We start from the raw sequence: 227655 nt of genomic DNA, 5'->3' as shown, positions 1-227655 counted from the left end.
GCGGAAGACATTGCCCGTACGATTACGGATGAACTGGGTGGTTACGGATTGTTTGGCGTAGAGCTATTTTTAACGACTGATGGCGTCATATTCAGTGAAGTATCCCCTCGTCCGCATGATACAGGTATGGTGACCATGATCACGCAGGATTTGTCGGAATTTGCACTTCACGTGCGGGCCATCCTCGGATTCCCAGTGCCATCTGTCACGTTGCTTACACCAGGAGCTTCAGCTACTTTGAAGGCAGAAGTGGCTACGCGGGATTTTGTAATAAGCGGTCTGCATGATGCATTATTGCTACCCCGGACACAGGTGCGAGTGTTCGGGAAGCCAGAAACCAAGCCGGGTCGCCGGATGGCTGTAGCGCTTAGCGCTGCAGAAGATGTGGAAACAGCACGGAAGACGGCCAAAGAAGCTGCTAATATGCTGAAAGTGGAGGTAAATCATGTCTAACAATGTGATGATTCCAGTACTGACAATTCGTTCCGTAGAGCTTGGCGATTGCGAAGCCGTAACAGGACTACTAAGAGAAGTCGGATACCCGATGACTTGTGGTGTAATGAAAGAAGTTATGGGAACAACGCGGGAGGACAGTCAAGCGAATATGATGGTTGCAGAAATGGATGGTCGTGTTGTCGGAGTTATCGGCATGCATACGGCTCAAAGCTTGGCTTATCCTGATCCTGCCGTACAAATCACCATGCTGGTCGTGAGCGGGGAGTATCGCGGCGAGGGCATTGGCAAGCGCCTGGTGGCTTGTGGTGAGGAGTGGGGACGTGCGCAAGGATGCTATAATTTATTCATTACTGGAGCGAATAACCGCATCAAACAAGTAGAGGCCCGGGCTTTCTACAACCGAATCGGCTTTGAAAAGCAAGGCTACCGTTTCAGCAAAAAGCTTAGATAATCAGCCTACAACAAGACAATCTAATACTTAAAGCCTCACTACTTTTAACTTAGTTCCGCATGGTTCATTCCGTGCGGGGCTATTTTTTTTTCCAACTTTTATACCATTGATCCTGCTATAAAACATGATATACTGCTAGAGTAAAGATTACAAAGTTGTAACCGGACGCGTTCACACCAAGGCATTTATACAACAAGGAGATGACGAAATGAAGAATATGTTGAAAAAAACACTTGTGATGGGAAGTCTAAGCGCCATTTTATCCGCAGGATTCATCGTTCCGGCATCAGCTTCACCAGCTGACGATTTGACTGCCCAACTACAACAGTGGTTTCAAAATAACGGATATACCGTCAATATGTCCAACGGGACGACTACGATAACAAAGACCGTAATTAAGGATGCATCTGAAAAGGACAAGGCTAAAAACAAAACAACAAATCCTTCATCCGGCAAGCAAACAACAACCAAACAAGGTAGCCAAAAGGCTTCGCAGTCTAGTAACAAGCAACAGGCCCAAAAACAAAACACAAACTCAGGCGCGGGTCAGTCTGCAGGGTCTGATGCACAACTCAGCAAGTCCCAATTTGCAGCTGAGGTTGTAAAGCTTGTAAACAACGAGCGCAGCCAAAAAGGTCTGAAGCCCCTTACATCTAATGCGAAGCTTACAGAAGTAGCCTTAGCCAAGGCGAAGGACATGAGCACGAACAATTACTTTTCCCATACATCTCCGACCTACGGTTCACCCTTTGATATGATGAAAAAGTTCGGTGTAACTTATACGTATGCGGGTGAGAATATTGCTATGGGACAACAAACACCACAAGAAGTAATGAAAGCTTGGATGAACAGTCAGGGACATCGTGAGAATATTTTGAAGGCAGAATATACGCAAATCGGTGTGGCTTACTACAATGGATATTGGGTACAAGAGTTCACACGTAACTAAGATGATAGTAAATACGTTCGAAACGTCATGCCGCTGTTATGAAAAGATAGTGGCATGACGTTAATCTGGAGACCCGCTGACACGTTCAGCGGGTCTTTTGGTGTCTCTTATTCCTCCACAGGCATAACCCTTGCTTTATACCAGAAAAGACATAAGGGACGTATTTATAGTATGATAGCAGCAAGTTGAATGGATAGCAGACTATTTATGGAAAGCTAGGTGAGCAAATGAGCTACGAAATCGTGCATGAAGGTGCCTTTGCTATGCTCAAGGTGCAGTTGAACCCCGGGGAAATGATCAAAGCGGAAATGGGAGCAATGGTTTCCATGTCTTCCAGTGTAGATATAAAGGGGACGGTAGACGGTGGACTGTTACGTGGTTTAGGCAGAATGCTAAGCGGAGAAAAATTCTTTTTTCAAGAACTGAGGGCAGCCCGTGGGCCGGCTGAAGTGTTGTTAGCCCCTGCCAGTATAGGTGATGTACAAGCGGTGGAATTGGATGGCACGTATAGGTTGATGGTCCAAAAGGACGGTTTTCTAGCTTGTACAGAAGGCATTGAGGTTAGCACCAAAATGCAAAACCTGATGAAAGGTTTATTCTCCGGTGAAGGTTTTTTTATCGTAGAAATCAGTGGTCGAGGTACGGTATTCCTATCCTCTTATGGAGCCATTCATCCCATTTATATTGCGCCAGGAGAGGAGCGTATTATTGATAATGCTCATCTGGTGGCATGGCCGGATTATATGGATTATAAAATTGAAAAAGCATCGAAAGGCTGGTTGTCCAGCGTAACGAGTGGAGAAGCGCTTGTATGCCGTTTTCGCGGTGAAGGAACGGTACTGATACAAAGTCGAAATCCGGGCAGTTTTGGACAATGGATCAAAAGTTTCATCCCTGATAGCAAATAGTTTGATTCGTTTGATTAGAGATAAGGATGGTCATTTGCCATCCTTTTTTTGCATGTTCATGGGAAATTATATGTGACTCTAAGCATTTATTGCGCTTTTATTCCGAACGGTTTATTTGCAAAATGATATAAGAAGCTTTATGTTTATTTCACTAAGCTATCAGGAGGGAACACGAGTGAATTCATCAAAATGGATTTGGCGGTCTGTCGGTTCCGTTTCCATTGCCGCCACATTGCTATTATTGTACGGATTTATTACAGCAGTACAAAGTATCACGGCTCCAGAGCCAATGGTTAGCACTCAACCTGTACATTCCGGTTCATCGCAGACACAAACTGCGCCATCCGCTACTAATCAGACGGGAGAGTTTCGGGTAGCTGCCATTGGAGATTCGCTAGCCAAAGGCACGGGGGATGACTCCGGAAGTGGTTTTGTGCGTCGGTCGGTGAGCTTGTTAAATAATCAGGAAGGCCATAAGGCTCAGCTCATAAATAATCTGGGGATTAATGGACTGACGACTCAAGGACTATTGACCAAGCTGGATGAGCCTGGTGTTTCTTATGTGTTGAAAAAGGCTAACGTTATTATGGTCTCGATTGGCGGAAATGATTTATTTCAGGGGGCTCAGGCTGCCCAAACCGGCAAAGAGCCGCCTACACTCAGTGGTTTGCGTAAAGCTGTGCCTGATGCCGCCAAACGTCTGCAAAAAGTGCTGACAAAGGTAGGGAAAATCAATCCGAATGCTAAAATTATCTATGTCGGATTATATAATCCATTCAGTGATCTGCAGGAAATGAAAATTCCCGGTAATCTTGTGGTAACAGAATGGAATCTGGCTGCCATGGCAATTACCAACCAAAACAGCAATATGACTCTGGTTCCAACTTTCGATTTATTCCAGCAAAATTTGTCCGTCTATTTATCATCCGATCATTTTCATCCAAACGGACAGGGCTATCAGGCAATCGCTGAACGTATCGCGCAAGGGTTTGCAGTTGCAAACACGAAGGATGCCGATAAAGTGGATAATGAACAACAGTCTACAAGCAGCCAACCTGCTGAAGTGAAAAAGGGAGGGAACAACTAATGAGCATCCAATCTGCTGACAAGAACGGGACTGGAATAACCGAAAATTCGACCTCAAGGGATGCAGTGTCCAGTTTCCATTCCGCCAATCAGGTTGGCAGCACAGGCAGAGACAGAAGCAATAACGAAACAGTTCTCTCTGTTCAGCACGTTAAGAAACGTATCAAACGCAAAATGATCATTCATGATGTAACATTCGACGTTCGTGCGGGTGAAATTTTCGGATTTCTCGGCCCTAATGGGGCTGGGAAAACGACGACTATTCGTATGCTGGTCGATTTAATTAAGCCTACGGAAGGGACGATTACTGTCTGTGGACATAATGTAAATCGTGACCCTGAGCAGGCTTTACGGCATATTGGTTCTATTGTGGAAAATCCAGAGGTGTACAGCTATCTGACAGGTTGGGAGAATTTAGAGCATTTTGCCCGTATGCAGCCTGGTGTAGACGAACAGCGTATCCGCGAAGTCGTTGAGCTGGTTCGGCTCGATCGCCGTATCCATGATAAAGTAAGTACGTATTCTCTCGGAATGCGCCAGCGTCTTGGTATAGCCCAAGCCTTGCTCGGTAGACCGAAATTGCTGATTTTGGATGAACCGACCAACGGGTTAGACCCCAAGGGGATCAAGGAAATGAGAGCTTTTATCCGTTTGCTAGCGGCAGAAGGCATGGCTGTATTTGTTTCCAGTCATTTGCTTAGCGAAATCCAGCTGCTATGTGATCGGGTGGCAATTATAAGTCGGGGAAAGGTGCTAGCTGTAGGTGGTGTACGAGAACTGGTTGAGACGCACTCACATATGGCCGTATGGCAACTGGAGCCTCGTGATCAGGGTCTTGCCATATTGCAAAATTCTCCGCATGTGCAAATGATTACGAACGCCGATGAATTAATTGATGACAGTATTGTTGCAGGTAGCGGAGCCGATGCAATTTTTACAGAAATGGATGAAGAGCATATTGCGGAGCTGGTGACACAAATGACGGCTTCCGGTATTTCCGTAAAAGGTGTAACCAAAATCAACCCTACACTGGAGCAGCTATTCCTGAAAATGACGGAAGGTGAGATACTTGAATAACATTTTACCGCTCGTACAAAATGAAACACTCAAAATTATCAAGAAGAAACGATTTTATGTCATTTTACTAGTTTTACTTGTGCTTGTGCCGATTTTTACGTACGCTCAGATGAAAGTGGCAGAAAACAATCGCGAAAAATTCGGCAATGATTGGCGGCTTGAACTGCGTCAGGCGATTACCGATAATCAAAACTCGCTGGGAAGTGACCGGGTTCCCGAGGAATGGAAGACCTACCGTCGGGTCTTTGTGCAGCAGATGCAATATTATTTGGAAAATGATGTGAATCCGAATGAGCCGAGTGGTGTCACTTTTACCAGAGAGTTTATGGATAATTCCATAAATCTGTTCGTTCCATTGTTGATTATGGCTATAGCCTCCGACTTGGTTTCAGGAGAACGGACGACAGGCACGATAAAAATGTTACTGACCCGCCCAGTCAGGCGGTGGAAAATACTGCTGAGTAAGCTGCTGACATTGTACATGTTCGTTTCGCTCATCATTTTGGCTGTATTTGTAATTAGCTATGTGATATCAGGCTTGTTTTTTGGTTTTCGCGGTTTTAATGTTCCGGTATTTACCGGATTTCAAATTGTTGGATCGACGGTGGATTTGTCTGCTGTACATGCGATTCCACAATGGCATTATCTGATGCTGCAAGCCGGATTAATCTGGTTTGTCAGTCTTGTGGTAGCTTCGTTAGCCTTTATGGTATCTGTCCTGGTACGAAGTACGGCGGCAAGTATCGTGGTCATGATGGCTGCACTCATTTCGGGCACTATTTTGACAAACATGGCTTCGTCTTGGCAGAGTGCTAAATATTTATTTATGGTTAACCTCCAATTAACCGATTATTTATCTGGAAGCCCCGCCCCGATTGAGGGAATGACTTTACCCTTTTCTTTAGCTGTACTGGGCATTTGGGGGACTGCGGCATTGATTGTTTCATTCGCCGTCTTTACGAAACGGGATATATTGAATTAAAATGGACAAGGTAAAAGAAAACATCTGTTTGCATTTTTGGTGAAAATCATCAAGAATAAGGCAAAACACGGTTACGATTAGACAAAGGGGGAGCATGAATGGTCGACAAAATCGACTTGTCTGCGGGAGTGTCCGGCACACAAAGCGGAGCTTCAGAATATGGCGCGGACGACATTCAAGTGCTCGAAGGGCTTGTGGCAGTTCGCAAACGGCCGGGCATGTACATCGGGAGCACCAGTTCTTCGGGGCTGCATCATTTGGTATGGGAAATTGTAGACAACGCGGTGGATGAACATCTCGCCAAGTTTTGCTCTCGCATTGATATTACAATGCATAAGGACGGTTCCATTACGGTATCAGACAACGGGCGCGGTATTCCTACGGGAATGCACAAAACGGGAATTCCTACGCCTCAGGTTGTATTCACCATTTTGCACGCCGGAGGTAAGTTTGGCGGTTCGGGATATAAAAAGTCCGGGGGTCTGCACGGTGTAGGTGCATCTGTAACGAACGCTCTTTCGGAATGGCTTGAAGTAGAAATTTACCGGGACGGCAAGATTCACCGTCAGCGGTTTGAATATTGGCAGGACAAGAAGGGCGTGGAGCATGTCGGGGAACCGACCACAGGCCTTGAAGTGCTGGGCAATACTAACAAGACGGGCTCGAAAATTACTTTTAAACCGGATATTCGTGTTTTTCAAGCAGGCATTCATTTTAACTACGATACGTTGGCTGAACGCCTTCAGGAGATTGCTTTTCTAAATTCGGGCCTTCGTATTCAACTTAAAGACGAACGCAGCGGAAAGTCAGATGAGTATTTTTATGAGGGTGGCGCAAGTCAGTTTGTTGCTTTTCTGAATGAGGGCAAGGATGTGCTGCATGACGTTATTCACTTTAATGCCGAGAAAGAAGACATTGAAGTAGAGATTGCCATCCAGTACAATGCGGGTTATACAGAGACGATTGCTTCGTTCGTTAACTCCATTCCGACACGTGGCGGAGGTACGCATGAAACGGGATTCAAAACCGCTTACACTCGTGTCATGAACGACTATGCGCGCAAAACGGTGATGTTGAAAGAAAAGGATAAAAACTTGGAGGGCAACGATCTACGTGAGGGCATGATGGCTGTAATCAGTGTCAAGATGGCTGAGGTTGAATTTGTCGGTCAGACAAAGGATCAGCTGGGTAGCGCTTCGGCACGGAGTACAGTGGATGCCATCGTATCTGAGCAGATGCAGCGTTTTTTGGAAGAAAATCCGCAGATAGCACAAACTTTGATCAAGAAGGCAGTTCAAGCATCCAGAGCGCGTGAAGCTGCACGTAAAGCTCGGGATGAGATGCGTTCCGGTAAAAAGCGCAGTGAAAGTTCCAATTTGAATGGTAAACTGTCGCCTGCGCAGTCCAAGGATTTTACACGTAATGAGTTGTTTATTGTGGAAGGCGATTCGGCTGGAGGATCAGCCAAGCAGGGACGGGATTCCAAAATTCAGGCCATCTTACCGCTAAAGGGTAAGCCGATGAATCCGGAGAAATCCAAACTGGCGGATATTATGAAGAATGATGAGTACCGTGCTATTACAGCAGCTATTGGTGCGGGGGTAGGAACAGAGTTTTCGCTGGAAGACAGCAATTATTCCAAAATCATCATTATGACCGATGCAGATACAGATGGTGCGCACATTCAAGTGCTGTTGTTGACGTTCTTTTATCGGTACATGAAAGAGCTTATTGATGCAGGACGCATATTTATTGCTCAACCGCCATTGTATAAAATAACTCGAAAGTCGGGTAAGCTCGAAACGGTGCGTTATGCTTGGACTGACGAGCAGCTTGATAATTATTTAAAAGAATTTGGACGGAATTTTGAGCTTCAGCGCTATAAAGGACTTGGGGAAATGAACCCTGATCAGTTATGGGAAACAACGATGAATCCCGATTCACGCACCTTGTTACGCGTTCAGATAGAGGATGCAGCCAAGGCTGAACGTAGGGTGTCCACTTTGATGGGTGATAAGGTGGATCCGCGCAAACGCTGGATCGTGGAAAACGTAGATTTCACGGAATACGTAGAGTAGTGCTATCAAAAGAGGTGTATACATGAGCTTATCGGAGCAGTTTTTGCCAGCTTTTCTGGAGGAAGTGGTCGGTGACCGCTTTGGCCGATATTCCAAATATATTATTCAGGATCGGGCGATACCCGATGTACGGGACGGATTAAAACCCGTACAACGTCGGATTCTTTATGCAATGTACGACTCGGGCAATACGCCGGATAAAGCATATCGTAAATCGGCCAAAACCGTTGGGGACGTAATGGGTAATTACCACCCCCACGGTGATTCGTCGATTTACGACGGCATGGTACGGATGGCACAGCCCTGGAAAATGAGTCACGTGCTGGTGGACGGTCACGGTAACTGGGGGTCCCAGGATGATGATCCGGCAGCAGCTATGCGTTACACGGAGGCTCGCTTGTCTCCGATCGCAATGGAAATGCTACGCGATATTGAAAAGCGTACGGTTTTGTTCAAGGACAATTTTGATAACTCGGCCAAAGAGCCTGTTGTGTTGCCGTCTCGTTATCCAAATTTATTGGTGAACGGTTCCAGTGGAATCTCGGCGGGATTTGCGACAGAGATCCCTACGCATAGTTTACGCGAAGTTATTGATGCCAGCATTGCTGTGATGGAAAAGCCGGAGATTGAGTTGGAAGAGATTATGACCTTTATTAAAGGTCCTGATTTCCCGACTGGTGGACTCATTATGGGTGGCGAAGGCATCAAGGACGCTTACCGTACGGGAAAAGGACGCATTTATATTCGTTCCAAAACGGAAATTCAGTCCTTGCGCGGAGGTAAGCAGCAGCTGGTCATTACCGAAATCCCATACCAGATCGTCAAATCAAGGCTCGTAACCGCCATGGAAAATATCCGTTTGGAGAAAAAAGTGGAAGGAATTGCCGAGGTTCGTGACGAGAGTGGACGAAATGGTTTGCGCATCGTTGTGGAGCTGAAGAAGGAAGCCGATGCAGAAGGAATTTTAGCTTATTTGCTAAAAAAAACCGACCTACAGGTGGCATATAACTTCAACATGGTAGCCATTGTGAACAAGGCGCCACATCAGCTTGGACTGAAGTCCATTTTGGAAGCGTATATCGCCCATCAACGCGAAGTTGTCACTCACCGTATCCAGTATGAACTGGAAAAGGCAGAGGATCGTGCCCATGTGCTAGAAGGTTTGGTCAAAGCACTGAACATTCTGGATGAGGTCATCGCAGCCATTAAAGCTTCCAAAAACCGCCAGGACGCGCAAAATAATTTGCAATGGATGTTTGGTTTTAGCGAACGTCAGGCTGATTCTATTTTGACTTTGCAGTTGTACCGTCTCACCAATCTGGAAATCACCACGCTTGAAAAAGAACTGGGTGACATCCAGAAAAAAATCGCGCAATATCGTTCTATTCTGGAAAGTGACCGTAAGCTGATCAGCCTGATTCGCAAGGAACTGTTGGAAATTCGCGAAAAGTACGGCATTGACCGTCGTTCAGATATCCAGGGCGAGGTAGAAGAGATTAAGGTAAACCTGGAAGTCATGGTAGGAGCAGAGGATGTGTTGCTGACACTCTCGAAAGATGGCTATGTGAAACGTACAAGTATGTTGTCATTCACTCGTTCAGGCGGGGAACGTTCAAGTTCCGGTGTTAAAGAAGGGGATTACGTTACCCAATTACTTGATGTGAATACGCTGGATGTATTGCTCGTCTTCACTCAGCGCGGACAATACTTTTTATTGCCTGTACATCAGGTGCCAGAGTATAAGTGGAAAGAGCCGGGCACTCCAATTGTCAACGTCATTCCGTTATCGAAGGAAGATCGTATCGTAAGTGTTATTCCGCTCAAAAACATTGAGGAAATCGGCAAAAGCCTGGTATTTGTAACCAAGAAGGGCCAAGTAAAGCGTACAGAATTGAAAGAATATGCTACAAAACGTTCTAGTGCCGTAGCCGCCTGCAAAGTAGCAGGGGACGATGAGGTATTATCGGTAACGTTAAGCGAGGGTACCCGGGATATTATGCTGATTACCCGCGCGGGAATGAGTATACGCTTCAAGGAGCAAGAGGTTAATGCGATGGGCCGCGTCTCGGCTGGTGTCAAAGGTATACAGCTGGCGGAAGGCGATGAAATTATCGCGGCGTTGTGGGTAGAAGAGGATGAAGGAGAAGTGTTGGTGCTGACCGAGTCTGGTTATGGTAAGCGTACGCTTCTGTTGGACTATCCTACACAGGGAAGAGGCGGCAAAGGTATCACCACCTTTGAGTTCAAGGAAGGCAAACGAGTACGTTCGAATGGAACTCGAATCGTGGCAGCTTTCTATTGCCGTGAAGCTGTTCAATTATTTGCAATCACAGCAGAAGGACAAACGATGTCCTTCCTTTCGGAAAAGGCTCCTTTGACCGACCGAAAGGATACAGGCAAGTTGCTGGCTCCAGCGGAGAAGAAGGACGAAATTGTGAATGTGCTGCTGCGTAGTGAGCCGCAAGCTTCACAGTCCATAGAATAATGGGAAAGTCAAGCGCTTTTTAGCTCGAAAAAGAGAGGTCCTCTCGTGCCATTCCGGCACGAATGAGGACCTTTTTGCCGTCATGGTGTCGAACCCTGACCAGCCTTCAAAACCGAGGTGAGACTTCCTTCCCCTTTTCATTTCTTGCTCCAAAAACGGCAGGAAACCGGGGCAGAATGGCGAAAATTTAATGTGATGAAATACAATCCGGACGGTGGCCCATACGTTAACTTTGATGCTTTTACTGACCCTGTTATTTAAAGGAGTGAGGCAAAATGCAAACGACTGAATTTGCGAAAATCTGGTCCAGAATGGCTAAGGATTATAAAGTTCATATGGAGCAGCAGCTGGCTCCATCACTAACGGAAGCTCAACTTACAGTGCTGGAGGTTTTGAACGAATACGGCCGCATGAAACCGTCTCAACTAATCCCATATCTCGCCACCACACCAGCCGCGGTTACGATGCTGCTGGATCGGATGGAGCGGAATCGACTGGTCACCCGTTTCAGAGATGTAAAGGACCGTAGAATTGTATGGATTGTTATCTCGGATCAAGGGAGAGAAGAAGTAGAGCGTGGATTGCGAATCCGGGATGATTTTCTGGGTTCTGCACTAAACCGTATTTCTCAGCACAATCAAAATTTGCTGGTTTATTTGTTGGGGAAAATTACAACTAAGGCGAAAACTTCAGTAATGACACGTGAGGCTGAGGGAGTAAAGGAACAAATAGAACGAGCAGAATAACTAGAATGGTGGATGCATGAAAGTAGCTGTACGCAGCAGATTATCATTTTAAGGAAATTAGGAGTGCGCGGATGAAATACCTATCGTGGTATTCATACCGCGCCTTTTTTGTGTTGAAGTATAGGTGGTATTTGGGTGAATGTTGACATTTACATAAGAGATGATAAAATAATAGTTATAAATAAATAACATTTCGCATGCAAAAAGTTGCTAGTTTATGTATATGGATTGTGAATTGGGGATTAGAAAGAAGGATGGTTCCAGTGAGTGACAGAGAGGAAGATAGACTTGAGGTGTACCGGATTATTCAATCGATAAGAGAGGTTAACAAAACGATATTTTATGCCTTCTGGAATGAGGAGCAGCATATGGATCTGACGGCCATTCAGCATATGGCTTTGGCAATTCTAAATAAACGTCCCAACATCGGGTTATCCGAGCTGGCAGACATAGCACATGTGGGAAGCAGCTCTATGAGTGGGGTGGTTGACCGCTTGACTAAGGCGGGATATATTGCTCGCGGGCGGCATGAGCATGACCGTAGATCCTTAGTGCTGACGCTTACGCCAGAAGGAAAAGATATCATGGAAAAAGTAGACGCCATGTGGATGGAGCGCGTCTTGCCCATTCTGGACATCCCGAGGGAGCAGCTAGAGATGGTCCTGGATATCCATAAACAAATGATCATGAAATTAACACCGAAGGGAATGAATCAACTTGAGCAGTCCTCAAATGACACTACCAGGTAATGTACGCAGAGCACCCATTGTGGCCGCTCTGTTGATTGGCGCGATTGTAGCGATATTAAATCAGACGTTGATCAGTGTGGCTTTACCGAAAATGATGAGTGATCTGAATATAGATGCAAATATAGCTCAGTGGCTTAGCACGGGCTTTATGCTCGTGAATGGGGTACTGATCCCGGTGACCGCGTTCCTGATTGCCCGTTTCTCCACTCGTAAATTGTTTATTAGTGCGATGACTATTTTTTCAATAGGCACGCTGTTATGTGCTATAGCGCCAGGCTTCAGCATATTGCTGATCGGTCGGCTTATTCAGGCCGCTGGAGCAGGTATCATGATGCCATTAATGATGGTCGTTATCTTGAACATCTACCCAATAGAGCGTCGTGGCCGAGCGATGGGAACCTTGGGGATTGCGATGGGTTTTGCTCCAGCCATTGGGCCTACCTTATCCGGTTATATAGTACAGCATTATGACTGGCGGGTATTGTTCTGGATCATCCTACCGATTTCAGTAATTTCGATTGTGATCGGATTTATTTTTCTGAAAAATGTAACGGAGCAGTCCAAGCCTAAGTTGGACATTCCTGGCATCATTTTGTCTACGCTCGGTTTCGGTGGACTGTTATACGGCTTTAGTGATGCAGGAACATCAGGTTGGGGAAGTATTCCGGTCCTGTCTACGCTTATCGTGGGGACAATTTCGCTTATTTTGTTTATTATCCGCCAGCTGAAGGTAGAGGAGCCTATGCTGGAGTTCCGTATCTTTAAATACGATGTGTACAGCTTGACGACAATCATTAATGTGATTGTGACGATGGCTTTGTACGCCGGTATGATATTGCTTCCGATTTATTTGCAAAATATTCGGGGGTTTACACCGCTGCAGTCCGGTATGCTAATGTTACCGGGAGCGATTCTGATGGGGCTCATGTCTCCTGTAACGGGGGCTATTTTTGACCGAATCGGAGCACGTTGGTTGTCTGTAATTGGCTTGCTGATCATGGCTATAACAACTTGGGAATTTACACGGTTGACCGAAACAACCACCTATATGACACTGTTAATTAATTATACGCTGCGGATGTTCGGGATGTCGTTACTGATGATGCCGATCCAAACGGCAGGGTTGAATCAGCTTCCGCAACGATTGAATGCACATGGTACGGCGATGAGTAACACGCTGCGTATGATTTCCGGCTCGATTGGGACGGCAATTCTGGTGACGGTGATGTCCACACAAAGCAGCAACCGTTTGACGTCGATTGTTACATCTGAGGGACTAACCGTGACGGATAAAGCGGGGATGCTGGCTGCAGGCAATCAAGCTACAATTTATGGGATTAACTCGGCTTTTATCATTGCAACAGTGTTGAGTGTGGCCGCTCTGATTTAGCGTTTTTTATCAAAAATACGAATGCAAAAAACGCCCATTCCCGTCAACAGCTGGTAAACAGCAAGAAGGGGCAGTCCGTGGCTTCCTCGTCATAAAAGGATGAGATGACGCATTAATTTAATTTTCTGAAAAAAAGAACCTGCAATGCATGTTTGTTCACATGCGTTACAGGTTCTTTGTGCAAATGGGGATTGAGGATGTAGATATCCAGATAGAGCAGGGCTTTTCGGTTCAAATTTCAGACGTAATCATGTTCTCATAAAGCGACCTGGGCCATTCATTCCATGGAAATTGGACAGGAGGTAGCGAATGAAATCTCATATCGTCCTTGCTAACCGGATGCGGTGCTCCAGCGAGTAAGGACCAAAGCGCCAGCTGTTGACCGGGCCGACTCAGATTACCCCCATATTTTTGGTCACCGTAGAGGGGACAGCCGATCGCCTGCATTTGCACACGAATTTGGTGTGAGCGTCCGGTGTGCAACTTAATCTGCACGAGACTGAGTCCATCTGCTTGTCCGATTACGCGATACTCCAAAATGGCTTCCTTCGCACCAGCCGTGCCAGGCCGAACCGTTTGAACCGTGTTGGTTCGACTATCCTTTAGCAGGTAATGGGTCAGACGGCCTTGCGGGGCCGTAGGAACGCCATTCAGAACGGCTGTATACAGTTTGTGAAAATGACGACTTCGAACCGACTCTGACAGGCGAGAAGCAGCTTTGGACGTCTTAGCAAAAATCATGGCTCCACCTACAGGCCGATCCAGTCTGTGAACTAAACCCAAAAAAACGTTACCAGGCTTATTGTGTCTAATTTTTAAATCTTCCTTGAGTAAAGACAACAGATCAGGATCACCACTGGCATCCTCTTGCGTTGGAACATTGACAGGCTTTACAACCGCCAAAACATGATTGTCCTCATATAGGACAGGGATGTTCGACTGTGCATGTTCATGCCAAGTAAGTTCATTTTGAGTCATAAGAGGAATTTAAGCCTCCCAGCGTCCGAGAATACCACAAGGCAAATTCAATCCCGAGCGTGTGATCGGCAATCCGATTTCACCAGCGCTAATTTGGCCGCCGTACTTTTGTTGCATTGTCATGCTCAGCATGTTGCGCAATACAGTAGGCGAAATACCTGTAGTATAGGAGTTAATGAGCATGAACAGCGGTTGATCTGAAATGATGCTCATGCAGGATTCGAGAAACGGGTATAAGCTTTCTTCAAGCTTCCAAGTTTCTCCGTTCGGTCCGCGCCCGTAAGAAGGAGGGTCCATAATAATGGCATCATAACGGTTGCCCCGACGTTGTTCTCGTTGCACGAACTTGAATACGTCGTCCGTAATGAAACGTACCGGACGGTCAGCCAGACCGGACAATTGAACGTTTTCCTTTGCCCACTGTACCATGCCTTTGGCGGCATCCACGTGAACCACACTGGCTCCAGCATACGCAGCAGCAGTAGTGGCTCCTCCCGTGTATGCAAACAGGTTCAGTACAGAAATGGGTCTGCCTGCACCTTTGATTTTATCCATCATCCAGCTCCAGTTTGCTGCTTGCTCTGGGAAAAGACCAGTATGCTTAAAGCTGGTCGGTTTAATGTGGAATTTAAGCGGTCCATAGCTAATGGTCCAGCGCTCAGGGATAGGTTTTTTCATGTCCCAATTGCCACCACCGGAGGAACTACGGTGGTAATGTCCATGAACATTACGCCACTCGGCTGTTTCCTGGGCCAAAGGCCATATGATTTGCGGATCGGGACGACGCAGGACAATATCACCCCAACGTTCTAGTTTTTCACCACCGCCTGTATCCATTACTTCATAGTCTTTCCATTCTTGTGCTACATACATGTACAATCCATCCTTCAGCAGTCAATTCAGGATTCAGGCAGCAAGCTGCACAGAAATCCCCATATGGAGTCTATTGTACAACAAACCACAGCAACAATCGAATGATTACATAAATAAGTAAGTAGTCACTTGGTCTAAAATATTTTTTCTCGGATATACTTGTAATTATAGCGCTTCCATATTAAAATGAAGCCAATCCCACTTGTACGTACAACCATCCGTTTTTTATTATAATAATGAAAATGGAATGAATTGTACGTACATAATATTTTTTTATCAACACAGCTGAAATTCTACTTCATTAAACAGGCCTCTAATTAATTTGCTTATCCATAGGTTTTCAGCCAGCAGCCGCATGTCATGCGGCTGTTTTGCGTATATTTCCCCAAGATTAAACCTAGTTTTTGAAATTAACATTTGACAATGAGAATCATTATCAAATATTATTTGAGTAACAGGGAGTGAAAGCATCCCATATTTCAAATAAAGGTGAGGGATGAACTTGGGTAAAATCATGATTACTTATGCCAGTTTGACCGGTAATACAGAGGAAATTGCGGAATTGATCGCCGAGGGCGTCCGTCAGGCAGGACATGAGGCTGAGTTGAAGGCTTCGTATGATTGCAGCGCGCAAGAACTGCTCGCATATGACGGGTTCCTGCTGGGTGTATATACATGGGGAGATGGTGAGCTTCCTGATGAATTTTTGGATTTTTACGAGGAACTAGACGAACTTGATCTGTCTGGTAAAAAGACGGCAGTATTTGGTAGTGGAGATACATCCTATACGCAATTCTGTGGTGCAGTGGACTTGGTAGAGGAAAAAGTCAAAGAACGCGGCGCATCGGTCATTCAAGAGAGTCTGAAGATTGAATTCAATCCATTGGATGATGATAAGGAGAATTGCCGAGCTTACGGAAGACAATTTGCACAGGCTGGTATTGAAGTGTCCTGAGAAGAGAGTGAGGGATAGGTATGCGCAATAGCGATAGCTTAAGCGGCTTTCCTCTTCTGCACGACTATCAGCTGGAGGAGATGTGGAGAACTCCACAGCCAATCCGTCAATCACAGAGGAAAAGAGGGCGTGAGGGCTGGAATTGGCGGCAACGGGTTCAATATGCAGTAGGGCATGCGCTCAACGAATACTTTGGAATGGAAGTAAAGGTACGGCGGGAAGTCCCTGTCCAGTATGTGCTGGAGAAATGGTGGCCCAAGCAGTCAGACAGCTTTGAATCTTTGTTCCATTATTGGGATGTCAAAAATAAAGTGTCAGGTGAGTTGTCAAAAATTTGTGGCTTAAATAATGACTTGATGATGCCTGTGATGCTGTATGAACAATTTTGTACGTCCGTGCCTGAGTTAGAGGTCAATATTTCACTTATTGTTCAGGCTGCTTGGCAACTATCAGCAGAAACAGATTCCCTGCTCATTCAAAAGTACATCGTTGACTATAATCCTAACGTTATTAGTACATTCCAACATATGACAAATGTATTTTGTTATTATGCATTTGGAGCTCTTCCTCAGCTTATTGAGGTATACTGCCTGCTGGAAGGCAAGAAGGTCCGTTTCATTCCGGGACCTGTTTCTTTACAGCAATCTCTGGATTACGTACGGCTATTACGGGATTCCAAAGAGGATGTACATGGCACGACAGAACGCTGCCGTTGCGGAGGGTGCATAGGGAAGCAAGTTTCTCAGGGAAACAGAATGAATAAGAACACGAAGGAAGGGCAGGAGGCGAAAAACTGCAAACAACGGTTAGCTGTACCTACGCCTTTCTCTTAACATTATTGTGTAACCCTTTAATTGTAAACTATCCCTTTTCGTGAAAGAGCCTTGGAAACAAGGTTCTTTTTTATGAAAAAAAATTATGAAAAAACTGAAAATTTATGTTGCCTGAATAGATAAATATATCTATAATATTTCAATGTACAATAGTTATATGAAAATATTTAAATATAAAAGACGGTTTGTGGACCATGGATCAGATTGTCCTATGTACATAAAATAAGTCCTGTCTTTTGCATGGCACGTTGCCATGTGTTTATTTACGTTCTCCATTTGGTTTAATGGCCTAATATTTCAATTTTAAAATATTAGCGTTGAATAATAAAAATTTTTTGGACAACAGGGGTGGAAGAAGTGAGTAAGAAAACTGTATTGCCAATCCTCATTGTACTGCTCGTTCTGAGCGGTGGAGCTATTGGCTACTATTATTGGTATCAAGCAACACACTTTGTTAAAAGTGACGATGCGCGCATTCAAGCCGATCAATATAAGGTAATGCCGCAAATCTCCGGAGAAATAAGCCACATTGATGTGGAAGAAGGAGATGTTGTTCAGCGTAATGAACCGATTGCCGAGCAGGATGTATCGGGGCTGGATGCGAGCATGATCAGCAAGTCCGTACTGCGCGCGCCGATCAATGGAACTGTCATTAAGATTTATTCGAAAGAGCATGAAATCGGATCGCCGGGTAGTGCTGTTGCAACTATGGTGGATATGAACAGCTTGTATGTATCCACGAATATTGAAGAAAATGACATTAACCGCATTAAACCAGGACAGCTTGTTGACATTACGCTTGATGCAGCAGGGGACCAGGTGATTCAGGGTAAAGTTCGTAAAGTAGGCGAAGCCTCCAACGCCGTGTTCTCACTCGTTCCTGCAGTAAACACAAGTGGTAATTTTAACAAGGTGACTCAGCGTGTGCCTGTAGAGATTGCTGTGAACAAGCCGAAGGATCTGAAGCTTATTCCTGGAACGAACGTGGAAGTAAAAATTCATACACCTTAAAAAGGAGGGGTCCATGTGGCTGCCAATGATATTGCTGCTGCTCCTTCGACAGATTCTTCCAAAGAACGCTGGCTTGCCTTTTTCGCTATCGTTTTAGGCGCCTTTGTCGCCATTCTGAACAACAGTCTGATCAATGTCGCCATTCCTAGATTGACGACGGATTTAGGATCTACGACGACACGTATTCAGTGGGTTATTACAGGTTACACGCTTGCATCTGGTGTAATCGTACCGATTACCGGATATATGGAGCAGCGCCTCGGATACAAAAAGTTTTTGATTCTAGCGCTCAGCGTATTTTCGCTGGGAACGGGAATATGTATTTTTGCATGGAGTGATTCTTCCCTGATCGCAGCACGGGTGCTGGCTGGTCTGGGCGGTGGTGTTATTATGCCGCTGAGTATGACGATTATTTACAAAATTATGCCGCGTGAACAAATCGGTATGTCCCTTGGTATATGGGGGATCGCCGCAATGGCAGCGCCGGCTGTAGGGCCTACGCTTAGCGGATATTTGATTGAGTGGTTTAACTGGCGGTTCTTGTTTATTGTCAGTGTGCCGGTTGCTTTATTTGCAATTTTAATGGTTATTCTTCTAATCAAAGAGCCGCCTAAAGTAGAGCCGAAGCCGTTTGATCTACCGGGCTTTTTGCTGGCCGCAACTTGTGCCGGAACACTCTTGTACGCATTGACCAACGGCCAGCGTGATGGCTGGACTTCTTTTGGAATTGTATCCCTGCTGTTTATTGCTTTCTGGGCACTTGTTTTTCTGATCTATGTAGAAAGCGGCAAGGATAATGCTGTAATTGAAATCTCATTATTCAAGAATTCAAAGTATACGATTAGTGTTATTGCCTCTAGTCTGGTCATGATGGGGATGTACGGAGGAACGTTCCTAACACCGTTGTTTTTGCAAAATATCCAGCGTGTGTCACCGATTGATACTGGTATTATCCTCATTCCACAGGCCATTGCCATGGCGGCTATGATGCCTATTGCCGGGAAGCTGTTCGATAAGTTCGGAATTGTGCCTTTGGGGCTTGTGGGCCTGACGCTAACCAGCTTTATGACCTATCATCTTCACCAGCTTACGCCAGATACTTCGCATGCCTGGTTGGAAACCGTAATGGCATTACGGGGTCTGGGAATTGGTATTTGCATGATGCCATTATCCACGGTCGGTATGAATGCCGTTCATCCGAGCAAGGTAGCCAATGCATCTACAGCATCCAATCTGGTACGTACTGTAGCTGCATCTATGGCGATTGCAGTGCTAACCGCCATTATGCAAAGCCGTTCGGCTGCTCATGCCCAGCAAATTTCGGAGTCCATTACACCAGACTCGGCTCATACGCTACAAGCGACATTGGGCAGCTCATGGATGTCATCCATAAGTAGTTTAATCACACTAGATGCCACATCAAGAGGGATTGGGGATACGTTCCTCATTTCATCCATACCGCTGTTTTGCACGATTCCACTAATCTTTTTGTTTATTCAGAGGAAGAAAGCAAAGACACAGCCGGAAGCTTAATCAAGGAATTATAAAATACGACTGGATGGCTTACATTATTTCCACGGACAGAAAGAAAGGGAATTATCATGAAAATATTGAGAGTAGAAAGTACATTAGTGGCTTTAGTGCTCGGCGGCGCAGTGCTGGCAGGCTGCTCCAGTAATAGCGGGGCGGCTCAGGATATGGTCGTTCCGGTTAAAATCAGCCAAGCACAGCAGGGAATTATCGGACAGGGGAATATTTATACAGGAACGGTTACACCATCGGAGACGGTGAACATCGTGCCTAAAGTGGGCGGTAAAGTGGTTGAACTGCCTGTGGATATTGGCTCCGAGGTTAAAAAGGGTCAAGTACTGTTCAAGCTTGATGATAAGGACATGCGGAATAATGTTGCGAAAGCCCGCGCCGCAGCAGCTGCGGCAGCAGCCGGAGTAAGCACCGCTCAAGCATCCCACGAATCTACGATGGTTCAGGCAAACTCGGGCTTAGTGCAGTCCAAGAGTGGCGTGATTCAATCCCAAAGTGCAATCAATCAGGCACAGGGAGCTATTAATCAAGCCACTACAGCCGTAGAACAAGCAACACATGGTGTCTCCTCGGCAGCCAATACGGTGAAACAAACGCAGCAAGCTTTGGCAGATGCACAGAAGAATGTAACACGTACACAAAGTCTATTTGATGCAGGTGCGAGCACCCAAGCTCAATTAGAACAAGCCAAAACAGCAGTCGTGAATGCGGAAGCGGCTTACAATAATGCACAAAATGCGCAGGCTAACGCGCAAGATCAGCTGGTAGCTGCGCAGAAGGCTCTAACTACAGCTCGCAACAGCTATGATTCAGCAAAAAATAGCTACAGTAATGCAAATAGCGGTTACAGTAATGCGCAAAATCAGCTCAAAGTATCTCAAAATACTGCGGTTATCGAGTCCAGCCAACAATCTCTTAAGCAGGCTCAGCTGAATGTGAACATTGCTCAGGATGCATTGGATGACACCGTTGTTACATCACCGATCAATGGTATTGTGGGCACGAAAAATGCAGAAGTGGGCGAAATGGTATCCGCTCAGTCTCCTGCGCTGGTCATCGCTAATCTGAGTACGGTCAATACATTGATCTATGTTCCAGCGGAGCAGATCAACAATGTAAAAGCAGGTGACAAGGTACAGGTTCGTGTTGCAGCTTCCAACATTGTAACAACAGGTACAGTTAAAAATGTAAGCCCGTTGGATGCAAGTGGAAAAGGCTATCCTGTAAAAATCTCAGTAGCGAATCCAGACACGAAACTGAAATCCGGCATGTTGGCTGATATCAGCTTTGTCGCTGCCAATGCACAAGAAGGAATTGTGGTTCCTACTGCGGCAGTTCAAAAGGATCAAGGTAAAGAATATGTATATGTTGTAAACGGAGACCATGCGAAACGTAAGGAAGTGAAGACTGTTCAGACGGCAGGTTCACAAACACTCGTTACCAGTGGCTTGAGCAATGAGGAGAATGTGATCGTGAATAATCTGGCATTGCTGTCCGATAACTCACCGATTACAATTAGCCAATAATTAGGCTCTAAACTTACGTACTATATAATAGTAGAAGTTTATTATGAATATGCAAAGACAGCCTGCTTAGCGGGCTGTCTTGTTTTTATTTCATTCAGCAAATTTTACATAGGATTAATGTCGATATGGGACTATTTTTGACGAACATTGGTAGAATAGGATAGACTAAATTGGAAATAGATAGTTTACGAGATCTCAGACAAGCGATCGGAGGAATTGTAAGATGGAAGTGAAATTGGTAGTGGATTATGAAGCTTATGAGAATGGCCAAACGATGGCTAAATCTATTGAGGAACTGGCAGCCAAGCCGGAGAGCGCGCAAGTTACAGATCTCATCATTGGAGATTGGGGCGGCGCCTATGAAAGTTCACCAGAGGATTTTATCCCAGTGTTAGTGAAACTCAAAGATCAATTCCCTAAGATACGCAAACTGTTTATTGGTGATATGGAATACGATGAGTGTGAGGTTTCCTGGATTAACCAGACGAATCTGTCCCCATTGTTAGAAGCGTTTCCAGCATTGGAGTCCTTTCATATCAAAGGTAGCCAGGACCTGAGCTTGGAGCCGCTTCGTCATAACCATCTTCAAGAATTGGTTATTATCTGTGGTGGTCTGCCTGTGAGCGTTCTTGAGCAAATACGTAATGCTGAACTGCCTGAACTGCGCAAGTTGGAACTGTATTTGGGTGTCGAGAACTATGGCTTTGACGGTAGCCTGAAAGATGTTTTGCCGTTTTTAGACAGCAATCCTTTTCCCAAACTTACATACTTGGGACTCAAAGATAGTGAAATACAGGATGAAATTGCTATTGCAGCAGCTAATGCCCCTGTGATTGGACAATTGGAAGTGCTGGATCTCTCACAAGGTACGTTGTCTGATAAAGGTGCAGAAGCGCTACTGGCTAGTGAAAGTATAAAAGGGCTGAAGCATCTGGATTTGAGCTATCATTATATGTCTAGTGAAATGATGCAACGTTGGAAAAGCTCAGGTCTATCTGTGAACGTGGAAGATCAACAAGAAGCGGATGAGGAAGATGATTGGCGCTATCCATCACTGACTGAGTAATTTGTACAAATGGATTTCTAAAACGGACTGTTTTCAAAATTAAATTGATCTAAAGTGAGGCGGCTCTATGGTTAGGATGTCAGACTGTAATGTCAGCGAGCCGTTTATCTTGTTCGGTAATCCGGGAAATCGTCGAACTACTGGGCTGCAGGAGGCGAGAAGCAGATTAATGCTTCCGCCCGCTCTGGAGGTTTCCTATAAGAATGTGCTGGAAGCTATTCGGCAGAAACAAGGTCTGAGCGAGCTGATGTTGCGAATAGCTGCACGAGCTACGCAAGATAGCGTGAATGGCAGTTCCTTTGTGCAAGAGAGCATTGATCAGTTACTGGCGGGGCAGATGGACAGTGGCCCGCTGCTTCGCCTAGATGCACCGGGCGAAAGCTTTGAGGTAGAGCGAGAGTTGATTGCTTTGGGCGCTCCGGATGCTGAGGGAGACGATTCTCTGTTGCCATGTCCGGAATGGACACAAGGCACAGGTATATCGGCGGCAGAAGCGCGATGTCTGCAGGAGCAGCACGGTCGTATTTGGCACCCGGCACAATGGTTCCGGGGCTATTGCCGTCTGCTGGCCTGGCTACGGGATGAAGTGGCTCTGCTCTGGCCCTCGTCACACTGGATGAACGACCCGGCGGAAGTTGCCGTGATGTTCGACAAACGGCGTTGTAGCGCCGATTTAGGCAAGGCAGATATAAGGGTTCCACCAGTGCTTGCATCTTCAGGTGGTGCATTTCGTGATGTTGTCGATCTGCACACGGCAATGAAGGAGAGCGGGTTTCACCGCGTATTTGTGAAAATATTTTGTGGGTCCGGTGCTTCTGGTGTCATGGCCTATCAGGTACATCCCCACACACACGCGGAACTGGCAGTGACCACGATTGGAACGGAAATCATACACGGACAGCGCGTGTATTATAATGCCGGACGATTGCGTCGTTATATGGATAAGCAGGACATTCATGCTATCCTTAACTGGCTATGCCTGGAAGGGGTACATGTGGAGCGCTGGATTCCCAAAGCGACCTTGAATGGGCGTGTTTATGATGTGCGCCAACTCGTGTGCGGATCAGAAGCTTGCCATGCGGTTTTACGTTTGAGCCACAGCCCTATTACGAATTTGCATTTGCGTAATGAGCGGCTCTCGCTGAAGGAAGCCGGATTACCGCAGAATACGGTGGAATCGGTCCAGCTTACGGCGAAAGCTGCTATGAGTGTTTTTCCAGCCTCCATGGTTGCTGGACTGGATGTGCTGGTTCCGGCTCATGGTGGTCATCCCTATGTGTTGGATGTTAATCCGTTCGGTGATTTGCTGTACCGGGTTGAGCATCAGGGTTGGAATCCGTATGAATGGGAAATGCAGCACCTCGCTAATAGGAGCGTGGGTACGGAAAGGAAAAACAGATATGACTGATATGAATCAAATTGTCGGCTCTCATGATATTGTCATGATTACGCTTGATACTCTGCGTTATGACGTAGCAAAGCTGGAAGAAGAGAACTGTCCGAATTTGTGCGGCTCCGGGTCGTGGGAAAAACGCCATACACCGGGTAGCTTTACCTATGCTGCACATCATGCTTTTTTTGGCGGATTTTTGCCGACTCCAGCGAATACAGATAAGACTTCACATATTCGTCTGTTCCACACCAAGGATACGGGATTGCGTACGCATTCACATACGTGGCTGTTCGATGCCCCGGATATTGTGTCCGGGCTAGAGGGTGAAGGTTATCGGACCATCTGTATCGGCGGCGTTATTTTTTTCACAAAGAAAAATAAGCTTGCCAAGGTGCTGCCTGGATATTTCCAAGAAAGCTACTGGCGTATGAACTTTGGTGTTACCAACCCCCGTTCGACGGAGAATCAGGTGAATCATGCTCTGAAACTGTTGGAAAATGCAGACCCGTCACAGCGCTTGTTTTTATTTCTGAATGTATCAGCGATCCATGGGCCTAATCATTATTTTGTGAAGGGCGCAGCCAAAGATTCAGTGGAGTCTCAACGGGCAGCCTTGCGGTATGTGGATGGTGAACTTGGACGTTTGTTTGATGCTTTGCGAAATCGGGGCAAGACGTTTTGCATGGTTTTTTCCGATCATGGTACAGCTTATGGGGAAGACGGCTATGAAGGACATCGTCTGGCGCATGAGGTAGTCTGGAATGTGCCTTACCGCGAATTTATTTTATAGAGCAAATAGAAGTATAGATTGCACTGGTAAAATATCAAGAAATCAATCCAGCGTGAGGAAGGAGCAGAAATGAAAGCCATAAATCTGAATCACTCGCATCCAGCGGATGCGCCAGCCCTGGAGATAGACACAAACTTAGCACCGTCTAGGTTTCAGTGGCCTGAAACTCCTGCTGAATGGGCAAGCACAATCCGTGAAGCTCCTTACCGCTCCTATCTGTACTCTTACCCGCATAAAACGGCCTATCGTCCGTTTGATACACCACTCTCATTACAGGAGTTGTGGGAGAAGGAGGAGTTAGAAAGCTATTTTTTGTATATGCATATTCCATTTTGCGCGGCTCGCTGTGGGTTTTGTAACCTGTTCACTTTGCCGGACAAGCGTCTGGATGTACATAAGGAGTATGTGGATGCACTAGAAAGACAAGCCAAGCAATGGACACCCATTATGGGGCGTCGACCTTTTTCACGTTTTGCGATCGGCGGCGGTACACCGACCTTACTGGAGGCTCCTTTGGTGGAGCGCTTGTTTGACATTGCGGAAAATATTATGGGACTGGACCCTAAGCGAGCTTCTATTTCGGTGGAGACCTCTCCCGATACTGTGACTGAAGACAGGTTGGAGGTGCTCAAGCGCCGCGGGACAGATCGTGTCAGTATGGGAATTCAGAGCTTTGTGGAATCAGAAAGTGCCGCCATATACCGACCTCAGAAGCCCAAACTTGTTAGAGAAGCACTTGAGCGGCTGGTGGAATACAACTTTCCTTTGCTGAACGTAGATCTGATCTATGGCTTGCCTGGTCAAACGGTGGAAACCTGGCTGTATTCTTTAGAGGAAGCCCTGTCTTACTCGCCAGGAGAAATATTTCTTTATCCGTTATATATTCGAGAAAATACGATTTTAAAGCCAGGCTATACCGGGCTGGATCATGATATTCGCCTTAGCTTGTATGAAGTGGCGCGCGAACGGCTCAAACAAGCAGGATATGTACAATACTCCATGCGCCGTTTTGCAAAAAATGATGGTATATCCAGCAAAGAGCTTTTGCCCTACAGTTGCCAGGAGGAAGGTATGGCTGGTCTGGGGTGTGGTGCACGCTCCTATACACGCAATGTCCACTATGCCAGCCGTTATGGGGTTAGTGCAGCAGCTACCCGTAGCATTATCGCAGATTATGTTGCTGCGGAACGTCATGATCTGGCTGACTACGGCTTTATTTTAAATGTGGATGAGAGTAAGCGACGCTTTATCTTAAAGGCGCTTCTTCATCGGGAAGGTTTGGAGCTATCAGCCTATGCAGAGCGCTTCGGTGTATCCCTGTCGGACGATTTTACAGGAATGTCGTTGCTGCTGGAATCCGGTATGGCTGTCGTCGAGGAGGGCACGCTGCGACTTACAGAGGAAGGAATGGCCTATTCCGATGCGATTGGGGACTGGATGATCTCCACGTCAGTACGTGAGCGTATGGAAGGATATGTAGGCGCATGAGAGCGACCTTATATTATCGTGGTTCGTTGACCTCGTGTAACTATGCTTGCCCTTATTGCCCGTTCAGTAAAAACGTTGATAGTCGGGAAACGTTGAACAAGGATCGGGTCCAGTTGGAACGTTTTGCTGATTGGGTACGGGAACAGGGCGTTTTGGGGCATCGTCTCTCTATTTTTTTTAATCCGTATGGAGAAGCCTTGATTCATTCCTGGTATCGCAAGACCATGATTGAGTTTTCCCACATGGCGCATGTGGAAAAAGTGGCGGTACAGACGAATCTCTCGACGAAGCTGGATTGGACGAAAGAACTGAACCCGGAGACTGCTGCGCTGTGGGCTACATATCACCCTGGAGAGACGAAAGAGCAAGTTTTTATATCGCAGGCTATGAAGTTATATGAACTTGGTATTTCCTATAGTGTCGGTACCGTCGGGTTAAGACAAGCCTTCCCAGCTATTCGTTCCTTAAGATCGCAACTTCCAAGGGATGTTTATTTGTGGGTCAACGCCTACAAGGATCGACCCCATTATTATACAGATGCTGAAGTCACTGAATTAACTGCGATCGACCCCTATTTTCAATGGAATTTAAAGGATTATAGCAGTCGGGGACGGGCATGTCGCGCCGGTGAAGATGTATTTTATGTCCAGGGTGACGGAAGAGTAAAACACTGCTATCAGGATCGACGGGTACTTGGACACTTATATAGGGATGGTCTTGAGGGTCTGAATGGCAAACGTCCGTGCCGGATGGAAGAATGCGGCTGCTATATCGGCTATATTCATATGGAAGAGCAGCCATTTCAGGAAATGTACGGTAGTGGCTTACTCGAAAGAGTGCCGCAAGTACAGGTATCTCCGGTTCCATCATTTAGCAGACAGGCTGTTCATAGAGATAATGAATCCATATAACAAGGGGTGTCCACATCTAAATGTAATACTATAGCACCTTGATCTATTAGAGAAACGATCAACAAAAAACCGACCCTTGCCATCAAGCAAAGGTCGGTTCATTTGTTTTATAATAACTCTATACGACAATAACTCTATACGACTGTTCTATGCGATATAATCAAGTTTGGATGATAGCAGTAATTTCTTCATCCAGATCCAATCTGATTTGTTCGCGATAGGCACGAATATTGTATTCGGAATATAGGTATCTCAGAATGGCTTCAATCATATTGGCTTCCACCAGATATTGACTGCGGCCCTGTACATGGACTTCTGCTGAATAACCTGTATCCTCTTCCCAGCTTAGTTCTACTGTCACATCCGTGGGCTGGACACCTTTACGTTCAGCCATATGCAAGCAAATAGCGTTGACAATCTCATCCATACTCAAAATCATAGCTTAGTAACGTCCTCCACGGGAATCATCTGGTCTGCGACGATTTTTAATAGCACGGTAGATACCTACTCCGATCATGATCAGGACGTAAATGGCCAGAACGTTAACGGCAAGGCCAAGCAAGCTGCCCAATGCGCCCATGTTGCCGAACAATCCGCCGAAGAGCATACCTGCCAAACCGCCCAGCATCATACCTTTCAGAAATCCGCCGCCACCGCCAAGGAATCCACCGGTTCTGCTTGTATTACCAGCAGTTGCCCCTGACTTGGCTCCGCTATCTGACTTATTAATTCCATTGCTGTCATTCGCCTTGCTTGGTGTAGATTGGTATGATTTAGGTCCGGATTTAAACCCGCCGCCTCGCCTTGCGTCAGCTGTAGATGGTGCGATCATAGCAATGAGTAGGGTAAAAGCCATCATCAGCATCATCATATTTTTCAAAGTGAATGTTTTTTTCATGTAAATATAATCCCCCTTAGTAAATTTGTTTATAGGTCAAACAACCGCTTACCAGTAATACGAATGGCATGGAAAAGGGTTTCAAAGAATTTTAATTTTTAAAAAATTAAATAATAACGTCCCATAAATCCTATGCATGGATTGGCTAAAACATTCAGCTTTGCGGCTTAAGTGAAAACGGATTAGTGTCAGCACTGACATCACCGGCAAGCAGCATACGCAGAACCATTTGGCACCATTCCAGACCTGCTTTAGCATTCAAAAGTCCTTTTTGTACTAAAATATAGTCACCAAAGTTCTTACTGCCAAAATGTAAATTCTCTGCAGGAATATCGTTCAGGATATCCTCAAGATGCTGGATTTTCTGAATAAAATGACGTTTGCGTTCCTCCAGCATACGATTGGCACTACTTTTGTCCGTTAACCAAAGACAGAACAGTCGAAGACTTAATTCATCCCGTGTAACCGGAGCAGCTAACGCTTCCTGGGACCATTGCTGAAGCATATGGATTCCCTTGTCGGTAATGGTATACATTTTCTTATCAGGCTTGTCGGACTGCTGAATCCAACGGGAGGCTAGCAGTTCCTTGCTCTCCATACGGGCCAGTAGCGGATAGATCTGACTGTGCTTGGCCTGCCAAAAAGGCTGGATACGCAACATCAGATCATAGCCGGAGGATTCCTCTCTTGCGAGAAGCCCCAACAGACCATACGATAGTAAATTCATAGATCTTATCTCCTTCATCCATCATAGTAACGGTTGTAACAGCACTGCGGCAGCTATTCTGCAGCTTCATGAAAAGTGTACACTGAAACTGTATGGTTTGACAACTTTCAGTCAGGTCGTTCACAGGTTAGCCAAAATTGACTCTTGTCATTCTCCACGTATATGTGCTTTTTTTCATAAAAAAGGGTAGTTTAAGCTCGTATGTACGAGCTTAAACTACCTGGTAACCTTCTGCCGAAGCGTATCCTATTTACTGTTCATTTCCATCAACGAGAAGTGTTAACGCTCCTGTATCTGGATGAATAACCATGCCGTGAACGGGGGCATTAGGAGGGAGAAGCGGGTGATTTTTAATAAGCTTCACGGTAGTTCTTACCCCTTCTTCAATGTTGTCAAAACCTTTTAACCATTTATTTAGCTTAATTCCTGAATTTTCTAATGTATTCAGCACTTCCTGAGAAATTCCGCGATCGAGCATTTCATTGACCATGTGGTCTGCATTTAATGCAGCCATGCCGCACTCATAATGACCTACAACGACGACTTCGTCTGCTCCCAGCTCATACAGGGCGACTAGCACACTGCGCATTACACTTCCAAAGGGCTGTGAAATAATAGCACCCGCATTTTTGATGATTTTCACATCACCGTTGCGCAGGTTCATGGCTTTCGGGAGTAACTCCGTTAGCCGTGTATCCATACAAGTGATAATGACCATTTTTTTATTGGGGAACTTGCCCGTTCTATAGGCCTCGTATTCTTTGTTTTCTACGAAAACACGATTGTACTCTAAAATTTCTTTGATGTGATTCACGATTGTTCCCTCCAGATTCTATTTAAGTTTGATATGTACAGCCCAACGTTTATTTTAGGTCTTAGGAGCTGGTCGTACATGTTGTGTGTTGATTATACTTTTTAATATAAGTATCATCAAGTATAGGTATTGTAAAGTTTTATCCATTTTAAGTTAAAGAGGTGACCTCAAGTATGGCGCAACAGACGTTGGATCAATTGACGGCTTTAAAGGAGCTTTCACACAAAATCAGTAGTTATGGCGAAGCAGTAGGTCTGCTGCACTGGGATTTACGAACTGGTGCTCCGCGCAAGGGTGTTGACATTCGGTCGGAGACGTTGGGTATGCTGTCCACTGAAATGTTCAAGCTGATGATCTCGGATGAAATGGGACAATTGCTGCAATTTTTTGCCACAGTAGATAAGCTGGAGCAACTGGAAGACAATGATCGCAGATTGGTGGAGGAATGCCGTAAAAATTATGACCTGAATCGTTCGGTTCCGGCAGACCGATACCGGGATTATAGCATTCTCGCAGCGCAGGCAGAGAGCAAGTGGGAGGACGCAAAGGAACATAGCGATTTTGTCGGATTTGAACCCTACTTGTCTAAAATCGTAGACATGAAGCGTGAATTTATCGGCTACTGGGGGATTAAGGATACAGAGTATGACACGCTTTTGGATCAATATGAGCCGGGGATGACGGTTGAAAAACTGGATGCTGTGTTTGATCGTCTCAAAAAGCGCCTTGTGCCACTATTGTCTAAAATTCAGGCTTCACCGAACCAGCCGGATAAGAGCTTTTTAGATGGTGTGTTTGATGTGAAGCAGCAGGAGAAGTTCAGCCTGTTCATATTAGGTCAGATGGGGTATGACTTTGACGCAGGTCGCTTGGATGAGAGCGTACATCCTTTCGCAACAGGATTAAATCCAGGTGATGTGCGTATAACAACACATTATCTGCAAGATGATGTAACTAGTGCTATTTTCAGCTCGTTGCATGAAGGAGGCCATGCGCTGTACGAACAAAATATTGCTCCTGAGCTAGCAGGATCACTACTGTCGGGAGGAACCTCTATGGGGATTCATGAATCCCAGTCCCGCTTGTGGGAAAATAAAATCGGACGCAGTCGTGCTTTCTGGGATCGGTATTACGATGATTTGCAAAAGCATTTTCCTGATCGCTTGGCAAAGGTTACGGCAGATCAATTCTATCGGGCAGTCAACCGTGTGGAAAATTCACTGATTCGTATTGAAGCGGATGAGCTAACATATAATTTACATATCATTATCCGTTATGAAATTGAAAAAATGTTGTTTAATGAAAACCTGGATGTGAAGCGTCTCCCTGAGGTGTGGAATGCGAAATATAAGGAATACCTAGGGTTACTTCCACCGAATGATGGACTGGGCGTACTTCAAGACGTTCACTGGTCCGGTGGTGATTTTGGCTATTTTGCTTCCTACTCGCTTGGCAATATGTATGCAGCACAAATTTTGGCGACATTACGCAAAGAGTTACCAAATCTAGATGAATTAATCGCTGCTGGAGAACTTGAGCCGATCAAGCAATGGCTGACCGAACGTATTTACCGTTACGGCAAGAGCCGGACGCCTTCCGAGTTGATTGTAGCCATTACAGGTGAAGATCTGAACCCGGATTATCTCGCCGACTACCTGGAAGAGAAATATACCTCCATATACAAGCTGTAAATCATATGCCATCTTCCCCACGTTCCCGGGCGAACGTGGTTTTTTTTTTGTGCAATTAACCAATATATCGACAACCGCATAACAATATATGAAGTCAACGGATGTAAAAAGGTGGGGAGGGAATAAGGATGAAAAACGGCGCTCGTTTCAAAGCTGTGGTGGCTGCGGCACTACTCGGATTACTGTTGCTCAGTGGGTGCACCCCCAAAGGGGGGGGAGCAGACAATTGAGATCAGACTAGGCGAGGTAGCCCGTACGGTCTTTTATGCGCCGCAGTATGTAGCCTTGAGCCAGGGAATGTTTGCTCAGGAGGGACTGGATGTCCAATTGGCAACGATTCCCGGGGGGGACAAGGCGATGACGGCGTTGTTGTCCAACCAGGCGGATATCGCGCTCATCGGCGCGGAAACATCTATTTATGTGTATCAGCAAGGAGCAGAGGACCCTATCATTAATTTTGCCCAACTGACACAGAAGGATGGAACCTTTTTGTTTGCCCGTCAAACGCAAGATAACTTTGCATGGGAAAAGCTGAAAGAACAAAATTTTTTGGGGCAACGCAAGGGCGGAATGCCGCAAATGTCACTTGAATTTACGCTTCGCAAACACGGCATTGATCCTCATAAGGATCTGAAGCTGATTCAAAATATTGATTTTGCTAATGTTGCCTCTGCTTTCGGCTCGGGTACAGGGGATTATGTACAGCTATTTGAGCCACAGGCATCTATTTTTGAAAAGGCAGGTCGTGGGCGGGTAGTTGCCTCTATCGGTGTGGAGAGCGGCGAATTGCCGTATACGGTATATATGGCTAAGCAAAGCTACCTGAAGGCAAATAGCGAGGCTGCACAGAAATTTACAAATGCTGTATATCGGGCACAACAGTGGATTGCTACGCATTCACCTGAACAGATTGCCGAAGCAATCACGCCCTATTTTAAAGATACAGATTTAGCTATTTTGACGAGTAGTATCAAGCGATATAAGGAACAGAGCACCTATGCTTTGAACCCGATGATTGAGGAAAAGGAATGGAAGAACTTACAGGATGTCATGACCTCGGCAGGGGAGCTTAAAAGTCCAGTTGCACTGGATAAGCTAGTGAACCCAAGTTTTGCACAACAAGCGATTTCGTCAAATTCTACCGGAAATACTGAACCGCCTGTGAAAAAGAGCACAACTGAATCTACGGATGCAGGTGTCGATGCTGGAGGTTCGTCATGATGGAGGAACGGAGTGATCTAACTTCGGACGCGACAAGACCGATGGTGAGACTGGAGCAAGTGACGCATGTCTATGTAACGGATCGTGAAGCTTCGCTGGCGGTTGAGAATATTGATTTTTCCGTAGAGACAGGGGAGTTTGTCAGCTTGGTCGGCCCAAGCGGCTGCGGCAAAACGACGATCCTGTCCATGATCGCAGGGCTACTGCGTCCAGCGGCAGGCCAAGTCATGTTGCAAGGTCAGCCGGTAAGTGGGCCGAGTCCAGAAGTCGGTTACATGCTGCAGCAGGATTATCTGTTCCCGTGGCGGACGATCATGGAGAACGCATTGTTGGGTCTGGAACTAGCCAACAGAGTAGATGAAGCTGCACGTGAGCAGACAAGGCTGTTACTGGAAGGCATGGGTCTGGGAGGGAAGGAGCATCTGCATCCATCCCAGTTGTCTGGGGGAATGCGCCAGCGCGTGGCGCTGGTACGGACGCTGGCGACCAATCCGGGATTGCTGCTGCTGGATGAGCCGTTCTCCGCGCTGGATTATCAAACCAAGCTACAGCTGGAAGATCTGATTGCGGAAACCTTGCGCGAGCGGAGGAAGACGGCTATTTTAGTCACACATGATTTGGCCGAAGCCATTGCGGTCAGTGACCGGATTATAGTGATGGGTCGAAATCCTGGTCATGTCCGACGTACCTTCGAGATTCCGGGTTGCATCCGAGAAGCTCAGCCTTTTTATGCACGCGAGCAGCCGGGTTTTAATGAGCTTTTTCATGAAATATGGGGTGAACTGGAGGCTTCGGGAGCAAAGGAGTGAGTTAACGTATGAAGGACGAAGCGGATCAGCTTGAGCAACGTTGGATTCAAGGACTACATCAGGCGTATTTACGCAGCAGGCGTTCGCAACGATGGTTAGTGACAGGGGTACAGACAGCTATTTTACTGCTTTTGTTTGTATTATGGGAAATTGCAGGTCGATTGAAGTGGATTGATGTACTGTTGTTCAGCTATCCGAGCAAAATTTTCACCCAGATCGGTAAGGATGCGGTCAGTGGTGAATTATGGGGACATGTAGGTGTCACCGTGGGAGAGACGATGGCGGGGTTTTTACTCGGTACACTGTTAGGTACGTTGCTGGCTGTACTTATTTGGTGGTCACCGTTTTTGTCGAGGGTGCTTGACCCCTATATGGTCGTGTTCAACAGTATGCCTAAGGTGGCGCTAGGTCCAATTTTTATCGTTATGTTTGGGGCGGGATTTACTGCTATTCTAATGACAACCCTCTCCATTACGGTCATCATTACGACACTAGTCGTATACAACAGCTTTCAGGAAGTCGATTCGAATCTAATCAAAGTGGTTCGCACGTTTGGCGGATCACGCCGTGATACGTTTCAAAAGGTGATTTTGCCTGCATCCTTTCCTGCAATTGTCTCTACACTGAAAGTGAATGTGGGTATGGCATGGGTTGGCGTGATTGTTGGTGAATTTCTGGTGGCTAAAAACGGCTTAGGCTATTTGATTATCTATGGTTTTCAGGTATTCAATTTCACGCTGGTTATGTCCAGTTTGTTGATCATTGCTGTCGTAGCTACTCTGATGTATCAGGCGGTCGTGTATGTGGAGCATCGCCTGCTTTCGGGTCGTCCTCATCGGTAATAATAAAAGTTCTGAACATTTGTGTAAAACGTGAAAATAAAGTACCATGAAAAATGAAAATACTTAAAATTTATGAAAATGCTAAAACAGATTTCATCCAGAGAGGACAGAATTTTTTCATGGGCTTTCGTACGATTAAAACGGCTATTGCCGCATTAATGGCCGTACTTATTGCGGAGGGTTTTGGCATTCATGGTGCTACCTCAGCAGGGCTTTTAGCGATTTTGGGGGTGGATGTCACACGCAAGAGAAGTCTCCGTACTATTTCGGCGAGATTTTTTGCATCCGTCGTGGGGCTTCTTTTTGCTTGTGTTTTGTTTGTAGTATTCGGATTCCATGATTGGGTACTGGCATTATATATTTTAACGGCGTTTCCAGTCATTGTACGGGTGGGCTTTAAAGAAGGGATTGTCACCGGTTCGGTCGTGGTTTTTCGCGTATTCAGCGGCGGCGTGATTGATATGGAGGTACTGCTGACCCAGCTAGGTCTGCTAGTGATTGGACTGGGTTCCGCAATGATTGTCAATTTAGCCTATATGCCGGGTTCTGATAATACCATGCAACAAATTCGGCAGGAGGTAGATCGGACATTTTCTGTTATATTCAGAAATATGGCCAATACGCTGCGTAGTCCAGCATACATATGGGATGGCAAGGAAGTTATTGAAGCGAACAGCGTGATAGCCAAAGGGGTCACTGAGGCGGGGCGTTCCTTGGAAAATCAGATGCTTCGTCCCCAAGAGGGCTGGAATGTGTATTTTTATATGCGAAAAGAACAGCTGGATTCGATCCAAAACATGATGCAGTTGATCGCACAAATGTATCAGCATATGCCGCAGGCCAAGCTTCTGGCTGAGCTGTTCGACCAGCTTAGCAATGACGTTTTGGCTGGACATTATACGGGACAGACCGAGAAGCTGCTGGAGCAGGTTCGTGAAGAATTTAAAGCCATGGAGCTTCCCGCAACCCGGGAGGAATTTGAGATTCGTTCGGCATTATTACAGCTTACACATGAGCTTCATCAGTATTTGAAAATTGCGAAAAAGGACAAGGCCCCTACTCCAGTAAGAAATTAGAGTAAAGGCCTTGAGCGGCTACTATCCATGACGGACAGTAGCCTTTTCTTGTTCAGTGTCGGTAGAAGCCGGATGGTTTAAAGTCCGTTTGTGCCGAATTCGGTCTGTGATCCATAAGACAGCGGTGATCAGGCAAGGATACAGCATAGCCCATCCGACAAAGGGGAAAACGACCGCTGTAGAGATAAACGATATCCAACTAATGGCAACGCCCCAGCGACTACCACGTAGAAGTTTAATTCCTGCTGCGCAACCGCCGAGATAGGTCAGAATAAAGGTGGCGTTCGGGAACTGGATCAGGTTAGTGAGTGAAACAGTACCACTACCGTACAACACCATAATGATCACGAAGCAGACGCTAAGAAAAGCAATGCCTCCGATAGGGGTGTGGAATCGTTGGGATAACATGCCCATCCAGCGAAAGGCCTGTCCTTGCCGGGATAAAGCATAAGCGACACGTGAAGCGGCACCCACATAAGCAATAATAGTAGCGGTACAAATAAAGATACCCGTCAAGCCTGCAATTATCGCGCCCCATGGCCCAATAGCCCGGCTAATCACCCATACGAGCGAAGCATCCGAACCCCCTGCAAGGTAACTTTGTGTGCCCACAGTAGCCAGCGCTGTTAAGAAATAAAGCAAACCAACAATGACGGCTGCAATGGTCACACCTCTAACGGCCGCCCGCCGGGGATTAGTGAATTCCTCTGACATATGGGACACGGCCTCCCAACCGATAAAGCACCAAAACAGAATCGCGGCCGCTTGACCGACGGAGAGCCAGCCATGTGGAGCAAACGGGGTGAAGTGGATTGTTTTCATCTGAGGAAGTGCTGCGGCAATGGCGAATATAAGGACAGCAACGATAGCTATGACGACTGCGATCTGAATACGTCCCGCGACCTTCATGCCGATCCAATTGATGATCAGGCCCACCGCCAGCATAGCAGCGGCTAACATCATGCGGCTTTCCTCTCCCCAGCCCATGGCTGCGGTCATATAGCCGGCTCCGGTGAGTGCGGCAACAGGAGCCCCAATCGGAACTGACATGAGAAAAAACCACCCGATATAAGCACCGGCACGTGGTGAAAAGGCCAACGTGACAAAATGCGATACTCCACCCGCATTCGGGAATTTGGCGGATAGAAGACCCATAGAAAGTGCCATTGGCAAGATGAGCAGGGTCATAAAACCCCATGCCAGCAGCGATGCCGGTCCCGCCATTTGGGCGGCAAGACCAGGCACAATCAATATTCCCGAACCCAGTACAGCTCCGATATAGAGTGCAATGGCCTGTGGAAGACCAATGGTGGATTGAAGTTTACTTTCACTTGTCATGCAGAAAAGCCTTCTTTCTATTGTTATTTTCTCCAGCTTATCAGATAATCAATCTATCGGAAAAACGGAATATAACGATTGCTTGCATCGAAAAAAACGATTGAAGGAGCGGATTATGGAATCGCGGCATTTGTTTACCTTTTTAAATGTAGTTGAGGCAGGCAGTTTTACGCGAGCAGCGCGTATACTGGATTATGCACAGTCGAGTATCACTGCTCAAATTCAAACGCTGGAGACTGAGTTGGGTACGCCGCTTTTTGATCGCATTGGCAAGAAAATCATGCTGACGGATGCCGGGCGACGTCTGCTGCCCTATGCGCAGGAAATTTCCAAGATGCATGCTATGGCTAAGGATGCGCTTCGTTCAGAAACGGAATTGGCAGGCACGCTGAAAATAGGAGCACCAGAGTCTCTGGCCGCTTTTCGTCTACCGAGTTTGATCCGTGAGTACAGGGAGCGGTATCCGAAGGTTAAAATTGTCCTCAAACCCGGCGAATGCTGGGAATTACGCGATTTGATCCGTTCCGGTGAGCTGGATTTGGCTTTTTTGCTTCAGCCCGAGACAGAGGATAGAGAACTGAATGTCACCACGCTTATTCACGAGCCGATGGCCTTGGTTGCGCCACTCGAGCATTCGCTGGTTACCTATACCCAGGTAGAGCCTGCCGACTTGAAGGATGAAACCATTTTGCATACAGAGGCAGGATGTACGTACCGTATCCTTTTTGAGCAGTATCTGAATAAACACGGTATTTTTTCAGACCCTAGCCTGGAATTTTGGAGTATTGAAGCCATCAAGCAGTGTGTCATGGCTGGGCTTGGTATTGCGTTGCTCCCGCTAGTAACGGTACAAAATGAGCTGCGAGAAGGTAAAATGGCGCGTTTAGCCTGGGATGACAGTGAACAGCAGGTGGCTACTCAGGTCGCTTATCACACGAAAAAGTGGAAATCCCCGGCTCTTAGCGAATTTTTACAGATCGTTGAGCAGCATGTAACACATTGGCGTGCATGAGTTCAAGCCATCACGGCATATGCTTATACAAATAATATTTTTTCCTTTTCGCCTATTCACTCAACATTCGCCCACAACCTGCATACATATGTATGGAATGATTGATTGTATGGAGGAGGTTCAAGAATGGCATTAAGTCATAAAAATCGTAGAGAGATTATTACCAAAGCGATCTGTGGTAAAGGTCGCAGATTCTCTACCGTAACCCATACCGTAACTCCGCCGAATAATCCGACGAGCATTTTAGGGGCATGGATTATTAACCACCAGTATGAAGCTGTGGCGGCGGGGGACGGCATTGAGGTCGTCGGGACGTATGATATCAATATTTGGTACTCATACGATAAAAACTCGCAGACCGATGTTGCCAAGGAAACGGTGTCGTACGTAGAAAATGTGCCGCTCTCGTATCTTGATCCGAAGCACCGGGCGTCTACAGTGGAAGTATCCGCCGAAGCTACACAGGAGCCGAGTTGCGTCGAGGCCAGTGTGTCTTCTGGAGGTGGCAGCGTAATGATCCGGGTCGAGCGGGAATTTGCGGTGGAGCTGGTGGCGGAAACGAAGATTGTTGTAGAAGTATTCCCGAATGGCAGCAGCGATGATTTTGACAAAGACTTTGATTTTGGAGCGGAAGAGGGGGACTATGAGGAGCTCGACCCCGACCTCATTGACGACGAGCTCTGACAGAAGCAACCAAAAAGAGGGCCGCTTTACTCTTGCGCCGGCTGATTCTGCGCAGGGGGCAAAGGCCCTCCTTTTTTGTTGTTGCGGGTTGAAATTGGATTGAAATCCGTACGTAGTTCGTAGGGGGGGATATAATGCAGCAGCCAGGACAGGCGCTCATACGCTTCAGGCAGATGCCAAATGATGAAAAAAAGCGTAGACTGGAGCGTTCAGGCATAGCGGTGCAGTGGATGGATAGCAGTATAGCAGATTTTGCGATAGGCTACGCGGTGCAAATCCATCAACTGCGAGTGTTGGAGATTCGTAGGCGTGCCATCGAAGGCCCTTCCAAAGTCCGCGCATACGATCTGTCTGAACTGGATCAACATTCACCGCTCTATGTCCGGATGGAGCGGCTAGCTGTACGTGCGTTGTATACACTGGGTTTGGACAGTGGTGAGGTGATACTGACGCCGCTGGGGGAGCGCAGCTGTCAGGTGCGTGAAGTCTCGGCACAGCCATGGTTGAACGATAGACGTTTGGCCGCGCTATATGAAATTGCTGCGCGCGAAGGGGATGTTGAGGGTGAGAATCTTTCAGCGCAACGAGGGAGAGATCGACTACTCATCGGAATGGACCCTGAATTTGTGCTGATTCGTATGCCAGAGGGACGGGTCGTGCCGGCCTCAAGATATTTGGGTCGTCTCGGCATAGCCGGCTGCGATGCTGTTACGCGTCGAGGACGAACGCTGTATCCAGTCGCTGAGCTTCGTCCAGCGCCGAGTGGAGATCCGGACCGTCTGCTGAAGCACCTGCGTCAAGCTTTTGCAACCGCAGCCCGGCGCATTACCGACCGCACACTCATCTGGCAGGCGGGGGGGGATGCCGCAACCGGGTTTTCCACTGGGCGGACATCTGCATTTCAGCGGGGTTGCGCTAAACGGTGCCTTGCTCCGGGCACTGGATAACTATTTGGCACTGCCTTTGGCGCTACTGGAAGACAAGCGTGCGGCCCGGCGCAGACCGCATTATGGCAATTTGGGTGATTTTCGACGTCAGTCGTATGGAGGCTTTGAATATCGTACACTGCCCAGTTTTCTTATCTCGCCACAGCTAGCTAAAGGGGTGATTGGTATGGCGTTTCTCATTGCTACTCAATATCCGCGTTTGCAACGTAGGCCGCTGGGTGAAGAGGAGGCTCACAGAGCCTTTTATGAAGGAAATCAATTTGTGCTTAAGGAGTATATGGAACCTCTTATTTTGGATATGGTTTCACTGGAAATATACTCGCAATATGAAGCTTATGTAGCGCCATTGCTGGACAGCCTCCGCAAGGGGAAGCAGTGGGATGAATCACGGGATTTGCGCCCCTTTTGGAAGCTTACGTAAAATCAAGTGTCGACACCAGGAATGGTTTCATGTTATCGACTGTCATTTTTGATATAATGAGAGATAATTATAAGTTTAAACGGAACAAAGTGTGGGGGTTAGTAAACGGTATGTCTAAATATACACCGATGATTGAGCAGTATTTATCCATAAAAGAGCAGGCTAAAGATGCATTTTTGTTTTTCCGTCTGGGAGATTTTTACGAGATGTTTTTCGATGATGCAATTCTTGCATCCAAGGAGCTGGAAATTACACTTACGGGTCGTGAGGGTGGCGCCACGGAAAAAATTCCGATGTGCGGCGTGCCTTATCATTCAGCGGAAAATTACATACAGCGCCTCATTGAGAAAGGTTATAAAGTGGCCATCTGTGAGCAAATGGAGGAAGCCTCAGCTACGAAGGGGATGGTGCGGCGGGATATTGTCCGCGTTGTGACCCCGGGTACAGTAATGGAAGGCAAGGTGCTGGGTGATAAATCCAACAACTACATGGTATGTGTCACAGAGACGGACGGGATGCTGGCTCTTGCGGCGTGCGACTTGTCAACAGGTGAATTGTATGTGACCTCTGTGCCTGATTCGAAAGAATGGCTACTAGATGAAATAAACATTTATGAGCCGTCCGAAATGTTGGGGGATGGTCATCTGCTTGATTTTGTGGCTTCCCGTATGTCCCCCGTTGGACGGCGTGTTGTGTATACGGCCTGGGACAAATCCAAGGATGATTTGGTTCGGGATCAATTTGGCGAAGCCACGTGGGCAAGGCTTACGGAGGAACGCAGACGGTGCGTATCACGCTTGATTTCCTATTTGAATGAAACGCAAAAAAGATCGTTAGGCCAATTGACCCAAATCTCCGTATATGAGCCAAACCATTTTATGATTCTGGATCCATTTACCCGCAGGAATCTGGAACTGGTGGAGACAGTACGTGAACGCTCCAAGAAAGGCTCGCTGCTGTGGCTGTTGGATCGCACAGAGACTTCCATGGGAGCGCGTCTGTTGCGTCGTTGGATCGACAAGCCGTTGTTGAGCGGCAGTCTTATTGAGGAACGCTTGGAGGCGGTGGACAAGCTATACCACCAGTTTATTTTCCGAGAGGATGTACGTGCTCAGCTTAAAGAGATTTACGATCTGGAGCGTCTGGTTGGGCGGATTGCCTTTGGTAGTGCTAATGCACGTGATCTGATCGCTCTCAAGCTGTCGCTGGTCCGAATTCCTTCTTTACGCGAATTGTGCGCTGAATCTCCTTCGAAGACGCTGAGACAGATTGCACAAACGCTGGATAGCTGTACAGACCTGTGTACATTGATTGAGGAAGCGGTGGCGGATGAACCGCCGATTTCCGTAAGGGATGGAGGTCTTATTAAGGAAGGCTACCATCAGCGTCTGGACGAACTGCGCGAGGCGAGTGTGAACGGTAAACGTTGGATCGCTGAGCTAGAGGCCAAGGAACGTGCAGCAACCGGCATTCGGTCACTTAAAATTGGATATAACAAAGTATTTGGTTATTATATCGAGGTGACCAAATCCAATTTGGCCTCATTACCAGAAGGTCGATATGAACGCAAACAGACGTTGGCGAATGCGGAACGGTATATTACACCGGAGTTGAAGGAAAAGGAATCTCTAATTCTGGAAGCCGAGGATAAAATGGTTGATCTGGAGTATACGCTTTTCTCCGAGCTTCGCAGTAAACTAAACGCTGAAATTCCCCGTTTGCAAAAGCTGGCAGAGCAAGTGGCTGAAATTGACGTGTATCAGTCGCTGGCATCGGTTAGCGCGGAACGGGGATTCGTGAAACCTGAGCTGACTACAGGATATGATTTCGTAGTGGAGCAGGGTCGCCATCCCGTGGTGGAGGCTGTAATGAAAGATGGCGGTTTTATCGCCAACAGCACGGTATTGGAGGAAGCGGATGCGCATATTCTACTTATCACCGGGCCGAACATGGCTGGGAAAAGTACGTATATGCGTCAGGTCGCACTTATTGCAATTATGGCTCAAATTGGCTGTTTTGTCCCTGCTGCACGTGCCAAGGTGCCGATGCTGGATCGCATTTTCACACGGATCGGCGCAGCGGATGATCTTATCGGCGGGCAGAGTACGTTTATGGTCGAAATGGCAGATATCCAAGTAATGACGGACAAGGCAACTCCGCGAAGCTTGATCATTATTGATGAACTGGGACGAGGTACGTCTACCAGTGAAGGAATGGCAATTGCACAGGCAGTCATCGAATTTGTCCATGACACGATCGGCTGTAAGGCACTGGTATCCACGCATTTCCATGAGCTGGCGCATTTGGAGCAAGGCCTGTCTTCGCTGCGAAATTACTCTATGGCCGTGCAGGAAAGCGGCGACAAAGTGAATTTCCTGCGCAAGCTCATACCGGGAGCGGCTAGCAGTAGCTATGGTATTTATTGTGCTCGGCTTGCAGGCTTGCCCAATAACATTATTGAGCGAGCGAATGGACTGCTGAATGGTTTTGAACAGGCAGCGGCTCAAGTAACGGCAGGTACCGAGATAGTAGTAGGAGGGAAGGAAGGGACTGATCTTCGTACAGTTTCAGGGACAGAGGATATTTCTTCTTTGACCAAATATAATTCAGGCCAGACATTGCGAGAAAGCGGAGAAACTGCATCATCAGCTCAGTCTTTATCACAGCAGGCGACCCTGGTAAAAGAAGATACTCTACAGACTGTGGAGGATTCCAGCAGGTTGGAGCAAGGAGCAACCGAAGTGGTACAGCTGTCCATTTTTGGAGAGCAGGAGCTTGCCACCTCCAAGCCCCACGCAGAGACAGTAGAGACGAATCCAATTGTGCGCCAAATTTTGCGCAAGGTGAAGAATGCTGATGTCATGAATATGACTCCTTTACAGGCAATGCAGCTATTAAATGATCTTAAAAATAAGGCCAATGGCCTGTAGTTAAAATAAGTGACATTATTCTTATTTTTCATCGCACTTTGAAGTCAGGAGGAGGTTAAAAGGATGTCTAAAATTCGGGTACTGGATGAACATATTGCGAACCAGATTGCTGCCGGTGAGGTCGTGGAGCGTCCAGCCTCCGTCGTGAAGGAACTGGTGGAAAATGCGATTGATGCAGGCGGTACGCGGGTGGACGTATGGGTAGAAGAGGGCGGCTTGCAAAGTATCCGGGTGACGGATAATGGAAGTGGCATTGAGCCTGAAGACGTGGAAACGGCATTCTATCGGCACGCGACAAGTAAAATTGGACATGGTCGCGACCTGTTTCAGATCACAAGTCTCGGCTTTCGGGGAGAGGCGTTGCCAAGTATTGCGGCAGTATCGAAAGTAGAGTTGCTTACAGCAGCCGGAGATGACGGGCGTGCCCGTAAATTAGTGATTGAAGGCGGTAAGCTGTTACTTCACGAGGATGCTGCTAGTAGGCAAGGGACGGATTTTACCGTACGGGAGCTGTTTTATAATACACCTGCAAGGCTGAAATATATGAAAACAATCCAGACCGAGCTGGGACACATTTCGGATGTATTGTACCGAATGGCGCTTTCGCACCCGGAAGTGGCCTTCACATTGCGGCATAATGGCAATACATTGCTGCAAACGCTGGGCAATGGTGATTTGCTGCAGGTGATTGCCGCTATTTACGGAACTTCTGCGGCGAAATCCATGCTGCTGCTAGAAGGAGAGAGCCTGGATTACCGAATTAGTGGCTATGTCAGTCGCCCAGAGTGGACGAGATCAAATCGCAATGCGATCTCGACAGTAGTGAATGGACGTTTTGTACGAAGCTACGGGCTTAATCAGGCGTTGCTCAAGGCGTATCATACCTTGTTGCCGATCAATCGTTTTCCGCTGGCTGTGATCCAACTGGAAATGCATCCTTCTCTGGTGGATGTTAACGTTCATCCTGCCAAGCTGGAGGTAAGGTTCAGTAAAGAAGCTGAACTGTTTCAGCTGGTTGAAGATTCGGTAAAAGCTGTCTTAGGGCAGCAAGTGCTGATTCCGAAGGCAGTCAAGCGCGAGATCGGTGGCAAGGACAGTGGCTCGTTTGTGCAGGAGCAGTTTCACTTCTCGAAGGGAAATGGTGCGGAAGGGGATGCTCCTTCCGGCAAAGACCGGGGGGGAGCACTGCCACCTTCCGTAACTTCGCCGGAGAGCCAGGAATCGCACCAATCCAATTACTTGAACAGGAACGAAGAGAATAACAGGGGTAGCCAGGAGCGTGAGCAACGTCCGAGCAGGGATAGTCTCTCAGCCATTGGACGGGCAAACAATCTTTCAGGTAAAAGTATTAATGATGATGAACTGGATGCAGATTTTGTGGAAGAAAACAACGGGAGTGAAGTTAAAGGGGAAGTGCCGCTTCCTGATGGGGCGACCGTACAGTCGTCCGAAGGAGATAATGCCGCAATAGGCACAACTACCTTATACAGCAGAGGGATACAGGAAACAGCTGCTTCTGCTGCTTACCCATCTTCTATGCCGCCGATTGCAGGACAAGCTACGGATTCCCGTCATTTCGCGGATCAGAAGCCGCGCCAGCAACGTCTGGATGCGGAGCAATTGGCAGCGGTGTCGGGAGAAGTTCCAGAGCTGCCTACTTTTCCTGAACTGAATTTAATCGGTCAGCACCATGGGACATATCTGATTGCGCAGAACGACCAGGGCTTGTATTTAATTGATCAACATGCCGCACATGAACGAGTCAATTATGAATTTTATTATGAAAAATTCGGCAATCCCGAGTCAGTATCGCAGGAGCTGCTACTGCCAATTACACTGGATTTTACGCCTTCCGAAACGGAAAAGTTGAAAACAAGGCTGCACTGGTTTGAACAGGCGGGGGTGTATCTGGAGCATTTTGGCGGTCAAACCTTCCGTGTCAGCTCTTACCCGTACTGGCTTCCCCAAGGGGAAGAAGCGGATGTCATTGAGGAAATGGCCGGATGGGTGCTGGAGGAAAGAGCCATTGATCTTGCTAAGCTGCGGGAAGCAGCCTCAATCATGTGCTCCTGCCGGGCTTCGATTAAAGCAAACCAGAAGCTGACTGATCGGCAGGCTATTGTGCTGCTAGAGCGTTTGGCAGCGTGCAAACAACCTTATACTTGCCCTCATGGGCGACCTATTGTGGTTTCCTTTTCCACATATGATTTAGAGAAGCTGTTTAAAAGAGTAATGTAAGGGAGTATATATATGTTGCAGGATCGGGAAAACCGTGAAGAAGAGCAGTCGAGCCTACGGGAAAAGCAAGTCGAATTACTCGTCACGACAGGGGATTCCCCCTCGGCTGAGGTTGTGGAGCGAGCGAAGTTGCTTGCAGCCGAGTTAGGGGCGCTGTATGCCCCTCGTCGTGGCATATCGGTAGCTAAGCTAATTGCGGCTCACAGAGTCCGTCAAGCGTTGGTTCTGGTGCAGGGCGGAGTAAGGCTGATTAGCCCAGAACAACCACCGATGGCTTTTCACCCCAGTATGGGCTTCATTCGCGCCAAACGGGTATTAAAGGGTGAACCTGACCCGATGTTGACGGCTGCCCGGATCGTCCCGGGTGATACCGTGCTGGATTGCACTGCAGGACTTGGTACGGATTCTCTTCTATTTTCAATTGGAACGGGAAGCTCTGGACAAGTCACGGCTGTGGAGAGTTCTTTCCCCGTCTACGCTTTAATCAAGGATGGAATGAGGCATTACCGTTCCGGCAACGCTGAAGTAGATAAAGCCTTTTCCAACATTGACGTTCGTTTTGGTCATCATTTGGACTATTTGCGTAGTTTGCCGGATCGCAGTATAGATATTATTTATTTTGACCCTATGTTTCGTGATCCGTTGCTCGATTCCAGCGCAATTGGTCCATTGAGAGGGTTGGCAAATCCAGACGCGTTGAGTGAGGAAAGTATTGTTCATGCGAAACGGATTGCACGAAAAACAATTGTATTAAAAGAAAAACGGGGTAGCGGGGAATTTGCCCGCCTCGGCTTCCGTGTAGAGCAGCGGGGCACAACGAAAACAGTGTACGGAGTGATCGATATTGACAGTGGCACCTAAGCCTAAACTACTCGTTCTTGTTGGCCCGACTGCGGTTGGCAAGACGAAACTAAGCATTGAGATGGCTCGACAATTTGACGCGGAAATTATTTCCGGGGATTCCATGCAGGTATACCGTCATATGGACGTTGGAACTGCCAAAATTTCCGAACAGGAAATGGAAGGAATCAAGCACCATTTAATTGATATTCATGAGCCTGAATACCCATATTCAGTAGCCCAATTTCAGGAGGACTGTCGTCGTCTCATACCTGATATTCAATCTAGAGAAAAGCTACCGTTTATCGTAGGCGGAACAGGTTTATATGTAGAATCAGTCTGCTATGAATACCAGTTTTCCGAGGTAGGGGCTGACGAAGCTTTTCGTCAGGAGCAGCTGGACTATGCCGAACAGTTTGGAGCTGACGCGCTTCATGCGCGACTACAGGCGGTTGATCCCGAAAGTGCACTTCGTTTGCATCCTAATGATCGTCGTCGTGTCGTTCGGGCACTGGAAATTTACCATGTTAGCGGAACGACACTTAGCTCTCAACTTGCCAGTCAAAAAAAGGAATCTCCCTACCAACTCTGCATCGTAGGTTTGACAATGGATAGGCAAATGCTATATAAACGTATTGAAGACCGAATTGACGGGATGCTCGATCAAGGGCTTGTTGCTGAGGTAACCTCCTTAATGGAACGGGGAGTGCGAAGCGATGCCATCTCCATGCAAGGTCTAGGCTATAAAGAGATATCCTCCTACCTGCGGGGAGAGGTGTCTTTGGAAGAGGCGGTGACTTGGCTAAAACGGGATACGCGTCATTTTGCGAAGCGACAGCTCTCGTGGTTTCGCCATATGAAGGATATCCAGTGGGTAGATGTCACTGATTTCGGAAATTTTTCTGCTCATGCAGCCCAAATACACGAAATTATAGCAGGAAAGTTCCGGACAGACCTTGAATATACTTCAAAACAATCCAAATGATTATTGGGGGTACGGCTAAAATGAACAAGTCCATTAATATCCAAGATACGTTTCTGAATCAATTGCGCAAGGATTCTATACCTGTAACGGTATACCTCATCAATGGATTTCAGGTGCGAGGGACGATTAAAGCATTTGACAATTTTACGATTGTGATCGACTCGGATGGAAAGCAGCAGCTGATTTACAAGCATGCCATCTCCACCTTTACACCGCAACGCAATGTATCGCTTGTACAGCAACAGGATAGCGCTAGCGATAACTGATTACGGCTTGACGGTCGTCCGGGTTCATGAAACTTTTCAGGCGTCCGTCTCGTCTAACTGTATAGGAATGTGACCGGGAGCAACCTGATCAGGGTTGTTCTTTTCATTCCGTTTACTTTCAAGTTGCCGACAGCAAGCTTTAAGCTTATGTTAGGTACCATATGATTATTCGCGAAAGGGAGTCAGGGGAATGCCAAACGATTCATTGTCCAGATCCGGCAATCGCAATAGAAACACATCTAAAGAGAAGCCGAAGGGCAAGAAAAAGAAAATTACAGGTAAGCGAATTGGATGGACGCTGTTTATTACCGCGGCGGTAGCTATATTTTGCGCACTTGGTGGCTATTTATTTGTCATGGTAAATGGCGAAAAAATTTACGATGCGAACAAGGACAAAATCACAGTGAATGAGACATCAAAGGTTTATGACCGCAACGGTGTGCTCATGGGTGAGTTGTCTGTGCAAAAAAGTGATCCTGTCAAAAGTGAAGAAATACCAGACTTGCTCAAAAAAGCTTTTATTGCAACCGAGGATAAGCGTTTTATGGAGCATCAAGGAGTTGATATTTGGTCTATCGGTCGGGCAGCCGTTAAGGATATCGTGGCCCGTTCGGCAGTGGAGGGCGGCAGTACGCTAACTCAGCAGCTGGCCAAAAACTTGTTTTTGACACGTGACAAAACCTTTTTCCGTAAAGCGACAGAGGTATCCATCGCAATGGCGCTGGAGCGGAGGTTGACTAAAGATGAAATTATTACTCTCTACTTAAATCGGATTTGGTTTGGACGCTCCTATTCTGGAATTAAGGCAGCGTCGGAAGGTTATTTTGGGCAAACCAACTTAAAAGAATTAAAATTGTGGCAAATTGCTACACTGGCAGCTATTCCGAAAGGGCCATCCAAGTATAATCCGATCAGTAACCCGGAGAACTCGAAGGCACGACGTGCGGTGGTTCTCCAGCTGATGTTTGAGCAGGGGATGATTGGAAAGCAAGAGATGGAAGAGGCCAAGGCTGTAAATTACAATTACAAACAACCAGAAAAAGTTCAAAAGTATCAAAATTTTATGGAATACGTCATGGATGAGGCAGAGGATGCACTGCCAGGAGTTAGCGGCAATGATCTGATTATTGGCGGTTACAAAATTCATACCACAATGGATGCCCAGGCTCAAAATGCGCTGGATCAGGCGATGGCAGATGATGACATGTTCGAAAAAAGTCCTGACGATCAGCCAGTTCAAGCTTCGATGGTCATTATTAACAACCAGACAGGTGGAATTGCCGCGATGGCACCCGGACGGGATTACAAAAAGGGAACCTTCAATCGTGCGACACAGAGCCGCAGACAGCCAGGATCGGCCTTCAAGCCGATTGTAGCCTATGCGCCAGCTCTCGAATCCGGCAAATTTACGATGGATACTCCTTTGAGTAACGAACGCCAGAGCTTTAACGGATACAGTCCGAAAAACTTGCATGGTTACTCGTCGACCATCAGCATGCTCGACGCGATTACGAAGTCTGAAAATATTCCGCCTGTATGGTTGCTGAACCAAATCGGTGTGGAAAAAGGGGTTCAATTTGCCGAGAGCGTAGGCATTCCGATGGACAAAAACGATCACTCACTTGCTATCGCATTGGGTGGATTAAGCAAAGGGACGAATACCCTTGAAATGGCGCAGGCGTACAGCTCATTTGCCAATAAAGGACAATTCCAAAAGGCTTATTCTATTAAGCAAATTAACAATAGTGATGATCAAGTAGTTTATACTCATGAAGAGGAAACTAAATCTGTAATGAGTGAAAAAACGGCTTATGAAATGACACAAATGATGCAAAATGTAGTCAATAGCGGTACAGGTCGCAAAGCACGCATTGACTGGCCTGTAGCCGGTAAAACGGGTACGACCCAAAGTGGAATTAGCGGTAATAGTGGTAACCGGGACATCTGGTTTGTCGGTTATACGCCAGAATATACCGGAGCAGTATGGATGGGTTATGATAAGCCGGACAGTAAACATATGCTCAGAAACTATAGTGGGCAGTCGGCAGCCTTTTTCGGAAGGGTCATGGGTGAAGCTCTCAAGGGGCATCCGGTTACGCAATTCAGCGAGCCGAAGGGATATGAACCACCAGTTGAGCAGAAGCCAGAAGAGCCGGTTCAGGCTACCGCTCCAAGCGGACTGAGCGGGTCTTATAGTCAGGACACCCAAATTGTATCGTTGTCCTGGAATGCGGCAGAGGGAGACAATGTACAATACCGTGTTTATCGTAAAGAGTCTTCCGAAGGAAGCTTCAGGACGATTATGGAGGCGATGAGAGGCACGAGTGGCGAAGATACGTCTCCTGTAGCTGGAAAAACGTATCAATACTATGTCGTAGCTTATGGAGCGGATGGTAAAGAATCCGCAGCTTCGAATACGATTAGTGTAGAAATTCCGACAGAGACTACTCCGATAGATCCGCAGCTAGGAAATGATCCTAATCAGGATGGAACTGTACCGGATAATGGCGAGAATATAGATGGTCAGGACGGCACAGACCAGGGGAATACGACTCCTGGAGGTACTGATAACGGTACTGGTTCTGACCAAGTTCCAACGTCTCCTGGAGGTAACAATGGAAATGGTACTGGAGGCACAGGCAACAGTAACGACAATTTTGGGAACGGAAACGATACAAATACGGGGAATGGTCAGACGACTACGCCGGATTCAGGTATAACTGATGAAAATACTATGACCAATCCAGAAAATACAGATGCATCTACCACAGGTGCTATTATGGATGGAAGTCAGGAAAGCAAATCCAACGGTCATTCAAACTCCAATCGTGGACGTCACAACCGGGATTAGCAAATATGTTTTATGTAAGATGATATTGGCTTCAAATCAAAGGTATTTTCGGACTGTTTTTACAGTCTGAAAATACCTTTTTTGCTGTAATACAGGGGTTATTTTTGAGTGTACAGTTTAAATATGGTAAGCTGGTTTTACCAATGTTGGAGAGGAACATCATTTATGAAGCGCAAATTCGGAGACCGGGCCAACTGGCGCAGAATCACCAATCGCAAGTTTGCTTGCCGGTATGTAGAAAGTGACGCGTTTACAGGATATATGACCCTGTATACCATTTTGAGTCTCAAGGAGCCGTTATGGAAGAGTTACGGTGGTCATACGTTTTGCATAGCCGATAAAGGATATTCCTGGCTGCAATATTATCCAAAAGGTGAGCACTATGTGGTGACTGCTATGTTTGACAATCGGGAGCAAATCGTTGAATGGTATATTGATACCTGCCGAAATCAGGGTGTGACTGATCAAGGAGTCCCTTGGTTTGACGATCTGTATTTGGATGTTGTGGTGCTTAAAAACGGTGAAATCTTCCTGGTGGATGAGGATGAATTGGAGGAGGCATTACAACGGGGGCATATCTCAACGCAAGAGGCAGAATTGGCTAACCGTACAGCGGCTGATGTGTTACATCAGATAGATGCCCACGTGTTCCCTTATTTTAAAATGTCGCTGAAACACCGAGCAGAATGGTTTCACAACGGTGATTTCAAGAGAGAACGGTGAAAGTTTTGCAGTGGATTAAAGACATCGGGCCCCAACGCCCTGAGTTGAAAAGCAGGCAGAGTCGCCTTAAGAAAATATCTATGGTAACTAAGCGTCTTGTACTTTCTTTGATAATTTTCATTTTGATCGGATTGGTATGGGCAGGAATCCGAGTGTGGAACATGAATACGGCCGCCTCTACCACTCCGCTCCAGCAAGTGCAAATTGGTATCGTATTAGGTGCTTCTATGTGGGGGGCTGAGCCCAGTCCTGGATTGAAGGAAAGGCTGGAAGAAGCCTTGCGCTTATACCGCAACGGGACGGTACAGCATCTAATTGTAAGTGGTGGACTGGATAAACCCGATTTTCCGTATACGGAGGCTGAGGGCATGCAACGCTATTTGGTAGATAGAGGGGTCCCTGTACAGCATATTGTGTTGGAAAACCATGCGACCAGTACTTACGAAAATCTGCTCTATAGCCAGCGCATTATGAAGGAATATGGATGGACCTCTACCGTGATCATCACACATAGCTATCATGGCCCTCGGGCGATGGAGATTGCTCAATTCTTAAAGTTTGATCATCCTCAGATGGCTCTGACGGAATCTAAAGTGCTGAATATGCCAATTCATCAATCAAGAGAAGTATTGGCATACGCTAAATGGACGCTGCAACGGTGGTGGATCAGCGCTCAAACTTGGGTTGCCTGAATTAAAGAAAAGGCTTTGTGCACGTTCCCGTTGCTTTTATGCTAATAAGGACATGCCAGACCGAATACATTAATAGGGTAAGCTGTGCCTGAAGAAATGTTGAGGTGATGGATGCATGAACGGACGGGGAATCGCCGCGGGCAAGCGGTCGGAGGAGAGACCTTCCAGACAAATTAATGTCGTGCTGCGTAGCCCGGAGCCGATAGCTTCGGTGACTGTGGACGAGACGGAAGCAGTGGCTTCAACCAAGTCACAGGCGCTACCGCAGTATCTCAGTCTTTATCAGGAAATTCAGAAAGAACTCGATCATCTCGTCGGCTTGGATAACATCAAAGACCTTGTATTTGAGGTATATGCCTTTTTGCAAATCGCTCATATGCGCACGGATGCGGGATTATTGAGTAATGCACACGTATATCACATGATTTTCAAAGGAAATCCAGGTACGGGGAAAACGACAGTAGCCCGCATTATCGCTAAAATGCTGCAAAAAATGGGGGTACTGAGCAAAGGTCATCTGATTGAGGTGGAGAGGGCTGATCTGGTCGGTGAGTATATTGGCCACACGGCACAAAAAACGCGAGATCTGGTAAAGAAATCTCTTGGCGGCGTGTTGTTCATTGACGAGGCTTACAGTTTGGCACGCGGAGGGGAAAAGGATTTTGGAAAAGAAGCGATTGATACCTTGGTAAAGACGAAGGTTTGACAATCTATGTATATGATTCAATTGATTTAGTTAAGCCGAAGTGGGGAGGTGAAGACAGAAAGAACAAATGGGAGAAATATGAAGATCAATTCGAATCGTTACTCAAACTATACCAAGAAGACTTACTGAGCTTTGAACAAATTGCTGAAAAGGCTGGAGTAGACTGGTGGACGATCAAATCGCTTTTTAAAGCAAAAGGTGTTAAGTTGATAAGTCATAAAGAGAGATCGAAAATCAAGAGAGCCAAAGACTATCCATTACTATATGACCTACACTATATTCAAGGACTAACACTAAATCAGATCTATGCTAAATATAAGTATAGCCCTCCATATATAAGACAAGTACTTAGAGAAGGCCATGTGTTAACATAGATATGTAAGTCGCAATGTACCCATAAGGGCCTAGAACGGGTAAATTAACGTGAATTGTGTTAAAGATAGATAGGCTATCAAATTATGTTTTTCGAAGCTTAAAACGAAAGATAGGCCCTTAGGTGCAAATGTATTACATGCATTCATGAGGAAGTAGATAAGGGATTTCTCATAATGTGAGCATAATTTTAGTTTATGATACACAATAGCATCAAAATTTTTTATAGCTTGAAGTATCCATAACATGGTAGAAGTTAAAAGAGGACTCCAATAATTAGGAATCCTCTTTTTTATCTGTGTCAAATTTTGTTTTAAATAATTCATTACTAAGCTGAGTAAACTCTTCACTGTTAACGTAATTCAAAAATTCTTTCCTAATTAAACTTTGTAAATGGATGTGATCTTCAATATTTTTTAGTTTGAATTCAAAATGCTTTTCTTCCCCCTCTATGTCCATATCACTTTGATTTGAACTTTCTTTTTTCTCATAATCTTTGCCACGCACCAGCCAATCTAATGACACATCGAAATAGTCTGCTAATGCTACCGCCATATCTAGTGAAGGGCTATGTTTGTCATTTTCGATATTAGATATAGTTGCACTTGTTGTCTTTTTGTAGCCGACCATTTCGCCAGTCTCTTTGTTCTTTGCAGGAAGAATTAACTCAGTAGCTAGTTTTTCCATGCTTAAGCGTTTTTTCGTTCTCATTAATCGAACTCTTTCCCCTAAGCTATCCATTCAATTTTCTCCTTTGGTAATCTAATTCCTAATAACATTATAGCGATATTCCGATAAAAAATACACACATTTACTAAGTATATTTAATGAAACATAAAAAAAATTGACAAATGTTTATGTAAATGATTTAATTAAATCGCTAAGTTAACTTAATTAAATCATATTTCATTTAGTGAAACATAAGAAAGCTAAAAAAGGGAGGTTTACAACCAAAGCCTAAAATTCGTGCTAAATTCATCCAGAATGCAACAAAAAACCACCCTGTAATTTAGGATGGCATTGTATGCTTTATATTAGTCATTTGTCAGAATTTCAATCATGTCGATTATTTTTCTTTTTGTAATAGTATCAATAAGTCGGCCTCTAAATGTTAGAAATTCTGATTCTTCTATAAAGTCTGCCAAGTCATTATTTTCGCCGTTCTTCTTTCTGATTAATGCATAATACGCTTTTGATTCTTCAATTGTCATATATCGACTTTTGCCGGGATTCTCAAGATCAAAGGCGAGTTGATCACTAATGTAGCCAGCATACATTAAAAGTTCTTCTTTAGGCACTTCATAAGCAGAAGCAAATTTGTCTAAAATTTCTGGAGAAATCTTTGGAGGTTTATCGGTATTCGGATGGACACCTTTTTCAATTAAACTGATGTATGAGACGCTGACTCCAACTTCTTCAGCAGCTTTTCGTAAAGACCAGCCCCTTGTTTCTCTAAGGTGTCGAAGATAAATATAAATGTCGCTTTTCATAAAAACTCCTTTGTTTCTTGACATGGCAAATAAGTATATTGTACATTACTATTGTAGACATGTTCACTATTGTAATACAAGATGAATTTTACAGGAAGGAGGAGAAGTATACATTGCCTCTTTATGAAGAGGGTGATAATTGATCATTATTTCATATCTTTTTCTTTGGTAAGTATAACATGACTACTAGTACTTATATAGGATGAAGAACACAGTTGTATTAACAGAATACAACTCACAAAATCATGTACGTATAAAGAAGGGAGATGACTACGCATCACGCAATAATTCATCTAATCTTCATATAGTCCCAAATATTTGAAACCACATAGGCGTATCGTCGTATATCCATATATAACCTTTGACGCATGGAATTACATGCATTCAATGAATTAAACTTCGCAGATGCGAAAAGGAGACAGAATAATGACCATTATCTTGAGAAAAGAAACGAAAAACTACCAAAGAAGCAATATTTCTTATACATATACTACTGGAATCTCAGACAAACCACTTTATAATAATGAAATCACTTTCGAAAAATTTTTAGACAGGCTCGGAATTGGGTCTGATTGCACAATACTAATCAGTAGGATGAGATTTTTTCTGAATACAGTAGAACAATTATATGAATTTATTGAGAGATTGCCTTTGGAAACAGCAGACCTGCCTGAGCAGTCTCTACTTACTAAAATCCGAAAAGAAAGAATTGATGCCTATAGCTATATTGATGTGACAGGCTTTCTTTATGACTATTATCGTGACAAGAAAGCAGCACTAGAAAAACTGTTTCAAGAACCAATTAATCAATTCAAATTGAATAAGCTTGCAACAAAAGATCCCTCAGAAATTTATAATGCTCGCCAAGAAAGAGGGAAGTACTGTACTGTGTTGGAGGTGTCACTACTTCTTATGTAAAACAAAAAGCCCTTTACAGGACTACATTCTTGTAGAGGGCTGATCAATTTTAATCTGAGTAAAATTATCATTTTATCAGGAAATCTTATGACCATACTGATGATTACTCATAATCTTGAAAATGAGAAAAATGAGTTGTTTGACTTTTGCTCAACCCATACATACAATTTGAATATATTGGCTATGAATGCAAAAAAATAGTTAAAATCGTTGGAATAAATTAATTTAATGAAGGGTGAGAAAAGAAATGAAGACAAAATTAAAAGTTTTTGGGTTGGCTGCCCTTATTGTTACGTTTGCTGTAGTTATTGGTAATAATGTTTTTGCTAGTGACGATACTTCTGAAGAAATGAAGGACGTTACAAAAGCAGTAGTCCCTGATAGTGTATTAGAAGGACTTAATCATCCTGATAAAATTTATACTAAAGATGCATTATTTATAAAAAAACCGCAATCTCTCCATGATGAAGATAAATTCAATCAGGATGAGGTAGTCTACGATGTTTCAAAGACTACGGATAAAACAAAAGCAATTATTCAATATGATGCTACTTATATCAAGGAAGAGGGTGTGGAATAGTCAATATAAAGAGTTGCTATTGGACACTTTATATTGGAAATATAGGGCGACTACGGTCGTCCTTTTTTTAAACTTTCTTTCTTAAAGGCTACAGAAACTACAATAAGCAATTATTCAAACTGATGACTCTAACCCAAAGGTTTGATAAATATGTTAGACGATACCCTTAATCATAAAATCATCGTAAACTATCCCAAAAGGTATCTTAAGTACATATATGAAAGGTATATGATTTTATTCCAAAAGATGGTACAATCAAGAGCAATAAAGCAAATGTATTTTACTACTTGTTTCACAACTACATAATAATCTTAACTATGCATCGTATTGTTAGTCTACGTTGAAAGGGTGGTTTATTTATGAAAGTTGCACCCACGATTAGAGCAGAATTGGAACAATATCTACAACAAGAAGGCTTAACATTATCGCAATTTGGACAAATCGCAGGGATGAATAGGGGAATAATAAGTAGCATTGTAACAGGTAACAAATCTATGTCTATTAATCAGCTTGATCGAATTACTGAAGCTATGGGGTTACCGGAAGGTCACTTTTATGACTTGTTCATAGAAAACTACATCATCGACCATCCTCCGAATATGAGACGAATCGAGCCATTTTTGTTTCGCTGTGCGGAGTTGGACAAGTTGGATGCAATCCGTCGAGTGGTGGGAGCCATCATGGACAATCTACTCTATTCTCCCAAACTATTTGAAATTGCAGAAGAATTGTTGGCGCAGGGACGACTAGAAGCGGCATTGATACTCTATGAGGGAGTAGCTGAAGCGGAGAAATATCAACACTCTGAACGCCTAGCCATCTGTCAATATCGTATATTCACGATTCAGATTGGAGATGACCAAAGCCGAAATGTCAGGGCGGCTTCGATATTTGAGGCTTTTGTTGAGCGTCTAAATGAAATAGACCAGCTCGATGCATTAAAGGACTTGGCAAACGTGTACAGGTCTTTGCGTAAATGGGACAAGGTTGATGAAATGGCAAGGAAAATGAGAGGAAAAGCGGAAATCCAATATTCGATGAAACATCAGCAGAAGAAACGTGAGCATAATGAGTCTGAAAAGAAGCTGAGTCGTCCCATGTTTGTGTACATTAGCTATGCAGATTTATTATGTGCAGGTGTATGTGAATCACGGGAAGATTACGAACAGGCTCTACAATTTACATACGCCTACGCAGAATTAGATTGGGTCAAAGAGACAGACGAGGACACACAACACTGGATTAATTTATTCAAAGGTTGGGCGCAAGCTAACGTTACCGCAAATAAGCTTTTATCTGGAGATATAAACGCCTTATATGATTATGTTGAATATATTGGTGCACCGTCAGATACAGCTGAACAAGATAAGGTTACCCAACTTTTGAATATTATGATGACGGCAAACCGATACCAGATAGACGTAAATGATATACTTCAGCGCTTTGAAACGGATATTAATTCACTTTTTCAATTTCCGCAATCCAGTGATATATATACCCAACAGGTGATACCAGAGCAATATGCACGCTTTAGTTATGAATTGGCTTATTATTATTTACATCGAGGTTCTTACAGTGATGGTTTTAAACATTTGATGTATTCAATGGTAAGTTATCATACACTAAATAATGAGACTTATTTTATAAAATGTATGGTGTTGTTTGAGCGTTATCGAGCTTATGCAGTATCCGAAACTAAGGCAGCATATTTAGAATTTATTGAAAGGGTGTGGATAGCTGATGTTAAGAAAAATGGTGCTATTGATCGTCGCAACTAGTTTTTTGTTTATCGTAACTGCACCTGTTCAGACTCATAGCCAACACCAGAGTATCGGGCTTTACGATCAACAAGGAGGGGCTTAACATTTCAAACGAATGAGGAAAGATAAAAAACCAGCATAACAAAAATACACTCCCTAAAACAGATATTGGAGAAACCTAACACAGGTTTAGCCGATAAAATTCTAAGGAGTGTATTTTTATATATATGAGTAATCAGCATACATATGGAATTGGTGACCAAAATTATTTTGCTCGCCAAAACTCAAGAGGATATTGCTATTGATTTGAATATAGCCACACAGCAAAAAAAGTGAATTATTTTTTCTGTGTGATGAAATCCAACCATTTATTTAAGTTATCTTTTTGAAATACTACATGTCCATCTAGATCAGCGTAAGGAATAAATTGATAAGTGTCATAAACCGATAGTTTCTTTTTTTGTTCTGTGTCTCTTTTTATAATATTGTCTAGTTGTGTCACGGGAATCTTTAGATATGCTGCTGCTTCTTCTTTGTTTAAAACGCTATCGCTTAAAGAAGATTGCGATATCTGAGGGGTAAGAATTTTTTCGTTGGAACTAAAATGTGCGTTAATATAGCTTCCAATTATAAAAGAACCACCAAGTATTATTGAGGATATTACTATTTTGAAATCTTTATCTTTATTCATTTGCACCACTCCTTGGTAATAATATCTATACTATAGCATTTTTTTCTAAAATTATGCTACAAAAAGAAGGAAATAGAATTTTTATGCAGAATAAATACATTGTATTACAAAAATTAGAAAAAAGGATGATGATTTTTGAAGAAAATTACCGCAGTAATTTTATCCCTATCAACTGCTCTAGCTGTCTTTGCTCCAGTGTCTTTTGCAGAAGAAAATCCAGGTGATACCATTCAAAACGCAACCGCAGAAATTGCAGAGTCCAGTATTCAAGATGTTCCAACATCTGCAATTACCAGATTTGAAGCACAAGGTAATCCAAATGCGCGCGTTGAATTTGTTGATCCAAAGCTAGTTGAAAAAAATTCCGTGATCACACCTCAAGCTGGGGATCATCGCGTTTATGTAAAGTCAGAATATGCACTTGGTAGTAACAAAATTACTGGATATTCTGTTGGGCCAATTCAGAAACAAACACTTATTGTTAGTGTAGCCAAAGGACGAACTGCAACACGTAGTTCTAGCCTTACAGTAAGTGGATCAGTTTCAATTACAGCAACGGTTGATGCAAATATTGCATATATAGTTAAGGAAAGTCTTACAGGAAATGTAAGTGGCACAGTTTCTAAAACTTACAATACTACAGATGTATACTCTGGCCCTCCTGAAAGCTCACCGTACAAAACAAGAAACTATTACGCAGCTATCAACTACGATCAGTATAATACAACTATTGTTCGATATGATTATTATGATTATTATCTTGGAAATGTTTATCAAGGTAGACAAGCGGAAAATGCTGGGTACACTTATGTTAATGGAACAAAAAAACCTATTAATATTGAGTATCCAATAGATGTGAATTACTAATCTGACCTGAGTTTATGTGTATGTAAAGTGCATACAGCTTTGCTTCAAACTAGCTTCAATAAAAAAAAAAAGGGGAACCCTCATTTAATATTGAGAGTTCCCCTTAGTTATTATTTAGTAACTGGTGTGGCGGATACTGAGGTATCCAATAATCGAATACCTTTATGGACTAGAATTTCGATTAACTTCAATTCTTTATCGGTTGGTGTAACTTCCAGCCTATTCAACAATCCATCGACTGTTTCAACGGCTACCTTTTCCTTTTGTTCAAATGTCAAAGCGTCATTGGAATAATTATGTACATATTCAATTACTTCACTTGCCACATCTAAAACAAAATTAGCTTTGCCTTTATGCTGTTCAGCAATTGGAAGTACCTCTAAAATCAATTTGCCTACATCGACACTTCCAAGAATACTATCCGTATCACTCAGATTGACCCCTCTCTTTTTAAACCAAGTAATAACCAATACGCCTAATAGCACAAACAACACTGTTCCACCAATAATATAAATATCATTCACTTTACATTTCTCCTTGTTATAAGAATAAAAAGAGAGGAACCTTTGTCCCTCTCTACCTAAAACTATTATTTATAATCTGCGACATACTGTTCGGTATCATAAGCTAGTGATCTAGCTGCCGAAACATTTTCTGTACGAAGAGTTCTTTTCTTGAACCATGTAGTTCCTTCTTTTGGATTATTAAGGGGGGCTATCTTCTTGGTTTTTAGTGTTTCTATTTTACCGGGGTCATACCACATATTTTTTATTTTCATTAGAAGCTCTTCGCTTTTATTAGCCCATTCATCGCCTAGTATTAAAAGGGCTAGTTGTTCAATGGTTGGATTGCTAATTCCTCTGACTTCGAAATACTTATGCAATTTTTTAAGAAATTTATTATAATCTGTTGCTTCAGGCATAGTGGGGAATATTATCGAAACGACCATTGACTGAATTTCATGCTTTAAGGAATGTTCATCGGCTTTATTTTGTAGCAATGCAATGCCAGAAGATACATCGACTGCTCCTTTAAGAACATTGAATCTAATAATACATCTCGAACCAACATGTAGTGTTCTTCCAGTTATCCTATTATGTAGTACAAAGTTGTGTTTTAAATTGGGGGTGTGACATAATTGGCATCTATTACTGAAGTTATCCGAAGTTGAATCTATAACATCAGTAATATCGAACTCTTTCTTTGCCTCGTCAAAATTGTTAACAGAGCATTCTTCTAGCATATTTCTTACAATGAGGGGGCTGGGAGTCGAATTCTCCATCTTAGGATCATACTTAATTACAATACGGTTTCTACTTGTAAAATTCTTCAGTTTCAATCACTCTCCATACTATATTTAGAGAATATATAACGTTTAAACTCCATATATAGTATAGCCCAAAATTTTCCGACTGTAAACGACAAATTAAGATATTTTATGTCGATTAATGTCGAAATGTGAATTATTTAAAGAATCCTTTGCGGTATAACACAGTAATCACCCGATAAAAGTCATAACTACCGTCTGATGTTGTATCTACAGCGCCAGCATTCTTGGCAGCAACACACGCCTCTATTGCCCAATCAGGAATCTTATCAATAGACAACTTGGAGGTTAATTGTTTTACTTGTTCTTGTAATGCTTGAAAATCTGCTTTTTCTTCTTTTGTCATGGGTTGATCATCCTCACTGATAATATTTTTTCCTTTTAATCTATTTAGTTCAGCTTGAATCTGAGGGAGAAAGTTTTTCTTTGCTGCTGCAACTGTATTACCATCTCCCCAAAATGCTGTACCGGGACATGTCTTACTTGATTCACCGGGTTTAAAATCTGTCAATCGTGCACCTCCATACGTAAACCATGCGTGGTAGACAATATGATTTGTATCGATAGTTAGATTAAACTTTTCAGCTAGACAAGCATAAACATGAACAACGGCATTTTTCTGTTTGTCGGTCATAACATCATTACCTTTGTCGAAGTAACCAATGATCTCAATACAAATGGCTCCACTGTTGGCATTACGAATCCCAGCAGGTGTTTTATTTAGGTTTCTGTCTAATGAAATAGCTACTTTTCCATCTTCAAATATGGTTATATTTTGACCTGTCCCAGACCATCCCTCACTTAAATGATATCTTCTCATTCCTTCAAGACACTCAAAATGATCTTGTTGAGCAACACCATTAACCATTCTGCGCGTTTTATAATTAGGCGAGGCTGTATGATGGACTTGAAGACGGTCAATGTTTCGAGTAACGGCTTGTTTGCTTAGCCATTTACGGAACTCATCCCGATCCATGAGTAAAAAGTTACCTTGTTGAATCATTTGAATCATTCCCTTCTGAGATGTCGTTGTCTTCCATAAACTCTTTCTTCTTCTTTTTAACTAAAATTAGAAACCAAGCCATGTCTGTATGTCCTGCATCAATTAAGTTTTCGGCAATACTTTGTGTCTCTCTAAAAAACATGAACCCATAACAAATCGATGTAATTGCGATAGCTATTTGTGGTAGAAACTCAGTGAATCTCATAAATAAACCACAACAAATCATAACCATCAAAACACTTACAAGCTTTTTCTTTGTTCCTCTCCACATGGATTCAGAGGATATCTTTCTTGTTATAATTGCATTTCGAAAACCACCATTTTGCATTGAAATAGCATAATATTTCGTTGCTATATCTAAAATAAGTGCAACAAAGAGGCCAATAGTGGGAGCCACATATGCTTCATTGGGGAAAAGTAAATACGAAACAATGGTTGAAATAAACACAAAAACAGGTCTAACATACTCGACTGACTTATAGGCATACTCATAAGCACCAGTCATTATTTCTAAAAATTCATTCTCTTTCATTGGTTAAACCTACTTTTCAATAATATAAAAGACTCCTCATTAGAAGAGTCTTCGTAAAATGTCTCTTTTATAAAATGTACCAATATACACCAGATGAACGTCCCTTAACTATAATAAAGCTGCTTAAGTCGCTTACATCTCTTTTTCTGATTTGTGCTACAGCATTTAAATCATTGTTCCTCGCCAATCTCGGATACAAGAAACCGCCTAAATCTGGTCTACTGATCATCACTTCAGACTCAACGTTATGGACATTTTTGATGTCTACAATGGAATCCAAGTCACTCTTCTGGCGAATATCAATGGTTGCCTCTAAGTATTCACGATTCTTTACATATAGCGAACCTTCAATATCGTAGAAATTCTTAACTTCAATCCATGATCCCAAGTCTGGACGCGAAACAGTTACATTAGCGTCTCGATAATCAAAGAAAGGCACCTGAACAAATGAATCTAAGTCATTATCACCGATGGCTCTGATAACAACATTGCCACCTAAGTCAGGCTTATTTACAATCAAACTGCTTTCAATATCCGAGAATCTTATACCTTGAACCATTAAGCTTGATTCTATATCGCTGTTAACACGCTTATACTTAGACACTGTTAAGCTTGCATTCATTTCTGGTCTTGACACAGTAATTAAGCCATCGATTGTAGATTCACGTCTGTATGCTACTGTTAGTTCACTTTCAAGGCTGATCTTAGGATCAACTGTTAACCTTGCTCCCAAATCAGGTCTAGATATAATCACCGATGAGTCGGGGGCAGATGTTCCAAAGTTGGCAACACTAATAGAGGCAGCTAAATCATTGCTTTTGCGATATACAACTTTTAATGAACTGTTTATGTCTGGTCTGGAGATTGCCAATGTCGAGTCAGTATCATGCTGCATAAAGTCTTTGTACTTGTGGACATATAAAGAAGCGGGGAGATAATTAAATCCAAAATTACTTTTAACCGTAAGACTACCTGTTACTTCTTTTCTACCAGCACCATAAACGAACAGAGTAGAATTTAAATCTCCTCGTCCAAAACTATAGTTCTGACTTGTAATGTACTTAAGCTGAAGAACAGGAGGTTTAAGTGATTCTCTTGTATTAAAATAGGTTGGATGTGAACTTTCGGATTTAATAATAAGTCCATAGTTAATTAATGATTCATCTTGCCAGCATTTGACCAAATCAAACACGTCAAATTCAATGTATTTATTCGTTCTGTTAACCGTATAGGAATCCAATAATAGTTCTGTTCCATACGGTTTGTTGGCATATGTAATGCCGTACTCACGCCACAATGTATTGGGCTGGTAGACCTTAATATCCGTGTCATCCGTAAAACTTCCACTATAATATAGTCGTAACTTGGCTTCTTCGAGCTTATTTAGATCTGGTACAACAACTTTCAAATTACCAAAGTTTACAAATGATTCGAACTGCTCTGTATCTGACTGTCCGATCATCATGGATTGCGTGTCGCCATAGTTGACCGTTTGCAAATCTGAACGACTTCGTGTTGTGGCATCTTCGATAGGATTTAAGTCCTTGGTGACTCTAGGAGCTTCCATTAGCTCAAACTTACCTAATAGCCGATTATGTGGTCTGACTTCTAATGTACCAGCTAGATAATTAATAGAGGTTGATTCTAATACTGAATTGATTTCAGCATTTCCTCTATACTTGATATCTAATTGGCTGCTAACATCTGCTGATCGCTGAACACGTATAGTAATCGTTGCATCAAAAGTTGTTTCTCTACGATAAGCAACCAGCATTTCCGAATTTACTTCAGATACTTCCTGCCGATAGAGTACAAACTTACCCTCCATACGGTTGGAGGGCGATTTTATAAATATTTCACCGCCTAAATCATTGTATACATCCAATTGCTCACTTCCTAACATCACATTGTATTGTGATTTTAAACTGCTGCTTTGTTTGAATTGATCTTGAGTTCAAATATACCGTTCGGTACTGGTTTCGCCTCTATGTCTGCAACGATTCGCACATAAAACTCTTGTGTTTCTAATGGTTTGGTAAGCCCATATGTAATATAGTCTGTTGCTAAAAATGGAGACTGAGTACGCGATAATTCTATTGTCACACCTTCAGGTAATTTTTCTTTGTTTACTTCCAACAGTAAATTATCAATTGGGTATCCTAGCTGATTCTTGATTACAACTTTTTGGTCTAGAGTGGTTTGACCAGCGAAGATCATACCGAAGTCTAAATACTTAAGGATACCTCCAAATGTATCAGACAGATATTCGCCTGTTTCATCCATAAACATTAGCCCTGTATATGTCCCAGCAAAAGTTGTTTGCCAGTAGTCTGTATTGCCCCAATAATCTTTAAACTCTACACGTAGTTTATTGTCTTTATCAAAATGCATATCCCGTTCGGATATATTGAGATTGATATCAACTGGAGATGGAGCAAGACGAGTAAATGAACCATCATTAGGGAAATAGGGAAGATCGTTGAGCAATACACGATACTGTACTTTACCCTTATCTTCATCGTTTATTTGTCCAAGAATTTTACCACTGTTAAATGTGAGTTGAATTGTTGCTTCAGTGTTAAGGACATAAAAAGATAAATTTTGAAACTTAGTGTCATCAACGTTTGATTTAATAACCAGTTGAGTGGCATCAATTTTTGTAGGATTGAGCGATTCTTGTTTCTTGTCTTCTATGTAATAACCGAATCTAACTTTGTCACCCTGATTCTTAAAATTACTTTCAACTAGCTTAGATATTTCTTTGTAGGACATTGCTTGCTTTCTAATTGTGTTCATATCATCGACAATTACTTCTGTCCATTTGCCATAACGATATGCTTTCCAAGTCAAACCCGAATCAAATGACAGCAAAAACTTTGCATTGTCGCTAGCATTCTTGATTATAGTGATAGCCTGTAGGGAACCGGGTAGAGTGAAGTCGTTAGACTGCTTCACGAACTGATTGACTGGTAAAGCGTCAAGCGAAAGTTTAAGTGGGTTATTTGATTCATCTGTCCACGTTACAACTTCAAATTTATTTTGGAAATCGTCCAAAGGAGAGTAGTTAGCATTATACTCTAAAGTGGCTGCTGTCTTAGTTAATTCATCGGTGTAGTAGAGGACATCGATATTGTCATCTAGTTCGTCATAAAGGATAAAAGGTTCAGTTTCCATTGAAATGAACGATTCAGGTTTTAGCGGATCGTCTGTATATTCAATTATTTTAATTTTTTTATCCTGCCATTCCTCAGCAAGTGTAAACGGTGTGGTTTCAATATTTGTCGATATACTATTGGTTTTGGGGTTATCTGTAAAGTAGGCAATTTCGACACTTCCATTAAGGTCAAGCCACGCTGATTCAGGTATCTTATCTACAGAATTCATACCTTTCTCCACATAATCCATCTCATCAGGTTGATTTGTGGTCACCAACGACCACTGATCTGAACTATACGTTAGATACTTGTTATTATTAAAAATTAGAAACTTTGATGCAATTTCATATTCAAACATTTCAATTTCATTAACGTAAATCTGACTTCTACCTGCTACAAAATACAATCTAAAAGATTGATAAGGTTCAGAGAACACATTTAAGTCATATAATTTTTTGGTTTTATTTGAAAAAACTTCTCCACTTCTAGAATCCAAATCGTCCCAAGTAGTTCCATCGTTAGAACCTTGGAATTTCCAACTTGAAGGAGAGTAAGATGAATTATCTACAATTATTGAATATTTATAAATTCTTTTTTGAGTATTGAAGCTATAGGAAATCCAATATGGATATGCAAATTCTCCTCCCCAATAACTATTAATATTTCCATCAAACACTCTCCATGAAGGAGTGCCTCCAGTATTCCCCACACTTGCGCTAACTACTCCAGTTGGAGATGAGTGTGAAGTCATAATAGGAATTGCATTTTCAGTATGAACAATAGGCATTTTCAATCCCCCCAACTCTCTAAGATATTGTTAATAGCTATCCGTCACATTGACTTTTTTAATGGGCACTTTGGCTGTATCAATAGACTGTTTAAACACCTTTCCAGCACCCAAAGGTACTGATTCTAATTTACTGTATTGGCGTACATTCATTTCTTCGTTGGTGTCAATCAAACAGCCTCGATCCATTCCTTTTTGAATAAAACTTTGCTCACTTGAGGGACAACTTACCAACACTTGAGGGAATAATCCGTAAAACTGCACAGAATAAATATTTACCCATCCATTCCCGGTCAATACGAAAGAAGATTCGATCTTATAATAAATGTAGAGATTATCGTTCTGTACATCAAAAGTTTGCAGGGTAGATGAATTTAGAGGAATTGCTGTTTTAGTGTCTAATACAACCCAGTTTGTTCCATCGTTTGATGCCATAAGCTTGAATGTTCTTAAAGCGGCAAGAAATGAATATCTTTTTACACATACAGGTTCATTAAATTTAAACCCTATAAACACAGGTTTGTATATGTCTGGAATAAAATTAGTGTTATAAAAAGTACTATCATCGCCATCAAAAGCTTTCCAAGTATATCCTTCTGAATAACTGGATGATCCAATTACACTGCCGCTTACACTATCAAGCCCATTCATTGGTGGTACTAAAGGACGACCAACTTTCTTATGTATTGAGTATGTTTCACTTGTGTCGGTAGTAATTAGAAACTTATTTTCATACTGCTTAGAATACATTTCCATATCGCTTATTCTTAATAAACCGCCACCATTATTTTTAGTTATATTGATTCGGTAATATGAATAAGGAGTACCATTTGTAAAGTCGAAACTTTGACTTAGATTGGTTGAAAAACTTATGTTGCTGCGTGTGTCTAAAACCGACCAAGCGGCACCATCACTAGATGCTTCAAATGTCCAAGTGTTTGGTGCTTCTGCATGAGAGCCACTTCTCATTGTGATTGTGTATCTTGTTATTCTAATGCTAGATGGGAATTTGTAACACAGCCATCCAGTTGTATTACCACTTGCTGCGACCCAACCATAATCGTCAACCAAATGATCGAAGGCGTTCCATGCTTTCCAACGATCCCCGTATTCTGTACTTGCGCTAGCCGTACCGCTTGGGGTGGTATTGCTTGTCATTGTTGGGATTAAGTTTTCACTGTAATTTGCCACTTAAGACTTATCCTCCTTTATTAAACGTTATGCTGTTCACTCTATACCGACTCATGTCAATGACATGCGTAAATATCTTACCAGCACCAAAACTAATGTTTGATGACTGTATATCAATACGTTTATTTAAACGGTTGCTTAAGTTTAATGCACTGTCATAATTCATTCCGTACTTCTGAAATGACAATTCATTGCTATCTGGAATTTCAATTAAACTAGGGAAGCTCAATAGTTCAAACATTTTTAGTTCTCCAACGCTTGTGTAGTCGGTAGCTCCACCATTGGCAGTCCAATTCAATCTATACATAATAAAAGATTTGATGTTATCAATTTCAAATACTTTGTCAGTTGCAGGATTACTCCAAATTTGTTTGGATTGTCTGTCTAGCACTTCCCATTTCCCATCAAAACCATTTGTACTATCGTTTGAACCTTCAAAAGTCCAGTTTTTTGGTAATCGAGTATAGCTAGTTAGAGTTCCATTTCGAACAGCATATTTGCCAATAATTTTAGGTGACGTAAATTTGTATCCCAAGAATCCTACTCCACCTGAACTACTTGTAGAACAGTAGCCTTCAGTTTCATCTGTTTGATTGAAGGCAAGATAGGCTTCGTTTATGCCAAGAGCACCCCTTGAAAAAGCCAATCCAGACGGTGCAGCATTGTTTGTCATTTTAGGAATTATTGTTGTATCGGAAATTTTATTTGGAGTAGTAGAATAGAACTTATTATTCGATGAAAGTATTACTTTAATATACTTCATACTTCCCCAAGCAAATTCGCCGTTGTATACGCCGTTCGTAGTTGTTTGAGAAGTTGGATTATAGTCGGTGTCAAAGGCAGTCACTATATTGCCAACATCGGGCGTGAAATTATTTGCTAATGCACAATTAATATAGTCATTTCTAACACCATTGTCAGTACTAGAGAAAATGGGGAGTATAGAACAATTAACATACTCCAGTTTTTTAATCGTCGCACCAGCAGAATTACCAGCAAAAATAGGAAACCACGTTGGAGCATATGGCTTGTTATCCCATACACAATTCCTAAACGAGAGGTTAAGAACCGAACCATCGAAAAAATACTCAAATGTTCTCGCCTCATTGCCCGCGGAAGGTCTTTGTATGACAAGTCCAATGAACGTATTGGACTTGTTCATAGCGAACCCCCCAGCAGTAACGTTTGCTAAACTGAGGATGACACGTTTAGTCTTATCTCTAAGAGTAATGGAGGCTATAGTAATCTCGTAATTAGCATTAAGCACCGATGTTAGTCTTGACTCTGTATATGTTCCTTCTTTGGCAATATAGATCAACGTTTTATCGGTAGTAACCGAAGCAACTGCTTTACTTATTGTTTTAAATGGAGAACTGGCAGAGCCAGTATTTGTATCCAAACCTGTTGTGCCATCTACGCATAAAACTTTAGAGAATGAATCAAGAAATCCACTAAAACTAGGCATTTTTTATCACCATTTTCTGTATAAAATCGTTATTTTATTGTGATGTTCGTAATGTCAAAATACTTCTTTAAGTCTATAGTTGACTTAAAAACTTTACCTGATCCTAAAAGCCCATTGTCGCTCATGGGTTGATTGATCGTTTTGGCATTTCGATTCAATACGCTTAAATCGTCTATACCTTTTGTTATAAAGTTGTCTTTAGTCGGGGAGGATGTAGCGACTGTTTGCCATGCTCCGTTTATATAAGTTTTATATGTTCCATTGTCATTAATGAGGTGTTTTTGCATGTAATCCTCCTAGCTTTGAATACTAGATAATGAGTCTACTTTTTTCCAAATAGATTTATCAATTATTGTTCTATATAGTTGTCCATCTTCAGACCAAGTTGGGTCAGCGACATAATCTATTGTGTATTTTCGTTTCATTTCTAGATAGTCCTGAGAAGTATTCAAATACGCATTGTCGTAGCGATCATCATTAAATTCATCTACCGTAAAACTCAAATTTTCCGTAGGAGAACTGAATAACTGAATTTTGATACGTGCATATGTATTTGTTTGTGACTGAATAGAGCCATCTGTACCCACTTCGACATAGGGAGTCCATTCCACTCCATCAACTGATGATTGAGTATAAATTTTAAATGTTGAAGTTGTTCCGCTAACAATTGTATTCTTTACAACTTTCTCAAATGATTTAATCTTATCGGCAATTTGAATCATATCTGATTGCCAAGAACCAGATGAGGCATAAACTATCTTACCTGTATCACTTTTTTGTAGTTCTACTAGCTGAAGCTTACCGTCTTTATAAACAGTGTTTTCGTATTTACCTTTGGATAAATCTATGGGTATGCCGATTTCGGTTATGCTCATTATTTCAGCTCCCAATTCAGATTATTACTCATATTTGCTAGCAGGGGAGCATGAACTTCTTCGGATACAAGTCCATTATTACGGATAATTAATTTTCCGTCCAAATCCCTGTCGGAAGTAATTTTAATTTGAAAATATATGGCATCTCGAAAAGGAATGGAACAAATACATTGAAAATTTATGTTCACACCTTCTAATTGCATTTGTTTTTTATAACCCATGTTATATTGCTCAATTCTACTATCTAATTTCCCATATGCTTCTCTCGTAAGTAGATTGGCATCGCTTGAAGCGTTTTTGTATTGAATAATATCGTTATAGAGAAAAGTCCTCCCCGTTAACGGATATTCTTCTTCTTCAGTTTTATAGGAGATCATGAAGCGATAACCGTTAACATTGAAGATACCATTAGCTACATCGAAGTAGATCTGAGTTCCTTCTCCAATATAACCAAAGGCAAGCAATTTATCTTTTTCGATAGAGGCGAATTCATTATGTTTGTTGTTGCGTGTATCGTATTCAAGAAGAGATGTAGAATCCCAGTAGTCCGCAACCCAGATAAAATTTTGAAAGGGAACGGGCGAACGACTGTATTGCATGTTACCTAGAATCATATGTAGCCTCCCTAAAAATAAAATAGACAGGGAGATTATCCCTGCCTAGACGATAGATTTTAAATTTACAATATTTTACACATATCTGTAAGAAACACGTAGCTTGAAACTCTGTTTGCCGCTCGAAGCATCCAAAGGTACAGCGCATTGTAACGTAACTGTTACATAATTACCTGCTGCATCTAAGGGGGTGCCGTTGTTGGCTACTCCCAAAATCTCTTTAGCTCCCGGCTTGAATGGAGTATCGTACACTGTGCCATCCCAATTTTTCGTTGTACTACCAGTTGTGCCAATAGGTTTGGATGCGATTTTACCAATCTTAGAGCTGTCTTGATCAAGGTCAGTCTCTTGTAGAGTATCTACTTGAGCATGAAACCAACTATTTTTAACTACTTCTACTACATTGCCAACTGTATCACCTGTACCACCTGTCATGTCACGAGTGGTTATTGTGCAGTCTTCCATTTTTGCTACATCTGTTTTACCTGTGCCTTTTGTGGCATCATATCTATTATTCCAAATATTAAAAGTAAATGGTGAAGATTTAGTATCCGCATCAATTACACCGAAATCTTGTGTAATAATTTCAGTTGCATGCGTAGAATTTCGCCATTCAATCACTGGTTGAAGACCCATATGTATCACTCCTAAGTTCTAACTGTTATTGTTACTGTTAAATTCTGGATATTAATTCCGTTCTTAATTGTGTTTACTCTAAAAATATCTCCTGCGTTAACGGTCTTTGTTTTGATTTCTACTGATTTATCATCAAAGTGCTTAAGTGCTTCAAAGTGAATCTTTTTATTCAAGATACTAGTCCAAGTATTTAAATCTCTTGTTTTTTCTATGTCTAGTTCTGTTTCTGTATCGCCCTCTACACCTAAGTAAGCCTTGATTTCTACGATTTCTCCATTGAAAGGGAAGGCTGCTAATCCGAAAGGTTCCGTAAATACATAAGAATCTTTGCATAAGACAATAACTCTATCTTGAACCTCTAACGGGATATCATTTACCTTTTCAAGCAATGCTACCGTCATCAAGCCATCTTTATCCTTGCTAACAGGAAGTAGATTGTCTCCAAATAAATCAATCGCTATCCAACGATTACCATCATAACGATATCGAATACCATCTTTCGTAGTTTGAACTGTCCAACCAAGTTCAGGGTGAGGGTAAGTAGCAGTCAATTCTTGCATATCTCTCACGTAAGGTTTGAAAGCGAGCCTTGTTGTTTTATATGCATCCAGTGCATTGTTAGCTGCACTGTTAGCTAAATCTGCTGCTTGATTGGCGTTGTCTGCTGCTTTTTCTGCTGTACTAGTAGCAACCTGTGATTGTCTAATAATCTCTTCAAGTCTTCCAATAGCCAATTGGGTATCGTTTAGTCGTTGATATGCCTCATCTACAATATCTTGTAGAGTTTTTACGATATCAGGATGACGTTGTACCATAGCATAGATACGTGATGCAGGTTGCATGACTAAGCCTTTGCCCATATAGCGACAAAGTTTAGTTGTACCTTCTAGGGAAGGGTGGACTTGAATTGCCCCAGTTTGATATTGTACAAGGAATTCATTTTCATTCAGATAGGGTCGATTTTCAAATACTTGTTGGCTAATTTCTGTCATACCTGCAATTGACACACCGTGAGCAGAGGAGGGAAGTTCGAATAATGTAATTAGACCATTCATAACAGGTAGTGAATCAGCACGATTAACGAAAGGATCTTCGGGTGTACCCTTGCGAGTAATCATTATTACGGGGTCATTTAACTCTAAATATGCATGTAATTCTGGCAATATTTCACCTCCTAACTTGAAATGTTTATCTTATCGTTTCCCGTTTCGATAGTGGTATCTGTGTCCAACGTTGTTTTCACAGGTGAACCAATCATTGCCACAGCTTTACCTTTGTAGAAAACCTTAGTGCTACCTCCTGAAACTTCGCCTTCACCAGAACCGCTTCTACCGGGGGAAACAGATTTGATGCTACCTTTAGGGGCAGATGGAGCAGGGTTGGCAACCCAATGTTCAGATGTTTTGTCACCAACCGTAGATATAGAAACGCCATTTAGGAATATTAAATTGTCAGAAGAAACCACACCTTCAACATCTGCATCGGTTGAACCGCTGCCCGTATAGTATCTAGTTTCATGTCCACCATCGCCATCGCTATGTCTTTCACTCCATTCATAGGTGAATTTAACATAATCATTTTTGGTAGATAATTTTGTAGTTGAACCATTCAATGCCACTCCAGCCATAGATCACACTCCTAAATTCTCTTATATTGATATCTCCACTTAATATCTGCGTCACCGTCGACTTTGAACACATTCTTTCCAACGGGTAGGTTCAAATAGTTGTCATTGAAATCCTTATATCTATAAGTAACAGCAAGTGTGGTCTCAATATCTTGACGCTCATTGTTTACATACACTGTTTCCCCATCGACAAGCCCAGTAAACTTGAACTGTTCGTTATGATGAGATGTATTATTCATGGTAAAATCACCGCTACCAACTTTTGTGATCCATATTTCAGGTTGGCAGGGGAGGTCACCTTTATTGTGAAACACAAGTACTGGTTGAAAATGTAGGGTTATATTAGGATCAAAGAAGGGGCGAATATTGTAATCTGTGGTTTGGATGATTACACGAATACTTAATTTCGTATTGTAGAGAGGAGTATCTTCATTTAATTCTGGTATTTCTCCACCGTTAACACAGTTACGCCATTCAGACCAATTGTAGCCATCATTAGATTTGCGAGATTGTACGACTATTGTTGATCCTTCAGGTTGTATCTGAGACCAAGATATTTTGCTTAATGCACCGTCTGTTACAACAGGAATAGTGACGGTAGGATATGTATAGATACCATTTTTATTAGTTAGGGATTTTAACATTGTCATTGTTCAATCAATCTTTCCAAAAGGTCTGAAGTTTGAAGCCACGCCAGCTTCTTTCCATTTCAGAATTTTATAACTAACCCATGATGCATTCTTATCGTAAGTTGTTTGACCATCAGCTAAACCCCATTGTGGTTCGGTATCTCCTGTTTCGCCGGGTTGTAAACAAACGTAGAAACGACCATTATCTATAGTGGGCAGTCTAATTTCATCTTTGTTGCAATAAGTTGAGGCTTGCCATGTAGTTGCACCACGAATATCACTAAACTCAATACCTTCCGAAACAGGGAAGATCGGTTCGATTAGTCCTGTGTATCCAGCCTGCGAGCATTTATAAATCTTCCCGTTATCAACGTTTGGAACAATTAGATAGCCATTTGCACAGTATGTGAGTTTTGACCAAATTGGAGCACTTGTACCTGAACGTGTATTAACCCACCCTATATAATCGCCAGACTTTGGAGTTTTCTTATAAAACCTCTTTGTAATTGGATATGTACCAGATAAGGGAAGCGAATCAATATAGTCATCTGATACATCGTCAAGTTTCTGAAAGTTTGAGGCTAAGTCATTAACCATTCCTTCAACATCATCTGTTTCAAAATTTGTTTTCTTTAACCCTAATTTTGCCGTTGTTGTTGACATGGATTTCTCCTTTCTGTGATTTATAGTTCATAAAGTTTCTTTCCTCTAAATTCAGTCAACATTGTCTTGTTCGGATTCAAAGTTAACTTCCCATTTTCGATTATTATTTTGCTTTTCTCGCCACTTGTATCGTTAACCAGCACATCAAAAGGTTGATAACGCCACTTATATACTGGTGGATTATAAATAGAAGAGTAAGCGTAGGGAGCATCACAACGGAAAGTGAGCGTAATATATCCTTGTCTTAAGCAGTTGTGTACGAGGTTTATGTCATCAACACAGAGAGCGTAATATATTTTCTCTGGATCTTCAGAAAAGAAGAGAGGTTGATAATAAGACTGTTCTGTTAACCATATGGCGACTTCTCTAATTTTTACATCATCCCATTTATCTTCGAAAGCGAACGATACGTTAAACTTAAGTGGTTCTTTTTTTGTGCTTTGAAAGTATGGTTTATCTCGACCTTTAATGGACACTTCGTTAATGGATCGTGAGGCTGCAAATGCTTCTTCTTGCATACCAGACGACATATTAACGTTAACGATTCCGAAAAAATCGGATTGGATGCCAGCATAAGAAAAGAAGAGGGAGTCACGTATTGTAATATTGATCACCTCCATATTAAATTTTGGCATAATAAAAAAGCCTTTGTTTATAAGGCTTTTGAAAGGGGAGAATCATTATAAAATTGGGATTTTATTAAGACGTGAAATACGACGAGAAAACAGTAGTGAAAAACAACTATTTTATAGAGAGTTTTTCGATACTTTTGTGGCGATTTTTATACAGTGGAAACGGAGAGCTTTTGCTAGTATCAACAGGCTAAAATTCATCAGTACTTTCTTTGGCATTGGCAACTCAATTTTCGTGTGATAAAATATAGTCAAGAAGTATATACTAAAAAAGAGCAGGATGCGCTAACATCCTAACTCTTTTACAACAGCCGCTTATAAGGGCGGTGGCTGCTTACAAAGACGATACGAAAATACGACCGTTAACCTTTGTCCGAGGGCGGTCTATTTTCGTTTGTTTTGGTTCAATGCAATAACAATTGTGACGATCAATCCGATCAACGCTACAATCAGCGTACCGAACATCATCATTAATGTCAGAGCATCTTTAACCTCCACAGGCATCACCTCCTTTGCAGGAGACTAGCCGACCGCCCATCTAAGCCATTCCGTTGTAGGAATATTATAACATATTGATGTGATAGAGAGAAAGATACAATACAAACTATACTTGCTTGTTATTCAAATCAGTACTCTGTTTATAATCGGGATGATTCTCATCTAAGCCAACATACTTATCTTTAATACTCTGAATTAATCTGATAATTTCTGAAATTCCCATTAGAGACAGTCCACCAAAAAACATACCACTATACATGCTTAGACTAACTTCCCAAGTTACCCCATCTTTTAATGTGCTAAAGATAAGCAATAGCACCGAAATGATAGTGCAAATCAATCCAATCCACTTAATTACAATACTTGTCTGATTGTTATTCATTTTTAATCCACCTCTCAAATTATACCAATAGTTTACCATGTCTTGAGTCATGGGTCTATAGTATTATGAGAGAGAAGAGAAGTGGGACTAAATAAACAAAGCAACCTCTAGAGAAGTCGAATATTTACCCCTTGATATATATGTGTCATAAATAAGTTCAGGATCATCCGTTTTGAAACGATTGAGTTTGAAAGGCTCCATAGGCTCTTGGAACAATCGTTCGAGTGCTGATTTTTTATCTCGATAATAGTCGAAAGTAAAGTCAGACTTGTTGGTGTAACCATAAGTATCAATATGTTCTTTTCGCATTTTTACCAATAGGGTAAGAGGATGCTTGGAAAATGATGATCGCTCTAGAAACTCATTAAGGCGTTCGACGGTGTTGAGCATAAACTTCATACGAGCAATAAGGATAGTTGCCTTTGGTGAGATATCGAGAAAGTTACAGAGTTGTTCCAGAGTCAAATTGGTACGGTAAGGTACTCTTCGTGTTTGTTCGGCAACAGCATTTACGATTGACATATGTATCTTCTCCTTTATATTTGGATTAAGATAGAGCAGGGGAGACAGGTAAGATGTTTAGTTGAGCAAGTTTTTCGTTGAGTATTGATTCGATGTTGTCAAATTCCCAGTAGGGAATGCGTATTAACGGGATGTTATGTGACTTACAGTAGTCGTCTTTGATCTTGTCTTTCTTTTTTCGATCTGCAAAGTGTTCTTCGCTAATGATTTGTTCATAATGAAACTCGCCATCATACTCAATTAATACGGATAATTTCCTATTCTTAAAAACAGCGAAATCAAATTTAAGCCTTAAAATATCCTTACAATCAGGAAAGGTGTATTGAATTCTGTACCTAATTTCATTGTCAATAAGATATTTCTTTATTTTTGATTCACCTTTTGTTACAAGACAATTGGGACATCGACTCCCATTTAGGAAATTATTTGGTCTGACAAGCCATTCATAATTACAAGCATTATGTCGCATCAATATATTATGTTGACCGTTTTTATAATCTCCTAATACACTATATTCATTGTCTACTAAATTATAAACTTGCTCTTTAAATATTTTTAAAGTCTTGATATATACCCCAACACATCTAGGACATTTTGCGCCCCTAAGTAAGAAATTTTCTGGAGGAGTTTTCCATTCATAATTACATGTTTTATGACGCATTAATATGCTGGTTTTACTATTTATATATTTTCCCAAGACTTCAAATTCACCATTACCAATATTAAATACTTCTTCTTCAAAGAAGTCTTGTGTTTTTGTATGCATTTTACCGCACAATGGACATCTTACCCCTTTTAAGAAATCTTGTGGCTTTATACTCCATATATAATTACATAAATTGTGTTGCATATTTACTTTGGTGTATCTATTTTTATATTCATCTAAAACTGTATATTCGTCTTTTACTAGATCGTATACTTCTTGCTTAAATTCTAAAGTACTTTTCTTGAGTAACCCGGCACATTTAGGACATCGAGTTCCATTTGGACTACTGTATTTTGTTCCATGTAAGAAAAGCTTTGGCCTTACTTTCCATTCATAGCCGCATTTATTGTGTCTCATTAAAATAGGAGTATGAGTGTTAACATATTCACCTAATATAGCATATTCATTACCTACTTTACGCTTCACTTCACCAACTAAATCATTTTGTGTTTTCTTATTTCTGCCTGAACAATGTAAACATCTAGAACCCTTAAGAATACTTCCCGGGGTTGTACTCCATTCTTTATTGCAAACACTATGTCTCAAAACAATCTTGCTTCGGCTTCCTAAATAATTTGATACAACTTTGTACTCATCTCCTAGTAAAATAAATACTTCTTTTTCAAATTGTTCAGGAGTCTTTTTTGCTGTCACAATTACCACCTCTTTGTGCTATAATGCATTGAAGACAACACACATAATTAAGTATATTTAACGATATAGTTATATTATATACCGTGTATAGTTAAAGTCAAGAGAATAAAATTAATTAATGTTGCTATGCAGTTTGATTTTTATTATTATATTTATGTATAAAAAAAGGAGTAAGCCAATGGTGCACCTAAAATTAGATAAAGCAGTACATATGTTGGGACTATCAATGAACAAATTATCAGTAATTTCTGGCGTAAGACCAAATACTGTAGGTGATTTAGTTAAAGGTGAATCACAAAGAATAGATCTGGACTCATTAGACAAGATATTGAACGCTTTAAACTCAATAGCAAAGGATAGGGGATTAGATATCAGATTTGGAGTTGCAGATATAATTGAATATGAGTATATAAGAAAAGAGCCTAATTAAAGGCTCTTTTTACATTACATCATATATGCTTTTAATGAATTTTTTTGAGTTGAATTTGATTCAACATAATCTATTGGCAATTTTCCATCAACATCTTTTATTTTAGGATTCGCTTTATAGGTCAACCCTGTCAATTCACCTTGATAAAAACTATTTTTATCTATGACAGCTTCGTGAAGCGGCGTTTGCTTCTTATTATTTAAAATATTCACATTCAAAGCATTCTTCTTGATCACTAAATAAGTCGCATAATCATTCTTACGAATTACCCAGTGTAGAATGGAATCACCATTTGCATCCTGACTGTTAATCGTCAGCTCACCAGAAGCAATCGCTGCTCCAATCTTCTCGCTATCCAGTTTATCTCCTTTTGTGTATTGATCCACGTTAAAGGCTTTACCTCCTTGCTTAACCGCTGTTGTTACTGGCTCACTTTTTGTGGTTGTTGTAGCTGATGGGGCAGAGGAGGGAGCAGTTGTATTTCCATTGCTTTTCACCAGCTCAATTTTACCGCCACTAGCACTTGCTACATTATAGCCCATTGCTGAAGCTGTATCTCTAAGTGGAAGATACGCTTTGCCGTTCACATTGATCGGACTATCATTTAATTTCGCTTGTTCTCCATCAACAATAATCTTTGTAGGTGTCAATGTTGCTTTTAAATATGTACTTGCTCCTGCTACGCCACTAACTGCTACTGCAACACCAAATATTGCACCAGCAAGGAACGTTGGAATCCGCTTCTTCATTGTATATCCTCCAATTAATTGATTAGTATATGATTTACACATACTTACAATATATATCGGATAGGAGGGAGTGGAAGTTTATAGAAAATATAAAAGACCCTCAAAAATGAGAGTCTTATCAAAGAAATACTAAAATGTTTTTTTAGCATCGATTGGTTTTATTTTAACAAATCCATTTGTGTCAAACTCTAGATTTAGATTATTACGCAAATCAATGGATTTATTCTTTTTAAGTCTATTTATTATTGGTGTATCAGAGAAGGGATTAGCTAACTTTTTTCTTGTCAATGAGTTATTGGCTTGTTTGACAGTACTTTTCATAAGAAACCCTCCTTCCCTTATGATTATATCACACTTTATGGGAACGTGCGATCCTATAATTCCTTGATGAATTTAGCTAATTGCTTATAAGCAGCTTCCTTTTGATCAAGAATCTTGAAACATTTTGTGATTCTTGAATCTTTCCCCGTTCTTTTTGAATGGCTGTATCCTTCAATTTTCCATTTTCCTGAATCTTCGTAAAGGCTAAGTGTCTTAATGGTCTTATCACCTTCGAGTGACCACTGCTCTTTATCATCATTAATTGAATAAAACCAATCAAGGTTATCTGAAACAGCACTAATGCTATTCATTAGCTCCAATACGGTTTGATATCTTTTATCAGGATCAACTTCTAAAGCCTTTTTAATACACTTTCTCAAGCTGTTTGGTATATGAGGAAGAAACTTATCTCGTAATGGAAATTTTCCGTTCATAACATTTTCTCGAGTAAGAGATGTACATTGTGAATTAAAATCGTCGTTGCCATTGCACATCCGATATAGAGTCAACCCAGCTTGGTAAATATCATACTGATTTGTCAGAGTGGTGGTCACTAATGCATCTGGTACATAATGTTTCGAGTAGATTTTATCAGGAAATGCAAACCCATTGGCATCAGTGTATTTAGTAAGACCAAAATCGGTAAGAATCGCTTTATTAGAATCGTCAATTATAATATTGGTTGGTTTGATATCAAAATGGACAAGCTTCTTCGTATGTACAAAGTGTAGCCCACTTAAAAAATCAAGCGAATATTTAACAATCTCTCTTACACTTAAGAACCTCTTATTTATTAGAGTGTTCAGTGAGCCTCTTGAATGAAACGGCATGGACAGATATATTTTATCTGCATCCTCACAAGCGTAATTAATTACCATGATATTAGGATGACGACCACTGTACAACATTTTTGACTCATTAAAGTAATCTTCTTTCATTTGAAAATCAGATTTTGGGATCGATTTTACAACTATTTGAGCATCAAGTTGAGGATCGTGGGCAAGAAATGCTTTAGAATTAGCACCTTCACCACCAATTTCTCTAATGAAATTAAAAGTTAATTGTGTTATAACTTGATGTGTCATAAAATCACCTCTTCTTCTAATTCACTAGCGGCAATGGCAGTAATAATACTTTCCCTTACGCCCTTGGCTGATTTACTAACTCCTTCAACATTAAGTAATTCGTTGTCACCATCAATAAAATCTCCCACTTTTGAGAAGACTCTTCAACCAAACTGGCTATTTTGGAAATTGTACCGAGAAAATACTTGTGTATACTGCAATCGGCAAGCAATTCTTGAATTACCCCTTCTAGATAAATTCTCTCAATGCTCACATTCTGAGCATTCCCTTCGTGAATCCTGATACCAGCATAAGCAACCGAAAACTCAATAAAAATAGAGTTGAGGTTGGTTCTTACATACGCTAGTTGATCGGGGACTTCCAGAGCTTTTGGGATAATTATTTTATCGTGAGTTAGAATTTCTATCTCGCCTTCGATCTTTTCAGTTATACAATAAAAAACTTCTGATGGCGAAACCCGTATTCCTATTGATCGCAAAATTTATCACTCTCCTATAGTTCTACTATACGACATATGGGAACATATTCCTACAGAACAAATGTTTGATATAGTCGCATAGTAGGAGGGAGGAGAGAGGGGGATAGCAGTCTTAAGGTTTACATAAAGTCATAGCGAGTACCGTTGAAGGTGATTTTGCCATCGGCAGAGAGGACGATGGATGCTTTACCGTTGGAAATCTTTATATCTCCTTGATCACCGATGATATCAATCTGTTTACCCATGAGATTAATCTTCCCTAAATCTGAAGTAACAAATACTCCTTCGTCACCTAATTTCAAACTTCGTTCTTTTGCTGTATTACTGGCATTATAGATAAAATCAAAACTTCCGTTTGGTTTCTTGATCCAGCCGATACCTGAGCCACCACTTCCACCGTCACCAATACCCATTCTCCAAAACGGGGTGCTGCTGTCACCAGAACCTTCAAATCCGCCTTCCATTTTTGCCTTTTCGTCCATGGTATATTCCAAAACAGGCCATTCGGTTTCCTCTGTGGTCATTTTCCCTGATTGGGTGGAGCTTACCCAGTATAATGGTCGCCCATCGACCAGTTTTTTCTGTGTTCCTCCACCAGAAACCTTGCCAGTAATCCATTTTGCTGTATTACCTTCTATACGAATATAGTTTGACCAGTCTGACAAAGCAGCATTTGTTAAAGTCGAGACGCGTCCTGCTGTCAGATCGCTTACAAATCCCTCCATACTTGTAACTATATTTGCAGCAAGCAAATCTGTGTCAATTGCCGCTGCTCCCACGATGTCAAAATTATTCATAAAAAGATTCCCGGTCATAGAGTTCATAAGAGGTTTACCATCTGGTTTTGTGATTTCTATCTTTCTAAATCTAGCAGTTCCGTCCATATAGATAGCTGCTGGTGCGGAATCAATGTCCTCATTTCCTAAACGAAGACCTTCTCGATCTATAACAACAATTCTATTGCCACTACCAACAATTAATTGACCATCTTGAAACACTCCACCTTTAGCATACATTATACCGTCTGGGGATACGTGGAAAGGAGCAGAGTTGAAATTTTCATCTCCTAACCTCAAGCCCATTGAATCAACTTTAAATACATAATTGTCTTTACCGATAGTTATTGATCCATCAGCAATAATACTATCACTAATCCTCAAGTTTTGAGCATTTAACAATCCATCTAGACTAGTCCACAATGTTTTCTTATATTTAGTCCCACTTTTCTGATCAATGAAGAATCCTGAATCGCTATCAATTCCTACATGATTAATTACATTAGTATTACCACAGTCAGTAGAAGCGTAATGATTGAATCGTAATCCAAACTTATCTGGATTCTCCTCCAATAGTCCCAGTTTAACAACTTCACGCATACATCTATCTTGAATGGTTAGTTTAGAACCTTCGATAGTGAATACACCTGTTGTATCACCAATTACTACACGTTCACCAAGGATAAGCTTCCCTAGTACCATTTCTGCCACTAGGCCGTCCGCGCTGATACAAGTTTCATACTTGTTGCCTCCTGAGCGAGTTAATCCCATAACCCCGTGTGTTAGCTTGAGCCATCTCATACTATCTTTGTCGTCAGTAATCGTTATTCCAGTGTGGTCGATGGTAACCGTTTCATTGATAGCCATCTCTAAACGTTCTTTTTCTCTATTCCATACATTCTCAAACAGCTTATTCATTTCACTTGAATCGAACACCGCTTTATCATATTTGAACTTATTCAGATCCAACGTAACTCCATGAGTCCTTACATCTTGGAACAACTTATCAAATTCATTGCCCATTCTACTTACGTCTTTTACATTGGATATCGTCAGACTAATATTCGACTGTTCATAGTCATACTCAATCTTAATTATTCTTGCCGTGACATCAACGCCAGTCGGTTCATATTTGATGTTAACGAAATCGCCAAGATTCATCTTCTTCCAATCATATTGTGCTTCAATTATCTCTAAGAAGTTAACAATATCAATTTCCATACTTAGTTGCGGACGTAACAATTCTTTGAATTTCTTCATTGTTTCGTCGTATAAATCTTGCTCATCTATGTATTTACTATCTGAGTAGTCCTGTGTAATAATGTATGACTCGCTTAACTCCATCATTTGCTCGTGTGTAAAGTTCTTATCATAGGCGAATGAACTCCTGAGGTTACTTATCTTATTGGACACGGTAGTCAGATTAGCTTTAACAGCATCAATTTCTGCTTGTTTCTGTTTAATCTGCATTTCCTTATTATCTAAACTGTATCGCTCAATAATCTTTGAATCAGTGCCAGAAACATATTCATCAATGCTAATATTACATACTTGAATGTATACGCCTGTATTGCCACCACTAATTGACACATTGACATGATCCTGATATCGAACTTTACCCAGAAGTCTCCATTGTAATGAAGAAACAGCTTTACTTGATCCATCCAAACTAACTGTAACGCCAGTTGTATCATCGACCTTGATCATAACCGCATAGCCAAAATCAGAAGACAATTTGAAGTTACGTGAACTGTTACCAGAATGTTGGTACTTTTCAAAGAACATTTTCGTATCAAATTGCTGAGATATCTTCGTATCTGCAACAACAACTTCATTTTTTACTAACTTATCCATATCAACTTCAAGCAATCCTAATTGCTTTTCATACCCTTGTTGCTCTTTAAGATATGTATTAAACTCTGTTTTCTTTGATTCAATAAGGGCTTCAAAGTCGAGTAGGGCATGACACAATGAATCGCTCATGTAGTCACTATGTCTAATAACATTCCGATTAGCATCCCGTTCAAATGGATACATGAAATATTGAAAGCTTTCTACATAGTTTTGCCCAGTAGGATTTACTTTTTCAAATGTCATGTCATCCTGACCAAACCCCTTTAACCTTGTAACTATAGGCTCAGAGGTTGAATGTCTAGTCATTGATTTGAGATACTTATTCCAACTGAAGGTCAATCCTTTATTCGTTCCAGTGAGTTCAGGTTTTTGTAATGAAATGATGTTTTTATCAGTATTGAAAATCGTTATAGCGTTATATGTTTCACCAACTGTCAAAATCGCATCCAATACATTTGTGCTTGAGAAGTCAAATGCTCTGTAAGTTAACTTGAAATCAGCATCAATATAGTCGATTTTCCATGTAGTTGGTGCAAGAATCTCATTCAATATTTGTTCAGCCTGATATGATTCTACGGTTAATCCACGAATAGCAAAGCCAACTAAAAGGCCAGCCGTAGAAATACAATTCAATGTACGAATGTCAGATTCATCTGAGCTAGAATCTTCAATGCTTTTAATATAATACCAGTCAACATTGTTTCCATTTACAACCTTGATCAGATATCTTTCTCTAATTAGGTCAATGTTTTTGTTGGGAACTAAACGATGATTGACATCAATGTAAAAAGGGAGGGAAAGCTCTAACTCACTAATATCGTGCCATGTTGTAGAAATCTTATCGTTAAACGCCTCACTTATTTTGCTTATGATTGTCCTGTCTGGTCTACATAAGAAATACTGAGGTTGAATAGGTTTTAAATTGTAATCAATTTCTCCAAGCAATGTATCACCTCTTTAGAATGATGGTGGGGGAGAGGTGATCCCCACCGATTATAAATTGAAGCCATAATTATTTCCTAAAACGCCTCTCTTTGATTGTGCTTTAGCGGCATCAATTAATTTGGTTAAGATAGTCGATCCTGACTCCTTATCATTTGCATGAATTTCAACCTTTTCAAAATGAAAACTGTTAACATTAGAAGCAGTAGACGTATTATTGTTTTTAACAATATTGGGGTTGAAAGTACTCTTAACCGAATCTACGATGCCACGGGTTACATCAATGATTTTCAACAAGTTTCCTGTATCGCTTTTATTTAAGATTAATTCCTTTTGGTGAGCCAATAAGAATTGACCTTCTTTAGGCATATTAGCAGGAGTCATACCACCAGTTTCAGCAGAGAACGGCTTGATCTTATTCAAATAATCATATGATCCATCTGGAAATCCCCATTTAGATCGCATTGCATCATTTTCTTGTTTTAATTGCTTAAATTGTGCCTGAAGACTTTTTATCTTATTGGTGTCGGGCTTTTTCTCTCTTTGGTGCTGAACTACTTGTTTTGAGATATTCTCAGCCTTTTGTTTATTAGACAAATACTTGTCCCAATCACCTTTTTGGCTTGCCTTGTCATCACCTTTGCCTGTTCCTGCTCCATCGCCAATTCCTATTCCAATATTATTACCGATACCACTATCGAGGTTTAAGAAGTCATCAAGTTTGCCCTGATCCATAGAAAGACTATCCAACATATTTTGCATTTGCTTGCTTGTTTCTAACGATTGCTCTTGAAGGTAGGTGAAGAACTTAGAATACTCGCCCTTTAATTCATCAATCACAGACTTAACTTTGGTCTTATCATTAGACATGAGGTCTTGCTTCATTCTATAGAAGCGTTGTTCGTCTTCAAGAATGTCATCATACTTCTGCTCAGTCAGTTCTTTTTCTTTTTCAATGTTATCTGTAATTGCATCATGATTTCGATCTTCAGCATCTTTGGTTTTATCAAGATACTTTTTACGATCTTCTAACTGGTCATTCAAACCTTCTTTACGCAATTCACGCTCACGATCAAGTTTAAACTTATCGATTTCTTCATTCTTTGCATCTAACTGATCAGTCAGTTCTTTTCTCTTAGCCTTAGCTTCATAGGAGTTATTTAGAGCAAGCTCATTGATTTTATCCTGAATCTTTTGACGCTCATCCAGCTTCTTCTTTAAATCTTTGTCGTAGTCATCTGAGTCACTGGTTCGATCTAATTCTTGAAGCTGTCGTTTTATAATCTCTTCAAATCGATCAGATTCTTCTTCCAAATTCTTGAGTCGTGCTTCATGCCGTTTATCTTCAGCTTCTTTTTGCTTATCGATAGCCTTAAGCGCGATATCTTTCTGCTTTTCAATCTGCTTCTTATAGGCTTCAATAATCTTATCGGCTGCATCAGATTTGATGAAGTAGATAGCATTGTTATATTCAAGGTTCTTCAACGTCAGATCTTGTAGCCGTTTAGACAATTCTTCTTTATTCTGAAGACTCAACTTTTCATTCTTCAGTTGTCTTTCTACGGCTAGAATTTCTTTTTCTGTAGCGATACGCTGTTCATTAATTAATCCAATTTGAGTAACAAGTTCCTTCTGATACTCCTTAGAATTTTCGTCCAACGATTCCATACGAGCCTTAGACAGAGCTATCTTATCAGAGGCAGCATTGATCTTTTTCTCATATTCATCAAGATTGCTCACAATAACAGCATAATACTTTTCTTGTTTTTGCTGTTCTAACTCCCACCACTTTGTACTATTCGAAGCTTTCTGCTTGTCAAACTCACCAGATGTAATCTTATTTTGCTTAACTAGATTATCAAGATTGATATTCTGAGAGACCAATTCCTTTTGTTGCGCTGTTAACGACTTAATTTGAGTAGATTCTTCATCGCGCCAGTTTTTCGATACTTGATCATATTTCGCTTGTCTACCTTGCGACTTCGCTATTTCCGCATCTAAACTATCAAGCTTGTTTTGGCTGATTGTTACATAGTTATCAATGTAATCAATCCGAGCTTTATAAATGTTATCGTATGTAGTTGTTCTTTGTTCACGCGCATCAGCTTGAGCTTTATCCATATCAGAAGCAGAAGGGAGGGTGTATTTATTTTTAGATTTTCCACCTGAAACAGAAGAAGTGTCGCCATCATAGTATCTCAATACGTTGCCAACATAATTGACATCGCCATAAACCTTACTACCTGTTTTGCTCTTTTGCATGGCAGAGAATTTTTTCATATTCTCAACGCTGTATCCACCGTTTTTATTAAAATAGTCCAGTATTCCCGGCCCCATATTATACATAGCCAAAGCAATATCTACATTACCTGTTTGATTAAGATATTTGGCAAACATTGAAGTACCAGTTTTAATACTGCTTTCAACACTAGTGTTTTTACCAAGGCTGCTAACCTGCATAACATTTTTAATGCCATTAGCGCCATTACCTGACTCTTGTTGAATAATAGCTTTGATTAGTGCAGGATCTACACCGTTGGCTCCAGCATATTTATTGATCAGATCGGCATTTTTACCAGTTACTTTTGTAGATGTAGAAGTGGAGGGAGGTTGAACTTCTGGAATAGCATTGGCACCGGGAATACGTCTAGCACCACTGTATTTATCAGACCAATACTTATCGTTCATATTCCCTTGCTTTAAGCCAGAATTGCCCATCTGCATAAAGTTACCGTCACCCATATAAACACCAACATGTGAATTAGCTTTACCTTTGACAGTGTTGAAGAATACAAGGTCGCCTTTTTGCAAATCCTTTTTATTGGTTACGGCTTGTCCTTGTTTAACTTGCTCCTGAGTAGTTCGAGGCAGTTTAATATCAAGGAACTCTTTAAACATTTGCTGTACAAACAAAGAGCAGTCGGATACAGCAGTAGCTGTGAATTGATCATAACTAACGTTCGATTTAGCAGCTTGGCTATATTTAAACGTTTTAGACGATGATAAAGAAAGAGCTTCAGAAATCATCGAATCTAAGCCTGTTCCACCCTTTGTAGTAGTGGTAACTTTCGTGGATACTAACTTAGATGGATCTTTAATACCTTCAGTTAGCAATGCGGCTTGTTTCTCAAGAAGTTTAATTTCCTCTTTAAGAACTTTACCGTATTCCTCAGAACCCTTTTTCAATCGACTCTTTTTACTATTCAAAGCATCTTGAGCAGCTTCAACAGCTTTAAGCTTCTTCTGTGTTTCAGTTAAAATCTCGTTTGTTTGAGACATAGAATCATTGTATTGATCATTTTTCTTTTTTGATTCTGTGCTAACACCATAATTCGGATCATCAAACAATTTACCTAAGTCATTTAGCTGCTTATACAGGTCAGAAACTGTTTCGACTTGGTTCTTAGTGTCATCGATTAGTTTATTTTGTTCTTGGGCTAGTTTAGGTAGATAGCCATCCATGATGGGATTCAATCCCGGTAGAATACTTGGTGCTTTAACATTCATTCCATCAGACGTAGGGATCTTTTTGGAATTCAGTTCATCTATGGCCTTTTGCTTATTTGCTATCTGATCTAAGGCATTGACTTCGATATCATAAATCTTTAATCGATTTAATGTAGCTTGAAGAAGTTGAGTGGTTTTTGATTTTTCTTGTTCTAGAGTGTATTTAGTTTCAGTAATCTTTGCCTTTTGTAAAGCTTGAATTGCTGATTTTTCAATTGTCCAACCGTCAGCAACTTTTTTGATGTGTCCAGCAAGAGAAGGGTACTTAATAATTAACTCAGCTACTTGATCAGCATTTAAGGCGTTACCTTTGCTAATGTCTGCCATTACTTTGTTTAGATCTTTAATCTCCGAGGTAGTGTCCTTATACGCAGATTGGAGAGATTTTTGTAAAGACTCAATTTGTCCAGAAGTTTTAGCGAATTGTTGGGCAGCAACCTCTGCCATACTATAAGCTGGGAACATCGCCATTACAGATTCCTTGTAATCTCCAAACATCGGAACCCCTTTAGTTACGGTTTCCAATAGCGCAGAAATATCGCTGCGGACTTTCAATATCTCATCATTACTCTGAGTGGAAGGATCAAGCTTAAATGCATCGCTTAGTTTTTGATATTTCTGAATTAAGCCCTCAATATTGCTGTTATTAAGACTATCAACTACTTGGCGTATTTGTTTTTCTTGAGTACTTAGCCCAGAGCCATTACCAGCAATCGATTTTACCATTTCTTGCACAAACGCACGTTGAGAGTCAGATACTGTCTTACCTTTGTCCGTCAACTCAGATACATATTGAGTCGTAGAATCTTGAAGAACCTTTATTCTTGCACTTAATGCTTCATATAATTTTCCATTAGACGCAGACATTTTACCTTGCAATTCAGCATCAGTACGATTGTATTGCTCCAATAATCCCTTGGCTGAATACTGAAGTTGATCTAAATCCTTACCAAAAATAGAATCAGAGGTAGCCAAATCGCCATACTTTTTAAGAATGTCCGATGTATTAATTTTAGTATCAGGTGACAACTTCCCTGATTCTAAGTCCTTCTTAAGCAATTCGATTTGTTTTTTAGTTGTATCTATTTTCTTTTGGTACTCTTCAACTTCATCTTTACTATCTTTAATCTTTTTTGTGCTTTCATTATCTTGACCAGCCAATTTGGATCGATTAAGTGAATTTTCCGCTTCGATTTGCTTCTGTAGTGCTTCAGTACGAGTATTAATTGCTTCTACTGAATCTGTATAAGCTTTGCCTTCGGCATTTATTTTGTTAGCAGCAACGCCATACTGTTCAACCAGCATTACTTGAATTTCTAGCAATCTCTTTTTCTGGTCAGTGTTAATTGTTTGATTGCTTTCAGCTTCTTGGAGTGTACTCATTTCCTGAGACAAATCTTCTATAGACTTCTTTTGCTCTCTATACGAGTTTACAGTGTCATAGTTAATCGTCCTAGCTTCTCTGGCGGCTTCGTTGGATTTTGAAATCCAAGAAAACAGTTCTGTCAAAGCCCAAGTAACTCCAGTAATAATGGCTAATGGTGCAATAGTTCTACCCAAAGCAGCAAAAGAGGTACCAAGTATTTTAAGTGAAGCAGAGGCGAGACCATTGGTAGCAATAAGCGACTGTAAACTTGCTTTCATTAAATTGATTTTAGCAGGAATCGAAAGCAACATGGTGTAAAGGGGAGTAAGCCCAGTTTTTGAAAATAGCATAAATGCTAGTGTAGCAGCTCCTACAACTGTAGGAAGGAATCCAATTGTGCTAGATACTTTACCTAATACGTTAATAAGAGTAGTTCCTAAATCAACAACACCCTTTAGAAAACTAGCACTAATTGAGTGCTCCCAGAAAGCGCTGACTGCATTGGTAAAGGTGTGAATTCTTCCTTCCAATGATGCTAGATATGTTTCATTTTCCTTAGAAGCCGAGCCGAATGAATTAATACCTGCTTCTAAGGAAGCTTGAGCATCTTTCCAGTTACTAATCATGGAAGCAGCAATATTACCTTGCATTTTACCAGCTACTAATTCTAGAACATCTGCTTGTTGAATATCGCTAAGATTCTTCCAAATCTTTGATAAGTCATCGAATATTTCATATGTACTCTTAAAAGTTTTATCATCTTTTTTTAGTGTTAATCCAAGTGATTGGAACTTTTTCTCAAGCTTAGGAACGAGTCCATCAATTGCTTCTCCATCTTCCCCTACACCGCGCAAGCGCATTGATAGTGTCTTGAGTGCATTACCTACTTTAGCAGGATCTTGTACAGTACTGTTTGCTGCTGTAATTAGTGCTACAGATTGTTCTATTGTATTGCCAGCAGAGGAGAGGGAGGATGCCGATCTTTGTACCGCTTGACCAATTCCTTCAGTGGAGATAGCAAACTTATTACCAACTTCATTGTAAACATCTACAACATGTTGAATGTTCTTACCTTCATTGTCTACTTCAATGCCAAAGCCTTTTATAGAAGATATAAGCTGTTTAGATGCTTCTTGAGCGTTGCCGATATCGCCAACATTTTGATAAACCAATGTTTGCTTGGCAAGCTGCTGTGATTGCTGAATTGTGTAACCTAATCTAGCCCATTCGGTTGTGGAGTTGATTACATCTAGAGTCAAACCACCAATCTCATTTGCTGTTTTAGACGAATTCAGAATGACTTGCTGGTACATTTCATTTGTTTCGTCTGTAACTTTTTTGAGATTGGTCATTGCTTTGTCTAACTCATAGATATGTTGAATGCCTTCTTTGAAGGCGTTAATAGGAGCGTAGATCGCAGCAGTGACTGCTGACCACATGATCATACTTTTAAGTATGCCTTGAATAGAACTACCGAAAGTTTCAGAACTTTTACTCGCTTCATTAAAACCTTGCACAGTTCTCTTTAAATCGTTATTCAGATTTCCTAGTGGAGACTTAAAGTCACCAATATTGCGTATGCCTTTTAATTTATTTTCTAACTCGGTTAAACTATTTTGAGCTTGAGTGTTTCCACTAAATTTACTTCTGGCATCATTGATCTTTTGTTGAGTATTTGCTACAGATTGAGCATATTGCTGGTCTCTTTTAGTATTTTGTTGTAAAGCTAAAGCATGCTGCTTTTCTTGTGCAATTTGTCTTTCACTATTACTCTTAAGAGCCTGATAGTGAGCACGATCCAATGACTCAGCAGCTTTTAGTGATTGCTCTTGGTTACGTCTGTCGATCTCTCTATTTCTTTGTAGCGCTTGATAATGCAACTTATCCATAGCTTCAATACGTTGCTTATTAGACTTCAATGCATCGTAATGCGCTCTGTCCATAGTTTCAGCCGACTTAAGAGCAGCCTGTTGCTGTTTCAGTATTTCATTGATCTCGCTATAATTCTTTACATTGCCTTGCTGATCTAACTTTACGGATATCTGTTGTCCAGAATCATTCTTATATGTATTTGTAGTACTATTTGTTTCTCCAAGCTTATTTTTGTTGGCTCTGGTTTTAGCTAATGTATAACCTTCAAGCTCTTTTTCTAGCTGTTTTAGTGTACGGATCTGATCTTGCAGAGATTTAGACTCATCATTTACAGCCTTTTTATTGGCATCGTGAACCGTTTTGGATTTTTCAATTACTTCACCGTTCTTTAATACTTGCTGAGTAACCTGTTTAACTGTACCATCTAAATTCTTATAAACATCCTGTGTTTCTTTTACAACTCTATTTTGCTGTTCCATTGCTACATTAAGCTTCTTCGTAGCATCAATAAATCCCTGAATTGACTTCACAAAACTTTGATCAACATTAATTTTCAAATCAAGTTTCTGAAGTGAAGGATGCTTGCTCAACGCTTTAATGGAAGCATTGACATCTCCAATTGATTTACCAACATTTAAGCCAGCACTTATTAATATACGCATATCTGCCATTACGGTTTAAGCCACTTCCTTTTTTTACTTTAGATAAAATAGAAAAAAGAAGAGACTTAATATCTCTTCTTACTGTTCATCTTTATATTCAATTTGTTCTACAATTTCACAGAAACGAACGTACTGATTCCCTTCAATTCCAGTAAATTCAGTGGGGCCACGGTTTATCACCGATTCTTTAATGGATAGAAACATTGCTTTTCGTTCTTCTGTTTCATCAATTACAATTTGTTCACTATATAGTTTGTTGAGTTCTTTGAGCCTTTCTTGATCTTTCTCAAAGGTATATTTTCCGTTTTCTGAGATAGGATTTCCTTCACCATCTTTAACTACGTAATCAAGATTAATATCATTAGCATCACGTATGAATTCTGCATAATGAGTGGAGAGGAGATCTTGAAATTTAACTCTATGTCTGGTGTCAGTTCGATCTGTTTTTAGCTTACTAAGATATGTAATGAAGTCCTCAAGTTCAAATTTGTATAATTTCATTTTAACTCCCTTTAAATTAAGATATGTGACACGATAAAAGGATAGTTTTACTTAGTCCAACATGTGATGTGGGGTTCTTGCCAACGTTCTTTATTGAAAAGAAGGGGATTATCAGGGTATTGTTTCTGAGTTGAGAATGTTTTCTTTTGAATGAGAAAATAAAATTTTGCAATTTCTTCGGATGTACCCTCAACTTCAAAACCGTTGATTTTAGCTTTCATGTTCAACTTCTCCTTCATCGTCTTTGCCAATATGGCTTTTTAACTTACCCAAACTTTTCCACTTGCGATCTTTAGCTGTTAAATCGTTGTAGATGCGATACATGTCGGCACTCGTCCAACCCATAAGTTCAATAATAAAATCTGACTCAAGTCCTATACGAGTTAGATTAGTAACAAGGTAGTGTCGAAGAGAATGAAAATAGAAAGGGGTCTCCAAAAACTTTTCCCACTTGGTGCTCCAACTTCTAACTGTACCGACCTCTGCTGGCTCACCATCTGATTTGATAAACAGGAAGTCATGTTCTTTATTGTTTTTCTGCATAATCTTTTCTCGTTCAACGAGCCAAGCTTGGTAATAAGGCCAAAACTTTTCTTTAAATATGTATTTGTATAGAAGTTTTCCTTGCTTACCGAAACCTTTAGTCTTAATTTCTTTAGTCGTTTCTAAGAATAGACCGTCAAAGGCGGTGTTGTTCTCATCGATTATCGAAGTTGTAAACCTCAACAGTTCAGAGACTCTTGCACCACTATTTGCAGCTAAAGCGAGAAGACATGCTTCTTGAGGCTTACTTAAGTCTTCACTCAAGTGCTTGAGAAGGGCATCGACTTGATCTTCGAGTAAAATAGTTTTCTCCCGAACAGGGTTGTTTTTGAGGTTGTCAATCGACTTAAGAATAACATTGCGGAAATTAGGATATTCATCATCAAAAAAGTTCTCAATAAAATTAGAAAAACTACTTAAACAAGATTTCATTCTACCGAAACGCTTAGGACTCCATTTAAGTTCTTCAATTGCATAACTAAAGAAATCGGAAAACTCAATCTTTTTAATATCTACAAAGAACTTATTATCATTCTCAAGAAGATTCCAAGTGAAAAATATATTCAAATCACTTTTATATCCTTTAATCGTTCCATCTGAACATTTCATATTTTTTTCTTTTATGAAACGGTTGATCATTTTGACATTCTGAGGATTAAACTGCTTTGTTAATTCTTCACTTGTTATTACTTTGAAAAATGTTTTTCTTGCCATTCACATCAAATCCTTATGTATTATTAATGAGCATTTAAGTGAACTCATCACGGTATTTTGCAGTCATATAAACACACTCCCTATGTTTTTATAAAATAGCTCTTTTACTTCATTTCTGTACATCTAATCCTCGTCTACGTAATCCTTTATACATGGTAGCTTCGATAGCACCATTATTCTCTAATTCTTCTCTAGTTGCTTCAGTAAATGGTCGTGCGCTACCAGCGTAGGGGAACGAATATTGATATCCTTCGCCTGTCTCAACAATTTCACTTACATTTCTACCATCATCCATTCGGACACTTTCAATAGAAACAGTATCCTTGCCAATCATCTTTACTTCAATATTTTCGTCATCAATCAATCCACCGTGCTCTTTTTGGCGCTGATAGACAGAAGGGTGAGGGTAAACTGCATACACTTCTTCTTTGATCTTCTCTTTCATTGTCTCTCGAACTGTTATGCCTACATCAACCTTTAATGTCTCAGCAATTTGTTCATCCAGTTGTTTCATCAGATCCGTCAGATTGTTGAAGTCCACTTTTATCACCATCCTGATTTAAAGCATTGGCTAACATAATTTCTCCTACAACTGATTTAGCACTTTTTGCAGCCAACTCAATCTTGTTGACAATCTTTTGATATTCGCCTTCAGGGAATTTACTCACTAATGCATCCGTAATACCTTTATCTGCAAGCAATTCAGATAATCCAATAATATCCTTCAGTGTTGCCTTTTTTGGAACAGGAATATTAGTGAATTCTCGAAAAGCTAGAACAGGAACTATCTTCAATGTTCCTTTAATCAATTCATTGTCTAATTCATCATTTCTCGATGTTTCGCGTAACTCTTGAAGGTATCCAATATAAGACATAGCAACGTTCTCGATTAGAGAGTCGCGAAATTCAACGCTTACAGCAACTTCGTATTCTTCTCCATCATTAGTTTTGATGTACTCATTTTTCTTTTTATTTAGACTAGTCTTTAACTTATTGAGTTCCGTTGCTGTTAACTTCTTAGCCAATAATTACACTCTCCCTTTAACGACAAAAATAAGCATCAACAACTTGTGATGCCCTAATGTCATAATTGTGATATTTATATACAAATTTTTGCGCTTTATTTGCTTTGATTTTTCGTTGTCTGTCTGTCATGGCTAAAACTTCTTTTACCATTTGGATCATTTCGTCAGTCGATTTGGGAAGGTAGATTAAGTCATGGAATAGATACTCTTGAGCCTTAGTCCAAGGGGATATAAATACACCTCCACCAATTGCTATAGCTTCAAACGGCCTCATTGAAGTTTGTGTGATAGAGTGATCGTCTAAGTTTTGTCCAATGATAATTTTTGAAGAAGAGTAGAGTAGAGGGAGTTCTTCGTATGCCTTATATCCCTTATATACATGAGGATGACTCACCAAATTTATCTCACGGTTTCTATCCATCCACCAATCATTACCGTAAATAGATATATCAAATCCTTGTTCAACCAAGGGCAAAATAAAGCCTTTCGTTTGTTTAGATCTTCGTTCATAATTATTAGCCACTAGTGAAATATCATAACTTGCCTTAGTGGAAACTGTCTTGTGGAAGGAGGGGTTACACCCAAATAGCATTAACTCTGCTTTTTTCCCTTTGCTCCAGTAATTTTGTAAACATTCGGCGGTGGTAGTAAAGATGTGATCAGCATAGTCTGACCAGTAATCGCCTATCCAGTGGTCATGAGGAGTATCTTCGATTGCCCAATAAGCATGAAAAATGCCTTTTTCTTTAGTGTGTTCAAATATATCTTCAGCAAAGTTCGCGAAACATTCTGAAAAAACAATATCTGGTTTATAATTTTCAATTACTTCTTTGAATAACTCACTCTGAATTTCCTTAGACTTATCCCACAGTTGGTACCTACCATCCATAATATAAGTGTCACATCCAAGGTTTTTAAAGCCTGACGCAATACCATACTTGATTAACGCTGCATTATTTGTAAAAAGCACTTTCAATTTTTCAGTCAAGTATAACACCACTCTTTAAACAGTAATCATTAATGGCTTTAAGTATCTGTTCAGAACGTTTCTCCCATGTATTTTCTTTGGCGTGTTTAAGGCATATATCCTTATAGGTGTCCATTTTTCCAAGTTCGATTGCTTTGTCGACTTGGGCTAAAAATTCATCGTCATTATCAGCAACTAGAACAGCTTCATCATAAATCTCTGTTTCCATCCATTTGGTAGCTACTGTGATTTTACCCGCAGCCATATGTTCGAACATTTTAATAGCACATGCTGCTTGTGTGATTTCCAATTTAGTATTGAAGGGAAGGAGACATACATCAGCATGAGCATAATAGTTGTAAAGGTCATCATGATTCTTGGTTCCCAATTTAATAACGTTTGATGGACACTCCTTGCCAAACTCTTGTCCCACAAGAACAGTAGTATATTTCTCTGCAACTTTACGAATCAGACGAGTATCTACCCAAGAGCCAATAGCACCTGAAAAGAGGGCGATTGGGCCATTTAATGTTTTATATTCTTCAGGAATTTGTGAGGGTTTATTTATATACGATTCTGGACAAGCATTTCTGACTAGATATGTACTTTCATTGCTTTTGCTTCTAAGGTCATACAGAAACTGACTAGACGTTAACACAATGTCGGCTTTCTTAATGGCATCATCTTCATATTCATACCAATCACTAAAACTATCAACGGAATCATAAATATTAATCTTTGCTTTTATATCTTCGACATATTGAGCCGATTTTGCCCAAGTATAATAAAATATATCTACTTTGATGCTTCTATGCTTAATTAATTTAAGTACTTCTTCGAAATTATGATAGACAAATAAATTAGGCTCAACTTCTTCAGGTGGTTTATCTGATTGAGTGTTATTGCAGAAAATCACTGTCCAACCTCTTCGAGCAAATTGCTTAACAATCTGTTGAGGACGTTGCGTGAGGAAATCCCAGTTAAGGGTGGGTGGATAAAGTATTATTTTTTGTTTCATTTAAGAACTCCCTTAAATATTCTGGACTCATAATATGATTCGAAAACACACTTAAATCACAAAAAAGCTCAAACCCTTTGTCCTGAGCCATTTTACAAAAGTATGCATCCTCGCCTTGCGGATGAAATCCGTATTTTGCTGATTTATAAACTTTACGACTTAGCAATATTACTGCACCTGTAAGATCAACTTCAATAAGAGACGAAGAGGGGAGAGAAGGCGCATTTTTGACTTGATTATTTACAATATGCTCAAAGTAACCATGATTGTTTTTTTTCATGATGTTTGGATATAGATATGGTTTATCAGGTCTAGTGATATACCCATTCCAAATCAAACTCGACACAATATCCTGCTTATGCTTGAGTAGATTATTAATAATATCAGGCTGAACAAGGATGTCTGTATCGATGAACATCAAGTAATCAGTTTTAATTTTTGACATGATATAATTCCGTAATTTACTCAAGTGATCATATATAAAATTATTTCTTATGTTTAAATCTCTTTTATCTACTGGTGCTTTGCGATTATAAACGTCAATACGTATGCTCTTAAAGGCATGTTTGTTTTCTTTTTTGAAACTATTCAAAATATCCAACGAAATGTCTTCGGAATCATTGATAACAAATAATAGTTCGATTTTAGTTTTTGGATAATTGATATCAATAATACGTCTTAAATAAGAAGGGAGTATCCAAGCTCTATTTCTAATGGGAGCAGCTATTGTAACTGTTGGGCTATTCAAAACTTTCTCCTTTTATGGTACAGCCAAGTCCCGAAGGACTCAGCTATAATTTTTTATTTAAATCATTTCATTTGCATCATAAATGGTCATCGTGTAAAGTTGTGTGCTATTTTGTGGTTTAAGAATTTCCAGTGGAATGTCAAATACCGAAGGGTCGCCATCAGCAGCCATATCAATTTTCCATCCATCTTCCATTTTGGCATTTGTGATATCAATCTGAGCGGCGTAATCTTGTTTGTCTCCAACGGCACGAACAATGACATCAAGTACAACTCTATATGTTCCGGCAAATTTATCGGAGGAGACGGTAATAGTTTTCGCAGATGCACCTGATTGAGTTTTGTAATATGCAACGATTTCTGTGTTATCTTCGAACTCTCCATCGAAAAAGGTCAATTCTTTGCCAGTGATAGAATATGTCCCTTTGCTCAAGGCTCCCACAGCAAATTCAATCTCTTCTTCGTGAACGCCTTCTTTAGAGAGGAGATATACGCTATTCAATCCTTCAACTGGAGTCGCTGGAGTATAGTTAAGTGTAGCTTTATTATTAACGATTTTAATTTCATCGCGTTGAATAATTGGTGCTACACCTTTTTGGATATCATTTCCCGTCATCATCGCAATTACTTCATTTGTAAATACTGCGTCTTGCAAAGGAACCTTTGCGCCTCTGTTACCAGAAAACCCAACAATTTTGTTGTTTCCTTCGCCGCCTTGGGCATAGACAGTATCTGCCGAATTCTCAATTCCAGAAGTCTTTAAATTCTTAAGTTGAACTTTTGCTTTACCCGTTTTTAAGTCGTAAAATGTAGCTTTGGCAACTGCTCGAATTGCCCAAATATCTGGCGTTGACATTTATAAATCTCTCCTATGTATAAGCTATTATTTTATTTTGTTTGCCCAATGAATATCAGACAATTTAATGTTTTTACCATCTATTGTTCCTGCATAGAGTGCGGTGATGGTGTGACGGTAGTTATCTATGTTATTTGTGACATACAGTCCATTGTAAATTTGATAAATATTTAACTTAAATAAATCAAAAAGGCTTAACCCATTGTTTTTCCAAGCTAAACCAGCGACAATACTATGCAAATCTACTTTTTCTTTTGGTTTTGGTCTCTTAGCGTCTTCTTTTAACATTTCTTCTATCATTTTGGCTGCTCGTGAATTTGCTGGATTGAACTCTGGCTCATTCTGTATTTCAACGTTATTCCCAAGTTTAATAACCGTTTGTATAGTGTCAAAGTTGTTGTGGTTTATCTGTCCTTGACCAACCCCAATAAATACATTATCTTCACTTTCTAGTAAAATAGCTTTTTCATTAAAAAATAATTCAATGGCTGCAAAGGCGTGATATTTAAATATTTCGTCTTGATAGCAATAAGCAAAGAAAATATCGAAGTTAGAAAGTGATTTAACCCAATCGCTTTTTATTGTTTCTCTATCAATTAACATAGCAGCCAGATAGCTATTATATATAGACATATTTAACTCGGTGATGGTTTGAAGAGTAGGTATGGTTAATGTTCCAGCTTGTTCAATTTCGATAGGCAAACCACCTAACAATTTGAAATGTAAATCCATTTCATTCAAAAAACCACCTACTTAAATTCATACAGCTTATATTGTATGTAGTATCCAACATAGTTTGTATTTACAAACATTTCGTCCATTCGATAAAACTCCAGTTTACCAATACCTAAACTTTGCTCTTCATTAAATAGTTCGTCTATCGCGGCAATAATTTCATCGTATCTTAAGTTTTCATAGTCAGTTCTAATTAAGTCTTTATGTACTATCACTTGAAAATGAAGTAGGGCAGACTTAAACTCTAAATTGTTTGTTGGTTTATATTCTTTAAAAGAAAAAGTAACATACGAAGAAGCGTCACTGGATAGTTCAGGAACGTGGTTGTAGGGGTATATTTTATTAAACAATAGAGATGATGGATCATCGATACTTTCTCGATCTAAATAATTTCTATTGTCGTAACAGAGAGCCTTACATAATTCTTGTGAGCTAATTAGCTTTTCTAAGACCTTTGTTCTAAGATATCCTAATTCTCTGAAACGAGACATGTTAGTTCACAATAAAATCTCTGGTCAGTACATATTCCAGAAAACCACTAGTGTTCATATCCCTTGTATCATCAAATGTAGCGACGACCTTATCTACCTGATCTAGAGTAAGTGGAGTAGTCCGGTGAATTTCCTCGCCAAGACTATTACGAACCTTAACCTTGTAGTAATTACCGTTAGGTTGTAGATTGCCAAGTTCATATGTAAGAGCAATGCATTTTAGCGCTTCAAGTGCTGACCCTTTATCAACATGTGTTTCCTTAGAAAATGCTAATTTAAGTTTATTATCTGTAGCAATTGAATAAGCATATTTAAACTGTGGATTAATAGGTACGTCTAGATCAGCATCAATAATTTCTACTGTAGGTGTAGCACTAATAATTACAGAGTTATCAATCCCAGATGAGTGCTGCATAGAGTAGGGAAGGGGAGAGAAGATAAGCCAATTATTTGTAGCTCCTTGAGCAAATTGCTCAAGTTTAAGTTCTCCAAAACGGATGATGGCTTGCATGGATACACTCCTTATAGTAATGATTTTATTTCAATTTCTTTTGTTGTATAAGCTAATCTGGTAGAGTTTTCGACATGCAAAATAACTCTGCCTTTCTTGTTGTTAGCTTTAATTTTACATTCTTGTCCATCTTGTTCGATTATGCTGGCTAAAGTGGTAGGTGTTAAACTATCAGTCTCAGTCAACCAAAAATGAGCCTTTTCTTGTCGATCAACTCCATTGTCCTTAAACGAACAAGTGAAGGATTTGATCATATTGTATTTAATGAATTCGTCGCCTGTAATGTGGGCAGTATAGTTGTTTGTAGTGGAGGACGTAACATTAACTTGAATAGTTTGAGAAATATTTCTGAATGAAATGGTTATTTTACTTGTTCCTCTTTTCAAAGGAGTTACTGAGCCAATAGGAGAGACTGATAAGATATTTTCATCTGCCACAGAATATGTAATTTGATCATCAACTTCTATTACCTTTGAATTATTGGTTAATTCAATGTTCAACTGAAGAGTTTGATTTTCTTCTATTGCCACAATATCCTTAACATTCAAAACCTTTAGTTGGTAGTCAGCGATATTGCCCATATAATCTGCAATATTTAGATCTAAATTATCGGCAGGAATTACATCTTGCTCTTCAAGAGTCAAGTTTATTAATCCATCGATTAACCGATTGATACCCACAGTTTTCCAAGCACGACCATCAATAATAAAACGCCTATTTTTCTTTATTTTCTCGGTCTGATCATTTTTTTGGACTGTTATTTGTCGTCTTTCATTAGGCATCATCAGGATTCTTCCTTCTTGGATGCCAAAATTAGACGATGTATCCGATTTGAAAGAGAATGGAGTTTCTTGAATTTCTCCATTATCGTCTAACCATTTAAGAGTTGAGTAACAAATTAGGATCACGCCACGATGATATATATCCATGTCATCAACATGATTACATAACCAAGTTTTATCTTTCCATACAACCAAATCACCCATTTTTAACGGATAATTCATTGCGACAATATTCTTCTGTTCTCGTACATCTCCGTCATCAGTTATCCAAACTTCTTGGTTGAAATCTCCGTTGATACTCACTTGATAATAGCTGGGAGATTGTGAAAAAGTTGAATTCATAACTTGCTTTGTGTGGACAATGTTTCTGTCTCTAGCAGTTGTTTTACAGTTAGAAAGATATGACTTGTACGCCTTGTAACTCATACTAATTCACGCTCATATTTTTCAAATAGTATTGCATCATTAGTGCATCAGCGCGTTCAATAGCTTTATCACGTAATACAGCTTTTTCTTTAAAGTTCTGAGATTCGCTATACCTTTTCCAATCCGATGAAGAAATCGCCAATCTCATGTCAAGAATATTATTTACCTCTTTTTCAAGCCATTCGCTAAGCATTAACTGTGACAGTATTTCTTGTTCTAACTCCGTTAAATCAGCAGTAAAGCTTCTGTTTTCCTCATCTCTGTCAAAGAGATCATTTTTACAGTAGCTGAACTTAACCAAGCCTGATTTAAGAAATCCCGTAAGAAAATTTTCATAATCGTCAATCGAGTTTAGGAACATTTCATCAATTGTATAATCCTGTATTTTTCCTTGAAATCTCTCGAAGACTTTTGAATATGGGGTCATAAAAACCAATCCCCTTAAACGTTATTTTTAACTTTTGCTAACTCATACAAGTCCTGATTTACTAGCTTACCAATTGCATCAATTTTATATCTATCCTGAAATTTTCTATCGTTGCTTGCAATACCAACTACAATTCGCTCCACTATGTTCTCACGTAGAGTGGGGGAGACAGAATTTAAAGTATCGGTGATTTCGTTGATGTCCAAGGAAATAATATTGTCGATTGCTTCACGACTAATAAAATTTTGATATACATCTTCTAGGTACAGAGCTTTTACTGCTTTCTCGCTTTGGATGAGAAATGCTCCTTCATGAGCGAACTTAGTATGGTTGTCTACAATTGCCCGTACATCTTCAAAGGTAATCGTCTTAGAGCTGCCAAAATCATTGAATCTAATAGTAGATGTAGTGCCTGTTAGATTTAACCCACCATTGGTTAAAGAAATAACTCTAATGTATTCACGGGGATCAATATCTAATTTATCTTCAACAGATTCGAACAGAGAGTTTACTTTTTTAGTTTCTGTTTTGATTTCCTCATGAGAAGTTTCAATTTTTTTATTTTTCTCCAGTAAGTCTTCAACTAAAGAAGTGAGTTTAGCAACTTGATCTTCTAATGCGATTTCTCTTACTGTTTTTTGAGTAGGTTCATTGTTTGTATTTTCAGTATTAGCTATCTCCATTTTCTTTGGTGCTGCCATCTATATGCCTCCCTATTATTTAATAAAAAAGGTCGATAAGAATGTACTTACCGACCAATGGATTTAAGAGAATTTATACAATCCATAAGCTGCTGCTGTAATCAACTGCACATCATAATTCTGTGATACAGAATATCCCATTGTTTGATCTGCATTATCTTCAGGTTTAGATTGAGTAATAATTGTGTTACCCTCAAAACCAATTTTGACCAGCTTATCAGAGCCAGAAGAGAGTACAACAGCGAAGTCACCATCGATAGCAAACTCATCGCTATTCGGCTTTAAACGTTGACCAATTTCAAAAAGCTCAGTGCCTTGGAAGTTACCCAGATGTCCGGTCTTATTAAATTCTTGTCCAAGACCAAATTGAAGGTACTGATTCTCTGGCAAGATACGAGCAAGTGCAGTTTTAGTGCCGAATACCACACTCTTGTCCGTATTGTTTGCAGCAGAAACACGTTGAACCAGATTGTTAAAAGCTGTAGAAGTAAAGGCAGCATTTTCTTTATATTTAGCACCCAGAGTAGTAAAAGAGTCATAAATCGAAGAGTAAATGCGAGTAGTGATATCAGTTTCAATTGCTTGAGCTACACGTGCAACCCATGCGCCCCAATTTGTTTTTCCTGCAAGCACACGATACAGTTCTTCATAAATTTCTACAGTACGGCGTTGAGGAGTAAGTGTAACGTCTTTTCCAAACAGACGTTGCCGTTGATTGCCTCGTTGACCATTAGCTTTGGTGCTAACGACAAACAGGTCAGGACTGTCTACATGAAATAGCAGTTGATCGCCCCAGTTTACGTTTTTAACTTCAGCAAATTGGTAGAAACTATCAAGAACAGTTTCAGGAATTACAATATCCAATGTTTGAGAAACCAAGGCAAAAGTAGCCCATTGAACATTCGGATTAGATGCAATCATACCTTCAGTAAAATTAGTATCAGACGGAATGCCTGCTAGACGGTAAGCTTCTTTTTTCAAGCCTTTGGTGAATAGTTCTTGTTTTGCATCAAGGGTTACGCCATCATTCGCATATTGAGCATACTTATTAAAACGACCATCTTTGTTACGGTTTTGATAACAATAGTGGTACCAAGCTTCTACACCAGCTTGTACAACATCTTTTTCTGTTTGGGACATATTAAAAAACTTAAGATTGCTATAGTTTTTCATGCTAAATTAGTTCCTCCAATTATTATGTATTAGGCTTCTTTAATTACTTGTAGTTTAGTTGCTGGCACACGAGAGCGACCAACAGAAATAGTTGTTTTTTCAAGAACCAACAGCGCCACTTTGGTTGTTCCAAGGGTTGCGCTAGCAATGCCTTTATATTTACCATCCTGTGGAATAACGTATTGATCAACAACTGTTGTGCCATCGATACCGTCATCTGTAATAGTGAATGTGTCACCATTTTTAAGACGAAATGCACGAGCAGGGGTATTAGCTTTATTAGTGAATAGAGCGGGGTCACTTACATCAATTCGAAATCCGTTAACCTCTGGAATTTCTGGACTTGCAACCAACAACACTTCTTGAGCTGCTACATCGGTTGGAGTTGCAGCAATACGAACTTCTGGATTGCCAGCCAATACTCCCTTAAGAACCACAAAACTACCGTTATCAACCGCTACTGGCAGTTGAACAGACTGAATAAAGCTGTCTACTTTTGTACCAGCCATCAGATTAAGATTTACAATTGTACTCATTAAATATATTTCCTCCTATTGATTGTTTTGTTGAGAAAGTCTATCCCAAACTGTTTTAGGTGTTTCTTTATTTTGTTCACTGTCATCTGGAAGTCCCATTGAAATAAAATTAAAATTCTTCGATTTTGTAGTTTCGATAATACGATCACATACGTAAGATTTGACTTCCTTTTCAAATTCAGCAAAAGTAGCAAAAGTTGAGCGATTCTCTGTAAACTTAACCTTTTCGTCTTCTGTTAGTAGAGTAGGGTAAGAGTTAAATAGTTCATCGATTTTTTCTGTATCTTCTGCTTCTTTAAACTTTGAAATTTCTTCTTGAAGTTCATTGATTTTCTCATCTTTAGATGTAATTTGAGATTCTACTTCAGTGAATTTCTCTTGAATTTCAGTTAATTTTTGATTCAAAGAAAGAATGGCTTCATCTTTACCCTCGATTTTTTCAGTAAACTCTGCCACCACAGTTTCTTTCTCAGTTTTTTCTTTGTTCAATACTTCTGTTGCTTCGCTGTTAATTAAATCAATAGTGGATTTAAAGGTGTTGATCTCGTCATCAGTTTCTTCGCCATCTACCCAATCAACAGGGGAATATTTGATTCTTGTCAGAGTGTCGAAATCAATTACAACGTTATCCCCTTGCATACTGTAAGATGCTTTCTTATACTTGTATCCATCTTGGACATCGCATAGATAGATGTAATTTTCATCAAAGTCGCTAAGATAATAAGAGCATCTTTCCACTGAATCACCATACCAATTAGTTCCTATGTATGTTTTTTTACTAAGGGTGTTATCAATCTCTTCGTATAATTGATTAGTAGTCAATTTAAAAAGAGCTGCGATTTCTTTTTTATTTTTACTCAATTGAACATTATCCTCCTTGCTGTCATTTGTTTGTGTATTACCGTTTTTAAAATAATGCAGAAACGAATTTAATTCTTTCATTTTTTTGTTGAAATCATCATCTAAAGAAAAATGCTCAATTTTTGCATGAGCATCAATCATACCAGTTCCGTATTTGTTCCCTAATAGAGTAACACCAGTATATCTAAATGATTTGATGTTCAATATTTTTGTCTCTTTGTCGTACTCAGACTCATCTATTACAATTTCGATTGACAGCTTAGTTTCATCTTGGTTGCTGATGATAGTCATCTCATCTTGTGCGTAAACATTCCATATGTACCCATCTACAACAGCATAATTTCTCTCATCGATTTCTTCATAATGATAGTTGTTATTAACCGCAGAAATTACCCCGATTGGCTTTTCAATATATGTAATTTTATCTTCGTCTTTGTCGTACTCCATTTCGTGCTCACCAAAATCATTGCCTTCAATATGAGCTAATATAGGAATATTGATAACTGACGATTCTGCGCTCTTTAACACATCAAAATCGATATTACTTTTGTTGTTGTTTATGCCATCATGAGATATCCACATTCTTAATCTTGAAAATCTAGAATCGTTAAGAGGTTCAATTTCATAGTTTTCGACGAATAGAGTAACTTTTTTATCCTTGTTTTTTATAATTATCACCTCCTCAAAAGAATCTAACGATTATTCAAATCTAAATCCCTTGTCTTTGCTCCATCGTCACTAATATTACTGTCAGACACTTTTGGACGACCGCCATCCTTATTACCATTTTGAACATGAGCACTGGAAAGGGGAACGAGATACTTTTCAACAAGATCGATACTGTTTTCATAAGCGAGTAAATTTTGCATGTCTTCAGGATTGATTCCCATTGCAACTGATACTAATGTTTTAGAGTATCCAAATTGCGCAGCTTTAAGATACGCCTCCAGCTTTTCGTTCCAATTGAATACTGTGATATTTGGAAAAACAACTTTATGACGATACTTTCCTGTTTTACTTTTTAGATAGCAATTAATAAAACGCTCAAACTGGCGATACATATGTATCACGTAGCCTTCATCCACTTTAATGGATGCCTGTAAACCAGAAGCATTTAATGCTCCCTCGCCAAATAATACAGGACTAGACCCCGCAGCTTGATAAAAATTCTCTTGGCTATAGCCAACAATATTGTTTTGTGTTTGTGATTGATTAAAATCTACAGTTTTTAGTTCAAATGGAGTTGTTGCAACTTTTACCCCATTGGGTACACCAGCTTGAAGGATGGCAGTATACTGACCTGCAACATTCGGATCAATTGCAAAATTATTCGCTACGGAAGCACCTTTGGTGTCGCTCTTCATTGGTATTTGACCAACTATAATCTTCCAAGTCTCAAGTTCGGTTTTTGTTTTCAGTAAGCTCTTATAGTGTGCAATTTCAGCGCTATCAAGAAATAGCCCCATTAAAGGAGGAGTAAGTCCAGCTCTTGTTTCATCAAATTTAAACACTGGAGCTTTTATGGGATCTAGAGGCTGCCAATAAAAATAACGATCCGTGCTGCTCTTAGCATTGACAAAGTCACTGTAATATTCACTAAATTCAGGAGCGAAATCGTTTATATTCACACCTGATTGTAAAAAGTAATACATATTAAAAGCATATTGATATCCGTATTCGGTTTTATTGATGATCTTACAGTATTTTGCAGGCATCTCTTGCAAAGTTACTGAATCGCCATATTCTCGAACATAATAGAATTTGGCATCTTCCAAGATGACACCCTTTAAAATATTTGGAAAGGTAGACTTGGGCGATAGTTTTTCTACGATATCTACGGCTTTGCGTCTGGATTTTCTAAAAGCTGTAGATTTCATATCTTCTTCATCGGCATTAGTTGCAACTATAAATGAGTCAAAGGTAGGTATAGTAGAATAGTAGTTAACCAATCGATTAAACTGCATTACTACATTAAAAAGATACTGACTTAAATCCTTCAAGGCATCTTCATTTGCTTTTGGGTTTTTAATCATTTCTTCAATCTTTTTTCGGTCAAATGTAGTAGGGGACATGTTTAGCGATTTTAACAATTCATTTTGCCACAGAGGACTAAATAATGAACCGCTCTGATAACTACTAGAGAGAGCTTTTGCGAATTGTAGCGCATATTCATCGTTTGCAGTAGAGAGAGGAGGAGATGATTCTCCGTCTTTGGATGTAACTGTATTTCTTTTTCTGGTCATTTTTCACATCCTTTCTTATGGGTAATGATAATCCTAAGATATGTATAGATAATCAAGGACGTTGCTTACAAAAGCTGGTTGGATTTTGTTATTTTGCTCCTTTAAATGTATCCAAAATAATCCATACATTAAAGCGGAAAATTTATCTTTTTTAATCCTAGAAGAAACGCGTTCAACTTTAGTGTCATTTCCACTCTGCTTATATTTAAGATTCATTATCTCTTCGCAAAGTATATCTGTTAACACATAAGGAATTTGCAATCTTGAAATCTCATCGCTGTCTTTGATCTTGTGTTTCGTCTTCTTTTCTAAATCTTTAATACCTTCGTGCGGAGATTTTAACAATCCAACATCCATTTTGGCGAATGTTTGCATGAAATGATTTATCATATCGCTTTCTCGTGTTTCTTTATTTTGGGATTTCAACGCAAACACCATAGGTATGCTATTTTCCGCTTGGTATTTATCGTATCTATCGTCGTTGACTACTGAGTACGGGGGGTTACCATCGTCTAAGTCAAGCACAAGATTATCAACCACAGAAACGCCTAAACCATTGGCGTCGATCACAAGTATACTTGCTTTAAATTCGTTCACTTTCTGCTTTAAAAACTTTGCCTGTAATTGGCTATGTTGTCCTTCCATTGAGAAGATATTAACCACTTCTTTAATGTAGTTACCATTGCTTTTGGGCGTAATCTTGTAAACTACAAGACATGACAGGGCATTTTCATCACCCTCATTACGACTGACATCGTACGCAAGGACATATTCAATATTTTCACTTCCGCAATGTTCCCATTCGGCTACGCCTACGATTCTCGTCTTATTTAGTTTTTCATCAGATACCAAACTATCAGATGAACTCCCTGTCCAAAGGGACTCGTACTCCCGCATAAAATCCATAATTGAATATGTAGGAGAGTCTTTGAGTGCCTCAACAAAATCAATGTCTAATTGTTCGTAAAGGCAAGGAAGTTCATAAGAATTTCCAATACAAAAGGCGGACTTTCCGTCCATCATTTCATTGTAAACTTCTCTTAGTTTCTCAAAAGCAAATTGCTGTTGAGTTCCTGCGGTTGTAATGTATATCTCAGATTTATGTAATTCATTTGGATCTATAGACCCACTCATAGATGTTCTGTTGTTAGCCATTAGAGGGATAATGACGCTGTTAAGAACATCTCCATTAAACTTTTTGTCAGCAATTTCTTCTATTGCTCCACCAAATCTTCGTCCGCCACGAGTTGCATCTGACATTTGAACAACATCGTATCTTGACCCATTATGAAAAATTACTCTAATATAATCTTTTTGCAAACTAATGTCTTTTACTTCACTTTTAAGCATTGGGTAGTGATCAAAAATTTCATCGAGTTTTTCAGAAACGATTTTTGTGGCTTGTTCTTTACCGGGGGCGCAAATGAACAATCTGGTTTTCGGATAAAAAATACATTTTAAGATATAAGCTAAATTTTGAAGATAGCTTTTCGAAGTCCCACGAGTAGCCGTGAGATATACTTTTCTGTAACGTAACATTATTCGCAAATAAATTCTTTGATAAAAATATAATTGGATTTTTGAATCGGGAGAAGAGGTGAAGTCTAAAAAGTGATCGGGGTATTGTCTAAAATAACTGCAATACTCTCTCCATTTATCTTTCATGTCGTCAAAACTCTTCAACATTAATTCATTGACGTTATTCGTTTCAAAGTTTTCTGGTGATTTGAACGCATCTGCGTCTAGGTGTTTTCTGTCTCGTTGACTGTAGTTTTTATGTGAAGCCATGTTTACTCCATCACATCCTCAGAATGTATCTTAGGAGTGTCAGATGGAGGCTCAGACATTCGATCTATCTTATTTAGTCTTAAAGTGAAATTTTCTATATGCATAATCGTTTTGTCAACCATATCTTGATCAATTCCCTTGATTTTACGATAATGCTCCCAAGGAGGAATGTGCCCGTCCTTTTCTACCTCCGCATAGATAGTACTGAAGTTTCTGATTCCACCTGTCTTATCTGCTTCCGTTTTGTCGGATGCACGAAACTTGCTGTCTGCCATGTATTTTGAAAATAAATCTCCAAGCTGTTTGACTTGTCCATATCTACCAGCCTCTAATTCCTTATCCATCTTCAAAGAGATAACAGATAGTTTTTTAAGATATGTTTCGTCACTAGGTGTTTCTATTTTATTGGAAGTTTTCATTTTTTGATAAAAGTCTTCTAATTTGATAAAGTCTTCTGCTTCATAGTTTGAACCCCACCGCAAAATTATTTCTGGGGTGATTTCAAAATCAAACTTATATTTTTTATTTTCATCGTCTTGGTAATTCTCAATATCCATATCATCTTCAAAAATAGAGTCTTTCCAAGTTAAATGTCTATTGTGAGCAAGTTGCACATTCTTCATATACACTCCAAAAATAGTCATTTTACGTCTTACAGCTTCCTCTTTTGAGGATTCCCATAAATTATAGACAAATGGACGATTTAGTTTCATAAGTTGGTCTTGAACTTCGCCTATATTTTCTGTGTTAACACTAGTTACTACACAGTTTTTGCAAACGGGGTATAACTTGTCCGCATATTCGTCTGATTCTGATTTATAGTATTTATCTACTGTTTGAGATTTATTGCATTTCAAACATACTTTCTTCAATCTATCCGATTTATCGGCCAATATTTCACCTTCTTTACTTAAAAGAACCTAATAAAATTCCCATTTGATAATAAAAAATCATGGGGTAGGAGGGAGTCGGCCTGTTTAAAGGTTCCTTTTACAGAGCCTCCCCATGATGAAGAACAAATAAGAAAAAGCCTGATAGGACTCAGGCATTCGATTTATGTATTCTTCGGACTCTTGGTTATTTCAATTTATTAACAATCTTCGTAATTTCCTCAGGAGTGACAATTTGTTTTGCTCTTTTGTCAGTTCGATTACCATAAATAAATGCTGCTCCATCTTCGGCATAATATACTACGGATTGTTTATTGATCACTGGGTATCCGTGTTCTTCTTCAATATCTACTTCAACAATTTTCTTGTTTAGAGCGTACTCTTCTGCTAGCTCTTGCTCATTAACTACATGCAAAATTTGATATTTATCTAAGTATGCGTACATTTTTTCCTCCAATAATATGTATGTGTTTTATTTTATATCTTGTAAGTTGATATCTATCTTGTATTCAATCCGTCCATCTTCATTAAAGATGTGCATTTTTTGCATTGCGTCCGCATACATACGTTTACTGATTGCGTAAGAGTCCGCGCCGCAAAGACTGCCATTAGAAATTACAGTTGTTCTACCAAAATCTTTTACTGTGTCGTGATGAATGTGGCCTTGGAAGAGATATTGAGGGATCACTCCGAGGAATTGAGGCAATTGTCGAGCGGCACTTGAGACATGATCTAAATCGCCATGCACATATATGTGAGGCTTTTCAAATGATTCATCGATAAAATAGCCGTCTTCGCCTTTTAATAGTTCAATATTATCGAATTCTCTAAGACGAGTTTCCATATACCAAGGAATAATATTTTCAAAGTTTTCTTTTAATATTGCTTCATTTTTACTTTGAAAAGTCCGACTATGATTACCAATCAGGTTTATGATTCTTACCTTCGGTACAAACTTAGCAATCTCTGCAACGGCTTCAGATAATCGCTCTGATATATACTGAGTTTGAGAAATGACATCCTCGCTTTGTTCAATTCTTGAAGTTAGATGTATAAACCCTGCGATTTGATCTCCAATAGAAGCTATTGTTAATTCGTCAACATTGTGTTTCTGACAATAATAAATCGTTTTGGATACAAGATAATTAAATCTTTTATCAAACACACGCGGATTGTATTTGTTTAAAGAGTTGTCCGATTCTTGTCCATAGTGAAAGTCTGAAAAAAGGACGTTTGCGCGAATATAAGAGGGACTTTCCTTTGCAGGAGAGTAGGGGAGAGGCTTAACTTTTTCAAGTTGCTTAATGCTAGTTGAAATTTCATCTTTTAAGTGTTCAAACTTAGCAATCATTTTGATTTTATTATTGAATTCGCGTTTTTGATCTTGAAATTGATACTTTTGCTTTTGTAATTCAATTGTTTTATCTTCAATTTCGCGCCTGTACTCATCAGTTGACGACTTTTTCACACCAATCGAGATACCGCGAGTAAGTAGATGAAACTCTTTGCGGTATTTAGACTCTGTAAAATCTTCATTGAGAAATTCATTCATAAGCGTAGCAATCTTACTCCAAGACAAGCCCAACTCGTCTTTATAGGAGCCAATTCGTATAAGGTATTCTTCGTATGTCTCGTTATCTAGTGATTTGAGAGGAGTCATCAATACACTCCTTATTCTTCAATTACATGGCTTGGTTTAAAGTCGGAAGCAAGCGTCAGAGAGAGTGCAGTTCCATCAAATCCCTGTAGCAGTGATTTAACATCAAATACCTGAACTCCATTTTTATCTTCATGGGTGATCGTCATGTCATCCATATTAAACAAACCAGTACGGTTAACTGTTTTACTATCTTTATTTTTTGCCATATGTATAGTTGCTCCCTTAGTTATTTTAATTTACGCAGTAATTATCTCATGTAGAGAATATCATTGTTCATAAAAGAGAAGAGGAGGTGATCAATCTCCTCAAAATTGGCATCTGGTTGCCTGTAATCGACAACTGTGTTTCTGGTAAAATAATAAATCAATGCAGGGCGGCGTATCCTGATCTCTGATAACTCGCCATAATTATATATGGTAAGCGCGTAGATAACCTTTTCTACCTCATTGACTTATTTATTCTGCTAATCACGCTATATCTACCTGTTGTTTGGAAGCAAGCAACTCCACCTTACCCGTAATCTACCTAGCGGCTCGTCTTGGCGGATGGAAACCGCCGGGTAGCACCAATTTAAAGCAGGTATGTTTTTAAAATATAGTGGACAACTTCAAAACTAGGTAAACACGGAGATTATGATCCCCCTGGAAGGGAACGCCACGTTGCCCTGTGGCGCGAACCGCAAATGGTTCTATATATGTATTAAACTTTATAAAATTACTGTTTTACTGTATCTTTTAGCGCTTTAGCGGCTTTAAATGCAGGCTTTTTCGACGCAGCGATAGCAATGGTAGCTTGTGTTTTGGCTGCTTCGGTATCTACACCTTGCTCTTTGAGTTCTGCTAGTAGTTTCGGATTAATGCCGTTTCGAGCAGCGGTTTCACGCACCTCAAATGTACCAAAGCCAGCAATCTTAACTTCTTCGCCTTTAGCCAATGCACTTGTAATAGTAGCAAATGTAGATTCGACTACAGCTTCAACGTCTTTTTTTTGTATAACCTGTAGTTTCTGCAATCACTTTTACCAATTCTGTTTTGTTCATAGTTATATAATCTCCCTTAAATTTGTTTTGTTGTTTGGTGGGGGAATGTAAAGATCTCTTCGCTTTGTATATCAGTCAAAACTTGTCCCCCTTAAAGACTATTAAGCGAACTGAATAAAAGTTCAAAAAATCCTTTTAAACATTGGGTTTTATGTATATTGTTATTTTTATGTCTCACGGGGACAATTTTTACTTCTTTGTTTTCTCTTTTTGTCACGCTCTTTTTCTTTTCGTACTATTTTGAAACAGTCGTCACAATAAATCTGACGCTGTTTAGTTATGCTATATTTAACTCTGCATCTTTCACATGTTCCTAATTTATTTAGATTTCTTAATAAATTTTCCAATATAATATCCCCGAATGATGACCATAGAGTTGTTTTAAAATTGCTTTTTTTGTTGTTATACAAGTACTCAATTAAAACATCAACAATTTCGTTTCTACTTTTTTTACTACTTGAAAATATATTTTCTCTTATGGATGTATAATGAAATAATTCGTCATTTGACTTTGTGTTTCCATCATTAGAGAACATAAACTTCTTATTCTTGTCTAATCTTTTGTAAACTTCAATTAAGTTCTCATCTAATAGTACAGGTTTTGTGGGATCGCTCAGCAAAAGGTTATAGTTGAATTTACCAGAGCCAATATTATTAAAACTAATTCTAGGATTTGGGATAAGGGTTGACAGACGATTCATTACACTTTTATTTGAAAACTCAACTTTTTTCTCTTCTTTGTCTTTTGCGTACATAAAAAAGTAAGGCGCTTTTGATTTAGTATGCTTTAGTATGTTTTTCTTTATATGCTCTGGACGTTCTGGTTTGTACAGTGTTTTTGCATAATCGATTGTAAAGTTGTTTTCCATACATAAAATCTTTATAACATTAAGATCGATATTATCACTGTTCCAAATCTTCGTTATATCATTACTAATGATTCCAATGTTACCCCCCGTATACGCAGCGTTCAGTCCGTTAAATATACTCTTACTATTAACAAGTTCCGCTCCTGCCTTAGCCATCTCGTAATAAAGAGGGTATATACCTTGCATGTTCCTCTTTGCAACATCGACTAGTGTTTTGTCGCAACAGACTAGGGCCTTGTCTCCGTCGTTGTCAAACATAAGTATCTTACTAATAGGATCATGAATGCTGGTATATAAACTCTTAGTTACAAACCATCGCTTCATCTCTTTATTCTTCGAGTTCTTTCTTACGGCGTGTTCCCTATACAGATGAGGACTTCTAAGGCAATCTAGTTCAACAGCATTATCAAATAAATCACAAAACACTTCTGTATTCTTTAATAAGCCTTGAGGTTGATTAATTCCTAAGAAAAGATACTCGCAAAATGCATAGAGATCAGGGCTTATAAAAGTATACTTTCCCTCCACATCGATTTTTCCAGCTTTGGCATGTTTAATTAAACTTTTTTTCACTTGCTTAATTGTTTCTTTGCTATAAGTGTCGTTAAGAAGCTCTGGATAAATTTCCAAGGCTTTTTGGAAATGATTTTTGTGTTTGTTGTATCTGGTGACACCCAAGATTTTTAGCATTGTGTCTTTGTCTGATCCAATTTTACGAATGTCTTGTACGGTTTCTGAGCTGATTATTTTTAGTTCTTCGTTTGTTATGTCGGTTAAAGTTTGCATCATTTGATAATTTAATTTAGCGTATCCAATCACATCTTCTTCTTCATTGCACTTTCCAGCCTGACAATTATACTTTAAATATTTATTTATATATTCTGACCAAGAACTATAATATTTCCACATTTTAAACTGACTCTTTGTAAAAATGACTTCTATTTCTTCTTTTAATATATCATGCTCTTTACCATAGATGTCTTTGACGACTCCATATTTACTGTAGCCCACTTGTTTGTTTTTTTCTCTTAAAAATTTATCGAAAGGAAAGGGGACTAGTAACCCTTTGACCCAAGGAAGGCGAATCATCATTGCCTTTTTACTTTTACGAGGTAAAATCATTCCACAGCCATCTGTGTGTTCAATGGGTACATCCATTTCTTTACGTTCAATTTCATATGTTTTATCAGAAATAAAGTCAACGTTAGTTTTTAGAGTTGTGGTCATATCATCAACGACAATAGATTTTTTAATATCAAAATCGTGCCATTGTTCTGTTGCACTATTACAAAGAGCCAAGTATGCCAGATACTTGTTAATGTTTACGCCACCGAGTTCATTGATCTTTTCTATGGTTAATCCACACATTAGTGTTCGCTGGTGAACATGGAAAACTGATTCTTTAATGAATACAGTTTTCTTTGTTCTAATTTGCCCAGCACTTGCTGTAAAGCAAACATACTTCTCGTTGTTATAAAGAAACCCATTAACAATGATATCTTTTAGAACATCGAAAAAGTATGTCTGTACTATGATTATGTCTCTAAAGAGACTACTTTCTTCGACTTGAAGGACTCTTGTTAGAGTTGAATCAAATACAGAAACAATATTCTTCAGATTTTCTTTATCAACTTCGCTTGGGCGAAGAGATCTAATAGTTTTATTTGATCTGAATAGGGCATATAGTTTGTCTTTAGATTTCTTTATCCGTTTATTGGTGTACTTTAAGTATAGGTCAGCTTTGTTTAATAACAATGGATGATTTGAATATTTGCTTTTAATTTCTTTTAAGGTAGCTCTGAATCTATAGTTTCTTTTTTGTCTTCTATGTATTTTCATTTCTTCTTCATTATAGAAAGCGCTAGTATCGACACTAAATACATGTACTTGTTTATTCAAATTGATAACTTATTCTCCTCTGCAATAAGAGTTGTCTTGTGTGGTTCTCTATAATATTTTTTTTGAGCTTCATTCTTTAACCAAATAATTTCATTATCGTGCATCTCTATGTATTCATAACAATCTTCTGTGCCTTCCAACATCCAATCTGATACATCTCTCTGATCAAAAACATCTACTTCATATCCATCATAATATAAATCCTCCCAAGTAATAATCGAATGATTTCCTTTATTCTTATTCTGTTTTGACATTATGTATTTTTATTCCTCTCAAGTTTTATTTTTTAGAGACAATCAATCTCTGTGGTAATAATATAGCATGACAGATTTAAATTCGTCAACAAAATAAATATTTTCATTATATTTACTTGTGTAGGTGTATGATGTATAATATGTACAAAGATGAAAGGGGGTTGCGCAAGATGAGCGTAGCATCGACTAATAATGTAGTTGGATTACATACTAACAGAGTATTTGAAAGTGTTTCAGCCTATCTGATGAAGGTTGAGAGAAGAAGTAAAACTACTCGTTATAACTATGAAGTTGCGATTCGCAGATTCTTTATGTGGCATGCAAAAAAAAGTATAGAGGATTTAGAAGTAAAAGACCTAGATATCTTAAATGAGCGAATGATTAGATATCAGGCTCATTTGTTGGACGATTATGATTATGGGAATAACTACGTAAATTCATTGGTAGCTCCGATTGTCAAATTGTATGAGCACTTGTCTCGAAACAGATATAACGTAAGAGCAGAAGATGTTCGTCTGGATAAACTTCCTGACGATGGAGAAAGTTATGGTAAGCTAACCGTAAAAGAAGCTGAGACAATGGCAAAATTGGCAATGAAACAAAAAAAAGGGCAGGAAAAAGCAACACTAATAAGGATAGCGTATACAACGAGCTTCAGAAAATCAAGTTTACTACATATTAAATGGTCAGACATAAGTTTAGATCCTAATAGTCAAAACTATATTGTAAAGATTATTGGCAAAGGAAATAAAAAGCATTCTCGTCCACTATCTCCTGACTTATACAATGAGATGTTAAAAATAAAGGAGCAGGAGTACTATAAAAAATATAATGATAACTATGTATTTCACTTGTCAGATAATACAATCTTAGCGATGATGAAAAATTTAAGAGCTGAAATGAATATCTCTGAGGATAGAAACATAGTTTTCCATAGTTTTAGAAATGTAGCGGCAAACTACATAAAAGAGACTGGTGGAGATATTGAGGAGATTAGAAGTCAACTTGGGCATTCAAACTATGCATCACTAAAACACTATATGTCTGACGATAAAGATTATGCGAATATGGCAGGCATTCGAATGTTAGAAGATATTGATGAATATATCTTAGAAAAACTGAACAAAGAAGAATTGCTGCAAATCATTAATAAGCAAAGTGAATCCATTAAAATTATACTGCAAAGAGAAGCTAAAAAATTAATTAATGAAAAGGAGGAAAGGTAGGCAGATTAGATTAAATGCTTATCTGTGTAAATGATGGAAGATAAATATGAATGAAAACAAAAGAGCGGTAAAACAGACCATTCTCATTAGAAATGATGTAGTAAGAGATCCTAACTTGAGCGTAAATGGATTTACATTTGTATTTTACCTGAAGTATTTATATTGGAAGACAGGGAACAAGTTTGAGTTCGAAATATTTACTACAGAAGTAAAAGATTATCTTTGTATCTCAGATAACAAAACGATAAAGACTATATTCAAAGAACTGTACAATCTGAGGTATTTACTGAAAGAAGTTGAAGAGTTAAAACAAAATAAGCCCATCTTACTCACCTTGAACAAGGATAAGTTTTTGACCTCTATCAGCAAAGAAGAGACGGAATACTTTACTCAATTACCCATAAATGTTCTATATGCCATGAGAGATCGGAAGTTAGACAGAAAAGAAGTAAGAATATTATATTATTTAAAAAGTTATATAAATCATACGAATAGTAAGAAGATGTATTGTTATCCGGGAATTGAAACAACCATGATTAGAGAATTGAATATGAGCAAGAACACAATTCCTAAGTATACAAAACTACTAGAGAAAAAGGGGATACTTAGTATTGAAAAGAATGCAATACATACCAGTTACCAATATGACGATGAGGGTAAGCTATTATTCAATAAGTATAACAACCATTACTATTTGAATTACGATAGGCTAGAAACCCTATAAAAACACCTAGTCCCAATTTATCCAAGAACCACTCCCAATTTATCCAACATCCACTCCCAAATAATCCAAGAACCACTCCCAAATCGTCCTGGAGAAATTGGGGACTAGTAAGTTAGTAATAGATATATAGATATTAGATATGTATATACAGTATTTAGAGTATGTCTTCGCTAACGCGTATCCAACTCTCTGTTGTTGTTTTTTTTGTTGTGGTTGGTTTGACGATAATTTTATTAAATAAGTTGAATTATAGGACAGTCGATTGTGGCTGTCTTTTTTTGTGCTCTGTTAACATTGGTAAATTATATTGGAACAATAAATACAGTTTAATGGGTTATGTATGTGTAAGTAAAAGTGGATAATGTATGTGCTATTAAATATATGATCAATGGATGATTGGATCATACTGTCGTTTGATGTTAAATTACCCCCGAGGAGATCTCAATCGTGATGAAAAAAAGTTGAATCGTAAATTGAGGATAAATGGATGAAAAACGTATATGTTATAAGGGTTTGTGGGATGAATTGGCTTGGTTTTGGGGCTATTGAATCGTAAAAGTATAAACAGTGAAAGGATAATATGATACAGGGAAGCTAAAAATGATCAAAAAGTGTGTAGTTACAGAATTGTAATGAGAGAAAAAACATAGGAGAGATAAGGAGTTAGACGATTCAAGTTACGATTGAGATGAAGGGGAAATATGATATGAAAGTTACAAAGATGTAATAAATGAAAACAATAAGTTAAAAAAATAAACTGAGTGTGGGAGTTGAAGTGCTAGGGGTATATTTGTAAAAAATAGGTGTCTTTTGGATGTAAACTACCCCCCACTACCCTATTCTAAATGAGGTAAAACCATAGTTGTAGCGCATTTAGGGCTATCCATCAATCAAGCATTGACTAACAATATCCATACTCTACCAGTTGAATTAAATGGTAATTATTTTCAAAATTCTATTGGATTTTGTTTTTAAATTTGAATTTTCAAACTCAACAGCCAATAGGGAAAAGCGTCTAAGCGGAAACTCAATCGAGCTATAACGGAAATAGCGTGAGATAAGACTTATATATACAAACTATCAATCAACTCTAATCTATTGCTTCTATCTATATATTCATCTCATCTCATAGCCTATATCTATAACTCATCATGACATATCACCTCAAAATTTTCCCCTTCATTTATCAAATTTATATACCCAAAAATAATGAAATATGTTATAATAATATATGTAAGGAGGTGACAACATGATAGAAACAATAAGCAAAATACTTGCTACAGTCGGAGCTGCTTTGACCACAACAATATTGGCAATGAACTTCTTCCCTGATAAGGCTAGAAAAATTGCTGATACTGAAAAGGTTAAAGCTGAAACAGAAAAGATAAAGGAGGAGACGAGAAAACTTAAACTAGAAAATGACAAACTAGAACGTGAAAATCAGGCATAATACATATCCTGTCTAGGTAAAAGGGGTCGATTGACTCCTTTTAATCTCTAGGCTACAATAACATTAAGTTTGTATGATACGGCATCAAGTGTGAAAGGAGACTTATGTATGACCAACTCTAAAACAATGTTGACACGTACATTATCGGTCATTGTATTTATAATTGGCTGTGTCTTATTGGGCATTAACAATACATCATTACCTAGCTTTATTCCTTATGCGTTCATTTTTATAAGTGTAATTACCTTTGTAGCTTCAATGAGAAAGTAACTAGAACTAATGGATATATACGAGCCTAGATGATTTATGTCTAGGCTCTTTTTGTGCTATTTAGGATCATATAAGCGATCCACTTACTCACTGTTATCCTCATCCGATTCCTCAACTGTAAACAACTCTTCTACGCTTATTCCTAATGCTCTAGCCACTGCAAACAAATTATTTATATTATGCTGTTCTGACTTGTCGAACCGCGATATATAAGGCTGTGGGACTCCTGCATCTACTGCTAATTGAGATTGCTTTATGTCTCTCTCTTTAATTATTTCTCTTAGTCTACCTTTGTATTTGAGCATTATAATATCTCCTTTAACGTGGTTATTATAGTATACAATATTGAATAAATTATTGATATAATATTGACTAATGAATATACAATAGTGTATAATAAAGATATCAAAAGGAACACAAAAGGAGACGATACATAATGATAAACATAACCGATAAATGTATTAACCGTGATGGATACCAAATGATTTATATGAATACTGATTCTCAGCAGGGCGAATTGTCAAACAATGAATGGCAAAGAGACATCAACAAACATTTATCAACGTATCAATCAATTAAGGACAAAGAAGAAATTTCTTATAATGATTTATTAGACTTATCAATAGAAGGTATATCGTTTTGGATAAAAGTGATGAATACAGACTGCTACAACACTAGCAACGTACTAATTGAATTAACATTACAATATGTCAATAAAGAAGTCACTTATTACATTTCAAGAGAGACATATTACAAAATAATTAATCAAAGCGACGAAAAGACAAAGGTATTAGAAAACACTAAAGCAACAATCACAGCTTTCAATAGTATGGGATTTCCTTATGAAATGCAGACAACTATAAGGGAAACAAAAGAAGAAAATAATAAATTAATCGTTATCCATAAGCCTAAACGTTCAAGAACATTATACAAGCATACCTATGAGAAAGATTCCGAATTGAGAATTTACGACGGTTGGATTGACACAGGAATAAATGATATGGGTGAATATGTTAGTTATCAAAGTACAACTACTTCTATTAAAAAAGAGCCTATATTAATTTTCTAAGTAACCAAAAAGGAGGGACAACAAATGAAGCATATAAGAGTAGTTAAACAAAACGGTTCAACAATCATACATACACTAGGCACTGACTTAGACATTCTTGAACTTTCTACGGTTTTTCAAATGGATAGAGTAAATTACGAAGGCAAGTATGTTTATATTCACCTGAAAGGATGAATAACATGAACTCATGGAGACTTAAAGATAAAGTAACTATTGTAACAAGCATATTACTTTGGCTTATAGTAATAATAAAGATTAAATATTGATCTTATACAACTAAATATAATGAATTGTTCCACGTGAAACATGATTATATATGAACAATAGTACATTCCTATATACACAAACCACAATTCAAACCGTCAAATAGGAGGTTTATTTTATATTACTCATACAAATAAATATAATGAAAAACTGTACATATAATATGAAGTATGATATAATTATATATGTAAGGGAGGGAGGTGAAACCACTTGGACAACTGGCAGAAAACAGCAGTCATCATATCCATTCTAACTTTCTTACGACTCGTGTATAAGGACATCACCGAATACATAGCATCAAGAAAGAAGAAGCGGAAAAAGAAAAAAGCGTCTAAACCTCGTCACAGGTCTAAACGCTAATCCAAGTCCCTTAAACTTGAAGACATTGCAAGGACGGAAACTAACACCGTCCTACTCTTTTCCCTTACAATTGTATTATAGGAGTTAAATAAAATCAACTTATATAAGGGAGGATTATATATGAAAGCTGAAGCAGCCACAAGGCTATCTATTGCTATTGTCATGTTTGTGAGTGCGTCAATGTTGCCTAATTGGTGGTCAATAAGCGTTGTTTCATTTGTAGGGTTGTATTCACTGATCACTGGTTTTATTAAGCTCAGAAAGGTTGATAACGATAACTAAGATTAAAGTTGTAGATTCTATAATGGGTTCAGGTAAAACATCCGCAGCTATTCAAATGATGAATAAAGACGCAGACCATAAATATATTTTTATCACTCCGTTTTTAGATGAAATAGATCGTATTAAGCATGCCTGTCCTAACAAAAGATTTTTCGATCCTAAGAACTATGATGCAGAAGGACATTTTACGAAAAAACAAGACTCTTTTCATGATTTACTGGCGAAAGGAGGAAATATTGCTTCTACTCATGCACTATTTAAACAATCAAACGAAGAAACGAGAGAACTTATACAGGCAGGTAATTATGTTTTAGTTCTTGATGAGGTTATGGATATAGTTGAATATTTAACTATTAAAAAATCTGACAAAGAACTTCTATTTGATAATAAACTAATTTATGTTGATAATGAGGGTTATGTTTGTTGGAACAATGAAGACAAGAAAGCAAAGGAGTATGATGGAAAGTTTAATGATATAAAAAATATGGCCAATAATAAAAATCTGCTATTCTATCGTGGAGCTATATTAATATGGACATTCCCACATTCAATATTCAATGCTTTTAAAGAGGTATACATTCTCACATATAAATTTTCAGGGCAAATTCAAAAGTATTATTATGACTTAAATAATATAGAGTATGAATATTTTCATATCAACCATATTGATTCATCTTTTACTATTCATAAAGGAAAATCCAATGACAAAGAGGTTAGAAACAGGCTTAAAACATTGATTAATATATATGAAGGGACACTTAATGACATAGGTAAAGAAAAATATTCTCTGTCTAATAGTTGGTATGAAAAAAGGAATCAATCTTTGATTAGACTTAAAAATAATGTGTCTAATTATTTCAAACACAAGATGAAAGCAAAATCAAATCAAATTATATGGACAACTTTTAAGGATTATCAAAGTAAGATTAGTTCACCGGGCTATCAAAGATCATTTGTTTCGTGTAATATAAGAGCCACTAACCAATACAAAGATAGAACTTATTTGGCATACACAGCAAACCGATTTATGAATCCTATTGTAGAAGGATTTTTTAAAGAAAGAAAAATAGAGATTGATCAAGATACATGGGCAACGGGTGAACTAATTCAATGGATATGGAGAAGTGCAATTAGAGAGAATGGTCAAATACATATCTATATACCATCTCAGAGGATGCGTGATTTATTGTTAAGATGGTTAGAGGAATAATGATTGGGAGATTTTACATTCCAAAGCTAATAAAAAATACATATAAATAAAGGGTATTTTATACCTAAGTGTTAAAGGAAAAATAATAACATATACTTATATCGAATATAAAGGGAAACTCTATCACCATCTCGATAAGGCACTACGCTACGCTTCGTGAACGCATTATCGACCTGCCGCCGTTTCCCTCTTGCCTTCGGCAATTCACCCTATGCGGCTATTTTGTTTTTTCATCTAACCATCTATTCATCTGATAGGTGGTTTATTTGTCGTTTACTCAAATTATATAATTAAATATAATGAAATTTATTGTATATAATAATGAATCGTGTTATAATAAGTACATAAAGAACAAGAGGTTAACGAGGTGAAAACACAATGAGTCAAACAAAATTAGCAGTATTAAAGAGCCAGTGGCAACGCAAGCAAGCGTTAAAAGGCCAAACTATATATGGTCACTTGGTATTGAGATAGAACGAAAAAGAACATATTAATAAAAATAATGATAATAAAGGTTGTAATGATTATGTGGTGCGGAGACAAAAGAGAAGCAAGAGTGAAGATTGCAATGGCTTTAGTTGAAAAAGGATGGAAAATTTATGGATTCAAAAATGATGAATCTGATATGATGGTTGACTATTATTCACCAGCAGACTGGGGCGGAATTGCTGAAAAAGATGGATTTATTCTTTGTATTGACCAATCTAGCTTGTCCTATAGCGGATATCAAGCAAAAAAATACATAGGTGGTAAAGCTGTATATAAAACTAATGCACGTATTCAAAAACTTGAGGCAATGATGAATGATGAGGCTTCAACTGATAATGAAAAGACTTCTTGTGCAGTATTAATTGAGAAGGAAAAAGAAAAGTCAGGAATGATTGAGAAGTATAAAGTTATTGAAACGTACCCTACATTTTCGCATCCAAATCCTAAAAGTTGTTCGTGGCATATTGAAAAAGATGGACAGATTATTGCAAAAGGCAAAGGTGTATTTGCAGTAAATGACTATAATTGGGAGAACAAAGAGAAAAGCAAAGAAGAACAAAAGGCAGAGAAACTTCAAGCACTAGTTAAGCGATTTGAAAAAGTAATTAAAGATACAGATGCATTAAAGGTTGAAGTGGTTAAGGTTGAAAAGAAAGTTATTAAACCAGTTGAAAAAGAAGATAAAACTATAAATGTTAATGATGTATTGTCTTTTTCTTATCATGGGCATTATTGGGTAGTAACCGACATTTACACAAACTCAAAAGCACAATCCTGTGTTACCTATGAACTTTTGGGTAGTGGAAAAAGAGGGTATCAACGACTAAATGGTATGAGTGTTAAGCGCTATTACCAAACACTAGATAGATTAAATAAAGGTATTGAAGAAGGCACTGTTAAAGTACACACCTTGCAAGAGGTTACAGAATACCAAGAAAAAACAGTATTCAAGAAGGCAGCTCGTAAACAGAATGTTTCTAATGTTCCAGCTATCGAAACTACAGAAGAGAAAAAGGAAAGCGATGAAGCTGTAAATGTGTCTGCTGAAGTAGCAGTATCATACAACAATGAGAAGCAAGGTATTGAGATCCGTTTCCCGTCAAAACCTGAAAGCAATATTATTGAACAACTTAAAGCTTATGGTTTTAGATGGTCTAAACGTGGGTTTTGGTATGCTAAACAGTCAGATAAAACAAATCAATTTGCAACTTCATTGCAAGCGGACTATAACAATCATAACAACACCGAATTTAACGAAACGGTTAGTATTGCAGTGTTTGAAGATATTAATATTGATGACCTTCACATGTACATTGTCTCAGATGAATTACAATCACGTTTACATTCATCTAGTCTGTTTCAGGTAGACTATAAAAAGGATTGTTTCAATACATTTAACGAACTCCAAAAAGCCGCTCTAAATGTGCTTTCGCAAACAGACAATGAATATCTTCAATACCAAATTAAAAAGTACTTACAATCCTTTAAGCAGCGTTATTATAAACAATACATTAAAACACTCAATCATCGCGCCAATAATCCTTCATGGGCTGTTACTGGTCGAGGTGGATTAAACGTTCAACGTTATAACAAAATGCAAGACAGATATGGAAATATGTTAAGTCAGCTTTCGGATATGAAAAAAGAGTTTGATAATCGTATGGATAAATTCAAAACAAGAATTTTCCAATTAGAAAAAGAAACATTAGATAAAGAAGTCAATGAAGTTGTAGAAATACCAGAATTTAAGATAGATCGTAAGCAAATCACCGTAGCTGGCTATACAGAGACAATAAGAGTATACGCTCACAAGAGTTATATGATTGCTAAGTCGTGGGGAATGTATCGTATTTTTAAGGATGGGAAAGAAGTAGACACAAACCTAAAAACCACTAGTCGATTAGATGAGGCCAAAAGATTTGTTGCATATTTAATTAGCAAGGATGAACCAGAAAAAACAAATGAAAATAATGATAAAAGACGAATTTTACAAGAAGAAACAGAAAGTAAAAATAGCAATCAGCAGCAATATATTAGCAAGATTAATAAGCAAATCGAGTCAACACAAAGGAAAGTGAATGCCTTGTCTGGTGATTATTTAACTAACACATGGAAACGCCAGCAAGAAGCAGCAAGCCGAGAACAGAAAAAAGATAATTTGAACTTAGAAATTAGTATTCTGGAACATCTAAAAGAAAAGGCAACTAATAACATAATGGATGAATTCGAAATGGCTTTATTGGTAGGTAGCTTTAGAGAAGATATGAGAATTAAATATAAATCAAGAGGTAAACACAATTATGAGGTAAAATATCCGACTATTAATCCAGATGCCGATGTTTACGGCTGGTGGAATCAAGAGGTTCCGAAATTGCAGAAGCGCTTGAACAAAGCAGGAATACACAATACAGAGCAATACAATGAAGCAATAGATAAATATGCTGCACTTGTAAAAGTTATAGAAAAACCAGTCAATCCAGTACAACAGAAGATTAAGAAAATGGAAAGTGAAGTTAAACTATATAAAATTGATGGATACTTTCCGACACCTAAAACTATCGTCCAACGCATGATTGACTTGGCTGATATACGAGATGGTGAAACCATTTTAGAGCCGAGCGCAGGCAATGGGAATATTTTAGACGGTGTAAATGAGTATATACAAGACAATGACCTAAGTGCAGAATTACACGGTATAGAATGGAATTATTCGCTACGTCAGATTCTTGAGTTAAAGCAATATAAGTTAGTTGCTAATGATTTTATAGAATTTGTTCCATTTACCAAGTATGACAAAGTAATTATGAACCCACCTTTTGAGAAAGGGAAAGATGTTGATCACGTATTAAAAGCATACGACTGTCTTAAGGATGGGGGAAGGCTCATCGCTATTATGTCACCACATTGGACATTTGCTAGTGATTCTAAGAGTATTCATTTTCGTAGCTGGCTAAATGACAAGGGTTATTATGAGAAGCTACCAGAAGATTCGTTTAAGGAGTCAGGAACTGGAGTCAATACAGTGTTGGTTGTTATTGAAAAATCTGAAGAAGAGACAGCAAGAGCAAATTAGGTGATTTAGCATTTTAGAGGAAGTTGGTGATGACATGAAAAAGAAGAAGACTAAGAAAAAGCCATCTAGTGTATCGCGACTATATTGGAGTTATTTAGTGGGTAAATTAGATCCATCAGAATTAACTCCAAAGCAATTTAATCAAATAGTACTGGAGCAATACATACAGTATAAGCAGCGTGGAGGATATAAGTCGTTGTCTAAAGGGTTATAAAACTGATATTTTACTTAGATACATTCGATTTCTAAAATAAAAAAATAATTAAACTATTGAATATAATGAAATAACGTGCTATAATAAATCCATAAGGTTAAGTAATACATAGGAGGCGGTTGGAATGGTTGAATTTAATCATTATGTGTATGAGGTTAAAAATAATAAATTTTATAAAATTGTGATGAAGAAAGAGTATACTGGTCAAACTAAAAACTTCACTGTTTTGGGAGACGGTTTAGAAGGATTGATAAATGGGCTTGTAAGTGCTGGATACTATGTTAACGGCATAAGTCAATTGTAAAGTCGTCAGAGCGACAATAAACCGCATTAGGCTCTGAGCGTTAGCCAGTAACGCTGGCTAGGTTGCAACTGTAACAATGTATTGTAACGAGTAACGCTGTATTGTAGACAACTTAAAATACTCATTTCATCTGAATGCCGGGAGGAAAATTGTTGCGATTTAATGGTGTAGAACTTACAGAAGCCTCAATCCTAAGAACAAGAAAATTATTTGCTGACATTGCACTTGAATGTATTGAAGAAGTTCAATGTGGAAAGGTGTCAGTAAACGATCCAGAATCATATTTTGCTTGGCGTAGAGAAGAGGCAAACGATGTGCTAGAGGGGAAAGCTGACCACACTTTAACATTCTTACAACGTGCATATTATGTTCAAACTGGTGAAAGTATAGCTTTACTGCCTTAGATAATAAAAATATAAATACATAGGAGTGAGATAATAGATTATGAAAGAAGAATTAGTTATTACACTGAAAACAACTAATAGTTCTACTGATATTATGAATTTTGTAACTGCAATAAATAAAACAGATAGTTTGACTGCATTGGTATTGCCCAAACTGGAAGATAACAATTATATTCAGATTAGTGTTTATAAAATTAATTCTTAAACGGGATAAAGTTATGTAGTGCATGAATATCCAAACTAAAAACTTAAACACTCGCATTTAATGATATTTTCATCCATTATACTGTATATTTATAAATAACTTATGATAGGAAAATGAAAATAATGAAGATTGATAAATTGGTGAAACAAATTACTAAGAAACTTGATTCTGAAGGATTGCATTATGAAGTGTCAGGTGATCAATATACATTCGTTATCTCTCCTACATGTACAATATATACTAATCATTGCACAATCGAGATCCACAAGAATAGTATTACGGTTAATGAGCAACCTGTAGTAGATATTGATGAAATGATGGAAGAAGTTATGAAAGTTGAGGGTGGAGGGGTAATTCATGGATAAAAATGAAATGAAAAAGTTAATGAAAGAACTGCTCAAGGAAGAAATGACTATTAGTGTCTCAGATGCAAGTGATATGTACTATGATGGTAGAAAGGCACTTAGAATTACAATAGAATTCGATGGGCTAGAAATCGACTCAGATTATATTGGTGTTTAATCTAAATGAAATGCTTATTTGATCTATATAGTAATTAATAGATGTAACGTGCTAGAATAAAGTTAATACATAAACTATAAAGGAGTAAAAATTATATGAGTAAAATTGGTAGGTTTCTAAATATTATTGATATAATCACGAAGAATATTGAAAAGGACAGAGTAGAAGACGGCGAATATCAACACAAACTAGCAAAAGATTTCAAAACGGCATTTGTAAGTGTGTACGCCAAAGAATCTGTAAATGCCATAGACTGCGAAACTGATAAGGGATACGCCTTGATTCCAGCTTTTATTAAAAATTCAATTGGTAATGAATATGTGGGTCTAGTAGATATTTGCGTGTTAGATGGTGGTGAATTAAATGCCAGCCAAACACAATTTTTGACTAATGATTATGGATGGGTGACTTTAGAAAGACTGAGAGAAGTTATTTCGGAACTGGAGTTACAATTCTTTTTTCCTTTTAAGTACAAACCATTAATCAAAATTGAAGATTGCTATAAAACAAGTAATCAATACGAATGATAAAACCAGTCTTTTACATAGATTGTACATCATATTGAATCATATGTTATAATTAGGAAAAACGCATAGGTGATTTATATGAGATTAAAAACAAAAGATTGGTTTGCATTTTTGGTAGGTTGTTTATTTCTTGGATATGCTATTTATTCTTTTCAGAATCCTGACGCTAGTTCAGAGAATGTTGCTAGCGTAATGACTACTGGTATGAAAAAGCTTATCGACATTGTTGCGATTGCAGCGAACAAAATTCATATGGTAATCAACTAAGCAGCCTTTGAGGGTTGCTTTTTTTGACGCAATAAAATATAACCCCAATAAAATGAATAAGTAAAAATAATGAAATATATATAATATCAATTGATTGCTGAGTAGCTTTAATGTATAATATATTCATAAAGAGTTATATAACGCAAACAAAATGAATGAAAGTAATGTTACAGGAGGACTATAATGAGGAAGAGCATTGAATTAATAAAACACATGATTGACCAATCAAAGTCTTATTCTAATTTACCCGCCACATTAGAGCCATTTTATGCTTATACAAAGGACAATGGTCATTGTCTAATGGGCATTTCTAATTCTATTCTATCTGCTGATTTCGCAAAAGATACAGAACTGTGGGAATTAGAAAGTCCAATACCAGTTAAATACGTTCTCGATCATAGCTATCAAATTAAGGACGGATATTTGTATGTTGATGTTCCATACGATCTAACATTTGGGGTCGATGTTGATGACAAATATCTCGAATTCTAAAATAACTAAAAGGCCAATGAAGAGGTGAAAAACAAAATGAATACAGAGTTAATAAATAAAACGATTGAATACTACCAGCCTGAAAAAATTGGCTATGGCAATATTAAATTAAAATCAGTTAGTAAGATACTTCCTTGTTCCGATCATGAGATTATTCTAACTTTCGGATATCAAGCCAAAGATAGAGAAGATGCATTGAAAAACGGCGGTTACATAACAACATCAAAAGAATTATACAAAAACCTATTCCCTGAAGAGTGGATTAAAATTAAGTCATTTTTTGAAGACATCAAGACTACTACATATTTAGAAAATTTCAAAAAAAGTATTGGATATATTGATAGAGCGATAAATGATGAAGTGGTTGACTTTTCACATGTCTATTTAACTCTTGCTGAAGACATAAAAATAGGGAAAGATAAGCAAGGCAAATGGGTGTCAGAACACTTTTGCAGTAACGGTATCGATGATTGTAAGAGCGTTAAGGACTATTATTCAAAAGAACCAAGTGAGCAAGTCTTTGACGATCTAATGGCTGCTCTAGATTTTGAGCATCATTTTAGGTTTCAAGGTTATGACAAAGGAGTATTTAGATGTTGGAAATGTGGGCAGGAAACGCATTGGACTGAGTTGCCCGGAAGTATATCGAATAAATGGAGTATGTTTAAAGATAAATATTGCGGTTGTTGAGAATGTAAAATTTTAATTTCATCAAAACATTGGAGGAATAACAAATGAAAAATATTAAAAATCTACATGTCCAACCTGCTGTCGTTTTTGAAAATGAAGGTGAGAAACTTGTACTTATTAAAGGGAAATCGAATATTGTACTTGTTACTGATGAAACAGATTATGATAAGGAATATTCTGGATTGATTACTGACTTAAATGAAGATTATGTAGAAATTGAAAATGGGTCAATGATTAAATGGGAATACGTTATTAGTATCGAAAGTAAATAAACAATGAGGTAAAATGTTACCTTGATCATAAAAAAAGAAGCGCTGAGTAATTATCTCAAACGCTTCTTTTTTTGTTGTTAGCTATGCCAGTTATTATATAGCAGTCTGGATAAAATATATAGAACAAGTAATACGCCAAGTACTAATCCTAAAATTAAATATATTTTTTTTCTCATTGTAAAATCCTTTAATTATGACTTTGAAAATGATGCACCGTAAGTACCATCGGCAAAGCCCCAAATTGTATGTGTGCCAACTCCTACTACTGCCCCAAGCGAAGAATGTATAAAGTTCCAAGTGAAGTAAGCAGTTTCGTAAGCTCTGCTCTTATCTGAATTAATGTATGGTTTATCTTCTTTTATGCTGATATTTACAACAGGAAACCAGTTTCTAGTAACTAATCCACCACCATTTAGTATTTCGGTTATTTTGCCTCCACTAACTCTGTACTGTACATACACTTGAGTTGTAATTATATTGACGCCCAATGTTGAAGCCACAGTTTCAGCGTAAGGCTTATAAACTGTAGCAAAAGGAGTAATGGGGTGTTCTGGTTCCTTTTGGTTTACCCTCACTTTTATATCTCCATTGTATAGGTCTACATTTTCGCCATTTTGCATTGCATTAAAAATAGCTTTAATTGCTTCAGGATTGTTCATGTAATCAACAAATTTCTGTTGATCTTCTTTTGAGAGACTTTGGAACTGCTCTAGAACAACAGATGAATCATTATCGTTCTGCGAGCTTAGACCTTTATTATTGGACTTTAGATAGTTAATATAGTCCTCTGGGGTGTTAATGGTTGAATCCTGTGCGTTAACCGAGTAAGGAAGAACACCTAAAAATAATACCAACACAACAAACAAACTTAGCAATTTTTTCACTTTATTAATCACTCCTTAGTAATAATAGTAAAACAAAACCATTCGATACCTTATTATGGATTTGATTTACAAGGAATATACTACCATACGCTAAATAAATTATCAAAAATCAAGAGAGAGTATCAAATTGTTTTGATTCACAAATGAATATAATGAAATATATTGACTTAGTGTAAGTGAGATGATATATTAATTGCAAGAGAAAATTAAAATAAATTTTAACGGAGGTGAGTGCATGACACTAAGAGAAAGAACGCTACAGTTAATTAGTGAAAGAGGAATTAAGAAATCATTTATTGCTAGTAAATTATCCATAAGTAATTCGTTGTTCTCGCTATTTATTAATAATAAGCAGCCACTGCAAAAGCCTGAAATAATGAAACTTGAAGAACTAATCCAATCTTACAAATAAATAAAAATATAAAGGAGAATTACTATGGGAGCTTTGTTGAAGATAGATAACTTTGTTGAGGATAAAAATGTAAGAGATCAATACATAGATAGAACTGAAGTGCTTGAAAAAGTGAAATCTCTTTCTATGTTACCTGACAAGAAACATATGACTGTTAGAACAGTTGCAGATTTTTATGAGGTAGAATACGCCGTAATAGGAAATATGCTTACCAGATACAAAAAAGAGTTTCAAACGGACGGTGTTCATACTTTAACAAGCAAGGATGAGGCTTTTAACAAGTTGACAAAAGCCTTGCCCAGTAAGCAATTTGTCGTGAAACTCTTCCCAAAAAGGCGGTATTGCGAATAGGAATGCTATTAAGAGACAGTGAGGTGGCAGTCAAGGTAAGAGACTATCTCCTGAAAGTTGAAGAAATATCTACTGTAGAACAAAAGAGAGGCGTTTGGACAGATGCCGATTTGATAACACTCAATGAGATAATGAAAGATGAAATTAATAAGGGGAATAGTAAATGGGGTGCAATTAGAACGGCAGCAAAAGTCATTAATAAGAATCCTCATGCAATTTATCAGAAGCATCAGAGCGTCACCAAGAAACATGGAACATTAGAGAATTACATTGAAGAAAATAATCTCATATATTTGAATAAGCAGTCCAAGGAAGTGCATGAAGAAAAATCGTTAATAACTGAACCAGCAGCAAATGAAGGACACCAGAATGTAGTAGTAGGAACCTTTCAAACAAAGATGAATAAAATGCTTAATGATATGAAAAATATTAGTGACTTAGAATCAACTATTAATGAATTAAAATTAGAAGTCAGAGATCTGAAGCATCATTTAGAAATAAAAGAATTAGAATTATCAGCTAATGCTGAAAGCATTACTAAGAAAGATAAGATTATTAGTAAGTATAAGAAAGAAAAAATAGCTTTAGAAGCAAGTATAAAAGCAATACGAAAAATAGTATTAAATGGTGTAAAAGTAGGCAGCATTGAGGGGCAAGAAACTCTAGAATCAGAAACCTTAGGGCGTAAATACACAAAGGATAAGAATGGTTTAATTGAACTAAAATAAAATGATTATGAACTGAGTCTAATAAAAGGCTCAGTTTTTTCTTATCAAACAAATGAATATAATGAATATTGATATTATAGTAATTGTGTGTTAAGATAACAGTATAAAAAAAAGAAACAGTGTATTGGAATGGGCAACGCCTTATTGTAAACCAAGCTAGTAAAACAACGATTTTATAAGAAATAAATAAAAATGAAGCATGTGAGGAAATTGAAGGAGGAGAAGTATATGAGTAATAAAAGTATTGAAATCGGCTCAGGACAATGGTTTGTACAGCAAGCACCAAAACATGGTCAAAGTTATGAAGAATATAGAGCGGAAGTGGTGCGGATTTGCAATGAAAGATTTAAAAAATATGGTGTGCTGGTTGGTGACAATGTAAAGATTGAAGTTGTTGGAAGCAGATCATATAAAGGAACTGTTGGATATATCTTTGATGATCCTTCAAGTAAAGAAACCATTGTTTCTATAAAACAAAACAAGGGCTACAAAGACATAAAGAGCACTCTTATGGGAAAAATCGAAAAATTGTAGGGGAGATGTATGGAATTTTATCTGAGTTTATCACTAGAGATTATGAAGATACCACCGAAGAAGAGAGAGCATACCACAAGAAAGCAATGATTCGAAATGGATGGGATCATGTGTATGTTTATAAAACAATTAACAGCGATACTAGATGGGTTTATTGCGCCAGATATGAAATAGATAATTGCGTGTCTAAGTAAAAACAGTATTTGATTAAGATATTACGGAGGTTCGACATGAAAACATTCTCCACAATCCAGAAGCAAATTTTTGAGGCTATGAAAGTTGAGGATATGAACAAAGGGAGGCTATTTAAACGTTTATTAGCAACTGGAGCAGCACCAGCCTGCAAACGTTGTGGAGGAAGTGGAAGATACTCCTATAACCTTAAAGATGGATCAACTTGCTATGGCTGCGGGGGAGCTGGTGTTATTATCAAATCTGAATCTGATTTGCTTAAAGTTGTAAAGTCTAAAGAAATACAGGACAGACTTGCTAAATACTTAAATGAACTTGAGTCGAAAAAACAAACCAAAGAACAAATAAAAGTTAAGCCCCAAATAGTGAAAGAAAAAGCAAAAGAGCCAGAAGAAGCTTTAAACGACTTATATCAAGATGCCATAAAGCGAATGGATTGGGAATTTGTTGTACGAATTATGATATTATTGAAAAATAAGGACAATCAAATTGAAGGGAAACAGGCTAACGAAAAACAAATTAACTACATTAGATCTTTAATAAGTAAAAAACAAAACAAGACGCAAAGCGATAAAGATAACCTAATTCAATTTATAGATGAGTTTGAGGCTGGGAAGAGAAGTTTGAATCAAACCGAAGTAAATTACATTATAAATTGGCTAAAAGAAAGATAATTATCATGGTGGGAGGAAAACAAAATGACTACAAAGGTAACACAATATAAAGGTTTTAAAGTCCACGAGACGCAAGATATTGCTATGGGATCGCCATTGTTTGTTGTGTATACACCAGAGGAATGGGCTTACGGTAAAGGTATTCGCTCATATGAGTGGGAAGCAAGCACTATGCAAGAAGCAAAAGACTTTATTGATGGTTATTAGGTGAAGAATAGTATTTTAAACAAACTCATTATCTGAAGACATGGAGGAACTTATGAGTAGAATAATAGAGATAAATGGCAAACAATTTTATTATCTAAAAAAATTTGATAAGGCAATTCCCCCTAATGAAGTGGAGGTAACTTTTGACCTTGGTCGACTAGAATTATTTAGAAGCTCGGGAGAGATAGAATTAAAATATAGTGAGTGGCAAGAACCTTCGTTTTTATATTTTACTTATTTTCAAGACGAACTTATTATTGAAGAAATTCAATCACGGATAAGAAGAATTGGTCATGGTAGAATTATGCTAGAATTTTTATTAGAACTTATCCATATTTACAATGCTAAAGTGGAGGAATATAACAAGAATTCAACTGAAGTGAAATTTGACAAAATAACGAAAATAACAGGAAATATGCGAGAAGGCGGGGGTATAACACATGAAGAACTAAAATTGTTTTACGATAAGTGTGGATTTCTTAAAAATAATCAATTACTTAAAGAAATAAAATGAAGTTATGAGGATATGAAAAGAGTAAGGATACCACTTAATCATTCAAAAGTTGAAATCAAATGAAACAGTTATTTGATCTGATTTTTCTCGTACATATGTTCTCTCTCTATTGGGTTACATGATATAATATAAACTAATTGCGTATAACAGGGGGAGATATATATTTCTTGGTCATTTAGTCGGCATCAAAATAAAAAAAGATTAGAACCTATTCTTATAAATCAAATTTTCGAAATATATAGGAATATCGAAGAGTATGGTATGCATCCTAGGGAAGGTCAAGAAAATATGTCATTGGACATAGCAGAAGCATTTATTGACGATAATAACCTGATAATTGAAGCAGGTGTTGGAATTGGAAAGTCATATGCCTATTTGATTCCTTCGTTATTAATCAACAAAATGATCGGTAGACCTATTGTTATAGCGACTTCCTCAATTCAGTTGTCTGAGCAAATTTTTGAAGACATAGATGATATCTCTCAAAAATTGGGTTTTGATAACATTAAAGCAGTTATTGGCAAGGGGATGGGGAATTATTCATGCCAAGAAAGAACGGAAAAGATAATTGAAATGGGTTTATTAAAAAATGAAGATCAATTATTTGAAACTTTAGTTTCTGCAATTTCTTCTGGAAAGGTAAAACAAAGAAGTGATTTATCTTTTAGTATACAAGATAAAGATTGGAATAGGGTTGCTGTACAAAAGTGTACTTATGAAAAATGCACTTATAGAAATACGTGTGAATTTTATGAGATGAGAAACTTAATAAAGTCTGATTCTTGGCAAATCGATTTTATTGTAGTAAATCAGGATTTGTTAATTAGAGATCTAATTCGAAAGTATGAAACAGGAAGAGGATTTATAACAAGCAATAATGCACTGACAGTAATTGATGAAGCTCATAATTTCGAAGAGAAGGTTAGAAGTGCATTAACTCTTACATTCAATTTATCAGAAGTAAAGTGGTCTATAGGGAATGTTTCGAGATTACTTGATTCTAGAGGTGTTTATACTCACATGAAGAATATAGCCCTCCTTTTAAAGGATGTGGATAATTTATTCGAATTAATTGAAAAACAAATTTCAGATTTTGGAGTAACAGAGTCTGAAAGGTATGCTATATCACCACTCACTACAATTGATTTTAAGAAGTTAACTGAATTTACGAAAGAATTAATTACCTCTACGTCTTTGCTTGATACAGGCAAAAAAGAAAGACAGATTGATGATTTGTTACAAGATCTGAGAAATTTCCATACTCTATTTGAAGTCTTAGGACATCTTAAGACAGACCATCTAATATGGTCTCAAAAATCAAATAAAAATAAGGTAGAAATTAGTTACTGCCCGAAAAATATAAAAGATGTTTTGAGTGATAGACTGTTTGCAGGTAGAAATTCAGTTATCTTAACATCGGCTACAATGTGTCAGTCGGGAGAGTTGCTTGAAGAAAAGTACGATTATATTTCAAAAGCATTGGGGTATATGGGCGTATTTGGTGAGCAGCAGTTCTCTCCTTATAATTATCATGATAATGCTTTGATGTATATCGCTAATGATATGCCCTTGTATAGAATTAACGGACAGGATAACAGGAGCAACTTCCTAAAAGCTGCTTTAGATAAAATCGTATATCTTTGTGATTTAACTAAGGGAAGAACGCTGGTTTTATTCTCTGCAAAAGAGGATCTTAGATATGTAACTGACAATTTATCTTCAATGGACGTTAATTGGAATATCCTTATACAAAAAGAAGGATCTTCGCAAGAATCAGTATTAAGTGAGTTTAAAGAAAGTAAAGGTGTACTGTTTGGAACGGGTATTTTTTGGGAAGGAATAAACATTTCTGGTCCTGATTTATCACAAGTAATAATAGTAAGACTTCCTTTTCCCGTCCCCAATGATCCAATTACCGAATATAAGATAAACAATTCAAAAGATCATATGAATGAAATTTTACTTCCTGAGATGCTGATAAAGTTACGTCAAGGTACGGGGAGGCTTATTAGATCAGAGGTAGATACAGGTATTATTAGTATTTTGGATTCTCGAATAAGTGAAAGTCATAAAAAGTCATATAGAGAGGCTGTGCTTAGTTCTTTACCATTTAAAAAACATACGGAAGACATTGAGTTGGTGGAGCAATTTGTAAGAGAAAAAGTAATACCAAGGTTTTGACAGGGTTGAATTTGAGGGCGTGACCACTAAATATTTGGTTGCGCCTCAAGATAAAAGTTGAATTTTACGATGTGAAAATACATAAGGAGTGGAACGTTTAGAACCCACAAGCTATGCAAGAAGCTATGATGTTGATGGAAAAGGCAGGGAAGTATGATGAATTAATTGCTTTTTCAGAAAGAGACTATGAGTTGCGTTGCTCATTCTGTGGTAAGAGCCAATCTGAAGTGGACAGAATGGTGACTGCTAAGAACGTCTGTATTTGTAATGAATGTATTGGACTATGTGCAGAAATTATTGCAGAAGATGAGCATGAGGGAGTCAGTGCTAATGAATAAGCAGTGGTATCTAAAAAGGATTATTCCTATAAGTGTAGCGATCTATACAATTCTGTCAATTGGAATAGCATTATCAAGTTTGGTTGTAGTTGTTAAGCTGTTGACTATTCTACTTGGACTAGCAGCAGTACATAGTGTACTTGTAGTGAATTTGTATCTTAATACTAGAACAACTAAGAATGAAAAGTCTATTAAATAACTGCTATGACAGGGAGGGGTTAAGCAGGGTGAGATTGCCTGACTTAAATCAAAGAGGAGATATATATAATTGGAGAATAAATTTCAAGTAGTAGAGCAAAAACTAGTGGAGTTTAACGGATCTGAGTTATTGGGGATCAAAGCAAATGACGGTAAGATTTATGTGGGTGTTCGGTGGGTTTGTGAAGGCATTGGATTGAGCAAAGGACAAATGCAGGGCGAAAGAAAGAAAATCAGGGAAGATTTAGTCTTGCAGCAAGGGGAACGAAATTTCGTTCTCCCCACAAATGGTGGAAAGCAGGAAGCCCTAACGCTAGATATTGATTTCCTACCTTTGTGGCTTGCCAAAATTACCATCACCCCAAATATGCAAAAGAATCAACCAGAAGTAGCTAATAAGTTAATTCAGTATCAATTAAAAGCTAAAGATGTTTTAGCCGAAGCGTTTATACATAATTCAGTGCAGCAATATTTATCCTTGTCAGAAGAAGACCGTGCGATTGCTTATTTTACGGTTAAGAAAGAACAGAAGCAGTTGCAGTTGCAAATTGAAGAGAATAAACCGCTGGTTACATTTGCCGAAACCGTTCTTAAGTCAAAGGATAATATTCTGGTACGAGAAATGAGCAAACTCATTCAAGATGAGGGGATTAGTATTGGTGAAAAGAAATTATATCAGAAGCTGCGTGATTGGAATCTTGTATTAACTTATAAGAACGAGCCAACTCAGTACGCAATGAATCAAAAATTGTTTGCTGTTGAAGAAAAAAGCATAGATACAGCATATGGGGTCAAACTGGTTAAAACAATGAAAATTACACCAAAAGGACAAATCCGCATAGTAGAGAAGATTAAAAAAGAATATAATAAGAGTGCTGCCGAAGTAATTCAAAATACATAGAACATTTAGTAATAGCTCGTAAATTATAAGTGGATTAAATATTTACTTTTTACAGTTAGCAAAACTTATAGACTCTAAGAGTAGTTGATTCGTCACGAGTTTCGGTATACACTACACGGATAAACAGCTTAGAGGTGAACAGCATGACTTTACGTAAGTGTAAGAATGAATTTTGTTCGGGAAACATTGTATCTGATTATGTAGAAGCTGAATATTGTCTTAAATGCTATATGGATTTATTGAAAATTCTTCCCTTGTTTCACATACCAGTTGGAATTATGCCATTTAAATCGACGGTACAGATGAGATATAATCCAAATGCATGTAAGATGAAATTTTGTAAGAATAAAGCGCGGCTAAGAGGTAGATGTTTTAAGTGTTATATCGAGTTTATGAAAAAGCAAGAATCTGAAATGAAAAGCCAGTAAAAGATTAATTTGACCAAGATCGCTTCGGCGGTCTTTTTTGTTTTTACTAAGACAAATAAATATAATGAAATAATTAAAAACATATATACAAATATAATCGCATGATATATAATGAATATATAGAAAAGAACTAAAGAGGTGACATTCATGCACAAGGTAACTATTTTTGAAAAGGTGCTGGACAAATTGGTGGCGAATACATATGACTTTAATGATAAAATTGAAATGGCTAAGTTTGTGGCTGCTTGCAAGGAAGACGGTGTGATGGTGGTCATGCACGGCTAAACCAAACAGCATAGTAAAACTATATTTGCTCTGAAAGGATGTTTAAAAATGAAAATCAATATTCATGAATTATTCCCACGGTTAGAAGAACAGTACACCAGCGAAGGTGTTGAAAATATCAAAGAAGTCGCTAAAATAATTGAATTTATGACTAAAAATTTATCAGCCGATGAAATAAATAATTTTCTTACTATAATGGACGGTGGTAATTATAGTATGGTTTATGATATGTTTCATTATCTTGAAAGACAGAAATCTAAAACAGTAGATGAACTATAGTAAAACTATATTTTTATAAGGAGTTGTTTAGGAGTGAAATTACGCAACAAGTTAATTAAAACAGTTACTCTTGACAGTCAACTAAAAAGCAAAATTTCTTTATATGCAAACTACATTGAACCCGATATTAATCTGACCAGATACGTAATGACCGACATAAACGATATTGTAATTTGTAATCAAGAAGATGTTGAAAGTTATGTTCAAGCAGGTTTCATTATTTTTGGCGCTGCTGATTCAGAGGTAGATCTTCAAGAAATTATTGCAAGAGCAGAATTATCATGAGATTTAGTGAAATGATCCTTTTAGAAGGAGAGATTAATAATGTCTCAAAGAAAACAATGGTTTGAAAAGTTCATTGGCTGCTGCTTTGGTATAGATGGTGAGGAATACATATTTCAAGGGACATTTACTAATACCGAAACGAGCAGTGGCAAACCTTATCAGTATGTATTTGAAGCAGAGGGTAAACCTCAAGTCATCATGACATATAAAGAAGCTCGTACAACTATGGGAGCTATGATTGATAAGTATAGTTAATCAAATGAATATTTCATAAAGAGGAGGATTGTAATGAAATTTGAGGATATCAAACCATACATACAATGCAATAACTATTCTATTGATGTTTCATTGAGATATCTTGAAAACACCATGGATGATTATATTGAAGAGATGGGATTGGAATTATATCCAGACTTTCAAAGAGGTCATGTTTGGACGGAACAACAACAGGAGCTTTATATAGAACATTTGTTGCGTGAGGGTGTCTCAGGGTTAGACATTTACTTCAATCATACTAAATGGCTGAACAATTCTGGAAAAGATGATGGTTGGTTCGTATGTGTTGATGGACTCCAACGTCTTACCGCATGCCTAAAGTTCCTTAGAAACCAAATCAAAGCATTTGGACACTATAAGAAAGACTTTGAAGATAAAATTCCCATGATGATTCGTTTGAGGTTTCATGTCAACAATCTGAAGACACGTAAAGAGGTTCTTGAGTGGTATTTGCAGATGAATAGTGGTGGAACTGTCCACAGTGAAGAAGAATTAAATAGAGTAGCTGAATTGCTTGCAGCAGAGTCTTGATAAAAAGATTATTTTATTTCCAATATACTGGAGGGGATTTAATTGAAAGCAAAAGTATTTGTAGACGAAGGTATGGAGTTAAGTCCAGATCAAAAGATGATTCTCGATAACAAATATGACTCATATTTAACTTTTGCTGTTCCATTAGTAGTTAATTTTGAAGATCTAATTGCACTAGATCAAAATTTAGACCTTACTGAAATGCTAGATTATGTCTTCGCCTGTTCCAATGTGAAGTTTTTGAATTTCATTATGCTTAGGTTAGCAAAAGAAGCGGGAAGGCAGATTGCTAATAGTCGATTTGTTAATATAAAGTCTACGATAGGTGTGTTTGCTTTTGTGTATGATGATGCTAATGATCGATGGACATTAGTGAATTAGCACGAATAATATTTTATGAGGAGATAATAGCTTATGCGAGATATTCAGGAAATGAGAGACCAGATTTTAAGCAGTTTTAATGATATATACGATAGGAAACCAACAGAAGGACAAATAGCAGTCATTATTAACTTAATTCCACAGCGCATTAAGTTGCTAGCCGAAGAATGGGGATGGGACGAGACAGAAGTTAGGGATTATATCTATGTCTTAATTAGAGACAATAAAGAAATGCTCCAATAAGAATATTCTTTATAAGGAGATGTTTGTTAATGGCAACCGCAGCTTGTAATTTTGTAGTATATAGAGGAGCTGAACAAAGGCGATTGTCAGTAAAGAAAGGTGAGGAACTGGCGATCATTAAAGAAGATTTTGGTGGCTTAACCCAAGTCAAAATCCTTGAAGGGGAGGCAGAAGGTTTAATTACTACTATAGATAGCAAGCTAATATTATGAACAAGAAAAGGAGTGATAACAATTAATGTCATAGAGGCGACAAGAAAAGAAGTATTGCGTTATAGAGACAAGTATTTCGTAAGAGAAATTACATCGTTCGAACAATTAAATCAACTAAGCAATAAAGCAGAACTTGTAATCATGGATAGTTGCGACTTGGTTGTGGGTCACATTATGTATCGTGAAAAAGATTGGATATTGATTGATGTAGTCACTGGAACAGTGTCAGTTAAACAAGATAGTTTTAAAAACAAAAACTACATGTATGAGATTTTGGGATAAAAGGATTCATTTATTAAGATACAGAGGAGAGGAACACCAATGAATAAAATTATTGATGACATAAAAGAGCTGGTGCTGTTAAGTCCAGAGAAATTAGATAAAAAATTGTTGGAGGAAAAGTACAACAAGCCAAATTTGCGTGAACTGGTAAGAAGGAGCCTAAAAGAAATTAAAGAGTACAAAAGTGCATTTGAGTATCAATTAAAAGTAAATGAAGCTCAAGCGAAGCAGTTGGAAACAATAAGTTCAATGATTGATAATTTTGATAAATGAAGTATTTGATAAAAAAAGAAGCGACACAAGTCGCTACTTACTCAAAATATTTATTAACAATAATGATTGTTATTCCAAACACAAGGAAAATCAAAGCAAATGGGATAGAGACAGTGTAATGGTATGTAGATTCAATAAAATTTTTGTTAAATGAATTGCTAATCTGAGACCCCATAAATTCATGCGTGTCAGGAGTGACTTTAACTAGGTGTTTGATGAAGGAAACATAAAGAGCATATGCAAAAGATAGTCCACTAAGACCATAAGTAAATTGTTTTATTTTTCTTTCCATTCTTATTTCTCCATTCTTAGTCTAAGGTTAGTTGAATTATACCATTCTGTCTATGTGATATGCAAATATTGGTATACGGTTAGAGAATAAGGAGTTGAACTAATGAAGATAATGTCTGAACAAACTTTGGAAGAATTTAAGAACGAAATTATTAAACAAGCAATTGAATTGCATGGCATCAAGTCGCTTGAAGAAACAACACTTGACTATGTGTTTAAGCAAGCTCATATACGAGGTCAGTGGGCTGAACGTAAAGGAATTATAGATTAATTATTTTTCGAATTTTACAATAAAAAGTTGTAGATAAAATAAGTCTTTTAATAACAATAGTTCATATAACAACGGAGGAATAAACATGTTTACAGTGATCAATACAGAAACCAAACAATACCTTAGAGCAGATTGGGAAGAACATCGCGGTCAACTATATACTCATGACATTGATCTAGCTGCCAAGTTCGAAAGTTGGCACGATGCTGAAGATATTACAGAAGTAACAGAACAAGTAGTACCTTTGTTCGATTAATAAATAAAATATAAATAAAAGGAGTATTAAAAATGGATGCATACTTGATAGTTGTAGATGGTAAAGTTACTGAAGAAATCGAAACCGCTGGGCGTTCCAATGAAGCAATGAGTTTTGTGTTAATTGATCGATTTTATCACTGGAAAGGTTTATCTGCTAATGTTAACATCTATAGCTCTTTAACGGGGAGTGAATATAATTATGTTTAAAGCCGGGGCATTAAAAGATAATAAGCTGTATGTTAGAAATTATGAGGGCAAGTGGATTGAACTACATGAAGCAGCGAAACAATATGAACAGCATAGAAATTTGAAACATACATAGTAAAGACAGCCGTAATAAAATTTTTTAATAAACAAAAATAATGAATATGTTGAATAAAATAAGGAAATATGTTATGATTTATTTATCGATAGGGAAACATTGTAAAGAAACTAGTAACATAGTATTGTAGAATTTGAAGAATATTGTATAGAGGTGATACAGAATGAGTCAGGATAAAAAGAAGATATTTGTTTACGACGAAGCAACTAAAAAGGAAATGGAAGTAGATGTTTCACGCATTGTCGCCTTTCAAGCTAGGACTATTAAAAGGAAGTCATTGTTGGTGGCTTTCATGGATGATGGCAATCAATACATTATGTTGTAGTAAAAGGTTTATTTTATCTTAACACAACAAGGAGTGAGAATATGATAGGTTCACAACCTAATAGTGCAAAGATATATTTTGAAATTACTTATTTTAACGGAGAGGTGAAAGAATGTCCTATCTGTAATAGTTCTTTTGAAGATGTAACTTTACTATTGGATAAAAATTGGTGTTGTCCTGATTGTGGAGTGAAATTACATATAAAGATTGAGTGTAATGGTGCAAAAAGAGTTATCCAGAGATTACTTGAGCATGAGCTTAAGCCTGGAATGGTTCTGTTGCGAGACCGTGATTATTTAGTATATGAACTCATATCTATACTGAATTATAGTAAAAGTAAAAAGTTATGTCTTAGAGAGTTTGGATCGATTGATGCACAAACAAATAAGTATTATAACGATGTTTTAGGTACATGGAAATGAAATAATTATTGATAGGGAAGTGTTTTGAATGAATCTTTATAAATTCAGTTGATGTTGTAAATCCACATGGAGGTACAATTCAACAGTTTACAGTGAATTGTGCCCTGTTGTTTACTGAACCTGTGATGAATGTGAAAGTAAAAGTAAATAGAATTGATAGCTCAATGGCTGTTATACTCAATGAATATTTAGTAATGCTAAAAGGAATTCATGAGATGAAGTCAACTATAAGATTGAGCATGGTTTCAGATATTAAGAAATTTGTTAAAGAATTTGAGTAAAATGACTGTTTTACCATGAAAATCCACTGAGGAAAGAGGTATACATATGTCTAAAGCGCCTTACGGATATCAGATTGTAAATGGAGAAGTGGTTGCACATCCATTTGAATCTAAGATAGTTAGGTTAACTTATGGGCTTGCACAGATTGGACTTGATTCTGCTAATATTCAATCTCTGTTGAATGAATTTAAGGTTCCAAGCCGTGGAAAAGATTATAACTATGACATCGACGGGAATTTACATAAAATATACGTTGCTGGAGCTAAAGTTCTTATTGATCTAATTCAAGAAAAAATCGATAATGAAATTGTTTATTTAGATGAAGAAAAAACACAGCCAATCATATCCGCTATTAGTTTAGCAGATATATTAAACAAATACAGAGATTCTGATGAAACTTTGTGAATTGGCTATTTCAAAGGAGACGAACAACTCTGTGGATATAAGTAAAATACAACTAGGTTACACCTACCAAATCAATAATGTTAACAAGAACAACGGCAGAAAATGCATTGTCCTTGAGTTTGCGGATAACAACAAAGCAAAAATCAAATTTGTGGACAATAGAAGAATCGGAAAAGTGTCACTACATGATCTAGAAGAAGTATCTGAAGTAATGACAAGAGAAGAAAAAGTTACTCAAATGCAGAACAAAAAACTCGAAATAAATATGCTAATTGCAGAAGAGTATGAAAAAATCAAACAAATTGAAAAACAAATCGAGGAATACAGAATCGAACTGTTGTGTTGTGAAAATGAATTAACTCAGTTATAGTCGTTGTCCTAACATACGTTCGGTAAAAGATGGTTTTATAGAAAGGGTGTGCGACCATGACAGATAAGATCAATCTATACGTAGACGACCTCAGAGACTGTCCAGAAGGCTTTGTGGTCGCTCGTACATATTATGAAGCGATACGCATTCTAGAGCACAGAAACGTTGGTATACTTACATTAGACCATGATCTGGGTGAGGATGTGTTTGGCAATGAAATGCCCAATGGATATGACTTAGTGAAGTACTTCTGTGAGCATGGACTGAAGGCTGATAAGATTTACATACATACTGATAATCCTGTAGGACGACAGAACATGTATGAGACTCTGTTGGCTGCTCAGCGTAGAGGATTCATTGGAGATGATATTGAGATATACCATTATCCGATAACTGTGAATAGGTATTCAGGCGATTGATTGGATGGTGAGGAGGAAGGAATTTATTAAAAAGACATGTCAGAATTGCAAAGCTCTACGAATAGAATACGGTACAGTACATCCACACAGTTGCACATTAGGGTATAGTGTTGATGAGGTCTGTGGTGCTCCTTTGGAGATATGTCCTAAACCTAAGACATATGCAAGACTCAATGAATTGAATTCAATTAAAGACAAATACAATTTAAATAAAAGTGAATTAGCAAATTGGAAGTTCATATGAAAGGCATGTTTGATCATCTCTTGATATTTATATTCTAAACGGAAGGGAGAAAAGTAGGTTGGTATCAAATAGGCTAGTAGACAACTTAAAAACTAAACAAAATAAATGGAGCTACAACCAACGTATATGGCTAAGAGGTGCTAGCATTGGATGGATAAAGGGCTATTGTGACATCAAAGATAAATATGCGGTTGAGAGATTGGTGAATGGAAAATTAGTATTAAGATTATATTTGTCAGAAAATATTTTAGAGTATAAGCCCTGGGATGGAGAAAAGAAGGAGCAAAATAAAGAGCGCATAGAAAAAAAGACAAAAGCGTATAGAAGTTTAATTTAGATGGATGGCAGTGTTAAATGTAGATTTAACTAAGAGATAGGTGAATTGTAAAATGTATTGTGAGAAGTGCGGTAAGAAGCTTGAGGATGTGCTGGAACATGTTAAGCATATCCTCCATGAATGCAACGGATAAAATACATACAAGTAAGGGGAAACAGCAATAATGGATGAGAAGGCAAGAGAAGCGCTTAGGGAGGCTGTATATTTAATTGGTATTGGAGAAGGTCTAAAGGCAAGCGAATTGATCAAAAAGTTGTTGGATCAACAAAATCAAAATATGAGTTGATTTCATGTTTAACGAAAAGTATAATTAAATCAACAAAGAACGAAGCCGTAATGGCAAAACGTACAGCTTCCGTTTTATAAAATTATCCGTAGAAGTAGCCTAGTCCCCGCCAAGAGATAGGCTATTTTCTTTTTTGTAGATAAAATATAATTTTTATTAAGAAACCTGCCAACTTACATGGCAGGTTCTTTGCGTTGGGGCATGTTTTTTTGTATTTGATCCGCTCTATGCAATATTTTTAATAAAGTGTCTAAATCATCACTGGCAATAGGTCGTCGATCTTCTTTATTGCTTTCTTGAATTTCTATAGTTAATTCAGTTATTTTATTCTTCTGTGTGCGTATGGTTTCTTGCATATTAAGATATTCGACTCGTAAATTATTTAAAGATTGAATAGCAATGTCTATTTCGTTCATGAAATTTATTTCAGTCTTTTGGATGGAAGCAGCAGGGATGCTGTTTTTTGAGCCTATCTTATTGTTCATTCTTTCTTCTTTCGCTACTTTTAGTTCATTGTAATACTTATGTCTTAAAGCACTGTTCCACCGGAATCCACAAGCAGCAGCTGTACGGTTTAATCTTTCGCCAACCTCCTGAAATGCAGCTAATTGTGTTTTGTTAATACGTATATGGGTTAACACTGTTTTAGTTAGTAGATCGTCATCAAACTGAGTCCAAGCGTCTTGTCGCATCTATATTCCTCCAATATACTTTTTAGTAAGTATATCCAATTGTCAAGTTTTCTATGCAGTAAAATTGCGAATATACACATGGTGTTTAATTTACTTGACAGAACAAACGTTCCGTATTGTGTTTTATTATTTTTATTTGTATAATTACCAGTATAGAGAGCAAGAAAAGAGAAGTATAGTTAGAGTCAAAGTAGATGTTGTAGATATATATAATGAGAATAAATATGAAAATAAGAATAAGAAAAATAAGATTCAATAATAAGGAGTGTGTACATAATGGCGGTAGCAGTAGAAAGCGTAGTAAGAGAAATTAAAAAATTAGATGTTTGGATCGCAGACTTGGGAGAAACTGGTGGAGGGAAATCGCATATTCAAAAAGGGCAGCGACCTGTAATTGTTATGAGTAACAATATAGGAAATAAATTCTCGCCAGTTGTAATGGTAGTACCTTTGTCTGCACAGACTCAAAAAGCAAATCTTCCAACTCATGTACTTCTAGACAAAGATAAATGTGGATTCGATAGACATTCAGTAGCATTGTTTGAACAAATGAGAGTGTTAGACAAAAAAGATTTGGCATGTAAGGTAGCAAGCATTCCTCTTGAATATGAATTAAGTTTAAACAGTACATATAAAGTGGTAGCAGGAATTAATTAAATTTAACTAAAGTGAAATAAAAGAAGGGATCGCCTTCTTTTATTTTTTATTCAAAGTAAGTAATTCTGAAATATCAATTCCTAGTTCATCGCATAGAATAGAAATATTCTTTAAAGAAATTTGTTTCACATCGTTGTTACACATATTGTTGATAGTGGCCTGTCTAATACCTGTTCTTCGAGCAATTTCTCTTTCACTGATTTCAAATTTTATAAGTATAGATTTGAGATTGATGTCAACCCAAGACATACACATTTCCTCCATTAATTACAAATAGGGGTTGACACGAAAACGGATAAATCCTATAATATAACACAGGTGATACGTTTTTCGTGTCACTAACATAATAAGACAAATACACTCCCTATGATTTGGGCGTAGGGTGTATTTGTCATTTTATTCTAGCAGAGTTTTCGTTGAAATAACAGTAAAAAAATACATCCTTAGAGGACAGCTACCATGAAAAGATATCGTTTAATGAAATTAACAGCTTACGATAGAGAGCACAAATTGAAAACATGGAGATTTGTAAATATTGAAGCAGAAAAAGCGCATGAGTTAAATAATTTTATGGCTAATGGTTTTCGTATATGGGACTCAGATAAAAATAAGGTAGTAAAAACAAATCTTGATCTAGATAAGTGGATAGAGGATCATCATGAGGAGTGAATGGAGTAATGGCTCAAGTTCTAACAAGGCATATGATTGAAACCGCTTATAAATACTCTAGAAAGGTATATCATAATGAGTTGGAGCTTAGTTCTGCGCTTAGTCACATCTCACTGTTATCAGGTATGCATAGAGGGACAGCTTTGGCGTACATCTCTGATTTTTGTTCAATGATGGAAGGCGAAGTATATAAGAGAAAGATGACCACCGATGCAACAAAGTATTACTTGTTAAATATCTATAAAGATTATGGTATAGAAGCTTTAAATGAAGCTGTAGCAGCGGTCAAGTTACATATAAAATATTTTAAAGAAGAGAAAAGTTTGAATCTGGTCAGACTTACAATGGTCGTTAAAGAGTTGGACAAAGGGTTGATTAATAATGAAATAGTAAATGAAGAATAATTAAAAGAAGTGCTAGAAAGCGTGCATAAATTATGCTACGCTTATTTTTTTTACTCTTTGATAATAATTATCGCTTATAGTATATTTAAATGGGGGTGTATTATGGGAACTAATATTATGATCTACACGCTAAATAGCGGTATTAAAGGAACTATTAGCCTATCCACGAAGCAAATACAGGATTGGATAGAATCTTATCGTGTAGGCAGTAAATATGTAACCACAGTAGGCAAAGAACACTTTGGATTGAATCCTGAGCTTGTTGCAGATTTTAAAGTACATAATGAATTTTCTGAGCAGAGGGAACATGTAGCAGTCATACAGCCTACAGCGGCAAGTAAGGCCAGTGAACAGTTAGCAGACGCATACAGCCAGCACAAGACACTGATTCAGGTAGAGTGTAAATGTGGAGCTTCCTATATAGAAGAGTCAGCGTACAAGAGGAGCAAATGGGGCTGTAAAGAATGTAGTGACATTGTGTTTTTGGATAATAAAAAGGGTATGGTGGAAACAGTTAAGGGTAAGGCTTGGTATATGACCAACAGGTACTTTGTTGAGAGGTGAATTATAATATGAGTATGGAGCTTGAAAATAAGTATATAGCTGAAGCAAGGTTGGCAGCAAAGGAAGCTGGAGGATATCTTACAGTTGAACTTTTTGACTTTTATAGAAATAAAGAGAAAACTACAACATGGGATACTTATAATAGAAAAGCTAAAACCAACTTTAAAGATTTTTTGAAAAAAGCTGAAATCCCAACAAAAGAAGAATATTTATTAGAAAAGAACAGGATTAAAGCAATCAGTAATTTTAAATTATTAAATGTATTAAATGGATATGTAGATAAAATGGATTACGAAGAAGGTAATTTAGAGCCTGCTTGGGATTACGTATCTGACCACTTTGGGATAGAGAAAATATGTAAAGCTGCTGAAGTGAATTTGAAAAACAAATATACAAACGTTGAATCGATGATCGTTGATTTGAAAAATTCGATAAAAAAAATAGGTTATATCCCAACCAAAGTCGAATATGATAGTTTGAAACTCAAACCATCTACTAGTGCAATGAACAATAAAGGGTTGAGTTGGACTGAAGCGATGAAAAAAGCAGAATTTTCTCCTAAGAAAGTTGGGGAAAAAGTATGTGAATACGAAAGATGTTATTCGCAGTTTCCTTATATTGAAGGGAAGAGATTCTGCATCACTTGTGAGAATAAAATAAAGAATGAAATTCTAAATAAAATCGAATTAATGAATACTAAAGACTTAAAAGATGTGACTAAAGTTCTGGTTTTGGAAGGTAATAATCACAATTTGTTAGATAAACTTAGGAAAAAATGATCGTGTATATTTATTATATTTATGTGTTATAATTCTTTAATAAAGGAGTGTATCACATTTGAAAACTGACCGTAGAGAAGTAGAAAAGATAATTACTGAAATACTTGACGAACATAAGACAAGTAGAAAGAAGATACTTAGTGTAAATGACAGATTAAACTCACTAGGAGTTCCCTATGGAACATTAAACGAGATTGTTTTAAAAAAGAAAAGTATTGAAGAGGTCAGCCTACCCTTATTATGTGTCTTTACTGACTGCATTAATAGTGTTTTTGGTGGTATAGATCCACTTGAACATTTTACAGCGACTGAAATTAGAGAAGCCAAAGAAAGTGTAGCATCAGAATTTGTTAGTGAAACAATAAGCCTACCTTTGGCTTTTAATGCAATACAAATTGACGAAAAAGCATATTCATCAAAAATATCAGCTAAGCTTTTAAACAAGATGTTTGAATCACAAATGATAATATACGATCCAAGATCTCAAAGAGGACTAAAATATAAAGGTAATCGTAATGAAGGGATTATTGAAACCCCAATTGTAAATCAGTCATCGGTTAGAACTATTGCCAATAAACTTGTTGCGAAAGACTATCTAACTGATACCATAAGGTTTAATGTTTATAACTTTGAATCAGAGCCAGTAACTTGGAATCCAAAAGAAGACGACTTTGGACAATTAGTAATAAACAGAGACGCTACAATAAGCATATTAGATGGTTTTCATCGTTTGCAGGCTACTGTCAAAGCAATGAATGAGAAAAATGATTTAGATTTTAATTTTGAATTATCGATTAGAACTTATGACCAACAGACCGCTTCTAAATTTTTTGGTCAGATAAACACAATCAACATTCTAAATAAAGACAGAAAGAAAGAATTGTCATCGGAAGGGCGTTCAGCTTCTGTCGTAAAAGAATTGCAAACAAACCAAGACAGCGAACTCAAGGGTATTCGAATTGCTTCTGCAACCAAGCCTAATACTGCTGTTGGACAGTTAACAACTTTCAGTATCTTAAATTTAGCGATTGAAAGAACCTTTAATCCTCAGACGTATCTTGATTATCAAAATGTATCTCACTATCTTGTGAAATATTTTGGTATTTTGATAAGTCTATATGTGGATGCTTTTTTGGAAAATAGAGAAAAGTATGATAAAAGCTATATAAATCACCCTTTAATGTTTTTTGGATACACGGTGATTGCTTATAGAATGTATCAAAAAGATAATCAAAACATCAGCCCCAATGAGTTAAATAAAATAATTGATAATCTCGATTTAAGTAACGATAAAACAATGATTGATTTATTTGAAGCGAAAAGAGCTTATTCGTCTACTCGCATTCAAGCGGATATACTAAAACATTTCGAAAATATAATTAAAGAGGTGTAACAAATTGAATAATATATATGGGGATAGCCTATATAATCCAGAGATCAAAAAAAGATTTTTAAGTGAATTTAGAGAAAACACTCGTAAAAACTACGAAGGAAAACTAAAACGCGCAAGTAGAGTAGAAATGAGATTAGGTAAAGATCTTTATGATTTTACATTAAGTGAATTTGAAGAGGTAATTTATCTCTTGGCTCCCACTAAGTTAAGTAGCGCAATGAATTACGGATCAATTCTCAGGAAATATGTTGAGTGGGCAAGTGGGCAAGGTCTTAGAAAAGATAAAATGAATCCACTTGCCGCAATGAAAGGGAAAAGCGATTTTGAAAAATTTGTACCACAGCAAACATTAATTAAAAAAGATCACTTAGATGATGCTTTATCTGAATTGGATAGTTATAGAGATATAGCGATAATACTATCAATATTTGAAGGCATTCTAGGTAGAAACAGTTCTGAAATAAGAACTTTGAAAGTGGAAAATATAGATAAGGCGAATAATAAAATAAAACTAACAAATGTAGACCGCTATGAAACAACAGAAAGAGAAATCATTGTTAGTGATTTTTTAATTGATGCTCTTTTAGCAGCAGATCAAGAGGAAGTGTATAAATCTAATTTTGGTGAAGGCAGCAAAAGGAAAGACACTTCCAAATTAAAAGACAGTGATTATATAATAAAGAGCACAAGAGGAGAAGAAGTTAAGCAGTCATTAATAACATTTGTTATTACTAAATTTGGTGAAAAGCTGAATAGACCAAGTTTATCTCCAATCGATATAAGAAATTCAGGTATGTTAGAAATGGCAAGAAAAGAATATCTCCGTGAGAATAAAAAAACTTTAGATCGTTCAGATATTCATAAGATATGTAAACAATTTAATGTTGGTTTGCGTGATGGTGGCATAATCAACAGTACAATGTATACTCAAGATTTCCTCAATGAAGAAACCATAAAAAGAATTTACCCTGAAGTAGAATAAGTTTTTCTTATTCTACTTTTTTTATGGAAAATTGTGTTGACATCAATAAAAACACATGATATATTTAGGATATAAATTCATTATATTTAATTATAAGAACGTGAGGGCTAACATGGAAACGGCTAAATACATAATATTTTCAATGTTGGATGGTATGGCAATTTTTATTTTTGGATTTGGTATGTATTCTATAAAGCTAAGAGACTACTGGGTTCAATTTATCGTTTCAAGTCTGTGTATTTCTGTAGGTACCTTCTTGTATGTGGAATACGACCTTCCGACTAGAGTTGCACCGATTGCCAATTTATTATTATTGATAATATTTCTCGTGATTTTATTTAAACTATCTCCCCTTTCGTCATTGAGGATATCGGGAATAAGTTTTTTAGTGCAGATGATTTTACAAACTTTAACTGCGCTTATACTTGCAAGTACACTTAATATTGATTTTTTTGAAACAACAAAAGAATATGGAATACTGATTCAATTCTTGGGTGACACAGTAATGGTCATCATAAGTTTGATATTAAGAAAACGATCTATCTTCTTTACAACATTACCATATCAATATACATTAAAATTCAAAATTAACACCTCGAATATAATACTTTTTATTGTGTCTCTGCTCGGTATAGCTTTAATGACAAAGCCTACTTTCAACAATATGACTTCAAGTGTAGTTTTCTGGATAGCAATATTCGTATTATTGATTCTAATAGAAAGAAGAAAGGAAATTAAAAATGAATATGATTGATCAAATAGCCGATAAGTGGAGTTGTGCAGCTAAAAGTAAATATCCTGATGAATTACCGTCACAACAAATAGTGAGATATACATTAAAATTTATAATCTCGAATACCATTCCCATATTTATAGTATTAATTGCATCGATGCTATTAGGCATTACTAAAGAAACAGTATTTGCATTAATAGGGTTTTCATCACTTAGAATGTTTTCAGGTGGTTTTCACTTTAAATCGGCAGATATGTGCATAGTTTTTTCATCGCTAGTAATAATTTTAATAGCATTGGGAGGCAATTATTTCGAGAATTACTCTTTTGCTATGTATCTAGCCAGTGTAATATTGGTAATGATATATGCACCAAGTAAGATAGAACAGCAAACAAGAGTGAAACCGGAAAAATTTAAATGGTTTAAAATTATATCCTTAATAATAGTTTCGCTGATATATATAATAAATATTCCAGTAATGAATTTAGCTGTTTTAGTACAAAGTCTCCTCTTGATACGCTTGAGAGGAGGTGAAAAGTTATGAAATTGAACAAACTTATGCTGATTGTTGGTAGTTTTTGCTCTCTGTTGGCAGTAACAGTGGTAAGCACTGCTAGTTGGACATTGATACATGGAGAAGCAGTGCCAGAAGAATTGAAATAATATATTTGGGGTCTCGCTCTTTCTTCTGGGTGGGGCGAGACCCCAAATGAATTACGAGGTGATAAAATTGAAATCAACGGACACTATAAAAGTAGTTAAGAAAATAGGTGACAAAATAGATGAAGTAGCAATTATGTTACCAGTGTCAGAAGTTCAAGGATTTAGAACTGAAAAAAAGAGCGGGAAAACAGGACAAACACGGATTGTATACATAACTGGTATGGGTGAATTTATCGATGAAACAAGAACAGAGCAGACGATGCGTTTATTTGAGAACATTGAGGGATTCGTAAGAGTTGGAAGAGGAAGTATGGCTGATGTGACTAAGATTGATGAAATCGATGAAAGGGTATATGAGATTTATTTTGATAAGACCAAGAAAAGCTTTGTGGAAATCGCAGCGGTACATTTAACAACAGTAAAAAAGATGTTACAGAGACTTAGAAACAATAAAAAATAAGAGTTATTTTTGGATTTATGTTGCTTATGCCTTTTGGCAGTAGTATAATTAAAATAAATACGAACATAAGTTCCTGAATAAACGATTCGACAAAAAGTGACACACTATATGGGCGTTTTTCCAGTATATTGATTAAGTCAATATATTTAGACATGGTGTGTAAAGTTGTTGCCTAATTATAGTAATCTCGTATAATAAAAGTATAGAATTCGACAGCAAGGAGATAATGCTATGCAGCAAGACGAACTAATTTATCGGCTTGAGATACCTACAAATGCCACAATAATAATGAAAAAAATAGAGTTTCTTTTGAGAAGTGACTCTGACAGACAAAAAATGTATTTATTTTGCAATGGAAATCCTGGCTCTGAATATATTTATCTGTCAGAAAGAAGAAAGCAGTTGATCGACGAAGAAGGTTATAAAGACAAGTATGAGTTTATTATTGATTATAATGATAATAATATCATGGCACTTGAAAAACTATATCAAGAAAAAGTCGATGATTTTAAGTTAGCTAGATTAAAAGTAACAGACCCAGAAACACTATATAGCTTGTATGAAAAAAATAAATATTCAAATTTGCTACATCTAGCTTTGTCTTAGTAGTTGCATAACCATTGCCGAGCGTATGGTTCGGCTGATTACATACCATATAGATAGAGATAGAAAGGAAGTTTACAAAAACTATACAATTAAAAATAATGAAATGTATTGACTATAATAGTTTAGCGTGTTATATTTAATGAACAAGGTGATTGACCTCCTAAAAGAATACTTTTATCAAGATAAATAGTTACCAAAAGGCAATGCATAAGGGTCTTTCGTCTAATTGGTTAAGACACCAATCTCATAAATTGGCTAATGCCCGTTCAAGTCGGGTGAGACCCACCAAAAAATAACACACAGCAATGTGTGATTATATAGATGAAATATAACTGAAAGGAGATGCTGAAACATGAACAGTTATTACGATAGTGGATTTACCTAGTTTCAATGAAGAAGCTAATAACTGACAAAGAAGTACATACAACAATAACGCGCCTAGCGCGATTATATAGATGCAGCTCATCTCACTTTGAAAAGGTGGTGATATGAATCAAGAACAAATTAAGAAGCCCTCCCTTTTATGATTGATCGAAAATGGATTAATCAAATAAAAATAATTAAACATTAAAGGGAGATATAAAATACAAATGGCAGACTATAAGATTAAAGTAAACAACAATCATGGTGGCAAAGAATTTAACAATGGATTTCATTTTGTGGGAAAAGTCAAACCAATTAAGGAAAAAGATAACACAGATAACTGGGTAGATGTCCCGTTTTACTCAACTGAAGAAGAGGGGAAAAAGAAAGTATTTCAATTTATTATCGAAACGGCAATGAGTAATGAATTGAAAGTTAAGATTACAGGTAAAGAAAAGCCCTATGCATATCCTTACAGCAGGCAGCATAGAAAGTCGGCAAAAGTAGAATGGAATCAAAGATACAATAAAGACACATATCCAGATAATACATATCATCTCATTGAACCTGAATGGGATAGAATCGATAAGTTTAAAGAGATTGTAGAAAAAGACTTTTGGGTAGAAGTTAAGGGAAAATACATTCCATATGAGTTTGATACAGAAGACGGCAAAACAATTAAAGGTATTTCGAGACAGATTAGTTTTGTCAATCCAATCAAAGAAGGAAAGGTTATCATTGATGGTGAGCCTCAAGATGTTAAAGTTGCTGGGAAATCCATTAATTACGTGTGCGACTTCCAATCGCCAGATTTTATTGAAGTAAATAGATTTAACATGCAAATTGGTATCAATACTACATATCAAGATAGTGAGACTGGAGATACAAAAATTAATGCAGTTGTTTTGACAAATGGAATCGAGAGATCCGAACCAAAAGATGTTGAAATGATGGTGTATCAGAAGAAAGTAGAACATGGCATTTCGATGGCTGATGCCTTCTCTTCTCTTAATACCTACGACTTTATTGAGGTTATTGGACAAGACAACAACAGAGCAACTTTTGCTTACGTGGATATCGTAGAAGAAATTTCATCCGATGACCCATTTAGTCAAGTGGATAGTAGTGAGAAGGTAACACGACAAGAGCGTGTCACTAACGGGGATAAAAAGGGTCTGGAAGTTATCAGTTATGTGGAAGGCAGCTTGATGCGCGAACTTTTGAAGGAAGAGGAATTCAAGAAGTCTGCTGTTTTGACAAATGAAAATCCTTTTAGTGAGAGTGTAGCAAGCGATGATCCATTTAATCAAACAACCAAACCATCCGATGATCCATTTGCAGATCCATTTGCGTGAGATTAGATAGTTATAATCAATTAAAAAAGCGGTCTGTGTATAAAACACAGACCAAGTTATACAAAATTCATTGAAGTATAAACATGGGATCAAATAGGTCAACAAAAAATTATAGATAAAAGGGAGAGAATAATTAATTATATGGGATTGAGAGATGCAGTAATTGATAATGTACCTAAGGTAGCACTTCACGGGATTCGTTCACTGATTGTCGGTAACTATAAATCGGGCAAAACGCGACTCTGGAAGGAGGTCACAGAGCTTCACTATGACAATCCAGATGATTACATGCTACTCTCTTTTGAGAAAGGGTGGGAAACATGGAGTTTAAAAAACGTTGTCCCCATTCATACAAAAGGAAGCCCAGCAGATCAATGGGAATATTTCCGAAGTGTAGTTGTTAAGGATCTTGTTGAAGAAGCAAGAACCAATAAAATTGTTAAACTTCTTGGAATAGATACCGCAGACAAAGCAATGTCAGCAGCAGAGGAATGGGTAATTAGAGATTTTAACAAAAAAAATGGCTCGAGATATACATCGTTAAAAGAGATCAGTGATAAGACTACAGACAATGGCTATACATTGCTTACAGCAGAAATGAATAAACAATTTGATACTTTGGAGAACTCTGGGTATGGAACAATGTCGCTTGCTTGGTCTAAAGAAAGAGAAACGACACTGCGCAATGGAAATAAGTTTACTTCTATTGATATGATGATGTCCGCAACAGGTAAAAAAGTGTTTGAATCTCAAGCAAGTTTAATTTGCACTCTATACAATGACACGGTTATTTTAGATAAAGACGGAAATGAACTTGAAGAAAACATAAAGGACAAAAAAGGAAGAGATAAGGCTAGCGCTTTTCATGAAACTCAGGTTATGATGCTTTTCCGTCCAAATGAATTTGTATCTATTGGTGGTGGTCGATATGTAAACCTTCCCTCAGAACCTATCCCTTATAGTTCTAAAGAGTTTATGAGAATTTATGAAGAGGCAGTAAAAGGTCAAATGGATGCAGAATCTAAAAAGAACATTGTGAAGATTGAGGAAGAACAAGAGGCTGTTCAGGAGCAGAAAGCTCAAGAATTTGCTGCGCAAGAGGAAGCAAAGGCTTCGGCTGATGACTTAATTGCCTCCATTCAAAAAGAGGTTGATCGTTTCACCCAAAGTGAGAAAACCGAGACGATTGTGCCTAAATTCAAAGAGATTCTGGGTGTACCTAACTTTAGAGCAATTTCAGACACTGAAAAACTTCAAGAAGCATTAGAATTCGTTAAATCAATCTAATACATAAAAAGATTCAGTAAAAGACAGATTTTATTAAGAAAATATTAAGAATGAGGTAGATATTGATGACAGAACAAATTAATGAAAGATTAGATCATATTGAATTCAAACAAGAGTTATTATTCCAAGATACAATGTTTGACCATGTTTTATTTGAAGCCAACTGTACAAGATCGCAAAGAACCGATTTATTTAATCTACTAGATAATTTAGACACCAAATTGCAAAGCGGAGAAAAAGTAAGTCACATTACATTTGAGACTAAAGTTAACGATATCTTCGAAAGTGAAAGGGATTATCATTTTGCTGAAAATATAGCTATGTCCCTATATGATACAGGAAGATATCAAGAACTAGTATTTCAATTGTATAAAGATTTACCTAAGTTTAATCATAAATTTTTGTAAATAAATAATTAGCCTCACCGCATGAGTGGGGCTACATACTAAATCAGGAGCGTGATACGTTGGGTGAGCTAATCCTCTCTCTGCTATTGGCGCTATCAGTATGCAACAACACTGAAGCACAAAGTGTCAATCAAGTACGAGAAATGAAAAACACGACAATTAATCAAGAAACAAGGGTTGCCAAGCTGGATAAGATCAAACAAGTGAAGAATAAGAAAAATACATATAAATGGGAACGATTTGAGTTAACAGCTTACACCAACAATCAAGGTAGAAGTGTACACAGTAAAAATTACGGAAGAACTGCTTCAGGAAAGATGACTAAGGCTGGTGAAACAATAGCCGCTGACTGGAGGATACTGCCTAAAGGTACGGTAGTTTACATAGATGGTGTAGGCAGAAGAGTAGTACAGGACAAAGGTGGAGCCATCAAAGGTCATAAGATTGATGTGTATGTCAGAACAGAAAGTGAAGCAAGACAATTTGGTAGAAAGAAACATGTAAAAGTACGAGTGATTAAGTGGGGAGATAACAAATGAAAAAAGTATTTTTGCTAATGGGATATTCAGGCTCTGGTAAAACAGAGGTCGCTAAAGCATTGGAAGGACGAGGATATAATATCCTCCAGTCCTATACAACACGTCAACCAAGACATGAGAGCGAATGGGGGCATATTTTTACCACTGTGGAGAACTTTGAACAGCTTGACATGGAAAAACGAATTGTCGCTCATAGCTATTTTGATAATAATCACTATTTCAGCACCAAAGAACAATTGCTAGAAACTGATGTGTACGTTATAGATCCTGATGGGATAAAGGATCTGAAAAAACGTGTTCAAGATATTGAATTCGTAACTATCTACTTAAAAGTGGACAAGCAGACGAGATACAAAAGAATGATTAAACGTGGAGACGATGTAGATAAGCGGCTTAAACGTATTCATCAAGATGGCACTAAATTTAGAAAGAAACGATTTGATTATCAAGTTATCAATTATGAACTAGATAAGGCCGTAAATGTGATAGATCAAATTATCAAAATCGAGCGAAATGATTAAAGGAGGTACACCAATGCTACCGCTTAACTTTGAACGATTATCCGAATTATATAGTTACCTAGAAATTGATGATATTGATTATGGAGAGCTTCAGGAGTTACGCGATAAGATTTACGATTTAAAACAAATTGTTGAAGATAAAATGGAAGTATATTGATGAGCAGAACTAAGACGATTAAATACATAAACGAAACTTCGGTTGACGAGATGGTTAAACAGGTAAAAGCTAAAGGGTCAAACATTAATCAGGTTATTGAAGCAGCCAAAGAATCGAGAACTGAGTATGGATTAAAGGTACAGGAATTTATCGAACGACTAGGTGAGGTAGAGGATAATGTATAAGTGGATAGCATATGGCTTAACCATGCCTAAGGATATTCTTTTTATCGACAAAAATAATGATGATATGTGGGCATCGCATGATAAAGCTTTGGAACATCTAAAAGATAATCATATAGAATTTGATACTTTATGTAATTATGATCCAAAGATAGACGTGGATATTGACCTGATGTTGGTATTAGAAATTTAGTAAAACCTGTATTTGATTAAGAAAGGGGAGATGAAATGAAATTTATACAAAAAAACGAACTTAAATCAGACGAATTAGAAACTGGAGACTTGTTGATTGACGAGGATTCTGGAGTATATCTCATTGCGGAGGATATTGAAGAAGATGAATATCCCATTGTATTGGTTAATATTGAGAACGGATATATAGATAGTGCTTATCCGTCAATTGACTCTATTTCAAAAAACAGAAATTTCTCCAGACATATCAAAGGAAGTAATTTAGTATTATCTGAATCATAATAAAATAAAGATTTTATTTGAAGGAGAAATGAAATGGATTTTGAAGGTGAAGATAAAGGATTTGAATGTACATTGTATGATTTAGTGACAGGAAAATCGTTAGGCGTATGTCCAATAGAGGCAACCGCTGAAATGAAAGAGAATATAAACCCTCCTCTGTTCACGAGAAGCTACGCCTTAGAACTTGAAAAGCCTGTTTTCAATTATGGAATGATTGGTGAATTAACGGACTTGTATGATAAAGAATTCAGAGTCGTAATGGAGAGCGATCAGTTAAATAAATTAAAATACATAGCGAAAAGAACAAAGAATAAACGGATTAAAAATAAAGTGAAAAATAAAATCGTCAGAATAGATCACCCTATATTCAATGAAGGCGTGCTAATTAAAGGGTCTAATATTAAATTTAATTAGAAGTCTATCTTTACTAGAAAGGAATAGATATGTGTATTCAATCAGCAAGAAGTTTGATTAAACAGCAGTTAGAATATTATTCAAAATTTATCCCCGGATTAGAAGGGGATAAAGATAGTTTAAATCATGAACTGGAGCTAGTACAAAACCGCATCGAGATTTATAAAGAAAAAGTAAATGATCTTGAAATGATACTTAACGAACTAGATGAAGACTATGTAAACAAATAAAATTGATATTTTACATAGAAAGGAGGAAATGATTACGTTTAAGAAATTCAAAGAGTATCTATGGAAAAAAGAATATTTAAAAAGTGTCGTTGAGATTTATTTGCTTTTATACATATCTATTACACTATCGTTCGCAGCTCTCATGGTGTCGATAATCAAATGAACAAAATAATTGAGGAATGAATAATTGAGAACAAAATTTCGAGAATGTTACGATAAAGGTGACTTTAGTGATTAGGGGTGAGTAAGTGTACGATTATTTATATTACTTAGCTAATGAAAAGTATAGATATTATGAGCGACTCTACGGTGATTCAAGTTGTGCATATCGTGAACATGAATGCATTGACAGAATTAGACTTATACATAAATATGAAATGTTACTAGAAGTTATTTCAATGCTACCTACACAACAACAGATTAAACTGACTGAAATTGAAAAAAATATTTTGAGGATGCACCATATGTAAGCAAGTAAAATCGATCTTTGATCAAGAAAGGAATGAAGCTATGTGTACATATGATGGTGCTTATGTGGACAGAAAGTGTCCACCAAGTTACATACCTCAAAAGAAATTAAAGGAAGTCTATACAGTAACCAAAGCAAATCATGTCGATACCTACCATTATCATGGTTCATGGTTTGAATACACATGGGATTTGGTTTTAACTGACTCATGTGGAAACATAGTAAATAAAAAACTTGATACATGGGATGAATGTCGGGGATTAGTTGGAAAAGTCATTGAGTATGACGGTAACGTGTTCAAAGTTTGTTCTTAGATCTAATGAAATCAGCATTTTATCTATGCATCCAAAGGAGTGATTAATTGCTAGTGTGCAATAAGATATACAAGATGGATTGTCTTCAAGGAATGAAACTTATCCCAGACGGAACAATTCCATTAACCGTTACTTCGCCTCCTTATGATGATCTAAGAAAATACAAAGGTTACTCATTCGAGTTTGAAGAAATTGCTCGTGAGCTTTACAGGGTGACAGCAGATGGTGGAGTTTTGGTGTGGGTAGTTGGTGATAAAACCGACAAGGGTAGTGAAACCGGAACAAGTTTTAAGCAGGCTTTATTCTTTAAAGAAATAGGATTCAATCTGCACGATACAATGATTTACGAAAAAGATAGTATTAGCTTCCCTGAAACTAATCGCTATTATCAGATTTTTGAGTATATGTTTATTTTCTCAAAGGGAAAGCCTAAAACGACAAATTTAATTTCTGATAGAAAGAATAAGTGGTACAACGGAAAAAAGCATATTAAGGGACATTATAGAAATGCCGATGGCGAACAGGTCAGACATAATAAACAAAACTTGCTTAAGGAATACGGAGTCAGATATAACATATGGAGAATAGCAAACGGGCATCAAAAATCAACTTTAGATAAAGTAGCATTCAAGCATCCAGCAATCTTTCCTGAAAAGTTGGCAGAAGATCACATTCTTAGTTGGAGCAATGAAGGGGATGTTGTTTTAGACCCATTCATGGGAAGTGGTACTGTAGCTAAGATGGCATTATTGAACAACAGAAAATACATAGGATTTGAGATATCAGAAGAATATATAGAGATCATTGACGAAAGACTGAGTGCATATGTAACAGAGTAATTAAGTAAAATGAAACTTTTATTAAGAATAGGAGAAATAAGTTGAAAGAAAAATGTACTAGATGTGGCGAGGATATTTTCGAGTCTGGATCGGTGAGCAGATGTTTGAGATGCGGAAAGGCAACAAAAAGAGAGATTTCAGGAAAAGAATATTTTAAAAATAAAAATAGTGTTAGCTTCAACACAAAGAAGGAATAACTTATGAATTGGTTTAAAGATATTCCCATTTTTGAATGGGGTGATTTAGACGGTAAGACTTTATACATACGAGTTGAGGAAGCTAAAGGAGTCAAAATTCTAGGTGGTTATGATCCTGTGGACGACAAAATGTATGTACTTGCAGAACAATATAATTTAGAAGGGAACTGATACTGATTGAGTTATACAGCAGTTGAAAGGGAAACGGTATGCGTGTGCAACGATGAAACAAATGAGTGGGAAGTGTACAGTTGCTCGCCTAAAACCATTACAAAAATCAAAAAGGCTGGCTTAGAGTTGCTTCGAGTCGATGCAGATGGCGGTCACTACTTCAAGGGTGATTATGGACAGGTATCATTTCGTGCTAAGAGTAATGGACGTAACTGGACACCTGAACAAAGACAAGCTGCTGCCGATAGAATGAGGGCAATAGCAACTAAAAATACATAGGAAGTGGTTTAATGAAAATAAATCAACAGTTTCAATGTGAAAAATGTGAAGAGGTTTTTACAGATGAAGGAATTTGCGCTACCCACGAAACAAATTGTTGCACAGAAGAGACAAGATGGTGCTATAAATGTGGAAAAACAGAAACTTGGAATGAAAAAGATGATCGGGCATTTAGTTATCAAGAGCAATGGCACACAATTAATCTTGGAAGAGTGGGATATGGTAGTTCATTAGATGGATGCGATGTTGAATTTACAATTTGTGATGATTGTTTGTATGGATTTATAGATACATTTACGATAGAAGGACAAGAGAAAGTTCATAATAGTGGTTCTAATACATATTTATCGACAGAAATTTGGATTCGTGAAGCAAGAGGCGAATTGACGGATGAGGAGTATGAAGAATATGGAATGTACTCCCCTCGCCAGATTCAGGCCTACCAAGAAAGATTTCCAATATGCGATAAGGTAATAATTTATGAGTATGAAGATGGAAGCAGGGGGAGCCATTGTTGTAATTATTCCTTTGGAGACAGTGAGGGTAAGGCCACTCGCAATGGCAATTCCAAATGTTTTGATTGTGTTTCTTTTAAAGAAAGAACTGGAGAAATAGAAATTGAAAAAGGGTAAAGATTATCAAATAAGAATTTTATTGAAAAATACTAAAAAAGGGTTGTGAAGAGAGAAGTATGGATCAAATTGATTTTGAGATTAATGATCGTAATGAAATGATTTTGACAGAGAGTAAAACAATGCGTGACGAGCTTGTTTTTAAAGATAGTGTGCTAGATAAGGTCAAGCAAGTGTCAATGCTACCAGGAACATTTGAGCTAACAATTGATATGATAGCTAATTACTACGAGGTCGGATATGAAGCGGTAATGTCGATCATTAAACGTCACAGAGACGAATTTAACGAGTATGCAGAATTGAGAGTACTGAAAGGGAAAAGCTTAAAAGAATTTCGTGACGTCCATCTTGAACTTCGCCAGATTATTGATTCCAATACTCGAAATTTGACAGTAGTGAATAGACGAGGTTTGCTCAGAGTCGGTATGCTTCTCACTAAATCTGAAGTTGCAAAAGCTATCCGTCATTACCTTCTTAATGTAGAAGAGATTACTGAAAAAGAACAAAAACAGTGGGCTGTCGAAAGAGAGATAGCGCGACGTGAAAGAAAACAATTAACAGATGCAATCAGAGACTTTTATATTGGTTCAATGAAAAAAGGAATTGCGTACAGTGTGCTAACTGATATGGTATACAAACTGTTATTTGATACAAATACAAAAGGTCTGAGAGAAATGTATGGGATAGATAAGAATGAGCCTCTTAGGGACTACTTGAGTACTGAAGATTTGAAAAGAGTTGTTAAGGCCGAAAAGACAGTTTCGGCATTGCTCTTGTTGGGAAAAGGGAAAAGGGAAATCGAAAGTGAGTTGTTGAAAAACAAAGGAAAGTTTTGACTTAATGAAGGTAACGAAATCGCAATTTAATCACGATACAGAAAAGGAGAGATTAATATTGAAGATAAATTTTGAGTATCATGATTGTAGCAGCGGTTATGATTGGAAAAAAGATAGGACACTTGAATTGTCAGAAGAAGAAATTACTTTATTGCTTAATTCCGGCTACATTAATTATCAAGTAGGTAACAATGTATGGATTAAGATGTATGTAAATAGCATAGTTACTTCGATTGATGAATACGCGCGCGCTGAATATACTATAGTATTGAACACAAAGAGGGGGTAATGCTAATGAACTTTGATAATGTGAAATGGGACAAAGTGGAAACGGAAAATTACTTGGTATTTATCAATAATGAAGAGTTCATACTGTTAGACAAAAGCAGAAAAAACGTTGTTGTTTCTTTTGTGGAAAATATTAATGAGTTTATACATGCACTCAAAAAAACAAAAGAAGCGATAGATCATAACAATAAAATTATTAGATAGTTGTAAAAGAGGACTTTTACTGAAAGGAGGGTTGTAATGACTATATACGAAGAAATGGATAGGCTGCGTAAAGAAGTAGAGGAAAAAGCCGCCCTATTAAAAGCAATGGAGTCAGAACATTTCGATGTTAATGGTATTTGGGAATTTTCAACAGAAGGAGATTGTGAAGGACGAAGTACAAAGCATTTGGGTACATATCAAGGTAACTTATTCGATGGCATAAAGAAATATGGCAATCAGAGTTATTACCGTCTTGCTTGCAAAAAAGTAGGTAGTTACAAACCAAGTGAAGCTTCAATTTCAAAAAAGGTGCATTTCACAGTTTATGACCAAGCAGTTAAATTGAATGATCCTGAGGATGCCATTTCAAAGTTAAAGTCAAGCGTTCCAGACGGACACTCTTTGACAGGAAGTAATTATTATGGCTGCATAGCTCTTGAGTGGAAGGAATAGATAATATAATGAAAGTTAACTATAAAGGATTTAAGTTAGAAGCAACACGCGAAAAGTCCTTGGGTGGTTGGAATACATTATATTATACAATTTATACTCCAACTGGATTTGAACTCATATCAAGTTTTGAGGATTCAGAAGAAATAATAAAAGATAAAATTCAGCAACTTAAAGATATTGTTGAGGACTATCTTATAAATCCACATAATTATGAAGATGATGACCAAATGTAAATTCCATAAAGAAGAGGAGATGTGTAATTGGATAAATCAAATGTAAAACTAAAACTTATTGCAATTAAAACGAAAGATAAGGTCTATATCTCAGATAATATTGAAAACAACTCATACCATTCTACAAAAATTAAGAATCTTATTTTTGATAATGCAGATCCTGTCTCGACATTTAGAAATGATTGGTTTGAGGTTAAGGAAGTTCCAATGTTAATTCAGAAGAAATTATCTGGTGAACGAATCAACTCTAGATATGAACTTAAAGAAGCACATTATAGTACCGGATTGCCCAAAGTACTTCAATCATCAGATTTTAGTGAAGAAGGACAGTATGAGTCAGTTTATGGTCTGTATGAACTAAAATATGAATTGACTGACCCCAAACTAGTAAGAGTAGAGTTTGAGTTGAATGTCATTGCAGAAGACTTAGATTTTGAAATTGTTCGAAGTGACTACAACCTGCAACACTCAGTTTTAGATCAAATCATTACACATCCCGTGTTATTATCAACTCGTCCATGTACACTATCTAGACAAGAAAGCTACAATATTGTTCGCAAATACATAAAAGCAAATATTAATCCTAGATGGGCAACCATTACAAGCGACTATGACTTTTGTTTTACTGTCAGCAAAAATATCGAACATGAACCAGAAGAATATAGAGTTAATGTAGGAAAGCGCAAACCAAAATATGAGACAAGACATACAAGAACTAGAACAGTTAAAGTATATGAGGCTTCTCCTAAACCATATGATAGATATCCTGTTATTGAGCCATTTGCAGGTAAAAACGAAGAAGATTTGAAGATGAATATTCAAAAATTTTTGGACGAACTTATGGAAGTAATCAATAGACCATTGATTGAGTGTGAACATTGTAAGGGATATGGAGTGATCAATTATGAAGTTTAAAAAGAATTATCTGATAAATGAATTGAACTTGCCAGATACTGCCTTGGTCGATGAAATCATAGATACATCTCGCTGGAGTATTCATCATAGCATTATATTCGAACATCAGGGTAAGTTCTATCAGACTCATTATTCTGAGGGAGCCACAGAAATGCAAGATGAGAGTCCGTGGGAGTATGAAGAAGACGTTGATTGTGACGAAGTTGAACTAAAAGAAGTAAAAGTAATGAAGTGGGTTCCAGTACCCGAATCAAATACATAAGAGAACGGGAGAAATAAATGAGTTATCAAAGATGCACCAGTGACAAGGAAGAGGTAAGCAATATCGTAAAAGATATTCTTCAAGACGGCGACCATCTAAACACTGAAATATTGATTTACTTCGATGAAGATGATAAAGAATGGACAATCATCAAAGATAAACGCTTTTTCTCCTATGGCCTGAAATTCGAAGATAAACTGGCTCATTTGGAGAATTTGATTGAAATGTGTTCATTGGAACTGAAGGATGCAGAAAAGGTGACAAGTGTTGATGAACATCAATGTGTTGTCAATGATTTGATTCAGAAGCTAAATGTTGGAATGTTGAAGTATAAAAATAATGAGATTGAATGGTCTGAGTAAAACATAGATTTTATCATAATACATATAGAAGGATGAGATAGAATGAGTAAGTTATATGAGCTTGGAGAACAATATAGATTATTTAACAATTTTGTAGATTCAGCTTGGGACAATGACGATTTAACTGAAGATGATTTGCAACTGTACATTGAGACGCTAGAATCTATTGAAGATGAGCTGAGTAACAAGGCAGAGAATATCGCCAAGTTCATGAAAAACATCGAAGGAGACATCAAAGCCTTAAAAGAAGAAGAGGATCGATTAGCTAAAAAACGCAAATACCTTCAGAACAAAGTAGAAGGATTAAAGAGCTATACTCAAGCTGTATTAGAAGTAAATAAGATTGACAAGATAGACGCAGGTCTATTTAAGGTTAGACTACAAAAGAATCCTCCATCCATTAATATTGTGAATGAAAAAGCTATTCCTAATACATACAGAATTCCGCAACCCGATAAGATTGATACCAAGGGGTTATTGGCTGCCGTAAAACAGGGTGAAGTTGTTGAAGGTGTTGAATTAGTGACAGATAAAAAGCATTTGCGTATTAGTTAGTGCAAAGCCTCCTATTATGGAGGTTTTTTATTTTAACAAACAAAAATAATGAAATATATTGATATATAATAAGACGGGTGTTATAATTGACTTATGGAAAGATACATACTTTAAAAGAGTTCTTTTATTAAGAAGGGAGAATTTACTGAATTGAACAGTGAAATGTGCAAAGACAATAAGGAATTAGCCGAGTATATTGCCAGTCATTTGCCAATCAGTTGTGAAGATGCACTAGATTTTGTAGAAGGCACGTTAATGGGCGGCATGTTTACTGATAGAATTAACTTTACGATTGCTTTGGGTAGCAGAGAGAGAAGAATTAGTCAGTTACAAAATCAAGTCAATTCTTTAAAGACTGAAGATAATGGATAATTGTCTAATTGCCAAAGAAAGGAGAGGATTGGATATGGGACGCTTCGATGATAATAAATTACAAGCCAACGAAAAGAGAATGATTCTTCAACACTACAAAGCCGTTAAGGAAACTTTACTTGAGTTACAAGAAGAAACAATGAACAACTTAGATTATTCAGCATTTGAGAGAACGATTGAATTTATTGATAATAAAGTAAACTTAATTAAAAACGGTTGATAAAAGGTCTGTTTCATAAGGAGTTGAACAATGAGAAAAATATCAGAGGCTCAATATAAGAAAATAATAAAAATGTTTAACGATCAAGTGGATAAAGAAACGAGCGCGATGACTACTGTGTTATCATCTTGGGGAAGAAATTCTGAAATTAGTAAATTGGAGAAGGCAGCAAGCGCAAAGAAAGAGGAGTTCATAAAACTGTTTCAGTAAAAGGCGCGTTTCATAAGTAGGAGGAAATTAATGTATAAAAAATACTGGAACGAAGATGGTAAACGATTCATGATAAAAATTGATGAAGTCAGAGTTAATACAAGCAGGGAAAATGGGATGACTTACTACAAACTTGTTCAAAAACTAAAAATATACCAGAAGAAAAAATACTTCTTGGGTTGGAAGTGTATTTATTTAAATCAATGGGACGAAGAAAAGGGCGTAGATTTAATTAAAAGAATCCGTGAGAGCACTAACGATTGTTTTGGTAAATAAGGAGAATGATATGAATCTAGTTGAAATTCAAAAATTCATGAGAGTTGTCGAGCGTTATTCACCTAATTGTTTTATCAATTCCAAGTTTGAATTAGTAATCGAACCCAAGAATAATTATTATATTCTTCTTGGAGATGTAGAGACAGAGTTGGACATCAAAAGAAAAGTTTTGGCATGGGTATCACGACCAAGTTGCAAGGGAGTAAGTAAGTATTGGCAGAAGCGATTTAGGGCAATTATCAATGACTATTTAGAAACTAATTTTACAGATGACGATATGGAAGAGATATATACATATTTGGGTAACGATTGCAACAGAAATAAGACATTTCGATTTATTGAGTCTGGGTATGATTTATCTTTGTTGAAGAGTTAGTGATGGTAAGCTTCATAGATAAAGGAGAGAAAATTTTATGACTATAAGTGTGCCAATTGAAATTATCAGAAATAATAAAACTCAGGAGTTTATAGAGTTGCAACAAGTGCATGAACGTTTAGACAACGAATTGCAGAGATGCGCTAATAAGCTGGAAGAGTTATATGCCGAATTAAATAAATTAATTAGTCCAACTGATCGTTATGGTCATTCATACACTTACAACTACGAATACTTTAAAAAACACAAAGCATGGAGAGAAGCGTTGCTTATGCAAGATGCGATTAATGAAGTGGTGAACGTCGAAGGTGAAATACAAGAAGTAAACGCGGCATACATAGAAGTCAGAGAGAAACTTAGAGTGATTTATAGAAAATGTGGTATGACAGATGTGGTTATTTAAGTGGTGGTTACAAGCAACCGGGTTAATGCTATTGGTGGCATTGTTTATTGAGCTTCTATTGTTATGCAGTCCACCTTTAAAAATGCCGTTCAGTCATTGGCTTATTGAAAGTATGATTTTGTTTATGCCCACTTTTGTGGGAATGGTATATGGGTTTTTATTCCTAAGAAGCAAGAAGGGGCGGTTTAAATGATTAAGTACTTGTTGTTTGAGTATTTTAATTGTTATCCAAGTGGTGGGATGAAAGATTTTTATTTGAATTCACGAATATTGTTGATTTCAAATCTAAATACCAAACGAATGGCTATCCATATAGTGAAAACTACCAGATACTCAATCTAAACAATATGAATTTTGAAACTCTTGAGTTTGATGATAAAGAGATGGGCTTTTTAGAGGAACAACGTACAGAGCTGCTTTATAAATGGGTAGAGGAAACAATTAAAACTTTATAAAATGCGTGTTTTATGCGCTTTAAATGTGAGCAAAGTGGAGTAAATAGAAGAAAAAAGAGCAAGGGAGATGTTTAGAATTAAGCATACTGTAACAAGAGAATTAGGTTTAGCTTTAGATGCGGCTATAGAAGAATTCACTATAGAAGGGGTTCTAGATGTACCAAAACACTTTGACAGATGGAGTAATGAATGCATTCCATTAAATGATGTTAGTACATATCAATTGGCTAAGTATATTATTGAGGGATACGAATATCCTAAAATAAACGAAGATTCAAATAAGCAGCAAACCATTTATGTTGTTCAGGGTAGAAGTGGGATTGTATTTTCAGCCACTTCTAATTACGAAGAAGCACTTAGGGTTAAGGATTGTTTGAATGAGATTGAAAGCGATAGAGCAATCATGGGACATTGGGTTAATAATAAGCACATCTTTCAGGAGTAAAAATAAATATACATATACTAGAATTCTAGGAGGTGTTTGAATTGAATGTAGAAGTTTGCGGATATTGTAGTGGTATGCCATTGGTGGGCAGAAAACCTTTAATGAACAGCGGCAAAGGAGATTATTCAGTATTTATAAATAGTTGCAATTATTTGGAAGACAGTGAGATTGGAGACTGGAATGCTAAGTTTTCTTTATATGGGGTTAAGATAAACTTTTGTCCTGTATGCGGCAGGACGTTAAATGATAAAGTTTGTATTTAAGTAAAATACATACTTTACTTAAAAAATAAAAAATCAAATTTATTGGAGGATTACTATGGATAAGAATATTGCTTCAGAACAGTTAGTTAACAAGATTACGGCTATTGACCCAGCTTTAAAAGCTGCCATGAACGATAAGAGCACGAAAGAGATTGTTATTAAGAAACTAAGCGAAGGATTTGAGAAAATTGTAATCCATTATCCGAACTTGATTGATGATATTCAAAGAAGAATTGTAGAATACCACACCAACAGAGGAAGAGATGGAAAGATCACTGATTTTGTATCACTTGTTGATTGGTACAGTATGAGCTTGTTAGAAAAACCTACGGAGTGGTGGGATAGCACAGGAGAATACTTCAACTTAAGAATGAATGAAGTTATCAATATGTTTCTTATGGCTAGATTCAATTTTGGATTAGTATAAAATGAACATTTGACCAAATAAAAGGGAGTATAAAAATTGAAAAGAATTGTCAGTATGGTTAGAAGAACAGACGATCTTGGTCGGATTGTTATCCCGAAAGAAATGAGGAGTCTTATGAATATAGGCGAAGGAGATCCGCTTGAGTTATTTATAGATACAGAACTAGAACAAATCGTCATAAAGAAATACAATGTTGAAGAAATTGATTATAAAAATATTTGGGAGTCATTTAAGTTTAGGAATCCCCATCTGACAGATAAGATGGTAGCACACGAGTATGATTTTAAAATCTGAATAGTTTTAGGTTAAGGAGTAAGTTTATGATCACTAATTATCTAATAACAGCAACAAGTATGGCAATAATAATGCTTATTCTATACTACCCAATCAAATGGTTGGCTAAAATCAATAAGACCGTGATTAGTGTTAAACAATATTATTACATGTCGCTTGCATATTTCGTCGTTGCTTCATTGTTTCACCAGTTTCCATAAAGAAGGAGATGTAATTAATGAGAAATATTTTCAGAGGAATACGAGATGGTGTTTCTAATTTAGTAAAATGGTTTCCTGTTATATGGAATGATCGCGATTTCGATCAAGCTTATTTGTATAAAATAGTACATAAGAAACTAGAAAGCATGGAAGAGTTTTTTGAGAGCAAGTATACTTTTAGTGTCGAAGCTCCACAAGTCGCAAAAGAGATACAAGAGGTTAGAGAAATGATGGGCAGAGTCATCACCGACGAACACCATTGTCTAGTTGATATCAATACAGAAGAATTTATGAGCGTAAAAAGTGGTAGATTTGAAGTAGATAGAGAAAATCCTAGATATATTAAGTGGATGACTGAAACTGACAAAGCAGAGAAAAGAACTACTGAAGACTTATGGAATTCCTTTAGAATTATTGGGGAGAAATCTCAAGGATGGTGGGATTAATGATTGACTTCAAGTATTTAAATTCTCCTGAAGGCAGAAAAGAAATAGAAGAGAGTATTAATAAGCAAAAAGAAGAAAACAGAATTAAAGAGGAGTTCGAAAAGAAAACAGTTTGTTTTACAGGCCACCGACCAAATAAACTTGGTAACTGTTATAGTCTACACGATGAAAAATCAAAATACATAAACAAGAAGCTTGAACCAATTCTGATTGACTTAATTGAGAAAGAAAGTATTGAGCACTTTATTTCTGGCGGAGCAATTGGCTTTGATCAAATCGCTTTCTGGACTGTTCAGAGATTAAGGAATACATACTATCCACAAATCAAGAATGTTGTTGCCGTTCCATTTAAGAACCAAGCATGTAAATGGACAGATAGCAAAGCTCAGACTTGGTATCAAAAGATGATTAATTTAGCAGATGAGGTTATTTATGTAGACGAGCTGCCACTGTATAGAGTAGAGGGAGTGCCGATTGGCGATTATCATGTAGCGAAAATGCAAAAGAGAAATGAATACATGGTAGATAAATCACGGATTACTGTCGCTGCTTGGGATGGAACGAAGGGTGGCACTGGTAACTGTTGTAGATATGCAAGAAAAGTGGGGAAGACACTGTATACATTAAAGCCCCAGTATGATTTTGAGTTGGATGTTTTATATGGATTCAATGGATAAGCGGGAGGAATGATAATAATGATTACGAAAGTTCAGGATTACGTTGATACTGTGATCAAAAATTTAGAAAGCGAAGGGCATCGCGACATTCAATTTCTAAGCGCTTCCGATTGTACGCTTGTGAAGAATGGAATTAAAGAAGACTATTTAATGGAAGAAACAAATTTAAACAAAATATGCTCTGGAATAAACTTGAACGAAATAGAAGATGGAGTTGAAGTTGCGGGAAGCAAACTAAGAATTTTTAGTATTCCAAAAAGAAAACGTAAAGGCGTAACTTCTGTTTATTATGTTGTAATTCAATAATGCTAAACTGATAAAATTGGGCTTTTAGAGGAAATGAATTACAAGGAGGTTGATGTTAATGAAGGTTGTATATTCGAAGTGGCATAATAACTATGATGAATTGATACTAGGACATGAATATATCGCTCAATATTATAAAAAAGGTTGGCTGTTAATTGACACAGTTTTGTACAGAGAGGACTGTTTTCAGATGGTAAACAACTTAAACAAAGCAATCTCAATTGCTTCAACTATGCATAATGGTCAACTTGATAAGGGTGGCAATCCATATATCTTACATCCATTGCGTGTAATGATGAATTTGAAGTCAAATGAAGAACAAATTGTGGCAGTACTGCATGACATCTTAGAAGACACAACTATGACTGAAGAAAAACTGTCGGAAGATTTTACAGGTCAAATTATTGATGCAGTTATTGCCTTAACAAGAGAAGAGAACGAAACGTACTGGGAGTTCATTGCACGTTGTAAACAAAACGAGTTAGCCCGAGCGGTCAAAATTGCAGATATTGAAGATAACATGGATTTGAGTAGGATTAAGCAGCCAACAAAGAAGGATTATGAGCGAATAAAGAAATATGAAAAGGCATTAAAGGAGCTAATGAGCATTGAAGAGTGATTTGGAATTGCTTCAGCAGATTTATAAAGTAACAAGTGCTCTAGATCTTGAATTATGTACTGTATTGAATCGCGGAAAAAGCACTATGAGTGGTGCAGAGTATGAAGAGTTAATGGATTTAATGATTGAGATAGAAGAGTACCTAAAAGCTAAGAATCTGTAAAAGCATCGTTTTAACAAGATAGGAGAATACATAATAATGGCAAAACAGAAGACTAATGTTCAGTATCAGTTTCCACCCAAAACAGATACTGTTTTTAGAATTTACCTTAAAACAAATCATATGAACAGTCTAATTGTTGTTCGGTTTGAGTTGCCTAGTGGAGAGGAGTATACAAGGAATTACGGGAACATTCCTTCAAATGCTCTCTTGGCTGAATACAAGGGTAATGAATTTGAATTATACATAGATGGCGAATATGTTGGACAAAGAGTTCTTATTGAGGCAGATAGAAATATGTTTAAATACGACACCATTGAATAGTTAATTAGTTAGTTGTACACTATAAGAACAAACGTTCTAGGAGTGTGTGCAGCTATGAGTAATCGTATAACATCTAATGAAGACACTCAGCTTGTAATTGACTTTATACAGCTACCTTATGTATTAGATGTATTAGAGCTAAACTTAAAGAAGATTAAACAGTCTGACTTAAAAATGAAGGAATTGTTCGTGTTGTATCTAGAGGGCTTGCAAAGTAGAGTGTTGATGGATTTAAAAGTTGTCCGTCAAAAAATGAGGCAGCGAGGAATTAAGGTGTTTGATGGGGTTAGGTCAGACAAAGACTTGGTAACTGAGTATCTATGTCGTGGATATACTCACACCATGCGATTTCTTTGGTCTAAGATTAGAAGAGACGTGGAGGTGAGGATAGCTGCCTATATGGAAGTTGATATGAATAAATTGGTCAGGCTGGAATAATTCAGCTTGACTTAAATAAACAAAAATAATAAAATTATTTATATAGATAACAAGTGAATTTGCAGCCGTACATAGGAAAATGTTGTATAATATGATGCAGAGGTAGGTGGCAGCAAGATGGTAAAAGAAAATGAAAAAATAAGAAAATATGTGCACCAAGCAATACGTGCGAACATTACCTTGAGTGCGAACTAGAAGATGAAGATAGATGTAACATAGAGAATGCTAAAGCTTATTTTGAATCGATTATAGAGTGAAAAGATAATTTTATAAGGGGATGTGGCACGTATGGCTAAAAAATCTGATTTTGAAAAGGGATATCTAGAAGGCCAACTGGACTCAGCAGAGAGTGAGCTGTACATGCTTTGTAGAATAAAAGAACAATTGGGAAAAGAACTAAATGAAGACGATGCTATTATAATACGGATTAGAGAAACAGAAGACTTTTTACGAAAGAATGGTAGAGATGTTGATGCCTCAGAAGATGATATTGTTTACGATGAAGATTGATATCTGCAAATGAAATAACACTTTTATAAAAAGAAGGTGATTTAGTGCGAATTTATATCGCTGGCATTAATCATAATGATCCACTTTCTAGAATAGAGCTTATCGAATGGATGAATGACATTGCACGACACGAACAAATGTCGCCAGATTTTGTTGCTACTGAATGGAAAGAGGAATATTTCAACTTGGTTAAAGAGCAGCGCGCGGAATTTGATAAAAGAGTACGAAGCGAATGGTCGTCTCTAACTGAAAAACAGATCGAAGCAATTACTTTATCGTTAGGATATGAAGGAGATGCTCACAAAGAGGTGTTCGGAGAACTGCCTATTTTATGGTTGGATCAAGAAAGAAATGCTGGTAATCCATCCGTTGAAGATTTTTACAAGTACAGGTTTAAAAACTTAAGAGATTGGGCGCAGGAAATCGATAGGAATGAAAATTTCTTAACCCTGCTATCTAAGATGATTAGAAATTTTCAGTCTGTTTCTGTAAAATCAAACCCATCTATTGATTCAGGTCGGGATGCTGCTTTTCATAAAGTAATAAACAACGAATGCAGTCCTCATCGCTTGGGTTGGGCAATCATTGTTGTTGGCGCCCTTCATGCTCTGCCAACGCCGGGAAGCATGAGAAGTTTATTGGAAACAGACGGATACCAGTGTATTGTTAAAGATTTATCGCAATAAAATTAGTCTTTCACAAGGAGGGTAAATAAAATGAAAGACAATGTTGGAAGGAAAGTTGGTTTAGGAGTAAGTGCAAGGCCTTTAACGGGTTATTACAGTGGGCAAGAAGGGTTGGTCATTCAGATTGACAGAGCAGCAGGCAATGTAGAATTAGAGTTTGAGAATGGCGATTGTGAAATATATTTTTCGGAGAACATAAAGATAGTCTGATAAAACGAATCTTTTATGGCAAAATAAATGTCAAACTTAAGTAGATACGCTTATATGGAGGGTGAATGACATAGATATTGAAAAAATAGATAATCCAACGTGGTCTGGAGAGATAAAAAGTATATTGGAAGATGTAGAAGATGGTATTTTTAACATTGATGCTGATGAAAATGACCAAATGGGGGCAGATTGGTGGTATTTGAAAATTAATGGTGAGGTTGCTGGTCTTTTATGGATAGTATGTGAAGAAGACGAAATGTTTTATGAGAATCAAGCAGAAATCGCAGAAATTTCATTTTGCTTTAGGAAAGATTATCGTCGAAAAGGAATGTTAAATTCCTTAATTGAACAGGTAAGTAGTTTAGTGGTGAGTGATTATGCAAAAGCCACACTAATATTGGCTGTAGTTAAAAAAACGAACCCTTTTTTAGAGGCTATTAGCAGAACGCTACAAAAAAATGGATATCTTTATTCCGAAAATGGCAAAAATGTTTTGTTAGAGAAAGAGATTGGCAAATCAGAATTGGAGAAATAGTCTTAATGAAGATTGATGAAATGTGAGTTTTAATGAGAAAATTACATAAGAGGAGTGGATTAACATAAGTAAGCAGTGGCTTGACAGTGATGACGTACTTGAAGAATATGATGATTCAAGTACGTATGCATTAATTGAGCTAGGTGTTCAATTGATTGATCCTAAGAAGATTATAGGTTTGTCTCGCGAATTAAGAGAAGTAAAATTAGAAAGACTTAGAATGAAAATTTTAAACAATGGTTGGCAGGATGAATCTCCAACGGATTTTAAACTTATAAAAACGTTGGATGGGAATTTTGTTGTTGCTAATGGAGGCAATCATAGAGCCTATCTAAGCAACGAACTTGGAATTAAAGAAGTGAAGGCTAGAGTATGGGTACACATTGAACTTAATAAATTATCTGAAGCGGAATTAAATCTATATGAGTTATACAAGACTGAAATTTCTGGATTCTATAAACAATTTAAAATTTATAAAATTAGAGGAGACGAAGAGAAACAATTCGAATTTTTACGTAAAGCTGGGAAATTAGAGGAGAAACTTAAAGCCTTTCTTCTAAAAATTTATAACGAATCATTATAAAACAAATATTTCACGTGAGAAAGGATTAGGAAATGAACTACATAATTTTTGATTTAGAGGCTACTTGCTGGGAGAATGATCGATCAAAACAGAATGAAATTATCGAAATTGGAGCTGTGAAGGTAAACGACAAGCTTGATATTGTGGGTGAATTCCAAACTTTTATCAAACCTAGAATGAACCCACAATTATCTGACTTCTGTAAGAATCTAACTTCAATTTCACAGAAAGATATTGATACGGCAACATACTTTCCACAAGCTATCTATAAATTTCAAGAATGGATTGGTAGAGAACCTTACTACCTTTGTTCTTGGGGTTTCTATGATAAGAGTCAACTGAAAAAGGACTGTGAGTTACATAAAATCAGAACTGAATGGATTAGAAATCATATTAGCATTAAACATCAACATGGAAAATTGATTGGTAATGATCGTGGAGTTGGTATGGAGAGAGCGTTAAAGATGCTTAATTTGCCACTGGAGGGTACTCATCATAGAGGAATTGATGATGCAAAGAATATCTCAAGGATTTTTGTTAAGATATTTGACCAATTGAAGTTTTGATAAATCGTATTTTACGGGAAGAGTGATATAAAAAATGCCTTGGATTCAGGTTCTTATATTTCTAGTTGCTCTATTCTTTCTACGTGGCACCATTAGATTGGGGAGAGAAACATTGTTTATAAAATTTGTTTTTGTTGTTCTATTGATAGTTGTATTTGCTTTGCCTTTTAGTTTTATTTATGACGTGTCTCCATGGAGAGAAGGATCAATGTTGGCATGGATATATTCTTTGTTTTATCTAGCATTAATCGTTTACCTTGCAAACATAAAACCAAAAGAACAATAGAATCAATTTTTCCTTTTATAAAAAATGGGAGGCCAATTGAAATGCCAGAAGTAACTTTGGAATGGTTGAACAAGCAAGCAAAAGAGCTTGTAAAAAAACATTGGGGTTTGAATAAAATACCTGAAATATGTTTAGCAACACGAGATAGTCAACTAACAAAAGAGAGAAAACTAGATTGGGATAATTACGCAGGGTATTATTGCTCAGGAATAGAAACTGTTGTTCTGAACAATGAGAATAACCAAAGGTACACTCTTAGATATATAAAAAGAATTCTCCTCCACGAACTTTGCCATTGGTACTTACATATTACAAATCAGCCTTGGCACGACTCAGATAAAAGATTTGCCAGAGAATTGATTAGAGTTGGGTTAGGACAACGGTATAATGGGGATGAGCAAGCTGTCTTAGCTGCCAAGCAGGCATGGAAAGCAAAGGATGAAGAGCGTTTTGAAATTATTGAAAGAAATGAAGATACAATTATCACTATTAGATTAAAACATCATAGAAAAAATGTAGATGATTTCAAAAAGGATCTTGCGAATACATTAATTAGTGTACACAACAATCGTGACGAAGATGAGCCAATCTATCCTGGTGATGTTGCCAATATGATGTGTAAATGGTATGGATATAAAAAAGAGCCTATCGCTAAAATTGCTGTTGAAATAAGTGAGAGTGGGAATTATCGAAGTGGTCAGCTTGCCGATAGAGATGATTTGGTAAATATCTTATCAGATCATTTAGATGTGGATCGCGAAGAGGCAGATAAGAAATTGATTGACCACGATATGGATGATTATTATGCAGCTTCTGAAGATATCGAATAAATGTTGATTTTTTATAATATAGGGAATGGAGTTTAGAAAAATGGATAGATTGATTGAACTGTTGAAAGAGGAGTATCCCCATCATAAGTTTTTTGATTGCTTGGGCTGTTCCAATTCTCACAGCGATGAAAATAATATGCTTCATTGTATGATTCATGAAAAAGAAGTAGAAGAAGACGAGCTATGCAAAGATTTTAATTAAAATCTTTCTTTTACAGAAATGGGGTGTAGTCTTGACCAAAACTTTGTCCGTGAAGGTAAAGAAAGATGGCAGCATTGAATTGCTGGATTTATTTGATGCACTTTCACTAGAACTGATAAGCAGAGTCCCCAGCCTTTTGAAAACAAATCCATTATTTGACGATAAGAGAAAAAATGCATTATTGGTCAAGGAAATAAACGAACTAATTTATAACAAGAAACTAGACGAACAATTCTCGCTGGCAAAAAACTGTTCCTTGGAATTTAAAATGATGCTTACTGATGTGATTGAAAAGTTGATTCGCTATGAGAAGAGATGAAATCTTTTTTTACTATTATCATGGAGGCAGGAAAATGAAAATCAATAAAAAGTACAAGTATTGGGAATTTTACTACGATATTAATGGTGACACCTCTTCAACATTTGAAAATCGTCAGTGTATTGGCTCAATTTGGTCGGATGAGTGGAGTGGATTAGAGTTGTTTGATATGACTGACGAGCAACTCAAAGAACACCTAATAGATGATATTGAATACTATCATGAAAAAGTAGATAAACGAAAGATTAAATCTGCGATCAAAGAGCTTCGAGAAATCCATAAAGAAGTAAAGGTAATGTGCTAATTTGAATAAAAGTTTACTTTGATCAAAAATGGGGGATGCCAATGCAATTGTATCAATTTTGGTGGGAGGGTTCTTATGAAGGTGATAATGGAGAGCCATTGGCTCATGAAAGTGTCTTTACAAGAGAAGAATTAGTAGAAATGGTCAAAGAATCTGGCAATCGTTATGACTTGAACAGATTAGAGGAATTTTTAATTGAAAATAAAGGATTTTTCAAGCCCAATTGTATTAGGATCAATACTTAAAATTCCCTTGGGTAGATAAGTACACGACAACAAGGAGACTGCATCAATGAGCGAACAAGAGTATAAGATTAAGCTGCTTACCAGTAATCAATACAGTGAATTTTATTTTTATGCCTCTATCGGTGAGCTAGAAGAGTATTTAAATGAAACGTTGACAATAACTTCAGAACAGTTTTTAGAGTGTTACACTTTGGGGCAGTCACGACAGTTTTTCGAATGGATTAAAGCGAAATCTAATCAAAGAAATCAGAATGAACAAAAAGAAACAAATGGTGAATTAAAAGAAACAAAAGAACAAGGATAGTAAAAGGTTGATTTGATTAAAATAGGGAGGTGATATTCTGAATGTATTTATTGTTGTAAAAAAAGATTCTTTCGATTATGAAACCAAATCATATCAAATCAGCATAATCGACAGTGTTTATTCAACTGAAGATGCAGCAAGAGAAAGGTTAAAAGAATTGGGTAGTTATCATGATTATATTAAAAGGGTTGTACGATAAGGAGGAAATACATATGGAACAGTTTAAAACGTGGGCAAATTTGAAGAGCAAGTTAAACTACAAGTCGGAAAATGAGAAAAAAGAAATTGCAATGAAAGCAAAATTGACAAATGCAATCGTAAAAAAACGTAAAGACAATAACATAAATATTGACGAGCTGGCTGATCTTGCAAAAGTGGAAGTCACTAAAATTACTCAGATGGAAGAAAACAAATACGTACCAAGTTTTGATTTTCTGATGACGCTAGTTGTTGCTTTGGATATGGAAGTAGTAATAAAATAATATTAAATATACAAAAATAATGAAATGTGGTATTATTAATATGTGAGATAATTCAAATACATAGAGGAGATATTGAATGGAACATACTTTTGAAAAGAACAAGTTGTACGATATCTTAGGAAGTCATCTTGTAAATACACTAAAGGAGCATGAGGTGTTTGTTGCAGGAGGAACTATAACAAGTCTGTTTAGTGGAAATCCGATCAACGATATCGATTTGTATTTTCGAAGTGAAGCCTCATTGGTGGAATTAGTCGAGAGGATTTATGAAGACAGTGGTGATTGGGTTCATGCATTGACTAAAAAGGCGTTACTAGTAAAAGTAGACGATAAAGAAGTACAGCTAATTCATTTTAAGTACTTTGAGAATGCTAAACAGATATTTGACAGTTTTGACTTTACGATTTGTATGGGAGCATATGATTTTAAAACTGAAGAATTTATCCTACATAAAGACTTCCTTAAGCATAATGCACAGAGACAGCTTAGATTTAATAAAGATACAGCCTTCCCAATTGTATCACTGTTGAGAGTTCAAAAATATAAAGATAAGGGATATTACATTTCGAAACCCGAATTCTTACGAATAGCCCTACGCTGCATGGACTTAGAAATTGACAGTATCGAGAAATTGAAAGAGCATTTAGGTGGAATGTACGGGATTAATTACGATAAGCTGATTAGTTTGGATGAAGGAGAAGAGTTTAGCCTTTCTAATGTGATTGATAAAATTGCGGACTTGTCACAAAGTGAAGAATATTTCAAAAAACCTGAAGAAATAAGCTTTAATAGCGTAGATGATATTATTGAGTTAATTGAAAAAGAAACGCCCAAAATCACAAAAATCAATGGTTATACATATAAGCTTTCTGCAAAAGGAGTGCTCAAAAAGTTCAGCAGAGAATCAGAAGAAGTCGAAGAATTTGATGGTAAACAATACATAGAATCTCGTAAGTTTTATAAGTTTGTTGATAAGCGTGATGATCGTTATTTTAGTCACTGGGACAAGAAATTTGAATATAAAATCGCTCAAATGGTAACTCCAGATAATGAATATTTGTATTTCAATGAACGTGCAGAGATAGAAGAGTCTAATTATGCGTATCAAGGTGTTTTAATTGAAGTCATTATTCCATACGAAGGCTTTAGCCACAAAGAAGATTATAAGATTTTTGCTAAGAAGTGTTTTGTAGTACGTGAAGTACCTAAAGAAGAGTATGAGGGATGGATAGACAACAAAGATCCTTTTGAGTAAAAGTTCAATTTTACTGATATACATAACTTACCGCTATAAGAGTATATACTCATTTGATATACTGTTAAATGGGTGATGAATATGTTTGTATCTCCAATGCTTCTAGAGTACGCAGAGGGCAATAAACCATATAATGATGATAAGTATATAACAGAGTTAAAATTAGATGGAATAAGATTAATCGTTAGTAATATTGATCGACCTAGATTGTATACGCGACACAATAATGAAATTACTGCAAACTTCCCAGAATTGATTGATTCGTTAACCATTCCTACTGGCAGCATAATTGATTGTGAACTGATCGTATCTGACATAGATGGTAAGCCCAATTTTTCGGCAGTAATGGAGAGGTTTAAATCAAATAAAAGTAAGCATAAAGTTACTGCTTGTGCGTTTGATATCATTAAATATAAAAATAAGGATATAACTAAGCTGCCTTTGCTTGAACGTAAGGAGTTGCTTGATGAATCATTCATTGAAAATACTTTCTACTCAAAGTCCAAGTATCTTGTTGGCAAAGGTGTAGAATATTTTGATTTGGTGAAACAGCAAGGGTTAGAAGGAACCGTTCAAAAACTAATTAGCTCTAAATATGAAATAGGCAAAAGATCTTCCGCATGGAGAAAAATAATTGCTTATGAAATTGATGAATTCTTTATTGTTGGCTATAGAAAAGAAGATTTCGGATGGTTACTGTCAGATGGAGAGCGTGTATTAGGGGTAATGGAGCTGGGAGTAGGAAAAGCAGAGAGACAAGCAGGTTATAAGGTTTTTCAACAACTCAAAACTAAAGAGACGCGTGATATGGTATATCTCCAGCCTACTATTAAATGTATTGTCAAACATAGAGGTTATACCAAAAACAATATGTTGAGACTGCCAGTGTTCGATAAATTCGTAATTTAAAAGGAGGTGATTAGTTGGCTGAACGATTATTGAAATGTCCTGTATGTGGGCAATATGGTCATAAAGCAGATATGGTTAGAGAAACAGATAAGCGGCATTATCATAAGGAATACTGTCATGAAAAATGGAAGCGAGAAAAAGTATTTAAACAAAAAGAACAAGAGGAATTAGACTCACTGACAGACACAATAGTTAAGATACATAAACTGCAAAGCAGACAATCTATGCCTAAATCTTTTTATCCGTTCATTCAAGATTTGAGAAATGATTCTGTGTTGTTTGGTAAGTTAGATAGGAAGTATAAGCAAGGAGTAACGTATAAAGTTATTGGAGATACATATGATTATTGCTCTGAAAAAATAGAATGGGCCAGAGGCAATAAAGAATTCAAAACCATAATGGCTGAGCTGAAATATTGTTTTGCAATAGTTAAAAACAACATTGAGAACTCCATTAGAGCAAGTAGACAAACTAAGCGAAACCAAGTTGAGTCTGAAGCATTGAGTAAGCATGTAGAATCAATGAGCAATGTCCGCGAGAGGATTAACCAGATTCAAATTAACAAAGTAACATCAAATGATGAGTCTGATCAGAAGATCGACATTACAACACTGTTTGACTGAGGAGGGCGATAACATTTCTGACGTAATATCTACAATCGAAGACATTTCAACTGAAACGTTAGTGGTGGGAAGCTTTTATTTAAATCCTGATTTACTTTTAGATTATAGCGAAGTGATTAAATCTAAGTATGATTTTAATCAGCCAACGGCTAGGTTTATGTACGATTCATTACTTGATCTATATAGTCAACATGCAGGAACAGAAATTAATGAAGTGAAAATAAACATCTATATGAATTCGAACGATGAACGAAAAAAGAAGTATGACTATCTGAAGGGCTACTCGTATATAGATAGGATCACAAGAATTGTTGATTTAGATGATTTTCCCAGCTATTATGAGAAGCTTAAAAAGTTTTCTCTGCTTAGAGAATTTGAACGAAAAGGTTTCCCGGTTCAAAAGTTAATGGATAGAAAAGATTTCGATAAGATTGGAACCGAAGATATCATAAAAGGGATGGAGTACCAGATCAATACTATTGGTACAGTGATTGGTGGAGTAGAAGACAGTGTTATTTTAGGACATAACATGCCTGAAAAGATTGAAGAATGGAAGTTAACTCCAGACGTAGGAATACCAATTCCATTTGAGATAATCAATTCTCTATTGCGTGGACTTAGGGGTAAGAAATTCAACCTTTTTGGGATGCATAGTGGATGTGGCAAAAGTCGTACTACAAGTAAAATAGCATGTTATCTTGGAATTAAGCTGAAAATCCCTGTGCTGGTACTTGTGAATGAACAGGATGAAAATGAATGGTTGGGTATGCAGATCAGTAGCGTCCTAAACAATCCCGAATTTGGATTCGATATTCAAATGAAAAGAAAAGGTATAGACGGAATTGATGAAACGAAAATTGTAACTGGAACTTTGACTGAGGACGAAGAAGAGATTGTTAAAGAAGCAGCTCGATACATAAAAGAGAACAGTAAAATCTATTTTTTAGAATTAAATAAGTACGACGAAAATACACTCAAGCGACAAATTAAAAGGCACAAATTAAGAAATTGTCAGTTAATTATATATGACACAATGAAAGCGCCTGATCATGATTGGATGACTTTCGTAAGAACTGCCGACATGCTCAAAGAGGTAGCAAGCACTGAAGACATTCCTGTTTGGTCTACTTTTCAATTGACTGACGACAGCTTGTTTAATGATATGCTGACAAGCCAAGCCATTGCTAACGGTAAACATATTAAGCACGTAGCCGATGCACTAATGATGGCTAAACCAATACCTAGAGATCAATACGATAAGTTTGTTATATTCAATCCTAATGACCCGTTTGTTGGACAATCTACAACTCAATTAGATATACATACAAACTATTATATGGTTGTTATTGATAAAAACCGTGGTGGTAAAGATAAGGACATTTTATGTTTTGAGGTTGATAAAGGTAAAAATATATGGATTGAGAGAGGATATCTTGTTCCATCTGAAAACGAGAAAGAATTAAAGCAACTCAAGAAAGAAAGCAAAAAGCTTAAAACAGAAAAACAAGTTAAGGATTTGAAAAAGGCGCTTAACAAAGAAGAATGACTTGAGAGGTGATATAAAATTGATGCTCAAACTTTAAAAGAAAACATAATAAGAGACAATAAAGTTGCAGATATTTTAACATCTCTCGGTTGTCATATTAATGATAGGATGTCTAGTTATGGGGAAATAAGATCAACAAGACCGGGAGGAGACAATCCTTCCAGTCTTCAGGTTTTCACTGATACTTTGCTTGTAAATTGCTACACAAACCCCCTTCCAAAACTGGGTAGTGGGCATCCAGATATCATAACACTTGTTCAACATTATAAAGACATCTCTTTTTCAAAGGCTATGTATTATATTTGTGAAGTTTGCGGTTATAGTTACTATGCTGAGTACAAGCATATAAAAAAAGAAATAGATCCATGCCTTCAGTTTCTAGATTTAATAGAACCAAAGACCGAAATCTATGATGAAGTACCACTAAGAAAAGTAGATGAATCTATTCTGAATTCGTACATATCTTTCCCTAATAAATTATTTCTTGATGAAGGAATAAGTTGCAATACGCAGAGATTGTTCGAAGTCGGGTATTCTCTTAGGGATAATTGTATAACCATACCGATTAGAGATGAACTGGGAGCGCTAGTTGGAGTCAAAGGAAGAACTACACTTGATTATAAAACTTTAAAAACGTCTAAATATTGGTTCCCTATACCAACCCCAAAGAGCCAAATCCTTTATGGCTTAGATAAGACATATGATCACATAAAAAAGGCTGGCAGAGTAATTGTATGGGAAGCTGAGAAGAGTGTTCAGAAAGCATGGAGCTATGGCATTAAGCACACTGTGAGTGTAGGTGGACACGAGTTAAGTAAAACGCAGGTGTTGAAGCTTGAGCGTTTAGGCGTAGAGGTTATATTGGCATTCGATAACAACATAAGTGCCAACGATCTAAAAGAGGAAGCAAGTAAATTTATTATACGAGATAATGTTTATTGTATATTGGCACATAGAAATAGAAATGTACTGGCAGAAAAGGATGCGCCAATTGATAAAGGATTAGAATTTTTTATGAAATTGATGAATGAAGAGAAATACAAGATACCAGTCTGAGTAAAATATAGTTTTTATCGGAGGCGTAAGAACCTCCCTTTTTTATACATTGAAACACACTATTTAAACAACTATAAATAATGAAATAAAACTGTTGACTTATAATAAACAAATAAATATAATGAAAATATGAAACAGAGAGGGATGGTCACATGTCTAGTCATCAACTTGCCAGCTTAGAGCCGACAGAGGACTTAAGCATAGCAACTCATGTTTTTATCACTAAGAATTTATGCGGGGGATTAGATTTAACAGAGGGGGAGTTATATGTCTTAGGAAGGTGGGAATCTAGCATTAGTAGTATAGGTGAAGCTGAGTTGTTTATAGTAAATGATGCAGGGTTTGAATCGAGTTCGTTTATGATGTGCTCCAGAAAAGTATTCTATAGAATAAAATAACAATTCGATACATAGTAGAGGTTGGTCGTAGAACATTCATAGCTAACAACCTCTCAAACTTGCTAATGTGACCACTTAAGAGTTGGATTTTATTAAAAAAGGAGATTGAACAAAATGTATAAAGAAGAAAACTACGATCCCTCAACTTGGAGTGTACATCAAGTTGAAGTGGATTTACTCGATGAGGATGGGTATAGCGGTAGAGCAATCCTTGAAATTGGAGGGAATATTCGTGGAAGAGATGTGATTGATTCGGTAATTCAGATGATAGAGGATGGAGATTACTATCCAATTAAACATGAATTAAATGAAAGACACATTGCCACGATTTCAGATGAAGGATATCCAGAGGAATATGTTTTATACAATGAAAAAGGAGACGAACTTCTGTATGATGCATGTGATATTTCTGATTACGTAGTCGGTGTAAATATCGTTTCATATAGAGATGAATAGTAACAAAATAGTAAAATTTGAATTTTATCAATAATTTTAGAATTGAAAATGGAGGAGATAATGAGTACAGACAAGATAGTTGGTATGGTAGTAATTATTATGGGACTAGTTTTTATGGTACAAATACCTTGGATGTCACATCTTATGATGACTAGGAAATTTACAGATGCTTATGGTTTTGGAAATGTGAAAAAATTTAAAGAGAATTTTCACAAATACAGCTGGACTCCCTTAAATCACACTAAAGGTTTTAAAGACGAGGAAAATGACTGTGATCTTTATGCCGACATTATCAAATTTGAATCTAAGGGTATGCTGATAAATAATCCAATAAGTTATTGGTTGGTTTGTAGATATGTTAAAAAGCAGATCTTACCGAAGACAAATAAAAAAACTAAAGAAAAAATTAATTGGTAAAAGGAGAATACATATGGAACAGTATTTGATTGATGAATATGGTGTGGTTGAGGATAAGAAGTGGTTGACCAAACCAAGCGATATCGAATCTTATTTTAGTGAAGATGCAAGTGACTACTTTGATTGCGGACAAGGATATTATGAAGACGAAGCGACTCTAATTTGCAAGATTGCAGATAAATTTTATCACGTAACTATTAATGCAGAGATAACAAGTTCAAAGCAGGAATATGGGGATAGATTGTATCGGGTCGAATCTATCTCAAGTGTTAAATTTAGAGAGATCGATAAGCCTTTGCCGAAAGAAAAGACATTGGTAAATTACTCGCTGATGTTGACTGAAGAGCAAAAGCGCAGCCTAGAACATTTCATCAATGAATATAAGATTGAACGGGTCAATTGATAGATTGCTGTAAAAGAAGAGTTTTATTAAGAAAGGGGGAGGGTAAAATGTTTGCTGAAATCAGTGAGCAAGGCGTTAGTATCCATAAACCAAATATTCGATATAACGATCAAAATCAATTGATTCTGGATGGTATCTGCTGGGTCAAAGATGATCAATTAGATTGTTACAATTGGGATAATGAAGATATGTTGTGGATTTTAGATACTATTCCCGCAAGCGATGATGATATTCCAGTTAATCGGTATTATTGTCACAATGTGAATCAAAACGAAACTGGGTGGGTATTGCATGATCAAGTTAAATTTGAGCTTGAATTGGCAGAGTAAACAGTTCTTTGACGATAAAAATATACTTTTACGAAATGATGTGATGATTTGTTCAAATCAGACGACTTTCAAACTGTATCAAAGCTCGAATGGGAGAACTTCTTAACTTGGCTTGATGAAGTAAATGAGCTGTATCAATGGATTCCCGTAACTATGGGGGATAGAGTGAATATAAAAAACACGGCTAATAAACTTATTGCTTATAAATATTTTCAGCATAATGGTGATTATTTTGCTATTAGAGCAGATGAATACAAAAATTGGTCTCAGAAAAACAGCAGATAAAAAGGAGAATAATACATATGACTAAAATTGCAATTGTAAAACATAATGGGAGTCCAACGCCATACGCATTCTTTACTGATATTGAGTTAAATAAAAATGATCTAGTTGTTTGCGATACTCAAAAAGGATATGAAACAGGAAGAGTACTAAAAGTGACTAACTCTGTTCAAGGGGCTAAGCCTACAAGATGGATCGTATCCAAGGTAGATACCAAGAACCATGTAGAACGAGTAGAGAAAGAAAAACGGATTAGCGAATTGATGCAACAAATAAGCTACAGAAAAATCGAGCTAAATTCATTGATTTCACAGCATAATGAAGCGATATCGATTTTGATTAAAGAGCTTAATGAGTTAACAAACAAAAATAATACCAACATCAAAAATGAAATTGAGCTAAAAGATTCATTTTACTTTAACAGTGTAGCTGGTGGGAAATTTATTGCAATTAAAGAAGGCGGTAAAGGATATATTGTAACTGCAACTTCTTTTTCATCCGATGTTCATTATTGCCATATTGATACGGTGAAAGAACATATTGATCGTGGGTACTGGAAGTTAATCAACTAACAATAAAAAAGATTTTATTAAGATGAAAAAATAATACTACATAATAAGAGGAGAAATTAAAATGAATAAAATACAATATTTCAAGATTAAACAAGGAACAAAATACTATGAATTAGTAAAACAGCACTTAGCTACAATACTAAAATGGAAACCTATTTATGCCAAAGTTAGCGAATTGCTTGATGAAGAAATTGATTTAATGGTTCAAACTCCAAAACATCTTCAAGTTGAATATTCACAACTGAAAAAAGAAGAAAACAAGAAGATTTTTAAAGAAAATGGAACTTTAAAAAGTAATACAAAGAAAGGAAAAGAAATCGAAGCTGCATATAAAGAAATTATTAAAGAAGCTGGATTGGAAAAATATGAAAGTTTAATTTACATTTATTTTTGTGATATTGTAATTCGACATCTTGGAGAAAACATAGGGAAATTTAAAATCTATGAGGGTGAGATATACTGTGAAGCAAATTTTGATTTGGAAAAGAGAACAGAAGGTTCGATAGTTCAAATCACGGAAGAAGAGTATAGAAAAGTGTCTTGATAAATCTGTAATACAAGTGAGAAATCAAAGTAAAACTACTATTTTATAAGGGTGGATTATATGAATTTTAATCGTAATGACGAAGACGGACAAGAATTATTTATAAATGAAATTAAATCTATATTAATGGCTCATGGATATGAAACAGAATGGACAACTACCGAAACCAATGTTAATCATGGAGACTTTATTTTAGGTCTTAGATTTTTAAATATTATTAAGGATTAACTATACATGTGGAGGAATAGCAATGACAGAATCATATAGATTTGTAATTCAAGATACAGCCACAGAAAAATACCTAGTACATGTAGATTCAGGTATTGATCATCCTTATGAAAACGTTAATACCATTGAAGAGGCTACCAAGTGGAGTTTATTGGAACACGTTTCTTATGTGTTGTGGTGGTACGTGGATATGTACAGAGATTATCAGATTGTTAACTTGGATACGAATGATGTATTTATAAAGGACAAGCAACGAGGAATCCCACATGTAATATCCGTATCAAAATAAGGAGGTGATTAGAATAGAAACTTTAGATGTAATGCTGAATGGGTATGGGATTGTCACAAAAAACAGCGAGGGTAATTGGCGTGAGTTTAACTGTATTATGTTGGAGTTACAGGCTGCATGGAAGAATTTTAGTGAGGTAGAGAAGAAAGAAATGTTGGAATACTTAGGACTAAACTAACCTGAACTGGAGTGATTGATATGGTGAATATCAAAATCATAAATAAACAGACAGGAAGAGAAAATAGGTATCTCACTTATAGTTTTATGAAAGCAATTAACAACAACCTTAATATTACACTACCTGAAAAATTCAAAATAAGCATTCAATAGCTTAGAAAAAGGAGTGATTTAACCATAGTTTGGAAACAGAAGCAACCCCAAATTCCATTTGAACCTTATGACAATACATATAGTAAACTCGCTAAGATTAATGGAATTGAGGATATTGATCAATTTTTAAATCCTTTATCAAATGTAATATGTGATTCGTATTTACTTAAAAATATTGATGCATTAGTGACGCGAATTATACTAGCAATTAGAAATCATGAAACAATCACGATATCTGGAGATCCCGATTATGACGGAGTAACATCACTAGTATTACTGTACAAGTACCTTAAAAATTTTACTGACGATGTTCACTATGTATGTAATGAAAGAAGTGAAGGTCACTCGATTAATAATTTGATTGATCAAATTACTGACCACACAAAGCTGTTTATTGCTGTAGATAGTTCAAGTAATGACACGGAATCAATGAGGGCTTTAGTGGATAAAGGAATTGACTGTTTAATTATTGATCATCATGCTATTACCAATGATAATCCTTATGCGATCATAGTGAATCCTCAGTTGGCAGATTGTAAGTATCCAAATAAAAATGCTTGTGGTGGACTGCTTGTGTTCAAAGTTTGTGAGGCAATTGATGATTACATGGATACACATTATGCAAATCAACTATCTGATTTACCGGGATTCGCTTTAATGGCAGATATGATGTCCATGATGGAAATGGAAAATAGGTATTATGCAAATTTGTCACTCAAAGGATTACGTCATGCAGGATTAAAAGCGTTATTTACAGCTATGAACTTTGATTTAAATAACCTTTCAGCTACAGATTTTCTTTATGGCGTAAGTCCTGCCGTTACGGCTGCTACGAGAGCAGATAATATTCAGTTGGCTATAGATTTTCTGATGAGTGACGAGGACAGTCCAGAGATTAAAGTGTTGATTAAAGATTTGATTAGACTAAACGAGAGGCGCAAAACAATACAAGCTGAAGCATTGATTAGATTGAAGCCCTTAGTAAATGAAAACGACAAAGTTGTTATTGTCTTTGACCCGACACTAGGGAAAGGGATGAATGGGCTGGTAGCGCAAGAACTATCTAGAACATATAATAGGCCAGCAATTGTACTTGGGAATGGAGACAATGAAGATACACATGCAGGAAGTTTTCGAGGTTTAGAAGATTTCTCAATGTTGGATATGCTTGGCGATTGCAAAAATGTTATTTATACAGGTGGACATGATGGAGCTGGTGGACTTCAATTGTTAAAAAAAGACATTGAAGTATTACGTCAAGAGCTTAACGAAAAACTTCAGGATTTTGTTGCAGATAATTCATTATATTATGACCTTGAATTTGATATTAATCAGGTAAACGAAAACCTAGTTAACTATCTTTCTGAATTCTATCGGATCACAGGCAACAAATTTAAACAAGGGTATTTCCTTATCAAAGGGTTATTTGCATCAGATAAAAAATTGATGGGTAAGTCTAACAACACAGTTAAAATTGATTGCGATAAGCTTCAGTTGATGAAATTCAAAACAGACGAAGAATTCTACAAGAATGTGCCAGTCTTTAGTGAGATTGAAGCCATTGGAACGTTAAATATAAATGTATGGAAAGTTTATAGACCAAAATTCAAAGTAACTAAAACACTCCAGTTATTTATAGAAGAATATAGAGAAACAAAATAAAATAATACATATAAGAACGGAGAAATATACATATGAAATTTTACGGAATCGCAGTAAACACACAAAACAAAAGCGTGGTAATCAACAACCTGCCAACTGACTATCTTGGTGCAGTAAAAGAAGCAAAACGAATCGCAGCCAAACAGGGATTTAAGTTTCAATTTGTTAAACCGGCCGTAAATGGTCAAAAAGAAGGGGCAACGCTCACGAAATTTGCAGTACAACGCAAGAATCGTAAGTCTGTAAAACGGTGATTTTATGCGTATTAAAGTGTCCGATCATGCCAGAACAAGATGTGAACAAAGTAATGTTGGAGTGGGTCGCCTCATTAAAGAGGTGGCTGCCATTCCTAATATTGTGGGAAAGATTAGCTGGAAGACTAAATTTGGAGTAATAGTTGTCGAGAGAGTTAACGAAGGGTTGCTTCTTATTAAAACGTTTATTGCGAGATTTAAGTATAGAGGTAAACAGTATCACAAAGGCTGTAGAACAATTTAAAAAGTAAAGAATTGTGAATAAAAATTACGATCAAATGCAAGCTTTACAGTAAGAGGAGAAGAAGAAAAATATGATCAAGAAAAGATATGCGATTAAAAAAGATATTGATTACTATTATGTTTATATGGAAGGCATTCGCAATCGAGATTATAGAATTCCTATGCCTTTGAAAACAGAACTTGAAGCGGATATTTTAATAAACTGCCTAGAATCAGAATATCGTGCTGGATTCACTGATGGAAAAAGAAGTGAGAATAATAAGTAAAATAATGCTTTTACTTATATAGGTGAGATGGGAGGTATGAGCTTAAAGTATATCTGTCTACCTAGGAGATCAGGAAAACCAGATACAATCATGGATTTAATCACAGAAATGATAGAAAAGGAGGAACGTTTCATCGTGTTAAATGATATAAATTATCTTGATATCACCAAACGTTTGGAGAAGCTACGCAAGGATCGGGTAAAGATTGACCGGGAGATATACGATTTAGAAAATTTGAAAAGCAGAAAGCTATCTGAAGAATCAAATTTCTGGAATCAAATTCAAAGAGTTCGGAAAGATTGTGATACAAGATATCCTACAACAATTAGTTTTTTAAAGAATAAATAAAAGGAGAATTTAAATACATATGATTTTTTGGACAATTGTTTTCTTTGCAATTAATTTTTATGGAATGATTAAAGGTAGTATTTTCTACACAGCATATAGAAATTTAGAATTGATTAGCATTAGAGAGGCACAGGGCGAAGATAGACAGAAGATTAATCTCGAATTTGCAAAAAAGGGATGCTTCCCTATGTTTATTCTATTCATGTTGGCGGTTATTGAAATTATTTATTTGATTAACGCAATTGGGTACGACATTTACAAGTATCCAAGCATTCTAATCATTCTTTATTTGATCATTTCATTTATTACAGGCAAAAAGAAGAAACCCTATAAGAGCATGAATGACAATGAGCTGCTCGAAGCAAGAGAAAATATGCAAAAAGAATATAAACAGACTCTAAAATCGTTTCTCAAAAACTTTGTATGGGTTGTATATTTCGGGTACATGTTCTACTGTCTTGTTTTTTAGGTAAAAGATATATTTTACTTGAGAAAGGGAGTCAAAATTATTGTAGATATTAAGGAGTTACAAGGAAAATATTTGGATAGCAACCTAACCATTGAAGAGGCAGAGCAATTTCTAGAATATCTACATAAGACCCATAACGCACCATTTAGGGAAGATAGAATAATAGCATTAACTAATTTGATTTCACGATATAAGAAGACAGAAACTAGCAGGCAACTGTGGGAAGAAGAACATCTAGCAGCGGCAATAGCCTATTCAATTCTAACAGAAAAATGGTTGTCTCATGGTGCACACTGGAGAGAGCTAGGATCGTCAATGGTGAAATGGTATATAGGAAAAGAATGCTTTTTTACTTGGTTTAGTGGAGTAGATAGCATTGAACACTTAAATAATGCAAAGTTAGCAGATAATGAGTTTGAAAGGTTATCATCTGAATCTTAATCAAAGTGAGATTTTATCATGGAGGGAGAGTGTTGATATGGTGGATTGGATAAAAGAAGAAGTAGTTGAATTTCAAGAAACTCATTCTCCTATGTTGATTGTGGGAGCATACGATAATGGGACTTATGAGTTAGTGCTTGAAGGCGGAGAGGATGATAGTGCGTCAGTAAGAATGACCAAAGAAGAGTTCCAAAGAGTAATAGAAGCTTTTAAGAAAGTTATCTAAATCAAAGGCGTATTTTACATAGACAAAGGAGCAGAGAAATGAATCATATAAAATTATGTTTGAGCATTTTTCACAGAAAGATAGTCAAAAGGGTATTCTTACTTATCTCACTGCAAATTCAGACAGCGAAGTATATGAATGGATAAAATCAGAGCCATCGTCTGAAGTCTGGGGCAGTATATTTAATAGCTACAAATACAAAGAAAAAGACAATGAAGTGTTCAATATTTACGACAATGACTTTAGCATTGTAACTCAAGAGAGTTTCAGAGATAGGATGATTAGATTGCATGGTGATATGTTTGATGAGGATGCTGAGTTAAGTGATTTGTATTATGGAGCAACAGTGTATGGATGGGAAGTCGTAAAAGAAAATGTAGGGTATGAAGTATTACAAACTGCCAAAGAAACAGGTATTAATATTGAAGTTTGTTTAAGCAAATAAAATAAAACACATATCAAAGGAGTAACAATGGAGAATAAATATCTTTATAAGTTCAATTGGGATTGTGGTCGTCAAGGTGAAGTCGAGGGGTTGTTTGTAGCCACAAAAAAAGAAGTGAATTACGCAATAGGTAAAGAGGTTTACTTTGGTGAGATTCTTGGTAAACACAGCGAAGTCTATGGAACAATTGAAGAGGGAGAAATTGAAAAGATTAATATCGATCCATCTGCTGTCGAACAAGTAGCAAAACATCTGGGTCAAACATGGTCGGGTTATAATCCACTCCATTATATCAGATATGAGTGTAAAGTTTGTGGAGATAGGCTCAATGGAGAAGAAATGCATTCCATCGAAGAAGAAAATACAGTTTGTGATTATTGTCATCGAAATAAGGAAGAAGGTGATAAATAGGTGATTATTGAGGATTTAAAGAAGACAACAATTGGCTTACAAGAAGTTGTGGATTCGCTTAATGCAGAAATGGAAGAGGATTTTGACCCAAGTGAATGGTCTGGAGGCAATTTTGACGATTGCTATGAGCTGGGATATTCTCACGGTAAAAAGATTGGCAGATTGGCAGCGTATAAAGAAATTCTAAAAATGTATGAACAGCACCAACAGGAAGAAGCACAGCAAAAGTGGGAAGATTGGAGCAAGAATAAGAAAGCTCTAGACAAAGAGATAGAGGTACTTATGGAATCAACACAACAGGTATTGAAAAGAAAGATAAATTAAAGGTTCTGTGTGTTGGTGTAGGCTATAAAAGCCGCATTTTATATAGAGGGGTGATAAATAGTGACAAATAAGGAACTATATCTGACATTACATAAAATGAACTGTGCAATCGAACTATTAGAGATCGCTATTTCAGATAGTAATACAGAAAATAGGAAAGTAGCTTGCAATGCTGTAAAGGCAACCGTAAAAGAAGTAAATTACCTTTTTAAAAAGGAATTAAATATTAAATATAAAAGGTAAATGATAAAAGTCAAATTTTATCAAGAAATGAGGAACATAAATAAATGTATAAATGTATTGATTATTACTCTGGTGTTCACATTGGAGAATTAAATGAAGTCTCACTTGAATCTGACTTTGAATACTTCTATAACGATTACACATACAAACTTAAATACATTGTTAGTAATGTAGCCTTTTTTACCAAGTATACTCATAACACTATACTGGAAAATAATTTTTCCTATCATTCTCCCAAAGACGGTCAGATAAAAAAGTATATTGAAATTCGCGTTATGGTTAAGGATTTAGCATATTTAATTGAAGAGTTAGTCCCAAGTAGCAGAGAAAAATCATTGGCAATGACCAATCTTGAACAGGCGGTTTTCTGGGCTAATGCTGCAATTGCCCGTAACGAATAGGAGGAATGTTAATGAGACCATATTGCGAAGAAACACATGAATACTTTGTTTTAGAAATGATGAATGCTGAAGATGTCGCACTGAATGGAGAACATGCAAACACAGTCAAAACACATCATGACTCATTGCCATCTCCAGATATTATTGCTAAAGATGTTAAGCGTTCTGGATTTGATACTTTTGAAGTTACACATGTGAAAGAGAGTATTAAGCGGTATGGAGTGAGTGATTGTTTTGAAGTGAAAAGTTACGATATCTGGTCTGAAGGTTTTGTTGTGACGGGAGGAAGTGGCACAGCTCACTTTCATGGTTCATCTACTGGGAAAGATTTCAAAGAAGCTTGTGATCGATTTGCTCAAGCTAACCCAGAATTTAAGAAGTATTATTCATCAGAAAGATTGACTTACTGGGGCTGTAGACTGTTTGATAATCATGCAGATGCAACAGTTAGTTTTGGCTAAAATGAAAATTTAAAAGGGGGGAAGATGAGATGGACTTTAACAAAAAGTTGATGTTTGAATATAAGAATTATAAAGGCGAAGTGAGTCTGAGACATGTATATCCTAACAGTATCCGCTACGGATCTACTGAATGGTACCCAGAAGAACAGTGGCTACTTAAAGCATGGGATTATGCTAAAGGAGATTATCGAGAATTTGCCATAAAAGACATCTTGGGATTCATATAAAATGTACCTTTTACACAGAAATAAAACTTAATTGCTTTTAGATAATCTGAAATATAAAAATAAATAAATGTATTGACTATAATGTTATAAATGAATATAATGAAATTACAATAACAAAAGGAGGTGAATAAGACGGAACAGATAGACAACACTAATTACTGCTTGATATTAGTGACTCCTCTGCCTTATCCTGATGATATATACCCTCGAAGGTGGGATGAGTAATGAGTAAAGAAACCGATAGACTATTAGAGAATGTTGCTAGATTGAATGAAGCACTATCAAAGTTGAGCATTAATTTAGAAAGTTTAACAGAAGCGCGAATTGGTATAGAAAAAGCTCAAAGAAACAAGATAGACCATGTAAATGAAAGAATGGGGCATATTAATATCAAGAAGTGGATTGAAAAAAATGGACGCAAGTGATAAATTGGCGAACAAGTTGATTGGATGTTTTATGGTAGATGTAGGAACAGAAAATGAAAGAAAGCTGCATGAAGATAATTATGTAAAGAAGAAACTTAAACAATTTTTGGGTAAGAAAGATTTTGATAAGTACGATGTACTAAAGAATCAGATTTGGAAAGAAGCATGGAAAGAGTTCGATAAAGTAGCAATAAACAAAAATAATACATAAAAGGATAATCAAATATGAACGATGAGTTGAAGAGGTTTATTGTTGAGGATATGCTGCCTCGTGAAGTCGAAGCTTTGACTATTGCTGCTGATTCATTATATCTAAAGAGAGATAAAGATAGGGAGTATTTAGATAACTGGTGGCTAGTGGTTAAGGCCTTGCTAGGAGAAAGAGTAGAGGAATTTAGAAATTGTCGGATTGTAAATGAATTATATAATTATTTAAATCATAGATATGAAAGTGAGGAGGCAAGGAAACATGAATTATGGTATTAGAGATATCATTGAACTGCATGTGTTTGATGAGACAGGAAAATTTGTTTCAACTATCACTACCCTAAAAAAAGGGAGCATAAGTGTAACAAACAGAACGATCAGGGTAAAAGACGCTCTTTTGAATGGCGACATGCTAAAGTTTCTGAATAAATCGGAAAACACAATGTCGGATTATGATAAGTTCTTTAGTAAAACTCAAAATTGCGAAACCATAGTTTTTAATCGCAAAGTTGTCAATTGTAAACTTATTGCTGAAGGCTTTTATAGAAAAGAAGAAAGCCAAGAAGATGTGGTAGTACAATATGAAATGCCAAAGTGCAGTATTGTAAGTGCCTATAACTTCAACCACTCTTATATTGGCGATGCAGATGAGTTTGATTATGTATTTGAAATAAAAGAATTTAATGAAAAAGGCGACTTATTCAAGCTTCATATTGAGAAGTAATACATAGCATTTAGATAAAACAGTTCTTTTACGCAGAATAATGGAGATGATACATACGCAAGTTACTAAAAGAGATGGTTCAGTTGTTGCGTTTAATCAACAAAAGATAGTTGAAGCTATTTTCAAAGCAATGGATAGAACAAAAAAAGGTATCGATAAGCAATTAGCAGCCAATGCCACCAAAGAAGTTGTTGAAATGCTTAATAATGTATCTAACGTAGATATTGAAGTTATCCAAGATGCAGTAGTAGATGTTCTTATGCAAAGCGAGAGAAAAGATGTTGCCAAAGAGTACATAGGGTATCGAGAAGTACGGAATCTGAAACGAAGAGAAAGAAGCAGTCTCGATAAAAAAGTATCTGGATTACTCGATATGTCTAATGAAGAAGTACTAAAAGAAAACTCAAACAAAGATGGACAGACGATTCCCACACAACGAGACCTTTTAGCAGGGATTATTGCAAAGGATTATGCTCAAGCTTATATGATGCCAAAACGAGTTGTTGAAGCTCACAATAGAGGAGATTTACATTTTCACGATCAAGATTATTCACCCTATTTCCCAATGACAAACTGCATGTTGATTGATTTAAAGGGAATGTTGGAGAATGGATTTAAGCTTGGTAATGCTCAAATAGAAACTCCAAAATCTATTACAACAGCAGCCGCTGTTACCGCACAAATTATTGCACAAGTAGCCAGTCATATTTACGGCGGTAATACAATTAATGAAATTGATACGATCTTGGCTTCATATGTGAGAGCTTCATTTGTCAAACATTTTATAGTGGGTATGAAGTGGTTTGAGGGTAATCCAAATGATCATATGCTTGAAAGCCAAGTGTATCCTGAGAATTCAATTCTCAAGAACAGATTTCCAAAAGAATATAGTTATGCAATTCAAATGACAGAAAAAGAAACGCTAGATGCGTTTCAATCCCTTGAGTATGAGATCAATACTTTGGTATCTGCAAACGGGCAAACACCTTTCTCTACATTTGGATTTGGTAGAGGAACAAGTTGGGAAGAAAGACAGATTCAAATCGCCATTCTTAGAAATCGAATTAGAGGTTTAGGTAAAGAAGGCAGTACCCCTATATTTCCAAAATTGATTTTTGCTCTAGAAGAAGGAGTCAATCTTAATCCTAAAGATCCCAACTACGACATTAAACAATTAGCAATCAAATGTAGTACGTTGAGAATGTATCCTGATATCCTTTCAGTCCCGAAGGTTAAAGAAGTAACGGGTTCATTTAAGTTCCCGATGTCATGCCGCAGCTTTTTAAGTAAATACATAGAAAACAATGAAGAACTACATGATGGACGATTTAATATGGGGGTAGTGACTCTTAACTTGCCACGGATTGCAATTCGTGCAAACAAGAGTGAAACAGAATTTTATAATCTATTGGATGATGAATTAGAAATTTGTAAGGAAGCGTTAATGTTTAGAATCAATCGTCTAAAAGGGGTTAAGGCAAAAGTTGCACCGATCCTGTACATGGAGGGTGCAGCAGGGGTTAGATTGAAACCAGAAGAAACGATTGACCATCTATTGGAAAATGACAGAGCTAGTATTTCACTTGGATACATAGGTATTCATGAAACCGTATTGTCGTTATTTGATAAACATATTTTTGACGACTTTATTATGCGTCAAAAAGGGTTAAATATTGTAAAATATCTTAGCGATAAAGCAGACAAATGGAAAAATGAAACTGGCTATGGGTTTAGTTTATATTCTACGCCAGCAGAATCGCTATGTTATCGTTTTTGTACATTGGATGAGGAAAAATATGGCGTAATTAACGGAATTACCGACAAAGGATACTACACCAATTCTTTTCATTTAGATGTAAATAAAAAAGTAACTCCATTTGAGAAGATCGAGTTTGAAAAAGAATACCCTCAATACGCAAGTGGTGGATTCATTTCTTATTGTGAATTTGATTCATTAGTGAAAAATCCAGAAGCATTAGAAGCTGTGTGGGATTTTGCTTATGAAAGAGTACCTTACTTTGGAACAAATACTCCAGTAGACAAGTGTTGTGAATGTGGGTATGAAGGAGAATTTAAGGCAACAAATGAAGGCTTTCAGTGTCCTAATTGCAATAACAACAATCCAGAGACATCCTCTGTCATTAGACGCTGCTGTGGTTACTTGAGCCAACCATCTCAAAGACCGTTCAACAAAGGAAAGCAAAAAGAGGTTGTATCGAGAGTGAAACATAACTAATGTACATAGCTGATTATAAAAGATTTGATGTAATAAACGGTATTGGTTTGAGACATTCATTGTTTGTATCTGGATGCACACATCATTGTAGAGGGTGCTTCAACGCTTCAGCATGGAATTCACAATATGGAAATAAATATACGGATGAACTAGAGAATAAAGTTATTAATGATATGAAGATTGATTATGTACAAATAGCTGGATTATCTGTATTGGGTGGCGAGCCATTTCAGAATATTGATGGACTACTACCCCTTTTGAAACGACTGAAGAATGAGTGTAAAAATAAGACAGTTTGGATATGGTCGGGTTATACGTTTGAAGAAATACTAAAAGATAGCTCAAAAAAAGATATGTTATCTCTCTGCGATGTTTTAATTGATGGTAAATTTGAATTAGATAAAAAAGACTTAACTCTAAAATGGCGTGGTTCTAGTAACCAAAGAGTTATCGATGTACAAAAGAGCCTAGAACTACAGATGACTATACTGTTTGAGGATTGATAATAATGGGTGGGCGGTAGGGCATAAGGAGGCGATGTTCATTTGACTAAAGTACTAAAAGACAGAAAAAGTTATATCCAGCAATCAGATTTTGATCATGAAAGATTTGAACGTTTCTTCCACGAAATTGTTATGGATAGTGGCAAGTCATTTGAAGAGAATGACTTGAAAGAGCTGAAAGATAAGATCATCTCAGAAGTATTATCTAAGCAAGAAGTAAAGGCAGATTACTTGTTTGATTTGATTATTCGCGAATCAAACGACAGAATCAATCAATTTACTCCCCAATTTACTTACTTATCAGCTTCAACATTCAGACGTAAAAAATACAAGGAAGCTTCAAAAGAACGAGGATTTGATTATAAGGTTGGATACGGTGATTATTACACTCTTGTTAAAATGTTAACTGAAAAAGGAATTTACTCAGATGATATATTGAACAGTTATAGCAAAGAGGAGATAGAATACGCTGGTGGATTCATTGACAGAGAAAGAGATCGAAAATTTAGCTATGCAGGTTTGTTCCTGTTTAACAAAAACTATTTGGCAAAAGGATACAATGAAGAAACCCTTGAGTTATTTCAAGAAAGATATCTAACATGTGCTCTTTACTTGTTGAAAGATGAAGACAAAGAGAAGCGAATGAGTCTTGTGAAGGAAGCGTATGATGTTTTAAGCCTTCATTTGGTGGGACTTGCTACTCCAACGCTTGCGAATGCAGGTAGAGTAACTGGAACACTAAGTTCGTGCCACATCATTACGATTGACGACAGTCTGCAAAGTATTATGGATGCAGTAAAAGATGCTTCAACATTTAGTCAAAACGGCGCTGGATTGGGTATTTATCTTGGTCGTCTCAGATCTCATGGAAGCTGGATTCGTGGTTATAAAGGTCGATCTACTGGTGTAGTTGGCCCTGCTAAACTATTTAATGAAATTGCGACATATGTTAACCAACTCAATATGAGACCGGGTGGAGTAGCACTTTACCTACCATTATGGCATGCTGACATTTTCGACTTTTTGGATTTAAGAATGAAAACTGGGTCACAGGAACGGAGAGCACATTCCATTTTTACAGCAGTAAATGTACCTGATGAATTTATGCGTAGATTAAACGCACGAGACAATTGGACGATATTTGATCCTTACGAGGTAAATAGTAAACTTGGGATCGATATAAATAAATTGTATGACAAGAGAAAGCTTCGTGATGGAGAAAAACCAAACGAAAAAGATCATTCATTTACATACTACTATCGTGAAATTGAAAAAAATGAAACATTGGAATTGAAAAAGGTTGTTAAAGCGACTGATATATATAAATCAATTTTTGAAGCTCAAAAAACTGGTGGTACACCTTACATGTATTATGTGGATACGGCTGCTCGAATGAATCCTAATAATCATGTAGGTATTCCGATTTCTTCTAATCTTTGCTCAGAAATTGTTTTAAACTGTGATTATGATGAATTTGTGAGCAAGGAATTAAATGAAGACGGTGTAGTAACTGAAAAGAAAAAAGGTTCTGGACTGGTAACTTGTAATCTAAGTTCCATTTCATTACCTGCCGTATTCGGCAATGATGATGTAGACCTTCAAAAAGTAATTGATATTCAATTTCGTCTATTAGACAACGTAATTTCGTTGAATCGCACAGTTGTTGAACAAGCAACTCATACGAACAATATTTACCGTAGTGTGGGTGCTGGAGCTATGGGACTAGCAAATCTCTTAGCAGAGAAAGGGATTCGATGGGAATCCGAAACTGCTTCAGAATATGTAAAAGAAATTTTTGAAAAGTTAAACTATGCTCATATTCTTGCCAGCCATAAATTAGCAGTGGAAAAAGGTTCATATAGGATGTATAAGGGTTCTGACTGGAACACAGGCGAATACTTTGAAAAGAGAAACTACAATTCCCCTGAATGGTTAGAACTTAAACAGAAAGTTATGGAACAAGGAATTAGAAACGGTAATTTGAGCTGCATTGCTCCTACTGGTTCTAACAGTCTAATCAACAATGTTTTTGCTTCTCTAGATGCACCATATGAAGTGATCTTTCAAGAAGAAAAACAGGGCATGAATGTAACAGTTATTCCTGCAAACTTTAGCGCTAAAACTAAATGGTACTATAAATCAGGATTTGAGATGGATGAATTGTGGTCGCTAAAAATTGTAACTGCGGCTCAAAAAGGAATAGATCAATCCATTTCTCATAACGTTATGGTGCACGAATCAGTTAAAGCTAGTGAGATGTTAAAGATACACACATACGCTTGGGATTCTGGATGCAAATCTTTGTATTATACATATGTAGATAAAAATTCGGTAAATAGAAAAGAAAACTGTGAGTCTTGTGCTGGATAAATGATGAAATAGAAGAGAGGACTACCCTCTCTCTTCTTAACAACTTGGAGATAGGATGATGAGTATTGACTTTTAGAGTATTTAACGGAGAAGTAAATAATAAAGCAACCAAGATTTTTGGTGGTGAGGCAAGCGGTATATGCGATTGGGATGATATCAAATATCCTCATATGCTGACTCTGTACAAAGAACTATTTGGTAATTATTGGATTGAAGATGAGATTAGGCTTACCTCAGACTTGAAGCAATATCGCGATGGTTTAACAGAAAAAGAAAGATATACTTATAACGTTGTAACAGGAATGTTGACATCTTTGGATTCTGTAGCTAATCGTTTCAACTTTACTATTGGGCATACATGTACAGACCCAAGTGTTGCAGCAGTCATTCAAATTATTGGTGCTTTTGAGGGGCTACATGCTAGATCATATCAGTATTTAACTTCTACCATGCTTAATTCTGAGCAAAAAAAACAGGCGTTTAATGCACCGAAAGAGATTCCACTATTGCGTGAACGAAACGATATCATTTTTAAAAAGATTCAAAACTTTATCGACGATCCAACCAATTTAAAAAAACTATATCATGCACTACTTGCAAACCTAGTCCTCGAAGGTGTGTTTTTTACTGGGGCGTTCGTGTACTTTAATTCTCTTGCTCGTTCAAACAGAATGATTGGTTCAAACAACATGGTCAATCTCATTAAAACAGATGAGAACTTTCATTCGGTGTTTTATGGAGATGTGATGAAGATTCTGATGTTGGAAAACCCTGAATTAAACACTGAATTGAATCATAAAGAAGCTGTATCTTTTATCAAATCATGCGTTGAAAAAGAAAAAGAATGGGCTGAGTTTATATTTGAAGGCATTGATACATTGTCCATTCCAGAATATAAAGATTATGTTGAATATCTTGCAAATGTTATTTGTAGAAATGCTGGTATCCAAGAAGTTTATCCAGACAATAAAGAACTGAAATCAAAATGGATTATTACCTATGGCTCAAAAGGTGGCAATACAAAAAGCGATTTCTTCCAAACAAATGTGATTTCATATGGACATGAAAGCGGCGATGGATTTGACCTTTAATAAGAAGGCCATCTACTATTATTCAATGTCTGGGAATACAAAAGCATTAGTAACACTAGCCGATACACATGGTTATGATATATACAATATGGCAACAATCCATCCAGATGATTTAGATTTTAAAGATTACGATATTTTGCTGATCGGTACGTCTACAGTTGGTCGAGGAGTTCCGCATAGATATTTCAAGGATATTTATCCTCAGCTTAATAGTTTGACTAATAGAAAAGTCGGATTATTCGGTAGTGGGAATTCTATTTATGACGTATATTGTGGAGCCTTAGATTTATTAGAATTAGTTCTTCATGAAAATAACACCATCGTATTTAAGCTAAAATTCGAAAGTTACCCCACCAAAAAAGTGATTAAAGAGTTTAATGACTTGATTGGAGGAGTTTGAATTATTGAAAGAAACTTATGGAGGTATTTATTACTTAAAATTTAAAGATAGGTATTATGTTGGCAAAGATTCTAAAGTAACACTTGATAAAAGAAAAAGGGAACATTTCAATCTCTTGAGGCAAAATAGGCATTATAATTCTAAGCTCCAAGAAGCATTTAATATTCTAGGAGAAAAGAATCTTGAATATGGAATAATTACGGCTTCCCCTGATTATTCTCTTGATGAATTAGAACGTTTAGAAATTAAATACATAGAAGAGTACGATGCATATACAAAGGGTTACAACCTAACTCGTGGTGGATATGGAATGAATGGATATATCCTTTCGCCAACTGAACGTCAGCATCGATCAGATAGAACCTACGGAGAAAGAAATGTAATGTCCAAATTGTCAGATACTCAGTTCTACGAAATAGTTGAAATGTTCAAAAACGGTAAAGAAAACAGAGAAGTTGCTATCCAGTATGGGCTACATGAACGCTATGTTTCATTAATAAGACATAAAAAGAGGTTTAATAGACTTTGGGAAACAGTAGAAGACTATATACCAGAAATATCTTGTGGCAATGATAGGGCAAAGTCAGTGACCCCAGAAGCTTTTGTAGAAATTGTATATAAACTAAAAAGTGGAGCAACGAATGCATCAATAGAAAGAGAATATGGGCTATCATCTGGGACTGGAAGTAGAATTAGAAATAAAAAGCTTTATAAGAACTATTGGAAAAGATACTTCAATGAATAAATATAAGGGAGCAATAGCACATATGACAACTGAAAATAACAAGCAAGTAAAACAACCATTTTACGCAATTAATGAGACAGTTTATATTAAGCCACTCAAGGTAAAAGGTGTTGTTAAGGGACATCTGGACGGTTTGACAGTGGTAACATATTATATTAAAGGCAATAGACGCACAAATAAGTTCGAATTGCCTCTGCTGCGTAGATATAAAGAGAAGATTAAAAGTGATACTAAATTAGCAACCCTTCATCCTAAAGAATATATTTTGAGTAAAAAAGAAGTTGAAAATTTCTCGAAGATTTTGAATCTAGACCTAACATCCAAAAGAATGATTGGGAATCTAGAGATAACACCGACCAATAAATTTAGAGTGGAATATCATGACCACAATCCATACTCTGACTTCTTTAAAGTACGTGAGTTCCAAAAAGCATTTAATTGCCCTGCTCCAGATGTGCCAACTGTACTGTCAGATAAATTGGCAATCAACCGCGCCTCCTTTGTGATGGAGGAAGTGATTGAGCTGTTGTATGCTACTGCTGGAAACAAAGAGAGATTCGATAAGTTTTTTGCTGAATTAATCTTGAATGCCGAAGAAACATACAAAAAACAACTCACTAAGCCTTTCCCTGAAGATCGTCTAATTGGGCAAATTGATGCTCTTATTGATATCAAGTATTTCGCTGAAGGTGGACTTGTTGAGGCTTCTGTTGTTCCAGATAAAATTTTTGATTTGGTGCATCAAGCAAACATGTCCAAAATTTTCTCTGATGGGAAGCCACACTATGACAAAGTAGGTAAGGTAATTAAGCCCGAAGGATGGGAAGCTCCTGAACCTAAAATTGAAGAAGAAGTAAAGCGACAAATTAAACTGGGAGCAAAACGGTTTAAGTAGTATAATCTTGGGCGGTGGTAATTCCACTGCCTTTATTTATGAAAAGGAGAGGATAAAATGTCATCCGTTGACAATCAATATTTAGCTCTTGTAAGAGATATTCTAGAGAATGGATACGAAGATACCAATAGAACAGCAGATCGTAGCAAAAAAGTGTTTGGAAAAGTATTGCGTTTTAATCTTGCTGAAGAGTTCCCTCTCCTCACACTTAAATTCACTGGCTATAAAACACTAACTAAAGAAATGCTATGGATTTATCAGCAGGGATCGAATGATGTACAGTGGTTAAATGATAGAGGTATTAAAATTTGGAATGAATGGAAGTTGCCCGATGGTACTATAGGCGAAGCTTATGGCGCTCAAATCAAAAAGCATAATCAAATCAATAAGTTGATTAACGAACTTAAAAATAACCCCCAATCTAGAAGAATGGTTATTGATTTGTGGGCTGTTGCCGATTTGGATAAAATGTCGTTAACTCCTTGTATGTTCAATCATATAGCCGATGTGAATGACGGTAAGTTGAATTGGCATACAACTATTAGGTCTTCTGATGTTGCTTTAGGCTTACCCTACAATATAGCTCAGACAGCCATTCTAGTGCATATGATTGCACAAGTAGCTGGGTTACAAGTTGGAGAGTTGATGATAGTAATAACTAATGCTCATCTGTATGAACAGCACTATGAGCCTATTAAGGAAATCTTTAACCGTACATCGTATCCTGCACCTAAGTTGTGGCTTGATCCAACAGTAACAGACTTCCATGAATTCGATGTGGATAAACATGTAAAAATGCTTGATTATCAATCGCACCCATCCATTAAAATGCGAGTATCGGTATGAGTGTTATAATTATAGCTGCACTTGATAAAAATGGATTAATAGGTAACGCCAATGAACTGCCTTGGAAGATTAAAGCCGACATGGATTTTTTTAAAGCACAAACTATAGGAAATAACGTTGTAATGGGAAGAAAAACACATGAGAGTATTGGAAAACCACTTAAAAACAGAGTTAACATTATACTCACAAGAAATATAGATTATAAAGCAGATGGATGTTTAGTCTTTAATAGTGTAGATGATATTTTAAAAATCGCAAAAGAATCTTCTGAAGAAACATTTATAATAGGCGGCAAAGAAATCTATGAGTTATTTATATCTTGTTCTGATAAATTGATACTAACTCATGTCGATGGAGAATTCAGTGGGGATACTTATTTCCCAATTTATGATCATAGCAGATGGAGAGAAGCTAATTGTATTGAGATTGAAGCAGGAGAATCTAGTGACTATTCAATAAGAATTGTTTACTATGAATTAAATAAATAAAAATAATGAAATAGTTATATACAAATATAATCACATATGATATTATGAGTACAGGTTAAACGAAGCCTGTACTTTTTTTATTAGGAGGTGGTTGAAATGAAAAACATCCACGACAAAGGGAGTGACGATATACGTTTTCCCTCATTGTAAATATAGCCCCAACAATAATTCTGGGGTTAATACTGAAATACGGTAAGTATTGGTTCAGAGAAGATTACGAGCAAATCAATACTAAAATAAACAGAGAATCAATATTTAATTCATTCTGTTTCGCCATTATGGGATTCTCTGCTCTAACCAAACTATCATCTTTGTTTATTATTCAGCAGCCATTAACACATCTTCAAACACCAATTATGTACATATACGCAATAGTCTTTAGTCCTGTCATTGAAGAATTAATTTGTAGAAAGTATTTATTTGCGAAACTACACAAGAAATATAACTTTTGGGTCGCTTCAATTATAAGCTCTATACTATTTGCAATACCACACTGGAATCTAGTTGGTTTCCTTGGATACGTTTTTATAGGGATAGTGTGGAGTCACTATTACAATAAGACAAATAACATACTGGTTCCTATTTGCAGCCACTTGTTGTTCAATTACTTCGTCATTTTATTTATGTCACTGAGAGGATGAAAGAACATGCAATTAAGTCATGAAGCACAAACTCTGTTGGATATCTGTTGGGTTGATGGTGACCCTAGATCAACAACATTTATTATTGGAGAAAAGACTAATTTTAAAGGCACAGAGTTTAAGCCTAACGAAGAAACCTATAATGAATTATTGGAATATCAATCCAGCTCTCCAAGGCCATATAAAATTGAGAAGTTTGGCAAGTTCGTTAATCTAACGGGAAGGAAGGTGAAATAAATTTGTTCAATTCGATTATACATAAGCTATTTTGGAGTAAATTATTTGCGGAAATTAGAGAAGGACACAGAGAGATGTGTTACGAGCTGGGTGTAAAAGATGGTAAGGAACAAGTAAATAAAAATAATCAATTTTATAAAGAATACTCGAATAATACATATGTTGATGAATGGCATTTACAATAAACACATAGGAGATGAATTGAAATGAAAGTGAGCAACAAAGTTATTCATAAATACGAGGAGCTTTGTCCGTATAGTTATTTCAAATGTGACTCCATTACGGACGTAGAATTTAAAATTAAGAGAGCCATTGTACTGGGGCGCCCAATCAAACAAGAAGACAATGGAAAGAAACTAATTCAATACCATTATAATTGTTTTGTAGTAAAAGATGATGATGTTGTTGTTGACATGTTCAAGAATATGAATAAATACATAGAAGTTCGAGAGAAAGTAAAAAATGCATACAATAAACTTGAGGGCAAACTATTAGTTTGAGTGTACGTAAAAGCCGTCTTTTATCAAGATAATAAATACATATAACAATGTATTTAGAACACTAACATAATAATAAAATGACATATTGGAGGATAAAGATTATGAGAAATGTGATTTTTGGGGTATCAAAAGAGACAGTCGGATCATATGTGGAACAGGTGTTAGAGAAGAATGATGATAGTTTAATGATTTTGGCTCCACCATCAGGAACAATTAGCACTTACGCACCATCTAAGAAAGGAAAGAACAAGGGCTATTATCGAGTTAAACTTGAAGTTTGGATTCCCGAAGAATCAATCAAAGGTGAGGACGCACTGAATGATTTTGGCGCATCCATATTAATGAGACTGCCTAAAGATAGAGTTGCAGACCATTTGAAGTAAACAAAGTAGACGGATTGTGAGGCGATGTTATGAATGGCTTCTTTAAAAGATTGCTTGCAGCACGAAGACTGATTAATGAACAAAAAGCAGAGCTAGAATACGAATTGTATTATATCGAAGAAATGATTGAGATTTACACGGAAGATATCAGAAGTCTAAATGACGGAGTATATAAAAATTATCTTAAGGGTAAACGGGATGGATTTAAAGAAATTTATAAGGATCTTAGAAAGATCGTAAAAATCTAATTTTATCAAAATATATAGGAGGATATAATATATGACACAAATATTGACACGGGAGCAAGTGTTGACGATGGAACCAGCGGAAATCGACCGTCATATTCACACGATATTGTTTAATGGTGAAGATTTAACAGGATTTAAGTATAAACATGTAACCTATACAATACCCGACAGGCGCGTTTTTGTTAAAGAAATTGATACAGGCGTGATATGGAGAGAATGTCTAGCTTATTCCCTAGAGATATCATCTGCATGGGAAGCAGAAAAGAAGATCAAGGAACTGAGATTACAGGCTAAATATTGCATAGCATTAAAACAGATTGTTATTGGTACAGGCGAATATGTAGGAATGTTTGATTATATCCACGCAACACCTGAACAACGTTGCAAAGCCGCGTTATTGGCTGTACTGGACATATAGGAGGAAGTTGAAAATGAACAATAAACATCGTGGCAAGCACATTGAAACAGATGAGTGGATCTACGGCTACTTAATCGGTGACGATGTAATCGTTGGAGATATTGTTGTATGGGATGATCAATATTTCTGTACAGAATATTGGTATAAGGTTGATCCAGATACGGTTGGACGGAACATTGGTAAAATTAGCATCGAAAATGACGAGGAATTATATGAGGGAGATATTCTTGCACCAACTCTGGCTTATAAAGAACATGAAGTAAAAATTATTTGCTACGACAGAAATCAATCAAAATATAAAGCAGTACCATTGAGTATGTATTTGATTAACGCAGGCAATGGTGGGTGGACAGGTTATGATATAGAATGGCTTCCACATAAGATTGGCAACATTCACGACAATCCTGAACTATTGGAGGTATGAAAATGAAATTGTTTAGAGTGGATAATAAATATACTAGTTACGGGTTAAACAGCTACTTAGTAATCGCAAAGACAGAGCAAGAAGCCATAGAAATGGCAGGGGCTAAACTTAGGAAATATGCTCTTGATACTAACTTTACTATTAATGAATTGGCCTACAGACAAGTTGGAATACAAATAAATAATATTTTTGAACATATCGGTCAAGCTAGTTATTTGTCATACTTTACAGCTATATGTCTGACTGAAGATGTTGCCCATAAGCAAACAATAAAAATTTAATGAAGATGTGGAGTAACAGTTAGTAATAGAAGGCTAGTTCGATCAAAAACAAAGAAAGGACAAGAGAATGGGAGTGTTTATGAATGGGACTATTTTTGTGAATACAGAAAAGAGAAGCGTTGTGTCTGGAAGTAACGTAGTATCTTTTCATCCAAAAATGTCGGGTAAAAAACATCACAACAATTAATGGAAAATGTTACATAGATGGATATGAGTTAGTTAAGGGTAAATGGAAAAGAACTTTTTGGTCGCTATGGCACAGAATATTCTAATGAAGATGATCAAATACCTGTTTTATATAAAGAAGCCACCCAGTTAAGGATGGCAGGTGTGACAAACAAAGTTTATTGGGAGAAATAATTAGAAAGTAAGTCGAACAAATTGTACAGATCGTCAAAGTAATCAAAAACAAACTTTAATGTTTTATCGCTTTGAATTTTCATATAAATAACTCTACAACATTGAACATATAAACTAACGACTTTTTTCATATATATCAGCTACCCTTCTTAAAAGAATAACTAATATTCTTTTCGACAGATCGTAGATAGAAGGATTGATAAAATTACATGACAAAAGTAAAAAAAGATTGTTAAATGTGAAAACTATGTGACAAAAATAAACATAAAATATATAAAAAATCAAATATACCCAAATAGGAGGTTTCCAATGAGTCAAACTGAGGTCAAAGTTAATGTAATTAATCAATTAAAGCTGCTACGACAGAGTACATTTAAAGATAAACTTTCTTTTCTGGATGAGGATATTCAGAACGCACAACGAGCAAAAGCTACCGAGGTTCGGGTGATGATTGACTACTATAATAAAAAAGTCGTTATCGAAAACAACGGTCAGATACTGTTGAATCCACAAGCTTTGTTTTCAATTGCTGAATCAGAATGGGATGAAGATATTCAAAAATCAGAATCACCATTTGGAATGGGATTCTTCAGTAACATTACCGTAAGTGATCGCATCGATGTTTATACAGGGAATAAATACATCATTTTTAATGTTAGTGAGATGATCCAGAGTAATAAAACTTCTATTGAAATTGTTGAGACAAATGATTCATTCGAAGGTTTTAAATTAGTTTTGAAAAACTTTGATTTCGAACAAGTCTCTCCGTCTTTAATCAGTGAAAGATTAGAATTGTTAGGTAAGTACATTCATGAATTAGATATCTACTGCGATGACAAGTTGCAAGAGAAGAAGAATCTTACCGATTCTGATGGCAGTGTATTTTCTAAGACAATCGAAACAAACACAGTAAAGGGGTGGATTGCTTTAAATGCAGGGTTTAGCGAAGATTTAAAAGTTTTCTATAAGGGACGATTAGTAACTAAACTTGATGGATTTTATTATGTAAAAGGTGATTTGCATATCAACGATAAAACGTTGAATCTCACTTCACCAGATCGAAAAGATATCATCAGAGACGATAAATACTTTACATTCCAAGATGAAATAAGAGGATACATCAAAGAGCTTTCGAACAACAGTTTTCTATACGGGGAACAAAAATACATAGACTCACATATCGACGCAATATCATGGAATGCGGACAAAGATAAATTGAAAAATGAAATGACTTTTCTGGTCTTTAATACTGAAGATCAAAACGATTCCGAATATCTCACCAAAATTGCTCTAGCTAAACGAAAAAATCCAGAAATCAGAAGTATCAATCAATTTGAAGTATTTATTAAATCGGAAGCAGCTAGACAGTCTGAATCAAATCATCGGGAGATTGAAATTGTCCAAGAGGTGAAGAACAAAGCTCCAGAAGCAGAAGGAATTACAACTTGGTCTGGCAGTGAGGGATCTGTAGGTGGGCTCAGAGCACCAGAGATAGATGAAGATAAGATTGATGAGAGAAAAGGTCAACAAATTGACTTTCAATCAGAGCCCGTATTCTGGTTATCCTTTGATCAAGTTGTTGAACATGAGAAGAAGTTTAAAATTGCAGAACATTATAAATTGAAAGTTATTATATCAAGAAATAAATTAGAAAACAGCATACTTGAGGCATTAGGAAAAGAGCAGAATATCGTACATATCTCTCAATTAACAGAGAACACGCTTATTAAAGCATCTATTTCAAATACAGAACTAAGTACAAAAGAGAGTAGAGCTTTGATGTTACTTGATATGATTAGTCGCATGGTTGGGTTTAATAGAAACGTATTCTCTATCGGTGATGTTATGGTTCTCAAGCAAACAAGGATTGATGTACTTAATCATACAATTGAGAAAATCGAAGATGAGTTTGTAGCAGTGCATGATTACTTGAATAATAAGGTATATATCGACAGAACAGTAATTGACAACAGCAGATTAAGAGAAAGTGATGATGAGATTTTAGATATTAACGATTATAAATTTTTACTAACTAACCTAAAAGAAATTGTACGAGCCATTAATCTGATGGATTTTGATAAACTCGAAAGACCAAAAGACCTGTATGATTGTCTAATTGATGGGCTGGCGTTGGCTTGATTAAATATAAATACATATTACTGTAAAACACTTGTTTTAAAATACTCGCTGCTCCTCAGGAGTCTATAAGGAGCAGCGGATTTATTAATGGCTTAGTTTGTTAACAACCTCAAGTAAAACATCAAATAGAATTTCTTTTGATTTCCATGCAGAATACATAAAACGACTTGGAAAGATTACATTTACGTAGATAGAGATGCATTTTTTGCGATAGTAATCAGATAAATGAGTAAAAAACATCAAGGTGCGACAACTCCTTTATTTTATGACTCCTGCACCTTAATGATCTAGACAAGTTTGAGATTTAAGTTTTTTATGAGTACGGCTTTAATTTTTGTAGACAGATGTATACTTGTGGGAAAGTGTCCGGTTTTTATGAGTACAACTGATATTTGTGAAGTACAAACGATGCCAAGAAGGGATTGCATAAAATAACGTGTACATAGTGGTGGAATCGAATGATAAATAAAACACTAAATTATAAAAGAGATCCTAGCTTGAACAATGAAGAGATCATTAAAGAGGCAAAGCTAACAAATAATAAAGAACTTAGGGATAAGATTATAAATAATAATATTCCTTTTGTTAAAAGCCTAGCCGACCGTTGGTATAAACGAGGAGTCCCGGAAGAGTTTGATGATCTATTGGGTATGGGAATGGTGGCATTAATGAAGGCTTACAATACATATAACTCAAATAAGAATATTAAATTTACTTCTTACCTTGGAAAAGTAGTGTGGAAAGAATTTATGGCACATTCCAGATATAAAAGCATGAAATGTCGTAGCAAGTACTCAAGTATTAGCTTCAATCAAACCCTTCATAAATCGAAAGGTACAGATGAAGAGAAACTGCTTGCTGAGGTTATTCCAAATGACAGTCACCTTGATTATCTGACAGTCGAGAATGAAATATTCAATACGCATTTAGTTGAACAAATGGATGCATTGTTGGCGAAGAAGGAGAGAATCGTTGCCGACAAATACTTTTTTGAAGGGAAAAGCATATCGGAAATAGGGGTTGAACTTGGCGTGTCACGTCAGGCAGCGCATCAGGCTTTTCAAAGAACGATTAAGAGGCTAACACCAATATACACTGAATTGGGAAGTGGGTTAATCTGAACAGAAAACAACTTTTAACCTTCACTATTAACTTATTTGCTTTAATGACTGCTTGCGGTTTAGTAGGTGCAATTTATGGTCTGATTTATCCCAAGACCACAACACCTTGGTTTTGGTTTGGATTCTCTGGAGTTTGTTTACTAGGTACAATTTTAGATTATTTAGACTATCGAAAATTGAAGTAAAACTCATATTTTATAGGGAAGAGGTTTTTAGATGAGTCTTCAAAAGGAAGTTCATTATTATGATCATGGTAATAAGAAATATAAAATCATTCATAAGAATAAAACAACATATTGGGAAAGAGCTGGAGCTATTGTTGAGTTTAACGTAAATATAAAAATGAAAGTTTTTTGGATATTCTACAGAACAGTATTTAATAAGGATTACCTTTTTCCAAATTCGTCTGACAATAGAGTCGAACTTGCCAAATCTGACTATTTTTACGGAGGACGTACAGATGAAGATAACACTCAATTTACAAACTGATAATTACAACTCATATTCAAAAGAAACAATTGATTTTCAATCCTCTAGTGACTCTTTGGAAGTGACAATTAAACTAGGAGACAGAGAAGTTAGTGTTAATAAGCAGGAATTAATTAAGTCTATTGAAGCACTATGTAAGTAAAAGATGCATTTTATGAACACAAAGGAAAAGAGGGTGTCTAATTTTGATCAGAATTTATGAAGATTTATATGAAAGAATAAATGAAACTATTAAGCAAACAGGGGAAGATTACGGATTGAGGTTTATTATAGAAGGTGAAGAGTGTGGGTGGGATGGAATATTTATCAAAATTGGTGAAGCCGTTGATGAAGAAGAATTCGAAGACCCATTTGAAGTAATCTGATAAAAGGCGACTTTGATCAAGAAAGGGTGTAGGTAAAGTGTTAGACAAGAAACATATCGAAGATTGGTATGAGAAGAGAAAATCTATGCCGAAGAAGGGCTTCTTATTAACCTTTAATTTAATCAATGGTAATTCAATTAGAGTAAAAACGTTTGATAAGGATGTTTTTGAGATAATAACTCATCAGTTGAGTAGTTCTTCTAAATATCATTTCCCAAAAACAGATATCAATGAAGAATTAATAATTTATGTTGATCACGTATTGTGGGCAGACATAGCGGAGATTGAAGCTAACTAAAGTAAGTGGAGAATTAATAGGGGTGAGCAAGCATAGAACTAAATAAGTACATGGAGATCATGAACAACAAAAAAGACTCAAAACAAATAACAGATAAACAATATGCAAAATACATAAGCAAGTTATGGCAATGGCAAATAAACAGCTCAACAGAATATTATCAATCGGAGGATGATCATTTTTGATGGTCTATAATAAATATGAAATTTTTAAACCAAGATGATATTTTTAAAATTTTAAAGAAGTCTCTCAAGAAGCATTATGGCAACTTCACTAGTGAACCCAAGATTGAAATTGATGTAGACGTTATGGCAAGCAGTTATAATTTTATTGTTAGAAAATTGAATTTTAGTGGAAGGATTCTTTCTTTCAAGTATAAAGAAGAAATTTTAAAACGGAGACTTACACTGAATGAGATTAAAGGAATGTTGGAATTAGAACTTGGTGGAAAAGTAGACGTGGCTGCATACATAAATGAGATCGAACAAATTGAAGAAAATGTTAATGGTTATAACAATAACATTGTTTTAGTGGCTACTGTTATTCAAGAGGAACCTGAGTTGGACAAAGAAAGTATCATGAGTTTGATCGATATGGCAATCGACATGAATGATAGAGAATGGTTTATTGAGTTATCAAATACATATAAGCAATTGGTATAAACCATGAATTTGATTGGGAAAGGAGTATTGAATGAAGGTCGATATCAGAAAGCCGCTGATTGAAGCAGGATCAATTGTTGAAATAGAAGGAAATTATTACATCGTAAATGAATTGCCGAGCTGTGTTTATTACGAAACAAGACCTCATTGGAGGTTTTACCTACATAATTTAAATGGGACAGGATTTTATAATTATCCAGTAACAATAGAAGTACTGTCTCAAACTATACACAATGAAGGTTGGAAGGTCTATAGCAGTAAACATTTTAAACTCATTATTGAAGATACTGATTGATGAGTCTTAGCACAGTGACTGCGTTTCATAAAATCTGAAAAAAGGAGATGTATATTATGACTTTTAAAAATGGACAGTGGATGTTTAACGATGTATCGGACGGAGTTTGGGGGATCGGTGAGTATTTTGATTTAAAAGCGCAAGCAATTAAGGCAGCAAAGGAATACTATTCACCAGAAGAACAAAAAGAATTCTATGTTGGTCAACTTTGCGAAATTAGTAATAGTATTACGGTTGATTCTGAGGGAGTTTTGGATGATATTTCGTCATCTATTTACGATGAAGTTGGTGAAGCAGCAGAAGACTACCTGAATTATGTGAATCGGGAAGAAAGAGAGATTTTAGATGAAAGGCTAACTCAAGTTACTCTTGAGTGGATGAAGGAGTTCGGTTATGAGCCTTCGTTTTTTAGGATCGAAAATACAGAAAAAGTAAGATGGATATAGATTTGTCCTATAAATCAAAATAAGAAAATCAAAAAACTTAATGTTTATAGGGTTTTTATGATAGTGATTTCTACGTAAAATCCTGATTTTATTCATTGCTCAATACTACTCTTATAGGATCAAAATATTATATAAATAAATATAATGAAATATATACAAAATAATAAAGCCGTGGTATAATCATCTTATAGAATGTATTACATTGTACGACACTGTTGAGCTACTGTCATACTTTGATACTCATTGTATTTGGAGGTAATATCATGGCTTTAACTGTAGTGAAAAATTTAAGTGTAATTGATCTCGGATTTAGCTACACCAAAGGGAAAACAGGCAATACAATGTATCTTCAGCCTTCTATCTCTGGTGATGTTCAACCAATGTTTGAAGAAAACATCAAACCAAATGATTTTTTCTATAACGACGAATTATTTGTAGGGAATGTCGCCCTAAGGCACAGTGAGATTAAATATTTCACACTTAAAAATAATAAGAGTGAAGCGATGACTTCTGACGTTTTGCTGAAAACTGGATTAGGATATTTAAATAAAAACAACCCATTTAATATGGTAACTGGACTACCTGTATTATTCTATTTCAATCAAAAAAGTGATATGGAAAAGATGTTGGATCGAATAAACAGAGAGGATACTTACAGTCTTAAGAAAGGCAGGGGGAGTTATTCAGATATTAAACTTCATATAAATAAATATAAACTTGTTCCACAGGGATATGGCATAGCTATGGATTATCTGCTAGACAATAAAGGAAAGATCCAAAAAGTACATATTGCAAATAAAAAGGTATTGGTAATTGACTTAGGATTCTACACGTTAAACCTTTTGGGTTTAGATAAACTAGAAATAATGAAAGAGTCAACAAGCCTTCTATTGGGTGTTGAAAAGGCATATCAGTTATTGCGTAAGTACTTAATGAATGCTATAGGTAAGGCTCCAGCTATTTATGAACTGGACAAGTATGTGATAAGCGGTATATACGAAGGACGAAATATAAAACCATTAATAGCAAAAGCATTTAAATCACTAGCGATCCAAATTCAAAATGAGGTTGACGGACTAAATATAAATTTTGATTATTATCTAATTGGTGGAGGTGCAGCACATCAGATTTATGACACACTTAACTTCAAGAATAAAGTACTTTTCGATCAGCTTTCGCAAATAAGAGGGTATGAAAAAATTGGAGTTAGAGCATGGGGAAGAAACTAGTTAGCGCAAGACTCAGAAACGGAAAGGATGATGACCTCAAAATAGCACTGAGTAAACTTCCTATATATTATGATGAGAGCGACATCGTAAGAGAAGCGCTGAGACAGTTCTTATTTGGACACAAGGGTAGAAAACCTGAAATATTAGGGAGCAAAGTTGTAATTGATGATGAACTTGTTGTAAATAAAGAAGAATTAGAAGAGGTTGATTTTATATCTCAATCAGATCTCGATAAAAGCTTAGATGATTTTATAGGGACTTGAGTAGGCTTCGGCCTACAATACATAAAAAGAGGAAAGCTACAAGGATTAAAATCAAAATTAAACTGAATATCTGAGGTTCTAAGTGAATAAGTGTTATGTTAATGGCATTAAATATTTGATAAAACATATCAGCATGTCATAGCCCATATTAGGCATATACTGTCTCAACGAGAGGTGATTACTGTGGATGAAAACTCCAGAAGGATTACTGTTAATGAATCACGGATCAATGTTGTTTTTAAAAGTCAGGAGGCTTATGAAGCAATATCTGAGCAAAACGAAGAAGTTCCATTAACCAGTAATCATTACGAATCCGCAGCAGACATATTTAAGGATTTAGACGAAATGATTGGGCTTGAAAAGGTAAAAGATCTTGTGTACGAAATTTATGCATTAATACAGGTACAAAAACTTAGAAGTGAAGAAGGTCTGAAAAGTAGCAGTCAGGTATACCATATGATATTCAAAGGGAATCCCGGTACAGGAAAGACGACAGTAGCAAGAATAGCTTCTAAATTGCTAAACAGAATGGGTATCCTTAGTAAAGGTCATCTGATTGAAGTGGAACGAGCAGACTTAGTTGGAGAATACATCGGTCACACCGCACAAAAAACACGGGATCTTGTTAAGAAAGCTATGGGAGGAATTCTTTTTATTGATGAGGCTTATAGTTTGGCTAGAGGAGGAGACAAGGATTTTGGAAAGGAAGCAATTGATTGCCTTGTAAAAGTCATGGAGGATAGAAGCGATGATTTAATCATCATCCTTGCAGGCTATCCAGACGAAATGGGAATGTTCCTTAGAACAAATACTGGTCTTCCATCCCGGTTTCCAATACAGATTGATTTTCAAGACTACACCACGGACGAGTTAATGTTAATTGCAGTAAAGATGGCGTATGAAAAAGATTACAACATTACTTCTGATGCATTGATAAAACTCAGAGAAATAATTCAGATTGAGAAAGACTCAAGAAGTAATTTTAGTAATGCACGATATGTTCGTAACGTGATTGAAAAAGCGATTCGGCACCAAGCTGTCAGAATAATGAGTAGACGTGTAAAAATCTCTAAGCAAAATTTAATGGATATATTACCACGAGATATATCAAATTCAAATATTGAAATGAATAAAAACCAATTTAGTATATCGCATTAATTTAGTATCCATAAAGAACAATCAATGGATTGCTGCCACGTTGTAGAAGAATGATTGTTGATTGTTCTTTATGGAGCTTATAAATATTAAAGGAGGTGAAGGGGTAAAAAGTGTTCATGCTTTAAAATCAATATTTTATAAAGGAGGGGTGAGTTCAATTTGAAGTTTAACGTTATTTCACCCGATGAAATTCCATTTGATAAATTAGACATAGAAATGCGAGAAATCATTAGTTTGCTAAATTGTGAATATGGAATTAAAACAGAAAGTTGCTGCTTCGGACACAGAGAAAAGGATAGTCTTTACATAGCATTTCATGAGGATATGAATGATTTCATTGAGGAGTTAGCGATTGAAGTAGCTACGTATATGAAAGGATCTGATTTCACTTTTGAATACTGGGTTAGAAAAGGTTCGAAAAAGATTAAAAGAAATTGGTTTTGCAGAACAAACGGAACTAAGTATAAATCTGATCGTTACCGCATTTTAGAGGAGTTTATGAGTATACTGAATAACTTTTATAACTAATTTACGAAAGGAGTAGACAGTTATAGATAACTATGTGATATATCATCTTCACAGCGACAACAGTAATCCCTCTACGTCGATGGCAGTTGATTCGGTAACTAAGTTTCAACAATACATAGATGCAGCAGAGCAGGCAGAAATGAAAACTATATGTTTTTCGGAACATGGAAATGTTTTTAACTGGGTCAAGAAAAAGAAGTCAATAGAAGAAAAGGGAATGAAGTACATACATGCAAACGAAGTATATCTAACTGAACATAACGATAGAGAACGGGGATTAATTCGAGACAACTTCCACTATATGCTTATAGCTAAAAATTGGGAAGGGGTAAAAGAGCTAAATCGGCTAACCTCTATATCCAACAACAAAGAAGATGGGCATTATTACTACAATCCAAGATTGACATTTGATGAGCTATTCAATACTTCTGATAACATTATAATGACATCTGCATGTTTGGCATCTCCACTTTGGAGAGCAATTAAGAACGATAACAAACAGATGTACAACCGACTAATGGAATTTTTCGTGAAAAACAAACACCGAATGTTCTTTGAAATTCAGTATCATACGCATCCCGAACAAAAACTGTTTAATCAGCACCTGTATAACATTTCTAAGGAGACTGGAATTCCGCTCATTGCTGGAACAGATACACATGCATTAAATCAGGCTCATGCATCTGCTAGAACAATCCTTATGAAAGCAAAGGGTGCCACCTATGGAGATGAAGATGCGTTTGACTTAACGTTTAAAACATATCCCGAATTAGTCAAAATGTTTGAGGAACAAAATTCAATACCAAGAAGTGCTTATCTCGAAGCAATTCATAACACAAATGTTATGGCTGATATGATTGAAGAGTTCATGGTTGATACGTCTCCGAAATACCCAAAGCTATATGATGATCCAGAAAAAGTTTTTAAAGAAAAGATAAATGTTGGTGTAGTTGAAAGAGGAGTAAATAAGTTCGAAGCAGAAAAGAAACGTCATTATTTTGAAAGAATTATAGAAGAATTTGATACATATAAGAAAGTTGGAGCAATTGATTATATGCTGCTTCAAAAAGATGTGGTGGACTGGGCGCATAAAAATGAGATTTATCAAGGATATGGACGCGGCTCTGTAAACGGAAGTTTGATTGCTTATCTTTTGAAGATCACAGAGATGGATAGTATTAAGCATAAACTAAATTTCTTTCGCTTCCTGAATCCAGAACGCATTTCACTAGCTGATATAGATTTGGACTGGCCTCCTTCTAAAAGGCAAGATGTGATTGACTATGTAGCAACTATTCCGGGTATTTACTTCTCTGAAATCATAACCTTTAATACAGTGGCTTTAAAAGGAGCAATAAGAGAAGTTGGTAGGGCGCTTAATATGGATTTGTCAGTTGTAGATGAAATTGCAAAGGCTGTTTTTAAAAATGATGATAGGAAAGATGAAATCGATAAGCAATACCGTGAAAGATATCCTGAATTATTTAAATATGTAGACTTGGTTCAAGGCGTTATTGTAAGTATAGGATCACATCCTTCAGGATATGTAGTTTCACCAATAAGTCTACAAGATAATATAGGACTGTGTTACACAAAAGAAAGTAAGTATCCTGTGAGTCAGATCAATATGAAAGAATTAGATAGCCTTAACTACGTAAAGCTTGATATTTTAGGTTTAGATAATATTGAAATCATCAATGAAGCTTGTAAGTTGGCGAATATTCCTCGTTTAGTTCCTGACAACATGAACGTAGATGACGAAGAGGTTTGGAGTTCTATCAGGGAGTCAGGCTTAGGAGTCTTTCAATGGGAATCAACAAGTGCTGGAGCCTATCTAAAAGACTTGTTGAGTCCTGAAACAATAAAAAGAATAAAAAAACAATACCCAAACTTCAGCTATATTCAATTGTTCTCAATTGGAAATGCAGCCATTCGTCCTTCTGGAGCTTCATATAGGAATGATTTATCGCAGGGGATATTTAAAGATCATGGATATGATGCATTAAATGCTCACTTGAAGAGTACACTTGGATATCTTATATTTCAAGAATCAATAATGCAGTTCTTGGTGGACTTTTGTGACTTTACGATGCCTGAAAGCGATTCTGTTCGACGAGGGATGAGTAAAAAAGAGGGTACGAAAAAAGAGCTTCCGAAGATAAGAAAAAGGTTTATTGAGAAGCTGATGCGTGATTACAATGAGACTGAAGAAACAGCTACAGCCGTACTTGAACCATTTATTCAAGTTATCATAGATGCTAAAGATTATGGCTTCTCTGACAATCACTCAAACCCATACTCTCATATCGGTTATGGCAACGGTTATTTGAGGTATTATTATCCCTTGGCATTTCTAACTGTTATGTTGAATATAAATAGCGACAATATTGACAAAACTGGACAAATCATCGCATATGCAAAATCAAGAGGTATAGAAGTATCATCAATTAAGTTTGGTAAGTCTAATGCAGACTATTCTTACAATGAAAAAGATAAAACAATATATAAAGGATTGGAATCGATCAAGTTTTTGAACGCAAAAATTGCTTCTGAATTATTGGAGTTAAGCCAAAATACATATAGCAGCTTTATAGATTTGTTGGTAGATGTAACTGAAAAAACTTCGGTTAACACAAGACAGTTGGATATATTGCTTAAATTAAACTTCTTTTCAGAGTATGGCAACAACGGTTTATTGATGGCTATCTACAATGAATTTTCTAGCGGTAAAAATCAATACAAAAAGACATATGTTGAAAAAACAAAAAATAAAAGACTGGAAGAATTAAGGCTAATAGAGTCAGATCTAAGATTTGATAATGAAATCAAAGAGTTGTTACCAAATGAGATCGTCATGTTCCAAAAAGAAATGTTAGGTTATTCTGACGCTAAATATCCCAATGTAAACGCAAGTTGGTGCGTTGTAACCGACTTAGACACTAAATATTCTCCTAAGCTTACTCTATATAACCTAAGACGTGGGGAAGAAAGAATATTTAAAATGGACAAAAAAACTTTTAATTCTAGAGATTCATTGCTAAGAATCAACAAAGGCGATTTGATCGAAATAACTGGTTTTAAAAAGAAGGCAAGACAAGTCCCCGATGGAAATGGTGGCTTTAAGCCAACTGACCAGACGGATATTTGGATTACTGGTTATTCAAAATACACAGACAAGGAGAAATTACATGGATAGTAAAATGAATAAGCAAAAAATTGAAGAAATATTAAATCGAAAGCTTAGCGAGAAAGAGTATAAAGAGATTGTATCAATCGTTCTATACAAGCTACTAGAGGAAAACAATAATGAACAATAACCTTGATAGGTTTGAAACTCCATACCACGAGTATAGATATCCCGATTCACAAAATAAGGGGGTGAATAGGTTTTCAACTTGTGCAGGATGTAATGAAGATATCTTAGTTGGAGAGGAAATATTGATCTTGTTTGACGGTCTGAATGTTCACGACGACTATGACTGTTTAAAGAAAGCAAATGGAGCAAAAAGAATTATTGTAGGAGAGGAATGGTAATTTGAATTTAGTTGGTCATAATATTCAACTGGTCAATGAATTGAAGATACATACATTAAAAAGACTTGAGATGTACAATAAATATGGATTTATAAAGGAAGATAAGTATGAGGAACTGGTAAAACTAGAAACAGATTATTTGGATGATCGATTGAAGATGATGGAAAGTTTGCTATGAGTAAGAATGAAGGCAAGCTATTTGAGGGAGATTTTCAAGCGTCTGCTCGATCAACTCAGAAGATATTTTTTACCAGAATTAAGGATACTTTTATTCCAGCGGAACTAAGAAACAAAATCAGAGTTACGAAAAATGATTATGACTGTATGATGTTTTCTGAGAAATATCTTTTCACTTTGGAACTTAAGTCCACAAAACAAAAATCGGTTAGTTTCGATAAAAGTGTAATTAAACAGCATCAGATTGACAAATTAAAAGAGGCCAGTGAGTACGACAATGTTATTAGTGGTTTTATTATAAATTTTAGAGAACCAGACAATAGGGTCTTCTTTGTACATATCAAGGATTTTGTTAAGTATCAATTTATTGCTCAAAATCAGCTTAGTCACACATATAAGAACAGAGTGAATAAAAGCAGCATACCTATAGGTATATGTGAAGAGATAGGGCTAGAAATTGATGGATTTAAAAAAAGAAGCAAGTGGCATTATCACTTAAACGATTTTGTTAAAAATGCAATAAATACATATGGTTGCAGCAAATAATTACATGATAAAAGTAGTATTTCATAGAGTGTGGAAAAGTATTTATAGATATTCTCATAAAAAATAGAAAGGAGGGGGAATTTGAAAAGAAGTAACATAAATAGTTTTGAAGTTGTAATTCACGTAGCTGACGAAGAAGATGCTAAACCAATAGAAGAAATAAAGAACGAATTTTCAATGTGGCTGGAAAATACCATGAAAAAGTATTCTCATTTAGTGCCAAAAGATATATAATTAATACATATAAATAATGAAATAAGTAATAGGAGGAACTTTATGCTCAGGACTTTAACTGGTTCAGAAAAATTTAGTAAAACTGAGCTTGAAGCCTTGGTCACTAAGATCAAGGCTCTTATTTATGCTCGTGTTTCAACTGACGGACAAGTTGATAATTATTCAATCGAGTCACAGATTGAAAGATGTATGGATTTAGCCAAACAAAAAGGGATTAAAGAAGATGAAGTAGTGGTTCTAGTTGAAGATGGTGAAAGTGGAGATAATCCTAATCGCCCAATGATTAATTACGCTTTATTTTTGCTCGAATATGGTATTGGAGATCACGTGATATTCCTTCATCCAAACAGAATGAGTCGTTTTTTGCATTTACAAACACAACTATCTAATCGTATATGGAGTATGGGGAAAGACTTTTGGTTCGTGGAGTTTGAATTTGATAAATCAAGTCCAGAGTCAATGTTGAACTTTAATATTCAGGGTTCCATCGCTGAATACAATAAGGCTAAAATATTAGCAGATACAAAACGTGGAAGAATCACAAAAGTTAAAAATGGGCTTATACCGGGTTTAAATAGAATTTATGGATATACTTTTGATACAGAATTAGACACACTAGTCGAGAATCCCGTAGAAAAAGAAATTTATCTAAAAATGGTTGATAAGCTCCTACATAATGATTATAGCTGTTCTAGGATTGCTGAGGAATTATCTCTACATAACGTAGCAGCCCCTAAAAAAGATAGATGGTATCAAGTTACGATTAGTAGAATATTTAAAAATGAAACGTATACAGGAAACTATTATTTTGGCAAATCTAAAGTAATTCGTAATGCCGATGGAACAAAGAAGCAAGTTCCACAACCAAGGGAAGAATGGAGACGCATACCTGTACCTGCATACATTACAATGGAGACATATCATAAAATTCAAAAGAGACTTGATGAACTAAACAAAAACAAATCTGGTAGACCAACAGAAGATTATCTTTTGCAAGGTATTTGTCGATGTGGAAGATGTGGCGCGGCAGTATCGTCGGGTGTGACTACGAAGACTAAAAGTGGGCTGCTGAAATATTACGTTTGTCAACATAAAACGAAAAAATCATGGGAAGTTGGAACAGGAGAGTCCAATCCGATCTGTGGGGGACGTAATTGGAGAGTTGATTACGTAGATAAGATTGTTTGGGAGTACATTAAAAATATTATATCTGAACCAACAGAATTTTTTGAACGTATAATTAAACAGCAATCAGAAAACTCAAACACTGATGAATTGCTTAAACAAAAAAAGAAATTAGAAAAGTCCCTACAGGAAAAAGAAGCGTCTCGCGAACGTTATACAGAGATGTATGCGGCTGGAATAATCAAATCAATGAAGGATTTAGAGGACAAGGTATCAGCGGTGGATTTGCAGGTACAAGACATAAAAGAGGAATTACAAGTAATAGAAAAAAGCTTATCAACTGTGTTTAATAAGCAAAACCATATTGAAATGGTACAAAAATCACTACGATCTTTTAAATATTTGCTCGATAATGACCATATAGATATGGAGACTAAGAGAAAAGTGACGCGACTGTTTGTGAAAAAAGTTATACTTACTGAAGACAATAAAATAAATGTTTATTTACATCTGGGCTTTGTTGATTATGAGAAGAAAGAATCCGATAATAAACATATAAATGCAAACAGTCGCCAAGTCCATGGAAGATCAAAAAAATCAATTTATTTTGATTCTCGCTGGATACTCGGGGGAAATGGACTTTTTTCTACGAACAAATCCTGGTCTTCCTTCTCGCTTTCCAATCCAGTTGGATTTTCCTGATTATACTGTGGATCAGCTTATCCAAATTTCCGAGATGATGGCCAAGGAGCGGGATTATATTCTCATGCCTCAGTCCATAATTAAAATGAAAGAGCATTTGCTAAACGAGCGTAATGACAGTCTTCATGCATTTAGTAATGCACGATATGTTCGTAACGTGATTGAAAAAGCGATTCGGCACCAAGCTGTCAGGTTGCTCAATCAGTACCGGAGCGGGCAACCTGGCAAACAGGAATTGATGACGCTGCGTCCAGAGGATTTGAAAATGGACAAAAGATAGGCGATAATAGGAATCTGAATCATATCGAATTGTATGACATCGAGCGGGGGCCGGCCTGAACATCAGGTCGGTCTCTGTTCGAGAGTTGACATGAAAATAAAGGAGCAAACAATATGGCGAACTCCACTCATGATACACAAACCGAAATGCAGGACAAGGCGGTGCTGGTCAGTCTGATTACGGATGAAGTCAAACGATCTGGCATTAATACGGAATACTCGTTGGATGAGCTGGTGAAACTGGCTGAGACAGCGGGGGTTGAAGTACTGAGCGTTCTGACACAGAATAAGGAAGCCAAGGACTCAAAATGGTTTATCGGCAAAGGAAAAGTAGAGGAATTGCGCGCAGTTGCTGAAGAATTGGGAGCGAATACAGCAATTTTTGATCAGGAGCTCTCGGGGGCCCAAGTACGGAATCTGGAAGAAAGTCTGGATCTCAAAATTATTGACCGTACACAGTTGATTCTGGACATTTTTGCTCAACGTGCAAAAACCCGGGAAGGTATTATTCAGGTTGAACTGGCGCAGTTGTCATATTTACTCCCCCGTTTGTCTGGACATGGCAAAAACCTCTCGCGTCTTGGCGGCGGAATCGGAACACGTGGTCCTGGTGAAAGCAAGCTGGAGACGGATCGTCGTCACATTCGTGACCGAATCAGTGATCTGAAACGCCAACTGGAGGAAGTGACACGTCATCGGTACTTACACAGGGAGCGTAGACAAAAGGCTGGCATCGTCCAGGTGGCACTCGTTGGCTATACCAATGCGGGCAAATCGACGCTGTTGAAGCAACTGACAGCAGCCGATGTATATATTGAGAATCAACTGTTTGCGACGCTGGATCCTACCTCTAGAACAATGGAACTTCCGAGTGGAAAAGAAGTTATTCTTACAGATACGGTCGGTTTTATTCAAAATCTTCCTCATGATTTGGTTGCTTCCTTCCGGGCTACTTTGGAGGAGGCGAATGAGGCTCATCTCATTTTGCATGTCGTGGACGCGTCTTCGGATATGCGAGACGAACAGATGAAAGTTGTAGAGACGATCTTGCAGCAGCTAGGGGCTGCGGACAAGCCTCAGATCGTATTATTTAACAAAAAAGATGCCTGTACCCCTGAGCAACTCGAAATGCTTCCTTCCGGGGAGGGTTATTTGAAAATCAGCGCTTTTGATGAAGGGGATTTGCTGGGCATTCGTGAACTGATTCAAGAGCATCTGAGTGGTGATACGCTGAGATTTCGCATTCCTGCGGAACGTGGAGATTTAACATCGGTGCTTTATCGAATTGGAGATGTACTACTGACAGAGTATGATGGCAATGATGTCATTTATGAAGTTGAAATTCAAAGAGGCGAGTACGAAAAGTATGGTCATGCGCTCAGCGAGTTCACAGAAGGATAACATCTAATGATGTTTTTGGGTCAATAAAATGATAATGCTCATCGTTCAAAGTGAACAATAATATAACATGAATAGCCTAAGGCTGCGTAAGAGAGAGGGTCAAGAAAGTAAATGGTAGTTTTTAGTCCAGAAATACAGCAAATTCAGGAAACGGCAGAATATAAAATACAAGAACGTATTCAGCACATAGATCATATTGTAGATTCAAATCAGTGGAAGGTAATTCAGGCATTCCAGCGGAAGCAAGTGAGCGATTTCCACTTTGCGGGTTCGACGGGATATGCTTATAATGACCGGGGACGTGAGGTGCTGGAAGAAGTCTATGCGGAAGTGTTCGGTGCGGAGGCAGCGTTGGTGCGTCCGCATTTTGCCTCGGGTACTCATACAATTGCCACTGCTTTATTTGGTGTGCTGCGTCCAGGGGATGAACTGTTGTACATTACTGGGAGGCCTTATGATACCCTGCATAAAGTGATTGGTAAGCCCGGCGACGGAACAGGATCATTGCAGGATTTTGGCGTTACTTATGGAGAAACCTCACTGACAGCGGAAGGTAAAGTGGACTGGGAAGCAGTGAAGGCTGCGATCCATGACAATACCAAAGTAATCGGTATTCAGCGCTCACGCGGTTATGATTGGAGAGCTTCCTTTAGTGTAGCAGATATTGAAGAAATGACAGCACGTGTGAAGGAAATAAAACCTGACGTTATTGTCTTTGTTGACAATTGCTACGGTGAATTTACCGAGAAGCTGGAACCTACTCAAGTCGGTGTCGATTTGATGGCAGGTTCGTTAATTAAAAATCCCGGTGGTGGCATTGCAGAAACGGGTGGATATATCTGCGGCAAACAAAAGTTTGTAGAGCTGGCATCGTACCGATTAACTGCACCTGGAATTGGTGGAGAAGTAGGAGCCATGCTAGGTACTACACGAGGCATATTTCAGGGACTATTCCTTGCTCCAACACTGGTTGGGCAAGCGGTTAAAGGGAGCGTATTCGCAGCTGCGGTCTTTGAAGAGATGGGATTTGAGACCAAACCTGCCTGGCATGAAGAGCGTACGGATTTGATTCAGGCTATTTCTTTTAGTGGACCAGAGCATCTAATTGCTTTTGTACAGGGCATTCAGCGTGCGGCTGCCGTGGATAGCCATGTGGTGCCGGAACCGTGGGATATGCCGGGTTATGAGCATCCAGTTATCATGGCTGCAGGTACGTTCATACAAGGGGGAAGTTTGGAACTATCCGCAGATGCTCCTATTCGTGAGCCTTATATTGGTTACATGCAAGGGGGGTTAACCTACTCTCATGTTAAATTTGGAGTGCTTATGGCTCTGCAAACGATGAAAGAACGTAAATTATTGTGAGTTTTTCTAACATGTCATTGACACTTTGCATCAGCTAAATGTACAATAAGGTGTATAATAGATCACTGGAAGGTTGATGACAAATGGGCGACGAAATTCGCAGAAATATGGCCTTATTTCCAATAGGTATTGTCATGAAGCTAACGGACTTGTCAGCACGTCAGATTCGTTATTATGAACAGCACAACTTGATAGTTCCTGCCCGTACATCTGGAAACCAACGTCTTTTTTCTTTTAATGACGTAGAGCGTCTGCTTGAAATTAAGGCGTTGATCGAGAAAGGTGTTAACATTGCGGGAATTAAACAAGTCATGAATCCGGTTACCAAGGAATCGGAGGAAGCTACGGTTATTACTGCAGATACGGAAGTCAAACGCCGTGAAATGTCTGATACTCAGCTTCACCGCTTGCTGAAACAACAACTTGTTGCAGGCAAAAGACCAGGACAGGTATCCCTGATCCA

Annotated in this window: 295 protein-coding genes, 1 tRNA gene and 6 pseudogenes (2 of these 302 running past the window's edge); 233 read left to right on the top strand and 69 right to left on the bottom strand. The window is 37.3% G+C overall.

Annotated features, from left to right (window positions below; all coding sequences use genetic code 11):
• From purT to ACWA2B_RS11305, 12 genes and pseudogenes are all read left to right on the top strand, one after another.
• Positions 1-453: the final stretch of a formate-dependent phosphoribosylglycinamide formyltransferase gene (purT, locus tag ACWA2B_RS11360; RefSeq protein ID WP_318627360.1), read on the top strand. Its footprint begins 732 nt before the window's first position; the window shows 453 of its 1185 coding nt (coding positions 733-1185); its start codon lies off the left edge, out of view; the stop codon is at positions 451-453.
• A complete protein-coding gene (locus tag ACWA2B_RS11355; RefSeq protein WP_318627187.1) occupies positions 446-907 on the top strand; it encodes a GNAT family N-acetyltransferase in 462 nt (153 codons plus the stop codon). Before purT ends, ACWA2B_RS11355 begins: the two co-directional genes overlap by 8 nt.
• A gap of 208 nt (positions 908-1115) precedes the next feature.
• Positions 1116-1856, top strand: coding sequence for a CAP domain-containing protein (locus ACWA2B_RS11350; RefSeq protein ID WP_449292224.1), 741 nt, complete (start codon positions 1116-1118; stop codon positions 1854-1856).
• 227 nt (positions 1857-2083) lie between these two features.
• Positions 2084-2764, top strand: a complete 681-nt coding sequence (locus tag ACWA2B_RS11345) for a TIGR00266 family protein (RefSeq protein ID WP_029518154.1) — start codon at positions 2084-2086, stop codon at positions 2762-2764.
• 139 nt (positions 2765-2903) lie between these two features.
• Positions 2904-3851, top strand: coding sequence for a GDSL-type esterase/lipase family protein (locus ACWA2B_RS11340; protein WP_449292223.1), 948 nt, complete (start codon positions 2904-2906; stop codon positions 3849-3851).
• The gene (locus ACWA2B_RS11335; RefSeq protein WP_029518152.1) at positions 3851-4927 is read left to right on the top strand and encodes an ABC transporter ATP-binding protein; all 1077 of its coding nucleotides are present in this window, start codon (positions 3851-3853) and stop codon (positions 4925-4927) included. The genes ACWA2B_RS11340 and ACWA2B_RS11335 overlap by 1 nt, the downstream gene beginning before the upstream one ends.
• Positions 4920-5909: an ABC transporter permease gene (locus tag ACWA2B_RS11330; protein ID WP_165146826.1), complete on the top strand. Its 990-nt coding sequence runs from the start codon at positions 4920-4922 to the stop codon at positions 5907-5909. Before ACWA2B_RS11335 ends, ACWA2B_RS11330 begins: the two co-directional genes overlap by 8 nt.
• Before the next feature lie 98 nt (positions 5910-6007).
• Complete coding sequence (parE, locus tag ACWA2B_RS11325; protein WP_013310617.1) at positions 6008-7987, top strand: DNA topoisomerase IV subunit B; 1980 nt, start codon at positions 6008-6010, stop codon at positions 7985-7987.
• A 22-nt stretch (positions 7988-8009) separates the two neighbouring features.
• Complete coding sequence (gene gyrA, locus ACWA2B_RS11320) at positions 8010-10472, top strand: DNA gyrase subunit A (RefSeq protein ID WP_341039460.1); 2463 nt, start codon at positions 8010-8012, stop codon at positions 10470-10472.
• 275 nt (positions 10473-10747) lie between these two features.
• Positions 10748-11218: a MarR family winged helix-turn-helix transcriptional regulator gene (locus tag ACWA2B_RS11315; protein ID WP_341039458.1), complete on the top strand. Its 471-nt coding sequence runs from the start codon at positions 10748-10750 to the stop codon at positions 11216-11218.
• A 263-nt stretch (positions 11219-11481) separates the two neighbouring features.
• Positions 11482-11967 (top strand): MarR family winged helix-turn-helix transcriptional regulator, encoded by a 486-nt coding sequence (locus tag ACWA2B_RS11310; protein ID WP_341039457.1) that lies wholly within the window; start codon positions 11482-11484, stop codon positions 11965-11967.
• A pseudogene (locus tag ACWA2B_RS11305) lies at positions 11951-13452 on the top strand (DHA2 family efflux MFS transporter permease subunit). The gene ACWA2B_RS11310 and the pseudogene ACWA2B_RS11305 overlap by 17 nt, the downstream one beginning before the upstream one ends.
• A 136-nt stretch (positions 13453-13588) precedes the next feature.
• On the opposite strand, the gene ACWA2B_RS11300 reads toward ACWA2B_RS11305, so the two are convergent.
• Positions 13589-14335, bottom strand: coding sequence for an RluA family pseudouridine synthase (locus ACWA2B_RS11300; protein WP_341039455.1), 747 nt, complete (start codon positions 14333-14335; stop codon positions 13589-13591).
• A gap of 9 nt (positions 14336-14344) precedes the next feature.
• The gene (locus tag ACWA2B_RS11295) at positions 14345-15208 is read right to left on the bottom strand and encodes a class I SAM-dependent methyltransferase (protein WP_028540694.1); all 864 of its coding nucleotides are present in this window, start codon (positions 15206-15208) and stop codon (positions 14345-14347) included.
• 496 nt (positions 15209-15704) lie between these two features.
• Between ACWA2B_RS11295 and ACWA2B_RS11290 the strand changes: the two genes are divergently transcribed.
• The 10 genes from ACWA2B_RS11290 (at position 15705) to ACWA2B_RS11245 (ending at position 26723) form a co-directional block, all read left to right on the top strand.
• Positions 15705-16163, top strand: coding sequence for a flavodoxin (locus ACWA2B_RS11290; protein WP_039271202.1), 459 nt, complete (start codon positions 15705-15707; stop codon positions 16161-16163).
• A 20-nt stretch (positions 16164-16183) separates the two neighbouring features.
• Entirely contained in the window at positions 16184-16996 is an 813-nt protein-coding gene (locus ACWA2B_RS11285) for a hypothetical protein (RefSeq protein ID WP_039271204.1), read from the top strand.
• A gap of 357 nt (positions 16997-17353) precedes the next feature.
• Positions 17354-18007: an HlyD family secretion protein gene (locus tag ACWA2B_RS11280; RefSeq protein ID WP_069010635.1), complete on the top strand. Its 654-nt coding sequence runs from the start codon at positions 17354-17356 to the stop codon at positions 18005-18007.
• Positions 18008-18022: 15 nt separating this feature from the next.
• Positions 18023-19540: a DHA2 family efflux MFS transporter permease subunit gene (locus ACWA2B_RS11275; RefSeq protein WP_061831583.1), complete on the top strand. Its 1518-nt coding sequence runs from the start codon at positions 18023-18025 to the stop codon at positions 19538-19540.
• Positions 19541-19608: 68 nt separating this feature from the next.
• On the top strand, positions 19609-21075 hold the full coding sequence (locus tag ACWA2B_RS11270) for an efflux RND transporter periplasmic adaptor subunit (protein ID WP_449292222.1): 1467 nt from the start codon (positions 19609-19611) through the stop codon (positions 21073-21075).
• 223 nt (positions 21076-21298) lie between these two features.
• Positions 21299-22141, top strand: a complete 843-nt coding sequence (locus tag ACWA2B_RS11265) for an STM4015 family protein (RefSeq protein ID WP_039271210.1) — start codon at positions 21299-21301, stop codon at positions 22139-22141.
• A gap of 67 nt (positions 22142-22208) precedes the next feature.
• Entirely contained in the window at positions 22209-23549 is a 1341-nt protein-coding gene (locus ACWA2B_RS11260; protein WP_449292221.1) for an STM4014 family protein, read from the top strand.
• Complete coding sequence (locus ACWA2B_RS11255; protein WP_069010631.1) at positions 23542-24324, top strand: STM4013/SEN3800 family hydrolase; 783 nt, start codon at positions 23542-23544, stop codon at positions 24322-24324. The genes ACWA2B_RS11260 and ACWA2B_RS11255 overlap by 8 nt, the downstream gene beginning before the upstream one ends.
• 69 nt (positions 24325-24393) lie before the next feature.
• Positions 24394-25812, top strand: a complete 1419-nt coding sequence (locus ACWA2B_RS11250; RefSeq protein ID WP_342424948.1) for an STM4012 family radical SAM protein — start codon at positions 24394-24396, stop codon at positions 25810-25812.
• Complete coding sequence (locus ACWA2B_RS11245; protein ID WP_449292220.1) at positions 25809-26723, top strand: STM4011 family radical SAM protein; 915 nt, start codon at positions 25809-25811, stop codon at positions 26721-26723. The genes ACWA2B_RS11250 and ACWA2B_RS11245 overlap by 4 nt, the downstream gene beginning before the upstream one ends.
• Before the next feature lie 160 nt (positions 26724-26883).
• Here the strand turns inward: ACWA2B_RS11245 and ACWA2B_RS11240 are convergent, their stop codons facing one another.
• The 4 genes from ACWA2B_RS11240 to ACWA2B_RS11225 all read right to left on the bottom strand — a co-directional run bounded on the left by ACWA2B_RS11240 (position 26884) and on the right by ACWA2B_RS11225 (position 29162).
• Complete coding sequence (locus ACWA2B_RS11240) at positions 26884-27162, bottom strand: YxcD family protein (protein WP_039271218.1); 279 nt, start codon at positions 27160-27162, stop codon at positions 26884-26886.
• Positions 27163-27165: 3 nt separating this feature from the next.
• Positions 27166-27621, bottom strand: coding sequence for a hypothetical protein (locus ACWA2B_RS11235; RefSeq protein WP_069010626.1), 456 nt, complete (start codon positions 27619-27621; stop codon positions 27166-27168).
• Positions 27622-27775: 154 nt separating this feature from the next.
• Positions 27776-28348, bottom strand: coding sequence for a PadR family transcriptional regulator (locus tag ACWA2B_RS11230; RefSeq protein WP_013310597.1), 573 nt, complete (start codon positions 28346-28348; stop codon positions 27776-27778).
• 250 nt (positions 28349-28598) lie between these two features.
• A complete protein-coding gene (locus tag ACWA2B_RS11225) occupies positions 28599-29162 on the bottom strand; it encodes a beta-class carbonic anhydrase (RefSeq protein ID WP_029518130.1) in 564 nt (187 codons plus the stop codon).
• Positions 29163-29335: 173 nt separating this feature from the next.
• Here ACWA2B_RS11225 and ACWA2B_RS11220 point away from each other — a divergent pair, with 173 nt between their 5' ends.
• The 5 genes and pseudogenes from ACWA2B_RS11220 (at position 29336) to ACWA2B_RS11200 (ending at position 34801) form a co-directional block, all read left to right on the top strand.
• Complete coding sequence (locus tag ACWA2B_RS11220) at positions 29336-30853, top strand: carboxypeptidase M32 (RefSeq protein WP_449292219.1); 1518 nt, start codon at positions 29336-29338, stop codon at positions 30851-30853.
• A 128-nt stretch (positions 30854-30981) separates the two neighbouring features.
• Positions 30982-32074, top strand: a pseudogene (locus tag ACWA2B_RS11215) (ABC transporter substrate-binding protein).
• Positions 32071-32883: an ABC transporter ATP-binding protein gene (locus ACWA2B_RS11210; protein WP_039271226.1), complete on the top strand. Its 813-nt coding sequence runs from the start codon at positions 32071-32073 to the stop codon at positions 32881-32883. The pseudogene ACWA2B_RS11215 and the gene ACWA2B_RS11210 overlap by 4 nt, the downstream one beginning before the upstream one ends.
• An 8-nt stretch (positions 32884-32891) precedes the next feature.
• On the top strand, positions 32892-33725 hold the full coding sequence (locus tag ACWA2B_RS11205; RefSeq protein WP_013310592.1) for an ABC transporter permease: 834 nt from the start codon (positions 32892-32894) through the stop codon (positions 33723-33725).
• Positions 33726-33844: 119 nt separating this feature from the next.
• Positions 33845-34801, top strand: a complete 957-nt coding sequence (locus ACWA2B_RS11200; RefSeq protein WP_029518125.1) for an aromatic acid exporter family protein — start codon at positions 33845-33847, stop codon at positions 34799-34801.
• Between the two features lie 21 nt (positions 34802-34822).
• On the opposite strand, the gene ACWA2B_RS11195 is transcribed toward ACWA2B_RS11200, so the two are convergent.
• Positions 34823-36139 (bottom strand): amino acid permease, encoded by a 1317-nt coding sequence (locus ACWA2B_RS11195; RefSeq protein WP_029518124.1) that lies wholly within the window; start codon positions 36137-36139, stop codon positions 34823-34825.
• A gap of 115 nt (positions 36140-36254) precedes the next feature.
• Between ACWA2B_RS11195 and ACWA2B_RS11190 the strand changes: the two genes are divergently transcribed.
• From ACWA2B_RS11190 to ACWA2B_RS11130, 13 genes and pseudogenes are all read left to right on the top strand, one after another.
• Positions 36255-37151: a LysR family transcriptional regulator gene (locus tag ACWA2B_RS11190; RefSeq protein WP_029518123.1), complete on the top strand. Its 897-nt coding sequence runs from the start codon at positions 36255-36257 to the stop codon at positions 37149-37151.
• Between the two features lie 126 nt (positions 37152-37277).
• On the top strand, positions 37278-37835 hold the full coding sequence (locus tag ACWA2B_RS11185; protein ID WP_013310588.1) for an outer spore coat protein CotE: 558 nt from the start codon (positions 37278-37280) through the stop codon (positions 37833-37835).
• Between the two features lie 134 nt (positions 37836-37969).
• Positions 37970-39203: pseudogene (locus tag ACWA2B_RS11180) on the top strand (putative amidoligase domain-containing protein).
• 110 nt (positions 39204-39313) lie between these two features.
• Entirely contained in the window at positions 39314-42133 is a 2820-nt protein-coding gene (gene mutS, locus ACWA2B_RS11175; RefSeq protein WP_029518121.1) for a DNA mismatch repair protein MutS, read from the top strand.
• A 63-nt stretch (positions 42134-42196) separates the two neighbouring features.
• The gene (gene mutL, locus ACWA2B_RS11170; protein WP_340955684.1) at positions 42197-44371 is read left to right on the top strand and encodes a DNA mismatch repair endonuclease MutL; all 2175 of its coding nucleotides are present in this window, start codon (positions 42197-42199) and stop codon (positions 44369-44371) included.
• A gap of 12 nt (positions 44372-44383) precedes the next feature.
• Complete coding sequence (locus ACWA2B_RS11165; RefSeq protein WP_029518119.1) at positions 44384-45232, top strand: class I SAM-dependent methyltransferase; 849 nt, start codon at positions 44384-44386, stop codon at positions 45230-45232.
• Positions 45216-46196 carry a tRNA (adenosine(37)-N6)-dimethylallyltransferase MiaA gene (miaA, locus tag ACWA2B_RS11160; RefSeq protein ID WP_029518118.1) on the top strand — a complete coding sequence of 327 codons (981 nt, stop codon included), beginning with the start codon at positions 45216-45218 and terminating at the stop codon, positions 46194-46196. Before ACWA2B_RS11165 ends, miaA begins: the two co-directional genes overlap by 17 nt.
• Positions 46197-46216: 20 nt before the next feature.
• Positions 46217-46462 (top strand): RNA chaperone Hfq, encoded by a 246-nt coding sequence (gene hfq, locus ACWA2B_RS11155; RefSeq protein WP_029518117.1) that lies wholly within the window; start codon positions 46217-46219, stop codon positions 46460-46462.
• Between the two features lie 190 nt (positions 46463-46652).
• Positions 46653-49313 carry a PBP1A family penicillin-binding protein gene (locus ACWA2B_RS11150; RefSeq protein WP_449292218.1) on the top strand — a complete coding sequence of 887 codons (2661 nt, stop codon included), beginning with the start codon at positions 46653-46655 and terminating at the stop codon, positions 49311-49313.
• Between the two features lie 165 nt (positions 49314-49478).
• The gene (locus tag ACWA2B_RS11145) at positions 49479-50036 is read left to right on the top strand and encodes a DUF402 domain-containing protein (protein ID WP_029518115.1); all 558 of its coding nucleotides are present in this window, start codon (positions 49479-49481) and stop codon (positions 50034-50036) included.
• Positions 50033-50728 (top strand): YdcF family protein, encoded by a 696-nt coding sequence (locus ACWA2B_RS11140; RefSeq protein WP_029518114.1) that lies wholly within the window; start codon positions 50033-50035, stop codon positions 50726-50728. Before ACWA2B_RS11145 ends, ACWA2B_RS11140 begins: the two co-directional genes overlap by 4 nt.
• A 115-nt stretch (positions 50729-50843) precedes the next feature.
• Positions 50844-51425: pseudogene (locus ACWA2B_RS11135) on the top strand (AAA family ATPase); the annotation flags it as partial.
• Between the two features lie 5 nt (positions 51426-51430).
• Positions 51431-51808 (top strand): hypothetical protein, encoded by a 378-nt coding sequence (locus ACWA2B_RS11130; protein WP_449292217.1) that lies wholly within the window; start codon positions 51431-51433, stop codon positions 51806-51808.
• A gap of 274 nt (positions 51809-52082) precedes the next feature.
• Here ACWA2B_RS11130 and ACWA2B_RS11125 read toward each other — a convergent pair whose 3' ends face one another.
• A complete protein-coding gene (locus tag ACWA2B_RS11125) occupies positions 52083-52547 on the bottom strand; it encodes a helix-turn-helix domain-containing protein (RefSeq protein ID WP_449292216.1) in 465 nt (154 codons plus the stop codon).
• Between the two features lie 293 nt (positions 52548-52840).
• Positions 52841-53296: a helix-turn-helix domain-containing protein gene (locus tag ACWA2B_RS11120; protein ID WP_449292215.1), complete on the bottom strand. Its 456-nt coding sequence runs from the start codon at positions 53294-53296 to the stop codon at positions 52841-52843.
• Positions 53297-53722: 426 nt separating this feature from the next.
• Between ACWA2B_RS11120 and ACWA2B_RS11115 the strand changes: the two genes are divergently transcribed.
• The 3 genes from ACWA2B_RS11115 (at position 53723) to ACWA2B_RS11105 (ending at position 56572) form a co-directional block, all read left to right on the top strand.
• Positions 53723-54214: a hypothetical protein gene (locus ACWA2B_RS11115; RefSeq protein ID WP_449292214.1), complete on the top strand. Its 492-nt coding sequence runs from the start codon at positions 53723-53725 to the stop codon at positions 54212-54214.
• A 247-nt stretch (positions 54215-54461) separates the two neighbouring features.
• A complete protein-coding gene (locus tag ACWA2B_RS11110) occupies positions 54462-54794 on the top strand; it encodes a hypothetical protein (protein WP_449292213.1) in 333 nt (110 codons plus the stop codon).
• Between the two features lie 359 nt (positions 54795-55153).
• Positions 55154-56572 (top strand): helix-turn-helix domain-containing protein, encoded by a 1419-nt coding sequence (locus ACWA2B_RS11105; protein WP_449292212.1) that lies wholly within the window; start codon positions 55154-55156, stop codon positions 56570-56572.
• A gap of 319 nt (positions 56573-56891) precedes the next feature.
• Here the strand turns inward: ACWA2B_RS11105 and ACWA2B_RS11100 are convergent, their stop codons facing one another.
• Entirely contained in the window at positions 56892-57245 is a 354-nt protein-coding gene (locus tag ACWA2B_RS11100; RefSeq protein ID WP_449292211.1) for a hypothetical protein, read from the bottom strand.
• Positions 57246-57380: 135 nt separating this feature from the next.
• Here ACWA2B_RS11100 and ACWA2B_RS11095 point away from each other — a divergent pair, with 135 nt between their 5' ends.
• Positions 57381-58112, top strand: a complete 732-nt coding sequence (locus tag ACWA2B_RS11095) for a hypothetical protein (RefSeq protein ID WP_449292210.1) — start codon at positions 57381-57383, stop codon at positions 58110-58112.
• A gap of 110 nt (positions 58113-58222) precedes the next feature.
• Here the strand turns inward: ACWA2B_RS11095 and ACWA2B_RS11090 are convergent, their stop codons facing one another.
• The 21 genes from ACWA2B_RS11090 to ACWA2B_RS10990 all read right to left on the bottom strand — a co-directional run bounded on the left by ACWA2B_RS11090 (position 58223) and on the right by ACWA2B_RS10990 (position 76010).
• Positions 58223-58636 (bottom strand): hypothetical protein, encoded by a 414-nt coding sequence (locus tag ACWA2B_RS11090; protein WP_449292209.1) that lies wholly within the window; start codon positions 58634-58636, stop codon positions 58223-58225.
• A 65-nt stretch (positions 58637-58701) separates the two neighbouring features.
• The gene (locus ACWA2B_RS11085) at positions 58702-59451 is read right to left on the bottom strand and encodes a hypothetical protein (RefSeq protein ID WP_449292208.1); all 750 of its coding nucleotides are present in this window, start codon (positions 59449-59451) and stop codon (positions 58702-58704) included.
• A gap of 124 nt (positions 59452-59575) precedes the next feature.
• Positions 59576-60442, bottom strand: a complete 867-nt coding sequence (locus tag ACWA2B_RS11080) for a peptidoglycan recognition protein family protein (protein WP_449292207.1) — start codon at positions 60440-60442, stop codon at positions 59576-59578.
• A complete protein-coding gene (locus ACWA2B_RS11075; protein WP_029518102.1) occupies positions 60426-60974 on the bottom strand; it encodes a phage holin family protein in 549 nt (182 codons plus the stop codon). Before ACWA2B_RS11075 ends, ACWA2B_RS11080 begins: the two co-directional genes overlap by 17 nt.
• Positions 60975-61041: 67 nt before the next feature.
• Positions 61042-62877 (bottom strand): CBM96 family carbohydrate-binding protein, encoded by a 1836-nt coding sequence (locus tag ACWA2B_RS11070; RefSeq protein ID WP_449292206.1) that lies wholly within the window; start codon positions 62875-62877, stop codon positions 61042-61044.
• A gap of 17 nt (positions 62878-62894) precedes the next feature.
• Positions 62895-64916 carry a discoidin domain-containing protein gene (locus tag ACWA2B_RS11065; protein WP_449292205.1) on the bottom strand — a complete coding sequence of 674 codons (2022 nt, stop codon included), beginning with the start codon at positions 64914-64916 and terminating at the stop codon, positions 62895-62897.
• 30 nt (positions 64917-64946) lie between these two features.
• Positions 64947-66107 (bottom strand): discoidin domain-containing protein, encoded by a 1161-nt coding sequence (locus ACWA2B_RS11060; protein ID WP_449292204.1) that lies wholly within the window; start codon positions 66105-66107, stop codon positions 64947-64949.
• A 7-nt stretch (positions 66108-66114) separates the two neighbouring features.
• A complete protein-coding gene (locus ACWA2B_RS11055; RefSeq protein ID WP_449292203.1) occupies positions 66115-67572 on the bottom strand; it encodes a DUF1565 domain-containing protein in 1458 nt (485 codons plus the stop codon).
• A 29-nt stretch (positions 67573-67601) separates the two neighbouring features.
• Complete coding sequence (locus ACWA2B_RS11050; protein ID WP_449292202.1) at positions 67602-67859, bottom strand: hypothetical protein; 258 nt, start codon at positions 67857-67859, stop codon at positions 67602-67604.
• Positions 67860-67868: 9 nt separating this feature from the next.
• Positions 67869-68447 (bottom strand): hypothetical protein, encoded by a 579-nt coding sequence (locus ACWA2B_RS11045; protein WP_449292201.1) that lies wholly within the window; start codon positions 68445-68447, stop codon positions 67869-67871.
• Positions 68447-69061 (bottom strand): hypothetical protein, encoded by a 615-nt coding sequence (locus ACWA2B_RS11040; RefSeq protein WP_449292200.1) that lies wholly within the window; start codon positions 69059-69061, stop codon positions 68447-68449. The genes ACWA2B_RS11045 and ACWA2B_RS11040 overlap by 1 nt, the downstream gene beginning before the upstream one ends.
• A 75-nt stretch (positions 69062-69136) precedes the next feature.
• Entirely contained in the window at positions 69137-69697 is a 561-nt protein-coding gene (locus tag ACWA2B_RS11035; RefSeq protein WP_449292199.1) for a hypothetical protein, read from the bottom strand.
• Between the two features lie 11 nt (positions 69698-69708).
• Positions 69709-70860, bottom strand: coding sequence for a hypothetical protein (locus tag ACWA2B_RS11030; protein ID WP_449292198.1), 1152 nt, complete (start codon positions 70858-70860; stop codon positions 69709-69711).
• 11 nt (positions 70861-70871) lie between these two features.
• Positions 70872-71324, bottom strand: a complete 453-nt coding sequence (locus ACWA2B_RS11025; protein ID WP_449292197.1) for a hypothetical protein — start codon at positions 71322-71324, stop codon at positions 70872-70874.
• 11 nt (positions 71325-71335) lie between these two features.
• Complete coding sequence (locus tag ACWA2B_RS11020) at positions 71336-71974, bottom strand: hypothetical protein (protein WP_449292196.1); 639 nt, start codon at positions 71972-71974, stop codon at positions 71336-71338.
• 3 nt (positions 71975-71977) lie between these two features.
• Positions 71978-72616 carry a hypothetical protein gene (locus ACWA2B_RS11015; RefSeq protein ID WP_449292195.1) on the bottom strand — a complete coding sequence of 213 codons (639 nt, stop codon included), beginning with the start codon at positions 72614-72616 and terminating at the stop codon, positions 71978-71980.
• A gap of 20 nt (positions 72617-72636) precedes the next feature.
• Positions 72637-73251 (bottom strand): distal tail protein Dit, encoded by a 615-nt coding sequence (locus tag ACWA2B_RS11010; RefSeq protein WP_449292194.1) that lies wholly within the window; start codon positions 73249-73251, stop codon positions 72637-72639.
• Positions 73252-73632: 381 nt separating this feature from the next.
• On the bottom strand, positions 73633-73746 hold the full coding sequence (locus ACWA2B_RS11005; protein WP_019686743.1) for a putative holin-like toxin: 114 nt from the start codon (positions 73744-73746) through the stop codon (positions 73633-73635).
• Positions 73747-73852: 106 nt separating this feature from the next.
• Complete coding sequence (locus ACWA2B_RS11000) at positions 73853-74128, bottom strand: hypothetical protein (protein WP_449292193.1); 276 nt, start codon at positions 74126-74128, stop codon at positions 73853-73855.
• 87 nt (positions 74129-74215) lie between these two features.
• Complete coding sequence (locus tag ACWA2B_RS10995; RefSeq protein ID WP_449292192.1) at positions 74216-74650, bottom strand: hypothetical protein; 435 nt, start codon at positions 74648-74650, stop codon at positions 74216-74218.
• A gap of 25 nt (positions 74651-74675) precedes the next feature.
• Positions 74676-76010, bottom strand: coding sequence for a hypothetical protein (locus tag ACWA2B_RS10990; RefSeq protein ID WP_449292191.1), 1335 nt, complete (start codon positions 76008-76010; stop codon positions 74676-74678).
• Positions 76011-76164: 154 nt separating this feature from the next.
• Here ACWA2B_RS10990 and ACWA2B_RS10985 point away from each other — a divergent pair, with 154 nt between their 5' ends.
• Positions 76165-76440, top strand: a complete 276-nt coding sequence (locus tag ACWA2B_RS10985; RefSeq protein ID WP_449292190.1) for a helix-turn-helix domain-containing protein — start codon at positions 76165-76167, stop codon at positions 76438-76440.
• Positions 76441-76454: 14 nt separating this feature from the next.
• Here the strand turns inward: ACWA2B_RS10985 and ACWA2B_RS10980 are convergent, their stop codons facing one another.
• The 33 genes from ACWA2B_RS10980 to ACWA2B_RS10820 all read right to left on the bottom strand — a co-directional run bounded on the left by ACWA2B_RS10980 (position 76455) and on the right by ACWA2B_RS10820 (position 113708).
• The gene (locus ACWA2B_RS10980) at positions 76455-77189 is read right to left on the bottom strand and encodes a stalk domain-containing protein (protein ID WP_449292189.1); all 735 of its coding nucleotides are present in this window, start codon (positions 77187-77189) and stop codon (positions 76455-76457) included.
• A gap of 129 nt (positions 77190-77318) precedes the next feature.
• On the bottom strand, positions 77319-77510 hold the full coding sequence (locus ACWA2B_RS10975) for a hypothetical protein (protein ID WP_449292188.1): 192 nt from the start codon (positions 77508-77510) through the stop codon (positions 77319-77321).
• 53 nt (positions 77511-77563) lie between these two features.
• Entirely contained in the window at positions 77564-78595 is a 1032-nt protein-coding gene (locus ACWA2B_RS10970; protein WP_449292187.1) for a serine/threonine-protein kinase, read from the bottom strand.
• Positions 78596-78650: 55 nt separating this feature from the next.
• The gene (locus ACWA2B_RS10965; protein ID WP_449292186.1) at positions 78651-79073 is read right to left on the bottom strand and encodes a hypothetical protein; all 423 of its coding nucleotides are present in this window, start codon (positions 79071-79073) and stop codon (positions 78651-78653) included.
• Between the two features lie 119 nt (positions 79074-79192).
• Positions 79193-82648, bottom strand: a complete 3456-nt coding sequence (locus tag ACWA2B_RS10960; RefSeq protein WP_449292185.1) for a phage tail spike protein — start codon at positions 82646-82648, stop codon at positions 79193-79195.
• 48 nt (positions 82649-82696) lie between these two features.
• The gene (locus ACWA2B_RS10955) at positions 82697-90061 is read right to left on the bottom strand and encodes a phage tail tape measure protein (RefSeq protein WP_449292184.1); all 7365 of its coding nucleotides are present in this window, start codon (positions 90059-90061) and stop codon (positions 82697-82699) included.
• Between the two features lie 69 nt (positions 90062-90130).
• A complete protein-coding gene (locus tag ACWA2B_RS10950; protein WP_449292183.1) occupies positions 90131-90553 on the bottom strand; it encodes a hypothetical protein in 423 nt (140 codons plus the stop codon).
• A gap of 47 nt (positions 90554-90600) precedes the next feature.
• On the bottom strand, positions 90601-90774 hold the full coding sequence (locus tag ACWA2B_RS10945) for a hypothetical protein (protein WP_449292182.1): 174 nt from the start codon (positions 90772-90774) through the stop codon (positions 90601-90603).
• Positions 90764-91810 (bottom strand): tyrosine-type recombinase/integrase, encoded by a 1047-nt coding sequence (locus tag ACWA2B_RS10940; protein WP_449292181.1) that lies wholly within the window; start codon positions 91808-91810, stop codon positions 90764-90766. Before ACWA2B_RS10940 ends, ACWA2B_RS10945 begins: the two co-directional genes overlap by 11 nt.
• A 109-nt stretch (positions 91811-91919) precedes the next feature.
• A complete protein-coding gene (locus tag ACWA2B_RS10935; protein WP_449292180.1) occupies positions 91920-92324 on the bottom strand; it encodes a hypothetical protein in 405 nt (134 codons plus the stop codon).
• Complete coding sequence (locus ACWA2B_RS10930; RefSeq protein WP_449292179.1) at positions 92308-92835, bottom strand: hypothetical protein; 528 nt, start codon at positions 92833-92835, stop codon at positions 92308-92310. Before ACWA2B_RS10930 ends, ACWA2B_RS10935 begins: the two co-directional genes overlap by 17 nt.
• Before the next feature lie 16 nt (positions 92836-92851).
• On the bottom strand, positions 92852-93823 hold the full coding sequence (locus ACWA2B_RS10925) for a CgeB family protein (protein ID WP_449292178.1): 972 nt from the start codon (positions 93821-93823) through the stop codon (positions 92852-92854).
• A complete protein-coding gene (locus ACWA2B_RS10920) occupies positions 93816-94820 on the bottom strand; it encodes a glycosyltransferase family protein (RefSeq protein ID WP_449292177.1) in 1005 nt (334 codons plus the stop codon). Before ACWA2B_RS10920 ends, ACWA2B_RS10925 begins: the two co-directional genes overlap by 8 nt.
• Positions 94783-95568: a glycosyltransferase gene (locus ACWA2B_RS10915; protein WP_449292176.1), complete on the bottom strand. Its 786-nt coding sequence runs from the start codon at positions 95566-95568 to the stop codon at positions 94783-94785. Before ACWA2B_RS10915 ends, ACWA2B_RS10920 begins: the two co-directional genes overlap by 38 nt.
• 57 nt (positions 95569-95625) lie before the next feature.
• Positions 95626-96423, bottom strand: a complete 798-nt coding sequence (locus tag ACWA2B_RS10910; RefSeq protein WP_449292175.1) for a hypothetical protein — start codon at positions 96421-96423, stop codon at positions 95626-95628.
• Between the two features lie 27 nt (positions 96424-96450).
• A complete protein-coding gene (locus tag ACWA2B_RS10905) occupies positions 96451-97164 on the bottom strand; it encodes a hypothetical protein (protein ID WP_449292174.1) in 714 nt (237 codons plus the stop codon).
• A gap of 8 nt (positions 97165-97172) precedes the next feature.
• Positions 97173-97649 (bottom strand): hypothetical protein, encoded by a 477-nt coding sequence (locus ACWA2B_RS10900; protein WP_449292173.1) that lies wholly within the window; start codon positions 97647-97649, stop codon positions 97173-97175.
• A 1-nt stretch (position 97650) separates the two neighbouring features.
• Positions 97651-98160 (bottom strand): hypothetical protein, encoded by a 510-nt coding sequence (locus ACWA2B_RS10895; RefSeq protein WP_449292172.1) that lies wholly within the window; start codon positions 98158-98160, stop codon positions 97651-97653.
• Positions 98161-98171: 11 nt separating this feature from the next.
• Positions 98172-99284, bottom strand: a complete 1113-nt coding sequence (locus ACWA2B_RS10890) for a hypothetical protein (protein ID WP_449292171.1) — start codon at positions 99282-99284, stop codon at positions 98172-98174.
• An 85-nt stretch (positions 99285-99369) separates the two neighbouring features.
• Positions 99370-99795 carry a hypothetical protein gene (locus tag ACWA2B_RS10885; protein ID WP_449292170.1) on the bottom strand — a complete coding sequence of 142 codons (426 nt, stop codon included), beginning with the start codon at positions 99793-99795 and terminating at the stop codon, positions 99370-99372.
• A 14-nt stretch (positions 99796-99809) separates the two neighbouring features.
• Positions 99810-100496 carry a hypothetical protein gene (locus tag ACWA2B_RS10880; RefSeq protein WP_449292169.1) on the bottom strand — a complete coding sequence of 229 codons (687 nt, stop codon included), beginning with the start codon at positions 100494-100496 and terminating at the stop codon, positions 99810-99812.
• Positions 100497-100559: 63 nt separating this feature from the next.
• Positions 100560-101669: a hypothetical protein gene (locus tag ACWA2B_RS10875; RefSeq protein ID WP_449292168.1), complete on the bottom strand. Its 1110-nt coding sequence runs from the start codon at positions 101667-101669 to the stop codon at positions 100560-100562.
• Positions 101670-101698: 29 nt separating this feature from the next.
• Positions 101699-102205 carry a hypothetical protein gene (locus ACWA2B_RS10870; RefSeq protein WP_449292167.1) on the bottom strand — a complete coding sequence of 169 codons (507 nt, stop codon included), beginning with the start codon at positions 102203-102205 and terminating at the stop codon, positions 101699-101701.
• A gap of 15 nt (positions 102206-102220) precedes the next feature.
• Complete coding sequence (locus ACWA2B_RS10865) at positions 102221-103744, bottom strand: coiled-coil domain-containing protein (protein ID WP_449292166.1); 1524 nt, start codon at positions 103742-103744, stop codon at positions 102221-102223.
• Positions 103745-103758: 14 nt separating this feature from the next.
• On the bottom strand, positions 103759-105309 hold the full coding sequence (locus ACWA2B_RS10860) for a hypothetical protein (protein ID WP_449292165.1): 1551 nt from the start codon (positions 105307-105309) through the stop codon (positions 103759-103761).
• Between the two features lie 33 nt (positions 105310-105342).
• Positions 105343-107097, bottom strand: coding sequence for a DNA-packaging protein (locus tag ACWA2B_RS10855; RefSeq protein WP_449292164.1), 1755 nt, complete (start codon positions 107095-107097; stop codon positions 105343-105345).
• Positions 107098-107099: 2 nt separating this feature from the next.
• Positions 107100-107990 carry a hypothetical protein gene (locus tag ACWA2B_RS10850; RefSeq protein ID WP_340981308.1) on the bottom strand — a complete coding sequence of 297 codons (891 nt, stop codon included), beginning with the start codon at positions 107988-107990 and terminating at the stop codon, positions 107100-107102.
• Positions 107991-108174: 184 nt separating this feature from the next.
• A complete protein-coding gene (locus ACWA2B_RS10845; protein WP_449292163.1) occupies positions 108175-108432 on the bottom strand; it encodes a hypothetical protein in 258 nt (85 codons plus the stop codon).
• A 27-nt stretch (positions 108433-108459) separates the two neighbouring features.
• Positions 108460-109647, bottom strand: coding sequence for a hypothetical protein (locus tag ACWA2B_RS10840; RefSeq protein ID WP_449292162.1), 1188 nt, complete (start codon positions 109645-109647; stop codon positions 108460-108462).
• Between the two features lie 11 nt (positions 109648-109658).
• On the bottom strand, positions 109659-109853 hold the full coding sequence (locus ACWA2B_RS10835; RefSeq protein WP_449292161.1) for a YonK family protein: 195 nt from the start codon (positions 109851-109853) through the stop codon (positions 109659-109661).
• Positions 109854-110361: 508 nt separating this feature from the next.
• The gene (locus ACWA2B_RS10830; protein ID WP_449292160.1) at positions 110362-110658 is read right to left on the bottom strand and encodes an HU family DNA-binding protein; all 297 of its coding nucleotides are present in this window, start codon (positions 110656-110658) and stop codon (positions 110362-110364) included.
• Between the two features lie 195 nt (positions 110659-110853).
• A complete protein-coding gene (locus tag ACWA2B_RS10825) occupies positions 110854-113454 on the bottom strand; it encodes a hypothetical protein (RefSeq protein WP_449292159.1) in 2601 nt (866 codons plus the stop codon).
• Positions 113451-113708, bottom strand: coding sequence for a hypothetical protein (locus ACWA2B_RS10820; protein ID WP_449292158.1), 258 nt, complete (start codon positions 113706-113708; stop codon positions 113451-113453). Before ACWA2B_RS10820 ends, ACWA2B_RS10825 begins: the two co-directional genes overlap by 4 nt.
• Before the next feature lie 170 nt (positions 113709-113878).
• Here ACWA2B_RS10820 and ACWA2B_RS10815 point away from each other — a divergent pair, with 170 nt between their 5' ends.
• From ACWA2B_RS10815 to ACWA2B_RS10805, 3 genes are all read left to right on the top strand, one after another.
• A complete protein-coding gene (locus ACWA2B_RS10815) occupies positions 113879-114934 on the top strand; it encodes a tyrosine-type recombinase/integrase (protein WP_449292157.1) in 1056 nt (351 codons plus the stop codon).
• Between the two features lie 46 nt (positions 114935-114980).
• The gene (locus ACWA2B_RS10810; protein ID WP_449292156.1) at positions 114981-115658 is read left to right on the top strand and encodes a hypothetical protein; all 678 of its coding nucleotides are present in this window, start codon (positions 114981-114983) and stop codon (positions 115656-115658) included.
• A gap of 1249 nt (positions 115659-116907) precedes the next feature.
• On the top strand, positions 116908-117108 hold the full coding sequence (locus tag ACWA2B_RS10805; protein ID WP_449292155.1) for a hypothetical protein: 201 nt from the start codon (positions 116908-116910) through the stop codon (positions 117106-117108).
• 353 nt (positions 117109-117461) lie between these two features.
• Here ACWA2B_RS10805 and ACWA2B_RS10800 read toward each other — a convergent pair whose 3' ends face one another.
• Entirely contained in the window at positions 117462-117683 is a 222-nt protein-coding gene (locus tag ACWA2B_RS10800) for a helix-turn-helix domain-containing protein (RefSeq protein ID WP_449292154.1), read from the bottom strand.
• Positions 117684-117814: 131 nt separating this feature from the next.
• Here ACWA2B_RS10800 and ACWA2B_RS10795 point away from each other — a divergent pair, with 131 nt between their 5' ends.
• The 16 genes from ACWA2B_RS10795 to ACWA2B_RS10720 all read left to right on the top strand — a co-directional run bounded on the left by ACWA2B_RS10795 (position 117815) and on the right by ACWA2B_RS10720 (position 128022).
• On the top strand, positions 117815-118447 hold the full coding sequence (locus ACWA2B_RS10795) for a hypothetical protein (RefSeq protein ID WP_449292153.1): 633 nt from the start codon (positions 117815-117817) through the stop codon (positions 118445-118447).
• Between the two features lie 24 nt (positions 118448-118471).
• Complete coding sequence (locus ACWA2B_RS10790) at positions 118472-118621, top strand: hypothetical protein (protein WP_449292152.1); 150 nt, start codon at positions 118472-118474, stop codon at positions 118619-118621.
• 570 nt (positions 118622-119191) lie between these two features.
• Complete coding sequence (locus tag ACWA2B_RS10785) at positions 119192-119353, top strand: hypothetical protein (protein WP_449292151.1); 162 nt, start codon at positions 119192-119194, stop codon at positions 119351-119353.
• Positions 119354-119375: 22 nt separating this feature from the next.
• Positions 119376-120563: a hypothetical protein gene (locus ACWA2B_RS10780; protein WP_449292150.1), complete on the top strand. Its 1188-nt coding sequence runs from the start codon at positions 119376-119378 to the stop codon at positions 120561-120563.
• A 556-nt stretch (positions 120564-121119) separates the two neighbouring features.
• Positions 121120-124125, top strand: a complete 3006-nt coding sequence (locus ACWA2B_RS10775) for a methyltransferase (protein ID WP_449292149.1) — start codon at positions 121120-121122, stop codon at positions 124123-124125.
• Positions 124126-124159: 34 nt separating this feature from the next.
• Positions 124160-124339 carry a hypothetical protein gene (locus tag ACWA2B_RS10770; RefSeq protein WP_449292148.1) on the top strand — a complete coding sequence of 60 codons (180 nt, stop codon included), beginning with the start codon at positions 124160-124162 and terminating at the stop codon, positions 124337-124339.
• A 124-nt stretch (positions 124340-124463) separates the two neighbouring features.
• Entirely contained in the window at positions 124464-124643 is a 180-nt protein-coding gene (locus tag ACWA2B_RS10765) for a hypothetical protein (protein WP_449292147.1), read from the top strand.
• Between the two features lie 152 nt (positions 124644-124795).
• Entirely contained in the window at positions 124796-125047 is a 252-nt protein-coding gene (locus ACWA2B_RS10760; protein WP_449292146.1) for a hypothetical protein, read from the top strand.
• A 40-nt stretch (positions 125048-125087) separates the two neighbouring features.
• Positions 125088-125252, top strand: coding sequence for a hypothetical protein (locus tag ACWA2B_RS10755; protein ID WP_449292145.1), 165 nt, complete (start codon positions 125088-125090; stop codon positions 125250-125252).
• Positions 125253-125374: 122 nt separating this feature from the next.
• A complete protein-coding gene (locus ACWA2B_RS10750) occupies positions 125375-125617 on the top strand; it encodes a hypothetical protein (protein ID WP_449292144.1) in 243 nt (80 codons plus the stop codon).
• Positions 125610-125774 (top strand): hypothetical protein, encoded by a 165-nt coding sequence (locus tag ACWA2B_RS10745; protein WP_449292143.1) that lies wholly within the window; start codon positions 125610-125612, stop codon positions 125772-125774. The genes ACWA2B_RS10750 and ACWA2B_RS10745 overlap by 8 nt, the downstream gene beginning before the upstream one ends.
• A 95-nt stretch (positions 125775-125869) precedes the next feature.
• Positions 125870-126301 (top strand): hypothetical protein, encoded by a 432-nt coding sequence (locus ACWA2B_RS10740; protein WP_449292142.1) that lies wholly within the window; start codon positions 125870-125872, stop codon positions 126299-126301.
• 78 nt (positions 126302-126379) lie between these two features.
• A complete protein-coding gene (locus ACWA2B_RS10735) occupies positions 126380-126568 on the top strand; it encodes a hypothetical protein (RefSeq protein WP_449292141.1) in 189 nt (62 codons plus the stop codon).
• Between the two features lie 183 nt (positions 126569-126751).
• Positions 126752-127060 (top strand): hypothetical protein, encoded by a 309-nt coding sequence (locus tag ACWA2B_RS10730; protein ID WP_449292140.1) that lies wholly within the window; start codon positions 126752-126754, stop codon positions 127058-127060.
• A 36-nt stretch (positions 127061-127096) separates the two neighbouring features.
• A complete protein-coding gene (locus tag ACWA2B_RS10725) occupies positions 127097-127750 on the top strand; it encodes a hypothetical protein (protein WP_449292139.1) in 654 nt (217 codons plus the stop codon).
• Between the two features lie 44 nt (positions 127751-127794).
• Positions 127795-128022 (top strand): hypothetical protein, encoded by a 228-nt coding sequence (locus ACWA2B_RS10720; RefSeq protein WP_449292138.1) that lies wholly within the window; start codon positions 127795-127797, stop codon positions 128020-128022.
• Between the two features lie 191 nt (positions 128023-128213).
• Here ACWA2B_RS10720 and ACWA2B_RS10715 read toward each other — a convergent pair whose 3' ends face one another.
• Positions 128214-128906: a hypothetical protein gene (locus ACWA2B_RS10715; protein ID WP_449292137.1), complete on the bottom strand. Its 693-nt coding sequence runs from the start codon at positions 128904-128906 to the stop codon at positions 128214-128216.
• A gap of 436 nt (positions 128907-129342) precedes the next feature.
• Here ACWA2B_RS10715 and ACWA2B_RS10710 point away from each other — a divergent pair, with 436 nt between their 5' ends.
• The 19 genes from ACWA2B_RS10710 (at position 129343) to ACWA2B_RS10620 (ending at position 139611) form a co-directional block, all read left to right on the top strand.
• Positions 129343-129669: a hypothetical protein gene (locus ACWA2B_RS10710; RefSeq protein WP_449292136.1), complete on the top strand. Its 327-nt coding sequence runs from the start codon at positions 129343-129345 to the stop codon at positions 129667-129669.
• 23 nt (positions 129670-129692) lie between these two features.
• Positions 129693-130397, top strand: coding sequence for a hypothetical protein (locus tag ACWA2B_RS10705; protein WP_449292135.1), 705 nt, complete (start codon positions 129693-129695; stop codon positions 130395-130397).
• Between the two features lie 228 nt (positions 130398-130625).
• A complete protein-coding gene (locus ACWA2B_RS10700) occupies positions 130626-130931 on the top strand; it encodes a hypothetical protein (protein ID WP_449292134.1) in 306 nt (101 codons plus the stop codon).
• A 230-nt stretch (positions 130932-131161) separates the two neighbouring features.
• Positions 131162-131797 carry a hypothetical protein gene (locus ACWA2B_RS10695; protein ID WP_449292133.1) on the top strand — a complete coding sequence of 212 codons (636 nt, stop codon included), beginning with the start codon at positions 131162-131164 and terminating at the stop codon, positions 131795-131797.
• 24 nt (positions 131798-131821) lie between these two features.
• On the top strand, positions 131822-132004 hold the full coding sequence (locus ACWA2B_RS10690) for a hypothetical protein (RefSeq protein ID WP_449292132.1): 183 nt from the start codon (positions 131822-131824) through the stop codon (positions 132002-132004).
• Between the two features lie 52 nt (positions 132005-132056).
• Positions 132057-132518, top strand: coding sequence for a hypothetical protein (locus ACWA2B_RS10685; protein WP_449292131.1), 462 nt, complete (start codon positions 132057-132059; stop codon positions 132516-132518).
• Positions 132519-132806: 288 nt separating this feature from the next.
• Positions 132807-134699: an ATP-dependent DNA helicase gene (locus tag ACWA2B_RS10680; protein ID WP_449292130.1), complete on the top strand. Its 1893-nt coding sequence runs from the start codon at positions 132807-132809 to the stop codon at positions 134697-134699.
• 113 nt (positions 134700-134812) lie between these two features.
• Positions 134813-135037 carry a ClpX C4-type zinc finger protein gene (locus ACWA2B_RS10675; RefSeq protein ID WP_449292129.1) on the top strand — a complete coding sequence of 75 codons (225 nt, stop codon included), beginning with the start codon at positions 134813-134815 and terminating at the stop codon, positions 135035-135037.
• Positions 135030-135236, top strand: a complete 207-nt coding sequence (locus ACWA2B_RS10670; protein WP_449292128.1) for a hypothetical protein — start codon at positions 135030-135032, stop codon at positions 135234-135236. The genes ACWA2B_RS10675 and ACWA2B_RS10670 overlap by 8 nt, the downstream gene beginning before the upstream one ends.
• A 69-nt stretch (positions 135237-135305) precedes the next feature.
• The gene (locus tag ACWA2B_RS10665) at positions 135306-136136 is read left to right on the top strand and encodes a phage antirepressor N-terminal domain-containing protein (RefSeq protein WP_449292127.1); all 831 of its coding nucleotides are present in this window, start codon (positions 135306-135308) and stop codon (positions 136134-136136) included.
• Positions 136137-136711: 575 nt separating this feature from the next.
• A complete protein-coding gene (locus ACWA2B_RS10660) occupies positions 136712-136849 on the top strand; it encodes a hypothetical protein (RefSeq protein ID WP_449292126.1) in 138 nt (45 codons plus the stop codon).
• Between the two features lie 48 nt (positions 136850-136897).
• Positions 136898-137128 (top strand): hypothetical protein, encoded by a 231-nt coding sequence (locus tag ACWA2B_RS10655; protein ID WP_068940341.1) that lies wholly within the window; start codon positions 136898-136900, stop codon positions 137126-137128.
• Positions 137129-137161: 33 nt separating this feature from the next.
• Positions 137162-137413, top strand: a complete 252-nt coding sequence (locus ACWA2B_RS10650; protein ID WP_449292125.1) for a hypothetical protein — start codon at positions 137162-137164, stop codon at positions 137411-137413.
• 39 nt (positions 137414-137452) lie between these two features.
• Positions 137453-137668 carry a hypothetical protein gene (locus tag ACWA2B_RS10645; RefSeq protein ID WP_449292124.1) on the top strand — a complete coding sequence of 72 codons (216 nt, stop codon included), beginning with the start codon at positions 137453-137455 and terminating at the stop codon, positions 137666-137668.
• A gap of 33 nt (positions 137669-137701) precedes the next feature.
• Entirely contained in the window at positions 137702-138220 is a 519-nt protein-coding gene (locus ACWA2B_RS10640; protein WP_449292123.1) for a DUF262 domain-containing protein, read from the top strand.
• A gap of 42 nt (positions 138221-138262) precedes the next feature.
• Positions 138263-138601, top strand: coding sequence for a hypothetical protein (locus ACWA2B_RS10635; RefSeq protein ID WP_449292122.1), 339 nt, complete (start codon positions 138263-138265; stop codon positions 138599-138601).
• Positions 138602-138634: 33 nt separating this feature from the next.
• Positions 138635-138844, top strand: coding sequence for a hypothetical protein (locus ACWA2B_RS10630; RefSeq protein WP_449292121.1), 210 nt, complete (start codon positions 138635-138637; stop codon positions 138842-138844).
• A gap of 29 nt (positions 138845-138873) precedes the next feature.
• The gene (locus ACWA2B_RS10625; RefSeq protein WP_449292120.1) at positions 138874-139056 is read left to right on the top strand and encodes a hypothetical protein; all 183 of its coding nucleotides are present in this window, start codon (positions 138874-138876) and stop codon (positions 139054-139056) included.
• Between the two features lie 321 nt (positions 139057-139377).
• Positions 139378-139611, top strand: coding sequence for a hypothetical protein (locus ACWA2B_RS10620; protein WP_449292119.1), 234 nt, complete (start codon positions 139378-139380; stop codon positions 139609-139611).
• A 37-nt stretch (positions 139612-139648) separates the two neighbouring features.
• Here ACWA2B_RS10620 and ACWA2B_RS10615 read toward each other — a convergent pair whose 3' ends face one another.
• Positions 139649-139903 (bottom strand): hypothetical protein, encoded by a 255-nt coding sequence (locus tag ACWA2B_RS10615; protein ID WP_449292118.1) that lies wholly within the window; start codon positions 139901-139903, stop codon positions 139649-139651.
• A gap of 102 nt (positions 139904-140005) precedes the next feature.
• On the opposite strand from ACWA2B_RS10615, the gene ACWA2B_RS10610 reads away from it, so the two are divergent.
• The 11 genes from ACWA2B_RS10610 (at position 140006) to ACWA2B_RS10560 (ending at position 143843) form a co-directional block, all read left to right on the top strand.
• A complete protein-coding gene (locus ACWA2B_RS10610; protein WP_449292117.1) occupies positions 140006-140173 on the top strand; it encodes a hypothetical protein in 168 nt (55 codons plus the stop codon).
• A gap of 85 nt (positions 140174-140258) precedes the next feature.
• The gene (locus ACWA2B_RS10605) at positions 140259-140429 is read left to right on the top strand and encodes a hypothetical protein (RefSeq protein WP_449292116.1); all 171 of its coding nucleotides are present in this window, start codon (positions 140259-140261) and stop codon (positions 140427-140429) included.
• A gap of 32 nt (positions 140430-140461) precedes the next feature.
• Positions 140462-140638, top strand: a complete 177-nt coding sequence (locus tag ACWA2B_RS10600) for a hypothetical protein (protein ID WP_449292115.1) — start codon at positions 140462-140464, stop codon at positions 140636-140638.
• Positions 140639-140916: 278 nt separating this feature from the next.
• A complete protein-coding gene (locus ACWA2B_RS10595) occupies positions 140917-141078 on the top strand; it encodes a hypothetical protein (RefSeq protein WP_019687681.1) in 162 nt (53 codons plus the stop codon).
• Between the two features lie 41 nt (positions 141079-141119).
• Positions 141120-141500: a hypothetical protein gene (locus ACWA2B_RS10590; protein WP_449292114.1), complete on the top strand. Its 381-nt coding sequence runs from the start codon at positions 141120-141122 to the stop codon at positions 141498-141500.
• A 131-nt stretch (positions 141501-141631) separates the two neighbouring features.
• Positions 141632-141781, top strand: coding sequence for a hypothetical protein (locus tag ACWA2B_RS10585; RefSeq protein WP_449292113.1), 150 nt, complete (start codon positions 141632-141634; stop codon positions 141779-141781).
• Positions 141782-141827: 46 nt separating this feature from the next.
• Positions 141828-142187 (top strand): hypothetical protein, encoded by a 360-nt coding sequence (locus ACWA2B_RS10580; protein WP_449292112.1) that lies wholly within the window; start codon positions 141828-141830, stop codon positions 142185-142187.
• 31 nt (positions 142188-142218) lie between these two features.
• Positions 142219-142557, top strand: coding sequence for a hypothetical protein (locus ACWA2B_RS10575; protein ID WP_449292111.1), 339 nt, complete (start codon positions 142219-142221; stop codon positions 142555-142557).
• A 56-nt stretch (positions 142558-142613) separates the two neighbouring features.
• Positions 142614-142976, top strand: a complete 363-nt coding sequence (locus ACWA2B_RS10570; protein WP_322152741.1) for a cyclic-phosphate processing receiver domain-containing protein — start codon at positions 142614-142616, stop codon at positions 142974-142976.
• 302 nt (positions 142977-143278) lie between these two features.
• Positions 143279-143557: a hypothetical protein gene (locus tag ACWA2B_RS10565; protein WP_449292110.1), complete on the top strand. Its 279-nt coding sequence runs from the start codon at positions 143279-143281 to the stop codon at positions 143555-143557.
• 163 nt (positions 143558-143720) lie between these two features.
• Positions 143721-143843 carry a hypothetical protein gene (locus tag ACWA2B_RS10560; RefSeq protein ID WP_449292109.1) on the top strand — a complete coding sequence of 41 codons (123 nt, stop codon included), beginning with the start codon at positions 143721-143723 and terminating at the stop codon, positions 143841-143843.
• A 173-nt stretch (positions 143844-144016) separates the two neighbouring features.
• Here ACWA2B_RS10560 and ACWA2B_RS10555 read toward each other — a convergent pair whose 3' ends face one another.
• Positions 144017-144535 (bottom strand): RsfA family transcriptional regulator, encoded by a 519-nt coding sequence (locus ACWA2B_RS10555; protein WP_449292108.1) that lies wholly within the window; start codon positions 144533-144535, stop codon positions 144017-144019.
• 276 nt (positions 144536-144811) lie between these two features.
• Between ACWA2B_RS10555 and ACWA2B_RS10550 the strand changes: the two genes are divergently transcribed.
• Positions 144812-145192 (top strand): type II toxin-antitoxin system PemK/MazF family toxin, encoded by a 381-nt coding sequence (locus ACWA2B_RS10550; RefSeq protein ID WP_449292107.1) that lies wholly within the window; start codon positions 144812-144814, stop codon positions 145190-145192.
• A gap of 39 nt (positions 145193-145231) precedes the next feature.
• Here the strand turns inward: ACWA2B_RS10550 and ACWA2B_RS10545 are convergent, their stop codons facing one another.
• The gene (locus ACWA2B_RS10545) at positions 145232-145441 is read right to left on the bottom strand and encodes a helix-turn-helix domain-containing protein (protein ID WP_068940387.1); all 210 of its coding nucleotides are present in this window, start codon (positions 145439-145441) and stop codon (positions 145232-145234) included.
• Between the two features lie 210 nt (positions 145442-145651).
• On the opposite strand from ACWA2B_RS10545, the gene ACWA2B_RS10540 reads away from it, so the two are divergent.
• The 138 genes and pseudogenes from ACWA2B_RS10540 to ACWA2B_RS09855 form a co-directional block, all read left to right on the top strand.
• Positions 145652-145861, top strand: a complete 210-nt coding sequence (locus tag ACWA2B_RS10540; protein ID WP_449292106.1) for a hypothetical protein — start codon at positions 145652-145654, stop codon at positions 145859-145861.
• Positions 145862-145869: 8 nt separating this feature from the next.
• A complete protein-coding gene (locus tag ACWA2B_RS10535) occupies positions 145870-146265 on the top strand; it encodes a hypothetical protein (RefSeq protein WP_449292105.1) in 396 nt (131 codons plus the stop codon).
• Positions 146266-146367: 102 nt separating this feature from the next.
• Complete coding sequence (locus ACWA2B_RS10530; protein WP_449292104.1) at positions 146368-146829, top strand: hypothetical protein; 462 nt, start codon at positions 146368-146370, stop codon at positions 146827-146829.
• A gap of 8 nt (positions 146830-146837) precedes the next feature.
• A complete protein-coding gene (locus ACWA2B_RS10525; RefSeq protein ID WP_449292103.1) occupies positions 146838-147608 on the top strand; it encodes a hypothetical protein in 771 nt (256 codons plus the stop codon).
• 58 nt (positions 147609-147666) lie between these two features.
• Positions 147667-149001: a DNA sulfur modification protein DndB gene (locus tag ACWA2B_RS10520; protein ID WP_449292102.1), complete on the top strand. Its 1335-nt coding sequence runs from the start codon at positions 147667-147669 to the stop codon at positions 148999-149001.
• A gap of 4 nt (positions 149002-149005) precedes the next feature.
• Positions 149006-149983, top strand: coding sequence for a phage lytic cycle repressor MrpR family protein (locus tag ACWA2B_RS10515; RefSeq protein ID WP_449292101.1), 978 nt, complete (start codon positions 149006-149008; stop codon positions 149981-149983).
• 112 nt (positions 149984-150095) lie between these two features.
• The gene (locus tag ACWA2B_RS10510; RefSeq protein ID WP_340981227.1) at positions 150096-150737 is read left to right on the top strand and encodes a hypothetical protein; all 642 of its coding nucleotides are present in this window, start codon (positions 150096-150098) and stop codon (positions 150735-150737) included.
• A complete protein-coding gene (locus ACWA2B_RS10505; protein ID WP_068940500.1) occupies positions 150724-151260 on the top strand; it encodes an accessory gene regulator ArgB-like protein in 537 nt (178 codons plus the stop codon). The genes ACWA2B_RS10510 and ACWA2B_RS10505 overlap by 14 nt, the downstream gene beginning before the upstream one ends.
• Positions 151257-151379, top strand: a complete 123-nt coding sequence (locus ACWA2B_RS10500; protein WP_019687660.1) for a hypothetical protein — start codon at positions 151257-151259, stop codon at positions 151377-151379. Before ACWA2B_RS10505 ends, ACWA2B_RS10500 begins: the two co-directional genes overlap by 4 nt.
• A 67-nt stretch (positions 151380-151446) precedes the next feature.
• Entirely contained in the window at positions 151447-151839 is a 393-nt protein-coding gene (locus tag ACWA2B_RS10495) for a hypothetical protein (protein ID WP_449292100.1), read from the top strand.
• Positions 151840-152070: 231 nt separating this feature from the next.
• Positions 152071-152445: a hypothetical protein gene (locus ACWA2B_RS10490; protein ID WP_449292099.1), complete on the top strand. Its 375-nt coding sequence runs from the start codon at positions 152071-152073 to the stop codon at positions 152443-152445.
• 211 nt (positions 152446-152656) lie between these two features.
• Positions 152657-152733 (top strand) — tRNA-Ile (locus ACWA2B_RS10485).
• A 302-nt stretch (positions 152734-153035) separates the two neighbouring features.
• Complete coding sequence (locus ACWA2B_RS10480) at positions 153036-154163, top strand: hypothetical protein (protein WP_449292098.1); 1128 nt, start codon at positions 153036-153038, stop codon at positions 154161-154163.
• A 141-nt stretch (positions 154164-154304) separates the two neighbouring features.
• Positions 154305-155450, top strand: coding sequence for an AAA family ATPase (locus ACWA2B_RS10475; RefSeq protein ID WP_449292097.1), 1146 nt, complete (start codon positions 154305-154307; stop codon positions 155448-155450).
• Between the two features lie 65 nt (positions 155451-155515).
• Positions 155516-155857 carry a hypothetical protein gene (locus ACWA2B_RS10470; RefSeq protein ID WP_449292096.1) on the top strand — a complete coding sequence of 114 codons (342 nt, stop codon included), beginning with the start codon at positions 155516-155518 and terminating at the stop codon, positions 155855-155857.
• 59 nt (positions 155858-155916) lie between these two features.
• On the top strand, positions 155917-156396 hold the full coding sequence (locus ACWA2B_RS10465) for a 3D domain-containing protein (protein ID WP_449292095.1): 480 nt from the start codon (positions 155917-155919) through the stop codon (positions 156394-156396).
• Positions 156393-156917, top strand: coding sequence for an AAA family ATPase (locus tag ACWA2B_RS10460; RefSeq protein ID WP_449292094.1), 525 nt, complete (start codon positions 156393-156395; stop codon positions 156915-156917). The genes ACWA2B_RS10465 and ACWA2B_RS10460 overlap by 4 nt, the downstream gene beginning before the upstream one ends.
• 13 nt (positions 156918-156930) lie before the next feature.
• Positions 156931-157074, top strand: a complete 144-nt coding sequence (locus ACWA2B_RS10455; protein ID WP_193373359.1) for a hypothetical protein — start codon at positions 156931-156933, stop codon at positions 157072-157074.
• Positions 157074-157259, top strand: coding sequence for a hypothetical protein (locus ACWA2B_RS10450; RefSeq protein WP_449292093.1), 186 nt, complete (start codon positions 157074-157076; stop codon positions 157257-157259). The genes ACWA2B_RS10455 and ACWA2B_RS10450 overlap by 1 nt, the downstream gene beginning before the upstream one ends.
• Positions 157252-157449, top strand: a complete 198-nt coding sequence (locus ACWA2B_RS10445) for a hypothetical protein (RefSeq protein WP_413986412.1) — start codon at positions 157252-157254, stop codon at positions 157447-157449. Before ACWA2B_RS10450 ends, ACWA2B_RS10445 begins: the two co-directional genes overlap by 8 nt.
• Positions 157450-157484: 35 nt before the next feature.
• Positions 157485-157730 (top strand): hypothetical protein, encoded by a 246-nt coding sequence (locus ACWA2B_RS10440; RefSeq protein ID WP_449292092.1) that lies wholly within the window; start codon positions 157485-157487, stop codon positions 157728-157730.
• Between the two features lie 33 nt (positions 157731-157763).
• Positions 157764-158144 carry a hypothetical protein gene (locus ACWA2B_RS10435; protein ID WP_449292091.1) on the top strand — a complete coding sequence of 127 codons (381 nt, stop codon included), beginning with the start codon at positions 157764-157766 and terminating at the stop codon, positions 158142-158144.
• A 29-nt stretch (positions 158145-158173) separates the two neighbouring features.
• Entirely contained in the window at positions 158174-158374 is a 201-nt protein-coding gene (locus tag ACWA2B_RS10430) for a hypothetical protein (protein ID WP_449292090.1), read from the top strand.
• Between the two features lie 857 nt (positions 158375-159231).
• Entirely contained in the window at positions 159232-159996 is a 765-nt protein-coding gene (locus tag ACWA2B_RS10425; RefSeq protein ID WP_449292089.1) for a DNA-methyltransferase, read from the top strand.
• Positions 159997-160196: 200 nt separating this feature from the next.
• Positions 160197-160364, top strand: coding sequence for a hypothetical protein (locus tag ACWA2B_RS10420; RefSeq protein WP_311078168.1), 168 nt, complete (start codon positions 160197-160199; stop codon positions 160362-160364).
• 6 nt (positions 160365-160370) lie between these two features.
• Entirely contained in the window at positions 160371-160643 is a 273-nt protein-coding gene (locus ACWA2B_RS10415) for a hypothetical protein (protein WP_449292088.1), read from the top strand.
• A gap of 11 nt (positions 160644-160654) precedes the next feature.
• On the top strand, positions 160655-161275 hold the full coding sequence (locus ACWA2B_RS10410) for a hypothetical protein (RefSeq protein ID WP_449292087.1): 621 nt from the start codon (positions 160655-160657) through the stop codon (positions 161273-161275).
• Positions 161276-161334: 59 nt separating this feature from the next.
• Positions 161335-162111 carry a hypothetical protein gene (locus ACWA2B_RS10405; RefSeq protein ID WP_449292086.1) on the top strand — a complete coding sequence of 259 codons (777 nt, stop codon included), beginning with the start codon at positions 161335-161337 and terminating at the stop codon, positions 162109-162111.
• 4 nt (positions 162112-162115) lie between these two features.
• Positions 162116-162400, top strand: a complete 285-nt coding sequence (locus ACWA2B_RS10400) for a hypothetical protein (RefSeq protein ID WP_449292085.1) — start codon at positions 162116-162118, stop codon at positions 162398-162400.
• Between the two features lie 5 nt (positions 162401-162405).
• Positions 162406-162603 (top strand): hypothetical protein, encoded by a 198-nt coding sequence (locus ACWA2B_RS10395; RefSeq protein ID WP_449292084.1) that lies wholly within the window; start codon positions 162406-162408, stop codon positions 162601-162603.
• Between the two features lie 36 nt (positions 162604-162639).
• On the top strand, positions 162640-163056 hold the full coding sequence (locus ACWA2B_RS10390; RefSeq protein ID WP_449292083.1) for a hypothetical protein: 417 nt from the start codon (positions 162640-162642) through the stop codon (positions 163054-163056).
• 8 nt (positions 163057-163064) lie between these two features.
• Positions 163065-163289, top strand: coding sequence for a hypothetical protein (locus ACWA2B_RS10385; RefSeq protein ID WP_449292082.1), 225 nt, complete (start codon positions 163065-163067; stop codon positions 163287-163289).
• A gap of 27 nt (positions 163290-163316) precedes the next feature.
• Positions 163317-164204, top strand: a complete 888-nt coding sequence (locus ACWA2B_RS10380) for a hypothetical protein (RefSeq protein WP_449292081.1) — start codon at positions 163317-163319, stop codon at positions 164202-164204.
• Positions 164194-164466 (top strand): hypothetical protein, encoded by a 273-nt coding sequence (locus ACWA2B_RS10375; RefSeq protein ID WP_449292080.1) that lies wholly within the window; start codon positions 164194-164196, stop codon positions 164464-164466. Before ACWA2B_RS10380 ends, ACWA2B_RS10375 begins: the two co-directional genes overlap by 11 nt.
• Before the next feature lie 17 nt (positions 164467-164483).
• Complete coding sequence (locus ACWA2B_RS10370) at positions 164484-164828, top strand: hypothetical protein (RefSeq protein WP_449292079.1); 345 nt, start codon at positions 164484-164486, stop codon at positions 164826-164828.
• 42 nt (positions 164829-164870) lie between these two features.
• A complete protein-coding gene (locus tag ACWA2B_RS10365; protein WP_449292078.1) occupies positions 164871-165383 on the top strand; it encodes a siphovirus Gp157 family protein in 513 nt (170 codons plus the stop codon).
• Positions 165384-165533: 150 nt separating this feature from the next.
• Positions 165534-165755, top strand: a complete 222-nt coding sequence (locus tag ACWA2B_RS10360) for a hypothetical protein (protein WP_449292077.1) — start codon at positions 165534-165536, stop codon at positions 165753-165755.
• Between the two features lie 34 nt (positions 165756-165789).
• Positions 165790-165975 (top strand): hypothetical protein, encoded by a 186-nt coding sequence (locus ACWA2B_RS10355; RefSeq protein WP_449292076.1) that lies wholly within the window; start codon positions 165790-165792, stop codon positions 165973-165975.
• Between the two features lie 30 nt (positions 165976-166005).
• The gene (locus ACWA2B_RS10350) at positions 166006-166185 is read left to right on the top strand and encodes a hypothetical protein (protein WP_449292075.1); all 180 of its coding nucleotides are present in this window, start codon (positions 166006-166008) and stop codon (positions 166183-166185) included.
• A 30-nt stretch (positions 166186-166215) separates the two neighbouring features.
• Positions 166216-166461: a hypothetical protein gene (locus tag ACWA2B_RS10345; RefSeq protein WP_449292074.1), complete on the top strand. Its 246-nt coding sequence runs from the start codon at positions 166216-166218 to the stop codon at positions 166459-166461.
• Between the two features lie 10 nt (positions 166462-166471).
• Complete coding sequence (locus ACWA2B_RS10340; protein WP_449292073.1) at positions 166472-166837, top strand: hypothetical protein; 366 nt, start codon at positions 166472-166474, stop codon at positions 166835-166837.
• 37 nt (positions 166838-166874) lie between these two features.
• The gene (locus tag ACWA2B_RS10335; protein WP_449292072.1) at positions 166875-167240 is read left to right on the top strand and encodes a hypothetical protein; all 366 of its coding nucleotides are present in this window, start codon (positions 166875-166877) and stop codon (positions 167238-167240) included.
• 522 nt (positions 167241-167762) lie between these two features.
• On the top strand, positions 167763-168140 hold the full coding sequence (locus ACWA2B_RS10330) for a hypothetical protein (RefSeq protein ID WP_449292071.1): 378 nt from the start codon (positions 167763-167765) through the stop codon (positions 168138-168140).
• A gap of 41 nt (positions 168141-168181) precedes the next feature.
• Entirely contained in the window at positions 168182-168403 is a 222-nt protein-coding gene (locus tag ACWA2B_RS10325) for a hypothetical protein (RefSeq protein WP_449292070.1), read from the top strand.
• Positions 168404-168458: 55 nt separating this feature from the next.
• Positions 168459-168830 carry a hypothetical protein gene (locus tag ACWA2B_RS10320; RefSeq protein WP_449292069.1) on the top strand — a complete coding sequence of 124 codons (372 nt, stop codon included), beginning with the start codon at positions 168459-168461 and terminating at the stop codon, positions 168828-168830.
• A 36-nt stretch (positions 168831-168866) separates the two neighbouring features.
• Positions 168867-169124: an AbrB/MazE/SpoVT family DNA-binding domain-containing protein gene (locus ACWA2B_RS10315; protein ID WP_449292068.1), complete on the top strand. Its 258-nt coding sequence runs from the start codon at positions 168867-168869 to the stop codon at positions 169122-169124.
• Positions 169125-169341: 217 nt separating this feature from the next.
• Positions 169342-169770 (top strand): hypothetical protein, encoded by a 429-nt coding sequence (locus tag ACWA2B_RS10310; RefSeq protein WP_449292067.1) that lies wholly within the window; start codon positions 169342-169344, stop codon positions 169768-169770.
• A complete protein-coding gene (locus tag ACWA2B_RS10305) occupies positions 169758-170447 on the top strand; it encodes an SLOG family protein (protein WP_449292066.1) in 690 nt (229 codons plus the stop codon). The genes ACWA2B_RS10310 and ACWA2B_RS10305 overlap by 13 nt, the downstream gene beginning before the upstream one ends.
• Before the next feature lie 18 nt (positions 170448-170465).
• On the top strand, positions 170466-170753 hold the full coding sequence (locus tag ACWA2B_RS10300) for a hypothetical protein (protein ID WP_449292065.1): 288 nt from the start codon (positions 170466-170468) through the stop codon (positions 170751-170753).
• A 58-nt stretch (positions 170754-170811) separates the two neighbouring features.
• Positions 170812-171372 (top strand): HD domain-containing protein, encoded by a 561-nt coding sequence (locus ACWA2B_RS10295; RefSeq protein WP_449292064.1) that lies wholly within the window; start codon positions 170812-170814, stop codon positions 171370-171372.
• A complete protein-coding gene (locus ACWA2B_RS10290; protein ID WP_449292063.1) occupies positions 171362-171535 on the top strand; it encodes a hypothetical protein in 174 nt (57 codons plus the stop codon). The genes ACWA2B_RS10295 and ACWA2B_RS10290 overlap by 11 nt, the downstream gene beginning before the upstream one ends.
• 36 nt (positions 171536-171571) lie before the next feature.
• Positions 171572-171856: a hypothetical protein gene (locus ACWA2B_RS10285; protein ID WP_449292062.1), complete on the top strand. Its 285-nt coding sequence runs from the start codon at positions 171572-171574 to the stop codon at positions 171854-171856.
• Between the two features lie 54 nt (positions 171857-171910).
• Positions 171911-172294: a hypothetical protein gene (locus ACWA2B_RS10280; protein ID WP_449292061.1), complete on the top strand. Its 384-nt coding sequence runs from the start codon at positions 171911-171913 to the stop codon at positions 172292-172294.
• Positions 172295-172582: 288 nt separating this feature from the next.
• Positions 172583-172804 (top strand): hypothetical protein, encoded by a 222-nt coding sequence (locus ACWA2B_RS10275; protein WP_449292060.1) that lies wholly within the window; start codon positions 172583-172585, stop codon positions 172802-172804.
• A gap of 44 nt (positions 172805-172848) precedes the next feature.
• Positions 172849-173490 carry a hypothetical protein gene (locus tag ACWA2B_RS10270; RefSeq protein WP_449292059.1) on the top strand — a complete coding sequence of 214 codons (642 nt, stop codon included), beginning with the start codon at positions 172849-172851 and terminating at the stop codon, positions 173488-173490.
• 30 nt (positions 173491-173520) lie between these two features.
• Positions 173521-173700: a hypothetical protein gene (locus ACWA2B_RS10265; RefSeq protein WP_449292058.1), complete on the top strand. Its 180-nt coding sequence runs from the start codon at positions 173521-173523 to the stop codon at positions 173698-173700.
• 61 nt (positions 173701-173761) lie between these two features.
• Positions 173762-174235, top strand: coding sequence for a hypothetical protein (locus tag ACWA2B_RS10260; RefSeq protein WP_449292057.1), 474 nt, complete (start codon positions 173762-173764; stop codon positions 174233-174235).
• 151 nt (positions 174236-174386) lie between these two features.
• Complete coding sequence (locus tag ACWA2B_RS10255) at positions 174387-174818, top strand: hypothetical protein (RefSeq protein WP_449292056.1); 432 nt, start codon at positions 174387-174389, stop codon at positions 174816-174818.
• Positions 174819-174850: 32 nt separating this feature from the next.
• Positions 174851-175384, top strand: coding sequence for an exonuclease domain-containing protein (locus ACWA2B_RS10250; protein WP_449292055.1), 534 nt, complete (start codon positions 174851-174853; stop codon positions 175382-175384).
• 327 nt (positions 175385-175711) lie between these two features.
• The gene (locus ACWA2B_RS10245) at positions 175712-176500 is read left to right on the top strand and encodes a hypothetical protein (RefSeq protein WP_449292054.1); all 789 of its coding nucleotides are present in this window, start codon (positions 175712-175714) and stop codon (positions 176498-176500) included.
• A gap of 40 nt (positions 176501-176540) precedes the next feature.
• Positions 176541-176702: a hypothetical protein gene (locus ACWA2B_RS10240; protein ID WP_449292053.1), complete on the top strand. Its 162-nt coding sequence runs from the start codon at positions 176541-176543 to the stop codon at positions 176700-176702.
• A 31-nt stretch (positions 176703-176733) separates the two neighbouring features.
• Positions 176734-177021 (top strand): hypothetical protein, encoded by a 288-nt coding sequence (locus ACWA2B_RS10235; RefSeq protein ID WP_449292052.1) that lies wholly within the window; start codon positions 176734-176736, stop codon positions 177019-177021.
• Between the two features lie 34 nt (positions 177022-177055).
• Positions 177056-177325 (top strand): hypothetical protein, encoded by a 270-nt coding sequence (locus tag ACWA2B_RS10230; RefSeq protein WP_449292051.1) that lies wholly within the window; start codon positions 177056-177058, stop codon positions 177323-177325.
• Positions 177326-177366: 41 nt separating this feature from the next.
• The gene (locus ACWA2B_RS10225) at positions 177367-177570 is read left to right on the top strand and encodes a hypothetical protein (RefSeq protein WP_449292050.1); all 204 of its coding nucleotides are present in this window, start codon (positions 177367-177369) and stop codon (positions 177568-177570) included.
• A 46-nt stretch (positions 177571-177616) separates the two neighbouring features.
• Positions 177617-177874 (top strand): hypothetical protein, encoded by a 258-nt coding sequence (locus ACWA2B_RS10220; protein ID WP_449292049.1) that lies wholly within the window; start codon positions 177617-177619, stop codon positions 177872-177874.
• 212 nt (positions 177875-178086) lie between these two features.
• Positions 178087-178356 (top strand): hypothetical protein, encoded by a 270-nt coding sequence (locus ACWA2B_RS10215; RefSeq protein ID WP_449292048.1) that lies wholly within the window; start codon positions 178087-178089, stop codon positions 178354-178356.
• Between the two features lie 76 nt (positions 178357-178432).
• Positions 178433-179611 carry a hypothetical protein gene (locus ACWA2B_RS10210; RefSeq protein WP_449292047.1) on the top strand — a complete coding sequence of 393 codons (1179 nt, stop codon included), beginning with the start codon at positions 178433-178435 and terminating at the stop codon, positions 179609-179611.
• A 75-nt stretch (positions 179612-179686) separates the two neighbouring features.
• Positions 179687-180520, top strand: a complete 834-nt coding sequence (locus ACWA2B_RS10205) for an ATP-dependent DNA ligase (protein ID WP_449292046.1) — start codon at positions 179687-179689, stop codon at positions 180518-180520.
• A gap of 14 nt (positions 180521-180534) precedes the next feature.
• On the top strand, positions 180535-181143 hold the full coding sequence (locus ACWA2B_RS10200; protein WP_449292045.1) for a hypothetical protein: 609 nt from the start codon (positions 180535-180537) through the stop codon (positions 181141-181143).
• Positions 181136-182689: a hypothetical protein gene (locus ACWA2B_RS10195; RefSeq protein WP_449292044.1), complete on the top strand. Its 1554-nt coding sequence runs from the start codon at positions 181136-181138 to the stop codon at positions 182687-182689. Before ACWA2B_RS10200 ends, ACWA2B_RS10195 begins: the two co-directional genes overlap by 8 nt.
• Positions 182690-182797: 108 nt before the next feature.
• Positions 182798-183745, top strand: a complete 948-nt coding sequence (locus tag ACWA2B_RS10190; protein WP_449292043.1) for a hypothetical protein — start codon at positions 182798-182800, stop codon at positions 183743-183745.
• 512 nt (positions 183746-184257) lie between these two features.
• Positions 184258-184599, top strand: coding sequence for a hypothetical protein (locus ACWA2B_RS10185; RefSeq protein ID WP_449292042.1), 342 nt, complete (start codon positions 184258-184260; stop codon positions 184597-184599).
• A 60-nt stretch (positions 184600-184659) separates the two neighbouring features.
• Positions 184660-185016: a hypothetical protein gene (locus ACWA2B_RS10180; protein WP_449292041.1), complete on the top strand. Its 357-nt coding sequence runs from the start codon at positions 184660-184662 to the stop codon at positions 185014-185016.
• A 13-nt stretch (positions 185017-185029) separates the two neighbouring features.
• Positions 185030-185419 (top strand): hypothetical protein, encoded by a 390-nt coding sequence (locus tag ACWA2B_RS10175; RefSeq protein WP_449292040.1) that lies wholly within the window; start codon positions 185030-185032, stop codon positions 185417-185419.
• Positions 185420-185466: 47 nt separating this feature from the next.
• Complete coding sequence (locus ACWA2B_RS10170; protein WP_449292039.1) at positions 185467-185748, top strand: hypothetical protein; 282 nt, start codon at positions 185467-185469, stop codon at positions 185746-185748.
• 48 nt (positions 185749-185796) lie between these two features.
• Positions 185797-186033 carry a hypothetical protein gene (locus ACWA2B_RS10165; RefSeq protein WP_449292038.1) on the top strand — a complete coding sequence of 79 codons (237 nt, stop codon included), beginning with the start codon at positions 185797-185799 and terminating at the stop codon, positions 186031-186033.
• 17 nt (positions 186034-186050) lie between these two features.
• Positions 186051-186602, top strand: coding sequence for a hypothetical protein (locus ACWA2B_RS10160; protein ID WP_449292037.1), 552 nt, complete (start codon positions 186051-186053; stop codon positions 186600-186602).
• A 61-nt stretch (positions 186603-186663) separates the two neighbouring features.
• Entirely contained in the window at positions 186664-187146 is a 483-nt protein-coding gene (locus tag ACWA2B_RS10155; protein ID WP_449292036.1) for a hypothetical protein, read from the top strand.
• A gap of 60 nt (positions 187147-187206) precedes the next feature.
• Positions 187207-187374, top strand: a complete 168-nt coding sequence (locus tag ACWA2B_RS10150) for a hypothetical protein (RefSeq protein ID WP_449292035.1) — start codon at positions 187207-187209, stop codon at positions 187372-187374.
• A gap of 22 nt (positions 187375-187396) precedes the next feature.
• The gene (locus tag ACWA2B_RS10145; protein WP_449292034.1) at positions 187397-187663 is read left to right on the top strand and encodes a hypothetical protein; all 267 of its coding nucleotides are present in this window, start codon (positions 187397-187399) and stop codon (positions 187661-187663) included.
• 4 nt (positions 187664-187667) lie between these two features.
• Positions 187668-187841, top strand: a complete 174-nt coding sequence (locus tag ACWA2B_RS10140) for a hypothetical protein (protein ID WP_449292033.1) — start codon at positions 187668-187670, stop codon at positions 187839-187841.
• A gap of 338 nt (positions 187842-188179) precedes the next feature.
• On the top strand, positions 188180-189655 hold the full coding sequence (locus ACWA2B_RS10135) for a DHH family phosphoesterase (RefSeq protein ID WP_449292032.1): 1476 nt from the start codon (positions 188180-188182) through the stop codon (positions 189653-189655).
• 32 nt (positions 189656-189687) lie between these two features.
• Entirely contained in the window at positions 189688-189909 is a 222-nt protein-coding gene (locus tag ACWA2B_RS10130; protein WP_449292031.1) for a hypothetical protein, read from the top strand.
• Between the two features lie 314 nt (positions 189910-190223).
• A complete protein-coding gene (locus ACWA2B_RS10125; RefSeq protein ID WP_449292030.1) occupies positions 190224-190418 on the top strand; it encodes a hypothetical protein in 195 nt (64 codons plus the stop codon).
• Positions 190419-190454: 36 nt separating this feature from the next.
• Positions 190455-190766, top strand: coding sequence for a hypothetical protein (locus ACWA2B_RS10120; RefSeq protein WP_449292029.1), 312 nt, complete (start codon positions 190455-190457; stop codon positions 190764-190766).
• A 187-nt stretch (positions 190767-190953) separates the two neighbouring features.
• The gene (locus ACWA2B_RS10115; protein ID WP_449292028.1) at positions 190954-191235 is read left to right on the top strand and encodes a hypothetical protein; all 282 of its coding nucleotides are present in this window, start codon (positions 190954-190956) and stop codon (positions 191233-191235) included.
• Positions 191236-191253: 18 nt separating this feature from the next.
• A complete protein-coding gene (locus tag ACWA2B_RS10110; protein WP_449292027.1) occupies positions 191254-191676 on the top strand; it encodes a hypothetical protein in 423 nt (140 codons plus the stop codon).
• Positions 191677-191713: 37 nt separating this feature from the next.
• On the top strand, positions 191714-191902 hold the full coding sequence (locus ACWA2B_RS10105; protein WP_449292026.1) for a hypothetical protein: 189 nt from the start codon (positions 191714-191716) through the stop codon (positions 191900-191902).
• A 55-nt stretch (positions 191903-191957) separates the two neighbouring features.
• Positions 191958-192347, top strand: a complete 390-nt coding sequence (locus ACWA2B_RS10100) for a hypothetical protein (RefSeq protein ID WP_449292025.1) — start codon at positions 191958-191960, stop codon at positions 192345-192347.
• Positions 192348-192374: 27 nt separating this feature from the next.
• On the top strand, positions 192375-192758 hold the full coding sequence (locus ACWA2B_RS10095) for a hypothetical protein (protein WP_449292024.1): 384 nt from the start codon (positions 192375-192377) through the stop codon (positions 192756-192758).
• Entirely contained in the window at positions 192759-193082 is a 324-nt protein-coding gene (locus ACWA2B_RS10090) for a hypothetical protein (RefSeq protein WP_449292023.1), read from the top strand.
• Between the two features lie 287 nt (positions 193083-193369).
• Positions 193370-193726, top strand: coding sequence for an Acb2/Tad1 domain-containing protein (locus ACWA2B_RS10085; protein ID WP_449292022.1), 357 nt, complete (start codon positions 193370-193372; stop codon positions 193724-193726).
• An 11-nt stretch (positions 193727-193737) separates the two neighbouring features.
• Positions 193738-194187, top strand: a complete 450-nt coding sequence (locus tag ACWA2B_RS10080) for a hypothetical protein (protein WP_449292021.1) — start codon at positions 193738-193740, stop codon at positions 194185-194187.
• 29 nt (positions 194188-194216) lie between these two features.
• The gene (locus tag ACWA2B_RS10075; protein ID WP_449292020.1) at positions 194217-194414 is read left to right on the top strand and encodes a hypothetical protein; all 198 of its coding nucleotides are present in this window, start codon (positions 194217-194219) and stop codon (positions 194412-194414) included.
• A 224-nt stretch (positions 194415-194638) separates the two neighbouring features.
• Positions 194639-194839: a hypothetical protein gene (locus ACWA2B_RS10070; protein ID WP_449292019.1), complete on the top strand. Its 201-nt coding sequence runs from the start codon at positions 194639-194641 to the stop codon at positions 194837-194839.
• On the top strand, positions 194781-195050 hold the full coding sequence (locus ACWA2B_RS10065) for a hypothetical protein (RefSeq protein WP_449292018.1): 270 nt from the start codon (positions 194781-194783) through the stop codon (positions 195048-195050). The genes ACWA2B_RS10070 and ACWA2B_RS10065 overlap by 59 nt, the downstream gene beginning before the upstream one ends.
• A 14-nt stretch (positions 195051-195064) precedes the next feature.
• Positions 195065-195325 carry a hypothetical protein gene (locus tag ACWA2B_RS10060; protein WP_449292017.1) on the top strand — a complete coding sequence of 87 codons (261 nt, stop codon included), beginning with the start codon at positions 195065-195067 and terminating at the stop codon, positions 195323-195325.
• Positions 195309-195770 (top strand): hypothetical protein, encoded by a 462-nt coding sequence (locus tag ACWA2B_RS10055; protein ID WP_449292016.1) that lies wholly within the window; start codon positions 195309-195311, stop codon positions 195768-195770. The genes ACWA2B_RS10060 and ACWA2B_RS10055 overlap by 17 nt, the downstream gene beginning before the upstream one ends.
• Before the next feature lie 40 nt (positions 195771-195810).
• Positions 195811-198006: an anaerobic ribonucleoside-triphosphate reductase gene (gene nrdD, locus ACWA2B_RS10050; protein ID WP_449292015.1), complete on the top strand. Its 2196-nt coding sequence runs from the start codon at positions 195811-195813 to the stop codon at positions 198004-198006.
• Positions 198006-198509: an anaerobic ribonucleoside-triphosphate reductase activating protein gene (gene nrdG, locus ACWA2B_RS10045; protein WP_449292014.1), complete on the top strand. Its 504-nt coding sequence runs from the start codon at positions 198006-198008 to the stop codon at positions 198507-198509. The genes nrdD and nrdG overlap by 1 nt, the downstream gene beginning before the upstream one ends.
• A gap of 42 nt (positions 198510-198551) precedes the next feature.
• Positions 198552-200879: a ribonucleoside-diphosphate reductase subunit alpha gene (locus ACWA2B_RS10040; RefSeq protein WP_449292013.1), complete on the top strand. Its 2328-nt coding sequence runs from the start codon at positions 198552-198554 to the stop codon at positions 200877-200879.
• Between the two features lie 65 nt (positions 200880-200944).
• On the top strand, positions 200945-201970 hold the full coding sequence (locus ACWA2B_RS10035) for a ribonucleotide-diphosphate reductase subunit beta (RefSeq protein WP_449292012.1): 1026 nt from the start codon (positions 200945-200947) through the stop codon (positions 201968-201970).
• Complete coding sequence (locus ACWA2B_RS10030; protein WP_449292011.1) at positions 201942-202370, top strand: flavodoxin family protein; 429 nt, start codon at positions 201942-201944, stop codon at positions 202368-202370. Before ACWA2B_RS10035 ends, ACWA2B_RS10030 begins: the two co-directional genes overlap by 29 nt.
• Positions 202371-202374: 4 nt before the next feature.
• Entirely contained in the window at positions 202375-203115 is a 741-nt protein-coding gene (locus ACWA2B_RS10025) for a nuclease (protein ID WP_449292010.1), read from the top strand.
• Complete coding sequence (locus ACWA2B_RS10020; protein WP_449292009.1) at positions 203033-204010, top strand: pyrophosphohydrolase domain-containing protein; 978 nt, start codon at positions 203033-203035, stop codon at positions 204008-204010. The genes ACWA2B_RS10025 and ACWA2B_RS10020 overlap by 83 nt, the downstream gene beginning before the upstream one ends.
• 57 nt (positions 204011-204067) lie before the next feature.
• The gene (gene thyA, locus ACWA2B_RS10015) at positions 204068-204856 is read left to right on the top strand and encodes a thymidylate synthase (protein ID WP_449292008.1); all 789 of its coding nucleotides are present in this window, start codon (positions 204068-204070) and stop codon (positions 204854-204856) included.
• Complete coding sequence (locus ACWA2B_RS10010; RefSeq protein ID WP_449292007.1) at positions 204853-205344, top strand: dihydrofolate reductase; 492 nt, start codon at positions 204853-204855, stop codon at positions 205342-205344. The genes thyA and ACWA2B_RS10010 overlap by 4 nt, the downstream gene beginning before the upstream one ends.
• A 278-nt stretch (positions 205345-205622) precedes the next feature.
• A complete protein-coding gene (locus tag ACWA2B_RS10005; protein WP_449292006.1) occupies positions 205623-205985 on the top strand; it encodes a CPBP family intramembrane glutamic endopeptidase in 363 nt (120 codons plus the stop codon).
• Positions 205986-205991: 6 nt separating this feature from the next.
• On the top strand, positions 205992-206222 hold the full coding sequence (locus tag ACWA2B_RS10000; protein ID WP_029517918.1) for a hypothetical protein: 231 nt from the start codon (positions 205992-205994) through the stop codon (positions 206220-206222).
• Between the two features lie 206 nt (positions 206223-206428).
• Positions 206429-206722 (top strand): hypothetical protein, encoded by a 294-nt coding sequence (locus tag ACWA2B_RS09995; protein WP_068939668.1) that lies wholly within the window; start codon positions 206429-206431, stop codon positions 206720-206722.
• A 101-nt stretch (positions 206723-206823) separates the two neighbouring features.
• A complete protein-coding gene (locus tag ACWA2B_RS09990) occupies positions 206824-207105 on the top strand; it encodes a hypothetical protein (protein WP_449292005.1) in 282 nt (93 codons plus the stop codon).
• Between the two features lie 29 nt (positions 207106-207134).
• On the top strand, positions 207135-207353 hold the full coding sequence (locus ACWA2B_RS09985) for a hypothetical protein (protein WP_449292004.1): 219 nt from the start codon (positions 207135-207137) through the stop codon (positions 207351-207353).
• A 31-nt stretch (positions 207354-207384) separates the two neighbouring features.
• A complete protein-coding gene (locus tag ACWA2B_RS09980) occupies positions 207385-207771 on the top strand; it encodes a BC1872 family protein (protein WP_029517913.1) in 387 nt (128 codons plus the stop codon).
• A gap of 13 nt (positions 207772-207784) precedes the next feature.
• Complete coding sequence (locus tag ACWA2B_RS09975) at positions 207785-208195, top strand: YopX family protein (RefSeq protein WP_029517912.1); 411 nt, start codon at positions 207785-207787, stop codon at positions 208193-208195.
• Positions 208196-208197: 2 nt separating this feature from the next.
• Positions 208198-208476 carry a hypothetical protein gene (locus tag ACWA2B_RS09970; RefSeq protein ID WP_449292003.1) on the top strand — a complete coding sequence of 93 codons (279 nt, stop codon included), beginning with the start codon at positions 208198-208200 and terminating at the stop codon, positions 208474-208476.
• Between the two features lie 669 nt (positions 208477-209145).
• Positions 209146-210975 carry a hypothetical protein gene (locus ACWA2B_RS09965; RefSeq protein ID WP_449292002.1) on the top strand — a complete coding sequence of 610 codons (1830 nt, stop codon included), beginning with the start codon at positions 209146-209148 and terminating at the stop codon, positions 210973-210975.
• Between the two features lie 458 nt (positions 210976-211433).
• Positions 211434-212096, top strand: coding sequence for a sigma-70 family RNA polymerase sigma factor (locus ACWA2B_RS09960; RefSeq protein ID WP_449292001.1), 663 nt, complete (start codon positions 211434-211436; stop codon positions 212094-212096).
• Positions 212097-212312: 216 nt separating this feature from the next.
• On the top strand, positions 212313-212585 hold the full coding sequence (locus ACWA2B_RS09955; RefSeq protein WP_449292000.1) for a hypothetical protein: 273 nt from the start codon (positions 212313-212315) through the stop codon (positions 212583-212585).
• Positions 212586-212770: 185 nt separating this feature from the next.
• On the top strand, positions 212771-212950 hold the full coding sequence (locus ACWA2B_RS09950; protein ID WP_449291999.1) for a hypothetical protein: 180 nt from the start codon (positions 212771-212773) through the stop codon (positions 212948-212950).
• Positions 212951-212987: 37 nt separating this feature from the next.
• On the top strand, positions 212988-213248 hold the full coding sequence (locus tag ACWA2B_RS09945) for a hypothetical protein (RefSeq protein ID WP_449291998.1): 261 nt from the start codon (positions 212988-212990) through the stop codon (positions 213246-213248).
• 200 nt (positions 213249-213448) lie between these two features.
• On the top strand, positions 213449-213910 hold the full coding sequence (locus ACWA2B_RS09940; protein ID WP_449291997.1) for an IDEAL domain-containing protein: 462 nt from the start codon (positions 213449-213451) through the stop codon (positions 213908-213910).
• A gap of 31 nt (positions 213911-213941) precedes the next feature.
• Positions 213942-214205, top strand: a complete 264-nt coding sequence (locus ACWA2B_RS09935) for a hypothetical protein (RefSeq protein WP_068939686.1) — start codon at positions 213942-213944, stop codon at positions 214203-214205.
• 56 nt (positions 214206-214261) lie between these two features.
• The gene (locus ACWA2B_RS09930) at positions 214262-214651 is read left to right on the top strand and encodes a hypothetical protein (protein ID WP_449291996.1); all 390 of its coding nucleotides are present in this window, start codon (positions 214262-214264) and stop codon (positions 214649-214651) included.
• Positions 214652-214914: 263 nt separating this feature from the next.
• Complete coding sequence (locus tag ACWA2B_RS09925) at positions 214915-215880, top strand: ParM/StbA family protein (protein ID WP_449291995.1); 966 nt, start codon at positions 214915-214917, stop codon at positions 215878-215880.
• Positions 215865-216143, top strand: a complete 279-nt coding sequence (locus ACWA2B_RS09920; protein ID WP_449291994.1) for a hypothetical protein — start codon at positions 215865-215867, stop codon at positions 216141-216143. Before ACWA2B_RS09925 ends, ACWA2B_RS09920 begins: the two co-directional genes overlap by 16 nt.
• A gap of 183 nt (positions 216144-216326) precedes the next feature.
• A complete protein-coding gene (locus ACWA2B_RS09915; RefSeq protein ID WP_449291993.1) occupies positions 216327-217301 on the top strand; it encodes an AAA family ATPase in 975 nt (324 codons plus the stop codon).
• Positions 217302-217460: 159 nt separating this feature from the next.
• Positions 217461-217829, top strand: coding sequence for a hypothetical protein (locus ACWA2B_RS09910; protein ID WP_449291992.1), 369 nt, complete (start codon positions 217461-217463; stop codon positions 217827-217829).
• 34 nt (positions 217830-217863) lie between these two features.
• Entirely contained in the window at positions 217864-221025 is a 3162-nt protein-coding gene (dnaE, locus tag ACWA2B_RS09905; RefSeq protein WP_449291991.1) for a DNA polymerase III subunit alpha, read from the top strand.
• Positions 221018-221146: a hypothetical protein gene (locus ACWA2B_RS09900; protein ID WP_449291990.1), complete on the top strand. Its 129-nt coding sequence runs from the start codon at positions 221018-221020 to the stop codon at positions 221144-221146. Before dnaE ends, ACWA2B_RS09900 begins: the two co-directional genes overlap by 8 nt.
• Positions 221136-221363: a hypothetical protein gene (locus ACWA2B_RS09895; protein WP_449291989.1), complete on the top strand. Its 228-nt coding sequence runs from the start codon at positions 221136-221138 to the stop codon at positions 221361-221363. The genes ACWA2B_RS09900 and ACWA2B_RS09895 overlap by 11 nt, the downstream gene beginning before the upstream one ends.
• A 1-nt stretch (position 221364) precedes the next feature.
• The gene (locus ACWA2B_RS09890; protein ID WP_449291988.1) at positions 221365-221541 is read left to right on the top strand and encodes a hypothetical protein; all 177 of its coding nucleotides are present in this window, start codon (positions 221365-221367) and stop codon (positions 221539-221541) included.
• The gene (locus ACWA2B_RS09885; RefSeq protein ID WP_449291987.1) at positions 221538-222086 is read left to right on the top strand and encodes a hypothetical protein; all 549 of its coding nucleotides are present in this window, start codon (positions 221538-221540) and stop codon (positions 222084-222086) included. The genes ACWA2B_RS09890 and ACWA2B_RS09885 overlap by 4 nt, the downstream gene beginning before the upstream one ends.
• Before the next feature lie 81 nt (positions 222087-222167).
• On the top strand, positions 222168-222320 hold the full coding sequence (locus ACWA2B_RS09880; protein ID WP_449291986.1) for a hypothetical protein: 153 nt from the start codon (positions 222168-222170) through the stop codon (positions 222318-222320).
• A 42-nt stretch (positions 222321-222362) separates the two neighbouring features.
• A pseudogene (locus ACWA2B_RS09875) lies at positions 222363-223508 on the top strand (recombinase family protein); the annotation flags it as partial.
• Positions 223509-224004: 496 nt separating this feature from the next.
• Positions 224005-224427: pseudogene (locus tag ACWA2B_RS09870) on the top strand (AAA family ATPase); the annotation flags it as partial.
• Between the two features lie 113 nt (positions 224428-224540).
• Positions 224541-225827, top strand: coding sequence for a GTPase HflX (gene hflX / locus ACWA2B_RS09865; protein WP_449291985.1), 1287 nt, complete (start codon positions 224541-224543; stop codon positions 225825-225827).
• 111 nt (positions 225828-225938) lie between these two features.
• Positions 225939-227192, top strand: coding sequence for a methionine gamma-lyase family protein (locus ACWA2B_RS09860; protein WP_449291984.1), 1254 nt, complete (start codon positions 225939-225941; stop codon positions 227190-227192).
• A gap of 83 nt (positions 227193-227275) precedes the next feature.
• Positions 227276-227655 carry the 5' portion of a MerR family transcriptional regulator gene (locus tag ACWA2B_RS09855; protein WP_007430683.1) on the top strand. Its footprint extends 34 nt past the window's final position, so the window shows 380 of its 414 coding nt (coding positions 1-380); its start codon is at positions 227276-227278; the stop codon falls past the right edge of the window.

The sequence above is a fragment of the Paenibacillus sp. CMM36 genome (assembly GCF_053570945.1).
The sequence above is the reverse complement of the archived record's forward strand: the minus strand, read 5'-3'. Positions and strand labels throughout refer to the sequence as shown.

Coding starts and splice junctions, on each gene's coding strand:
- ACWA2B_RS11355 (WP_318627187.1), top strand. CDS start 446: ATGTCTAACAATGTGATGATTCCAGTACTGACAATTCGTTCCGTAGAG.
- ACWA2B_RS11350 (WP_449292224.1), top strand. CDS start 1,116: ATGAAGAATATGTTGAAAAAAACACTTGTGATGGGAAGTCTAAGCGCC.
- ACWA2B_RS11345 (WP_029518154.1), top strand. CDS start 2,084: ATGAGCTACGAAATCGTGCATGAAGGTGCCTTTGCTATGCTCAAGGTG.
- ACWA2B_RS11340 (WP_449292223.1), top strand. CDS start 2,904: ATGTTTATTTCACTAAGCTATCAGGAGGGAACACGAGTGAATTCATCA.
- ACWA2B_RS11335 (WP_029518152.1), top strand. CDS start 3,851: ATGAGCATCCAATCTGCTGACAAGAACGGGACTGGAATAACCGAAAAT.
- parE (WP_013310617.1), top strand. CDS start 6,008: ATGGTCGACAAAATCGACTTGTCTGCGGGAGTGTCCGGCACACAAAGC.
- gyrA (WP_341039460.1), top strand. CDS start 8,010: ATGAGCTTATCGGAGCAGTTTTTGCCAGCTTTTCTGGAGGAAGTGGTC.
- ACWA2B_RS11315 (WP_341039458.1), top strand. CDS start 10,748: ATGCAAACGACTGAATTTGCGAAAATCTGGTCCAGAATGGCTAAGGAT.
- ACWA2B_RS11300 (WP_341039455.1), bottom strand. CDS start 14,335: ATGACTCAAAATGAACTTACTTGGCATGAACATGCACAGTCGAACATC.
- ACWA2B_RS11295 (WP_028540694.1), bottom strand. CDS start 15,208: ATGTATGTAGCACAAGAATGGAAAGACTATGAAGTAATGGATACAGGC.
- ACWA2B_RS11290 (WP_039271202.1), top strand. CDS start 15,705: ATGAACTTGGGTAAAATCATGATTACTTATGCCAGTTTGACCGGTAAT.
- ACWA2B_RS11285 (WP_039271204.1), top strand. CDS start 16,184: ATGCGCAATAGCGATAGCTTAAGCGGCTTTCCTCTTCTGCACGACTAT.
- ACWA2B_RS11270 (WP_449292222.1), top strand. CDS start 19,609: ATGAAAATATTGAGAGTAGAAAGTACATTAGTGGCTTTAGTGCTCGGC.
- ACWA2B_RS11265 (WP_039271210.1), top strand. CDS start 21,299: ATGGAAGTGAAATTGGTAGTGGATTATGAAGCTTATGAGAATGGCCAA.
- ACWA2B_RS11260 (WP_449292221.1), top strand. CDS start 22,209: ATGGTTAGGATGTCAGACTGTAATGTCAGCGAGCCGTTTATCTTGTTC.
- ACWA2B_RS11255 (WP_069010631.1), top strand. CDS start 23,542: ATGACTGATATGAATCAAATTGTCGGCTCTCATGATATTGTCATGATT.
- ACWA2B_RS11250 (WP_342424948.1), top strand. CDS start 24,394: ATGAAAGCCATAAATCTGAATCACTCGCATCCAGCGGATGCGCCAGCC.
- ACWA2B_RS11245 (WP_449292220.1), top strand. CDS start 25,809: ATGAGAGCGACCTTATATTATCGTGGTTCGTTGACCTCGTGTAACTAT.
- ACWA2B_RS11240 (WP_039271218.1), bottom strand. CDS start 27,162: ATGATTTTGAGTATGGATGAGATTGTCAACGCTATTTGCTTGCATATG.
- ACWA2B_RS11235 (WP_069010626.1), bottom strand. CDS start 27,621: ATGAAAAAAACATTCACTTTGAAAAATATGATGATGCTGATGATGGCT.
- ACWA2B_RS11230 (WP_013310597.1), bottom strand. CDS start 28,348: ATGAATTTACTATCGTATGGTCTGTTGGGGCTTCTCGCAAGAGAGGAA.
- ACWA2B_RS11220 (WP_449292219.1), top strand. CDS start 29,336: ATGGCGCAACAGACGTTGGATCAATTGACGGCTTTAAAGGAGCTTTCA.
- ACWA2B_RS11210 (WP_039271226.1), top strand. CDS start 32,071: ATGATGGAGGAACGGAGTGATCTAACTTCGGACGCGACAAGACCGATG.
- ACWA2B_RS11205 (WP_013310592.1), top strand. CDS start 32,892: ATGAAGGACGAAGCGGATCAGCTTGAGCAACGTTGGATTCAAGGACTA.
- ACWA2B_RS11200 (WP_029518125.1), top strand. CDS start 33,845: ATGGGCTTTCGTACGATTAAAACGGCTATTGCCGCATTAATGGCCGTA.
- ACWA2B_RS11195 (WP_029518124.1), bottom strand. CDS start 36,139: ATGACAAGTGAAAGTAAACTTCAATCCACCATTGGTCTTCCACAGGCC.
- ACWA2B_RS11190 (WP_029518123.1), top strand. CDS start 36,255: ATGGAATCGCGGCATTTGTTTACCTTTTTAAATGTAGTTGAGGCAGGC.
- ACWA2B_RS11185 (WP_013310588.1), top strand. CDS start 37,278: ATGGCATTAAGTCATAAAAATCGTAGAGAGATTATTACCAAAGCGATC.
- mutS (WP_029518121.1), top strand. CDS start 39,314: ATGTCTAAATATACACCGATGATTGAGCAGTATTTATCCATAAAAGAG.
- mutL (WP_340955684.1), top strand. CDS start 42,197: ATGTCTAAAATTCGGGTACTGGATGAACATATTGCGAACCAGATTGCT.
- ACWA2B_RS11165 (WP_029518119.1), top strand. CDS start 44,384: ATGTTGCAGGATCGGGAAAACCGTGAAGAAGAGCAGTCGAGCCTACGG.
- hfq (WP_029518117.1), top strand. CDS start 46,217: ATGAACAAGTCCATTAATATCCAAGATACGTTTCTGAATCAATTGCGC.
- ACWA2B_RS11150 (WP_449292218.1), top strand. CDS start 46,653: ATGCCAAACGATTCATTGTCCAGATCCGGCAATCGCAATAGAAACACA.
- ACWA2B_RS11145 (WP_029518115.1), top strand. CDS start 49,479: ATGAAGCGCAAATTCGGAGACCGGGCCAACTGGCGCAGAATCACCAAT.
- ACWA2B_RS11125 (WP_449292216.1), bottom strand. CDS start 52,547: ATGGATAGCTTAGGGGAAAGAGTTCGATTAATGAGAACGAAAAAACGC.
- ACWA2B_RS11120 (WP_449292215.1), bottom strand. CDS start 53,296: ATGAAAAGCGACATTTATATTTATCTTCGACACCTTAGAGAAACAAGG.
- ACWA2B_RS11115 (WP_449292214.1), top strand. CDS start 53,723: ATGACCATTATCTTGAGAAAAGAAACGAAAAACTACCAAAGAAGCAAT.
- ACWA2B_RS11110 (WP_449292213.1), top strand. CDS start 54,462: ATGAAGACAAAATTAAAAGTTTTTGGGTTGGCTGCCCTTATTGTTACG.
- ACWA2B_RS11105 (WP_449292212.1), top strand. CDS start 55,154: ATGAAAGTTGCACCCACGATTAGAGCAGAATTGGAACAATATCTACAA.
- ACWA2B_RS11100 (WP_449292211.1), bottom strand. CDS start 57,245: ATGAATAAAGATAAAGATTTCAAAATAGTAATATCCTCAATAATACTT.
- ACWA2B_RS11080 (WP_449292207.1), bottom strand. CDS start 60,442: ATGATTCAACAAGGTAACTTTTTACTCATGGATCGGGATGAGTTCCGT.
- ACWA2B_RS11075 (WP_029518102.1), bottom strand. CDS start 60,974: ATGAAAGAGAATGAATTTTTAGAAATAATGACTGGTGCTTATGAGTAT.
- ACWA2B_RS11070 (WP_449292206.1), bottom strand. CDS start 62,877: ATGTTAGGAAGTGAGCAATTGGATGTATACAATGATTTAGGCGGTGAA.
- ACWA2B_RS11065 (WP_449292205.1), bottom strand. CDS start 64,916: ATGCCTATTGTTCATACTGAAAATGCAATTCCTATTATGACTTCACAC.
- ACWA2B_RS11055 (WP_449292203.1), bottom strand. CDS start 67,572: ATGCCTAGTTTTAGTGGATTTCTTGATTCATTCTCTAAAGTTTTATGC.
- ACWA2B_RS11050 (WP_449292202.1), bottom strand. CDS start 67,859: ATGCAAAAACACCTCATTAATGACAATGGAACATATAAAACTTATATA.
- ACWA2B_RS11045 (WP_449292201.1), bottom strand. CDS start 68,447: ATGAGCATAACCGAAATCGGCATACCCATAGATTTATCCAAAGGTAAA.
- ACWA2B_RS11040 (WP_449292200.1), bottom strand. CDS start 69,061: ATGATTCTAGGTAACATGCAATACAGTCGTTCGCCCGTTCCCTTTCAA.
- ACWA2B_RS11035 (WP_449292199.1), bottom strand. CDS start 69,697: ATGGGTCTTCAACCAGTGATTGAATGGCGAAATTCTACGCATGCAACT.
- ACWA2B_RS11025 (WP_449292197.1), bottom strand. CDS start 71,324: ATGGCTGGAGTGGCATTGAATGGTTCAACTACAAAATTATCTACCAAA.
- ACWA2B_RS11020 (WP_449292196.1), bottom strand. CDS start 71,974: ATGACAATGTTAAAATCCCTAACTAATAAAAATGGTATCTATACATAT.
- ACWA2B_RS11015 (WP_449292195.1), bottom strand. CDS start 72,616: ATGTCAACAACAACGGCAAAATTAGGGTTAAAGAAAACAAATTTTGAA.
- ACWA2B_RS11010 (WP_449292194.1), bottom strand. CDS start 73,251: ATGCCAAAATTTAATATGGAGGTGATCAATATTACAATACGTGACTCC.
- ACWA2B_RS11000 (WP_449292193.1), bottom strand. CDS start 74,128: ATGAATAACAATCAGACAAGTATTGTAATTAAGTGGATTGGATTGATT.
- ACWA2B_RS10995 (WP_449292192.1), bottom strand. CDS start 74,650: ATGTCAATCGTAAATGCTGTTGCCGAACAAACACGAAGAGTACCTTAC.
- ACWA2B_RS10985 (WP_449292190.1), top strand. CDS start 76,165: ATGTATAAAAAAAGGAGTAAGCCAATGGTGCACCTAAAATTAGATAAA.
- ACWA2B_RS10980 (WP_449292189.1), bottom strand. CDS start 77,189: ATGAAGAAGCGGATTCCAACGTTCCTTGCTGGTGCAATATTTGGTGTT.
- ACWA2B_RS10975 (WP_449292188.1), bottom strand. CDS start 77,510: ATGAAAAGTACTGTCAAACAAGCCAATAACTCATTGACAAGAAAAAAG.
- ACWA2B_RS10970 (WP_449292187.1), bottom strand. CDS start 78,595: ATGACACATCAAGTTATAACACAATTAACTTTTAATTTCATTAGAGAA.
- ACWA2B_RS10955 (WP_449292184.1), bottom strand. CDS start 90,061: ATGGCAGATATGCGTATATTAATAAGTGCTGGCTTAAATGTTGGTAAA.
- ACWA2B_RS10950 (WP_449292183.1), bottom strand. CDS start 90,553: ATGAAATTATACAAATTTGAACTTGAGGACTTCATTACATATCTTAGT.
- ACWA2B_RS10945 (WP_449292182.1), bottom strand. CDS start 90,774: ATGAAAGCTAAAATCAACGGTTTTGAAGTTGAGGGTACATCCGAAGAA.
- ACWA2B_RS10940 (WP_449292181.1), bottom strand. CDS start 91,810: ATGGCAAGAAAAACATTTTTCAAAGTAATAACAAGTGAAGAATTAACA.
- ACWA2B_RS10935 (WP_449292180.1), bottom strand. CDS start 92,324: ATGAAACAACTGGATGAACAAATTGCTGAGACATTAAAGGTTGATGTA.
- ACWA2B_RS10920 (WP_449292177.1), bottom strand. CDS start 94,820: ATGAAACAAAAAATAATACTTTATCCACCCACCCTTAACTGGGATTTC.
- ACWA2B_RS10910 (WP_449292175.1), bottom strand. CDS start 96,423: ATGTCAACGCCAGATATTTGGGCAATTCGAGCAGTTGCCAAAGCTACA.
- ACWA2B_RS10900 (WP_449292173.1), bottom strand. CDS start 97,649: ATGTCTCGTTTCAGAGAATTAGGATATCTTAGAACAAAGGTCTTAGAA.
- ACWA2B_RS10895 (WP_449292172.1), bottom strand. CDS start 98,160: ATGCAAGCCATCATCCGTTTTGGAGAACTTAAACTTGAGCAATTTGCT.
- ACWA2B_RS10890 (WP_449292171.1), bottom strand. CDS start 99,284: ATGAATTCAACTTTTTCACAATCTCCCAGCTATTATCAAGTGAGTATC.
- ACWA2B_RS10885 (WP_449292170.1), bottom strand. CDS start 99,795: ATGACCCCATATTCAAAAGTCTTCGAGAGATTTCAAGGAAAAATACAG.
- ACWA2B_RS10880 (WP_449292169.1), bottom strand. CDS start 100,496: ATGGCAGCACCAAAGAAAATGGAGATAGCTAATACTGAAAATACAAAC.
- ACWA2B_RS10875 (WP_449292168.1), bottom strand. CDS start 101,669: ATGAAAAACTATAGCAATCTTAAGTTTTTTAATATGTCCCAAACAGAA.
- ACWA2B_RS10870 (WP_449292167.1), bottom strand. CDS start 102,205: ATGAGTACAATTGTAAATCTTAATCTGATGGCTGGTACAAAAGTAGAC.
- ACWA2B_RS10860 (WP_449292165.1), bottom strand. CDS start 105,309: ATGACCAGAAAAAGAAATACAGTTACATCCAAAGACGGAGAATCATCT.
- ACWA2B_RS10855 (WP_449292164.1), bottom strand. CDS start 107,097: ATGGCTTCACATAAAAACTACAGTCAACGAGACAGAAAACACCTAGAC.
- ACWA2B_RS10845 (WP_449292163.1), bottom strand. CDS start 108,432: ATGTACGCATACTTAGATAAATATCAAATTTTGCATGTAGTTAATGAG.
- ACWA2B_RS10840 (WP_449292162.1), bottom strand. CDS start 109,647: ATGACTCCTCTCAAATCACTAGATAACGAGACATACGAAGAATACCTT.
- ACWA2B_RS10835 (WP_449292161.1), bottom strand. CDS start 109,853: ATGGCAAAAAATAAAGATAGTAAAACAGTTAACCGTACTGGTTTGTTT.
- ACWA2B_RS10820 (WP_449292158.1), bottom strand. CDS start 113,708: ATGTCAAAACAGAATAAGAATAAAGGAAATCATTCGATTATTACTTGG.
- ACWA2B_RS10815 (WP_449292157.1), top strand. CDS start 113,879: ATGAGCGTAGCATCGACTAATAATGTAGTTGGATTACATACTAACAGA.
- ACWA2B_RS10810 (WP_449292156.1), top strand. CDS start 114,981: ATGAATGAAAACAAAAGAGCGGTAAAACAGACCATTCTCATTAGAAAT.
- ACWA2B_RS10805 (WP_449292155.1), top strand. CDS start 116,908: ATGATAGAAACAATAAGCAAAATACTTGCTACAGTCGGAGCTGCTTTG.
- ACWA2B_RS10800 (WP_449292154.1), bottom strand. CDS start 117,683: ATGCTCAAATACAAAGGTAGACTAAGAGAAATAATTAAAGAGAGAGAC.
- ACWA2B_RS10795 (WP_449292153.1), top strand. CDS start 117,815: ATGATAAACATAACCGATAAATGTATTAACCGTGATGGATACCAAATG.
- ACWA2B_RS10790 (WP_449292152.1), top strand. CDS start 118,472: ATGAAGCATATAAGAGTAGTTAAACAAAACGGTTCAACAATCATACAT.
- ACWA2B_RS10785 (WP_449292151.1), top strand. CDS start 119,192: ATGAAAGCTGAAGCAGCCACAAGGCTATCTATTGCTATTGTCATGTTT.
- ACWA2B_RS10780 (WP_449292150.1), top strand. CDS start 119,376: ATGGGTTCAGGTAAAACATCCGCAGCTATTCAAATGATGAATAAAGAC.
- ACWA2B_RS10770 (WP_449292148.1), top strand. CDS start 124,160: ATGAAAAAGAAGAAGACTAAGAAAAAGCCATCTAGTGTATCGCGACTA.
- ACWA2B_RS10765 (WP_449292147.1), top strand. CDS start 124,464: ATGGTTGAATTTAATCATTATGTGTATGAGGTTAAAAATAATAAATTT.
- ACWA2B_RS10755 (WP_449292145.1), top strand. CDS start 125,088: ATGAAAGAAGAATTAGTTATTACACTGAAAACAACTAATAGTTCTACT.
- ACWA2B_RS10750 (WP_449292144.1), top strand. CDS start 125,375: ATGAAGATTGATAAATTGGTGAAACAAATTACTAAGAAACTTGATTCT.
- ACWA2B_RS10745 (WP_449292143.1), top strand. CDS start 125,610: ATGGATAAAAATGAAATGAAAAAGTTAATGAAAGAACTGCTCAAGGAA.
- ACWA2B_RS10740 (WP_449292142.1), top strand. CDS start 125,870: ATGAGTAAAATTGGTAGGTTTCTAAATATTATTGATATAATCACGAAG.
- ACWA2B_RS10735 (WP_449292141.1), top strand. CDS start 126,380: ATGAGATTAAAAACAAAAGATTGGTTTGCATTTTTGGTAGGTTGTTTA.
- ACWA2B_RS10730 (WP_449292140.1), top strand. CDS start 126,752: ATGAGGAAGAGCATTGAATTAATAAAACACATGATTGACCAATCAAAG.
- ACWA2B_RS10725 (WP_449292139.1), top strand. CDS start 127,097: ATGAATACAGAGTTAATAAATAAAACGATTGAATACTACCAGCCTGAA.
- ACWA2B_RS10720 (WP_449292138.1), top strand. CDS start 127,795: ATGAAAAATATTAAAAATCTACATGTCCAACCTGCTGTCGTTTTTGAA.
- ACWA2B_RS10710 (WP_449292136.1), top strand. CDS start 129,343: ATGGGAGCTTTGTTGAAGATAGATAACTTTGTTGAGGATAAAAATGTA.
- ACWA2B_RS10700 (WP_449292134.1), top strand. CDS start 130,626: ATGAGTAATAAAAGTATTGAAATCGGCTCAGGACAATGGTTTGTACAG.
- ACWA2B_RS10695 (WP_449292133.1), top strand. CDS start 131,162: ATGAAAACATTCTCCACAATCCAGAAGCAAATTTTTGAGGCTATGAAA.
- ACWA2B_RS10690 (WP_449292132.1), top strand. CDS start 131,822: ATGACTACAAAGGTAACACAATATAAAGGTTTTAAAGTCCACGAGACG.
- ACWA2B_RS10685 (WP_449292131.1), top strand. CDS start 132,057: ATGAGTAGAATAATAGAGATAAATGGCAAACAATTTTATTATCTAAAA.
- ACWA2B_RS10680 (WP_449292130.1), top strand. CDS start 132,807: ATGTCATTGGACATAGCAGAAGCATTTATTGACGATAATAACCTGATA.
- ACWA2B_RS10675 (WP_449292129.1), top strand. CDS start 134,813: ATGCAAGAAGCTATGATGTTGATGGAAAAGGCAGGGAAGTATGATGAA.
- ACWA2B_RS10670 (WP_449292128.1), top strand. CDS start 135,030: ATGAATAAGCAGTGGTATCTAAAAAGGATTATTCCTATAAGTGTAGCG.
- ACWA2B_RS10660 (WP_449292126.1), top strand. CDS start 136,712: ATGCACAAGGTAACTATTTTTGAAAAGGTGCTGGACAAATTGGTGGCG.
- ACWA2B_RS10655 (WP_068940341.1), top strand. CDS start 136,898: ATGAAAATCAATATTCATGAATTATTCCCACGGTTAGAAGAACAGTAC.
- ACWA2B_RS10645 (WP_449292124.1), top strand. CDS start 137,453: ATGTCTCAAAGAAAACAATGGTTTGAAAAGTTCATTGGCTGCTGCTTT.
- ACWA2B_RS10640 (WP_449292123.1), top strand. CDS start 137,702: ATGAAATTTGAGGATATCAAACCATACATACAATGCAATAACTATTCT.
- ACWA2B_RS10630 (WP_449292121.1), top strand. CDS start 138,635: ATGCGAGATATTCAGGAAATGAGAGACCAGATTTTAAGCAGTTTTAAT.
- ACWA2B_RS10625 (WP_449292120.1), top strand. CDS start 138,874: ATGGCAACCGCAGCTTGTAATTTTGTAGTATATAGAGGAGCTGAACAA.
- ACWA2B_RS10620 (WP_449292119.1), top strand. CDS start 139,378: ATGAATAAAATTATTGATGACATAAAAGAGCTGGTGCTGTTAAGTCCA.
- ACWA2B_RS10615 (WP_449292118.1), bottom strand. CDS start 139,903: ATGGAAAGAAAAATAAAACAATTTACTTATGGTCTTAGTGGACTATCT.
- ACWA2B_RS10610 (WP_449292117.1), top strand. CDS start 140,006: ATGAAGATAATGTCTGAACAAACTTTGGAAGAATTTAAGAACGAAATT.
- ACWA2B_RS10605 (WP_449292116.1), top strand. CDS start 140,259: ATGTTTACAGTGATCAATACAGAAACCAAACAATACCTTAGAGCAGAT.
- ACWA2B_RS10600 (WP_449292115.1), top strand. CDS start 140,462: ATGGATGCATACTTGATAGTTGTAGATGGTAAAGTTACTGAAGAAATC.
- ACWA2B_RS10595 (WP_019687681.1), top strand. CDS start 140,917: ATGAGTCAGGATAAAAAGAAGATATTTGTTTACGACGAAGCAACTAAA.
- ACWA2B_RS10590 (WP_449292114.1), top strand. CDS start 141,120: ATGATAGGTTCACAACCTAATAGTGCAAAGATATATTTTGAAATTACT.
- ACWA2B_RS10580 (WP_449292112.1), top strand. CDS start 141,828: ATGTCTAAAGCGCCTTACGGATATCAGATTGTAAATGGAGAAGTGGTT.
- ACWA2B_RS10570 (WP_322152741.1), top strand. CDS start 142,614: ATGACAGATAAGATCAATCTATACGTAGACGACCTCAGAGACTGTCCA.
- ACWA2B_RS10560 (WP_449292109.1), top strand. CDS start 143,721: ATGGATGAGAAGGCAAGAGAAGCGCTTAGGGAGGCTGTATATTTAATT.
- ACWA2B_RS10555 (WP_449292108.1), bottom strand. CDS start 144,535: ATGCGACAAGACGCTTGGACTCAGTTTGATGACGATCTACTAACTAAA.
- ACWA2B_RS10550 (WP_449292107.1), top strand. CDS start 144,812: ATGGCGGTAGCAGTAGAAAGCGTAGTAAGAGAAATTAAAAAATTAGAT.
- ACWA2B_RS10545 (WP_068940387.1), bottom strand. CDS start 145,441: ATGTCTTGGGTTGACATCAATCTCAAATCTATACTTATAAAATTTGAA.
- ACWA2B_RS10540 (WP_449292106.1), top strand. CDS start 145,652: ATGAAAAGATATCGTTTAATGAAATTAACAGCTTACGATAGAGAGCAC.
- ACWA2B_RS10535 (WP_449292105.1), top strand. CDS start 145,870: ATGGCTCAAGTTCTAACAAGGCATATGATTGAAACCGCTTATAAATAC.
- ACWA2B_RS10530 (WP_449292104.1), top strand. CDS start 146,368: ATGGGAACTAATATTATGATCTACACGCTAAATAGCGGTATTAAAGGA.
- ACWA2B_RS10525 (WP_449292103.1), top strand. CDS start 146,838: ATGAGTATGGAGCTTGAAAATAAGTATATAGCTGAAGCAAGGTTGGCA.
- ACWA2B_RS10510 (WP_340981227.1), top strand. CDS start 150,096: ATGGAAACGGCTAAATACATAATATTTTCAATGTTGGATGGTATGGCA.
- ACWA2B_RS10505 (WP_068940500.1), top strand. CDS start 150,724: ATGAATATGATTGATCAAATAGCCGATAAGTGGAGTTGTGCAGCTAAA.
- ACWA2B_RS10500 (WP_019687660.1), top strand. CDS start 151,257: ATGAAATTGAACAAACTTATGCTGATTGTTGGTAGTTTTTGCTCTCTG.
- ACWA2B_RS10490 (WP_449292099.1), top strand. CDS start 152,071: ATGCAGCAAGACGAACTAATTTATCGGCTTGAGATACCTACAAATGCC.
- ACWA2B_RS10480 (WP_449292098.1), top strand. CDS start 153,036: ATGGCAGACTATAAGATTAAAGTAAACAACAATCATGGTGGCAAAGAA.
- ACWA2B_RS10475 (WP_449292097.1), top strand. CDS start 154,305: ATGGGATTGAGAGATGCAGTAATTGATAATGTACCTAAGGTAGCACTT.
- ACWA2B_RS10470 (WP_449292096.1), top strand. CDS start 155,516: ATGACAGAACAAATTAATGAAAGATTAGATCATATTGAATTCAAACAA.
- ACWA2B_RS10460 (WP_449292094.1), top strand. CDS start 156,393: ATGAAAAAAGTATTTTTGCTAATGGGATATTCAGGCTCTGGTAAAACA.
- ACWA2B_RS10455 (WP_193373359.1), top strand. CDS start 156,931: ATGCTACCGCTTAACTTTGAACGATTATCCGAATTATATAGTTACCTA.
- ACWA2B_RS10450 (WP_449292093.1), top strand. CDS start 157,074: ATGAGCAGAACTAAGACGATTAAATACATAAACGAAACTTCGGTTGAC.
- ACWA2B_RS10445 (WP_413986412.1), top strand. CDS start 157,252: ATGTATAAGTGGATAGCATATGGCTTAACCATGCCTAAGGATATTCTT.
- ACWA2B_RS10440 (WP_449292092.1), top strand. CDS start 157,485: ATGAAATTTATACAAAAAAACGAACTTAAATCAGACGAATTAGAAACT.
- ACWA2B_RS10435 (WP_449292091.1), top strand. CDS start 157,764: ATGGATTTTGAAGGTGAAGATAAAGGATTTGAATGTACATTGTATGAT.
- ACWA2B_RS10430 (WP_449292090.1), top strand. CDS start 158,174: ATGTGTATTCAATCAGCAAGAAGTTTGATTAAACAGCAGTTAGAATAT.
- ACWA2B_RS10425 (WP_449292089.1), top strand. CDS start 159,232: ATGGATTGTCTTCAAGGAATGAAACTTATCCCAGACGGAACAATTCCA.
- ACWA2B_RS10420 (WP_311078168.1), top strand. CDS start 160,197: ATGAATTGGTTTAAAGATATTCCCATTTTTGAATGGGGTGATTTAGAC.
- ACWA2B_RS10410 (WP_449292087.1), top strand. CDS start 160,655: ATGAAAATAAATCAACAGTTTCAATGTGAAAAATGTGAAGAGGTTTTT.
- ACWA2B_RS10405 (WP_449292086.1), top strand. CDS start 161,335: ATGGATCAAATTGATTTTGAGATTAATGATCGTAATGAAATGATTTTG.
- ACWA2B_RS10400 (WP_449292085.1), top strand. CDS start 162,116: ATGAAGGTAACGAAATCGCAATTTAATCACGATACAGAAAAGGAGAGA.
- ACWA2B_RS10395 (WP_449292084.1), top strand. CDS start 162,406: ATGAACTTTGATAATGTGAAATGGGACAAAGTGGAAACGGAAAATTAC.
- ACWA2B_RS10390 (WP_449292083.1), top strand. CDS start 162,640: ATGACTATATACGAAGAAATGGATAGGCTGCGTAAAGAAGTAGAGGAA.
- ACWA2B_RS10385 (WP_449292082.1), top strand. CDS start 163,065: ATGAAAGTTAACTATAAAGGATTTAAGTTAGAAGCAACACGCGAAAAG.
- ACWA2B_RS10375 (WP_449292080.1), top strand. CDS start 164,194: ATGAAGTTTAAAAAGAATTATCTGATAAATGAATTGAACTTGCCAGAT.
- ACWA2B_RS10370 (WP_449292079.1), top strand. CDS start 164,484: ATGAGTTATCAAAGATGCACCAGTGACAAGGAAGAGGTAAGCAATATC.
- ACWA2B_RS10365 (WP_449292078.1), top strand. CDS start 164,871: ATGAGTAAGTTATATGAGCTTGGAGAACAATATAGATTATTTAACAAT.
- ACWA2B_RS10355 (WP_449292076.1), top strand. CDS start 165,790: ATGGGACGCTTCGATGATAATAAATTACAAGCCAACGAAAAGAGAATG.
- ACWA2B_RS10350 (WP_449292075.1), top strand. CDS start 166,006: ATGAGAAAAATATCAGAGGCTCAATATAAGAAAATAATAAAAATGTTT.
- ACWA2B_RS10345 (WP_449292074.1), top strand. CDS start 166,216: ATGTATAAAAAATACTGGAACGAAGATGGTAAACGATTCATGATAAAA.
- ACWA2B_RS10340 (WP_449292073.1), top strand. CDS start 166,472: ATGAATCTAGTTGAAATTCAAAAATTCATGAGAGTTGTCGAGCGTTAT.
- ACWA2B_RS10335 (WP_449292072.1), top strand. CDS start 166,875: ATGACTATAAGTGTGCCAATTGAAATTATCAGAAATAATAAAACTCAG.
- ACWA2B_RS10330 (WP_449292071.1), top strand. CDS start 167,763: ATGTTTAGAATTAAGCATACTGTAACAAGAGAATTAGGTTTAGCTTTA.
- ACWA2B_RS10320 (WP_449292069.1), top strand. CDS start 168,459: ATGGATAAGAATATTGCTTCAGAACAGTTAGTTAACAAGATTACGGCT.
- ACWA2B_RS10310 (WP_449292067.1), top strand. CDS start 169,342: ATGAGAAATATTTTCAGAGGAATACGAGATGGTGTTTCTAATTTAGTA.
- ACWA2B_RS10305 (WP_449292066.1), top strand. CDS start 169,758: ATGGTGGGATTAATGATTGACTTCAAGTATTTAAATTCTCCTGAAGGC.
- ACWA2B_RS10300 (WP_449292065.1), top strand. CDS start 170,466: ATGATTACGAAAGTTCAGGATTACGTTGATACTGTGATCAAAAATTTA.
- ACWA2B_RS10295 (WP_449292064.1), top strand. CDS start 170,812: ATGAAGGTTGTATATTCGAAGTGGCATAATAACTATGATGAATTGATA.
- ACWA2B_RS10285 (WP_449292062.1), top strand. CDS start 171,572: ATGGCAAAACAGAAGACTAATGTTCAGTATCAGTTTCCACCCAAAACA.
- ACWA2B_RS10280 (WP_449292061.1), top strand. CDS start 171,911: ATGAGTAATCGTATAACATCTAATGAAGACACTCAGCTTGTAATTGAC.
- ACWA2B_RS10275 (WP_449292060.1), top strand. CDS start 172,583: ATGGCTAAAAAATCTGATTTTGAAAAGGGATATCTAGAAGGCCAACTG.
- ACWA2B_RS10265 (WP_449292058.1), top strand. CDS start 173,521: ATGAAAGACAATGTTGGAAGGAAAGTTGGTTTAGGAGTAAGTGCAAGG.
- ACWA2B_RS10250 (WP_449292055.1), top strand. CDS start 174,851: ATGAACTACATAATTTTTGATTTAGAGGCTACTTGCTGGGAGAATGAT.
- ACWA2B_RS10245 (WP_449292054.1), top strand. CDS start 175,712: ATGCCAGAAGTAACTTTGGAATGGTTGAACAAGCAAGCAAAAGAGCTT.
- ACWA2B_RS10240 (WP_449292053.1), top strand. CDS start 176,541: ATGGATAGATTGATTGAACTGTTGAAAGAGGAGTATCCCCATCATAAG.
- ACWA2B_RS10230 (WP_449292051.1), top strand. CDS start 177,056: ATGAAAATCAATAAAAAGTACAAGTATTGGGAATTTTACTACGATATT.
- ACWA2B_RS10225 (WP_449292050.1), top strand. CDS start 177,367: ATGCAATTGTATCAATTTTGGTGGGAGGGTTCTTATGAAGGTGATAAT.
- ACWA2B_RS10220 (WP_449292049.1), top strand. CDS start 177,617: ATGAGCGAACAAGAGTATAAGATTAAGCTGCTTACCAGTAATCAATAC.
- ACWA2B_RS10215 (WP_449292048.1), top strand. CDS start 178,087: ATGGAACAGTTTAAAACGTGGGCAAATTTGAAGAGCAAGTTAAACTAC.
- ACWA2B_RS10210 (WP_449292047.1), top strand. CDS start 178,433: ATGGAACATACTTTTGAAAAGAACAAGTTGTACGATATCTTAGGAAGT.
- ACWA2B_RS10205 (WP_449292046.1), top strand. CDS start 179,687: ATGAATATGTTTGTATCTCCAATGCTTCTAGAGTACGCAGAGGGCAAT.
- ACWA2B_RS10190 (WP_449292043.1), top strand. CDS start 182,798: ATGTCTAGTTATGGGGAAATAAGATCAACAAGACCGGGAGGAGACAAT.
- ACWA2B_RS10185 (WP_449292042.1), top strand. CDS start 184,258: ATGTATAAAGAAGAAAACTACGATCCCTCAACTTGGAGTGTACATCAA.
- ACWA2B_RS10180 (WP_449292041.1), top strand. CDS start 184,660: ATGAGTACAGACAAGATAGTTGGTATGGTAGTAATTATTATGGGACTA.
- ACWA2B_RS10175 (WP_449292040.1), top strand. CDS start 185,030: ATGGAACAGTATTTGATTGATGAATATGGTGTGGTTGAGGATAAGAAG.
- ACWA2B_RS10170 (WP_449292039.1), top strand. CDS start 185,467: ATGTTTGCTGAAATCAGTGAGCAAGGCGTTAGTATCCATAAACCAAAT.
- ACWA2B_RS10160 (WP_449292037.1), top strand. CDS start 186,051: ATGACTAAAATTGCAATTGTAAAACATAATGGGAGTCCAACGCCATAC.
- ACWA2B_RS10155 (WP_449292036.1), top strand. CDS start 186,664: ATGAATAAAATACAATATTTCAAGATTAAACAAGGAACAAAATACTAT.
- ACWA2B_RS10150 (WP_449292035.1), top strand. CDS start 187,207: ATGAATTTTAATCGTAATGACGAAGACGGACAAGAATTATTTATAAAT.
- ACWA2B_RS10145 (WP_449292034.1), top strand. CDS start 187,397: ATGACAGAATCATATAGATTTGTAATTCAAGATACAGCCACAGAAAAA.
- ACWA2B_RS10130 (WP_449292031.1), top strand. CDS start 189,688: ATGAAATTTTACGGAATCGCAGTAAACACACAAAACAAAAGCGTGGTA.
- ACWA2B_RS10125 (WP_449292030.1), top strand. CDS start 190,224: ATGATCAAGAAAAGATATGCGATTAAAAAAGATATTGATTACTATTAT.
- ACWA2B_RS10120 (WP_449292029.1), top strand. CDS start 190,455: ATGAGCTTAAAGTATATCTGTCTACCTAGGAGATCAGGAAAACCAGAT.
- ACWA2B_RS10115 (WP_449292028.1), top strand. CDS start 190,954: ATGTTTATTCTATTCATGTTGGCGGTTATTGAAATTATTTATTTGATT.
- ACWA2B_RS10105 (WP_449292026.1), top strand. CDS start 191,714: ATGGTGGATTGGATAAAAGAAGAAGTAGTTGAATTTCAAGAAACTCAT.
- ACWA2B_RS10100 (WP_449292025.1), top strand. CDS start 191,958: ATGTTTGAGCATTTTTCACAGAAAGATAGTCAAAAGGGTATTCTTACT.
- ACWA2B_RS10095 (WP_449292024.1), top strand. CDS start 192,375: ATGGAGAATAAATATCTTTATAAGTTCAATTGGGATTGTGGTCGTCAA.
- ACWA2B_RS10085 (WP_449292022.1), top strand. CDS start 193,370: ATGTATAAATGTATTGATTATTACTCTGGTGTTCACATTGGAGAATTA.
- ACWA2B_RS10080 (WP_449292021.1), top strand. CDS start 193,738: ATGAGACCATATTGCGAAGAAACACATGAATACTTTGTTTTAGAAATG.
- ACWA2B_RS10075 (WP_449292020.1), top strand. CDS start 194,217: ATGGACTTTAACAAAAAGTTGATGTTTGAATATAAGAATTATAAAGGC.
- ACWA2B_RS10070 (WP_449292019.1), top strand. CDS start 194,639: ATGAGTAAAGAAACCGATAGACTATTAGAGAATGTTGCTAGATTGAAT.
- ACWA2B_RS10065 (WP_449292018.1), top strand. CDS start 194,781: ATGAAAGAATGGGGCATATTAATATCAAGAAGTGGATTGAAAAAAATG.
- ACWA2B_RS10060 (WP_449292017.1), top strand. CDS start 195,065: ATGAACGATGAGTTGAAGAGGTTTATTGTTGAGGATATGCTGCCTCGT.
- ACWA2B_RS10055 (WP_449292016.1), top strand. CDS start 195,309: ATGAATTATGGTATTAGAGATATCATTGAACTGCATGTGTTTGATGAG.
- nrdD (WP_449292015.1), top strand. CDS start 195,811: ATGGAGATGATACATACGCAAGTTACTAAAAGAGATGGTTCAGTTGTT.
- nrdG (WP_449292014.1), top strand. CDS start 198,006: ATGTACATAGCTGATTATAAAAGATTTGATGTAATAAACGGTATTGGT.
- ACWA2B_RS10030 (WP_449292011.1), top strand. CDS start 201,942: ATGAAAGCGGCGATGGATTTGACCTTTAATAAGAAGGCCATCTACTAT.
- ACWA2B_RS10020 (WP_449292009.1), top strand. CDS start 203,033: ATGGGCTATCATCTGGGACTGGAAGTAGAATTAGAAATAAAAAGCTTT.
- thyA (WP_449292008.1), top strand. CDS start 204,068: ATGTCATCCGTTGACAATCAATATTTAGCTCTTGTAAGAGATATTCTA.
- ACWA2B_RS10010 (WP_449292007.1), top strand. CDS start 204,853: ATGAGTGTTATAATTATAGCTGCACTTGATAAAAATGGATTAATAGGT.
- ACWA2B_RS10005 (WP_449292006.1), top strand. CDS start 205,623: ATGGGATTCTCTGCTCTAACCAAACTATCATCTTTGTTTATTATTCAG.
- ACWA2B_RS10000 (WP_029517918.1), top strand. CDS start 205,992: ATGCAATTAAGTCATGAAGCACAAACTCTGTTGGATATCTGTTGGGTT.
- ACWA2B_RS09995 (WP_068939668.1), top strand. CDS start 206,429: ATGAAAGTGAGCAACAAAGTTATTCATAAATACGAGGAGCTTTGTCCG.
- ACWA2B_RS09990 (WP_449292005.1), top strand. CDS start 206,824: ATGAGAAATGTGATTTTTGGGGTATCAAAAGAGACAGTCGGATCATAT.
- ACWA2B_RS09985 (WP_449292004.1), top strand. CDS start 207,135: ATGAATGGCTTCTTTAAAAGATTGCTTGCAGCACGAAGACTGATTAAT.
- ACWA2B_RS09980 (WP_029517913.1), top strand. CDS start 207,385: ATGACACAAATATTGACACGGGAGCAAGTGTTGACGATGGAACCAGCG.
- ACWA2B_RS09975 (WP_029517912.1), top strand. CDS start 207,785: ATGAACAATAAACATCGTGGCAAGCACATTGAAACAGATGAGTGGATC.
- ACWA2B_RS09970 (WP_449292003.1), top strand. CDS start 208,198: ATGAAATTGTTTAGAGTGGATAATAAATATACTAGTTACGGGTTAAAC.
- ACWA2B_RS09965 (WP_449292002.1), top strand. CDS start 209,146: ATGAGTCAAACTGAGGTCAAAGTTAATGTAATTAATCAATTAAAGCTG.
- ACWA2B_RS09960 (WP_449292001.1), top strand. CDS start 211,434: ATGATAAATAAAACACTAAATTATAAAAGAGATCCTAGCTTGAACAAT.
- ACWA2B_RS09955 (WP_449292000.1), top strand. CDS start 212,313: ATGAGTCTTCAAAAGGAAGTTCATTATTATGATCATGGTAATAAGAAA.
- ACWA2B_RS09940 (WP_449291997.1), top strand. CDS start 213,449: ATGAAATTTTTAAACCAAGATGATATTTTTAAAATTTTAAAGAAGTCT.
- ACWA2B_RS09935 (WP_068939686.1), top strand. CDS start 213,942: ATGAAGGTCGATATCAGAAAGCCGCTGATTGAAGCAGGATCAATTGTT.
- ACWA2B_RS09930 (WP_449291996.1), top strand. CDS start 214,262: ATGACTTTTAAAAATGGACAGTGGATGTTTAACGATGTATCGGACGGA.
- ACWA2B_RS09925 (WP_449291995.1), top strand. CDS start 214,915: ATGGCTTTAACTGTAGTGAAAAATTTAAGTGTAATTGATCTCGGATTT.
- ACWA2B_RS09920 (WP_449291994.1), top strand. CDS start 215,865: ATGGGGAAGAAACTAGTTAGCGCAAGACTCAGAAACGGAAAGGATGAT.
- ACWA2B_RS09900 (WP_449291990.1), top strand. CDS start 221,018: ATGGATAGTAAAATGAATAAGCAAAAAATTGAAGAAATATTAAATCGA.
- ACWA2B_RS09895 (WP_449291989.1), top strand. CDS start 221,136: ATGAACAATAACCTTGATAGGTTTGAAACTCCATACCACGAGTATAGA.
- ACWA2B_RS09885 (WP_449291987.1), top strand. CDS start 221,538: ATGAGTAAGAATGAAGGCAAGCTATTTGAGGGAGATTTTCAAGCGTCT.
- hflX (WP_449291985.1), top strand. CDS start 224,541: ATGGCGAACTCCACTCATGATACACAAACCGAAATGCAGGACAAGGCG.
- ACWA2B_RS09860 (WP_449291984.1), top strand. CDS start 225,939: ATGGTAGTTTTTAGTCCAGAAATACAGCAAATTCAGGAAACGGCAGAA.